The following is a 190,193-nucleotide window of genomic DNA, read 5'->3' as shown; positions in this document are numbered from 1 at the left end:
GGAGGTTTTGGCGGGGCGCGGGGTTCGGGGGCCCGGGGCGCGCGTCCTGGTGTGGCGGGGGGGGGCGGGGGGGCGGCCCGGGGGGGGGGGGGCCGGGGGGGGGGGGGCCCCCCCCCCCCGGGGGGCCCCCCCGCCCCTTTGTGCTCACGTCACGGGGCTCCGCCCCGGGCCCCGTTGCCTCTCGTACGAAAGACAAGGCCGGAACGTGCTCGCCTCCCTCGCTCTTCTCGCTGTCACGCTCGTGTTCGCGGTCGTGCGCCCGCGTAACTGGCCGGAAGCGGTGGCCGCCGTGCCGGCCGCCGGGATCGCGGTCGCTGCCGGGCTGGTGAGCGGGGACCACGCCTGGGCCGAGACGAGGGAACTCCTGCCCGTCGTCGGGTTCCTCGCCGCGATCCTGCTCCTGTCCCAGCTCTGCGCCGACGACGGCCTGTTCAAGGCGGCCGGGGACGCCGTCGCACGGGCCTGCCACGGCAGCCCGACGCGCATGCTCGGCGGCGTCTTCGCGGTGGCCGCCGCCGTCACCGCCGTCCTCAGCCTGGACGCCACGGTCGTCCTGCTCACCCCGGTCGTCTTCGCCACGGCGGCCCGGATCGGCGCCCGGCCGCGCCCGCACGTCTACGCCGGCGCCCACCTCGCCAACTCGGCGTCCCTGCTGCTGCCCGTGTCGAACCTGACGAACCTGCTGGCGTTCACCGCGAGCGGGCTGACCTTCAGCCGGTTCGCCGGCCTCATGGCGCTGCCCTGGCTGGTCGCCGTCGGTGTCGAGTACGCGGTGTTCCGCCGGTACTTCGCCGACGATCTCGCGGCGCCCGCGCACGAGCCGGACCCCGGCGAGGCGACCCCCGTCCCGGTGTTCACGCTGGTCGTGCTGGCGCTGACGCTCGCCGGGTTCGTCGTCACGTCGTTCGCGGGCATCGAGCCGCTGTGGGCGGCGCTCGCGGGCGCCGTCGTGCTCGGCACCCGGTCGCTGGCGCGGCGCCGCAGCACCCCGGGCGAACTGCTGACGGCCCTGAACCTCCCCTTCTGCCTCTTCGTCCTGGCCCTCGGCGTCGTCGTCAGGGCCGTCGTCGACCACGGGCTCGGCGACGGCATCGCGCACCTGCTGCCCGACGGCTCGTCGCTGCTGACGCTGCTCGCCGTCGCGGGCGTGGCCGCGGTGCTCGCCAACCTCATCAACAACCTGCCCGCGATCCTCGCCCTGCTGCCGGCCGTCGCCCCGGCGGGCCCGGGCCCGGTGCTCGCCGCGCTCATCGGCGTCAACGTCGGTCCGAACCTCACCTATGTGGGGTCCCTGGCCACCCTGTTGTGGCGGCGGATCGTGCACGCCCACGGCACGGAGCCCGACCTGGGCGACTTCACCCGGCTCGGACTGCTCACCGTGCCCGCCACGCTGGTCGCGTCGACGGCCGCGCTGTGGGCCGCGCTCGCGGTTCTCCCGTAGCCGGGACCTCTGCCGGGACCGGTCTGCCGGGGCCCTCTTCCGGGGGCCTTCCGCGGTCTCCCCGGGTCGACCACGGTCCCGCCCGCACTTGGACCTTTGTCCGGAATGCTTGGACGTTTACGTTTCGGCTGGTTCTCGTACTTCCCAGGGACATCTGGCGTGGCTAGCGTCCCCGCCGAACCAGTCAATGGGTCAGTTGCAGACCATTACGCGCGGAGGTCCCGTGTCCTCGTCCTCGCAGTCCCCGGCAGCCGACGGGTCCCCCGACGTGTCCCGCAGACGCCTCATGGCCATCGGCGGGGGCGCGCTCGGCGCCGCGGCCGTGGGATCGTTCCTGCCGCCCTCGCTCCAGCAGGCCGTCGCCGCACAGGCCGAGCACGGGGCGCCGCCCCGCGGCGGGCTCGACGCCATCGAGCACGTGGTCGTCCTCATGCAGGAGAACCGCTCCTTCGACCACTACTTCGGCACCCTGCGCGGAGTGCGCGGCTTCGGCGACCGCAACGCGATCCGGCTGCCCGGCGGCACGAGCGTCTTCGAACAGCCGGGCGCCCCGCGCACCGTGCTGCCCTTCCCCGTCCGGGAAGCGGCCCGGACGCAGAAGAAGGACCTCCAGTACATCGGCGCCCTCGACCACTCCTGGTCCGGCGGTGCCAAGGCCGCGCACGGCGGCTGGCACGACGGGTGGATCACCGCCAAGACCGCGGCCACCATGGCGTACTACACGCGCGAGGACATCCCGCTCCACTACGAACTCGCCGACACCTTCACCGTCTGCGACGCCTACCACTCCTCCATCCACTCCTCGACCAGCCCCAACCGCAACCACCTGTGGAGCGGCAGGACCGGCTATGAGCCGACCGGCGCGCGGGCGGTCGGCAACGACGCGTACGACGAGGGCACGCACCCCGGCTACGACTGGGGGACGTACGCCGAACGCCTGGAGAAGGCGGGGGTGAGCTGGCAGACGTACACCGAGTGGGAGAACTTCACCGACAACCAGATCGAGTTCTTCTCCACCTTCAAGGCGATCGCGCGCAAGGTCCTGGCCGGCACCGGCCTGACGTACATGGAGGCCTTCTACGCCCAGGTGCGCGACGCGAAGGACGACGCCGCGCGCGCCGAGCTGCTGGCCACCCTGGACAAGGGCGTCGCGACGCTCGGCAAGCGCGAGCGGTCGCTGTTCGAGCGGGCGCTGCGGCGCGTGCCTACCGGCGAGCTGGCCACGGCGTTCGCCCACGACGTCGCGCACGGCAAGCTGTCCCGCGTCTCCTACCTCGTCCCGTCCGCGGTCGACTCCGAGCACCCGTCCGTCTCCTCGCCGGTCCACAGCGCCACCATCGTCTACAAAGTGCTCGACGCGCTCGCCTCGCACCCCGAGGTGTGGAAGAAGACCGCCGTCTTCATCAACTACGACGAGAACGACGGCTTCTTCGACCACGTGCCGCCGCCCGTCCCCGGCCCCGACGTCGCCGAGGAACACTGGCAGGGCCTGCCCACCGGGCTCGGGGTGCGGGTGCCGATGCTCGTCGTCTCGCCGTGGACCGTCGGCGGACACGTCTGCTCGGAGGTCTTCGACCACACCTCCGTGATCCGGTTCCTGGAGCAGTGGACCGGCGTCCGCGAACCCAACATCGGCGCCTGGCGCCGCCAGGTCACCGGCGATCTGACCGGCGCCTTCGACTTCCGCCACGGCCACCGGCAGCCGGAGGTCGAACAGCCCGGCGCCGTCCCGGAGTTCAGCGGCCGCTGGGCCCCGCAGCCGCCGCTGAACCAGACCATGCCCGTGCAGGAGCCCGGCACCCGGCCCGCCCGCGCGCTGCCGTACCAGCCCGACGCGCACCTGCGCGCGCACGACGACGGGCTGACGCTGAACCTTGTCAACACCGGACGCTCCAGCGCCCACTTCGCGCTCTACCCCTACGCGGGCGAGTTCACGGCCCCCGTCCACTTCGACGTCGTCCGGGAGACGGCCGTGCCGGTGCGCGCGGGCGCGTACGACTTCGTGGTGACGGGACCGAACGGGTTCCGGCGCGAGTTCCGCGGGCGCCCGGACTTCGGGGCCGACGTCACGACGACGGTGGACGCCCGCGCGCGGGCCCTGCGCATCCGGCTGCGCGGCACGGGAAAGAGCGCCCGGACCTTCACCGTGGGGGAGCGGACGGTCGTCGTCCGGCCCGGCCGGACCGTCACCGTGGTGCACGAGACCGAGCGGACGCACGGCTGGTACGACGTGGAGATCAGCTCGGGGGACGCCTTCCACCGGCGGCTGGCCGGGCACATCGAGAACGGCCGGCCGAGCGTCTCCGGCTGACCCGGGGCGCGGCACGGACCCATGTGAGTAAGGCCACGAAAGCGACAAAGGATCACTTCTGGCTGTAAGAGTGACAGCCCCTTGCTCAAGTGTTCTTTGCGGGCCCGTTCAGCTGATACAGCCGATCACCGACTGTTCCCGGTAAAGATCCACAAAACCCCCAGGGAGCACGTCCGTGGCCGCACTCGCACGGTGGTGTGTCAGGCACCGGCTCGTCGTCGTCCTGCTGTGGCTGCTCGCCCTCGGTGCCACGAGCGCGGCCGCCGCGGCCGCCGGGTCCGCCTACTCGAACGACTACGAGGCGCCCGGCACCGAGTCCGGCCGCGCCACCCACCTGCTCGACGAGGGCTTCTCCGGTCTCGGCGGCGACAGCGACACCGTCGTCTGGCACATCGACGGCTCCACCGTGCGCGCCGCCGACGTCGAGACGGCCATGAGCAACACCCTGGACCGGATCCGCGAGCTGCCCGGCATCTCCTCCGTCGCCTCCCCCTACGACGCCCGGGGCGGGGGACAGATCAGCGCCGACGGGCACACCGCCTACGCCACGGTCACCTTCGCCGAGCAGGCCGACGACATCCCGGAGAGCCAGGCGCGGGCCGTCGTCTCCACGGCGCGCGCGGCCGAGACCCAGGGCCCGGACGGCCTGCGGGTGGAGCTCGGCGGCAGCGCCGTCGCCCTCACCGAGCCGACCTCCGCCCACCTCTCCGAGATCATCGGCGTCGTCGTCGCGGCCGTCGTGCTCCTGCTCGCCTTCGGCTCACCGGCCGCCGCCGCCCTCCCCATCGCCACCGCGCTGACCGGCGTCGGCACCGCCTACGCGGGCATCGGGCTGCTCGGCCACGCCATGACCGTCGCGGACTTCGCGCCGATGCTCGGCATGCTCGTCGGCCTCGGCGTCGGCATCGACTACGCCCTGTTCATCGTGGTCCGCCACCGGCGCGGACTCAAACGCGGCCTGCCGGTCGCCGCCGCCGCCGAACAGGCCGTCGCCACCACCGGCCGGGCCGTCGTCTTCGCCGGTGTCACCGTGTGCATCGCCCTGCTCGGCATGCTCGTCCTGCGGCTCGGCTTCCTCAACGGCGTCGCCATCGCCGCCTCCCTCACCGTCCTGCTCACCGTCGCCGCCTCCGTCACCCTGCTGCCGGGCCTGCTGTCCTTCATCGGGATGCGGGCGCTGTCCCGGCGCGAGCGGCGCCGGCTCGCCGCGCACGGGCCCGAGCCGGAGGTGCCGACCGGGCTCGCCGCCCGCTGGGCCGCCTTCGTCGAACGCCACCCGAAGCTCCTCGGCGGTCTCGCGCTGGCCGCCGTCACGGTCCTCGCGCTGCCCACCCTCTTCCTCCACCTCGGCACCTCCGACCAGGGCAACAACCCCGAGTCCAGCACCACCCGGCAGGCCTACGACCTGCTCGCCGACGACTTCGGGCCCGGCGTGAACGGGCCACTCACCCTGGTCGGCACCGTGCACGGCGCCCCGGACAAGCTCGCCCTCGGCCGGCTCGCGGGCGACCTGCGCGCCACCGACGGCGTCGCCGCCGTCTCCCCGGTGACGTACAACCACGACGACACCACCGCCTACCTCACCGTCGTCCCGGACTCCGCGCCGCAGTCCGGCGCCACCAGCGACCTCGTCGACCGGCTGCGCGCCGACGTCGTCCCCGCGGCCGAACAGGGCAGCTCCCTCCAGGTCCAGGTCGGTGGCGTCACCGCGAGCTACGACGACTTCGCCGACGTCGTCATCGGCAAGCTGCCGCTCTTCGTCGGCGTCGTGGTCGGACTCGGCTGCGTCCTGCTGCTCCTCGCGTTCCGCTCGGTCGGGATCCCGCTGAAGGCCGCCGCGATGAACGTCGCGGCCGTCGCCGCCTCCTTCGGCGTCGTCGTCGCGGTCTTCCAGTGGGGCTGGGGCAGCGAACTCCTCGGACTCGGCCGCTCCGGACCCATCGAACCCTTCCTGCCGGTCATCATGGTCTCGGTCCTCTTCGGCCTCTCCATGGACTACCAGGTCTTCCTCGTCAGCCGGATGTACGAGGAGTGGCTGGAGACCGGCGACAACCGGCGGGCCGTGCGGGTCGGCCTGGCCGAGACCAGCCGCGTCATCAACTCGGCCGCCGTCATCATGATCTCCGTCTTCCTCGCCTTCGTGCTCAGCGGCGACCGGGTGATCGCCATGTTCGGCATCGCCCTCGCCGCCGCGGTCGCCGTCGACGCCTTCCTCCTGCGCACCCTCCTCGTCCCCGCCCTGATGCACCTGCTCGGCGGCGCCAACTGGTGGCTGCCCGGCTGGCTCGACCGCCGGCTGCCCCGCCTCAGCATCGAGCCGCCGCAGTGCCGGGCGGCGGCGGATGCGAGGATCCCCGGGCAGCGCGCCGCGGCCGACGGCCCGCTGGACCAGGCACGGCCGAGGGAGCTTGATGTACGCGATACCGCTGAGTGACGACGGCGCCGAGCTGCGCCCCCTGGAGACCTGGCACGCCGCGGAGTTCCTGCGCCACCTCGACCGCGGCCGGCAGTTCATCGGGCGGTTCATCCCCTTCGGCAAGGACGCCACCGACGTCGCCTCCGCCCGCGCCCTCCTGCGGCGCTACGCCGACAAGCGCGCCGCGGACAGCGGAAGCCTGCACGGCATCTGGCAGGACGGCGAACTCGTCGGCGGCGTCCTCTTCCGGGTCTTCGACGCCGCGGCGGGCACCTGCGAGGTCGGCTGCTGGCTGGAGCCGGCGGCCACGGGGCGCGGACTCGTCACCCGCGCGGCCAGGATCCTCATCGACTGGGCGGTCGAGGAGCGAGGCATCCACCGGATCGAGTGGGTCGCCGCGGCGGGCAACACCCCCAGCACCAGCGTCGCCCGCCGCCTCGGCATGCGGCGCGACGGCGTCCTGCGCGAGGCGTCCCTCCACGACGGCGTCCGCCACGACCTGGAGATCTGGTCCGTCCTCGCCCCCGAATGGCGCGCCGCGCGCGAGGCCCCCGGGAAACGTTAAGAGACTTCTCAGACTCCGTCCGTACGGTGCCCAGCATGACTACGAAGACTGACGCGCAGCCCGACGCCGCCGAGCGGAAGGAGAACGAGGAGGCCGTCGAGGCGACCGCACCGACGGCCGGGGCCGAGACGGCCCGGGGCGAGAAGTCCCCGGCCGGGCCGGCCACGGCAGGCCCCGCCACGGCCGGCGCCGAGTCGGCCGGTGACGGCTCCGCTACCGCCGGTACGCACGCGGACGGCTCCCACGCCGATGGCTCGCACGCCGATGGCTCGCACGCCGACGGCTCGCCCGCCGATGGCTCGCACGCCGACGGCTCGGACGACGACGGTCTGGACGAGGAGCTCGCCGCTGAGGCGGCCGCGGCCGCCGCCGCCCGGCCCGCCGGTGTCGGCCAGGGCGCGGGCGCCATCGTCTCGGTGGGCCTCGGCATCATCGCCCTCAGCGGCAGCTGGCTGGGCACGGTCGCCTCCGCCCGCGAGTCGCTGATCGGCCAGCTCAACACCGCGCAGACCGCGAGCGTCTCCCAGCAGGTCTCCGAGGTCTACGGCGATGCCTGGCACGCCGCCGCCCTGGTCGGCGGGGTCTTCGCCCTCATCGGCCTCGTCCTCGGCGCGTTCGTCCTGGCCAAGCCCGCGTTCGGCGCACCCGGCAAGCCCCAGGCGACCTGGATCAAGTCCACCGCCTGGGCGGGTGTCTCGCTCGGCGTCCTCGGACTGCTGCTCGCCGTCGCGAAGTACTCGGACCTGCTCCTGGGCCTGCCCAAGACCAGCTGACCCCGACGACACCGAACCGGCCCCGGGCGCCTCAGAGGCCCCGGGGCCGGTTCGGCTCCTGAGGCACCCAGGGCTGGATCAGACCTCCAGGCACCTGGACCGGCCTCGGCTCCCAAGGCCCCCGGACAGGCCTCGGCCCAAGGCCCCCGGACTGGGCTCGGCGCCTGAGGCCCCCGGACTGGCCCGGTCCCTGAGGTCCCTGGACTGGCCCGGTCCCTGAGGTCCCTGGACCGGGCTCGGTCCCTGAGGTCCCTGGACCGGGCTCGGTCCCTGAGGTCCCTGGACCGGGCTCGGTCCCTGAGGTCCCTGGACCGGCCTCGGCTCCTGAGGTCCCTGGACCGGGCTCGGTCCCTGAGGTCCCCGGGCCGGGCTCGGCCCCCAAGGCACCCGGGCCCGGTTCGGCCTCTGAGGCACCCGGGCCCGCTCGCCTAAGGCACCTGAGGCCCCGCCTAAGGCACCCCCGCCCTCGAACATGCGGCACTCTCCCGATGTGGCGCACCCCCCTGGGAAACGACAGTTGAGGCATCGCGGAGAACGGTCCGCGAGAACCGCAGACGATCGTCACCAGGGAGACGAGATGTTCGAGTACGAACTGCACCAGGTCCGCTCCGCCGAACTCATCCAGCAGGCGGAGGGATACCGTCGGGCCCGCGCCGCCACCGAGGCCCGTCGCGCCGCGCGCCGCTCGGCCCGCCAGGAGGACGAGGGGCGGGTGAGGACGCACGGCCCCCGCCGCCACCGCGCTCCGCGCACGGCATGAGCGGCGTCCCCCGGCCGGGGAGAACACGCACGGCACCCGGTCCCCGCGCGGCCTCGCAGCGACGCTCGGGCGACCCCGCGGGGACGCCCGAGGGCGGCCTCGCTCAGGAGCCCACCGGACAGCCCTCGCGCGAGTCGGCGGGGAGCCCCGCCGAGCAGCCCAGCAGGGGGTTCGCGGGGAGCCCCGCTGAGCAGCCCATGAGGGGGTTCGCGGGGAGCCCCGCCGAGCAGCCCACGAGGGGGCTCTCGCGGAAGCCCGCGGGGGACTGCGCCGGTGAACCCGCGGGGGAGTTCACCGGGCAGCCCGCGAAGGGGTTTTCGGGGGATGGCGCCGGCGAGCCCGCGAGTGGATTCTCGGGTGAGCCCGCGGGGGAGCTCACCCGGGAATCCGCGAGAGGATTCGCCGGGAGGCCCCCAAGCGGGCTCTTGGAGGAACCTGCGCGGGAAATCGCCGGACAGCCCACGAGGAAGCTCTCCGAGGTCAGCACCGGTGAGCCCGAGGGAGGGCTGGCCGGTGAACCCGCGGGGGAGTTCACCGGCCAGCCCGCGAGAGGGCTTTCGCGGGGGTCCGCCGGGCGGCCCGGGGGAAGGTCCCCGGGGGAGGGCGGGTTGCCCGGTCTTCTCCGGTCCCGCGCCGCGAGCCACCGCGGCGAAAACCCCACCACCCCCTCGCACCCGTGTGCGATGCTCGGCCCTGTGGAGACCAGGTCCGTCAGCCCGGTGTTCGTCGGCCGCGCCGATGAACTGGGCATACTGCACACCGCCCTGGGGCGTGCCGCCGACGGCGCGCCCCAGGCGCTGCTGCTCGGCGGCGAGGCCGGGGTCGGCAAGACCCGGCTCGTCGAGGAGTTCGCCGAAGTCGCCCACCGCCAGGGCGCCGTCGTCGTCACCGGCGGCTGCGTCGAGATCGGCGCCGACGGGCTGCCCTTCGCCCCCTTCTCCAGCGCCCTGCGCGCGCTGCGCCGCGCACTGCCCGCCGCCTTCGACACGGCGGCCGCCGGCCAGGAGGACGAACTGTCGCGCCTGTTGCCCGAGTTGGGTGACCGCACCTCCCGCAACCAGCACGAGCGCGGCGACGAGAGCGCCACCGCCCGCCTCTTCGAACTCACCGCCCGGCTCCTGGAACGCGTCGCCACCGACCACACCCTGGTCGTCGTCCTCGAAGACCTGCACTGGGCCGACGCCTCCACCCGCCACCTCCTCGCCTACCTCTTCCGCACCCTGCGCAGCGGCCGCCTCGGCGTCGTCGCCACCTACCGCGCCGACGACGTGCACCGCCGCCACCCCCTACGCCCCCTGCTCGCCGAACTCGACCGGCTGCGCACCGTCACCCGCATCGAGCTCGGCCGCCTCACCCGCGACGAAGTGGCCCGCCAGATCGCCGGGATCATGGCCGCCGAACCCGACCGCGCCCTCGTCGACGACATCTACCGCCGCTCCGACGGCAACGCCTTCTTCGTCGAGGAACTCGCCGTCTCTGCCGCGGAGGGCTGCGCCACCGGCCTCACCGACTCGCTCCGCGACGTCCTCCTCGTCCGCGTCGAATCGCTCCCCGAGTCCGCCCAGCGCGTCGCCCGGATCTGCGCCGAGGGCGGCTCCACCGTCGAGTACCCGCTGCTCGCCGCGGTCGCCCGGCTCGGCGAGGACGACCTCATCGAAGCCCTGCGGGCCGCCGTCGGCGCCAACATCCTGCTCGCCACCGAGGACGGCGACGGCTACCGCTTCCGCCACTCCCTGGTCCGCGAAGCCGTCAGCGACGACCTGCTGCCCGGCGAACGCTCCCGCCTCAACCGCCGCTACGCCGAAGCCCTTGAGGCCGAGCCGGCGCTCGTGCCCGCCGACGCCCGCGCGATGCGCCTCGCCACGTACTGGTACCGCGCCCACGACCCGGCCAAGGCCCTGCCCGCGGTCCTCGACGCCTGCGTCGAAGCCCGCCGCCGCCACGCCTACGCCGAACAACTCAGGCTGCTCGAACGCGCGATGGAGCTGTGGGACGGCGCCCCGGAGTCCCTGCGCGCCACCCTCCACCTCGGCGGCTACGCCGACTCCTACCCGGCCCACGGCTGCGACCCGGCCACCACACCGCTCAGCTACCTCGACCTGATGGGCGAGGCCGCCGTCGCCGGGCGCCTGTGCGGCGAGCGGGAACGTGCCCTGAAGATCAGCAAGCGCGCCGTACGCATCCTCGAAGAGGCCGCCTCCCAGGGCGAGGGCGACCCGCTGCGCGCCGCCTGGTTCTGGATCGAGCGCTCCCGCATCAGCTCCCACACCGGCCGCGGCGACGGCTGGGACGAGATCGCCACCGCGCAGGAACTGGTCCGCGGCCTGCCACCCTCCGTGGTCCACGCCCAGGTCCTCACGCACGTGGCCGCCTGGGGCATGCTGCACAGCCCGGGCGCCGAGACCCTCGCCGCCGCCGAACGCGCCGTCGAGTACGCGCACATGGTCGACGACGAGGAGACCGAACTCCACGCCCGCCTCATCCTGGGCGGCCTCCTCGTCGACGCGGGCTCCATCGAGCAGGGCCTCGCCACGATGTACCGGGTGCGCGACCGCTCCACCGAGGTCGGCCTCATCGCCCGCATCAGCAACGTCAATGTCAACCTGACCTCCTGCCTCGAAGGCGTCGGCCGCTCCGAGGAAGCACTGCGCCTGTGCGACGAGGGCATCGTCCTCTGCCGCCGCTACGGCCTCACCGACACCAAGGGCTGGGTCCGCTCCAACAAGGCCGAGTCCCTGGTCTCCCTCGGCCGCTGGGACGAGGCGGTCAAGGCCGCGGAGTGGACCCGCCGCTCCGCCCTGAGCACCAAGCCGCGCGGCACGTCCTGCGTGCACCTCGCCACCGTCTCCCTGGAGCGCGGCGCCCTCCAGGAAGCGGCGGACCACCTCGCCGCCGCCCACGCGTACTACGGCACCCACGACCCGATGCCGCAGTACACCCTTCCCCTCGCCCATCTCACCCTCGCTCTCGCCGCCGCCCAGGGCCGCCTCCCCGACGCCCGCGCCACCCTCGAACGCGTCGTCACCGCCGGCCTCCCGCCCTCCATGCACCGCTACATCTGGCCCCTGCTGCGCACCGCCGCCGCCGCGGAGGCGGACGCCCGGGGCCTGCCCGCCGCCGACGCGGGCCGCGCCGCCACCATCGAACGGCTCCGGGACGCGGCCAAGCGCCAGGCCACATCGGCCCCCGTCTGGCAGGCCCACGAACAGTGGGTCCGCGCCGAACTCCTGCGCGCCGAGGGCCGCGACACCCCGGACGACTGGTCCGCCACCGTCACCCTCCTCGAACCCCTCGGCCGCCCCCACGACCTGGCCCGCGCCAGATTCCGTCTCGCCGAGTCCCTCCTGCTCACCCCCGGCACCGGCCCGGGCCCCGGCCCTGGCGAGACCGACCGCGCCCGCGCCACCGAACTGCTCCATCTCGTCGGCGCCGTCGCCGACCGCCTCCGCGCCCGCCCGCTCACCGAGTCCGCCGCGCTGCTCGCCCAGCGCGCCCGGCTCAGCCTCACGTCCACCGCGCACCGCCGGGACATCCCCGCCGCCCCCGCCGACCCCGCCGGGGAACTCGGCCTCACCAGCCGCGAACGCGACGTCCTGCGCCTGGTCGCTGCCGGCCGCAGCAACCGCCAGATCGCCGGGGAACTCTTCATCTCCCCGAAGACCGCCAGCGTCCACGTCTCCAACATCCTCGCCAAGCTGGGCGTCACCGGCCGCGGCGAGGCGGCCGCCCTCGCCCACCGCCTGCGCCTCTTCCCCGAGCAACTGGTGCCGGTGCCGCCCGCGAGCGCCGGCCGGGCCCCATAGCGCGGACCGCGGTGCCCGCCGGTCCCTCCCGTACGCTGAACGGGAGGGCCCGGCCGCCACGCGCACCTGGAGGCGCAGTGTTCAACATGTTCGAGGAGCTGTTCGCGCCCGGCCGCAAGCACACCAACGACGAGCGCAAGCGCCTGGAGCTGACCCGGGTCGACCTTAACGACGGCGACCCCGGACGCGGCCCCATAGACCTCTCCTCCGGCAAGGTGACCGTCCGCGCCCCGGACCGGCCCCAGGACGACCAGGCCCCGCCACCCGGTCCGACGGCCCCGCGAACCGGCCCGACGGCCCCGCCACCCGGCCCGGCGGCCCCGCGAACCGGACCGGCAGCGCCGCGGCCCGGCCCGGCGTCCGAGCCCGGCCCCGCAGTCCCGACGGACTGACCCGCCACCCGGCCCCGCCCGGGGGACCCGGTCAGCTCACCTTCAGCTCCAGGATGCGGTCGTCCCCCTTGGCCGGGGTGCCCCGCGTGTCCGTCTCGCTCGTCACCAGCCACAACTTGTCCCCGCCGGCGGAGACCACCGTGCGCAGCCGCCCGTATCTCCCCTTCAGGAACTCCTGCGGTTCGTGCGCCTCCTTCGTGCCGTCCAGCGGGACGCGCCACAGGCGCTCGCCGCGCAGGCCCGCCATCCAGACCGAACCCTCGGCATACGCGATGCCGCTGGGGGAGGCGTCGTCGGTGTGCCACTGCGCGACCGGGTCGTGGTAGCCGGAGTCGCCGCTCTTGCCCTCGGCGTCGGGCCAGCCGTAGTTGTCGCCCGCCACGATGTCGTTCAGCTCGTCCCAGGTGTCCTGGCCGAACTCCGAGGCCCACAGCCGCTTGTCCTTGTCCCATGCCAGGCCCTGGACATTGCGGTGCCCGTACGAGTACACCGGCGACTTCCCGAAGGGGTTGCCCGGGGCCGGGTCGCCCTCCGGGGTGAGCCGCAGGATCTTGCCGCCGGGGGACTTCTTGTCCTGCGCGTACTCGGTCCGGTAGGTCTCACCCGTCCCCACGTACAGCAGGTCGTCCGGGCCGAAGGCGATACGGCCGCCGTTGTGGTTCGTGCCCTTCGGGATGCCCTTGAAGATCGTGTCCGGCGCGCCCAGCTGCTCGCCGGCGGGCTTCTTCGCGTCGTACGGCATCCGTGCGATGCGGTTGTCCGACTCCGTCGTGAAGTACGCGTAGACCATGTGGTCCGAGGCGTACGACGGGGAGAGCGCGAGGCCCAGCAGGCCGCCCTCGCCCGCCGGGGCCACCCCGGGCACCGACCCCAGCTCCGTCTTCTTCCCGGTCTCCGTGTCGACGCGGGTGATCGTCCCCTCGTCCCGGGACGACACCAGCAGACCGCCCTCCGGCAGGGGCGCCAGGCCCCACGGCGACTTCAGGCCGTCGGTGACCGTGCGCACGACGCGCACCGAACCCTTGGCGGGCGGGAGGTCACCGCTCGGGGACGCGGTCGAGGCCCCCGCGCCGCTGGAACTCGGCGCGGACCGTGAAGATGCGGTGTCTCTGCCCGCCTGGCCATCGTCACCGGAGGAGCACCCCGCCGTGACTGCCGTGACTGCCGTGAGCAGGAGCGCGGCACAGGCGGCCTTGGCCAACGCGGGCCGCACAGCTTGACGTTGCACGATCAGGATCCCTTCGACGCGACGGTTCTACCGTTCATACACCGCCCACGCCCCGCAGGTTCCCGACCCCGCCGACCGGAACCCACCCGGCCCCGCCAGGACCCGCCAGGAGCCGCCGGGCCCCACCCGGTCAGCCAGGCCCCACGGCCCCACCCGGCCCCGCCCGCCCCGCCCCCTCAGTCCCAGGACCCCTGCGCCCGCGGCAACCCCGCGATCTCCGCCAGATCCGCCGCGGTCAGCGCGAGCCCCGCGGCCCCCGCGTTCTCCGCCGCCCACCGCTCGTGCTTGGCCCCCGGCACCGGCACCACGTTCCTGCCCTGCGCGAGCACCCACGCGAGGGCCACCTGCGCCGGGGTCACCGCCGCGCCGTGGCGGGCCGCGACCCGGCGCAGCCCCGCCACGATCGGCTGGTTCGCCGCCATCATCTCCGCGGTGAACCGGGGGTGGCGGGCCCGCACGTCGTCCGGCTCGAAACCCTGCCCCGGCGTCAGCGTCCCGGTCAGGAACCCGTTGCCCAGCGGCATCGCCGCCAGGAACCCGACGCCGCGCACCGCGCACCACGGCAGCAGCGACGCCAGCGCCTCCGGCGACCACACCGACAGCTCCGCCATCACCGAGCTCACCGGGAACACCTGTTGGATCCGCTCCAGCTGCCGAATCGTTCCGGCATGCAGCCCGGCCCGGCCGCCGCGGCGCGTGGTCCGCGCTCCCACCGCGCACAGCCCGAGCGAGCGCACCTTCCCGGCCCCCACCAGCTCCGCCATCGCGCCCCAGGTCTCCTCGACCGGGACCTCCGGATCCGCCCGGTGCAGCTGGTAGAGGTCGATGACGTCCGTCTGGAGCCGGCGCAGCGACGCGTCGCAGGCGCGCTTCACGTACCCCGGGCGGCCGTTGGCCACGATGTGCTGTTCGCCGACGAGCAGTCCGACCTTCGTCGACACGAACGCGTCCGCGCGCCGTTCCTTCAGGACCCGGCCGAGCAGCAGCTCGTTGGTGAACGGCCCGTACATGTCGGCCGTATCGACCAGGGTGCAGCCCCGGTCCAGCGCGGCGTGCACGGTGCGCAACGACTCCTCGCCCCGCTGCCGCGAGCCGGTGTAGGCCCAGTTCATCGGCATGCAGCCGAGTCCGACCGCCCCCACCTCGAGCGCCGCCGCCCCGATCGCCTTGCGCTCCACCTGCTCGTGACCCTCCCTGTCTTTGGCCACCAACCTAACCTCTGCGCTCCGGAGCGGCTGACATAGCCTCCTGACCATGACTGGTGATGTATGGCTGCCCTTCCCCGCCGACGAGGTCCCGGGCCTGCCCGAGGGGCTCGACTACCGCTTCTGGAACGGTGAGCCGGACTTTCCCGCGGACCCGGCCGACTGCGCGTACTACGTCGTCCCCTACATGAAGGGCGCCGAGGTGGCCGTGCGGCCGCTGGCGCGGATGACGGCCGTGCGGACGGTGCAGACCCTCTCCGCGGGCGTCGACCACGTACAGGGCGGCCTCAAGTACCTGCGTCCGGGCGTGCAGTTGTGCAACGCGCGCGGGGTGCACGACGCCAGCACCGCCGAACTGGCGCTCACCCTGATCCTCGCGTCGCTGCGGGGCGTCCCCGACTTCGTGCGCGGGCAGGACCGCGGGGAGTGGCGCTCCGGATTCCGCCCGGCCCTCGCCGACAAGAACGTCCTCATCGTGGGCTACGGGGCGATCGGCTCCGCCATCGAGGACCGGCTCGTGCCCTTCGAGGTCGCGCGGGTCGCACGCGTCGCACGCTCCGCGCGCACCACGGAGCGCGGCCCCGTGCACCCGCTCGCGGACCTGCCGGAGCTGCTGCCCGAGGCCGATGTCGTCATCCTGGTCACCCCGCTCACTGAGGAGACCCGGGGTCTCGCGGGCGCGGAGTTCCTCGGGCGCCTCAAGGACGGGGCGCTGCTGGTGAACGTGGGCCGCGGCCCCCTCGTCGACACCAAGGCGCTCCTCGCGGAGCTGGAGGGCGGCCGGATCACCGCCGCCCTCGACGTCACCGACCCGGAACCGCTGCCCCGGGAACACCCGTTGTGGCAGGCTCCAGGAGTGCTCATCTCCCCGCACGTCGGTGGTCCCACGTCCGCGTTCATGCCGCGCGCCAAGCGGCTCCTCGCCGCTCAGCTCACCCGGTTCGCCGCCGGACAGCCGCTCGAGAACGTCGTGCTCACCACCGACTGACCCGCGGCGCACGGGCCCCACGGACCACGCCCGTACGGCAGTTGGCGTCCGGGCGCGCACGCTCCGCGCCCGCCCGGCTGCACCGTGTGCCGCCATAACCGCTGGTCGTCACGGAGCGTAGAGGAACTATGTCCCTGAGTGACCATCCTGGTGTATCGTCCCGATGGGGCAGCGCCGCGCAGCACGCGGTGCCGGGGACGAGTGACGGACTGCGAGGGGGGCGACGGGCGATGCACGGCCTATGGGTGAACGATCCGACGTGGCGGAGTCGCCGGCGGCGACCCTCGCACGCACCGATGCGCGGGCGGAGCCCGGGCTGCCGCAGGAGCCACGCGCACCGCGGCGGCGCCCGTGGCGGTCGCAGAAGGCATCCGCATACCGGCCCCGGCAAGCGGGACGCCGGAGCGGCCCGGCGGACCGGAGCGTCCCGGTGACCGCCCAGTCGACGGAGACCCCACCGATGGCAGCCCCGCTGCGCGCCGCGGCCCCGGTCCTCGCGCGCGCACCCCGGCGCACCACGGGCATGGGCCCGCACGTCGTGCTCACGGTCCTGTGCGGGGCCTACGCCATGGGGTCGGCGCTCGGCTGGGGGAGCGAGGAAGTCGCGCTGTTCATGGGCGACTTCGGGCTCAGCACCGCCGCCGCGGTCGCCGCCGTGTCGAACTTCCTGTACGCCCGCCGCCGGCGCAGCCGCTTTCGAGCCGCCTGGCTCCTGTTCGCGCTGTCCTCCCTGATGGCGGCGGTGGGCAACGGCGTCTGGGGCTGGTACGAGGTCGTCCTGCGGGTGCCCGTGCCGACGCCGAGCCTCGCCGACCTCTTCTTCCTCTGCTTCGCGCCCCCCGCGATCATCGGCCTGCTCGTCCTCGCGAAGCGGCCCGTCACCAAGGCGGGGTGGATCTGCCTCGGCCTCGACGCGTGGCTGATCGCCGGATCGCTCGTCACCCTCTCCTGGAGCCTCGCCCTCGCGCACACCGCCGAGTCCGAGGGGCAGAGCGTCACCCGCACCGCGCTGTCGCTCACCTACCCGCTGCTGGACATCGCGCTGGTCAGCATGGTGCTTGCGCTGCACTTCCGGCGCTCGCCCGGAAACCGCACGGCGGTGAACACCGCGATCGGCGCGCTCGCCCTCACGGTGATGTGCGACGCCCTGTTCACCTCGCCGCTGCTGCACGCCAGTTACCGCTCGGGGGAGATCCTCGACGCTGGCTGGTTCGCCGGTTCGCTGCTGCTGGCGTACGCGCCGTGGGTCGGCCCGATGGGCGGACCGGCGCCCGAGGAGCGGGCCCCGGGCCCCGGCGGGCGCTACCAGGTCAGTCACACCCGGCCCATCTCCGGCTCGCTGGCCGCGCTCACCCCGTACCTGGCCGCGGCCGTCTGCACGCTGGGGATCTTGTACAACGTGCTGAACGGGCACAGCGTGGACCGGGTCGTCCTCTTCACGGCCTGCACCGTCGTCCTGGCCCTCGTCGTGCGCCAGGGCATCATGCTGCTCGACAACATCACGCTCACCCAGGAGCTGGCGCAGAAGGAGAACCACTTCCGCTCCCTGGTGCAGGGCTCCAGCGACGTCATCATGATCGCCGCGCCGAACGGGATCCTGCGCTATGTGAGCCCGGCCGCCGCCGGCGTCTACGGACGCGACGCGGACGACCTGGTCGGCTCCGAGCTCGCCTCGATCATCCACCCCGAGGACCTGGGGCGCGTGGTGCACGAGGTGCGCAGGTTCCTCGCCGCCAGCCAGGTCGAGGAGCCCACCACCCGCATCGAGTGCCGCTTCAGGTCCGGCACCGGTGCCTGGCTGAACGTGGAGTCCACCATCAACCGCCACCACGGCGGCCTGATCCTCAACAGCAGGGACGTCACCGAACGGGTGCGCCTGCAGGCCCAGCTCCAGCACAACGCCGAGCACGACCCGCTCACCGACCTGCCCAACCGGGCCCTGTTCACCAAGCGGGTCGGCCAGGCGCTCCACGGACGGCGGGCCACCGACCGGGGCACCGCCGTGCTCTTCATCGACCTCGACGGCTTCAAGCAGGTCAACGACACGATCGGCCACCAGGCGGGCGACGAACTGCTCGTGCAGGCGGCAAGAAGGCTGGCCGACTCCGTACGGTCCGGAGACACCGCGGCCCGTCTCGGCGGTGACGAGTTCGCGGCGCTCATCGTCGGCGACGGAGGCCGCGACCACACCGCCAGAGAGCAGCAGATATACGAACTGGCCGACCGGCTCAGGGTCACGCTCTCCCAGCCCTACACGATCGACGGGCACAAGGACGTGCGGGTCGCGGCCTCCATCGGCGTCTCCTTCGCGGAGCCCGGCATCTCGGCGGGCGAGCTGCTGCGCAACGCGGACCTGGCGATGTACCGGGCCAAGGCCGGCGGCAAGGACCGGGTCGAGCTGTACGCCCCGCAGATGCAGGCCGACGTGGTCCGCAAGGCGGAGCTGGCCACCCGGCTGCGCACCGCGCTGCACGAGGGCCAGTTCGCGCTGCTCCACCAGCCGATCGTCTCCCTGGACGACGGCCGGATCACCGCGGTCGCCGCCCAGGCGCGCTGGCGTTCGGCGCAGGGCATCCTCTTCACGCCCGGCGAGTTCCTGCGCGTGGCCGACGACGGCGAGCGCACCGCGGAGCTGGGGCGCTGGATGCTGGAGGAGGCCGTCGCGCAGGCCGCCGAGCGGGGCCGCAGCGGCCACACGACCCCGGTGGCCGTGCGGATGAGCGCCCGCCGGCTGCTCGACCGCGCCATGCCGCTGGGCTCCGTCGAAGGGTTGCTGACGCGGCACGGACTGCCCTCGGGCGCGCTCGTCATCGAGCTGGCCGACAGCGATCCGCGCGTCCCGCTCGACGAGCTGGAGCGGCGCCTGACGGCACTGCGCCGGCTCGGCGTCCGGATCGCCCTGGACGGATTCGGCAGCGGCTACGCGGCCATCACGGCGCTGCGCCGACTCCCCGTGGACGTACTGAAGCTGGACCGTTCGCTCGTCGAGGGCGTCGTCGAGTCCGCGCGCCTGCACAAGATCACCAGCGGGCTGCTGCGGATCGCGGGCGACCTGGGTCTGGCGTCGGTGGCCGACGGGGTGGACCTGCCCGAGCAGGTGCGCGCCCTGCGGGCGATGGGGTGCACGCACGGCCAGGGAGCGGCCTTCTCCGGACCGCTCGACGAGTACCGGCTGCGCCGCGCGCTGGCCTCGGGGGAGTACGCCGTACCGGGGATCGTGGCCGAGCCCGCGTTCGCCGGGGCACCCGGGCCGGGCTCACATGATGAGACTCCCGTCCCACCCACTTGACACGCCCCGTGTGCCGGGGGGAGGGTCAATGCCATGCGCACCCGAATTCTCGTACTTGGAAAGCGCGTCGGCTGAAGCTGGGATCAGCGGTGGGACCACCGCGACTTCCCGGCAACCGCTCCCGGCGCGCTCCCCTCGCTTGCCTCACGGCACGAGGGGTTTTTTGTTGCACCGGGCAGGCCGCGCACTTGATGAAACCCTGCACAACCCTCGCAAAAACCCTCAGCATCGAGAAGAGAATGCCGATGACCGAGCAGGCCACCGGGGCCCACCATCCGCAGCCGCGGCCCCGTTCCGGAGGACAGTCCGCCCCCGTCGAGCACGTCACGGGTGCCAAGTCCCTCATCCGCTCGCTTGAGGAGGTCGGGACCGACACCGTATTCGGCATTCCCGGCGGCACGATCCTTCCGGCCTACGACCCGATGATGGACTCGAGCCGGGTGCGCCACGTGCTCGTCCGTCACGAGCAGGGCGCGGGGCACGCGGCGACGGGTTACGCGCAGGCCACCGGCAAGGTCGGGGTGTGCATGGCCACCTCGGGGCCGGGCGCCACCAACCTGGTGACGCCGATCGCCGACGCGATGATGGACTCGGTGCCGCTCGTCGCGATCACCGGCCAGGTCGTCTCCAAGGCGATCGGCACGGACGCCTTCCAGGAGGCGGACATCGTCGGCATCAGCATGCCGATCACCAAGCACAACTTCCTGGTCACCAAGGCCGAGGACATCCCGAAGACGATCGCCGAGGCCTTCCACATCGCCTCGACCGGCCGCCCGGGCCCGGTGCTCGTGGACATCCCCAAGGACCTGCTCCAGGCGCAGACGACGTTCTCCTGGCCGCCGCAGATGGACCTGCCCGGCTACCGCCCGGTGACCAAGCCGCACGCCAAGCAGATCCGCGAGGCCGCGAAGCTCATCACCAGCGCGAAGCGCCCCGTCCTGTACGTGGGCGGCGGCGTCCTCAAGGCCCGGGCCACCGCCGAGCTGAAGGTCCTCGCCGAGCTCACCGGAGCGCCCGTCACCACCACCCTGATGGCGCTCGGCGCGTTCCCCGACAGCCACCCGCTGCACGTGGGGATGCCGGGCATGCACGGTGCGGTCACCGCCGTCACCGCGCTGCAGAAGGCCGACCTGATCGTCGCCCTCGGCGCCCGGTTCGACGACCGCGTCACCGGCAAGCTGGACAGCTTCGCCCCGTTCGCCAAGATCGTGCACGCCGACATCGATCCGGCGGAGATCGGCAAGAACCGCGCCGCCGACGTGCCGATCGTCGGGGACGCCCGCGAGGTCATCGCCGACCTGATCCAGGCCGTCCAGAAGGAGCACGCAGAGGGCCACACCGGCGACTACACCGCCTGGTGGAAGGGGCTCAACCGCTGGCGCGAGACCTACCCGCTCGGCTACGACCAGCCGGCCGACGGTTCGCTCTCCCCGCAGCAGGTCATCGAGCGCATCGGCCAACTCGCCCCCGACGACACGATCTTCGCGGCGGGCGTGGGCCAGCACCAGATGTGGGCCGCGCACTTCATCCAGTACGAGAAGCCCGCCACCTGGCTGAACTCGGGCGGTGCCGGGACCATGGGCTACGCGGTCCCCGCCGCGATGGGCGCCAAGGCCGGTGCGCCGGACAAGCCGGTCTGGGCGATCGACGGCGACGGCTGCTTCCAGATGACCAATCAGGAGCTCACCACCTGCGCCCTGAACAACATCCCGATCAAGGTCGCCATCATCAACAACGGCGCCCTCGGGATGGTCCGCCAGTGGCAGACGCTCTTCTACAACCAGCGCTACTCGAACACCGTGCTGCACGCGGGCCCCGAGGGTGACACGCCCCCCAACAAGGGCACCCGCATCCCGGACTTCGTGAAGCTGTCCGAGGCGATGGGCTGCTACGCGATCCGCTGCGAGCGCCCCGAGGACCTCGACAAGTGCATCGAGGAGGCGAACTCGATCAACGACCGGCCGGTCGTGGTCGACTTCATCGTCCACGAGGACGCCATGGTGTGGCCGATGGTGGCCGCCGGGGCCTCGAACGACGAGGTCATGGCCGCGCGCGACGTCCGCCCCGACTTCGGCGACAACGAAGACGACTGAGAGCCGACCGGAAGAGGGAATCCGCACCATGTCCACCAAGCACACGCTCTCCGTCCTGGTCGAGAACAAGCCGGGCGTGCTCGCCCGCATCACCGCCCTGTTCTCGCGCCGCGGCTTCAACATCGACTCGCTCGCCGTCGGTATCACCGAGCACCCCGACATCTCCCGCATCACCATCGTCGTGAACGTCGAGGGACTCCCGCTCGAACAGGTCACCAAGCAGCTCAACAAGCTGGTCAACGTCCTGAAGATCGTCGAACTGGAGCCGGGCGCCGCCGTCCAGCGCGAGCTGGTGCTCGCCAAGGTCCGCGCCGACAACGAGACGCGCTCGCAGATCGTCGAGATCGTCCAGCTGTTCCGCGCCAAGACCGTGGACGTCTCGCCCGAGGCCGTCACCATCGAGGCCACCGGCTCCAGCGACAAGCTGGAGGCGATGCTCAAGATGCTGGAACCCTTCGGCATCAAGGAGCTCGTCCAGTCCGGGACCATCGCGATCGGCCGCGGCGCGCGCTCCATCACCGACCGGAGCCTGCGCGCGCTCGACCGCACGGCCTGAACCGGCCCGCTCCCGGTCTCGTTCCGCTCGCATCGCGAGACCTGAAAACTTCCTGTCCACCTCCCGCCGTACGGTGGGACGCAACACCAGCACACATAGGAGAACCCCAGTGGCCGAGCTGTTCTACGACGACGACGCCGATCTGTCCATCATCCAGAACCGCAAGGTCGCGGTGATCGGATACGGCAGCCAGGGCCACGCCCACGCGCTGTCCCTGCGCGACTCGGGCGTCGACGTGCGCGTCGGTCTGCACGAGGGCTCCAAGTCCAAGGCGAAGGCCGAGGAGCAGGGCCTGCGCGTGGTCACCCCGGCCGAGGCGACGGCCGAGGCCGACGTCATCATGATCCTGGTCCCGGACCCGCTGCAGGCCAAGGTCTACGAGGAGTCCATCAAGGACAACCTGAAGGACGGCGACGCGCTGTTCTTCGGCCACGGCCTCAACATCCGCTATGACTTCATCAAGCCGCCGGCCGGTGTCGACGTCTGCATGGTCGCCCCCAAGGGCCCGGGCCACCTGGTGCGCCGTCAGTACGAAGAGGGCCGAGGCGTGCCGTGTATCGCGGCGGTCGAGCAGGACGCCACCGGCAAGGCCTTCGAGCTGGCGCTGTCCTACGCCAAGGGCATCGGCGGCACCCGCGCCGGCGTCATCAAGACGACCTTCACCGAGGAGACCGAGACCGACCTCTTCGGCGAGCAGGCCGTCCTGTGCGGCGGTACCGCCGCACTGGTGAAGGCGGGCTTCGAGACGCTGACCGAGGCCGGCTACCAGCCGGAGATCGCGTACTTCGAGTGCCTGCACGAGCTGAAGCTCATCGTGGACCTCATGTACGAGGGCGGCCTGGAGAAGATGCGCTGGTCGATCTCGGAGACCGCCGAGTGGGGCGACTACGTCACCGGCCCGCGGATCATCACCGACGCCACCAAGGCCGAGATGAAGAAGGTCCTCGCCGAGATCCAGGACGGCACCTTCGCCAAGAACTGGATGGACGAGTACCACTCGGGCCTGAAGAAGTACAACGAGTACAAGACCCAGGACGAGAACCACCTCCTGGAGACCACCGGCAAGGAGCTGCGCAAGCTCATGAGCTGGGTGGACAACGAGGAGGCGTAAGCCCTCCGGGGACGGGGCCGCGGCACACGCCGCGGCCCCGTTCTCCATAGCCGCTCCACACCGTTGTCCACGGCGTCCAGCCACGGACGAGTGATCCTTCCAGGGAGGCGTAAGCCCGCCCCCCTCGCGCCACTACACTGCTGAACTACATTCGCGTCGGGCCCACAGCGTCGTGCGTCTTTCACGCGGCTAGCCACCTCCACCGCTTGCGGCCGTCGGGACGGCCGTCCGCATTGGGACTTGTGAGGACTCACGTGAGCACTGCTGACACCGGCAAACCCGTCGTACTCATCGCCGAGGAGCTGTCGCCCGCCACCGTCGACGCCCTGGGCCCGGACTTCGAGATCCGCCACTGCAACGGCGGGGACCGCGCGGAGCTGCTGCCCGCCATCGCCGACGTCGACGCGATCCTGATCCGCTCGGCCACCAAGGTCGACGCCGAGGCGATCGCCGCCGCGAAGAAGCTGAAGGTCGTCGCACGAGCCGGCGTCGGCCTGGACAACGTGGACGTCTCCGCCGCCACCAAGGCCGGCGTGATGGTCGTCAACGCCCCGACGTCGAACATCGTGACCGCCGCCGAGCTGGCCTGCGGCCTCCTCATCGCCACCGCGCGCAACATCCCGCAGGGCAGCCAGGCCCTCAAGGGCGGCGAGTGGAAGCGCAGCAAGTACACCGGTGTGGAGCTGGCCGAGAAGACCCTCGGTGTCGTGGGCCTGGGCCGCATCGGCGCCCTCGTCGCCCAGCGCATGTCGGCCTTCGGCATGAAGGTCGTCGCCTACGACCCGTACGTGCAGCCCGCGCGCGCCGCGCAGATGGGCGTGAAGGTCCTCTCCCTCGACGAGCTGCTCGAGGTCTCCGACTTCATCACCGTGCACCTGCCGAAGACGCCCGAGACCCTCGGTCTCATCGGGGACGAGGCACTGCACAAGGTCAAGCCGAGCGTGCGGATCGTGAACGCCGCGCGCGGCGGGATCGTCGACGAGGAAGCGCTGTACTCGGCGCTCAAGGAGGGCCGCGTCGCCGGCGCGGGCCTGGACGTGTACGCGAAGGAGCCCTGCACGGACTCCCCGCTCTTCCAGTTCGACCAGGTCGTCTGCACCCCGCACCTCGGCGCCTCGACCGACGAGGCGCAGGAGAAGGCCGGCATCGCCGTCGCCCGCTCGGTGCGGCTCGCGCTCGCCGGTGAGCTGGTCCCGGACGCGGTGAACGTGCAGGGCGGGGTCATCGCCGAGGATGTCAAGCCGGGTCTGCCGCTCGCCGAGCGCCTCGGCCGCATCTTCACCGCGCTGGCGGGCGAGGTCGCGGTCCGCCTCGACGTCGAGGTGTACGGCGAGATCACCCAGCACGACGTGAAGGTGCTCGAACTCTCCGCGCTCAAGGGCGTGTTCGAGGACGTCGTCGACGAGACGGTCTCCTACGTGAACGCTCCGCTCTTCGCCCAGGAGCGCGGCGTCGAGGTCCGGCTGACCACCAGCTCCGAGTCGCCCGACCACCGCAACGTCGTCACGGTGCGCGGCACCCTCGGCGACGGCCAGGAGGTCTCGGTCTCCGGCACGCTCGCCGGCCCCAAGCACCTCCAGAAGATCGTCGCCGTCGGCGAGTACGACGTGGACCTCGCGCTCGCCGAGCACATGGTCGTCCTGCGCTACGAGGACCGCCCCGGTGTCGTCGGCACGGTGGGCCGTGTCCTCGGCGAGGCGGGCATCAACATCGGCGGCATGCAGGTCGCCCGCGCCGACGTGGGCGGCGAGGCGCTGGCCGTGCTGACCGTCGACGACTCGGTGCCGCAGGGTGTCCTGAACGAGGTCGCGGCGGAGATCGGCGCGACGTCGGCCCGCTCGGTCAACCTCGTCTGACGCAGGCCAGGACCGGACAGGACAGGCACGGCGCACGAAGCACGACGCATGAGGGCCGGGTCACCCGCGGGTGACCCGGCCCTCATGCGTCGTGGCACGGAGGCTCAGCCGGACGGGCTGGTCTCCGGCTCGATCAGCCCCTCGCGGTAGGCGATGCCCACGGCGTCGGTGCGGCTCGCCGCGCCCAGCTTGGCGAGGATGTTCGACACATGGACGCTCGCCGTCTTGCCGCTGATGAACAGCTCCTCGCCGATCTGCCGGTTGGTGCGCCCCCGGCCGAGCAGCCGCAGGACGTCGCTCTCCCGGGCGGTCAGCGCGGCGATCCGCTCCCGCTCGGGCGCCCCGGCGAAGCCGCCGCGCCGGGCCAGCTCCGCCAGCGCCTCGCCCAGCGGCACCGCACCGAGCCGTACCGCGGTGGCTCGGGCCGCGCGCACCTGCTCCGCCGCCTCCTCCCGGCGGTCGGCGGTGAGCAGCGCCTCCGCGAGCCGCCGCCGGCAGCGGGCCAGCTCGTACGGTTCGCCGTAGCCGAACGCGGTGACGGCCCGCTCCCACGCCGCCACGGAAGGACCGGTGGTGGCCCGTGCCTCCTCGGCCTCGGCGCGCGCCAGCCACGCCTGGCCCTCGGGCCCCTGACCGGTCCCGTCCTCGCCCCGGGCCGCCGTGGTCCGGGCCAGCTCCACCAGGTCGGCGGCGATCCCGGTCCAGCGGTCGAGCGCCTGCGCGTCGCCGGTCAGCCGGGCCTCCTCGGCCGCGTCGGCGACCGCGGAGAGGGTCAGCGCGGCGAGCCGCACGAAGGCGTCGGGCCGCTCGGAGCCCGCGCCGTCCGTCAGCCGCTCGACCGCGGCCCGCATCGTGCGGACGCAGTCGTCGGCGGCACCGCGCAGCGCCGCCGCGTCGATGAGGACGATGTTCGCGACGAGCGCCGCCATCCAGTCGCCGTCCGGGGACAGCAGGGCGCGGGCCCCGGCCTCGGCCGCCTCGAACTCGCCGCGCGCCAGGGTGACGTAGAGAGCGGGCGCGGTGGTGAAGGCGACGGCGGCCGGGAGCAGTTCGGCGTCGGCCTCGGCGGCCCGCGTGCACTCGTCCCAGCGGCCCAGGGTGTAGAGCAGCACCGACTGCACGTAGCGCAGTTCCAGGGCGTACGGCGAGGTGAGGAGGGCGGCGCGGCGGGCGAGGTCGAGGCCGTCGGCGAGCCAGGTCAGGCCGGCGTCCAGGTCGCCCGACTCGTAGCAGCCGAGGCCGAGGTTGTAGAGCGCCCGCAGCTGGACCGGGAGGTTCCCGGCGGCCACGGCCAGTTCGCGGGCGCGCACCAGGCGGGAACGGCCCTGCGGGGTGCGCCGGTTGTGGGCCTCCAGGCCGACCAGCGAGATCATCAGGTCGGCCTGGGCGTCGGGCAGCCGGAGCCGCTCTGCCACCTCCAGGGCCTGGCGGGCGACCCGCTCGGCGTCCGCGTCGCGGCCCACGTACCGCGCGGCCATGACGTGCGTCGCCGCCGCCCAGATCCAGGTGGACGAGGGGGGCTCGGCCGGGATCAGGGCGAGCGCCTCGCTGCTGTACGTGAACGCCGCTTCGAGGTTGTCGATCCGCATCAGGTTGCCCGCGAGCGTGTAGCGGACCCGGGCGGCGAGTTCGGAGCCGGTGTCGGAGCCGACGCGGGCGAGCGCGGAGCGGGTGAGCTGGACCGCGCGGTGCGGTTCGCCCGCGCGGGCGGCGGCGGCCGAGGCGCGCAGGGTGAGGGTGACCGTGTCGGTGCCGCCGGGGCGGGCGGGGGAGTCGACCACGCTCCACAGTTCGAGTGCGGTCTCCAGGTGGCGCAGCTCCTCGGCGGGGGCGCCGACGCGCTGGGCGTGGTCGGCGGCTTCGAGGGAGGCGGCCAGCGCGTCGGCCAGGTCGTGGCTCTCGCGCGAGTGGTGGGCGCGCTCGGCCGCGCCGGCGGCCGGGCGGCCCTCGGCGGCGAGCAGCCGGGCGAAGACCCGGTGCAGCCGGACCCGTTCGCCGGGCAGCAGGTCCGCGTAGACGGCTTCCCGGGTGAGGGCGTGCCGGAAGGAGTACGTCGCGTCGTCGCCCGGCAGCAGCAGCTGGCGCCCGACGGCTTCGCGCAGCGCCGACTCCAGCTCCTCCTCCGGGAGCCGGACGGCGTCGCGCAGCAGGTCGTGTCCGACCCGGCGGCCCGCGACCGCGGCCGTGCGCAGCACCTGCTGGGCGGTCTCGGAGAGCTGCTCGATGCGGATCAGGAGGACGTCGGCGAGGCCGCCCAGGGCCTCCGGGCCGGTGGGCGGGCCGGCCGCGCCGGAGGGGTCGTCGGCGGGCAGGGCGGCGAGCAACTCCTCGGCGTAGAAGGCGTTTCCCTCGGCGCGGTCGACGATGCGGCGGACCGTGCTGTCGGGGACCGGGCCGGTGCGCTGCGCGCGCACGAGCCGGGCCACGTCCGCGTCGGCCATCGGGCGCAGTTCGAGGCGGTCCACGGCGGGCAGCCGGACGAGTTCGGCGAGGAGGGGCCGCAGGGGGTGGCGGCGGTGCAGGTCGTCCGCGCGGTACGAGCCGAAGACCGCGAGGCGGTGCGGGGGGCCGCCGGGGGCGGGCCGCTGGAGGACGCCCCGGCTGAGCAGGAAGCGGAGCAGGTCGCGGGAGGACCGGTCCGCCCAGTGCAGGTCCTCGATGACGAGGAGCAGCGGGACCGTCGCGGCCAGGTCGGCGAGGAGGCCCGCGACGCCCTCGAAGAGCTGGAGGCGGCCGTCGGGGTCGGGGGTGGTGCCGGTCCCCGGTGCGGTGCCGATCAGCCGGTTGACGGCGGGGCGGTCCGCGAAGGCCGCGGCGAACCGGGTGTCGGCGGCGGCCGTGCCGAGGATCTCCGTGAACGGGAGGTAGGGCAGGCCCACGTCCCCCAGGTCCACGCAGTGGCCGGTCAGGACGGTCATGCCGGTGGCGGCGGCGCGGGTGGCGGCCTCCGTCAGGGTGCGGGTCTTGCCGACGCCGGCGTCTCCGCCGACGAGGACGGCGCGGGGTTCGCCGGCCGTGGCGCGATCCAGGATGCCGGTGAGCCGGGCGAGTTCGCCTGTCCGGCCGATGAACGGCGTGTCGAATGTCTGTGGCACGGGGCCATCCTGGCATGGGGGGTGGGGGTGCCCCCGGCTCACGGCCAGTTCGTCGTCCGGCCCGCCGTAGGGGTGGCCCGCGCCCCTTAGGCGTCAGTTGTTCGGCTGTCCGGCGGGGTGGGGGGCGGGTCGCGCAGTTCCCCGCGCCCCTGAGAGCAGTTCTTCGACTGTCCGACCGGTGGGGCTTCTCGCGCAGTTCCCCGCGCCCCTGAAAGGCGCACTGCGTGCGCCCCCGTTTTCGTCCGCGGGTCCGGTGGGGCTTCTCGCGCAGTTCCCCGCGCCCCTGGAGCATGCGGCTCCGCCGCAGCCCCATGCCCCGATGAGAGGCAGCACGAAGTGCGCCTCTCAGGGGCGCGGGGAACGGCGCGAGCAACCACGACGGTGGGTCAGTCGAAGTCTTTTAGGGGCGCGGGGAACGGCGCGCTCAGCCACGACGGCGGGTCAGCCGAAGTCTTTCAGGGGGCGCGGGGAACAGCGCGAGCAACCACGACGGTGGGTCAGCCGAAGTCTTTTAGGGGCGCGGGGAACGGCGCGCTCAGCCACGACGGTGGGTCAGCCGAAGTCTTTTAGGGGGCGCGGGGAACTGCGCGACCAGCCACGATGGCGGGTGAGACGAAGTCCTCTCAGGGGCGCGGGGAACTGCGCGCTCAGCCCCAGCGGCGCCGCGGACGAAGTCCTTCCAGGGGCGCGGGGAACCGCGCGCTCAGCCACACTGGTGCGGCGCAGCGGAGACGCAGGGAACCCCGGCCGCATCGGACTCGCGCGCGCAGGGAACCCCGGCCGCGTCCGACTCGCCCGCACACCCCCGCCCCCCGCGCAGAGACGTCACGGCCAGCACGGCCCCCGCCAACAACAGGACCACCCCGGCGACCGACGCGGCCCGCATCCCGTCGGTGAACGCCTCCCGGGCCGCCACCGCCAGGGCCTGACCCGCATCGCCGGAGAGCCGGCCCGCGACCGCCAGCGCGCCGCCGAGCGTCTCGTGGGCAGCGGCCGGGGCGTCGGCCGGGACGCCATGGCGGAAGACGGCCGTGCCGATGGAGCCGAGGACGGCCATGCCGAGCGCGCCGCCGAACTCCGCGCCCGTCTCCAGGAGGGAGGCGGCCGAGCCCGCGCGGGCCACCGGGACGGTGCCGAGGGCGAGGTCCATCAGCTGGGACATGACGGTGACGATGCCCGCGGCGAGGACCCCGGCCCCGGCCAGGACGAGCCACAGCGAGCTGGTGCCCGCGCCGGCCAGCAGACCGTACCCGCAGGCGGCGACGGTGAAGCCGCCGGCCACCACGTGGGCGCGGTGCACGCCCCTCTGGACGAGCCCCGCGGCGACGGGCGCCGCCGCCCCGACCAGGAGGGTGGGCAGCAGCGACCAGAGCGCGGCCGCCATCGAGCTCTTGCCGAGCACGGACTGGAGGTACTGGGTGGTGAAGAAGGCCGATCCCATCATGCCGAGCGTGGACAGTAGGTTCAGGACGACCGCGGGGGCGAAGCCCCGGCTGCGGAACAGGGCGGGGGAGATGAGCGGGGCGGCCGCGGTGCGCTGGCGGTGCACGAACAGCGCGGCGAAGAGCATGCCCAGGGTGATCGAGACGACGTACCGCACGCTCCAGCCCTCGGACGGGATCTCCTTGATGCCGTAGATCACGGGCAGCACGGCGGCCAGCGACAGCGGCACGCTGAGCAGGTCGAAGCGGCCCGGGGCCGGGTCCCTGGACTCCGGCAGCAGGAACGGGCCGAGGACCAGGAGCAGCACCATCGCGGGCAGGTTGACCAGGAAGACCGAGCCCCACCAGAAGTACTCGACGAGGACCCCGCTCAGCACCGAACCGAGCGCGACGCCCCCGGTCATGACGCCGGACCACAGGCCGATCGCCTTCGCGCGCTGGCCGGGGTCGGTGAACATCGTGCGCACGAGCGCCATCGTGGAGGGCATGAGGGTCGCGCCGCCGACCCCGAGCAGCGCGCGGGCGGCGATCAGCGTCGCGGCGCTGTCGGCGTACGCGGCAAGGACGGAGGCGGCGCCGAACGCGGCGGCGCCGGCCAGGAGCAGCTTGCGGCGGCCGATCCGGTCGCCGAGCGAGCCCATGGTCATCAGCAGCCCGGCCAGCACGAACGCGTAGATGTCGAAGATCCACAGCTGCTGCGTGCCGCTCGGGTCCAGGTCGGCGCTGATCGCGGGGACGGCGAAGTAGAGGACGGAGACGTCCATCGAGACCAGGAGCAGCGGCAGCATCAGCACGCCGAGGGCGGTCCATTCGCGGCGCCCGGCCCGGGAGTTCGGGGGTGCGGTCGTGCTCGTCGTGCTCGTCGGGTTCGTCATGCCAGGGACTGTACGAGCGTATTAAACGCTTGTCTAGTACGTGCGTATAAGACAGCCGTCTGAATCGCCGGTAGGCTGGCGGCATGGGACACCGCGAAGACTTGCTCGAAGGCGCCAAGCGCTGCCTGCTGGAGAAGGGGTTCGTGCGCACGACCGCGCGCGACATCGTCCGGGAGTCGGGGACCAACCTGGCGTCCATCGGCTACCACTACGGCTCCAAGGACGCGCTGCTCGCGCAGGCGTACGTATCGCTCGCCGAAGGCGCCGCGGACGAGTGGGGAGCGCCGCTAGAACTCCCGGGAGCCGACGGCTCGTTGGAGCGCTTCCAGGCCGTGCTCGCGGGCGTCACCGAAAGCCTCGGCAAGCCGGGTTCCATCTGGCACCTGAGCATCGAGCTGATCACGATGGGCGACAAGCTCCCGGCCGTGCGGGAGTATCTCTCGGCCGCTCAGCGCGAGGCGGGCCGCGGCTTCATCGGCATGATCATGGGCGGCGCCGAGCCGCCCGCCGACGACCCGAGCGTCGACACCCTCGGCAAGTTCTTCTCGGTCCTGGTCCTCGGCCTGATCGCCCAGCACACCTTCGACGCGGACTTCTCCCCGAGCGCCGCGGAACTCACCGAGGGGATCCGGCAGCTGATGGCGACGGCGGCCGGGCCGTCACAGGCGTGAGGCCTTGAGCCCCATGTGCAGCAGCAGCCGGTCCTCGCCCTCGTCCAGGTCGAGGCCGGTGAGCTGCTCGACGCGGGACAGGCGGTAGTAGAGCGTCTGCCGGTGGATGCCGAGGGCGGCGGCCGCCCGGCCCGCCTGACCCGCGCAGTCCAGGAACGTCTCGGCGGTGCGGGCCAGCTGCCGGTGCGCGGGGGCGAGCAGCGGCGCCACCGCCGGATCGTGCGCGGCCTCCGCGGGCACGGCGGTGAGCAGGCGGTACGGGCCGATCGCCGACCACTGCGCGTCGGGGCCGAGCCGCGGATCGGCCAGCGCGGTGCGCGCCGCCGCCGTCGCCTCCTGCCAGGCCGCCGCCAGCTCGGCGAGGTCCGTGCGCGGGGCGCCGATGCCGGCCGCGACCGTGCCGGCGTCGCCGGCCCGCGCCCGCAGCTTCGCCGCCGCCGTGAGCGCGGGGGCCAGCACCTCCGCGGAGCGCAGCCGCACGAGCAGCGCCAGGCACTGGCCCGTCGCCCCCCACGGCACGGTGCACAGCGCGTCCGCCGCCGGGAGCGAGCGGACCGACGGCGCGTCGTCGGGGTCGGCCGAGGGCCAGGGCGCCACGCACACCACCGTGTGCAGGCCCTCCGCGCGGCTGCCGAGCGCCGTGCGCAGCGCCGCGACCGCCATGTCCCGCTGCCAGCCGCGCTCCGCCGTCAGGACGGAGTGGAACTCGCGGGTCAGGTCGGCGCCCGCCGCCGCCTCGTCCGCGAGCTGCGCCCCGATCCGGCCGGCCACCTCCATCGCCGCGTCCAGCTGGTCCCGGGTGGGCCCCGGATCGTCGTCGAGCAGCCAGACGTAGCCGAGGACGATGCCCCGGTGGCGCACGGGCAGGCAGATCCGGCCGCGGTAGACCCCGGCCTCGGGCGTCGCCGGGATGCGGACCGGCTCCGTCGCGCGCGCGATGCCGAACCCCTCGAACCAGGTGCGCACGGCCTGCGTGGAGCCGCGGGTCAGGATCGAGCGGGTGCGGACCGGGTCGAGGGCCGAGGCGTCGAAGTCGGTGTCGGCGTCGCTGAGCTGCGCGCCGAACGCGATCAGCCGGAAGTCGCGGTTCTCCAGGGTCGCCGGGGCGCCGAGGAGGGCCGAGATCTCGTCGACCAGTTCCTGGTAGTCGCCTTTCACCCCGCCATTCTCCCGCACCCCGCCCGGCTCCTCATACAGATGTATGAGGTGGGGGCCACAGATGCGTGACAGCTGTCGATGGCACAGGATCGGAGGGATCCTTAGATTTCACGGTGGTTCCCCGTGCCGATCCCCCGTTCGCAGGGGTCCGGCCCCCTCAACTCTTGCTCCGTGGAGGTGCCCCGTGCTGGCTCCCCTGATCCTCGCCGCGTCGCGCAGTGACAAGATGCGCTCGTTCGTGTCGGCGGCGCCGGGCACCAAGCAGGTCGTCGACCGCTTCATCGCCGGTGAGAGCGTCGACCAGGTCGTGCCCGTGATCGAGGACGCCGCAGCCAAGGGCCTTGAGGTGACCCTCGACGTCGTCGGTGAGGACATCACCACCGTCGAGCAGTCGCACGCCGCGCGCGACGCCTACCTGGAGCTGATCGGCCGCCTCGAGGAGCTGGGTCTCGGCACCAAGGCCGAGATGTCCGTAAAGCTGTCCATGTTCGGCCAGGCGCTTCCCGGCGGCCACGAGCTGGCCCTCGCCAACGTCCGGCCCGTCGTCGAGGCCGCCGCCGCCATCGGCACCACGGTCACCCTGGACGCCGAGGACCACACCACCCTCGACTCGATGTTCGCCATCCACGAGGAGCTGCGGAAGGACTTCCCGCAGACCGGCTGCGTCATCCAGGCCTACCTCTTCCGCACCGAGGACGACGCCCGCCGCCTGGCCGCCGCGGGCAGCCGCGTCCGCATCGTCAAGGGCGCCTACAAGGAGCCCGCCGAGGTCGCGTACCAGGACAAGGCCGAGACCGACAAGGCGTACGTGCGGATCATGCGCATCCTCATGGAGGGCTCCGGCTACCCCATGATCGGCTCGCACGACCCGCGCCTGATCTCCATCGCGCAGGAGCTCGCCCGCACCGCGGGCCGCAAGCTCGACGAGTACGAGTTCCAGATGCTGTACGGCATCCGCAGCGACGAGCACCTGCGGCTTGCCGCCGAAGGACACCGGATGCGCGTGTACACCGCGTACGGCACCGACTGGTACGGGTACTTCATGCGCCGCCTCGCGGAGAAGCCGGCCAACCTGCTCTTCTTCGCCCGCTCGATCCTCACCAAGGACTGAGCCGCCCGCACCCCGGGCCCCTGACCTCCCGATAACCCTCCGACCCCCCGAAGGAGATACGGACCCATGACGCTGGACGCCGTGACCCGAGTCCCCGCCCCGGTCAACGAGCCGGTGCACGGCTACGCCCCCGGTTCGCCGGAGCGCGCCCGCCTGGAGGCCAAGCTCAAGGAGCTGGCCGAGAACCCGATCGAGCTGACCTGCACCATCGGCGGCGAGCGTCGGATGGGCGGCGGCGAGCGCTTCGACGTCGTGCAGCCGCACAGCCACAAGGCCGTCATCGGGACCTACGCCAACGCCACCGAGCAGGACGCCAAGGACGCGGTCGACGCCGCCCTGGCCGCCGCCCCCGCCTGGCGCGCGATGTCCTTCGACGACCGCGCCGCGATCATCCTGCGCGCCGCCGAGCTGCTCTCCACCACGTGGCGCGAGACGCTGGCCGCCTCCACCATGCTGGGCCAGTCCAAGACCGCGCAGCAGGCCGAGATCGACACTCCCTGCGAGCTCGTCGACTTCTGGCGCTTCAACGTCCACTACGCCCGCAACCTGCTCGCCGAGCAGCCGCCGGCCAACTCCACGGGCGTGTGGAACCGTATGGACCACCGCCCGCTGGAGGGCTTCGTCTACGCGATCACGCCGTTCAACTTCACGGCCATCGCCGCCAACCTGCCCACCGCCCCCGCGCTCATGGGCAACGTGGTGGTCTGGAAGCCGTCCCCGACGCAGACGCACGCCGCCGTCCTGATGATGCGGCTCCTGGAAGAGGCGGGCCTGCCCAAGGGCGTCATCAACCTGGTCACCGGTGACGGCCTCGCCGTCTCCGAGGTCGCCCTGAACCACCGCGACCTGGCCGGCATCCACTTCACCGGCTCGACCAAGACCTTCCAGCACCTGTGGAAGACGGTCGGCAACAACATCGAGAACTACCGCACCTACCCGCGCCTCGTCGGCGAGACCGGCGGCAAGGACTTCGTCGTCGCCCACCCGAGCGCCGACCGCGCCGTCCTGAAGACCGCGCTGACCCGCGGCTCCTTCGAGTACCAGGGCCAGAAGTGCTCGGCGTCCTCGCGCGCGTACATCCCCGCGTCGATCTGGAACGACGGCTTCAAGGAGGAGTTCGCGGCCGAGGTCGACGGCATCGCCATGGGTGACGTCACCGACCTGTCGAACTTCATCGGCGCCGTCATCGACGAGCGCTCGTTCGCCAAGAACAAGGCCGCGATCGACCGCGCGAAGGCGGACGACTCCTGCACGATCGTCGCGGGCGGCACGTACGACGACTCGGTCGGCTACTTCGTGCGCCCGACCGTCATCGAGTGCACCGACCCGGCCAACGAGGTCTTCACGACGGAGTACTTCGGCCCGATCCTCGCTGTGCACGTCTATGAGGACGACCAGTACGACGCCATGCTGGAGCAGATGGAGTCGGCGTCCGACTACGCGCTCACCGGTTCGGTCATCGCCAACGACCGTGCCGCCGCCGCGTACACGATGGAGAAGCTCCGCTACGCCGCGGGCAACTTCTACATCAACGACAAGTCGACCGGCGCCGTCGTCGGCCAGCAGCCCTTCGGCGGCGGCCGCGCCTCCGGCACCAACGACAAGGCCGGTGCCCCGCAGAACCTGATGCGCTGGACGCTGACCCGCGCCATCAAGGAGACGCTGGTCCCGCCGACCGAGTACACCTACCCCCACATGGGCTGACGCCCGCCCGGCGGACCGCCGTCCGCCCCCTGATCCCGCCCCCGGCCACGGGCCCCACCCCGGCCGGGGGCGGTGTTTCTCCGCGTCCGGACCCCGCGCGCGCGACGGCGCCCGGGTGACGTCCGTCTCAGATAGTAGGAAGTCCGAGTAATTGTGGAGACAGGAGCGGCGACCTGTCCTAACTTTGTAGAAGCCGAACGTCTCGCTTACCTGGCGAATGGCGGCCGCGAGCCGGAGCATCTTGGCAGGCAACCCCTGCGGCTCCCCGCTCCCCGCCCCTTCCGGCCCTCGAAATCCCCGTGATCTCAAGGAGTCGATCCGTCATGGCCACTGCGACGCCCGCCCGCCGCCGAGTCCGTCACGTCTCCCCGTCGACCGAAGCCGACCGGCAGACCGCAAAGATCGCCGCCGCCGCGCTCCAGCGCTCCCTGGACCGCAGGGACAACGGCGGCGAGACGGGGCACTGACCGCTCAGCGCCCCCGCCGCACCACGAAGTGGTCGATGCGCGCGCCGCTCTCGGCGAGCGCGGAGACCGTCATCCGGGCCGCGGGCCCGGCCTCCACCTCCACCGCGAGGAACGAGAAGCCGGTGTACCGCACCCGGGACCACTCCACGACGTCCCGGACGGACACGGAGGCGCCGGGCCCGTCCGACGCCGTCCAGCGCAGACTGGCGATCGCGTCGCGGTCGCGCACGTGCCCTTCGTAGCTGTCCGGTACGCCGGGGCCGAAGCCGTAGAGGTCCTTGCCGGCGCCGCCCGCGGTGACATACACGATGCCGTCGCGCGTCGGATCGGTCGACGCGCCGACCGGCACCGGCTTGCCGACCTCCCCGCCGACCCCGCCCCCGGCCCTGGCCGGCACGGCTCTGATGGCGTCCGTGCGTTCGTACACGTGGTTGTGCCCGTTGATCACCAGGTCCACCTGGTGCTTCTCGAAGAGCGGGACCCACGCGTCGCGCACCCCGCCGTCCGAGGCGTGCCGGGACGTCGCGTACGCGCAGTGGTGGAAGAAGACGACGACGAAGTCGATGTCCTGGCGCGCCCGCAGCTCGCCGAGGCGCCGGTCGAGCCAGGCGGTCTGCCGGCCGTCCGTGCAGCCCCGGTTGACGGGGATCTCGTGGGAGACGTCGTTGGCGTCCAGCGCGACCACGCCCAGATTCCCGTGGACGAACGAGTAGACGCCCGGCGCGTGCCGGGGGTCCGGCCCGTTCTCCGGCAGCGACCAGCGGGCGCTCTGCCCGCCGTAGCCGTGCGGGGAGTACCAGGCCTCCATGTCGTGGTTGCCGGTCGTCACCATCCACGGCACGGACTTCGCGACCGTCTCGGTCTGCGCGAGGAACTGGTCCCACACCCGCGCGTCGTACGTGTCCCCGACCTTGCCGCCGCCCGAGCTGTCGGCGTAGCAGATGTCGCCCGCGTGCAGGTGGAACGCGGGGCTCTGACCGAGGATCACCTGGTCGTTGGCGAGCGCGTCGTAGCTGACGCCCTGGTCGCCGAAGGCGGTGAAGACGAAGGGTTCCGGCGCGGCCGGCGCCGTGCGGAACGTGCCGAGGGTGCCCAGGCGTTCGGCGCTCGCCGGGTCGAAGCCGTCGTGGCCGACGCCGTAGTAGTACGTCGTGCCGGGCCGCAGGCCGTCGAGTGCCACGTGCAGATAGAGCTGTTCGACCGCCGGGAGCTTCGCCGTCAGCGCGGGCGTGTGCAGGGCGCGCACCTCCGCCTCGATCCTGCGGCTCAGCTCCCAGGGCTTGAGCCCCACCCGCAGGAAAGGGCGGCGCACGGCGAGCGGCACCTGCCAGGAGACCCGCATCTGCGTGCGGGGGTCGGCGCCGTAGGCCAGATGCCGCCCGAACGGCGCCACCAGCCCGCCGTCGACCCGCACCTTCGGACGGCGTGCGGGCGCCGCCGCCTGGACGGCGGAGGCCGCGGCGCCGCCGCCGAGCAACCCGGCACCGCCCACGGCGGCCGCCGCTCCCGTCAGCGCGCGCCGTCTGCTGAACCGCGCCCGCAGGTACGCGTGCTGCTCGGGCATGCTCAGGCGGCGAGCGAGTGGGGCGGGGATGCCGACATCGGGGGTGTCGTGGGCAGGGCTCATGCCCGGAACCTCCCCGCCGTCCCCAACACCCGCCCTACAGAAGGGTGAACAGCACACGGCCGCAGGACAGCCTGTCCGTATCCTGGACGCCTTGTGTCATCCCATGGGACAAGGGGATACGGTGCCGACATGTCTCGCAGCATCAATCTCGCAGTGATCCCCGGTGACGGCATCGGCCAGGAGGTCGTGGCCCAGGGTCTGAAGGTCCTCTCCGCCGTGCTTCCGCAGGATGTGAAGCTGGAGACCGAGGAGTTCGACTTCGGCGCCAAGCGGTACCACGCGACCGGTGAGACCCTCACCGACGCCGACCTCGACGCCCTCAAGAAGCACGACGCCATCCTGCTCGGCGCCATCGGCGACCCGAGCGTGCCCTCCGGCGTCCTGGAGCGGGGCTTCCTGCTCAAGCTCCGCTTCGCCTTCGACCACCACGTGAACCTGCGCCCGAGCAAGCTGCTCCCGGGTGTCGCGACGCCGCTCGCCGGTGAGCCCGCGATCGACTTCGTCGTCGTCCGCGAGGGCACCGAGGGCCCGTACACGGGCAACGGCGGCACGATCCGCAAGGGCACCGAGCACGAGGTCGCCACCGAGGTCTCGGTCAACACCGCCTTCGGTGTCGAGCGCGTGGTCCGGGACGCCTTCGCCCGCGCCCAGGCCCGCCCCCGCAAGAAGCTCACACTGGTCCACAAGAACAACGTGCTGACCTTCGCGGGCCACCTGTGGACGAACGTCTTCAACAAGGTGGCGCAGGAGTTCCCCGAGGTCACCACCGACTACATCCACGTCGACGCGGCGACGATCTTCCTCGTCACCGACCCGGGCCGCTTCGACGTGATCGTCACCGACAACCTCTTCGGCGACATCATCACCGACCTCGCCGCGGCCGTCTCCGGCGGCATCGGCGTCGCGGCCTCCGGGAACATCAACCCGGCCCGCGAGTTCCCCTCGATGTTCGAGCCCGTGCACGGCTCGGCCCCGGACATCGCGGGCCAGGGCAAGGCCGACCCCACGGCCACCGTCCTGTCCGTCGCGCTGCTCCTGCGCCACCTCGGCTACGAGACCGAGGCCGCCCGCATCGAGACGGCCGTCTCCGCCGACCTCGGCGAGCGCGGTACCGCCGTCCGCTCGACCGAAGAAATCGGCGACGCCCTCGCCGGCCGAGTAGCCGGCTGACTCCGGCGCTCACCTCTCACAGCAGCAGCAGCAGCCGCCGGATCGCCTCGCGCGCCCGGCGGCTTCTCCTGTGCGGCCCCGGGTGCCACCATCAGCAGGGGCCGCACCACACCTGCGCACCTCCGGGCCCGTTTCGAGCACACCGTCCCACGCGCGATAATCGGACGTGGGGCCGCGATGTACGTGGAGATGCTCGGACGTCCTAGTACCAGGAGTGCAGGCGTGAACGCGGTCCGTCACAACCAACGGTGAAGGACACGCAACCATGACGACGCCCACGATCGAGCTCAAGCCCACCGCCACCCCGCTGTCCGCCGCGGAGCGCGAGGCGGTCCTGGCCAATCCGGGATTCGGCCGCCACTTCACCGATCACATGGTGACGGTCCGCTGGACCGAGGGCCGCGGCTGGCACGACGGGCAGCTCGTGCCCTACGGACCGCTCTCCCTCGACCCGGCCACGAACGTCCTGCACTACGCGCAGGAGATCTTCGAGGGCCTCAAGGCCTACCGTCAGCCCGACGGCACCGTCGCCACGTTCCGGCCGGACATGAACGCCCGGCGCTTCCAGCACTCGGCCTGGCGCCTCGGCATGCCCGAGCTGCCGGTGGAGACCTTCATCGAGGCCTGCGACCTGCTGGTCCGGCAGGACCGCGACTGGGTCCCGGCGCACGGCGGCGAGGAGTCCCTCTACCTGCGCCCGTTCATGATCGCGACCGAGGTGGGCCTCGGCGTGAAGCCCGCGAACGAGTACCTCTTCATCGTCATCGCCTCGCCCGCCGGCGCCTACTTCCCCGGTGGCGTGAAGCCCGTCTCCATCTGGCTCTCCGAGGACCGCGTGCGCGCCGTGCCCGGCGGCGTCGGCGACGCCAAGACCGGCGGCAACTACGCGGCCTCACTGCTCGCGCAGGCCGAGGCCGCCGCCAAGGGCTGCGACCAGGTCGCCTACCTCGACGCCGTCGAGCACAAGTGGGTCGAGGAGCTGGGCGGCATGAACCTGTACTTCGTGTACGGCGACCGCATCATCACGCCGGGTCTCACCGGCTCGCTCCTCGCCGGCGTCACCCGGGACTCGCTCCTGTCCGTCGCCGAGGACCTCGGCTACAAGTCGGAGGAGGGCCGCGTCTCGATCGAGCAGTGGCAGGCCGACTCCGCGTCGGGCGAGCTGACCGAGGTCTTCGCCTGCGGCACCGCCGCCGTCATCACGCCGGTCGGCACGGTCAAGCGGGCCGGCGCCGAGTGGCAGCAGTCCGGCGGCGAGGCCGGCGAGGTCACCATGAAGCTGCGCAACGCGCTCCTGGACATCCAGCGCGGCACCGCGCAGGACCGGCACGGCTGGATGCACAAGCTGGGCTGACCCGCCCCCGCCCGGGCGCCTGTCTCCGCGGAGGCAGGCGCTCAGCTCTGTGCGGCGGCAGCGGCGTCGAACCCCGCGAACATGTCGAACAGCTTCTGCTGCGCGTCCGGGCCGAACATCAGCGTGAGGTTGCCCGCCGAGTCGGTCGCCGTCGCCTCGCTGCGCGGGAACAGCTCCTTCTCGTACGCGGTGAGCGCCGCCTCCGGGTCGCCGGGGTGCTCCACGATCGCGCGGGCCAGCTCGGCGCCGTCGAACATCGCGAGGTTGGCGCCCTCGCCCGCGAACGGCGACATCAGGTGTGCCGCGTCGCCGAGCAGGGTGACGCCGGGCACCCGCTCCCACCGCGTGCCGATGGGCAGCGCGTGGATCAGCCGGGGTGTCAGGGGCCCCGCGGCGTCCGCGATCAGCGCGCGCAGCCGCTCGTCCCAGCCGTCGAACAGGGCGAGCACCTCGGCGCGCGCGGCGTCCGGGTCGGTGAAGTCGAGCGTGCTGAGCCACTCCTCGGGGGCCCGCACCGCGACATAGGTGTGGATGCGGCCGTCGCCCTCGCGGTGCGTGAGCAGGCCCTTGCCGTCGCCGAGAGTGAAGGAGCTGCCGCCGCCGATGAACGCGGCCAGCTCCTCGAACCGCCGTGCGCCCGGCAGGATGTCGGTCTCCACGAACGAGATCCCGGTGTACGCGGGCCGGGCGTCGGTCAGCAGCGGGCGCACCCGGGACCAGGCGCCGTCCGCGCCGATCAGCAGGTCGGTGGTGAACCGGCTGCCGTCGGCCAGGGTGACCAGGTGGCGGCCGGCCGGCTCCGCCGGCTCGGTGGCCGTGACCTTCGCGCCCCAGCGGATCGTCCCCGCGGGCAGCGAGTCCAGCAGGAGGCGGCGCAGATCGGCGCGGTTGACCTCGGGGCGGCCGCCGTCGCCGTCGTCCGCGTCGCGCCGGCGCAGCGTGCCGTCCGGGTCGATCATCCGGCTCTCCTCGCCGCCGGGCAGGACGAGCGCGCGGAACTCCTCGTACAGGCCGGCCGCGCGCAGGGCGGCCTGGGCCGTCTCCTCGTGCAGGTCGAGCATGCCGCCCTGGTGCCGGGCGTCGGCCGAGGCGTCCAGGTCGAACAGGGTGCAGGGCACGCCGTGCACGTGCAGGACCCGGGCGAGCGTGAGACCGCCGAGTCCGGCGCCGACGACGGCGATCGGGTGGTGGGGAACGGGGGCGGGGGTGTGCGGTGCGGTGTTCATGGCGGCCTCCTCGTGAACGTGCTGACTCCTTCACGGTAACGAACATGTTCGTAACGAACAAGTTCGTTGGGGGGTGTGCGGGAGTGTGAAGAGTGCGCAAGGGGGGCTATGCGCCGGTGACCGGCGGTTCGGGCGCCGCCTCGATCCCCGCGATCAGAGTGGCGAACCCCCAGCTCAGGCGGCCGGCGCCGCCGCCGGCCACCAGGACGTCGCCGAGCCGGGCGAGCTCGGGGTGCCGGGCGGGGGAGGCGGTGGCGATCGCGGTGAAGGTGTCGTCCAGGCTGTCCGGGTGGTCGCCCGCGTGCTCGGCCGCCATCGCGGTCGCGTACTGGAGCAGCAGGTCCACGCCCCAGGCGGCCCGGGCGTCCGATACGCCGCCTTCGCGCAACAGCACGAGCAGGGCCTCTACGAGGTCCAGGTAGTGCGCGCCGGCCGGGTGCACGGTCAGCGCGGACCGCGCCAGCGACGGGTGGCGGAAGAGCATCTCCAGGTACGAGGTCAGGAGCCGGGTCAGCCGCTCCCGCCACTCGCCCCCGGGCTCGCGCGCGGGGGAGAGGTCCACCTCGGCCAGGAGTTCGTCGAGCACCGCTGCGTGCAGTTCGTCGGTGTTGCGGACGTACACGTACAGCGAGGCGGGGCCGGTGTCGAGCTCGCGGGCGAGGCGGCGCATCGTCACCTTGCCGAGGCCTTCGGTGCGCAGGACGTGCACGGCGGCGGCGACGATGCCGGCCCGGCTGAGGGCGGGCTTCGCGGGGCGCTCGCGGCGGCTGCGCGGGGTGCGGGTCGGGTCGGCGCTGTTCACGGGGCCACGGTAGCCGCAGTGTGGATACGCCCACTCTTTTAGAGCGCTGCTCCAAGGCAGTGGAGCCTTGTTCACCGCGCTCGCTTGGCATGATTGCCGGAGGTGTTTAGAGTGATGTTCAAATCTTTAGGAGGTGTACGGGCGTGCGACTGACCCCCACCGAGCGCGACCGCCTGCTGCTGTTCGGCGCGGCCGAGCTGGCCCGGGCCCGCCGGGCGCGCGGGCTGCGGCTGAACGTGCCCGAGGCGACGGCCCTGATCGCGGACACCGTCTGCGAGGCGGCCCGGGACGGACGACGGCTCGCCGAGGCGATCGAGGCGGCGCGCTCCGTGCTCGGGCCGGACGACGTGCTGCCGGGCGTCGCCGACGTCGTCACCGAGGTGCACGTCGAGGCGGTCTTCGACGACGGGTCGCGGCTCGCCGTCGTGACCGACCCGCTCGGCGGCGGCCTCGGGGAGCTGGCCCCCGGCGCCCTGCTCCCCGGCCCCGAGCACGCCGAACCGGAGCCGCACGTGACGCTCACCGTCACCAACACCGCGACCGTCCCCGTCTCCGTCACCTCCCACTTCCACTTCTTCGAGGCCAACCCGCGCCTGGACTTCCCGCGCGCCGCGGCGTACGGGATGCGGCTCGCGGTCCCGGCCGGCTCGTCCGTCCGGTTCGGCCCGGGCGAGAGCCACCGGGTCGGGCTCGTCCCCATCGGAGGCGCCCGGGTCGCCATCGGTTTCGCCGGGCTCGTGGACGGGCCGCTGGACGCCCCCGGCGCCCGCGAGGAGGCGCTGCGCTCCGCGGCCGCCTGCGGATATCTGGGCGTCGACACCAAGGAGGCAGACCGATGAGCCGCCCCGGAGGCCACCCCGCAGAGGCCCGCCGCCTCACCCCGTACGAGTACGCGAGCACGCACGGCCCCCGCGCCGGCGACCGGCTGCGCCTCGGCGACTCCGGGCTCACCATCGAGGTGGAGTCCGACTCGCAGGCGTACGGGGACGAGTTCCTCGCCGGGTTCGGGAAGACCGCGCGCGACGGGCTGCACCTGAAGGCCGCCGCCGTCCGCGACACCTGCGACGTCGTCATCAGCAACGTCGTGGTCATCGACGCCGTGCTCGGCATCCGCAAGGTCTCCATCGGCATCCGCGAGGGCCGCATCCACGCCATCGGCCGCGCCGGGAACCCGGACACGCTGGACGGCGTCGACGTGGTCGTCGGCACCGGCACCTCGATCGTCTCCGGCGAAGGGCTCATCGCCACCGCCGGAGCCGTCGACACCCACGTCCACCTGCTCTCCCCGCGCATCATGGAGGCCTCGCTCGCCTCCGGCGTCACCACGGTCATCGGGCAGGAGTTCGGCCCGGTCTGGGGCGTCGGCGTCAACTCGCCCTGGGCCCTGAAGCACGCCTTCTCCGCCTTCGACGCCTGGCCGGTCAACATCGGCTTCCTGGGCCGCGGTTCGTCCTCGCACGGGGCTCCGCTGGTGGAGGCGCTCGCCGAGGGCGGCGCCTGCGGGTTCAAGGTGCACGAGGACATGGGCGCCCACACCCGCGCCCTGGACACCGCGCTGCGCGTCGCCGAGGAGCACGACGTCCAGGTCGCGCTGCACAGCGACGGGCTGAACGAGTGCCTCTCGGTCGAGGACACCCTGAAGGTCCTCGAAGGGCGGACCATCCACGCCTTCCACATCGAGGGGTGCGGCGGCGGGCACGTCCCGAACGTGCTGAAGATGGCGGGCGTCCCGAACGTCATCGGCTCCTCCACCAACCCGACCCTGCCCTTCGGCCGGGACGCCGTCGCCGAGCACTACGGCATGATCGTCTCCGTCCACGACCTGAAGACGGACCTGCCCGGCGACGCCGCCATGGCCCGCGACCGCATCCGCGCCGGGACCATGGGCGCCGAGGACGTCCTGCACGACCTGGGCGCCATCGGGATCACCTCGTCCGACGCGCAGGGCATGGGCCGCGCGGGCGAGACCGTGCGCCGCACCTTCGCGATGGCCGGGAAGATGAAGGCCGAGCTGGGCGAGGCGGCCGGGCCGGCCGCCGGCCACGACAACGAGCGCGTCCTGCGCTACATGGCCAAGCTGACCATCAATCCGGCCATCGCCCACGGCCTCGCGCACGAGATCGGCTCCATTGAGCCCGGCAAGATGGCCGACATCGTGCTGTGGCGCCCCGAGTTCTTCGGCGCCAAGCCGCAGCTCGTCCTGAAGTCCGGCTTCCCCGCGTACGGCGTCGTCGGCGACCCGAACGCGGCCACCGACACCTGCGAACCGCTGGTCCTCGGACCGCAGTTCGGCGCGCACGGCGCGACGCCCGCGGAGCTGTCCGTCGCCTTCGTCGCCCAGGCCGCCGTCGACCAGGGCCACGACGGGATGCCCACGCGCCGCCGCCGCGTCGCCGTGCGCGGCACCCGCGGCATCGGCCCCGCCGACCTGCGCCTCAACTCCCGCACCGGCGCGGTCGACGTGGACCAGCGCACCGGCCTGGTCACGCTCGACGGCGAACCGCTGCGCTCGGAGCCCGCCGAGTCCGTCTCCCTGAACCGTCTCTACTTCCTCTGAGGACCCCGCGATGACGACGCAGTACTTCATGCCGCCCGAATGGGCCCCGCACGAGCGGACCTGGATGGCCTGGCCGGGCCCCAACCCCACCTTCACCGACGAGCGGGAGCTGGCCGAGGCGCGTACCGCCTGGGGCGCCGTCGCCCGTGCCGTGCGCCGGTACGAGCCGCTGACCATGGTCGTCGGTACCGGGCAGCTCGACTCGGCCCGCGAACTGGCCGCCGACGGCATCGAGCTGGTGGAGCTGGACCTCGACGACGCCTGGATGCGGGACATCGGCCCGACCTTCGTCAAGGACCGCGCGGACGGCGGCCTCGCCGCCGTGGACTGGACGTTCAACGGCTGGGGCGCCCAGGACTGGGCCCGCTGGGAGCACGACTCCGCGATCGCCCGGCGCGTCGCCGCCCTCACCGGGGTGCCCGCGCACTCCTCGCCCCTGGTCAACGAGGGCGGCGGCCTCCATGTCGACGGCGAGGGCACCGTCCTGCTGACCGAGACGGTGCAGCTCGACCCGGACCGCAACCCGGGCTGGACCAAGGAGCGCGTCGAGGCCGAGGTCCACGCCCGGATCGGCACCACCGAGGCGATCTGGCTGCCCCGCGGACTGACCGGCGACTACGGCGAGTTCGGCACCCGCGGCCACGTCGACATCGTCGCCGCGTTCGCCGCGCCCGGCGTGGTGCTCGTCCACTCCCAGCGCGACCCGGCCCACCCCGACTTCGAGGTGAGCCGCGAGATCATCGGCACCCTCACCGGGCGGACCGACGCGGCGGGCCGCCCCCTGGAGATCGTCGAGGTGCCCGCCCCGACCGTGCTCGCGGACGACGACGGCTGGCTCGACTACTCCTACATCAACCACTACCTCTGCAACGACGGCGTCGTCCTGTGCGGCTTCGACGACCCGCGCGACGAGGAGGCCGCGGCGCTCTTCCGCCGCCTGTTCCCCACCCGCACGGTCTCCCTCGTCGACGCGCGGACCGTCTTCGCGGGCGGCGGCGGCATCCACTGCATCACCCAGCAGCAACCCGTGGCAGGGTTCTGACGTGACCCGTCGCCGCACCCCCGCCCCGCCCCAGGACACCGTGCTCGCCACGACCATGGCGATGATCGCCGAGAGCGGTCTGGAGCGGCTCACCCTGGCCGCGCTCGGCCGCGAGGTCGGCATGAGCAGCGGGCACGTCGCCTACCACTTCGGGTCCAAGGACGAGCTGCTGCTGCGCACGCTGGAGTGGAGCGAGGGGCGGCTCGGCGAGGAGCGGCGGGCGCTGCTCGCGCGGGAGGGCAGCGCCCGCGAGCGGCTCGACGCCTACGTCGCCCTGTACGTGCCCGACGGGCACCGCGACCCGCACTGGACGCTCTGGCTGGAGGTGTGGAACCGCTCGCAGAACGCGGCGGCCGACACCTCCGCCCGCGCCCGGCAGTCCGCCATCGAGCGGGCCTGGCACCGGGACCTGGTGGCGCTGCTCGCCGAGGGCAGTTCACGCGGCGAGTTCCGGCCGGTCGACCCGGACCGGTTCGCGGCCCGGCTGCGGGCGCTGCTCGACGGCTTCGCCATCCATGTGGCGATCGGGCTGCGCGGGGCGGGCCGGGACGCGGCCCTGGCCCACGTACGCGAGTTCCTGGACGACGGGCTCATGGCGCAGGGGGGCCCGCGCTCCTGATCCGCGGCGCCGTTCAGTGACGGACGAAGCGCACCGGGGTGCCGGGCACGGCCTGGGCCGCCGCGGCCAGGGCCTCCGGCGCCACCACGGCGATCACCGGGTAGCCGCCGGTCGTCGGATGGTCGTGGAGGAAGACCACCGGGCGCCCGTCCGGCGGCACCTGTACGGCGCCCAGCACCATGCCCTCACTGGGCAGTTCGCCCGCCCGGCCGCGCTCCAGGGCGGGCCCCCCGGTCCGCAGCCCGATGCGGTTGCTCTGCGCCGACACCGTGTACGTGGCGGTCAGGAAGGTGCGCAGCGCCCCGGCGGTGAACCAGTCCGCGCGCGGGCCGGGGCGGGCGGGGAGCACGAGCGCCGTCGGCGGCGCGGGCCAGGGGGGCGCGGCGGGCAGCGCCGGGGCAGCGGCGGGCTCCGGCCGGCCCACGGGGACCACGTCGCCCTGCGCGAGCGGGCCCGGGCCGAGCCCGGACAGGAGGTCGGTGGAGCGGCTGCCCAGGACGGGCGGGACGGCGATCCCGCCGGCGACGGCGACGTAGGAGCGGACGCCCGCGGTGGCCGGGCCCGCGTCCAGGACGGCCCCGGCCGGGACGCGGACCGGGGCGCCCCAGGGGGCGGGGCGTCCGTCGAGCGTGACCCGGCAGGGGGCGCCGCCGACCACCAGGGTGACGTCCGCGTCGGGGCGCAGGGCGCACCCCGTCAGGGTCGTCTCCAGGACGGCGGTGCCCTCCGGGTTGCCGGCCAGTCTGTTGGCCAGGTCCATCGAAGGGGCGTCCAGCGCGCCGGAACGGGGCACGCCCAGGTGGGCGTGGCCGGTCCGGCCGGTGTCCTGGATCGTGGTGAGGGCGCCGGGGCGGGTGACCGTCAGTTTCGTCGTCATCGCTCGTCCGGTTCCGGCTGCTCGCCGTGGCATGTCCGCTCGGCTGCCGTCCCCATGTCGTCCGTGGCTGGTCGCGCCGTTCCCCGCGCCCCTGACGGGGCGAATCGCACCCGGCATCCCGGGGTCAGGAGGGCCGCCTGTTCCCGGTCGGTGTTCCACAAACGGGACGGCTCCGCCATCGTGCCGATGATCTGCCAGCCGCCCGGCGTCGCCCGCGGGTACACGGCCGAGTACGGGCCCGCCAGGGCCAGGGCCCCCGCCGGGACCCGGGTGCGCGGCGTGGCGCGGCGCGGGACGTGCAGGTCCTCGGGGAGGCCGGTCAGATAGCCGAAGCCGGGGGCGAAGCCGCAGAACGCGACGCGGTAGGTGTACGAGGCGTGGCGCGCGGCCACCTCGTCCTCGTCGACTCCCCACAGCGCGGCGACATCGAGCAGGTCCGGGCCGTCGTAGGCGACGGGGATCGTCACCACATCGCCGTCCGCGGGGGCGGCCGCGGGGACGGTCCACCCGGTCAGCGCCCGGGTCAGCGCGGCGGGGTCGGCGACGCCGTCCAGCAGCACCGTGCACGCGCCGGGCACGATCTCGGCGACCGGCGGCAGCGTCCCGTCCGCCCGGCGCCGCAGCAGCTCCGCGTGGAAGGCACCGGCGCGTCCGGCGTCCGCCAGCTCGACCAGGAGCGCGTGCCGCCCGGCCGGGCGGACCACGAGGCCCGTGCTCACGCGAACGCCTCCACCGTGACCCCGGCCTCGGCCAGCGCCGCCCGCACCCGCGCGGCGATCCGGGCCGCGCCCGGGGTGTCGCCGTGCACGCACAGCGAGCGGGCCGCGACCGCGACGCGCGTGCCGTCGGCCGCGTCCACTCCGCCCTCCACGGCGAAGCCGACGGCCCGGCGCACCACCGTGTCCGCGTCCTCTACGACGGCGCCCGGCTCGCGCCGGGGGACCAGCGTGCCCCGCGCGGTGTACGCGCGGTCCGCGAAGGCCTCGCGCACGGGAGCCAGCCCGGCCTCCGCCGCGGCGGCGAGCAGCTCGGAACCGGGCAGCCCGAGCACCGGCAGACCGCCGCCCGCGAGCCGGACCCCGGCCACCACGGCCCGCGCCTGCGCGGTGTCGTGGACCGTCCGGTTGTAGAGCGCCCCGTGCGGTTTCACGTACGTCACCTCGGCCCCGGCCGCCTGGGCGAAGACCCGCAACGCCCCGATCTGGTACGCCACTTCGGCCGCCAGCTCGTCCGGGGGCACGTCCATGGCGCGGCGGCCGAACCCGGCGAGGTCCCGGTAGGAGACCTGCGCGCCGATCCGTACCCCGCGCTCGGCGGCCAGGTCGCAGACCCGGCGCATCACGGCGGGGTCGCCGGCGTGGAAGCCGCAGGCGACGTTGGCGCTGGTCACCACGGAGAGCAGGGCCTCGTCGTCGGTGAGGGTCCACCGGCCGAAGCCCTCGCCGAGGTCGGCGTTGAGGTCGATCACGCGCGGAATGTCGTCTCGGGTCACCCGCTCAACGTAAGGGATCGTTCAACAATCCGACAAGGGGTCGATCGGGTGGGTGATATGCCACAACCCCTTGTTCGATCGTTCAACGATCCCCTAGTGTCCGTGCATCCCCCACGGAGACGGACCCCCTCCCGATTCCGTGTCCTCCCCGTGCCCTCGTCCCGAAGAAGGCGGCCGCATGATCGTGCTTCTCGGCGTGCTCGTGGTGATCCTCGGATTCGTCACGCGCCGCAATCCCGTCCTCGTGGTCGGTGTCGCCGGTATCGCCACCGGACTGCTCGGCAAGATGAACCCGCAGGAGATCCTCGCCGCGTTCGGCCACGCGTTCGCCGACAGCCGGTCCGTCACCGTCTTCGCCATCGTGCTCCCGGTGATCGGCCTGCTGGAGCGGTACGGCCTGCGCGAACAGGCCCGCACCCTCATCGGCAAGCTCGGCAGGCTCAGCGCCGGCCGCTTCCTCACCGTCTACCTGCTCGTCCGCCAGGTCACGGCCGCCTTCGGGCTCAACAACCTCGGCGGCCCCGCGCAGACCGTGCGCCCGCTCGTCGCCCCGATGGCGGAGGCCGCGGCCGAACGCACCGCGGGCGCCAAGCTCCCCGAGAAGCTGCGCGAGAAGGTCCGCTCCTACTCCGCCTCCGCCGACACCGTCGGCCTCTTCTTCGGCGAGGACTGCTTCATCGCGATCGGCTCGATCCTGCTGATCACCGGCTTCGTGAACTCCACCTACCACCAGGAGCTGGAACCGACCCAACTCGCGCTGTGGGCCGTGCCGCTGGCCGTCTGCGCCTTCGTGATCCACGGCGCCCGGCTGCTGCTCCTCGACAAGAAGCTGGAGCGCGAGATGGCGCTGGCCGCCGCCGAGAACGACCTGCCGCTGCCCGCGCAGGCGCCGGGACAGTCCCGTGAGGAGTCCGCCAAGTGATCAAGGTCGAATGGCTCTACTGGCTCATCGGTCTCGTCTTCGTCGTCATGGCCCTCCAGATGGCGACAGACCGCACCAATCCCAAGCGCTGGACCTCCGCCGCCTTCTGGGGACTGCTCGGACTGACCTTCCCCTACGGCACCGGGGTCGTCGAGGGCGGTGCGAGCTGGACCCTGCCCGCCGAACCGCTCGGCGTCGCCGTCCTCGCGCTGATCGTGCTCGCCGGATTCAACTTCATCGGCAAGGGCGTCCCGGTCACCACCACGGGGGAGCAGCGCGAGGCCTCGGCGGCCCGGCTCGGCAACAAGCTCTTCATCCCCGCGCTCACCATCCCGCTGGTCGCCATCGTCTGCGCGTCCTTCCTCGACGAGTCGGGCCTCTTCGAGACCGGCAAGGCCACGCTGATCGGGCTCGGCCTCGGCTGCATCGTGGCGCTCGTCGTCGGCATGCTGGTGACCGGCGAGCGCAAGGTGTCGGTGCCCCTCCACTCCGGGCGCTCCATGCTGGAGGCGATGGGCTCGGCGCTGCTCCTGCCCCAACTGCTCTCCGTGCTCGGCTCGATCTTCGCGGTCGCGGGCGTCGGCACCCAGGTCGGCAAGATCGTCAACGACGTGCTGCCCGACAACTCCAAGTACTTCGCGGTGGTCGCGTACTGCGTCGGCATGTTCCTCTTCACGGTGATCATGGGCAACGCGTTCGCGGCGTTCCCCGTCATGACCGCGGCGATCGGCTGGCCGGTCCTCATCCAGCAGATGCACGGCAACGAGGCCGGGGTGCTCGCGGTCGGCATGCTTGCCGGGTTCGCCGGCACGCTCTGCACGCCGATGGCGGCCAACTTCAACATCGTCCCCGCGTCCCTGCTCGAACTGAAGGACCAGTACGGGCCCATCAAGGCGCAGCTGCCGACGGCGCTCGCGCTGCTCGTCTGCAACATCGTGATCATGGCCGTCTTCGCGGTCTGACGGCCCCAGCGGCCTGGAAGGAGCAGCCAATGACCCGCGTCCTGGTCACCGGCTTCGAACCGTTCGGCGGGGAGGCCGTCAACCCGTCCTGGCAGGCGGCGGAGCTCGTCGCCGCCGCGCCGCCGGACGGGCTCGCCGTCACCGCGGTGCGGCTGCCCTGCGTCTTCGGGGAGTCGCTGGTGGCGCTGCGCGCCGCGGTCGAGCGGGTCCGGCCCGAGCTGGTGCTCTGCCTCGGGCAGGCGGGGGGCCGGCCCGGCGTCACCGTCGAACGCGTCGCGATCAACGTCGACGACGCGCGCATCCCGGACAACGCCGGGGCTCAGCCCATCGACGAGCCCGTCGTGGCCGGGGGGCCCGCCGCGTACTTCTCCACGCTGCCGGTGAAGGCGTGCGTGGCCGCGGTGCGGGCGGTGGGGGTGCCTGTGGCGCTCTCCAACACCGCCGGGACGTTCGTCTGCAACCACGTCGCGTACGGGTTGGCTCATCTGCTGGCCACCGAGTTGCCCGGGGTCCGGGGCGGGTTCGTCCATGTGCCGTGGGCTCCGGCCCAGGTCACGGACGGGTCCGCGGCGTCCCTGCCGGCGGAGGTCGTCGCGGAGGGCCTCCGCGCGCTGCTCGCCGCCGCGGCCTCCACGACGACAGACCTCCACGCCACAGAGGGCACCACCCACTGACCCCGAGTCCCCAAGACACTCCGTCCGCGGCTCCGGCGGGGGTTGGTCGCGCAGTTCCCCGCGCCCCTGGGTAGCTCTTCGGGTGCGGCCCGGTGGGGGCTGGTCGCGCAGTTCCCCGCGCCCCTGGGTAGTTCTTCGGGTGCGGCCCGGTGGGGGCTGGTCGCGCAGTTCCCCGCGCCCCTGGGTAGTTCTTCGGGTGCGGCCCGGTGGGGGTTGGTCGCGCAGTTCCCCGCGCCCCTAAAAGACTTCGTCCGCGGGTCCGGTGGGGCTTCTCGCGCAGTTCCCCGCGCCCCTGGAGGCTTGCGGCTTCGCCGCTGCCTCCGGGGCCCGATGAGATGGCGCACGAAGTGCGCATCTCAGGGGCGCGGGGAACTGCGCGACCAGCCACGACGGCGCCGCAGACAAACCGGGGCGCACGAAGTGCGCATCTTGGGGGCGCGGGGAACTGCGCGACCAGCCCCCACCGGAGCCGCAGGCAAGCGACTACCCAGGGGCGCGGGGAACTGCGCGACAGGCGGGCCCGGCCGCGCCTCAGGGCAGGCACCCCCACAGACCCGGCCCCCCGGCCTCAACCCAGCCCCCCAGCCCCCCACGAAAGGCCCCCATGCTCACCCCGGAGGAAACCGCCCAGCTGGCAGCAGCCAACGTCACCAGGGAGTACCCCAACTTCCCCGCCCACCTGGTGACCGCAGCCACCGAGAACACCCGCCCCCGAACACTGCACCCCACCTTCTACGGCGCCTACGACTGGCACTCCTCCGTACACATGCACTGGCTACTCGTGCGCACCCTCCCGTCCCTGCCCGCCGCCGAGGCGACCCCGTACACAGACGTACTGGACCGCCACCTGACCCCGCAGAACCTCGCCACGGAGGCCGCCTACCTCCTGGACAGGCCCGGCTTCGAGCGCCCGTACGGCTGGGCCTGGCTCACCGCGCTCGCGGCCGAGACCAGGGACACCCGCTGGGGCCCGGCGTTCCGGCCCGCCATGGACGCCGTGGAGCGGCTCCTCGCGGGCTGGCTGCCGAAGGCCACGTATCCCGTGCGCCACGGCATCCACACCAACAGCGCCTTCGCCCTCGGCCTGATCCTGGACACCGGCCCGGCGGCCGGCCTGCCCGCGGCCACGCTGGAGAGCGTCCGCACCCGCCTGCGCACCTGGTTCACCGACGACCATGACGCACCCGCCCACTGGGAACCGTCCGGCCAGGACTTCCTGTCGCCCGCGCTCAGCGAGGCGGACGCGATGCGCCGGGTGCTGGACGCGGAGGCGTTCGCGCGCTGGCTCGACCGGTTCCTGCCGGCGCTGCGCACGGGCGCCCCCTGCGCCCTGCTCGACGTGCCGGTCGTCTCCGATCCCGCCGACCCGCACATCGGTCACCTCCTCGGCCTCGCCCTGTCCCGCGCCGCCGCCCTGCGCACGATCGCGGGCGCGCTGCCCGAGGGCCCGGTACGGACCCGGCTCACCGCGGCGGCCGGGGAGCACCTCGCGGCGGGCCTCCCGGCCGTGGACAGCGGCGACTTCACCACGGACCACTGGCTGGCCACGTTCGCGGAGCTCGCCCGCACCGCGTGAGCGCCCCGCGCCCGGGACCGTGACCGCAATGAACACAAGTACGCGCGATCGTTGCCCCGTACACCCTTGTCACACGGCCCGGCGGTCCCCCAGTGTGGCCGGTCATGGGACGAGAGCAATGGAAGAAAGTCCTGGTCGGATCGGCCGGGAACATGGTCGAGTGGTTCGACTGGTTCGTGTACGCGAGCTTCGCGACGTACTTCGCGGGCGCGTTCTTCCCCGACGGGAACCCGACCGCGCAACTGATGAACACCGCGGGCATCTTCGCCGTCGGCTTCTTCATGCGCCCGGTCGGCGGCTGGCTGCTCGGCCGGGTCGGTGACCGCAAGGGCCGCAAGGCGGCGCTGACCCTGACGGTGACGCTGATGTCGGCGTCGGCCGTCCTCATCGCGATCGCGCCGACCTACGCGGTCGCCGGGTACGGCGGCGCCGCCGTCCTGCTCGTCGCCCGCCTCCTCCAGGGCCTGTCGGTCGGCGGCGAGTACGCGGCCAGCGCCACCTACCTCACCGAGGCGTCCGACCCGAAGCGGCGCGGCTTCGCCTCCAGCTTCCAGTACGTGTCCATGACGGCCGGCCAGATCGTCGGCCTCGGGCTCCTGATCGTCCTCCAGCGCACCCTCTCCGACGACGCGCTGCACGGCTGGGGCTGGCGCATCCCGTTCGTCGTCGGCGCGCTCGGCGCGGCGATCATCTTCTACCTGCGCCGCAGCATGCTGGAGACCGAGGTCTACGAGGAGTCCGCCGACGGCGGCGTCGTGGCCGGGGACGACAAGGGCAGCATGAAGGCCCTGTGGGCGCACAGGCGCGAGGCGTTCCTCGTCGTCGCGCTCACCATGGGCGGCACGGTGGCGTACTACACGTACACGACGTACCTCACCAAGTACCTCTCGAACTCGGCCGGTCTCAGCAAGCAGACCGCGACCCTCGTCTCGTTCTGCGCGCTCGTCGTCTTCGCCTGTCTCCAGCCGCTCGCGGGCGCGCTCTCGGACCGGATCGGCCGCCGCCCGCTGCTGATCACCTTCGCCGTCGGCTCGACCTTCCTGACCGTGCCGATCATGACGATGCTCCAGCACGCGGGCTCCTTCTGGCCCGCGCTCGGCCTGTCGCTGCTCGCGCTCGTCGTCGTCACCGGCTACACCTCCATCAACGCGTGCGTGAAGGCGGAGCTCTTCCCGACCGGCATCCGCGCCCTCGGCGTCGCCCTGCCGTACGCCCTCGCCAACGCCCTGTTCGGCGGCACCGCCGAGTACGTCGCCCTCTGGTTCAAGGACGGCGGCATGGAGTCCGGCTTCTTCTGGTACGTGGCCGGCTGCGCGGCCGTGTCGCTGGTCGTCTACCTGAGCATGCGCGAGACCCGCACCATCGACCTGAACCGGGTGAAGCAGGCGCAGGAAGCCCCGCAACCGGTGGCCTGAACCCCACTGACCGCATCGTGAGACCACGGTCCGGGCCCGGCCCGGGCTGTGGCAGACTGCGGGCGTGCTCTCGTTCGCCATGATTATTGGCAGCAGGCGCGCCGGTCCGCAGTGACCGTCTCGTACGACCACGTACGGGCGGACACCGTCGTCCTCGACCCGCGCGCAGACCTCTCGCACCCGCGAGGGGTTTTTCTCGTTTCTGGCCCACCCCATGCCAGGCGCAGAGCGCGCGGGATCATAGCCGGACGGTGGAGCCGGTCATTCCGGTAGACCGAGATCCCATACAGGAGCCCGATCAGCATGAGCAGCAGCCCCAGCGAACGCACCGACGAACGCACCGGCGAACTCGACGATTCCTTCCACGTCTTCGACACGACGCTGCGCGACGGCGCGCAGCGCGAGGGCATCAACCTCACCGTCGCGGACAAGCTGACCATCGCACGGCACCTGGACGACTTCGGCGTGGGCTTCATCGAGGGCGGCTGGCCCGGCGCCAACCCCCGCGACACCGAGTTCTTCGCCCGCGCGCAGGAGGAGATCGACTTCCGGCACGCCCAGCTCGTGGCATTCGGCGCGACGCGCCGCGCGGGCGCCAAGGCGTCGGAGGACCCGCAGGTCAAGGCGCTCCTGGACTCCGGCGCCCCGGTGATCTGCCTGGTCGCGAAGTCGCACGACCGGCACGTCGAGCTGGCCCTGCGCACGACCCTCGACGAGAACCTGGAGATGGTCCGCGACACCGTCTCCCACCTCGTCTCCGAGGGCCGCCGGGTCTTCGTCGACTGCGAGCACTTCTTCGACGGCTACCGCGCCAACCCGGCCTACGCCAAGGCGGTCGTACGGGCCGCGCACGAGGCGGGCGCCTCCGTCGTCGTGCTCTGCGACACCAACGGCGGCATGCTGCCCGCCCAGGTCCAGGCGATCGTGCACACCGTCCTCGACGACACCGGCGCCCGGCTCGGCATCCACGCCCAGGACGACACGGGCTGCGCCGTCGCCAACACCCTCGCCGCCGTCGACGCGGGCGCCACCCACGTGCAGTGCACCGCCAACGGCTACGGCGAGCGTGTCGGCAACTCCAACCTCTTCCCGGTCGTCGCGGCCCTGGAGCTGAAGTACGGCAAGAAGGTCCTGCCCGAGGGCGCGCTGAGCGAGATGACGCGCATCTCGCACGCCATCGCCGAGGTCGTGAACCTGACGCCGTCCACGCACCAGCCCTACGTCGGCGTCTCCGCCTTCGCCCACAAGGCGGGCCTGCACGCCTCCGCGATCAAGGTCGACCCGGACCTCTACCAGCACATCGACCCCGACCTCGTCGGCAACCGCATCCGGATGCTCGTCTCCGACATGGCGGGCCGCGCCTCCATCGAGCTGAAGGGCAAGGAGCTCGGCGTCGACATCTCCGGCGACCGCGAACTGGTCGGCCGCGTCGTCGAGCGGGTCAAGGACCGCGAGCTCCAGGGGTACACCTACGAGGCCGCCGACGCCTCCTTCGAACTGCTGCTGCGCGAGGAGGCCGAGGGCCGGGCCCGCCGCTACTTCCGCGTCGAGTCCTGGCGGGCCATCGTCGAGGACCGCCCCGACGGCAGCCACGCCAACGAGGCGACCGTGAAGCTGTGGGCCAAGGGCGAGCGCATCGTCGCCACCGCCGAGGGCAACGGCCCGGTCAACGCCCTCGACCGGGCCCTGCGCGTCGGCCTGGAGCGGATCTACCCCCAGCTCGCCGAGATGGAGCTGGTCGACTACAAGGTCCGCATCCTGGAGGGCAAGCACGGCACGTCCTCCACGACCCGCGTCCTGATCTCCACGACCGACGGCGCGGGGGAGTGGTCGACGGTGGGCGTCGCGGAGAACGTGATCGCGGCGTCGTGGGGCGCGCTGGAGGACGCGTACACGTACGGACTGCTGCGGGCGGGCGTGGAGCCGGTCGAGTAGCCCTTGAAAGCCCCTCCGGCGATTGAGGAGCGGGGTCCGGGGCAGAGCCCCGGGCCTCAGCTACAAGAGCGTCCACTTCTGATTGGCGGCACCGGTGCACGACCACAGCTGAGTCGCAACCCCGTCCGCGCTCGAATTCCCGGTCACGTCAAGGCACTTGTCGGCAGCCGCGTTCACCAGGTCCCCGGAGGGCTCCAGCCGCCACTGCTGAGCCCCGCTCCCGTTGCAGTCGTACAGCTGCACCTTGGCCCCGTCGGCGGTCGAACCCCCGTTCACATCCAGGCACCTGCCGAGCGCCCGCACGGTGCCGTCCGCCTTGAGCGTCCACGTCTGGTTCTGCGAGCCGGTGTAGCAGCTCCAGATCTGTGCGGCCGTCCCGTTGGCCGTCGACCCGTCCTTCACGTCGAGGCACTTGCCGCCCAGACCGCGCAGGGCGCCGGTGCGGTCGGCGCCGCCGGCCTGCGTCCCGTTCCAGGTGAACGTCGCGGAGGTCTTGCCCGGCAGCGAGTAAGTGACGTGCTGACCGCCCCAGTTGATCGTGACGTCCTTCGCGGCGGAGGCGTCGTTGTAGGCGATCAGCGCCTTCGAGCCGTCCGTGTTGCGCCAGGCGACGTTCGGCACGGCGCTCGACCCGGTCGAGGCGATCCGCGAGGCGCCGGGCCGGACGAACTTCGTCAGGTGGCCCATCGTGTAGTACTCGATGGTGTAGTCGACCTGCCCGGAGCGGGAGTCGCCGTTGTGGACGGTGACGAGGCCGTCGCAGGTGCCGCAGCCGCCGTTGTGCGGACCCCGGTTCTGGTCCACGGCGAGCGACCACTTCGTCACCGACTTCGCCCAGTTGCGGGTGTAGTCGATGATGTTCGTCATGTCCTCGCGCTGCTGGTTGGCGATCCAGGTGCCACCGGAGTGCTCGGTCTGGAAGGCGTCCAGCTGCGGGTACTTGGTGTGGATCTCCGTCTGCTTGGCGACGTCGCCGCCGTAGCCGTGCCAGGCGATCCCGCCGAAGTTCGGGTGCGAGCGCACCGCCGCGTCGTCCACGGTCGGCGCCGCGTACGCGTCGTAGGTGTCCCAGTTCCAGTCGTGGGCGAGCACCTTGGTCCGCAGGTTCGCGCCCGCCAGCTTCGGCAGCAGCTCGCTCTTGGTGAAGTACGCGAGCCCGGAGCCGTTCCAGCTCATCGAGGGGTAGCCCGAGCAGCACGTCGGCTCGTTCTGCGCGGTGACGTAGTCGATGGGCACCCCGGCCGCCTGATAGGCCTGGATGTACTTCACGAAGTAGTTCGCGTAGGCGCCGTAGTTCTCGGCCTTGAGCCAGCCGCCGTTGAGCTGGCCGTTGTCCTTCATCCAGGCGGGCGCGGTCCACGGCGATGCCATCACGGTGGCGGCCGGGTTGAGCTGCTTGGCCTGCTTGGTCAGGGGGAGCACGTCGGCCTGGTCGTGCGCGATCGAGAACTTCGCCAGCGAGGGGTCGCTCTGCCCGGCCGGTACGTCGTCGTACGTGTATCCGAACCGGGCGAGGTCCGAGCCGCCCATGGGGTTGCGGATGAAGGAGAGCCCGATGCCCTCGCTCGGGGAGAACAGCTTCTTCATCGTCGCGTCCCGGGTCGCCCCGGAGAGAGCGCCGCTGGAGTTCAGCAGCCAGGCCGCGGTGTCCGTGAAGGACGCGCCGCCGCCGGTGAAGGTCTGGTACCGGGTGTTCTCGTCGACGGTGATCGTGGTGCCGGTGGCGCCGCCGCCCGCCTGGAAGGGGACCGGGGTCTGCGGTTGCAGCCCGCGCGTGACGTGCCGGCCGCCGCCGTCGTCGGTGGTGGTGAGCCAGACGGTGACCTGCTCGCCCGCGGCCTGGGCGGGGGCCGCGACGGCGCCGGCCAGTCCGGCGGCGGTCAGGGCGCCGGCCAGCAGCAGCCGGAGCAGGGTGGGGGGTCGTGTGGGGGTGGTTGTGGGGGTGCGCACGATGCCTCCTGTGTCCCAACAGTCAACTCTCATGGCTTAGTTCAAGACGTGAGTTAAAGGGCGTTCCCCAGTCGCGTCAAGACTTCACGTCGCGAACGCCCCGACCCGTCATTCACACCCCGCCTGCGTTAGCGTCGAGGTATGAGGCCCTTGCTCGCCGTCCTCGCCGCACCGCTGCTCGCCCTCGGCGCGACGCTCACCGTCACGCCCGCCGCCTTCGCCGCGTCGGACGTCTCCACCGTCGCGGACGCCCTGGAGAAGAGCCCGGTCTACGTCGACCCGGCCGCGGCCACCGGCCTGACCTCGGCGGACGTCGACGCCCTGGAGAGAAGGATCAAGGACGCCGACAAGCCGGTGATGGTGGCGGTCCTGCCCGCCGACTTCCCGAAACAGGACCTCTTCACGGACCTGCGGACCAAGACGGGCATCGTCGGGGTCTACGGCGTGCGGCTGGGCGGTGCCTTCGACGCCCGCGCCGACCGCCAGGTCCTGTCGGCCGACGCCGTTCACAACCTGACGGCGAGCGTGCGGGGCGAGCCGCTGCGCGCGCAGCTCGACGACTTCGTCTCCACGGCGGTCCGCTCGGCCCGCGGCTCGGCGCCCTCCTCGTGGGCCGGTGCGGGCGGCGGTGGCGAGAGCGGCACCTCCGTGGGCCCGCTGATCGGCGTCGGCGCGGTCGTCGTGGCGGGCGGCGCGGGCGCGTACGCCCTGGTCCGGCGCAACCGGCGGCGCAAGGAGGAGGAGCGGCGCGTGGCCCTGGAGCGGCTGCGCGTCGTGGTCGACGAGGACATCACCGCGTTCGGCGAGGAGCTGGACCGGCTCGACTTCCATCCGGCGGAGGCGGGCGCGGACGACGCGATGCGCGCGGACTACGAGCGGGCGCTCGACGCGTACGAGAAGGCCAAGCAGTACATGGCGGCGGCCCAGCGCCCCGAGGACGTCCGGGGTGTCACGCAGGCGCTGGAGGACGGCCGCTTCTCCCTCGCCCTGCTGGCCGCCCGCCGCGAGGGCCGTCCGCTGCCCGAGCGCCGCGCCCCCTGCTTCTTCGACCCGCGCCACGGCCCCTCGGTCGAGGACGCGGAGTGGACGCCGCCCGGCGGCTCGCCCCGGCAGGTCCCGGTCTGCGCGGCGGACGCCACCCGGCTGCGGGACGGGGACGAGCCCCTGATCCGCACGGTCGACGCGGGGGCGGGCGAGCGCCGGCCGTACTACGAGGCGGGCCCGATGTACGGCCCCTGGGCCGGCGGCTACTTCGGCGGCGGCATGCTGCCCGGGCTGCTGGTCGGCACCGTGCTCGGCTCGATGATGTCGGGCCCGGCCTACGCGGCGGACTACGGCTCCGGGTACGGCGACTTCGGCGGGAACGACGTCACGGGCGGCGACTACTCGGGCGCGGACTTCGACTCCTCGGACTTCGGCGGCGGATTCGGCGACGGTGGCGGGTTCGGTGACGGCGGCGGCTTCGGCGGGGGCGGCGGCGGAGGCGACTTCGGCGGCGGATTCTGACCGTGCACCGCGCCTGGTGACCGAATTCGGCGCCTTATGGGCGGTGATGTTTCGGGGCCGCAAGCCCTCCGCGCCGACCCTGGCCCGGTAAATGGGGGGCTGCTTTAATCCCTCCATGACTCCGGGGGGAATGTGTCATGAGCGGTGGGGCGAATGGCGGCGGTGGGCCGGACGATCAGGGATTCTTCCACCGGGCCGCGGGAATCTGGACGATCGTCGGCGCGGTGTGTGCCGTACTCAGTGTGGTGATCGCGCTGGTCGCGATCAAACTCGGCACGGCAGGACCGTCGGACGCGCTCGGGAGCGGCTCCGGCGGCATCGCCGACCCGATCGGCACCTCGGTCCCGCCCACCCCGACCGCGACCCCCACGACCAGCGGTGATCCGTCGGCGGACGAGCCGACACCGACACCGTCGCCGACGGACGAGCCGACCGACGCTCCCACGACCGGGGAACCGACGGACGAGCCGGTCACGGACGAGCCGACTCCGACGAGCACCTATACCCCGGTCTATTACTGGAGCAGCGGCACCTCGTTCTACTCGTGTGACAAAGAGGGGCAGCTCGCCTCGTCGGCCGGGATGCCGATCACCTGGCGCGTGGAGAACGAATCCAGTACCGATCTCACCGTCTATTGGCTGGGACCCGACGGGCTCCGCAGCGAACAACGGCGTCTCGAATCCGGCGGAAGTCTCGCTTTCGACCGGGTGTTCACCGGAAGCGTTTTCGTCTTCACCGAGAGCAGTTCACGCTGTTCGAAGATCGTCCGTGTCTCACCCGGGGCGGCGCAGGCCGTGACGACCGTCGTCGACAAGGACTGACGGTCCGCGGCCGTACGCCGCCTCAAGCGCGGCTGAGCGCCCGGGTCACCCCGGCCAGGACGGTCGTCGTCAGCACCCAGCCGAGCGCGATCAGCGCGTACGCCAGCCCCTGGACACCGCCCTCGGCCCAGTGCCAGCCGTCCCGCTGGCCCAGCCCGCCCACCGGGATCAGCAGGTCCAGGGTGTACGCGACCGGATTGAAGGGTGCGCCCTCGCCCGGCTTGTTCGGCACCGGCCGGTGGGCGTGGAAGACCAGGGAGCCCAGCAGGGTGAGCACGGCCAGCCAGATCCCGGCGATCCAGGGCCGGTAGCCGTAGCCGACGGTCGCCTCCAGGAGCCAGCCCCAGATCCGGCCCAGCGGCCGCATCGTGGTGCGCCGCTGCCGCTCCCGCACCAGCAGGACCCGCCGGGCCTCGTCCTCGTGCCCCAGCTTCCGGTAGTAGGAAGCGAGTTGTTCGTACGGCTGCGGGGTGAAGCTGTTCTGCTTGCGCAGCCACGCCAGGCGGTTGACGGTGTCCTCGCGCTGGGTGGCGGCGGTCGACTCCATCCAGTCGTACATCAGCCCGTCCAGGCCGAGGGGGGCCCGCCAGGTGCCTGGCCGGTCCTGGATGCGGGTCGCCCGGGCGTTGCGCAGGTCCACGCCGCCCGCCGGGGGCGCGGCGAACCGCAGGTCGAGCGCCTCCACCTGCGCACCGACCGCCATCAGCGACGAGGGCCCGCCCCGGAGTTCGGCCTCGTGGAACGAGAGCAGGTCCTCGATCCGGGCCCCGCGCAGCCGGACCCGGCCCTCGGCCCGGAACCCCTGGTGCAGCCGGACCGTGGAGGCCCGCAGCGCGTCCCCGTTGAACGCGATCTCCTCCGGCGCCGGCACCACGATCCGGGCCCCGTCCATCCACAGGCCGCCGGGCAACTCGGCGCCGGGGAAGAGTACTTGCCCGTGCGCCACGAAACCGATCTTGCAGAAGACGCCGCCCTGCATGACGAGCCCGCCCGCGTGCAGCGCGATCCCACCGGGCGCCACCAGGTGGGCCCGGTCCAGCACGAGCGCGCCCGCTATGTGGGTGAGCGTGACGTTCACGGCCCCCCGGTGTCCGCCGGTGATCGTGGACCCGCGCAGGTCGAGCCGCCCACCGATCTGCGCGGTCGGGGCGACGAAGCCGGGCAGCTCGCAGTCGGTGACGCTGAACGCGAGCGTGCTGGCGCCTTCCAGGGTGACCGGTCCGTCGAACCGGCACTCCTCGAATTTCACCAGCCGCCCGATCTCGGCGCCGTCCAGCGCGAGGGCGCCGCGGATGTGTGCGCCGCGCAGGAGATACGGGTCGGACCCGGCGTCCGGGTCGAGGATCTCCCGCTTCACCGCCTCGGCGGTGACGCTCCGCTCAGGGGCGGGTGACATGGGGGCGCAGGAACGCGGTCCAGGTGTCGGGGGCGACGGTGAGCACGGCGCCGGTGGCGGGGTCGTTCTTGGAGTCGCGGATGTGGATGGCGGTGCCGTTCGCGGCTACCTCCAGGCAGTTGCCGCCCTCGCTGCCGCTGTACGACGACTTGAACCAGGCAAGTCCGGTTCGCCCGTCAGGACGGGGTGCTGCGGTGCTCATCGCTCTCCTAGCAGTTCGTCCAGCAAATGTGTGCTCTCCGCTGGAGACAGTGCCTGTGACCGCAGCATTCCATACTTGAGTTGGTAGATACTCACCTCGTCGGGATCGTCGACGACGCTGCTCACACGTTGGCCCTCCAGGTACGCCACGAAGTCGTGGTCAGGGTTTTCCAGCAGCTCCAAGGGACCGTCGAGCCCGGCGTGCGGCACTCGATCCGCAGGCATGATCTGGAGCCCCAAACAGTCGAGCCGGCTCAGTTCCAAGAGGTGCCGGATCTGCGCGCGCATGACTTCGCGACCGCCGATGGGCCGCCTGAGGATCGTCTCCTCCAGGATGAAGTTGGCGCCGGGCGGGTCCTCACGCTCCCATACCTTCTGCCGCTCCAGGCGGCCCAGCACCCAGTCGTCCAGCATGCCGCGTCCGATGGGCGGGTAGCGGCAGTTGAAGACGGCCCGCATGTACTCCTCGGTCTGGAGCAGCCCGGGTACGACCTGCGCCTCGTACGACAGGATCGACACGGCGACCTGTTCGATCTCCACCAAGTCGGCCACGAGCACCGGAAACTTCTCCCTAGCCGGAATCTTGGCCACGGCAACGGCCAAGGCTCCCTTGGTGTCGAGGTATTCATCGATCTGGGCAGCCAGGGCCAGATCGACCGGACGCCGCCCTTGCTCGATCGACGCCATCTTGTCGTGGCTGACGCACAGTTGGTCTGCCAGCCCCGCCTGTGTGACGCCCACATACTTCCGGAAGTGGGCGATCTGAGCCCCAATGGCGTGCCACGACGTCACTCGCTTCTTCATACGCGGACCGTTCCCAAATCTCACCCGCCCCGACCGGCAGGCACTCGTACAAATGCAGATGTACGACCTGCCGCGCTGCCCTCACGCCGCGCACGCCCATCACAGTCACCGCATGGAACAACTGCCCTACGAGCGCGAGGCGTTCTACACACGCGAGCGCAAATCCATCCCCGCGGCCCGCGCCTTCACAGCCTGGGCCCTGCACGACTGGCAGGCGATCGAACGCCTTGACGACGTCCTCCTCTGCGTCAGCGAGCTGACGACCAACGCCCTGCTGCACGGGGTCCCGCCCGGAAGGGGTTTTCGGCTGCACATCGCGATGTGCGCCCACCGCGTCGTGCGCGTCGAGGTGCACGACAGCGGCGGCGGCACGGTCACCGCGACCGCGCCGCCGCCCGAGGCCGAACACGGGCGCGGGCTGCACCTGGTCGCCGCGCTGGCCGACACGTGGGGGGTCGGTGACCGGGACCCGGGCAAGGTCGTGTGGTGCGAGTTCGGGGCTCAGTGACGCCCGGAGCCGGCCTCCAGCTCCTCCCGCCGGGGCTTGGCGATCCGCGACCCCTCCCCGTGCATCCACCGGGAGAGCCGGACCCGCACCCGGCCCGTCCCACCCGGGCCCGCGTCCGGCAGGGCCCCCGGCTCCTCGTGCTGGGTCAGCCGGTACAGCTCACCCCGCGGCAGCGGCTCGTGGAGTTCGACGTACTCGCCGTGCGGGAGGCGCTTGACGCGGCCCGTCTCACGCCCGTGCAGCACCTTGTCGCGGTCCCGGCGCTGGAGGCCGAGGCAGATGCGCTTGGTGACGACGTACGCGAGGACGGGACCGGCGATCAGTGCCACCCGGGCGCACCAGGTGATGGCGTTGACGGAGAGGTGCAGGTGCGTGGCGATGAGATCGTTGCCGCCCGCGCCGAGCGCCACGAAGAAGCCGGTCAGCCAGGCGACACCGAGAGCCGTGCGCACGGGCCGGTTGCGGGGCCGGTCCAGGAGGTGGTGCTCGCGGCGGTCCCCGGTGATCCACGCCTCGAAGAACGGCCACACCCCGATGAGGACCAGCCACAGCGGGAACGCGACGAGCGGGACGAGGATGCCGAGGTTGAGGGTGTGGCCCCAGAAGGCGTACTCCCAGCCGGGCATCACCCGCACCAGCCCCTCCGCGAACCCGAGGTACCAGTCGGGCTGGGCGCCGGTGGAGACCTGGTCGGGGCGGTAGGGGCCGTAGACCCAGACCGGGTTGATCGAGGCGACGGCGGCGACCAGCGCCACGACCCCGAAGACGAGGAAGAAGAAGCCGCCGGCCTTCGCGACGTAGACGGGGAAGAACGGCTGGCCCACGACGTTGCGCTCGGTCTTGCCGGGGCCGGGGAACTGGGTGTGCTTGTGGTAGAAGACGAGGATCAGGTGGGTTACGACGAGGGCCGCCATGATGCCGGGCAGCAGCAGGACATGGATGGAGTAGAACCGGGCCACGATGTCGTCGCCCGGGAACTCGCCGCCGAAGAGGAAGAAGACGAGGTACGTCCCGACGACCGGGACGGCGAGCGTCATGCCCTCGATGAGCCGCATCCCCGCGCCGGAGAGCAGGTCGTCCGGGAGCGAGTACCCCAGCAGGCCCTCGAACAGGGCGAGGAACAGCAGCAGCCAGCCGAACAGCCAGTTCAGCTCGCGCGGTTTGCGGAACGAGCCGGTGAAGAAGTGCCGCATCATGTGCACGAACATCCCGGCGACGAAGATGAGCGCCGACCAGTGGTGGATCTGCCGGATCAGCAGACCGCCGCGCACGTCGAAGCTGATGTCGAGCGTCGAGGAGTACGCCTCGGACATCCGGACGCCGGTCAGCGGGACGTAACTGCCGTGGTACTCCACCTCGTTCATCGACGGATGGAAGAAGAGGGTCAGGTAGACACCGGTCAGGATCAGGATGATGAAGGTGTAGAGGCAGATCTCGCCCAGCAGGAACGACCAGTGGTCGGGGAAGATCTTCCGCAGGTACTTCCGGCCGAGGGTGTGGACCCCGAGCCGCCCGTCGACCCAGTCGGCGACCCGCTCGCCCGCCGGTGCCTGCGGGCGTCCGGCGCGGGTGGTGCTGTCGGACATGACTGCCTCCCGTCGGTGCTCACAGGTGTGACCCCGGGGGAGGGGCGGAATGTGACACAGGGACCCGGCTTTGTGACGCAGGTCACGCGGGGGTGCCGGTTCTGGGCGGTCCGGGCGTGCGAAGTGGCGGCCACGTGTTCCGTGGCCGCCACGACTTCGCACACATGTCCGGTGCCGGACCGGGTCAGGCGTTCTTGATCGCCGAGATGTCGAAGTTCAGCTTGATCTTGTCGGAGACGAGGACGCCGCCGGTCTCCAGCGCGGCGTTCCACGACAGGCCCCACGCGGAGCGCAGGATCTCGGCCTTGCCCTCGAAGCCGGCGCGCTCGTTGCCGAACGGGTCCTTCGCGGAGCCGTTGTACTCCAGGTCGATGGTGAGCGGCTTGGTGGTGCCCAGGATCGAGAGGTCGCCGGTGACGCGGTAGTCGCTGCCGCCCAGCGCCTCGACGGACGTCGAGCGGAACGTCATCGTCGGGAACTCGTCGGTCTTGAAGAAGTCGGCGCTCTTGAGGTGGCCGTCGCGGTCCGCGTTGCCCGTGTCGATGCTCTCCATCCGGACGTCGAAGGAGGCGGAGGACTTGGCGGGGTCCGTGCCGTCGAGGTGCAGCTCGCCGGTGAAGTCGGTGAAGGCGCCCTTCACGTTCGTCACCATCGCGTGCCGGGCGACGAAGCCGAGGGTGGTGTGCGCGGGGTCGACCGTGTAGTCACCGGTGACGGCCGCGAGCGCCGGGTCGGCCGGGGAGGCGGCGGTGGTGGTGTCGGTCTCGTTCTTGCGGCCGAAGATGCCCATGGCGTGCTCCTTAGGGACGGTCGGCACGGTGGGGTGCCGGGTGATGTTGAACGTTGAACCATCAACAGGAACGACTGTAGCGCGGTGATGTTCAACTTTCAACATCAAGCACGGCGTGTCGTCGTGGTGACCACGCGTGAGTGACGCCCGAACGGCAGGATGACGCCCGGCCGAATTCGCCGGGAGATCGTGCGCGCGCTCTTCCGGACGCGCGTAGAACCCGGGACCATCTCCTTGCTCCACCTGCACCACAGCCGTCTCACCGTCAGCACGGTCAACAGCAGGAAGGGATCCCCCCATGCGCATCCGCTCGGCGCTCACCGCGCTCGCGCTCACCACCGGCGCCCTCGTCGCCCCCGGCTTCGGCGTCCTCGCCTCCGCGACCGACGCCTTCGCCGCCACCAAGATCACGCACGCCACGGCGACCTCGATGTTCAGCTCGGTCGGCGTCACCTGGTCGTCCTCCGGCGGCTGCTCGAATCGCAACAACAGCACCTGCACGTCGTTCGACCAGCTCAACCTGGCCACCGCGCAGGGCGCCCAGACCCTCAAGCGCGCCACCGGCTGCGCCCTGAACATCACCGGCGGCACCGAGACGGGCCACGCGAGCGGCACGTACTCGCACTGGAACGGCTACAAGCTCGACTACGGCAAGAACACCTGCGTCACCAACTACATCAAGAACACCTTCACGTACATCGGGCTGCGCGGTGACGGCGCTGCCCAGTACAAGTCCGGCTCGGGCAACATCTACGCCGACGAGGGCAACCACTGGGACGTCCTCTACTACAACTGCGGCGGCTGCTGAGCGGGCCGCGGGCCGGCCGCTGGGCGGCCGGCCTCAGCGCGCGGCGATGCGCTCCATGAGCGCGGCGCCGCGCGCCAGCAACTCCCGCTCCTCGCCGGTGAGTTCGGCCTCGATGGCCTGGGCGAGCCAGCCTGCCCGGCGAGTCCGCTCCGTCTCGAGCGCGGCCCGTCCGGCGTCGGTGAGCCGCACCAGGGACTTGCGGCCGTCGGTCGGGTGGGGGTGGCGGGCGACCAGACCCTGCTCGCCCAGCAGGCCCACGGCGCGGGCCATCGACTGGGGGCGCACCCGCTGGTCCGCGGCGAGGTCGCTGGTGGTCATGGCGCCCTCGCGGTCCAGGACGCCGAGCACGGCGACCTGGCCGAGCGGGATCCGGTCCTCGTGCTTCACGCGCCGCGAGAGCTTGCCCATCGCGGTACGCAGTTCGGCGGCGACGGCGGCGGATTCCGGGGAGGGCATACGGAACTCTAACCCGCAGGTGGGCGGCGCCTCAGGCGCCCCGGCCGAACTCGACAGCAGGACTGAACAGCACAACTGAACAGCCTGACTGAACAGCAATGCTGTAGAGTTTTCCGTGTCGGGCTCAGCGCCAGCGTCGTCGCAGCCGGGGCCCGGCTCGTGACCAGGCAAAGGAACTCCCATGCCCGCACCGGCCGTTGGTTCCACCATCCGCACCGTCACCGCCCGCGCCGTCCTCGACAGCCGCGGCAACCCCACCGTCGAGGTCGACGTGGTCCTCGACGACGGCTCCCTGGGCCGCGCCGCCGTCCCCTCCGGCGCCTCCACCGGCGCCCGCGAGGCCGTCGAACTGCGCGACGGCGACCCCGGGCGCTGGCACGGCAAGGGCGTCGACCGCGCCGTCGACCACGTGCGGGGCGAGATCGCCGCCGCGGTCACCGGGCGCGACGCCGACGACCAGGCCGGTCTCGACGCCGCCCTGATCGCCCTCGACGGCACCCCCACCAAGTCCCGGCTCGGGGCCAACGCCGTGCTCGGCGTCTCCCTGGCCGCAGCCAAGGCCGCCGCGGCCGCGCACCGCCTGCCCCTCTACCGCTACCTCGGCGGCTCCGACGCCCGTGTCCTGCCCGTCCCGATGATGAACATCGTCAACGGCGGCGCCCACGCCGACAATCCGCTGGACTTCCAGGAGTTCATGATCGCCCCGGTCGGCGCGGCGACCTTCGCCGAGGCGGTCCGGATGGGCTCCGAGGTCTTCCACACCCTGCGCCGCGACCTGCTCGTCGCGGGCCACTCCACCGGCGTCGGCGACGAGGGCGGCTTCGCGCCCGCCCTGCGCACGGCCGAGGAGGCGCTCGACTTCGTCATGGCCGCCATCGAGCGCACCGGGTACCGGCCCGGCGCCGACATCGGCCTCGTCATGGACCCGGCCACCTCGGAGTTCTACCGGGACGGGGTCTACGCGTACAGCGGCGAAGGCGTCCGCCGCACCACCGACGAGCAGGTCGACTACCTGGCCAAGCTGATCGACGCCTACCCCGTCGTCTCCGTCGAGGACCCGATGGCCGAGGACGACCTCGACGGCTGGCGCGCGCTCACCGCCCGCGTGGGCGACCGCTGCCAGCTCACCGGCGACGACGTGTTCTGCACGAACGAGACCCTGGTCCGCGACGGCATCCGCACGGGCGTCGGCAACGCGGTGCTAATCAAGGTCAACCAGATCGGTACCCTGACGGAGGCGCTCGGCACCATCTCCGCCGCGCGGCGGGCCGGCTGGGCGGCGGTCATCTCGCACCGCTCCGGCGAGACGGAGGACACCACGATCGCGGACCTGGCGGTCGCCACGGGCTGCGGCCAGATCAAGACCGGCTCCCTCTCCCGCTCCGACCGCACGGCCAAGTACAACCAGCTCGTCCGGATCGAGGAGGAGCTCGGAGCGGCGGCCGTCTACGCGGGCACCCTCGGCTGACCGCTGCGGAGTGTGACGGGACTCTCACGGGTCCCACTTGTCCGACCCCTACAAGCCGACCCGGTCCTGAGCAGTGACTTCAGCTGCATGTGGGCACGGTTCTGTTCAGGGCTACCAGGAAAACGAGCCGGAGACTGTGCGAAGTCGACGGCCCGTTTTCTTGGTCGGCTTCGTAAGGTCACTACATGACCGTTTTGGACGACACCGCCTCCACCCCCGGGGACGAGCCCACCGACGCCCGCGGGCGCGTGGCCGAGCTGCACGCGATCCGTGAGCAGGCCCTGCGCGGACCCAGCGACAAGGCGACCGAGGCCCAGCGGGCCAAGGGCAAGCTGACGGCGCGCGAGCGCATCGAGCTGCTCCTGGACGAGGGGTCGTTCAAGGAGGTCGAGCAGTTGCGCCGGCACCGGGCGGTCGGGTTCGGTCTGGAGGCGAAGAAGCCGTACACGGACGGTGTGATCACCGGCTGGGGCACGGTGGAGGGCCGGACGGTCTTCGTCTACGCGCACGACTTCCGGATCTTCGGCGGCGCGCTGGGCGAGGCCCACGCGACGAAGATCCACAAGATCATGGACATGGCCATCGCGGCGGGTGCGCCGCTGGTGTCGCTGAACGACGGCGCGGGCGCCCGCATCCAGGAGGGCGTCTCGGCGCTGGCCGGGTACGGCGGCATCTTCCAGCGCAACACGAAGGCCTCGGGTGTCATCCCGCAGATCAGCGTGATGCTGGGCCCGTGCGCGGGCGGCGCGGCCTACAGTCCGGCGCTGACCGACTTCGTGTTCATGGTCCGTGACACCTCGCAGATGTTCATCACCGGCCCGGACGTCGTCAAGGCGGTCACGGGTGAGGAGATCACGCAGAACGGGCTCGGTGGCGCGGACGTGCACGCCGAGACCAGCGGCGTCGCGCACTTCGCCTACGACGACGAGGAGACCTGCCTCGCCGAGGTCCGCTACCTCCTGTCGATGCTCCCGCAGAACAACCGCGAGAATCCCCCGGCGACCCCCACCGACGACCCGGCCGAGCGCCGCGGCGACGTCCTGCTCGACCTGGTCCCCGCCGACGGCAACCGCCCGTACGACATGACCAAGGTCATCGAGGAGCTCGTCGACGACGGCGACTACCTGGAGGTCCACGAGCGCTGGGCACGCAACATCATCTGCGCCCTGGCCCGCCTCGACGGACAGGTCGTCGGCATCGTCGCCAACCAGCCGCAGGCCCTCGCCGGCGTCCTGGACATCGAGGCGAGCGAGAAGGCCGCGCGCTTCGTGCAGATGTGCGACGCCTTCAACATCCCCATCGTGACGCTGCTCGACGTGCCGGGCTTCCTGCCGGGCGTCGACCAGGAGCACGGCGGCATCATCCGCCACGGCGCCAAGCTCCTGTACGCGTACTGCAACGCCACCGTGCCGCGCATCTCGCTCATCCTGCGCAAGGCCTACGGCGGCGCCTACATCGTCATGGACTCGCAGTCCATCGGCGCCGACCTCACCTACGCCTGGCCCACGAACGAGATCGCCGTGATGGGCGCCGAAGGTGCCGCCAACGTCATCTTCCGCCGCCAGATCGCCGGAGCCGAGGACCCCGAGGCCATGCGCGCCCGCATGGTCAAGGAGTACAAGGCCGAGCTGATGCACCCCTACTACGCGGCCGAGCGCGGCCTGGTCGACGACGTGATCGACCCCGCCGAGACCCGCGAGGTACTCGTCCGCTCGCTCGCCATGCTGCGCACCAAGCACGCCGACCTGCCCTCCCGCAAGCACGGCAACCCGCCGCAGTAGCGGCACCTACTCGTAGGAGACCTGCCCCATGTCCATGCCTGACATCCGTGTCGAGAAGGGCCACGCCGACCCCGAAGAGGTCGCGGCCATCACCGCGATCCTCCTCGCCCGCGCCGCCGCGGCCCCGCAGGCCCCGGCCCACCGCGTCCGGCAGGACCGGGCCGGCTGGCGCCGCCTGGAGCGCGAGCCCGGCTTCCGCGCGCCGCACAGCTGGCGCTGAGCCCCACGCCGCACGACGAAGCCCCGCTCTCCCTCGGGAGAGCGGGGCTTCGTCGTGCGCGCGGCCCGCGGCCGGACCGGGCGGGGGCGCCTCAGCGCAGGCGCGCCATCAGCGCGTGCTCGACCAGGGTGATGAGCGAGGACTTGGCGTCCGCGCGGTGCCGGGCGTCCGTCGTGATGATCGGGGTGTCCGGGCCGATCTGGAGCGCCTCGCGCACCTCGTCGGGCCCGTAGGGCTGGTTGCCGTCGAACCCGTTGAGGGCGATGACGAACGGCAGCCCGGAGTTCTCGAAGTAGTCGACGGCCGGGAAGCAGTCGGCGAGCCGGCGGGTGTCCACGAGGACGACCGCGCCGATGGCGCCGCGCACCAGGTCGTCCCACATGAACCAGAAGCGGTCCTGTCCCGGCGTGCCGAACAGGTACAGGATCAGGTCCTGGTCGAGCGTGATGCGGCCGAAGTCCATGGCGACCGTGGTGGTCGTCTTGTCCCCGGTGTGGGTGAGGTCGTCGATGCCCGCGGACGCGGACGTCATGACGGCCTCGGTGCGCAGCGGGTTGATCTCCGACACGGCGCCGACGAACGTCGTCTTGCCGACGCCGAAGCCGCCCGCCACCACGATCTTCGCGGACGTGGTGGAGCGACTCTGAGCAACCGGCCCTCCGCTAGAGCTTGCGAAGTCCACTGAGCACCCTTTCGAGCAGTGTCACGTCTGGCTGGCCGCCGGCGTTCTCGTCGCCGCCGGGCTGATGGATGGCGACCAGGCCCGCCTCCGCCAAGTCGGCGACGAGAATCCTGGCCACGCCGAGGGGGATGGAGAGCAGGGCCGAGATCTCGGCCACCGACTTGATCTCTCGGCAGAGGTGGCAGATCCGCTGGTGCTCGGGCAGTTGGCCCTGCAACTGGTGCGGCTGCGCGGTGGTGTGCACCAGCGCCTCGATGGCGAGCTGGTAGCGCGGCCTGGTGCGGCCGCCCGTCATGGCGTACGGGCGCACCAGGGGATTGTTCGCGGCGGCGGGCCTCGCGTCAGGACGCGGCTGCGGCTGCACAGGCTGGATCCGGGGCGCCGGCGGCTGGTCGTAGGGACCGGGCTGCCGGGTCGGCCGGGCGTGGCTCGGCGTGCGAGGGAAGTTGTACCGGTTCTGCGAACCGTCGCCCTGGCCCGCGCCCGGCTGACCCTGCCCCTGGACGGGGCCGTAGGGCGGCCAGTGGGCCGACGAACCGCTCGGGGGTGTTGCTGAACCAGACACGTACTCCTCCTCCGACTGCGCTGGGCACCATCACTGTGGAGCCGCGTCCCGAAACTTTACGGCCACGGGACGCGAAAACGCACCGCCTGTCTGTTAGTTGAGAAGGCTTCCCTGAAGCTCCGCACGCAGGTCGGGCGTGAGAACCGTGCCCGCGCGGTCGACAAGAAGTGCCATCTCGTACCCAACGAGGCCAATGTCCGCCTCCGGGTGTGCAAGGACGGCAAGAGAAGAACCGTCGGAGATGGACATGATGAAGAGGAATCCTCGCTCCATCTCCACAACTGTCTGGTTCACCGCGCCACCCTCGAAGATGCGGGACGCGCCCGCGGTCAGCGAGGTCAGTCCCGACGCGACGGCCGCCAGCTGGTCGGCGCGGTCGCGGGGGAACCCTTCGGACATCGCCAGAAGGAGTCCGTCGGCGGAGACCACCACCGTGTGGGACACCCCGGGGGTGTTGTCCACGAAGTTGGTGATCAACCAGTTCAGGTTCTGTGCCGCCTGGCTCATCGGGCTCACACTAACGCTCCTGGTTGTAGGTGCTGTCAGGGCCACCGGGAAACCCGCTGTCCTGGCCGTTCGTCGTCACTACGGTCACTGCTGGTCACTACTGCCTTCACTGCGGCCGCGCTGCACGCCGCGGCGCAGATTGCTCAGCCGGCCCCGCACGTCCTCGGGGGCGCGGGAGATCGAGGGGCCGCCTTGCGGCGTCGACTCCGCGGCGCCCTCCACCAGGTTGGCCTTGGGCACCCGGCGCGGCAGGCCGGACGAGGTGACCCCGCCCGCCTTCGGCTGCTTGAGCCGCTCCGCACGCCCCCACCGCTCGTCGTTGGCCGAGCGCCAGCTGGTGTCGTCGGGGGTGGTGTCGGCGGGCTGGTCCTGCGCCGGCTCCTGGCGCTGGGGGGCGCCGGAACCACCGCGACGCGGCAGACCCGCGTCGGTGAGATCGTGCGTGACGGAAGGAGAGGGGCCCGCCGCAAGCGCAGGACCGGCAGGGGTACCCGGGCCGAAGCCTACGCTCTCCCGGTCCGTCGCGTCAGGGCTCTGCGCGGATTCCGCTTCGGGCGCGTACGGGGTGCCGAAGTCGCCCTGGTAGCCGTCCCGCGCCTGCCAGTCGTCCTGCCGGACGGGCTGCTCGAAGGCGTTGTAGGGCTCCTGGGGGGAGTCCGCATAGCCGTTCTGCGGGGCGAAGCCGGGGTCGTAAGGGGCCGGCTGGGATCCGTCGAAGGCCGACTGCGCCGGAGCGTATCCGTCGTACCCGTTCTGGTGCTGTTCGCCGTAGGCGGCCTGCTGCCCGTTGTCGTAGACGCCCTGACCCTGATCGTCGTAGGCGATCTGCTGCTGCTGGTCGTAGCCGTGCTGCTGAGCGTCGTACGAGGGCTGCTCGGCGTACGGCTGCGGGGACTGCCGCTGCTCGATCTCGTCACGGAAGAGCGGGCGGTCGTCCTCGGCGTCCTGCCCCAGGGTCTGCGCCTCCAGGGCGGCACGCCGCTCCTCACGCATCAGGGAGCGGCCGACGGGGTCCAGCTCGCGGGCGTCGTCCGGGACGTCGTAGCGGCTGTCGTCGAAGCCGAGCTCGGCCGCGGTGCGCAGCGGCTCCTTCTCGAAGGCCTGCTGCTGCGGGATCATGGTCGAGACGGTGAACTCAGAAAAATCGGGCTCGCCCGGCTGCTGGCCGCTGCCGCCGTGGGTGATCGCGTCCGGGAGCATGACCAGCGAGGTCGTGCCCGCCTGCTCGCCAGAGGGGCGCAGCTGGACGCGGATGCCGTGCCGGTCGGCGAGCCGCCCGACCACGAACAGGCCCATGCGCTGGGAGATCGCGGCGTCCACGGTAGGCGGGTTGGCCAGCTTGTGGTTGATGTCCGCGAAGTCCTCGGCGGTCAGGCCGATGCCCTTGTCGTGGATCTCGATCATGATGCGGCCGTCGGGCAGCCGGGTCGCGGTGACGCGGACCTTGGTCTGCGGCGAGGAGAACGTGGTGGCGTTCTCCAGCAGCTCGGCGAGGGCGTGCACGAGGTCGGTGACCGCGCGGCCGTGGATGTCGGCCTCGGGGACGCCGGAGAGCTCGACGCGCTCGTACTGCTCCACCTCGGAGGAGGCGGCGCGCAACACGTCGACCAGCGGGACCGGCTGGTCCCAGCGGCGGCCGGGCTCCTCACCGGCGAGGACCAGGAGGTTCTCGCCGTTGCGGCGCATACGGGTCGCGAGGTGGTCCAGGCGGAAGAGGTTCTCCAGCTGGTCCGGGTCGGCCTCGTTGTTCTCCAGGTCGGTGATGAGGGTCAGCTGGCCCTCGATCAGCGACTGGTTGCGGCGCGACAGGTTGGTGAAGATCGCGTTGATGTTGCCGCGCAGCAGGGCCTGCTCGGCGGCGAGCCGGACGGCCTCCCGGTGCACCTGGTCGAAGGCGCGGGCGACCTCGCCGATCTCGTCCCTGGTGTTGATCGGGATGGGCTGGACGCGGGTGTCCACCCGGCCCGGGTCGGTGCGCGAGAGCTGGTCGACCAGCATCGGCAGCCGCTGCTCGGCGACGTCGAAGGCGGCGGAGCGCAGCCGGCGCATCGAGCGGGACATCTGGCGGGCCATCATCCCGGCGATGATGAACGCGGCGAGCAGCGCGACGACGACGGCGGCACCGATGATGAACGCCTGCTGCTTGGCGTCGGCGGCGATGCCGGAGGCCTCGGTCACGGCCCGGTCGGCGAGATCCGACTCGATCGTGCGGTAGGCGTCGAACTTCGCGGTGTTGACCGCCCACCAGTTCTCGGCCGTCACGCCCTTCTGGGCGAGGGCGAGCCGGGCGCTGGGCTGGGTGCTGGGCAGCGCCACCAGATCGCCGACCATCTCGGTGGAGTCGGCCGGCGGCGGGATGTAGCTCGGGTCCTTCGCCTTGGCGGCGGCGGCCTGCTTGGCGCCGTCCGTCTTCAGCTGCTTGATCGTGGCGTCGAGCTTCTTGAGGTCCTCGGGCGTGCCGCCGCCCTTGTACTCCTCGATGGCGATGCCCTCGAGGTAGGCGTAGCTGCCGAGCGCGGTGCGCTGCTTGGCGAATTGCGTGACGGTCGGACCCGGCTTGACCAGCAGGTGCATACCGATGGAGCGCTCCAGGGAGAGCGCCGCCTTTGTGAGCGAGATCGCGTAGACCGTGCGGCCGTAGCTGGTGATGTTGCCGGTGCCCAGGCCCAGCTCGTTGGCGAACTCCATCAGCGGGTGCTGGATGGCGACGTAGCCCTCTTCGGTGGCCACGCCGGGCAGCTTGGCGGTGTAGGAGGCGGCGCGCAGCTTGCTGAGGCCGCCCTCGACCTGGGTGAACTGCGCCATGCGGCGCTCCAGGCCCTCCTTGTGCGGCATGTTCTTGGCGGCCGTGTGGAACGCGTCGGCGGCGGCGTCCGTCGCCGCGCGGGCCTTGACGACGTCCGGGTCGTTCTTCTTGCCCTGGAGCAGCGGAGCGGCGGAGATGTCGCGCTCCTCGACGAGGCGGTTGCCGTACGTCAGCGAGGCCTGGACGAGGCGGGCGGTGCTCTCCGCGTCCTCGGCCTCGTGCCAGGTGTCGATGGAGTTCTTCACCTGGAAGCCGCCCATGACCAGGCCGACCAGCACGGGTATGAGCAGGATCGCGTTCAGCTTCGTGGGCACGCGCCAGTTGCGCGGCGACATCCGGCCGCCCGACGGCTCGGGCGCCGCCGTCTCGGCCGGAGCGGCCTGCGCCGCTGTACGCGGCGGCGGGGTGAAGTTGCCCCGCGCCGACGCCGGCTCGGGACTGTTCTTGCTTCGCCTCACTCGACCAACAACCTCTCGGCGTCGGCACCTACGTTGTGCCGCGGTATGTCTCCAGGCCCGTACCTACTGGGCAGTTCAGCGCATTCCAGCACGTCAGACGGCGCACCTCCAAACAGTCGGAAGCGGAACCTCCCGGTGATGTATGCCCTAGATAAAACGGTCATAAAGAGCGAGCCCCGCCAAAAGGCGGGGCTCTTGTGAGCGCAGTGGAACCGGGTGTGCGCGACGTGTGTCGGCCCACCCGGAATTCTCTGTCGAAACGTTATGAACACAGCAGCCCCGCGTGTCAAACGCCACAGGGGCCGCCGCGACGGACCTGCGACAACTACGACAACTACCGTACGAATCCAGCCACTTGGTGGCCGACTTCCGACCGTTTCTGACTACTTGAGCCGCGCCATCAGCGCGTGCTCCACCAGCGTGATCAGGCCACTCTTTGCATCCGCACGGTGCCGGGCGTCCGTCGTGATGATCGGGGTGTCCGGGCCGATCTGGAGCGCCTCGCGCACCTCTTCCGGGTTGTACGGCTGGTGCCCGTCGAAGCCGTTGAGGGCGACGACGAACGGCAGCCCGGAGTTCTCGAAGTAGTCGACGGCCGGGAAGCAGTCGGCGAGCCGGCGCGTGTCGACCAGCACGATGGCACCGATGGCGCCGCGCACCAGGTCGTCCCACATGAACCAGAAGCGGTCCTGTCCCGGCGTGCCGAACAGGTACAGGATCAGGTCCTGGTCGAGCGTGATGCGGCCGAAGTCCATGGCGACCGTGGTGGTCGTCTTGTCCCCGGTGTGGGTGAGGTCGTCGATGCCGGCGCTCGCCGAGGTCATGACGGCCTCGGTGCGCAGCGGGTTGATCTCGGAGACAGCGCCCACGAACGTGGTCTTGCCGACGCCGAAGCCACCGGCCACCACGATCTTGGCCGAGGTGGTCGAACGGGGAGCGGCCCCCGTGGCGCCGTCAGAGCTTGCGAAGTCCACTGAGCACCCTTTCGAGCAGAGTCACGTCCGGAGCGCCACCGTTGGCCTCGTCGCCGCCGGGCTGGTGGATCGCGACGAGCCCGGCCTCGGCCAGGTCCGCGACGAGGATCCGGGCCACCCCGAGCGGCATCGACAGCAGGGCCGACACCTCGGCGACCGACTTCACCTCGCGGCACAGGTGGCAGATGCGCTGGTGCTCGGGCAGCAGCGTCCCCAGGGCCGAGGGGTCGGCGGTCGTGCTCACCAGCGCCTCGATGGCGAGCTGGTAGCGCGGCCGGGTCCGGCCGCCGGTCATCGCGTACGGGCGGACCAGCGGCTGGTCGCCCTCATAACCGTAGGCGGCCTGTGCGGCTGCACTGCCGTACGGATCGTGAGGAGCGGTGGGCGGGGTCATGGATCCTCCGGGCGGGACGGCGAGCCGGGGCTGCCGTCTGAGGGTGGGCCGGTGGGGGGATTGTGACGGCCATACGGTGACGGGACGCAGATCGGAAGGGGATTACGTGACTGCTCTGGATTCCGGGCCTTGGGATACAGCAGACTTGCGGTGTGGCCGGGGTTACCGGCCGTCACCCCCGTCAGTGCAGCAGGCTGCCCTGCAGCTCGGCACGGAGATCCGGGGTGAGGACGGCGCCCGCCCGGTCGACGAGGAGCGCCATCTCGTACCCGACGAGGCCGATGTCGCAGTCGGGGTGCGCGAGCACGGCGAGCGATGATCCGTCGGAGACGGACATGATGAAGAGGAAGCCGCGCTCCATCTCCACGACCGTCTGATTGACCGGGCCGCCCTCGAAGATTCTCGACGCCCCCGCCGTCAGCGAGGTCAGCCCCGACGCGACGGCCGCCAGCTGGTCCGCGCGATCGCGCGGGAAGCCCTCGGACATCGCGAGCAGCAGACCGTCCGCGGACACCACGACCGTGTGGGAGACCCCCGGCGTGTTGTCCACGAAGTTGGTGATCAACCAGTTCAGGTTCTGTGCCGCCTGGCTCATCTGGCTCAACTAACGCTCCTGCTGGTGAGTGGGGCGGGGGTGGCTGCCGGTCTGACCTGTGCCGCCGGCCTGCCGTCCCTGCTGGATGCCCCTACGGAGATTGGTCAGCCGTCCTCGCACGTCATCGGGGGCGCGCGAGACCTGAGGGCCGGTCTGGTTCTGCTGTTCCTGGGCCGTGCCCGCCACGAGGTTCGCCCGCGGCACACGGCGCGGCAGACCCGAGACGGTGACGCCGCCCGCGGCGGGCTTGCGTACCCGCTCGGCCTGACGCATCAGCTCGTCGTTCGGGGACTGCCGCCAACTCGCCTGGCCCTGGCCCTGACCGGCGGCCGAGGGGGCCGCCGCGGCGCCCGGCTGGGCACGCCGCGGAGCCTGCTGCGGAGCGGCCTGCTGGCCACCGCGCTGCGGCAGCGAACGGCCGGGCCGCCCCTGCTGCGGGTCCTGGGCGTGCTGCTGGGCCTGCCCCTGGTGCTGTCCCTGGTTCTGGGCCTGGCCCTGGTGCTGTCCCTGGCCCTGCTGGCCGTGGAACCAGTTCGTCTCCAGCGTGTCGTACAGCGGCGTACGGCCGTCGCCGGGCCCGGTGGCCGGCGGCAGGTACTCCTGCTGCGCCGGGACGCCCCGGTCCTGACCGGCCGGACGCGGCCCGGGCGGGAAGTCCTGGCCGCCGCGCTGACGCGGGGCCGTCGGCCGCTCGTACTGGCCGGTCCCGAGCGGGTCCTGCGCCTGGCCGTACTGGCCGGTGTGCGCCGGGTCCTGGGGGCGCGCGTACTGCCCGCTGTCCGCGGGACCGGGCAGCCGGCCGTACTGGCCGGTGTGGGCCGGCTCCTGCGGACGCTCGTACTGCCCGGTGGCCGCCGGGTCCTGCCCGCGGCCGTACTGGCCGTACTGCCCGGTGTGCGCGGGGTCCTGGGGGCGCTCGTACTGGCCCGTGCCGGACGGGTCCTGCGGACGCTCGTACTGGCCCGTGTGCGACGGCTCCTGGCGGCCGGGGAAGCCGCCGTCCTGATACCCGCCGTCCTGGTAACCGCCGTCCCGGAAGCCACTGTCCTGGAAGCCGTTGCCGTTGCCGTTGCCGCTGGGGTTGGCGTTGCCGTTGTTGTTGCCGGTCCCGGCGCCGTTCCGGTCGGGCGCGCCGCCGAAGACGTCGGACCGGACGAACTGGCCGGTGCCCTGACCCTGGTTCTCGTCGCGGGGCGCGGGGCGCGGCGCGTCGTAGTCGGGGCGGGCGAACTCGGCCGTGGAACCCGGCCCCTGGTGCTCGTCCTGGATCCGCGGGAACTGCGACGTCGAGTCCGGCTCGTCGTGGCCGCGCGGCGCGTCGAGGTGCGGCTGCGCGTTCTCGTCGCTCCAGCTCGGCACACGGGGCGCCGGGCTGCCACCGGGCAGTTCGGCGCGCGGGCCGCCGCGGGCGGGCAGCACCGGACGGCGCCGGCCCTGCTTCTCCGCCGGGTCCTTGTGCGTGCGCTGCTGCGGCGGGACCGGGCCCTGCGGGGCGTTGCTGAAGACGCCGGTGCCCGAACCGGTCACGGCCTGCGGGTTCGGCGCGTTCTGCGGGTTCTGCTGGGCGCGGGCGGGCAGCGGGGCGCCGGGACGCTGCGGGGACTGCGGGGCCGCCGGGTTCTGCGGACCGCGCTGCTGCCCCGGATCCCGCGGGCCCTGGGGACCCTGCGGGTTCAGCGGACCCTGGGGCCCGCCCTGCGGGTTCGGGAAGCCGCCGTCGCGGGCGGGCAGCGCCGCCCGCGGGCCACCGGCACCGGCACCGACCTGCGGCCGTGCCGCACCGGGACCGGAGTTGAGCCGGCCCGCGGCGCCGCCGCCGGAGCCCGGCGCGACACCGCGCCGCGCGGCACCGGCACCGGCCGCGGCCTGCGCGGCGGCGGGACCGCCACCGCCGGGACCCGCCTGGCCGGGAATCTTCTTGCCGCCCTGGGCGACGTCGACGGGCAGCATGACCAGGGCGGTCGTACCACCGGAGTCGGAGGGGCGGAGCTGGATCCGGATGCCGTGCCGCTGCGAGAGGCGGCCGACCACGAACAGGCCCATGCGGCGCGAGACCGACACGTCCACGGTGGGCGGCGAGGCGAGCCGCTCGTTGATCGCCGCGAGGTCCTCGGGGGAGAGGCCGATACCGGTGTCGTGGATCTCGATCAGCACGCGCCCGTCGGGCAGCGCGTGACCGGTCACCTTCACCTTGGTCTGCGGCGAGGAGAACGAGGTCGCGTTCTCGAGCAGCTCGGCGAGCAGGTGCACGAGGTCGTTGACGACGCGGCCGGCGACCTCGGTCGCGGGGACCGCGGCGAGCTCGATGCGCTCGTACTGCTCCACCTCGGAGGCCGCGGCACGCAGCACGTCGACGAGCGGGACGGGCCGGGTCCAGCGGCGCCCCGGCTCCTCACCGGCGAGGACGAGGAGGTTCTCGCCGTTACGGCGCATGCGGGTCGCGAGGTGGTCGAGCTTGAACAGCGAGGAGAGCTGGTCGGGGTCGGCCTCGCGGGACTCCAGCTCGGAGATGAGGGAGAGCTGGCGCTGGATGAGGCCCTGGGAACGGCGCGAGAGGTTGGTGAACATCGCGTTGACGTTGCCCCGCAGCAGGGCCTGCTCGGCGGCGAGGCGGACGGCCTCGCGGTGCACGTCGTCGAAGGCCGCGGCCACCTGGCCGATCTCGTCCCGGGAGTGCACACCGACGGACTCGACGGAGGTGTCGACGTCCTGCGGGTCGGACTCGGAGAGCTGCTTGACCAGCTCGGGCAGCCGGTCCTGGGCGACCTTGGTCGCGGTGTCCTGGAGCCGGCGCAGCGAGCGGATCATGGAGCGGGCCACGACGAACGCGCCGACGAGGGAGACGCCGAGCACGAGCAGGATCAGCGCACCGTTGATGATGGCCGACTGCTCGGAGGAGTTGCGCAGTTCGCGGGCCTGCTGCTCCATCTGGTTGAGCAGCGTCAGCTCGATCTTGGACATCTCCTGGATACGGGAGCTGTCCGCGTCGACCCAGTCCTTGTAGGAGCGCTTGTCCTGGGTCGCGATGCCACCTTCCTTGGTGAGCACCCGGTTCGCGTAGTTGTCCGCCGCCTTGATGGTGGCGTTGTTCTCGTCGAGGGGCTTGAGCAGCTCCTGCGCACCCACCTCGCCGTAGACGCTCTTGAAGGAGTCCAGCTCCGACGACTGGTTGTCCTGGGCCGCCGACGCGTACTGGCGGTCGACCTCGGAGAGCTTGCCGGACGTGGAGCTGTTGGGCGGCAGGGCCGCCGCGATGACCGCCCGCTGCTCGGAGGCGTACTCCTTGGCGGAGGAGAACGCGGCGAGCGCGCGGGTGCGCTGGATCATCTCGGGGCTGCTGGTGGCCTGCGCCATGTCGGTGGACAGGGAGAGCAGCTGCTCGATGATGCGGGCGTAGGCCTCGACCGTCTGCGACGAGTTGGTCTTGGAGGCGTACGCGCTCTGCCGGATCTTGTTGAGGTTGATCAGCTCGCTGGCGATCTGAACGGCGTGCTCCCGCACACCGTTCAGGCTGCCGGAGCCGCTCTCGCCCTCGATGTCCGTCGTGCTTTCCAGGAACGTGCCACGGGCGCGGTCGGTCTTCTGGCGCGCCGCCTTGATGCTGAAGTCGCTGGTCGCCTTGGGGTCGTTCGACAGCGGACCGGCCGACTGGTCGCGCTCCTCCTGGAGCGCCGACGCCAGGTCGGTGGCCTGCTTCGTCATCTCGGTCAGCAGCTTCATGTTGTCGAGCTGCTGGATGTCGTCGAGGGACTCCGAGATGCGCAGCGCGCCCAGCGAGGTCGCGGCGACCACGGGCAGGGTCAGCAGCGCGACCAGACGGGTCGAGATGCGCCAGTTGCGCAGCGCTATTCGCGGGCCGGGCCCGGGCGTCGCCTTGGCCTTGGCCGCCGCGGGCTCCGGGGTGGCCGGCCCGCCGGAGACCTGGGAGCGCCCGTCGCGCTCACCCGTCTCGACGGACGCCGTGCGCCCCGGGTTCTGGGCGTGCGGGGGCTGGGAGCCGCCTGTTATCGGGCCGGTCCCGCCGCGCGGCTCCGGCTCCGCCGCAGCGCTGCCATCCCTGTTCTTACGTCCCTGCACTAGCGTCGCAACCTCTGGACCAGGCGTCCCCACCGCATACGCGGGCAGGACGGTGTCGGCGTAGTTCGAAGGGCGACCTGAAACGCCCCCCTGTGGTCGTGAGTGACCGGCGCTGGCTCCCCTCCCCGTCGCAGCTCGGCGCTGACTCGCGCCTGAGTGCGCCGGTTCCATCCCGCGACGGTCCCGGGAATTTCAGCACAGTGCAGGATCTCCAACAAGGCCCGCGGGACGCGCCGCACCTGCCGTGACCCCGTGTGAGGAGAGGGTAACGAGACGTAGAAAGTGATCTAGGGGAAAGCGGGCATTCATGGACGTTCCCCGTACGGGCGGGGGGTGTCCCAGTCGCCATGATCGAGAGCGGAATGGTGGCTTCGGTGGAGCAATGTCCGTTTCGGGGATACCGGTGGGCGGCCCGAAGTGCCCTATTTGAGAGGCGCCTGGTGAGCAAACTCACATGGCGACGATCACAACTTCCCGGCTTTCGGTGGGAATCAGATGTTTAGCCTGACGCTTTACACGGACGGACCGACCGACAACCGAGAAGGTGCACGAGCGCAGCCATGAAGACGACGACGATGTTCCTCAACCTCGCCAACCCGCGGCGCACCACCCTGGCCCACCTCAAGGACGCCGAGGAGATCCAGGCCGCGCCGCAGCTGCCGGAGCACCCCGTCGAGCTGCCGGCCAACACGGCCAACCCGAAGCGCACCATCCTCATGGAGAAGCCGCAGCAGACCGTGGCGCAGGTCTGACGGAGCAGCCGCGGCAGGTGGCGCCGCGTTAGCCTGGACCGGTCACATCCCACCCGGGCCCAACGCAAGAATGAGGGGCGCAGCCACCCGTGCGCATCGCCAGATTCTCCATCGACGGGAACGTCGCCTTCGGCGCGGTCGAGGGCGACAAGCCAGACGAGCTCGTCCTCGACATCATCAAGGGCATCCCCTTCGCGGACTTCGAGCTCTCCGGCACCAAGGTCCCGCTGAGCAAGGTCCGCCTGCTGCCGCCCGTGCTCCCGAACAAGGTGATCGCCTTCGGCCGCAACTACGCGGAGCACGCCAAGGAGCTGGGCAACGAGGTCCCGGACGCCCCCTTCGCCTTCTTCAAGCCGTCCACGTCCGTGATCGGCACCGGCGACGAGATCCAGTACCCCTCCTTCTCGCAGGAGCTGCACCACGAGGCCGAGCTGGCCGTCGTCATCGGCCGGATGTGCCGCGAGGTCCCGGCCGCGCGCGTCAACGACGTGATCCTCGGCTACACCGCCGCGAACGACGTCACCGCCCGCGACGTGCAGAAGCGCGAGAAGCAGTGGGCCCGCGCCAAGGGCTTCGACACCTCCTGCCCGCTGGGCCCCTGGGTGGAGACGGACCTGGACGTGGCGGCCGCCTCCGACCTCGGCATCCAGTGCACGGTTAACGGGCAGCAGCGCCAGCTCGGCTCCACGTCCCAGATGATCACGTCCATCGCGGACCTGATCGCCAACATCTCCGAGGCCATGACCCTCCTCCCCGGCGACGTCATCCTCACGGGCACCCCCGAAGGGGTCGGCCCCCTGCAGATCGGCGACGAGGTCGCGGTCAGCATCGAAGGCATCGGCACTCTCACCAACAAGGTTGTCAAGCGTGGCTAGCGCACCCGCCCCCTCCGTCCGTGTCCGTTTCTGTCCCTCGCCCACCGGCAACCCGCACGTGGGCCTGGTCCGCACGGCCCTGTTCAACTGGGCCTTCGCGCGCCACAACCAGGGCACCCTGGTCTTCCGCATCGAGGACACCGACGCGGCCCGCGACAGCGAGGAGTCCTACGAGCAGCTCCTCGACTCGATGCGCTGGCTCGGCTTCGACTGGGACGAGGGCCCCGAGGTCGGCGGCCCGCACGCCCCGTACCGGCAGTCGCAGCGCATGGACATCTACCAGGACGTCGCGCGGAAGCTGCTCGACGCCGGCCGCGCCTACCACTGCTACTGCTCCACGGAGGAACTGGACGCCCGCCGCGACGCCGCCCGCGCCGCCGGCAAGCCGTCCGGCTACGACGGCCACTGCCGCGAGCTGACCGCCGAGCAGAAGCAGGCCTACGAGGCCGAGGGCCGCAAGCCCATCGTGCGCTTCCGGATGCCCGACGAGACGATCACCTTCACGGACCTGGTCCGCGGCTCCATCACGTACGAGCCGGAGAACGTGCCGGACTACGGCATCGTCCGGGCCAACGGCGCTCCGCTGTACACGCTGGTCAACCCGGTCGACGACGCGCTGATGGAGATCACCCACGTCCTGCGCGGCGAGGATCTGCTCTCCTCCACGCCCCGGCAGATCGCCCTGTACGCGGCGCTCAAGGACCTCGGCATCGCCAAGCAGACCCCGCTCTTCGGGCACCTGCCGTACGTGATGGGCGAGGGCAACAAGAAGCTCAGCAAGCGCGACCCCCAGTCGTCGCTGAACCTCTACCGCGAGCGCGGCTTCCTCCCCGAGGGCCTGCTCAACTACCTCTCGCTGCTCGGCTGGTCGCTCGCCGCCGACCGGGACATCTTCTCGATCGACGAGATGGTCGCGGCCTTCGACGTCTGTGACGTCCAGCCGAACCCGGCCCGCTTCGACCTCAAGAAGTGCGAGTCGATCAACGGCGACCACATCCGCCTGCTCGACCCGAAGGACTTCGCGGCCCGCTGTGAGCCCTGGCTGAAGGCCCCGTTCGCCCCCTGGGCGCCGGAGGACTTCGACGAGGCGAAGTGGGCGGCGATCGCCCCGCACGCGCAGACCCGCCTCAAGGTCCTCTCCGAGATCACCGCCAACGTCGACTTCCTGTTCCTGCCGGAGCCGGTCTTCGACGAGCCCAGCTGGACGAAGGCGATGAAGGAGGGCTCCGACGCCCTCCTCGTCACGGCCCGCGAGATGCTGGAGTCCGCGGACTGGACGTCCCCGGAGGCGCTCAAGGAAGCGGTCCTGGCGGCCGGCGAGGCCCACGGCCTCAAGCTCGGCAAGGCCCAGGCCCCGGTCCGCGTGGCGGTCACCGGCCGCACGGTGGGCCTCCCGCTCTTCGAGTCCCTGGAGATCCTGGGCAAGGACGAGACCCTGACCCGCATCGACGCGGCCCTGGCGAAGCTCACGGGCTGACCGGCGCAGTGCACCACGGACGGCCCGGCCGACGGATTCCCCCCGTCGGCCGGGCCGTCCGGCGTTACGGTCGTGCCATGCCGCAGCAGCAGGGGTCCGGAGCGATCAAGGCCATCGTCTGGGACATCGACGACACGCTCTTCGACTACGCGACCGCCGACACCGCCGGGATGCGCGCCCACCTGACCGCCGAGGGGCTGCTCGGGGCCTTCGGGACGGTCGAGCAGGCCCTTGCCCGGTGGAAGGAGCTGACCCGCGCGCACTGGGCCCGGTTCGAGGCGGGGGAGACCGACTGGGAGAGCCAGCGCAGGGACCGCGTCCGCGCGTTCGTGGGCGGGTTCATGGCTGACGGGGCCGTCGCGGACGACGCGGCGGCCGACGCCTGGTTCACCCGCTATCTGGGCCACTACGAGGCGGCCTGGAGCCTCTTTCCGGACACCGTGCCCGCGCTCGACACCCTCGCCGCCGGCTACCGGCACGCGGTCCTGTCCAACTCCTCGCAGCGCAATCAGGACCGCAAGCTCCGCGTCCTCGGCGTCCGCGACCGCTTCGAGGCCCTGGTCTGCGCGGCCGAGCTGGGGGTCGCCAAACCCGACGCGGCCGCCTTCCACGCCGTCTGCGCGGAGCTGGACCTGCCGCCGCACGAGGTCGCGTACGTGGGGGACCAGCCGGACACCGATGCCCGGGGAGCCGTCGAGGCGGGGCTCGCCGGGATCTGGCTGGACCGGGCCGGGATCGGCGGCCGGCCCGAGCTCGTCCGCATCACCGGTCTCGCCCAGCTGCCCCCGCTGCTGGCCCGCGATACCCGTTTTGGAGCGCCGGAGACCTTCAGGTAATGTTCTTCCTGCGCCGAGGGAAGCGAGCCGCAAGGCCGGGTCCCGGAAGCGCAAGCCGAACGGACATCCCCCCGGGGATGGTGGTTTGGTGGCCTATGGTGTAATTGGCAGCACGACGGTTTCTGGTTCCGTTAGTCTAGGTTCGAGTCCTGGTAGGCCAGCTCGCAGAGCTTATCTGCACTGTGGATTCCAGATCCACGAAGCCCCCGTTGTGTAGCGGCCTAGCACGCTGCCCTCTCACGGCAGTAGCGCCGGTTCGAATCCGGTCGGGGGTACAGATCCTTCCCGCGAGGACGGTACGGGTAGCTCCCGCCGACCTTGATGCAGGATCGCTAGGGCCCCCGTTGTGTAGCGGCCTAGCACGCTGCCCTCTCACGGCAGTAGCGCCGGTTCGAATCCGGTCGGGGGTACGGGTCGGACCCGCAGTGGTCTGGACCACTATGGCCTATGGTGTAATTGGCAACACTACGGTTTCTGGTACCGTCATTCTAGGTTCGAGTCCTGGTAGGCCAGCTCGCAGAGCTCATCTGCATCCGCGGATCGTATCCGCGAGGCCCCCGTTGTGTAGCGGCCTAGCACGCCGCCCTCTCAAGGCGGTAGCGCCGGTTCGAATCCGGTCGGGGGTACAGAGACGACAGAGGCCCTTCCCTTCGGGGGAGGGCCTCTTCGCGTACGGTGCCCGTCACCTCGGTGTCATCGCTACGGCCGCCCCCGCAGACAACTCCGGCCGGCCGCTGCGGCGTTGGAGCGACCGGCCGGAACTGGCGAGACTGGCGGAACTTTGCGGAACTGGCGGGACTGTCAGAGAAAGACGGCGACTTGGGCGTCAGCCGGTGCGGCGCAGGGCCTCGGAGAGGCGGCCCGCCGCGTCGATCACGGCCTGGGCGTGCATCCGGCCCGGGTGCCGGGTCAGCCGCTCGATGGGGCCCGAGACGGAGACGGCGGCCACCACCCGGTTCGACGGGCCGCGCACCGGCGCGGAGACGGACGCGACGCCCGGCTCCCGCTCGCCGATCGACTGGGCCCAGCCGCGGCGCCGGACACCCGACAGCGCCGTCGCCGTGAACCGGGCGCCCTGAAGGCCTCGGTGCAGGCGCTCCGGCTCCTCCCACGCCATCAGGATCTGCGCGGACGACCCCGCCTTCATCGTGAGCGTCGAACCGACGGGGACCGTGTCCCGCAGTCCGGAGAGCCGCTCCGCCGCGGCGACACAGATACGCATGTCGCCCTGGCGGCGGTAGAGCTGCGCGCTCTCGCCCGTGACGTCGCGCAGGTGCGTGAGGACGGGGCCCGCCGTCGCGAGCAGCCGGTCCTCGCCGGCCGCCGCCGAGAGCTCCGCGAGGCGCGGGCCGAGAATGAAACGGCCCTGCATGTCCCGCGCCACCATGCGGTGGTGTTCCAGAGCCACCGCCAGGCGGTGGGCCGTGGGTCTTGCCAGTCCGGTGGCCGCTACAAGTCCTGCGAGGGTCGCGGGCCCGGACTCCAGAGCGCCCAGGACAAGGGCTGCCTTGTCCAGAACGCCGACGCCGCTACTGTTGTCCATGCGTCGATACTCCCGTCTCACTCTGTGAAACGCAAGTTCAATTTTCCGTGGAACTTGCCACTCTGTACGGACACCGGCCCGCGGACCGACGGGCCCGGCAGCCGACGTCCGGTACGAGGGGTACGAGCGACGGCACTCCGAATCTCTAGTTGGGCCGGCGCACTTGGTCGGTCGAAGGGAAAGCGATGGGTAGGACACTCGCGGAGAAGGTCTGGGACGACCACGTCGTCCGGCGCGCCGAGGGCGAGCCCGACCTCCTCTTCATCGATCTGCACCTGCTGCACGAGGTGACGAGCCCGCAGGCCTTCGATGGTCTGCGCAAGAGCGGCCGCCGGGTGCGGCGCCTCGATCTCACCATCGCCACCGAGGACCACAACACCCCGACCCTCGACATCGACAAGCCGATCGCCGACCCGGTCTCGCGGGTGCAGCTGGAGACGCTGCGCAAGAACGCCGCGGAGTTCGGGGTGCGCCTGCACTCCCTGGGCGACGTCGAGCAGGGCGTCGTCCACGTCGTGGGGCCGCAGCTGGGCCTGACCCAGCCGGGCACCACCGTGGTCTGCGGGGACTCGCACACCTCCACGCACGGCGCGTTCGGCGCGCTGGCCTTCGGCATCGGCACCTCCCAGGTCGAGCACGTGCTGGCCACCCAGACGCTGCCGATGGCCCGCCCGAAGACCATGGCGATCACGGTCGACGGCGAGCTGCCCGAGGGCGTCACGGCCAAGGACCTGATCCTGGCGATCATCGCCAGGATCGGCACCGGCGGCGGCCAGGGCTACATCCTGGAGTACCGCGGCTCGGCCATCGAGAAGCTCTCGATGGAGGCCCGCATGACCATCTGCAACATGTCGATCGAGGCGGGCGCCCGGGCCGGCATGATCGCCCCGGACGCCACCACGTTCGACTACCTCAAGGGCCGCGTCCACGCGCCCGAGGGCCAGGACTGGGACGACGCGGTCGCGTACTGGAAGACGCTGCGCAGCGACGACGACGCGGTCTTCGACGCCGAGGTGTTCATCAAGGCCGAAGAGCTCTCCCCGTTCGTCACCTGGGGCACCAACCCGGGCCAGGGTGCGCCGCTTTCGGCGGCCGTCCCCGATCCGGCTTCGTACGAAGACGCTTCGGAGCGCTTCGCCGCCGAAAAGGCCCTCGAGTACATGGGGTTGACCGCCGGGCAGCAGCTGCGCGACATCAAGGTCGACACGGTCTTCGTAGGTTCCTGCACCAACGGCCGCATCGAGGACCTGCGCGCCGCCGCCGAGATCGTCGGGGGCCGCAAAGTCGCCGACGGCGTACGGATGCTGGTCGTGCCCGGCTCCGCGCGGGTGGGCCTGCAGGCCGTCTCCGAAGGCCTGGACAAGGTCTTCAAGGAGGCCGGCGCCGAGTGGCGGCACGCGGGCTGTTCGATGTGCCTGGGCATGAACCCGGACCAACTCGCCCCCGGCGAGCGTTCCGCGTCCACCTCCAACCGCAACTTCGAGGGCCGGCAGGGCAAGGGCGGCCGCACGCACCTGGTCTCGCCCCAGGTCGCCGCCGCCACCGCCGTGCTGGGCCATCTGGCCTCCCCGGCCGACCTGTCCGACGCCGACGCCCGTACGCCCGCTGGAGTCTGATCAGCCATGGAAGCATTCACCACACACACCGGCCGGGCCGTCCCGCTGCGCCGCAGCAATGTCGACACCGACCAGATCATCCCTGCTCACTGGCTCAAGAAGGTGACCCGGGACGGGTTCGAGGACGGACTGTTCGAGGCCTGGCGCAAGGACCCGGAGTTCGTGCTCAACAAACCGGAGCGCGCGGGTGCCACGGTGCTGGTGGCGGGCCCGGACTTCGGGACCGGCTCCTCCCGTGAGCACGCAGTGTGGGCCCTGCAGAACTACGGGTTCAAGGCCGTCATCTCCGCCCGGTTCGCCGACATCTTCCGCGGCAACTCGCTGAAGAACGGTCTGCTGACCGTGGTCCTGGACCAGCAGGTCGTGGACGCGCTCCAGGACCTGGTCGAGCAGGACCCGACCGCCGAGATCACCGTCGACCTGGAGAAGCGCGAGGTGCGCGCCGAGGGCATCACCGCCGCCTTCGAGCTCGACGAGAACTCCCGCTGGCGGCTGCTGAACGGCCTCGACGACATCAGCATCACGCTGAGCAACGAAGCCGACATCGCCGCCTACGAGTCGAAGCGCCCCGCCCACAAGCCGCGGACCGTCCAGGTCTGAGCCGCCCCCGGACAAGGCGTATTCCGGCCACATCCGCAGGCCTCGTACCCCCAATCGTGCAACGGTTGGGGGTACTTCTGCGTCCGGCCCCTGCGGCTCTCCTCCGGGCCCCGCGGGCGACCCCTGTGGCCTGCCAACTCCCCTGATTGCCACGGGTGTTCCCCGGGTACGCGAGCCCCGGCGCCGCTCCGCGGGAGCGTGCCGCGCGAGGGCTCAGGAGGCCCTACTGGGGCGGGAGTTACCCCCTGCGGAGGCGACAACTCGCCCCAGATGGCACAATCTGTGCATGGAACACGACGGCCAACTCCCGATGTACGCGGCGGTCGCGGACCAACTCAAACAAGCGCACGCCCGAGTGCGCGCACTGCAAGTCCCGGAGGGCGTACGGATGGCGCTGACCCGGAAGCTGCTGGCCATTACGGCCGCGGCCAAACACGATCTCGCCGGTGCGGCGAGACGTCTGGAGCGATTCGGTGCGGACCTCGACGACTTCGAAGAGGGCTCCCGCACGGAAGAAGAACTCTGAGACGGCCGAGTTCGTTGCGGCACAAGGGTGATTAGCCCGTTTCGTGTTTGATTTGCGGTATATATCTGCCTAACGTGCGAAAAAGCCGGGGCGAAAGAGATTCGTTCCGGCAATGTCTCCGAAGGGGAAGACGTGAACAAGGCGCAGCTCGTAGAAGCGATTGCCGACAAGGTCGGTGGCCGTCAGCAGGCCGCCGACGCCGTCGACGCGGTACTCGACGCCGTCGTCCGTGCCGTGGTCAACGGTGACCGCGTCTCGGTCACCGGCTTCGGTTCGTTCGAGAAGGTGGACCGTCCGGCCCGTTACGCCCGCAACCCGCAGACGGGTGAGCGCGTCCGGGTCAAGAAGACCTCGGTCCCGCGTTTCCGCGCCGGCCAGGGCTTCAAGGACCTCGTCGCGGGCTCCAAGAAGCTCCCCAAGAACGACGTCGCGGTCAAGAAGGCGCCCAAGGGCAGCCTGACGGGCGCCGCTTCGGCGACGGTCAAGAAGGCCGCGGCCAAGAAGACGACGGCCAAGAAGGCCGCCGCCAAGAAGGCGACGCCGGCGAAGAAGGCCACCGCGAAGAAGACGACCGCCACGGCGAAGAAGACCACCGCCACGGCCAAGAAGGCCACGCCCGCCAAGAAGGCCACGGCGACGAAGGCCACCGCCAAGAAGGCGGCCCCGGCCAAGAAGGCGACCACCGCCAAGAAGGCCACTGCCAAGAAGACCGCGCCCGCCAAGAAGGCCACGGCCAAGAAGGCGCCCGCGAAGAAGTCGACCGCGCGCAAGACCACCGCCAAGAAGACCACCGCCCGCAAGAAGTAAGGGCGTACGTCCCAGGCTGCTTCACGCGCCGGGCCGGGCTCCCCTCGGGGAGCCCGGCCCGCGGCATGTCCGCGCCCGTCAGAAGGTCTGCAGCGTCACGAGCGCGATCTGCCGCGCCTCGCCCTCGCCCCGGACCTCGATCCGCACCCGCTGGCCCGGCCGCAGCAGCCGCAGGCCGCCCGCGTCGAAGGCGGCGGCATCGAAGGGGAGCGGCGTGCCGTCGTCCAGCAGCACGCTGCCGGAACGGGAATCGGAGTCGTACGTGTACGCGGTGGCCTGCATGCAGGCAGCGTACTCAGTCCACACTCAGCAGCCCGGCCGCGGCCCGCGCGGTGTACGGGCCGACGCCCATGCCGAGCGCCGTCCGCAGGTCCTCGCCGGTGTCGACGTCCTGGCGCACGGAACCGACCTCGCCCGGCGCGAGTTCCACGGCGCCGGACGCACGGTGCCGCGCCCGTGAGTCCGTGCCGAATTCCGGAAGCAAATCCGCGCCGGGAGCCGCGGACAGGAACGTGGTGCCGATTCCGGCGGCATCGGGCAGAAATGCCCGGGGAAATGCGGCCGCCGCGGCCAGAACTCCTGCCAATTCCGCGGGGCGCAGCGCCGGGAGATCCGCGTTCAGCGCCGCCACCGCCGCGGCGGGCCGCACCGAGCGGACCTGGGCCGCGCCGTGCGCCAGCGCGGCGTTGAGTCCGGCCCCCGGTGTGTCGGCGACGATGCGCGCGCCGAGCGCCGCCAGTTCGCGTCCCGCCAGGGCGTCGTCCGTGACGACCACCACATCGCGGACCGCCGGGCAGGCCCGCGCGGCGGCCACGGTGTCCTGCGCGAACGCCAGTGCCAGGTCCGGGCGCAGGTCCCCCGCCGCGGGCGCCAGCCTGCTCTTCGCCCGCACCAGCGGTTTCAGCGGTATCACCAGGGTCCACTGCACGCGCCTATTGTGACCTGTGCATGAGGGGCCCCGGTGCGTAAGGCCAGGTACGCGAGGTGCGTACAGGGGCGGTGGCTCGCGACAGGCGGGCGTACGGTGTTCTCGACAGACCGGTGGACTGGGGCGACACTTGTGCGGCCCGACGGGGTCCCACGTGCCAGGTCCTAGAGGAAGGTGTCCGAGTGTCCCGCCGCAGAATCGGCTTCTGGTACCGCTTCGCAGCGGTCCTCTGCAAACCGCCGCTGGTGGTTCTGTTCAAGCGGGACTGGCGCGGAATGGAGAACATTCCTGCCGACGGCGGATTTATCACCGCGGTGAACCACAATTCGCATCTCGACCCGTTCCTGTACGCCCACTATCAGTACAACACCGGACGGGTCCCGCGTTTCCTCGCCAAGCACGGCCTCTTCCGGAAGGGCTTCGTGGGGGCGGCGATGCGCGGCACCGGACAGATTCCCGTGTATCGCGAGTCCACGAACGCGCTGAGCGCCTTCCGTGCCGCGATCGACGCCGTCGAGCGCGGTGAGTGCGTCGCCTTCTATCCCGAAGGAACGCTCACCCGCGATCCCGATCTGTGGCCGATGACCGGTAAGACCGGCGTGGCGCGCGTGGCGCTCCAGACCCGGTGCCCGGTCATTCCCGTCGGCCAGTGGGGCGCCACCGAGGCACTCGCCCCCTACGCGAAGAAGCCGCATTTCTTTCCGCGCAAGACGCATCAGGTCCTGGCCGGCCGGCCGGTCGACCTGACGCGTTTCTACGACAAGGAAATGACCCCGGAACTCCTGAAGGAGGTGACCGAGGTCATCATGACCGAGATCACCTCCCTGGTGGCGGAGCTGCGCGGCGAGCAGGCTCCGCCGAAGCGGTACGACCCCCGCGAGGCGCGCATCGAGCAGCGCCGCAAGTTGCGGGCGCAGAGCGGTAGTTCGGAGGAGACGAAGTGACCCGACCCGTGCGGACAGCAGTCTTCGGGACCGGCTCGTGGGGCACGGCCTTCGCCATGGTGCTCGCCGACGCCGGCTGCGAGGTCACCCTCTGGGGCCGCCGCGCCGAACTGGTCGACGCCATCAACTCCACGCACCGCAACCCGGATTACCTGCCCGACGTGGAGCTGCCCGCGAGCGTGCGGGCGACGGACGACGTGGCCGAGGCCGCCGCGGACGCCGACTTCACCGTGCTCGCCGTGCCCTCGCAGACGCTGCGCGCCAACCTCGCCGCGTGGGCGCCCCTGCTCGCCCCCGACACCGTGCTCGTCTCCCTCATGAAGGGCGTCGAGCTGGGGTCCGCGATGCGGATGAGCGAGGTCATCGAGGACGTCACGAAGGTCGGCGAGGACCGGATCGCGATCGTCACCGGACCGAACCTCGCCCGGGAGATCGCCGCCCGCCAGCCCGCCGCCGCGGTCGTCGCCTGCCGCGACGAGGAAGTCGCCCAGCGTCTTCAAGTCGCCTGCCACACCCCGTACTTCCGGCCCTACACCAACACCGACGTGGTCGGCTGCGAGCTCGGCGGCGCCGTCAAGAACGTCATCGGTCTCGCCGTCGGCATCGCCGACGGCATGGGCTTGGGCGACAACACGAAGGGCTCGCTCATCACCCGCGGCCTCGCGGAGACGACCCGGCTCGGGCACGCGATGGGCGCCGACCCGCTGACCTTCTCCGGCCTCGCGGGCCTCGGCGATCTCGTCGCCACCTGCTCCTCACCGCTGTCGCGCAACCACACCTTCGGCACCAACCTCGGCAAGGGCATGACGCTGGAGGAGACCATCGCGGTCACCAGGCAGACCGCCGAGGGCGTCAAGTCCTGCGAGTCCGTGCTCGACCTGGCCCGCCGGCACGGCGTCGACATGCCGATCACCGAGACGGTCGTCGGCATCGTCCACGAGGGCAAGCCGCCGGTCGTCGCCGTCAAGGAGCTCATGTCGCGCTCCGCCAAGCCCGAACGACGCTGAGCCACCCGCGGCACGGCACGGCTCCGCAGCGCTGACTCCGGTACTACCAGCAGGTACGCTCATCGCGATATGAGCAGCGAGAACCTCCCCCAGAGCCCCAGCCGTGCGAGCGAGAGCCGTGCGAGCGAGCGTCGTACGAGCGGGCAGAAGCCGCGCGTCGCCGTCGTCTTCGGTGGTCGTAGCTCCGAACACGGCGTCTCGGTCGTCACGGCCGGCGCCGTACTGCGCGCCATCGACCGCTCCGTGTACGACGTCCTGCCCATCGGCATCACGCGCGAGGGACGCTGGGCGCTGACGACGGACGACCCGGAGCGGATGGCGATCACCGACCGCAAGGTTCCGGACGTCGCCGATCTCACGGAGTCACCGGAGGGCGGCGTGGTGCTTCCCGTCGACCCGGCCTCGCGCGAGGTCGTCTACACCGAGCCGGGCTCCGTGCCCAAGGTCCTCGGCGACGTCGACGTCGTCTTCCCCGTCCTGCACGGTCCCTACGGCGAGGACGGCACGATCCAGGGGCTCCTGGACCTGTCCGGCACGCCGTACGTCGGCTGCGGGGTGCTCTCCTCGGCCGTCGGCCAGGACAAGGAGTACATGAAGCGGATCTTCACCTCCTTCGGTCTGAAGGTCGGCCCGTACCTCGTCGTGCGGCCCCGCGAGTGGGAACGCGACCAGGAAGGGGCCCGGCGGCGCATCGCCGAGTTCGCCGGCGAGCAGGGCTGGCCGCTGTTCATCAAGCCCGCCCGCGCCGGTTCCTCCATCGGCATCACCAAGGTGGAGTCCTTCGCCGGACTCGACGAGGCGATGGAGACCGCCCGCGCCCACGACCCCAAGGTCATCGTCGAGGCGGCGATCGCCGGACGCGAGATCGAGTGCGGCGTCCTCGAGTTCGAGGACGGGCCCCGCGCCTCGGCCCCGGCCGAGATCCCGCCCGTGCAGGCCCACGACTTCTACGACTTCGAGGCGAAGTACATCGACTCCGCCGCCGGGATCGTGCCCGCCCCGCTCACCCCCGAGCAGACCGCGGAGGTCCAGCGGCTCGCCGTCGCCGCCTTCGACGCCGTCTCCTGCGAGGGCATCGTCCGCGCCGACTTCTTCCTCGGGGAGGACGGCGAGTTCGTGATCAACGAGATCAACACGCTGCCCGGCTTCACGCCCATCTCGATGTACCCGCGGATGTGGCAGGAGAGCGGCGTCAGCTACCCGGAGCTGGTGGACCGCCTGCTCCAGGCCGCCCTGCGCCGCCCGACGGGCCTGCGCTAGCGCTCCGCTCGGGGGCGGGACCGGCTCGGGGCCCGGGCGCCCGCACGCTGGATGCCTGGGCGCCCGCGCGCTGGATGCCTGGGCGTCAGGTGCCGGGACGCGGGTGCTGGTCGACCCCGGCGGTCCGAAGACGAAGCCCCGCAGAACGCGAAGCCCGCAGAACGCGAAGCCCTCAGAAGGCGAAGCCCTCAGAAGGCGAAGCCCTTGGGGATCGCCTTCTTCAGCGCCGGGGCCAGGTCCACGAGCACGCCGGACGCGTCCCGCCCCTTCTCCGCCCGGACCTCGACGTACGCCCGGCGACTGGCGGTGGTGTAGCGGTACGACCCGTCGTCCTGCTTCTCCATCAGCCAGTCGACCCCGTTCACCCCGCCGGCGACCGCGTCGGGGTCTGCGCCCTCGGCCACCTTCGGGTCGACCATCTTGGGGGGCCGCTCGACACCGCAGCGCAGTATGATCGCGTTGCTTCCCCAGGCCGCGGTCAACGTGGACGCGGGTTCGGGGTCCTCGCGGCTCAGGCCGTCCACCTTCGACGGCAGGGCCTGGTCCAGGTCCCGGCACAGCCTCGCGGTCGTCGCGCCCGGACGGGGAACCACGACCGACGCACGACCGTCTGCCGAGGAGCAGCCCGCCACGGCAGCCAGCAGGCAGAGCGCGGGCAGCCCGATGAGATGACGGAGCCGGTGACGGAAAAAGTCCACCGGAACAGGGTAGACGGGGGCTAGAGGTGGACGACCGGGCAGGTCAGGGTGCGCGTGATGCCGTCCACTTGCTGGACTCTCGCGACCACCATGCGACCCAGCTCGTCGACGGTGTCGGACTGCGCCCGCACGATCACGTCGTAGGGACCTGTGACGTCTTCGGCCTGGATGACTCCCGGAATCTTGGCGATCAGCTCGGCGACGGTCGACGCCTTGCCGACTTCGGTCTGGATCAGGATGTACGCCTGTACCACGGAACCTCCAGGGCGGCCACGAGGATCATGTGGGGGAAAGGGACGCCACGGTATCGCGTCGCCGCTCGTCGCGGGGAGACCCGGGGTGGCTGTGGCGTACACACCGTGGACACGGCGGCCGCGCGAGTGATCGCAGGGGGCAGGCCCACAAGGAAAGCGGAGGGCGCGCCCATGACAGAAACCGTACCCATGACAGAGACGGCTCGCGACCGCAAGCAGGCCGGGGCAGAAGGGGTAGTACGCGCATGAAGGGCACCGTCGGCGAGCTGGGGGAGTTTGGGCTCATCCGAGAACTGACCTCGCGGCTCACCACCACCCCGGCCGTACGGATCGGCCCCGGGGACGACGCCGCGGTGATCGCCGCGCCGGACCGCAGGGTCGTCGCCAGCACGGACGTCCTGCTGGAGAACAGGCACTTCCGGCGCGACTGGTCCACGGCGTACGACGTCGGCCGCAAGGCCGCCGCACAGAACCTCGCCGACATCGCGGCCATGGGCGCCGTGCCGACCGCCCTGCTGCTCGGCCTTGTCGTGCCCGCCGAACTCCCCGCGTCCTGGCCGTCCGAGCTGATGGACGGCCTGCGCGACGAATGCCAGGTGGCCGGTGCCGCCGTGGTCGGCGGTGACGTCGTCCGCGGCGAGACCATCACCATCGCCATCACCGCCCTCGGCGACCTGCGCAACCACGAGCCCGTCACCCGGGCCGGCGCCTGCCCCGGCGACGTCGTGGCCGTGACCGGCTGGCTCGGCTGGTCCGCGGCCGGATACGCCGTCCTCTCCCGCGGCTTCCGCTCCCCGCGCGCCTTCGTCGAGGCCCACCGCCGCCCCGAGCCGCCGTACCACGCGGGCCCCGCCGCGGCTGGACTCGGCGCGACCGCCATGTGCGACGTCAGCGACGGACTCATCGCCGACCTCGGCCACATCGCGGAGGCCAGCAAGGTCCGCATCGACATCGCCTCCGGGAAGGTGGACGTGCCCTCCCAGATGAACGACATCGGACAGGCCGTCGGCGTCGACCCCCTGCAGTGGGTGCTGAGCGGGGGAGAGGACCACGCGATCGTGGCCACCTTCCCCCGGGACGTGAAACTGCCCGCCCGCTGGAAGGTGATCGGCGAGGTGCTCAACCCCTCGGCCTTGCCCCAGGTCACCGTGGACGGTGCGCCCTGGACCAGCAAGGGCGGCTGGGACCACTTCGGGGACGACTTCCCCGGTGGGGAGATCGAATCGTGAGCGCCGCCACCTCCGCGCCGGTCCGCGTGCTGACCGTCGCCGGATCCGACTCGGGCGGCGGCGCCGGCATCCAGGCCGACCTGAAGACCATGCTCGCGCTCGGCACCCACGGCATGAGCGTCGTCACCGCCGTCACCGCGCAGAACTCCCTCGGGGTACAGGGAGCCTGGGAGCTGCCCGTCGAGGCGGTCCGCGCCCAGTACCGCAGCGTCGTCGACGACATCGGGGTCCAGGCCGTCAAGACGGGGATGCTCGCCTCTCCCGAACTCGTCGAGTGCGTCGCCGAGCTGCTCGCGGGAACCGACGCCCCGGTCGTCATCGACCCGGTCGGCGTCTCCAAGCACGGCGACTCGCTGCTGGCCGCGTCCGCCCTGGAATCCGTGCGGACCAAACTGCTGCCGACCGCCACCGTCGCCACCCCGAACCTCGACGAGGTCGCCCAACTCACCGGCCTCCACGTCGAATCGGAGGACGGCATGCGCCGCGCCGCCGCGGCGATGCTCGCGTACGGGCCCCGCTGGGTGGTCATCAAGGGGGGACATCTGCGCTCCGTTCCTGCGTCGGGTGGGGTGGCCCCGGCCGGCGGGGGGCCGGGCGTCGCGGGGGCCGGTTCGGCGGGGGCTGTCGCGAGCGGCGCGGCCACGGCGGAGGCCCAGGGCGATGCCGTGGATCTGCTCACGGACGGGTCCGAGGAGTACTGGCTGCGCGCGCCGCGTCACGACAACCGCCACACACACGGCACGGGCTGCACCCTCGCCTCCGCGATCGCGGCACAGCTGGCAAAGGGACAGTCGGTGCCCGATGCCGTACAGGCGGCCAAGGCGTACGTGACCGGGGCGATCGCTGCCGGGTTCGCCCTCGGCGGGGGCATCGGGCCGGTGGATCACGGCTGGAGGTTCAGGCCGGCCTCGGGCACGGACTCACCGGCCAGGCCGTAGTCCTTGAGCGTCAGGTCGTCGGCCGCCTTCTCGGTGAGGCGCTTGAAGAAGCTCGCCAGGAGGCGGGACCCGAGCATCCGGTAGACCCGGTTGCGGCTGCGTATCTTCGCCTCGGTGGGCGGGGCGAAGAACGGCCCGGCGTTCCCGGAGAGCTTCTGGCAGCCCTTCGCGTACTTCGTGATCTCCGCCTCGAAGGCCGCGAAGGCGGTGCGGTGGTCACCCCGCGCCGCGACCAGCTCGCCCGTGAGGACATAGGCCGACACCAGCGCCGTACCGGTGCCCATGCCGCCCATCGTGGCGCCGTGCCCCGCGTCCCCGAGCAGGACCACCCGGCCCTGGGAGAGCCGGTCCACGTGGACCTGGGCGATGGCGTCGAAGTACAGGTCGTCGGCGGCGTCGAGCGCGTCGCGCATCTGGCGGGCATGCGGCCACGCCATGCCGTGCAGCTGCTCGGCGACGATCCGCTTCTGGTGTGCCACGTCCTTGCGGTCGTAGGCCAGCTGCTCCGAGCGGAACACCACGGCGGCGCCGGCCCGCTCCGGGTCCCCGTCGTAGTTGTTGATCATCGCGGTGCGGCCCGGCTCGCTGTACAGCCGGGCGGTGCGGTCGAGTTCCAGGTGATTGGGCATGTCGAAGCCCGCGATGTAGTAGTCGAGGAAGCGCAGGTACTGGGACTCGTCGCCGAAGGCGAGGCGGCGGGTGTGGGAGTGCAGGCCGTCCGCGCCCACGACCAGGTCGAAGGAGCGGGGCGCACCTTGCTCGAACGTGATGTCGACGCCGGTGGCCGTCTCGGTGAGCGTGTCGATGGAGTCGCCGAAGACGTAGGAGACGCGGTCCTTCGTCCGCTCGTACAGCAGCGCGGAGAGATCGCCGCGGAACACCTCGACGTCTCCGCTCATCAGGTGGGCGGGCAGGTCGACGCGCTCGCTGTCGTCCGCGGCGACGATCGTCTGGCGGCCCATGTCCGTCTGCATCTCGTGCAGGGCGTCCCAGATGCCCATGCGGGTGAGGACGGTGCGGTGGACCGCACCGCGGAAGTCGACCGCGAAGCCGCCCTCGCGCAGTGCGGGGGCCTTCTCGACGACCGTGACGCGGGCGCCTTGGTGGGAGAGCCAGTAGGCGATTGCCGGGCCGGCGATGCTTGCTCCGGAGACCAGGATGTTCAGGTGGGCCAGGGTGTTGTCTGCGTGCGTTCGCTTTGTCATGGCAGTGAGCTTGCGGCCCGGCGCTTACCGTTCGCTGACCATCCGCTGACCGCGGCTTACCGTTGCCACTGGTGGGGCATGGCCGGGGTCGGGGCTGACCCCGCTCGTGCCTCGGACCGGGACCCGACCTCGGCGATCGCCGTCCGCGGGTCCGGTGGGGGTGGGTCGCGCAGTTCCCCGCGCCCCTCAATGGGTCGTTGCTCGGCTGCCCGGCCGGTGGGGCTTCTCGCGCCGTTCCCCGCTAGGCAGTCGTTCGGCTGGCCCGCCGTGGGGGCTGGCCGCGCAGTTCCCCGCGCCCCTGGGTAGTCGTTCGGCTGGCCCGTCGTGGCGGTTGCTCGCGCAGTTCCCCGCGCCCCTGAGATGCGCACTTCGTGCGCTATCTCATCGGCCTCTCGGGCCTGGGGGCAGCGGCGAAGCCGCCTGCCTTCAGGGGCGCGGGGAACTGCGCGAGCAACCACGATGGTGCCGCAGCCGAACGACTGCCTAGGGGCGCGGGGAACTGCGCGACCCGCCCCCACCGGGCCCGCGGTCGACGTACTACTGCGGGACGCATCGCGCAGCCCAATACCGAGGGCCGTCGCGCAAAGCGGCATGGCCAGGTCCCGCCCCCTACGGCACCCGCACCGCGTCGCCCCGCAACACCCCGCCCAACTCGAACGCCTTCTGGAACACCTCGGGCGCCACCAGCCGCCGAAGACGCCGCTCCGTCGGAGTGACATCCGGGTCGTCCACGATGAGCTGCCCCCGCAGCGCGGACGCGGCGCCGAGCAACATCACCGCATGCTCGGCCTCACCCGGAACCCCACCCTCCACGACCCGGCACGCCAACGCCTCCGCCACCCGCGCAAGCTCGAGCCGCTGAGGCGGCGGCCCCGCCGACAACGTGCGGGCCTGCGCGAACCAGTCGTCCGCCTCGTCCGTACGCCCCTCGGCCAGCGCCACCCGCCCGAGGCCCAGAAAGATGTGCACGGTCTGCCCGAGGCTGAACCAGGAACGGGCGCTCGTCTCCAGAGCCGCTTCGTAATGCTCGCGCGCCAGTGCCGTGTCCCCGGCCAGCCGCGCCGCGTCGCCACTGCCCCACAGCGCCCCGGCCACCTTCTCGGGCGCGCCCGCCGCCCGAGCCTGCTCACCGGCCCGGGCGAAATCCGCGGCGGCCTCCTCGTACGCCCCGGTGCGCAACAAGATGGCGCCGCGTCTGCACAGCAGGTCAGCGGTCTCCTCGGGCGCGGCCAGCGCGTGCGCGTGCCGAAGCGCCTCGTCGATCAGCTCCAGCGCGCGCTCACGCTCACCGCGCCAGTCGGCGAACAACCCCAGCTGATCAAGGGAATTGGCCATGCCCCAGCGGTCCCCGGTCTCCCGGAAACCGGCCAGGGCCTGGGCGAAGAGGGCTTCCGACGCCGCCGGACGCCCGGCGAACTGCTCCTGGAACCCGAGGCCCACGGCGAGCAGCGCCCGCCCCCACGGATCGGCGCCGATCTGCGCGCGCACCCGCTCGTCGCGCGATCGCTCGGGCCCCACGGCGAGCGTCCACAGCACCACCGTGAACGGCAGCCGCAACTGGTGGTCCATCGTGGCCAGCGCACGGTCCGCCCGCGCCAGCCGGGCCTCGTCGCTGTCGCCGCTCACCGCGTTGAGCGCGCACAGCGCGTACTCCTCCTCCAGGCCGGGCGGCGGCTGCGCGCCCACCACGTCCATCAGCTCACGGGCCAGGGCGACCCGCTCACCGGCCAGCCCGCGCAGCCGCCAGAACCAGGTCAGGTCCGCCATCAGACGCAGCGCGTCGGTCGGAGCGGCATGAAGGAGGTGGCGCAGGGCGGCGTCCAGATTGCCGCGGTCGGTGGCGAGCCGGGCCAGCCAGGGGAGTTGGTCGTGGCCGCGCAGACGCGGCTCGGCCGCCGCCGCGAGCCGCAGGAAGTAGGCGGCGTGAGCGGCCTTCAGCTCTGCCAGGAGGTCGCCGGCCAACTGCTCGGCGCAGAAGGCGCGGATCGTCTCCAGCATTCGATAGCGCCCGTCGGACGCTTCCAGGAACGACTTCTCGGCCAGCGAGGCCAGCAGATCCTCCGGGTAGGGGATGCCGCACACCGCCTCCACGGCGTCCAGCGTCGCGCCGCCCAGGAGGCCGCTGCCCACGAACACCGTCATCCGGCAGGCGAGGTCCCGCTCCTCCTCGTCGAGCAGCTCCCAGCTCCACTCGACGACGGCCCGCAGCGTGCGGTGGCGCGGCGCCTTGGTGCGGTCCCCGCGCGACAGGAGCCGGAAGCGGTCGTCGAGCCGGTCGGCCAGCTCGTCGACCGTGAGCGTGCGCAGCCGGGCGGCGGCGAGCTCGATCGCCAGCGGCAGTCCGTCCAGGGCTTCGCAGATGGCGGCGATCCGGGTGTCGTGCGTGCCGTCGCCCGCCGCGAGGTCCGGGCGTACCGCCGCCGCACGGTCACGGAACAACTGCGCCGCGGGGCCGGCCGCGAGCGGTGGCACCGGGCACAGCACCTCACCGGTGATGCCGAGCGCCTCCCGGCTGGTCGCCAGGACGCGCACGTCAGGACAGCTGCCCAGGAGCGTGCCCGCGACCTGGGCGGCGCCCTCGACCAGATGCTCACAGTTGTCCAGCACGAGCAGCAGAGTGCGGCCGTCGAGCGCGCTCACGAGCCGCTCCATGCCCTTCTCGCCCTGCGGCCCCCGCAGCCCTTCCCGCACTCCGAGCGCGGTGAGGAGCGCGTACGGGATCGCCGCGGGGTCGGTGAGAGGCGCCAGCTCCACGTAACAGACGTCCTCGCGGGCCCGGCCCGCCTCGATGGCGAGCCGCGTCTTGCCGGCGCCGCCGGGTCCGGTCAGCGTCACCAGCCGGGCCTGATCCAGCAGGGCGGCGATCCTGGCCAGTTCGTCGGTGCGCCCCACGAAGGGCGTCAGCTGGGCCGGCACTCCACGCTGCCGCGATGGCGCCTGCCCCTGGTCCCGCAGCAGCTCCAGGTGGAGAGCCGACAGCTCGGGCGACGGGTCCGTGCCCAGCTCGTCCGCCAGCACCTGCCGCGCCTCGTCGTAGACGCGCAACGCCTCGGCGGGCCGCCCTGCCGCGTGCATCGCGCGCATCAGCAGTCCGTACAGGCGCTCGCCGAGCGGGTTTCGTGCGATCAGCTCGCGCACCTCGGCGACCAGGTCCGCCGCCGCTCCTTGGGCGAGGTCGGCTTCGATCCGGTCCTGCACGGCTGCGAGGCGCAGCTCGTCCAGGCGCGGTGAATCCACCGGCGCCGGACCGCGCCACAGGGCGAGGGCCTCGTGCAGGAGCGCCGCCGCGCGCGCGTGGTCCCCTGCGGTCAGCGCGAGCCTGCCTTCCCGGGATAGCCGGGTGAAGCGGTGCACGTCCACGGTGTCCGGGTCGACGACGAGCCGGTATCCGGCGGGCCCCGCCTCGATCTCCACGCCCAGCCGCTTGCGGAGCCGGGAGACATGCGACTGCAACGCGTTGGCGGCGTTGGCCGGCGGGTCCTCGCCGTACAGACCGTCGATGAGGCGCCCGGCCGGGACCGCGCGTCCGGCGTCCAGCAGCAGCACCGTCAGCAGGGCACGCGGCCGCGGCCCCCCGGGGTCCAGGGGGCTGCCGTCGTGGGCCCGCACGTCGAGGGGGCCGAGGATGCCGAACCGCATGCGCAGAGTCTCTCAGCCGCCACTGACAGTGGCGCCGGGTCCAGGAATGCCGGGGCGGATCCGGCGCGGGACATACGAAAAAGCCGGCCCCCGAGGGGACCGGCTCTTCCAAGCAACCAGCTAGGTGGCCGCGCTACGCGAAACGTCAGCGCGAGACCTTGCCGGCCTTGATGCACGAGGTGCAGACGTTGAGCCGCTTCGGCGTCCGACCGACCACTGCACGCACACGCTGGATGTTCGGGTTCCAGCGACGGGACGTACGGCGGTGCGAGTGCGAAATATTGTTGCCGAAGCCCGGCCCCTTGCCGCAGACGTCGCAGTTGGCAGCCACGGGTCACTCCAAAGACTTCAGATGCACTTACGGTTGATCCCGGCATGCCGGGATCAGGATCGGAGGATCTGAGTGGCGGTGCCAGGGGTGGCCCGATGGATATCGGGCAACCGGAGCAGCATACAACGGCTGCTTCGGTACAACGAAATTACCATGGGTGCCCGGCCCACTGCCCCGGGCACCTGGGGCGGGCCCCTTCCCCGGCGTCCGGCGGGCGGGGTCTACTCTGCGAGGCCAGTCCAGCCGCTCAAGGAGGCGCAGGTGCCGCAGGTGCTCGACGTCGTCGCGGTGCGCGCCTGGTGCTCACTGGCCCTGGAGGGGCTCGGCCGCGACCGCGCGGAGATCGACGCGATCAACGTCTATCCCGTGGCCGACGGCGACACCGGCACCAATCTCTACCTGACCGTCGAGTCCGCGCAGCAGGCCGTCGAAGCGGTTTTCGCGGGCCTGCAGGCCGGTCGTGAGCCTGCCGTCCCCGCGCTGCCCGAGGTGATGCGCGCGATGGCCCACGGCGCTCTCATCGGCGCCCGCGGCAACTCCGGGACGATCCTCGCGCAGCTCTTGCGCGGCATGGCCCAAGTTCTTGTCAGTGGCGGGGACGACTGCGACACCGGGGGCGGCGCGGTGCGTGAGACGGATCACGTGGACGCGCACACGCTGCGGCTCGCGCTGGAACGGGCCGCAGTCTCCGCGCGCGAGGCGGTCGCCCACCCCGTGGAAGGCACGGTCCTGACCGTGGCCACGGCCGCCGCACACGCCGCCGCGGGCAGTGACGGCGACTGCGCGGCCGTGGTCCGCGCCGCCTACGAAGGCGCGTGCGCGGCGCTCGACGAGACGCCCGGACAGCTCGCGGCGCTCGGCCGGGCCGGGGTCGTCGACGCGGGCGGCCGCGGCCTCGTCGTGGTGCTCGGGGCGTTGAGCGAGGCCGTCTCCGGACGGGCCGCCCCGGCACGCGCCCAAGTCACGGCGCCGCACGCGCGCGTGGAGAGCACGTCGGCCCTGGAATGTGCGGAGGAGCCCGACGCCGCCGGACCCGCGTTCGAGGTCATCTACCTCCTCGAAGCCGAGGAGGGGGCCGTGACGCGGTTGCGGAGCAGGCTCGACGCCCTCGGGGACTCACTGGTCGTGGTCGGCGGAGACGGACTGTGGAACGTCCACGTGCACGTCGACGACGCCGGGGCCGCCGTGGAGGCGGGCGTCGAGGCGGGCCGGCCGTACCGCATCCGCATCACGCACTTCGGGCTCGGCGACGCGCACGCGGCCCGCTCCTCGGCGCCGCCGCGCGAGCGGGCGCAGCGGGCGGTCGTGGCGGTCGTGCCGGGCGACGGGCTCGCGGGCCTGTACGCGGAGGCGGGTGCGACGACCGTGCCCGACCGGCCCGGCGAACCGCCGGCCAGCGGAGAGCTGGTCGACGCGATCCGGCGGGCCCACGCCCGCGAGGTGGTGCTGCTGCCGAACGACGCGGACCTGCGGCACACCGCGGCGGCCGCGGCCGGACAGGCCCGGTCCGAAGGCGTGCGGGTGGCGCTCATCCCGACCCGGTCCGCGGTGCAGGGCATCGCCGCGCTCGCCGTGCACGAACCCGACCGGAGCTTCGACGAGGACGTCGTCGCGATGACCTCGGCCGCCGGGGCGACCAGGTACGCCGAACTGGCCGTCGCCGAACGGCAGTCGTGGACGATGGCCGGCATCTGCCAGGCCGGTGACGTCCTCGGCCTCATCGACGGCGACGTGGCCGTCATCGGAGCCGAGGTCCCGGCGACCGCCCGCGCCGTCCTCGACCGCATGCTCGCGGCCGGGGGCGAACTCGTCACCCTCGTCCTGGGCGAGGCGGTGCCCGACGAGGTCGCGGCCGGCCTGGAGCAGCACGTCCGCGAGACCTATCTGGCGGTCGACACCGTGGTGTACCGGGGCGGGCGGGGCTCGGCGCCGATGCTCATCGGCGTCGAGTGACCACGCCGCTTCGCGGCCGCCTCTAGCTAGCGGGAGAGCGCCGCGCGGGCCTCGTCGCGGCGGTCCGTGTCGCCCGCCTCGTCGAAGGCTGCCGCGGCGCGCTCCAACTGCGCCGCACTCTCCTTGTCCTCACGCCGCTCCAGGAGTTCGGCGAACTGCCGGTGCGTGTGACCGCGTTCGGACCACACCGCCTCGCGGTCCGCGTCCTCGGCGGACAGGGCCTCCTCGCAGGCACGGATCGCCGCGGTCATGAACGCCCGCTCGTCCTCCGCCGACGCGGAGTCCAGCCAGGCACGCGCGCGCAGGCAGCGCACCACCGCATACACGTTCCCCACCGAGCTCCACAGCTCGCCCGCGCGCGCGTAGGCGCGATCCGCGTCCTCCGGTCGGCCCGCCCGGTCCAGGGCGTCCGCCGCAAGGTTCGCCAGCATGGCGTGATCGCGCTGCTCGGGCCAGTGCTGGGCCAGCTCCGCCGCCTTCAGCCAGGCCTCGGCGGACTGTGCGTGCTCGCCGAGCGCGCGGGCGCAGTCACCCAGCCACCACAGGGCCTGGACCAGCGCTCCGTCGCCGTGGTCCTCCGCGGTGAGGTCCAGCAGCGCCGACTCCAGCACCTCAGCTGCCTCCGCCATGCGCTCCTCACGCAGCAGATGGCCGCCCAGCTGGAAGCGGGCCCAGGCGCCGAGTCCGGAGTCACCGCCCGCCTCGTCGGCCCAGTGCGCGGCCTCCAAGGCATGCGCGGACGCCGAGCCGAACTGTTCGGTGGCGGCCAGCACGTCGGCGAGCTGAAGGTGGAGCCGCGCCGCACCGTAAGGGTCCAGATAGCCCTCGCCGTACTGCAGCGCGGCCCGCAGCGCTTCCTCGGCGCCTGCCAGGTCGTCGCGCTCCCGGGCGAGCCCGGCCAGCCGCACCGAGCAGTCCACGGCGAGCCAGGGGCGCTCGGCCGCCACGTGCGCGGCCGCGGACTCCTCGTACAGCGCCACGGCCGACTCCAGGTCTCCGCGGTGCACCGCGATGTCACCCAGCATCGACCGCGCCGACGCGGTCTGGGAGGCGAGCCGCGGCACGTCGCCGTACGGCTCGGTGACGGCGAGCAGCTGCCGGACGCACTCCTCGGCCTCGGCGGCCCCGGCGTCGTCAGCGTCGTCGGTGTGGGCCGCCAACAGGATGCGCGCCCGGCAGGCCAGGACGGCGGCGGTAGGCCGGGCCGACGCCGCGTCCAGGTCGTGCAGAGCGCCGAGCACCTGCGCGTACGGCTCCTGGATGGCGGCGAGGGCCTCCTCGGTCCGCCCTACGCGGGACAACGCGTACGCGCCCCGCGCGCGTGCCGCCCACGCCTCGTCCGGGTCCCCGGCGGCCTCGTACAACTCGGCGGCCCGCGCGAACAGTTCCGGGGCGTCCCCGGCGTCCATCGCCGCGTAGTCGGTGACCTCCGCACGGTCGTGGATGGTGAGCTCCAGACCCTGCGCCTCGGCGGCCCGGGCGGCGGTCTGCCAGGCAGCGGCCGCGTCCGGGCCGCCCTCGGTCTCCGACAGCCGCCGTGCCTCGGCCACCAGGGCCGCCGCGTCCCGGTCGGGCTCCGCGGGCGCCGCGGCCACGGGCTGCGCCGCCGCGACCGGGCGGGTCACCCGCACGCCAAGAGGGAGCCGGTCCAGCAGGGGCGGCTGGTCCATCCGCCGCCGCAGCCGTGCGCCGATCCGGTCGGTGCCGTTGCGCGCGTCGAAGCGCGCCGCGATGGACAGGGCCTCTCCGCGCGCGTGGACGGCGAGTTCGGTGGCGGTCCAGGCGCGGCCCGCGGGTCCTGGGACGGTCTGCTCGCCCAGACCCAGCGCGACCAGCCGGTCCATCACCAAGGCGGTGACCCCGAGGAAGTCCATCAGGGCCTGGGGATTGCCGTTGTCGGTGAAGTAGGCGGGCCGCTCCGCCAGCAGCTCCAGGGCCCGCGCCTCGTTGCCGGTCAGCGCGCAGAACTCCACGTGCGAGGCGAACGCGCTCCGCATGGACTCCATCGACCGTACGAGGCGGTGGCCGCGCAGGTGGTGGGCGCGGGCCTCCTCCGGGCGGCCCAGCCGCAGCAGCGGCACGAGCGAGACGGCGAGGGTGGCGTGCGGCTCGTGGGCGCACGAGAGTTCGCCCTTGAGGACCGGCCCCCACAGCTCCAGAGCACGCTCGTCGCGCAACAGGTCCGCCTGGCGCTCGCCCTGCCCGTTCAGCTCACAGGCATGGCAGTCGGCCATGTCGTCGCGGTCAGCAGCCAGCCACGCGTCGTACGCGCGCGTGGCGCGTTCCTCGTCACCTATGTGGTCGGCGATGTAGAACTCGCTCATCCGGACGGCCCGCTCCGAATGACCGGCCACTCTGTAGCGGTGCTCCATCTCGCCGAGCCACTTCTCTATGGAGGCGAGCGGAATGTGCGGCTGGTGCAGCATGCCGCCGGACATCCACTTGAAGACCCAGTGCAGCGCGTGCGTCTCGTAGGCGTCGAAGTCCTCCGGGCGCTCGTCCCACATGCGCAGCAGCCGCGCGAAGGGGACGAACATCTTGTCCTTCTCGGAGCTGTAGTTGTACATCTGCAGCTGATGGCCGAGCGCCTCGATCACGGCGAGCGGGGCGCCGATCCGCTCGGCCTCGGCGAGCAGTTGCTCCGCGCGGCCGCCACGGGCGGGGCCCTCCGGCTGCGCGGCGTTCTCCGCCATCGCCCTGCGCAGTGTGTCCAGGTCCATAAGGTCGCTCATCGGGGGTCGTCCTTTCCGGTGCCGGGGTGCGTGGCCCACTCCAGGAGGCCGATGAACGAGCGGTTCAGGAGCGCGGAGTCGGCGGGGCGCAGCGGTCGCTGCGCCATCAGCAGGGCCTGTCCGTACAGCGCCTCGGCCGCCGTGCCGATCAGCTCGGGGTCGGCGAGCGAGCTGATCCGGCGGATCAGCGGGTTCAGGTGGTTGAGCACCAGCCGTGCGCGGGGGGCGCTGCCGCGCAAGGAGCCGAGGATGCCCGACCACAGGTCGTCGGCCTGCGCCTCGGCGTCCGCGCGCGCCTGCTCGTGCCGGGCCGCCCGGTCGTCCAGGTGCAGCGCGGGCACCGTCAGGGGGTGGAAGGCACGCAGCACGACGTCGCAGCCCAGCGGGTCGAGCCTGGCCCGCGCGGCCGACAGGAAGCCCGCCAGGGCCAGCTCAGCGGCGGGGTCGACGGCGTCCAGGTGCGCGGTGACCGTGTCCGCGTCCAGTTCCGACACGGCGGTGCCGGGACGCACCGAGGGCAGCGCCTCGACGAGATCGGCGTCATACGTGTAACCGCCGTTGACGACCCCGACGCCCTGCGCGGAGGCGATCGGCGCGACCTGCCGGTACTCCTCGACGGTCCGCGTGAAGTGCACGACCGGATGCCGCTGGGCGAACTCCTCCAGGGACAGCCGCCCGTCGGTCGTCTCGAACGGCAGCCAGGGAAGCATCGTGCGCAGCATCTCCTTGTCGTGCCGCGCGAGGGACTTGACCCCCAGGTGGTGCACCGACAAGAAGGCGGCCAGCCGCTCGGGGTCGCCGGCCGCCAAGGAAGTCAGCCACTCCCGGATGCGCTCACCCAGGGCCTCGCGCACGGCGGCCAGGGTCTCGTCCTCGTACAGGGACTCGCGCGAGGCGGTGGGGCGCAGGCTGTCCGTGTCGATGACGCAGCGCACGAAGAAGGCCCAGTCGGGCAGCAGTTGCTCGGCCCGGTCGGTGAGCAGCATTCCCTTCAGGTGGACCCTGTGGCCGGCGCGCTGGGCCGGGCTGACCGCCTGCGGCAGCACGTGGGCGACGCCCCGGACGCCGGCGAGCGGCACATCCAGGTCGATCGAGTCCAGCGGGGTGAAGCCGAACAGCTCGTGGCAGTGGCGGGCCAGGGCCACCCGGCGCGCGGCCGGGCTGGGATACGTCCGGCTCCAGGCGGCGGGCAGCTCGGTGACCGGGGTGTCCCCGACGCGCACGTCGTAGGGCAGCAGCGAGCCGAAGTCCCGCGCCAGGGACAGCACGCGCTCCTCGGTCAGCCAGTCGGCGGCGCCCGCACGGGCCTGGAGGTACACGGTCGTGCCGGGCTCGGCGCGGGCCTCGTCCGGGAGCGTGCGGACCGTGTACGAGCCGTCGTCGCGCGCCGTCCACTCGACCGGTGGCGCGTCGGGCGTGCGCGCGCTGCGACTGACGACGCGGATGCGCTCGGCGACCACGAAGCAAGCGAGCAGACCGATGCCGAACTGCCCCAGGAAGTCGGCGCGGGCCGCTTCGAGCCCCTCGCCGCGCTTGGAGCTGCGGCCGATCGTGGCGAGCAGGCTGTGCACGTCGGACTCGGTCAGGCCGATGCCCGAGTCCTCCACGCGCAGCGACCCGGCCGCCGCGTGCAGGCGCACGGTGGCCGGGGTGCCGGGCTGCTCGGCGCGCCGGGCCGTGATGGCGTCCACGGCGTTCTGCAGCAGCTCGCGCAGGTAGACCTTGGGGCTGGAGTACAGGTGGTGGGAGAGGAGGTCGACGAGGCCGCGCAGGTCGACCTGGAAGGTGTGCGGTGTCTGTGAGTTCATCGTCGCTGCGCCGGTGGGGGGACGGGCGACGGCGCGGGTCGGGCGGTCCCGCGAGAGGTGACCGCGATCAAGGTCTGAGCCGGTCATCCTAGGGCGGGACACTCCCTTGTGACCAGCGGTTTTTCAGGGGTGATCGGGGGATCGGCGCGGGAATGTCAGTGGCGTGGTGTGCAATGGATCTCGTGCCCGTGCTCGAAGAACCGCTGAAGAAGGTGCTCGGCCCTCCCACCGCGAAGGTGATGGCCGAGCATCTAGGCCTGCACACCGTCGGTGACCTGCTCCACCACTATCCGCGCAGATACGCCGAGCGCGGGGAGCTCACCCGGCTCGCCGAGCTGCCCCTCGACGAGCACGTCACGGTCGTCGCCCAGGTCGCGACCGCCCGCGTCCTGCGGTTCAACGGGGGCAGTGGCCAGCGTCTCGAAGTCACCATCACCGACGGCAGCGGCCAGCTCCAGCTCGTCTTCTTCGGGCGCGGCATCCACAAGCCCCACAAGGACCTGCTGCCGGGCACCCGCGCGATGTTCGCCGGCAAGGTCGGCGTCTTCAACCGGAAGATGCAGCTGGCCCACCCCGCCTACCAGTTGCTGACCGCGGACTCCTCCGAGGACGCCGCCGAGACCGTGGGCTCCTGGGCCGGCGCGCTCCTGCCGATCTACCCGGCCACCGCCAAGCTGGAGTCCTGGAAGATCGCCAAGGCCGTCGACCTGGTGCTGCCCAGTGCGCGGGAAGCCGTCGACCCGCTGCCCGAGTCGTTGCGCGAGGGCCGCGGGCTCGTCCCGCTCACCGAGGCGCTGCTCAAGATCCACCGGCCGGGGACGAAGGCCGACATCGCCGACGCGCGCGCCCGGCTCAAGTGGGACGAGGCGTTCGTCCTCCAAGTCGCCCTCGCCCGCCGCCGTTTCGCCGACACCCAGCTGAGCGCCGCCCCGCGCGTGGCGAAGCCGGACGGACTCCTCACGGCCTTCGACGAGAAGCTGCCGTTCACCCTCACCGACGGTCAGCAGAAGGTCTCGAAAGAGATCTTCGACGACCTCGCGACCGAGCACCCGATGCACCGGCTGCTCCAGGGCGAGGTCGGCTCGGGCAAGACGATGGTCGCCCTGCGCGCCATGCTCGCCGTCGTCGACGCGGGCGGCCAGGCCGCCATGCTCGCCCCCACCGAGGTCCTCGCCCAGCAGCACCACCGCTCGATCACCGAGATGATGGGGGAGCTGGCGCAGGGCGGCATGCTGGGCGGCGCCGAGCACTCCACCAAGGTCGTGCTGCTCACCGGCTCCATGGGGACCGCCGCGCGCAAGCAGGCGCTGCTCGACCTCGTCACCGGCGAGGCCGGGCTCGTCATCGGCACGCACGCGCTGATCGAGGACAAGGTGCACTTCCACGACCTGGGTCTGGTGGTGGTGGACGAGCAGCACCGGTTCGGCGTGGAGCAGCGCGACGCGCTGCGCTCCAAGGGCAAGCAGCCCCCGCACCTGCTGGTCATGACCGCGACGCCGATCCCGCGCACGGTGGCCATGACCGTCTTCGGCGACCTGGAGACCTCGGTCCTCGACCAGCTCCCGGCCGGCCGCTCCCCGATCGCCAGCCATGTGGTGCCCGCCGCCGACAAGCCGCACTTCCTCGCGCGCGCGTGGGAGCGCGTACGGGAGGAGGTGGGCAAGGGGCACCAGGCATACGTGGTCTGCCCCCGCATCGGCGACGACGAGGACGAGAAGCCCAAGAAGGGCGGCAAAAACGCGGCGAAGAAGCAGTCCGCCGAGGACGAGGCGGAGAAGCGGCCCCCGCTGGCCGTGCTCGCCGTCGCCGAGGAGCTGGCGCACGGCCCGCTCCAGGGCCTGCGCGTCGAGGTGCTGCACGGCCGGATGCACCCCGACGACAAGGATGCGGTGATGCGCCGCTTCGCCGCGGGCGAGACCGACGTCCTGGTGGCCACGACCGTCATCGAGGTCGGGGTGAACGTGCCGAACGCGACGGCCATGGTGATCATGGACGCCGACCGCTTCGGTGTCTCCCAGCTCCACCAGCTGCGCGGCCGTGTCGGCCGTGGCGCGGCGCCCGGCCTCTGCCTCCTGGTGACCGACATGCCCGAGGCCGGCCCGGCCCGCGCGCGCCTGGGCGCCGTCGCCTCCACCCTCGACGGCTTCGAGCTGTCCCGCATCGACCTGGAGCAGCGCCGCGAGGGGGACGTGCTCGGACAGGCCCAGTCCGGCGTGCGGTCCTCGCTGCGGATGCTCGCCGTCATCGAGGACGAGGAGATCATCGCCGAGGCGCGCGAGGAGGCCACCAGAGTGGTCACGGCCGATCCGGAGCTGGCGGGACTGCCGGGCCTGCGCACGGCGCTCGACGCCCTCCTCGACGAGGAGCGCGAGCAGTACCTCGACAAGGGGTGACCCCCTACCGGCCAGGTCACGAGGCCCGTCCTTTGAGACACTGATCGGGACGGGCCTCGCCGGCACCCCAGGTACGGGCGGGCCTGCCGCAGTGATTCGATCAGCTGTGATCCAGAAGACTCGACAAACGAGTAGGCCAGCAAGCCAGCAGGCCAGCAGGCCAGCAAGCCAGCAAGCCGACAAGCCGACAAGGACCGAGATGACCCGCGTGATCGGCGGCCGCGCCGGCGGACGCCGCCTGACCGTGCCGCCGGGCAACGGCACCCGCCCCACCTCCGACCGGGCGCGCGAAGGCCTCTTCTCCACCTGGCAGGCGCTGCTCGGCACGCTCGACGGCACCCGCGTCGCCGACCTGTACGCGGGCTCCGGCGCCGTCGGCCTGGAAGCGCTCTCCCGGGGCGCCGCGCACGCCCTGCTCGTCGAGGCCGACGCCCGGGCGGCCCGCACCGTCCGCGAGAACATCCGCGCGCTGGGCCTGCCCGGAGCCGAGGCACGGACCGCCAAAGCGGAGCAGGTCGTGGCGGGAGCGCCCCCGGCCGACCCCTATGACCTGGTCTTTCTCGACCCTCCCTACGCCGTCTCGGACGACGATCTTCGGGAGATACTGCTCACACTCCGCACTCAGGGCTGGCTCACGGACGACGCGCTCGTCACCGTTGAACGCAGCACCAGAGGCGGCGATTTCCGGTGGCCCGACGGTTTCGAGGGACTGCGGTCCCGTCGCTACGGCGAGGGCACGTTTTGGTACGGTCGCGCCGCCCTGAACACCACCCTCACGTGCGACGACGCACGATGACCGGACCGGAGAGCGAGGGACTTCCCGTGCGCCGCGCAGTCTGTCCCGGGTCGTTCGACCCCATCACCAACGGCCACCTCGACATCATCGCCCGAGCCTCCAAGCTGTACGACGTCGTGCACGTCGCGGTGATGATCAACCAGTCCAAGAAGGGCCTGTTCACGGTCGACGAGCGGATCGAGCTGATCCGCGAGGTCACGGCCGAGTTCGGCAACGTGGAGGTGGAGGCCTTCCACGGCCTCCTCGTCGACTTCTGCAAGCAGCGCGACATCCCGGCCATCGTGAAGGGCCTTCGCGCCGTCAGCGACTTCGACTACGAGTTGCAGATGGCGCAGATGAACATCGGCCTCTCGGGCGTCGAGACCCTCTTCGTCCCCACCAACCCCACCTACAGCTTCCTGTCCTCCTCGCTGGTCAAGGAGGTCGCGGCCTGGGGCGGTGACGTCTCTCACCTGGTCCCGCCGCGGGTGCACGGGGCACTGACCGAGCGCCTTCCCAAGAAGTGACACCCACCCGCCAGTTGGGCTTACAGTCGTCCCGTCCGTCTCCACACCCCCTGTCAGCCCAGTGACGACAGTGACAAGACGAGAGAGTGGCGAGCACACGGTGGACGTGCAGAAGAAGCTCGACGAGATCGTCGCCGCGGTCGGCAGCGCCCGGTCCATGCCCATGTCGGCCTCGTGCGTGGTCAACCGCGCCGACCTGCTCGCCATGCTCGAAGAGGTGCGCCAGGCGCTGCCCGGCTCCCTCGCGCAGGCCCAGGAGCTGATCGGGGGCCGCGAGCAGATGGTCGAGCAGGCCCGTGCGGAGGCCGACCGGATCATCGAGACGGCCCACGCCGAGCGCGGCTCGCTGATCTCCGACACCGAGATCGCGATCCGCTCGCAGAACGAGGCGGAGCGGATCCTCGCCGAGGCCCGTCAGGAGGCCGAGGAGGTCCGCGCGGAGGCCGACGACTACGTCGACTCCAAGCTGGCCAACTTCGAGGTCGTGCTCACCAAGACGCTCGGCTCGGTCGGCCGGGGCCGCGAGAAGCTCCTCGGCACCGGGCCCGGCCCGGACGAGCAGGGGTACGTGGACCCCGAGCTGGACGACGCCCCCGAGCGCAGCCACGACCCGGAGACGCTGCGCCGCGACGCCGACGCGTACGTCGACACCAAGCTGGGCGCGTTCGAGGCGGTCCTCGCCAAGACGCTGGACGCCGTCGGCAAGGGCCGCCAGAAGCTGCACGGCCGGATCGCCAGCGACGACCTGGGCGCGCTGTCCATGGACGTCGACGGTGGCTCCCAGGCGCACACCAGCGACGCCGACTACCTGGCGGGCCTCGCCGACATCGGCGGCCAGGACCAGGGCCGCGCACAGAGCCAGGAGCAGCAGCCCGAGCCCGCCGCGATGCCGCCGGTCCCGGACCAGCAGCCGGTCGCCGCGTACCAGGATCCGCAGGACGCGTACGGCTACCAGCAGCAGGGATACGGCCAGCAGGACCCGTACGCCGCCTACCAGCAGCAGGACCCCTACGGCTACCAGCAGCAGGACCCGTACGCCGCCTACCAGCAGCAGGATCCCTACGGGTACCAGCAGCAGCACCAGGACCAGCAGCACCAGGGGCAGCAGCACCACGGCCAGCAGCAGGAGCAGGCCGGCGCGCTCGACGAGACCAGTCTCTTCGACACGAGCATGATCAGCCTGGAGCAGATGCGCCAGTACGAGCAGGGGCGCTGACGCCGCTGTCCCCGGGGGCGTCGCGGGGCGGCCGGGACCGGATTGGGCCGTGAGCGAAAGGTCCAGTACCCTGGTGGTTCGGTCGCGCGTACACGTGTGATCTCAAGCTGCCCGGACAGTTCGCGGCGGCGACCCCATGAGTTTCGAAGATCGAAAGCAGGAACAGCCCTGAGTACTCGCCTCGACCACCGCAACCCACTTGTGTTCGACACACACGAGCTGGGCCGGCGTCCTGGTGCCATGCAGCGGCTGTCCCGCACGATCGACGCTCCCGCGGATCTGGGTATCCAGGGAGTCATCGGAGTGCCGGAAGGCGCCCCGGTGGAGCTCGAGCTCCGACTGGAGTCGGTCATGGAAGGGGTGCTTGTCACAGGCACCGCCCGTGCACTGGCGAAGGGGGAGTGCGTAAGGTGTCTCGAGCCGATCGGCCTCGAGGCCGATGCGGACTTCCAGGAGATGTTCTCGTACCCTGACGCCGACGACCGGGGCCGTGTCCGCACGGAGCCGGCCGACGACGCCGGGGAATCCCCAGAGGACGAGGACAGGCTCTTTCTCGAGGACGGCTTGTTCGACCTCGAGCCCGTGCTGCGTGATGCGGTAGTGCTCGCACTGCCGATGCAGCCGGTGTGCCAGGACGACTGCGAGGGACTGTGCTCCGAGTGCGGAGTGCGGCTCGCGGACGAACCGGGACATCATCACGACGCCGTCGACATCCGTTGGGCGGCTTTGCAGGGACTCGCTGGATCCATCCAGGACGGCGAGAAGGACGAGATGAGCGGCGCCGAAGCGGAAGCGGGCGTCGACGAGAAGCAGGAGAAGTAGCCGTGGCTGTTCCGAAGCGGAAGATGTCGCGCAGCAACACGCGCCACCGCCGGTCGCAGTGGAAGGCTGCGGTCCCCACCCTGGTTTCGTGTGAGCGGTGCCAGGAGCCCAAGCTGCAGCACATCGCGTGCCCCGCTTGTGGCACCTACAACAAGCGCCAGGTTCTCGAGGTCTGAGCGGCTGGTGAGAGGCACAGTGGCTAGCCATAAATCGGCGGAAGACGCCAAGAAAAAGGCCGACACCACAGCCTCGTCCCACACGCTTCTGGAAGGGCGGCTCGGGTATCAGCTCGAGTCCGCCCTTCTGGTGCGTGCGCTGACGCATCGCTCGTACGCGTACGAGAACGGCGGACTGCCCACGAACGAGCGGCTGGAGTTCCTCGGGGACTCCGTGCTCGGCCTCGTGGTCACCGACACCCTCTACCGCACCCACCCCGACCTGCCCGAAGGCCAGCTGGCCAAGTTGCGGGCCGCGGTGGTCAATTCGCGTGCACTGGCGGAGGTCAGCCGCGGGCTCGACCTGGGCTCCTTCATCCGGCTCGGCCGGGGCGAGGAAGGCACGGGCGGCCGGGACAAGGCGTCGATTCTCGCCGACACCCTTGAAGCGGTGATCGGCGCGGTCTATCTGGACCAGGGGCTGGACGCGGCCGGTGAGCTGGTGCACCGGTTGTTCGACCCGCTGATCGAGAAGTCCTCGAACCTCGGAGCCGGCCTGGACTGGAAGACCAGTCTCCAGGAGCTCACGGCGACCGAAGGGCTCGGTGTCCCCGAGTACCTGGTCTCCGAGACCGGCCCCGACCACGAGAAGACCTTCACTGCTGCCGCCCGCGTCGGAGGCGTCTCGTACGGCACCGGCACCGGCCGCAGCAAGAAGGAAGCGGAGCAGCAGGCCGCCGAGTCCGCGTGGCGTGCGATTCGCGCCGCCGCGGACGAGCGGGCCGAGGCCGCGGCAGCTGCCGCCCCCCAAGGGGCAGCGGCAGAGACCGCGCCCGGCGTCTGATCGCTGCGCTTCCTGCGCCCGTCCCCAATCGGTTCCGACCGGTGGGGGCGGGCGTTTTTGCGGGCCGGCCCCGGCCTCGTGTTGTATGTGCGGCCTGGTGGGGGCTGGTCGCACTGTTCCCCGCGCCCCTTCCGGGGCACGATCCGCCCCGCCCCTTTCCGGAGGTTCCCGTGCCAGAGTTGCCCGAGGTAGAGGTCGTCCGGCGCGGGCTGGCCCGGTGGGTCGCGCACCGGACCGTCGCCGACGCCGAGGTCCTGCATCCCCGCTCCGTCCGCCGGCACGTCGCGGGCGGTGACGACTTCGCGTCACGTCTCGTGGGGCAGCGGATCGGCGAACCCAGTCGCCGTGGCAAGTACCTGTGGCTGCCGCTCGAGACGGCGCACATGTCCGTGCTCGCGCACCTCGGCATGAGCGGCCAGCTCCTGGTCCAGCCGCACGACGCCCCGGACGAGAAGCACCTGCGCATCCGCGTCCGGTTCGCGGACGAACTCGGTACCGAACTCCGCTTCGTCGACCAGCGCACCTTCGGCGGCCTGTCCCTGCACGAGACCGCTCCGCACAGCGCGGACGGGCTGCCCGACGTCATCGCGCACATCGCCCGCGACCCGCTCGACCCGCTCTTCGACGACGCCGCCCTCCACGAGGCGCTCCGCCGCAAGCGCACCACCGTCAAGCGCGCGCTGCTCGACCAGTCGCTCATCAGCGGTGTCGGCAACATCTACGCGGACGAGGCGCTCTGGCGCGCGCGGCTGCACTTCGAGCGCCCGACGGCCGGGCTCACGCGCCCGCGCACCGCCGAACTCCTGGGCCACGTCCGGGACGTGATGAACGCGGCGCTCGCGGTGGGCGGGACGAGCTTCGACTCGCTCTACGTGAACGTCAACGGGGAGTCGGGCTACTTCGACCGCTCCCTCGACGCGTACGGGCGCGAGGGCGAGCCGTGCCGGCGGTGCGGTACGCCCATGCGGCGCCAGGCGTGGATGAACCGGTCCAGCTACTTCTGCCCGCGCTGTCAGCGCGCCCCGCGCGTCCCGTCGTAGCGCTCGCGCGCCGCCAGGACGTCGTCCATCCGCCCCTCCAGGAGATGGATGAGGGCCAGCAGCCGGTCGGTGACGTCCCGGCCGAGCGGCGTCAGCTCGTAGTCCACGCGCGGCGGGTTCGTGGGCTGGGCCTCACGGTGGACGAGGCCGTCGCGCTCCAGGGCGTGCAGCGTCTGGGAGAGCATCTTCTCGCTCACGCCGTCCACGCGGCGGCGCAGCTCGTTGAAGCGGAGCGAGCCCTCGGACAGCGCCCCCAGCGTGAGCGCGCCCCAGCGGCCCGTGACGTGCTCCAGGGTGCCCCGCGAGGGGCATGCCTTGGAGAAGACGTCGAAGGCGAGGTCGGTGCTGTCCATACGCCGAGAGTACTCCCGCGCAGCGCGATCCCAGGGGTGGCGCTTGCCCAGGGTAAGCGTGTGCTGTGCCGGGGGGACGGGCTCAGAAGCCGAAGTCCTGGGTCCACCACGGGCCGCCGGAGCCGAAGTGCACGCCCACGCCGAGGGTCTTGTAGTCGCAGTTGAGGATGTTCGCCTTGTGGCCGGGGCTGTTCATCCAGGCCTCCATCACGGACTGCGCGTCGGCCTGGCCGCGGGCGATGTTCTCCCCGCCGAGGTTGCTGATGCCGGCCTTCTTGGCGCGGTCCCACGGGGACGCGCCGTCCGGGTCCGTGTGGTCGAAGAAGTCCCGTGCCGCCATGTCCTCGCTGAACGTGGTCGCCAGGGCGGCGAGGTCGCCGTCGGCGGTGACGGGGGAGCAGCCGACCTTGGCCCGCTCCTGGTTGACGAGGCTCAGCACCTGGGCCGCGGTCGCGCTCTGTGCCGAGGTGGCGGGCGCGGCGGGGGTGGGTGCCGCCGTCTTCTCGGGGGCCGCGGTCGAGGGGCTCGCGCTGCGCTTCGTACCGGTGTCGCTGTCCGCGGTTGTTTTCGACGGCGCGGGTTTCCTGGACGGCGCGGCAGAAGGCTTGGCCGCGGCGGATCTGGAGGCCGGGGCGGAGGGCGTCCGCCGCTCGGTGGTGCGGCTCGCGGCCGACGGGGCGCGGCCGTCGACCGTGCCGTCCGTACCGCCCTGTGCCTCGATGGAAGGGGAACCGGCGGCCTGCACCTTGGTCGCGTCCTGATCGCCGCCGAACTTGTACGTGTCGGCGCCCGGTATCAGGCCGGACGCCACCGCGACCGCGCCCATGGCGACGGCGGCCGAGACCCCCAGCAGCCCCGTGCGGACGGGGACGGCACCGCGCTTCTTCCGGCGGTGCGATCGGCCGAGCGCCTCCTGCCCCGCGCCACCGGCGTCGGATATGGACCCGTACACCGCGGCCACGGTCGCGTCGTCGTCCGTGAAGGCGGAGAGGTCCGGGAAGGGCTCAGGATCGAGGGAGACCGAGGGGCCCGGGGAGACCGAGGGGCCCGGGGACGTCGCGGTGTACGAGGTGCGTGGCGCGTAGGTGTCGTAGTCGTAGGAGGCGCGCGGTGCGTATGCGTCGTACGCGTCGTGTGGGGCGTACGGGTCGTACGAGGTGGATGCGCTCCGCGTGGAGTGGGCACGGGCGGGAGCGGTCGTAGGAGCGGAGGCGTACTGGTGCCAGGGGGCCTCAGGCGTCGCCCGATCCGCGCGGTGCGCATGATTCGCGGGGTACGGCTGTGTCGCAGGGTACGGCTGTGCCGCGGGGTAGGCATGGTCTGCGGGGTACGACCGCGCTGCGGGATACGCATGGTCCCCGGGGTACGCCCGCGCCGCGGGGTAGACCTCGTCCGCGACGAATGTCCCCGGGTGCGGTGCGGCCTGCTGGTGCCCCGCTCCGTACGTCCCCTCGGCGGCCTCCTGGAACCGGGGCTCCGGGGTGTCCGTGGCGCGGCCCGTGGCGGCGCGGCCGGCGTCGGAGCGTCGGTGGCGTCCCATGTGTGGCCTTCCTCGTCTTCGCGGTCGTCCCAGGGGCCTCACCCGTACGGGTGAGGCTCAGTTGGTCGGCGACGGTACCGCAAGGCGCGAGGGGGCGAAGTGCCCCGCGTGCAATTGGCCGGTTAGCGTGCAGGCATGAACGAAGACGTGCGGCTGACCGCGTGGGTGCGGGGACGCGTCCAACGTGTGGGTTTTCGGTGGTTCACGCGTGCGCGAGCCATGGAGATCGGCGGCCTGTGTGGTTTTGCTCTCAATTTGGAGGACGGTCGCGTCCAGGTGGTCGCCGAGGGGCCCCGGCAGGCGTGCCAGCAACTCCTCGACTGGCTCCATGGCAGCGACACACCCGGGCGCGTCGACGGTGTGACTGAGATCTGGGACACGCCACGGGGCGGCTACGACGGGTTTGCCATCCGCTGAACCGTCACCGCAGGCAGGCCCCGCGGAGCCGGAGACGAAGTGCCACCGGCAACTGCGCGGGGCAGGAATGCCCTGGTGGTTGCCAAGACGGGGCGCTCGTGGCAGGCTCCCGGAAAACGGTAGATCGCCACCCTCGCGGGGCCCCGCAGGTCAGGCCGCACCGGACGAAGCGCGGTGCGAAGCCCCCGGGTCGCCCGGCAATACGGGGCGTGATCGTGTTGACCGTCAAACTTTTTGGTGAGACTCTGGAATGCCCGCGCACCTTAGCTGTTTGGCATGGAAGAACGGCACCACAGCACGAAGTGTGCCAAGCACCGCGGGTGCGATTCCCATACGACCCACACCGATTCGGTCGGTCACTCAGTGTGGAGGACCATCCATCATGGCAAAGGCGCTTCTCGGTTACGTCGGCGGCAGCGACCCGCGACTCCTCGCCGAGATGCGACGGCTCCAGCAGCGCGTCCAGGATCTCGAATCCGAGCTCGGCCGTATCCAGGCCGAGAACGACGCGCTCGCGGCTGCCGCTTCTCGCGACTCTCTCATGGAGAGCATCGACGTACCCCAGGCGGAGCCGGCGCTCACCTGATCACGCCCAGCGACGCGCGTGAGCAGGCTGCTCGTACAGCCGCTTGACTGAAATATGCAAGGGACGCTTCGGCGTCCCTTCTTTCTTGCTCCCCCTCGACGCCCCATTGTCCTAACGCTGATGTGCCCTACGGCCTCCCCGGTGAAACCGTGGGTTCATGGAGTGAGACAGGGGTGCCGGGTAGAGTCCGACGGCGTGCATCTCAAGGCTCTGACCCTGCGCGGGTTCAAATCGTTCGCCTCGGCCACCACGCTGCGGTTCGAGCCGGGCATCACCTGCGTCGTGGGGCCCAACGGCTCGGGCAAGTCCAATGTCGTGGACGCCCTGAGCTGGGTCATGGGCGAGCAGGGGGCCAAGTCGCTGCGCGGCGGCAAGATGGAGGACGTCATCTTCGCCGGCACCACCGGGCGTCCCCCGCTGGGCCGCGCCGAGGTCTCGCTCACCATCGACAACTCCGACGGCGCGCTGCCCATCGAGTACGCCGAGGTCACCATCACGCGGATCATGTTCCGCAACGGCGGCAGCGAGTACCAGATCAACGGCGACACCTGCCGGCTCCTCGACATCCAGGACCTGCTCTCCGACTCCGGCATCGGCCGCGAGATGCACGTCATCGTCGGCCAGGGGCAGCTCGACGGCGTCCTGCACGCCGATCCGACGGGCCGCCGCGCCTTCATCGAGGAGGCCGCGGGCGTCCTCAAGCACCGCAAGCGTAAGGAGAAGGCGCTGCGCAAGCTGGACGCGATGCAGGCCAACCTCGCCCGCGTCCAGGACCTGACCGACGAACTGCGCCGGCAGCTCAAGCCGCTGGGCCGGCAGGCCGCCGTCGCCCGCCGGGCCGCCGTCATCCAGGCCGATCTCCGCGACGCGCGCCTGCGCCTGCTCGCCGACGACCTCGTCCGCCTCCAGGAGGCGTTGAGCACCGAGGTCGCCGACGAGGCCGAGCTGAAGCAGCGCAAGGATGCGGCCGAGGAGGAGCTGAAGAGGGCGCTGCTGCGCGAGGGACAGCTGGAGGACCAGGTGCGGCAGCTGACGCCCCGACTGCAGCGGGCGCAGCAGAGCTGGTACGAGCTGTCGCAGCTGGCCGAGCGGGTGCGCGGCACGATCTCGCTGGCCGACGCGCGCGTCAAGAGCGCCACCTCCGCACCGGTCGAGGAGCGGCGCGGACGCGACCCCGAGGACCTGGAGCGCGAGGCCGCCCGGGTGCGGGAGCAGGAGGCCGAGCTGGTGGCGGCGCTCGAAGCGGCCCAGGTGGCGCTCGACGAGACGATCGCGCACCGGGCCGAACTGGAGCGCGAGTTGCTTGTCGAGGAGCGGCGCCTGAAGGACGTCGCCCGGGCCATCGCCGACCGCAGGGAGGGGTTGGCCCGGCTCCAGGGGCAGGTCAACGCGGCGCGGTCGCGGGCCGGTTCCGCGCAGGCCGAGATCGACCGGCTCACCGCCGCCCGGGACGAGGCGCAGCAGCGGGCCGTCGCCGCGCAGGAGGAGTACGAGCAGCTCCAGGCCGAGGTCGACGGGCTCGACGCGGGCGACGAGGAACTCACGACGCAGCTCGAAGGAGCCAAGGCCGCGCTCGCGGGCGCCGAGTCCGCGCTCTCCGCGGCCCGGGAGGCGGCCACGTCCGCGGAGCGCAAGCGGGCCGCGGTCGCCGCGCGGCACGAGGCCCTCGCGCTCGGGCTGCGCCGCAAGGACGGTACGGGTGCGCTGCTGGCGGCGCGGGAGCGGCTGACCGGGGTGCTGGGGCCGGCCGCCGAGCTCCTGTCGGTGGCGCCGGGGTTCGAGGTGCCGGTCGCCGCGGCGTTCGGGGCCGCCGCCGACGCGATCGCCGTGACCTCGCCCGCCTCCGCGGCGGAGGCGATCCGGCTGCTGCGCAAGCAGGACGCGGGCCGCGCGGCACTGCTCCTGACGGGCGACCCGGCGGGCCCTGCTGAGGCGGACGGGGGGCCCGCGGGCCCTGCGACGGGGTCGGAGCCGGGCAGCCCGGCCCCGGTGACGATCGCGGGGACCACCACCGACCTCGAGCCGCGCGACACCGCGCCCGCGGGCACCCCCACCGACCCCACCACCCACCGCACCCCTCCCACCGCCACCGACCCCACCACGCACCGCGTCCCTCCCACCGCCGTCGAGCCGGAGCCGCGCCGCACCCCTCCCACCGCCGCCGAGCTGGTCCGTGGCCCCGCCGAGCTGATGCCCGCCGTGCGGCGGCTGCTGCGGGGCGTCGTGGTCGTGGGCACCCTGGAGGACGCCGAGGACCTCGTCTACGCGCGGCCCGAGCTGACCGCGGTGACCGCCGAGGGCGACCTGCTCGGGGCGCACTTCGCCCAGGGCGGTTCTGCGGGGGCTCCGAGCCTCCTCGAAGTGCAGGCGTCCGTCGACGAGGCCGCCGCAGAGCTCGAACGACTGGCCGCACAGTGCGAGGAGCTGGCCGAGGCGCAGCACGCGGCGGCCGAGCGGCGCACCGAGTGCACCGGGCTCGTCGAGGAGCTGGGGCAGCGGCAGCGCGCCGTGGAGCGGGAGCGTTCGGGCCGCGCCCAGCAGCTCGGGCGGCTCGCCGGCCAGGCGCGTGGCGCCGCTGGGGAGGCCGAGCGCAGCGCCGCCGCTGCGGCCAAGGCGCAGGACGCGCTGGAGCAGGCGCTCATGGATGTGGAGGAGCTGGCCGAGCGGCTCGCGGTGGCCGAGGAGCAGGCCCCCGAAGGGGCGGGGGAGGAGGAGCCGGACACCTCCGTGCGGGACCGCCTCTCCGCGGACGGGGCCAACGCGCGCCAGACGGAGATGGAGGCCCGGCTCCAGGTACGTACGCACGAGGAACGGGTGAAGGGGCTCGCGGGGCGGGCCGACTCGCTCGACCGGGCCGCCCGCGCCGAACGCGAGGCACGCGCGCGTGCCGAGCGACAGCGCGCCCGCCTGCGGCACGAGGCGGCGGTCGCGGGGGCGGTCGCGGCGGGCGCGCGGCTGCTGCTCGCGCACGTCGAGGTCTCCGTCGCCCGGGCCGACGAGGAGCGGACGCTCGCGGAGCGGGCCAAGGCCGGGCGGGAGCGCGACCTCGTCGCCGAGCGGGGCCGCGGCCGCGACCTCAAGGCCGAGCTCGACAAACTCACTGATTCAGTTCACCGAGGCGAGGTACTAGGAGCCGAGAAGCGGCTGCGGATCGAGCAGCTGGAGACCAAGGCGCTGGAGGAACTCGGTGTCGAGCCGGCCGGGCTTGTCGCGGACTACGGTCCGGACCGGCCCGTGCCGCCCTCGCTCCCCGCCGAGGGCGAGGAGCTGCCGGAGGACCCGGAGCATCCGCGCAATCTGCCGCGGCCCTTCGTCCGTTCGGAGCAGGAGAAGCGGCTGAAGTCCGCGGAGCGCGCGTACCAGCAGCTCGGGAAGGTCAATCCGCTGGCCCTGGAGGAGTTCGCGGCGTTGGAGGAGCGCCACAAGTTCCTCAGCGAGCAGCTGGAGGACCTGAAGAAGACCCGCATCGACCTCCTTCAGGTGGTGAAGGAGGTGGACGAGCGGGTCGAGCAGGTCTTCACCGAGGCCTACCGGGACACGGCACGCGAGTTCGAGGGTGTCTTCAGCCGGTTGTTCCCGGGCGGTGAGGGACGGCTGATCCTGACCGATCCCGACAACATGCTCACCACGGGCGTGGACGTCGAGGCCCGCCCGCCGGGCAAGAAGGTCAAGCGCCTGAGCCTGCTCTCGGGTGGCGAGCGGTCGCTCACGGCAGTGGCGCTGCTGGTCTCCATCTTCAAGGCGCGGCCCAGCCCGTTCTACGTGATGGACGAGGTCGAGGCCGCTCTGGACGACACCAACCTGCAACGCCTGATCCGCATCATGCAGGAGCTCCAGGAGGCCTCGCAGCTCATCGTGATCACGCATCAGAAGCGCACGATGGAGGTCGCCGACGCGCTGTACGGGGTCTCCATGCAGGGCGACGGGGTGTCGAAGGTGATCAGTCAGCGGCTGCGCTAGCCCGGTCACCGTCCGCGCCTCCACGCTGTCTTCAAGACTTGAACTCATCCATCCCTTCCATGCCTGAAAACTCACAGCAGACCAACTATTGACTTCGAAACTTGAAGGCATAGTCTCTGCAACGTTGCTTTTACCTTCAGGTGGTGGGCGGCGTGCAGTTGTGCGCCACTGGAAGGGCTCGCCCCCACCCCCGGCAGCGAGGCCGGTGGCCCGAGGAGTACACGTGACCAGCACTGAGGCACCTTCGCCAGGAGCCAGAAACGCCCAGCCCGATCACCTCGGGCACGTCATCTTCATCACGGCGGCGGCCGCGATGGGTGGCTTCCTGTTCGGCTACGACAGTTCCGTGATCAACGGCGCGACGGTCGCCATCCAGCACAAGTTCGACGTCAGCGCCGACATCCTGGGCTGGATCATCGCGTCCGCGCTGCTGGGCTGCGCCGTCGGCGCCGCCATCGCCGGACGCATCGCCGACCGCATCGGCCGCATCCGCTGCATGCAGATCGCCGCGTTCCTCTTCGCGATCAGCGCCATCGGCTCCTCCCTGCCCTTCGCGGCCTGGGACCTGACGATGTGGCGCGTCATCGGCGGTCTCGGCATCGGCATGGCGTCGGTGATCGGTCCCGCCTACATCGCCGAGGTGGCCCCGCCCGCGTACCGCGGCCGGCTCGCCTCGTTCCAGCAGGCCGCCATCGTCATCGGCATCGCCGTCTCCCAGCTCGTCAACTGGGGCATCCTGAACATGGCCGACGGCGACCAGCGCGGCAAGCTGGGCGGCCTGGAGGCCTGGCAGTGGATGCTCGGCGTCATGGTCATCCCGGCCCTGCTCTACGGCCTGCTCTCCTTCGCGATCCCCGAGTCGCCGCGCTTCCTGATCTCCGTCGGCCGCCACGAGCAGGCCAAGAAGGTCCTCGCGGACGTCGAGGGCGAGGGCATCGACACCGACGCCCGTGTCGCCGAGATCGAGACCGGCATGCGCCGGGAGCACAAGTCGTCCTTCAAGGACCTGCTCGGCGGCAAGTTCGGCTTCCTGCCGATCGTCTGGATCGGCATCTTCCTGTCGATCTTCCAGCAGCTCGTCGGCATCAACGTGATCTTCTACTACTCGAACCAGCTCTGGCAGTCCATCGGCAAGGACCCCTCCAGCTCGTTCCTGTACTCGTTCGAGACGTCGATCGTGAACATCATCGGTACGGTCATCGCGATGATCTTCGTCGACCGCATCGGCCGCAAGCCGCTCGCGATCATCGGCTCCGCCGGTATGGCCGTGGCCCTGTTCACCGCGGCCTGGGCCTTCTCCTACCGCACCGGCACCGGCGACAACGTCTCGCTGCCGAACGCGCAGGGCCTCACCGCGATCATCGCCGCCAACGCCTTCGTGCTCTTCTTCGCCCTGTCCTGGGGCGTGGTGGTCTGGGTACTGCTCGGCGAGATCTTCCCCAACCGGATCCGCGCCGCGGCGCTCGGTGTGGCGGCCTCGGCCCAGTGGCTGGCCAACTTCGCCATCACCAAGACCTTCCCGAGCATGTCGGAGTGGAGCCTGACCGGCTCGTACATCATCTACGGTGCCTTCGCCGCGATCTCCATCCCGTTCGTGATGAAGTTCGTGAAGGAGACCAAGGGCAAGTCCCTGGAGGAGATGGGCTGACCGCCCGCTCCCCGCAAGACCCGGGGAGATGGACCAAGTCCCCGCTGCCATCTCCCCGTACACGTCACCGCCCCGGCTCAGTCCTTGAGCCGGGGCAGTACGTTTTCGCAGAACAGGTGCAGGCTGCGCCACCCCTCGTCGAGCGGCATGCCGCCCGACAGCGGATGCAGGACGACGGTGTCGGCGCCCTGGGCCAGGCACTCCTCGGGCGTCAGGATCCGGTAGACGCCCTCCGCGCGCAGCTCCTCGACCGTGGTCGCCGCCGACTTCACCGCGGAGCGGATGTCGGACGACTGCCAGGAGGCGTAGGTCCGCGCCTCGTGCAGGAAGTGCGCTCCGTGCTCGGCCCAGGTGCGGTCCGGGTCCTGCGACAGGTGCAGCAGCGCGGTCGTCTCGGCAGGCATCATGGTCCAGCCCTCGGTCCCGTACTCGGCGAGCCGCTCCTTGTAGTTGGCGTCGAGTCGCGGCAGATGCGCGCTCGGGAAGAACGGCAGGCCGAGCCGGGCCGCCCGGCGCGCGGCCGCCCGGGACGAGCCGCCGACGAGCAGGAGCGGATGCGGCTGCGTGAACGGCCGGGGCGTGACCCGCACCTGCCGGCCGCGGAACGTGAACTCCTCGCCGGACCAGGCCTTCAGCAGCGTCTCCAGGAGTTCGTCCTGGAGCCTGCCGCGCCGCGCCCACTCCACGCCGAACTGCGCGTACTCCTGCGGCCGGTACCCGATCCCGGCCACCGTCACCAGCCGGCCGCCGCTCAGCAGGTCCAGGACGGCGATGTCCTCGGCGAGGCGCAGCGGATCGTGCAGCGGGCCGATGATCGCGGAGACGGTGACCGCGATGCGGCGCGTCGCGCCCAGGACCGCGCCGGCGAAGGTGAACGGCGACGGCAGCCAGTTGTTGGCGACGCCGTGGTGCTCCTCGGTCTGCACCGTGTCCACGCCCCGGTCGTCGGCGTACGCCGCCATCTCGACCGCCGCCTTGTAGCGCGTGCTCAGCGACTCGGGGGTACCGGCGGGATCGACCAGGTTGAACCGTACGACGGAGACGGGCATCGAGAAGTCCCCCTTCACGCGGGCCGGGCTCGGTGAAGCACAGTGAAGGGGGACGGTAGCTGACGGGACGTCAGACGGCCAGAGGTTCGGGCTCCCGGCTCGCGGCCGGGGCCGCGGTGGTGTCCGCGGGCTTCGGCAGCGCCAGGTACAGCAGGCCGGAGACCACGATCGTGACGACCCAGCCGAGACCGTACTCGCCGATGAAGTTGTTCGTGGCGAGCGGCCCGGTGAACCAGTCGGAGGTGGTGAACAGCAGGCCCGAGACCAGGCCGACGGCCCAGGAGGCGACGGCCGCGGGGGAGAAGCCGCCCTTGTACCAGTAGGCGCTGGTGCGGCCCGTGTCGACGAGGGCCGCGGGGTCGTAGTGCTTGCGCGTGAACATGTCCGCGCCGAAGACGCCGACCCAGGCCGAGAAGGCGACGGCGAGCAGCGACAGGAAGGCGATGAACGAGCCCATGAAGCTCGTCGCCACCAGCATCAGGATGCCGCCGAAGATCAGCGAGATCACCGCGTTCACCGAGACGGCCCAGTGGCGCGGGATCTTGAAGCCGAGCGTCTGCGCGGTGAAGCCGGCCGAGTACATCGACATCGCGTTGATCAGCACCATGCCGACCAGCGCGATCAGCAGGTACGGCACCGCGATCCACATCGGCAGGATCTCGCCGAGGAAGGAGACCGGGTCCGCGGCCGAGGCCAGGTCCGGGGTGGAGACCGCCATGACGGCGCCCATCAGGACCATCGGCAGGACGACGATGCCGGCGCCGCCGATCGAGTTGCGCACGATCGCCGCGGAGGAGGCGGTGCGCGGCAGGTAGCGGGTGAAGTCGGGGGAGGACGGGATCCAGCTGACGCCGCCGGCGGCGATCATGCCGATGCCGGCCACCATCAGGGACGTCTGGCCCGCGGGCCGGTCGAAGACCTGCGACCAGTCGGTGTCGACGATCAGGTAGACCAGCACCATCACGGAGAAGAGACCGAAGAGGTACGTCGCATACTTGTTGCACTTCTGCACGACGTTGATGCCCAGGCCCGAGATCGCGAACGTGGCCACTACGAAGCAGAGCAGCGTCACGATCACCAGGAAGTCGTTCTGCGCGACACCGAAGACGATGTCGAGGACGGTGAGCACGGCGTACGCGCCCGTCACCGCGTTGATCGTCTCCCAGCCCCAGCGCGCCACCCAGATCAGCGAGCCCGGCAGCAGGTTGCCGCGCTGGCCGAAGACCGCCCGGGACAGCGCCATGCCGGGGGCGCCGCCCCGCTTGCCCGCGATGCCGATCAGGCCCACGAGCCCGTACGACACCATGGGCGCCGCGATCGCGACGACGACGGCCTGCCAGAAGTTGAGCTTGTACGCCACCACGAGGCTCGCGCCCATCGTGAGCAGCAGCACGCTGATGTTGGCCGCGACCCACGTGGGGAACAGCTCGCGGGTCTTGGCGGTGCGCTCGGCATCGGGGACGGGCTCGATGCCACGCGTCTCCAGGGCGCCTTCGGTTGCGGCGGTCTTGCTCATGCGGTGGGGTTCCGTGCCTCTGTGGGGTGGGGCGGAGTGAGGGATCGCGAGGGACTCTACGCGCGTTGATGCGACCACTACCATCGTAGTTTAGTCCGAGTAATGCCCTGGCGAGACCTTTGTCCTTTGGAGGATGCGACGAGAGCGGCTCCGCCGGGGCCCCATGGCTGATACTGGACGGGTTATGGACATCGTCATCCTTGCTGTAGTCATCGCCGTGGTCGTGATCGGCGCGCTCGGCGGGCTCGTGGTGGGCAGCCGCAAGAAGAAGCAGCTGCCGCCCCCGCCCCCCTCGGCGCCCGACATCACCGCCGCCCCGCCCACCGAGCCGCACGTCGGCGACGAGGCCGAGACGCCCCGCGACGAAGCGCGGCGCACGATCGAGGAGGTCGACCTCCCGGTCGCCGGCCCGGTCACCGAGGAGGTCATCGAGGAGCCGTCGGCGGCTCCCGAGGTAGAGGTGCCCGAGCCGACCGCGGGCCGCCTGGTGCGGCTGCGCACCCGGCTCTCCCGGTCGCAGAACGCGCTCGGCAAGGGGCTGCTCACACTCCTGTCCCGCGAGCACCTCGACGAGGACACCTGGGAGGAGATCGAGGACACGCTGCTCACCGCCGACGTCGGCGTGCAGCCCACCCAGGAGCTGGTCGAGCGGCTGCGCGCGCGTGTGAAGGTGCTCGGCACCCGCACCCCGGACGAGCTGCGCGGCCTGCTGCGCGAGGAGCTCCTCACGCTGGTCGTCCCCGAGTTCGACCGGACCGTGAAGACGGACTCCAATCTGGACACCCCGGGCATCGTCATGGTCGTCGGGGTCAACGGCACCGGCAAGACCACCACCACCGGCAAGCTCGCGCGCGTGCTCGTCGCCGACGGCAAGAACGTCATGCTCGGTGCCGCCGACACCTTCCGCGCCGCCGCGGCCGACCAGCTGCAGACGTGGGGCGAGCGGGTCGGCGCGCGTACGGTGCGCGGGCCCGAGGGCGGGGACCCGGCGTCCATCGCCTTCGACGCCGTGAAGGAAGGCATCGCGGCGGGCGCGGACGTCGTGCTCATCGACACCGCGGGCCGGCTGCACACCAAGACCGGCCTGATGGACGAGCTCGGCAAGGTCAAGCGCGTCGTGGAGAAGCACGCGCCGCTCGACGAGGTGCTGCTGGTCCTCGACGCCACGACGGGGCAGAACGGGCTGGTGCAGGCCCGGGTCTTCGCCGAGGTCGTCGACATCACGGGCATCGTGCTGACCAAGCTGGACGGTACGGCCAAGGGCGGCATCGTGGTCGCCGTGCAGCGGGAGCTGGGCGTGCCGGTGAAGCTCATCGGGCTCGGGGAGGGGGCGGACGACCTGGCGCCGTTCGAGCCCGAGGCGTTCGTGGACGCGTTGATCGGCGAATAGCTGGCCCGGCGCCGGACCGGCGCTGAGGAGCCTCACGTATGCGGGGAGTGGGGGGGCGGGGCGGCCCCCCCCCCCCCCGGCGGGGGGGGGCGGCGGGCGGGGGGGGGGGGGGGGGGGGGGGGGGGGGGGGGGGGGTGGGGGGGGGGGGGGGGGGGGGGGGGGGGGGGGGGCGGGGGGGGGGGGGGGGGCGCGGCGGGCCCGCGGCCCCACTCCCCGTTCTGCGGTCTGCGGCCTGCGGCCTGTGCGGGTCGGGCGCGGTTAGGTGCGGTTGCGTGCAGGGGGGGGGCGGCTCGGGTGCGGTCAGGGGCGGTTGCGGGCAGGGGAGCGGCTCGGGCGCGGTTACACGCTGGGCAGAGCGGTTCAGGCGCGGTCACGCGCAGGGGGTAGCGGTTCGGGCGTGGTCAGGCGCGGCTATACGCGGGGGCTGAGCGGGTTCAGGCGCGGTGAGACGCGGTCACGCGCAGGGGGTAGCGGTTCGGGCGTGGCCAGGCGCGGTTGCATGCAGGGGGAGCAGCTCGGGCGCGGTTATACGCGGGGGCTGAGCGGGTTCAGGCGCGACCACGCGCCGGGAGGAGCGGTTCGGGCGCGGTCAGACGCAGGGGGAGCGGTGGGCGGCGTACGCCAGGGTGCCCAGCAGCAGTCGCGCCTGCGGCGGCTGTGTCGCGGTGTCCAGGGACGGGGCGCGCAGCCAGGCCGCCGGGCCGAGGCCGCCGCGGTCGGAGGGCGGGGCCGTGATGTACGCCCCGGGGCCCAGCGCGTGCAGGTCGAGGGTCGCGTCGTCCCAGCCCGTGCGGTACAGCAGGGTCGGCAGCTGGGCGGCGGCGCCGGGCGCCACGAAGAAGTGGGCGCGGCCCTCGGGGGTGGCGATCACCGGGCCGAGGGGCAGGCCCATCCGCTCCAGGCGGATCAGGGCGCGCCGGCCGGCCGGCTCGGGGATGTCGATGACGTCGAAGGCGCGGCCCACCGGGAGCAGCACCGCGGCGCCGGGGAACCGGCTCCAGGAAGCGGTCACCTCGTCGAGGGTGGCGCCGGCCGGGACCACCGCGGTCGGGTCGAGCGGGTGGGCGCCGGGCGCCGGGCAGGCGGCCCTGCCGCAGGAACAGGCCGGTCCCACCGCGCGGGCGCCGGGGACCACGTCCCAACCCCATAAGCCGGTGAACTCCGCCACCGTGGTGCGGTCACAGGCGCGGCCGACCGCACGACCGCGACGTCGTGTGCTGGAGCGCATCTCGCGAATGCCGCCGATCGTGAAGCCCATGCCCCCTCCAACGGGTCCGGCGCGCCGGTGGTTACGTGACGGAATCGGATCGTTACCCAGTGTGCACGGACCGCCCGGTCATGGCGGAGCAACGTCGTATCCGGGGTGGTGAATCCATCACTGCACGCCGGTGGCGCACACCGTTTCGACTACTTCCGGCTGTCCTATGTCAAGTGAATCGCGTGTGGCTGCCGCTGAGTTCATTCGAAGGGGTGGCGAATGGTGGCGTTTCCGCGTTCGCCCTCGCCGGAGGGGTGATCGTAGGATTACTTTCAGTACACAGCGCCCTGGGGTATGTGCACCCGTGGGTATGCCAAGGGCAAGTCGCTTTCCTGTTCGAGGAGTGACAACTGGCGGACGGGAAGCCGTAGTTGACGGCATCCTGGTAAGGCTTGCGGTCGACAGTGGTCGATAGCGGTCGGCGGGGCGTGACAGTGGGTCTCAGGGACTTCAGGGATGGGGGCGTTCAGTGGGCGGCAGCGGCGGAAGCGTGACGAACGCTGAGAAGCGCCCGAACGAACTGCTCGGCTCGTGGTTCATGCGCAGCGGCTGGTCCAAGGGCGAGCTGGCGCGCCAAGTGAACCGGCGAGCGCGGCAGTTGGGTGCGAACCACATCTCCACCGACACCTCCCGGGTGCGGCGCTGGCTCGACGGGGAGAATCCGCGCGAGCCGATCCCGCGCATCCTCAGCGAGCTGTTCTCCGAGCGGTTCGGCTGCGTGGTCGCCGTCGAGGACCTGGGCCTGCGGGCAGCACACCAGGCGCCCTCGGTCTCCGGGGTCGACCTGCCGTGGACGGGGCCCCAGACCGTCGCGCTCATCGGCGAGTTCTCGCGCAGCGACCTCATGCTGGCCCGCCGCGGCTTCCTCGGCAGCTCGCTCGCCCTCGCCGCGGGACCCTCGCTCATCGAGCCGATGCAGCGCTGGCTGGTGCCGGGCCCGGGCGGCGCGAAGTCCGGCGTCGAGCCCGAGTCCACCGGACAGCGCCGGGGGAACCGGCTGTCCCGGCCGGAGCTGGACCTGCTGGAGTCCACCACCGTCATGTTCCGCCAGTGGGACGCGCAGTGCGGCGGCGGTCTGCGCCGCAAGGCGGTCGTGGGGCAGCTGCACGAGGTCACAGACCTCCTCCAGGAGCCGCAGCCCGAGGCCACCACGAGGCGCCTGTTCAAGGTCGCGGCCGAACTGGCCGAGCTGGCCGGGTGGATGAGCTACGACGTAGGCCTGCAGCCCACCGCGCAGAAGTACTTCGTGCTCGCCCTGCACGCCGCGAAGGAAGCCGGCGACAAGCCGCTCGGCTCGTACGTCCTGAGCAGCATGAGCCGGCAGATGATCCACCTCGGCCGCCCCGAGGACGCCCTGGAGCTCATCCACCTCGCGCAGTACGGCAGCCGCGACTGCGCCGGCCCGCGCACCCAGTCCATGCTGTATGCGATGGAGGCCCGCGCGTATGCGAACATGGGGCAGCCGGGCAAGTGCAAGCGCGCCGTGCGCATGGCCGAGGACACCTTCACCGACGCCGAGGACTGGGACGACCCGGACCCCGACTGGATCCGCTTCTTCTCCGAGGCCGAACTGCACGGCGAGAACAGCCACTCCTTCCGCGACCTCGCCTACGTGGCGGGCCGCAGCCCCACCTACGCCTCGATGGCCGAGCCCGTGATGCAGCAGGCCGTCGAGCTGTTCGGCAAGGACAGCGAGCACCAGCGGTCGTACGCACTGAACCTGATCGGCATGGCCACCGTGCACCTGATCCAGCGGGAGCCCGAGCAGGCCACCGTGCTGGCCGAGCGGGCGCTCTCCATCGCCCGCAAGGTCCGCTCCGAGCGCGTCAACACCCGTATCCGCAAGACCGTGGACACCGCGGTGCGCGACTTCGGGGACGTCGCGGAGGTCCTGCAGCTGACCGAACAGCTCGCCGTCCACCTGCCCGAGACCGCCGAAGCGGCTGTCTGACAGCCCGTGCGCGCCGGCCGCGGCCGACCGTCCCCTCACCATCCGACTCGGCTCCCCCAGCCAGGTCAGCACGGACGGAAGACCGCGGCCGGTCTCTCCTCACCCCGCCCGCCGCGCCTGCACCACGCCCGGCGCCGCCGCCATCCGGCACTTCACCTACGCGTAACACCCAGGACCTCTTCGTCACTGCGGCGAAACATCGAGGGGCACCCCCGGAAACCGCGCTGCGCCAATCTTCTGGCGCATAACCGGCCCACCCCTCATGACCGCTTCTGGCTTCGCCCGCACGGGGCCGTACCAATGACGAGGAGACGCCGATGGCACCAGCCGCCATCACGCTCGCCGCGGAGGCACCCAAGCTCTCCGCCGCGAACACAGGCTTCATGTTGATCTGTTCCGCCCTGGTGATGCTCATGACGCCGGGCCTGGCCTTCTTCTACGGAGGCATGGTCCGGGTCAAGAGCACCCTGAACATGCTGATGATGAGCTTCATCAGCCTCGGGATCGTCACGATCCTGTGGGTGCTGTACGGCTTCTCCCTCGCGTTCGGCAGCGACAAGGGGTCGCTCGTCGGCTGGGACGGCGACTTCGTCGGCCTCAGCGGGATCGGGCTGACCCAGCTGTGGGACGGCTACACCGTCCCCGTCTACGTCTTCGCCGTCTTCCAGCTGATGTTCGCCATCATCACGCCCGCCCTGATCAGCGGCGCCCTCGCGGACCGCGTGAAGTTCACGGCCTGGGCGCTGTTCATCACCCTGTGGGCCACGATCGTCTACTTCCCGGTCGCGCACTGGGTCTGGGGGACCGGCGGCTGGGCCTTCGACCTCGGCGTCATCGACTTCGCGGGCGGCACGGCCGTGCACATCAACGCCGGCGCGGCGGCCCTCGGCGTCATCCTCGTCATCGGCAAGCGCGCCGGGTTCAAGAAGGACCCGATGCGGCCGCACTCGCTGCCCTGGACGATGCTGGGCGCGGGCCTCCTCTGGTTCGGCTGGTTCGGCTTCAACGCCGGTTCCTGGCTCGGCAACGACGACGGCGTCGGCGCGCTGATGTTCGTCAACACCCAGGTCGCCACCGCCGCCGCCATGCTCGCCTGGCTCCTCTACGAGAAGCTGCGCCACGGCGCGTTCACCTCCCTCGGCGCCGCCTCCGGTGCCGTCGCCGGACTCGTCGCGATCACCCCCTCCGGTGGCGCGGTCTCCCCGCTCGGCGCGATCGCCGTCGGCGTGATCGCCGGTGTGCTGTGCGCCATGGCCGTCGGCCTCAAGTACAAGTTCGGCTACGACGACTCCCTCGACGTCGTCGGCGTCCACCTGGTCGGCGGCATCGCCGGCTCCCTGCTCATCGGCTTCTTCGCCACCGGCGGCGGCCAGTCCGACGTGGCCGGCCTCTTCTACGGCGGCGGCCTCACCCAGTTCTGGAAGCAGTGCGCCGGGGTCGGCGGCGTCCTCGCCTACTCCCTCGTCGTCTCCGCGGTCCTCGCCTTCCTCATCGACAAGACCCTGGGCATGCGGGTCAGCGAGGACGTCGAGGTCAGCGGCATCGACCAGGTCGAGCACGCCGAGACCGCCTACGACTTCAGCGGCGCCGGCGGCGGCACCGCCACCCGGGCGCCCCTGCCCACCCCGGCCGCCACGGCCGCTCCGAGCACCAAGAAGGTGGACGCATGAAGCTGATCACCGCCGTCGTCAAGCCGCACCGGCTCGACGAGATCAAGGAAGCGCTCCAGGCCTTCGGCGTCCAGGGCCTGACCGTGACGGAGGCCAGCGGGTACGGCCGCCAGCGCGGGCACACCGAGGTCTACCGCGGTGCCGAGTACACCGTCGACCTGGTGCCCAAGATCCGCATCGAGGTCCTGGTCGAGGACGACGACGCCGAACAACTCGTCGAAGTCGTCGTAAAAGCCGCGCGTACCGGCAAGATCGGTGACGGCAAGGTCTGGGCGGTCCCCGTCGAGACGGCCGTGCGGGTCCGGACCGGCGAGCGCGGTCCGGACGCGCTGTAACCGATTCGACGGACGGAACGGGAGTCGCTGGGTGACGAGTGTGAACGACGTACGGACCGACGAAGCGGACGACGAACCCGGCGGCTACGCGGCGGCCCGGCTGCGCCTCCTCCAAGGAGAGGCGCGGTCCGGGCCGCCGCGCCGCTCCGCCCTCGCGGACCTGACCGACCGCTGGCTGGCGCAGCTGTTCCACGCCGGAACGCCCGGCCCGGGTGTCTCGCTGGTCGCCGTCGGCGGCTACGGGCGCGGCGAACTCTCCCCGCGCAGCGACCTCGACCTGCTGCTCCTGCACGACGGCTCGGCCGACCCGGACGCCGTCGCCGCCCTCGCCGACCGCGTCTGGTACCCGGTCTGGGACCTCGGCCTCGCCCTCGACCACTCCGTGCGCACCCCCGCGGAAGCACGCAAGACCGCCGGCGACGACCTCAAGGTGCAGCTGGGGCTGCTCGACGCCCGCCACCTCGCGGGCGACGCCGGGCTCACCACCGGGCTGCGCACCGCCGTCCTCGCCGACTGGCGCAACCAGGCGCCCAAGCGCCTGCCCGAACTGCGCGAACTGTGCGAGGAACGCGCCGAGCGCCAGGGCGAACTGCAGTACCTTCTCGAACCCGACCTGAAGGAAGCGCGCGGCGGACTGCGCGACGCCACCGCACTGCGGGCCGTCGCCGCGTCGTGGCTGGCCGACGCGCCGCGCGAAGGGCTCGCCGACGCCCGCCGCCGCCTCCTCGACGTGCGCGACGCGCTGCATCTGGCGACCGGCCGCGCCACCGACCGGCTCGCCCTCCAGGAGCAGGACCAGGTCGCCGCCGCCCTCGGTCTGCTCGACGCCGACACCCTGCTGCGCCAGGTCTACGAAGCGGCCCGCAGGGTGTCGTACGCGAGCGACGTCACCTGGCGCGAGGTCGCCCGGGTCCTCAAGTCCCGCTCCGTCCGCCCCCGTCTGCGCGCCATGCTCGGCGGCAGGACCGCGCCCGTCGAGCGGTCGCCGCTCGCCGAGGGCGTCGTCGAGATGGACGGCGAGGTCGTGCTCGCCCGCGCGGCCCGGCCCGAGCGGGACCCGGTGCTGCCGCTGCGCGCGGCCGCCGCCGCGGCCCAGGCCGGCCTGCCGCTGTCGCTGCACGCGGTCCGGCGGCTGGCCGCGGCCACCCGGCCGCTGCCCACCCCCTGGCCCGCCGAGGCCCGCGAACAACTCGTGACCCTGCTCGGCGCCGGCCGCACCACGGTGGAGGTCTGGGAGGCCCTCGAGGCCGAGGGGCTGATCACCCGGCTGCTGCCGGACTGGGAGCGGGTCCGCTGCCGGCCGCAGCGCAACGCCGTGCACACCTGGACCGTCGACCGCCACCTCGTCGAGACCGCCGTGCAGGCCGCGGAGCTGACGCGCCGGGTGGGCCGGCCCGACCTGCTGCTCGTGGCGGCGCTGCTGCACGACATCGGCAAGGGCTGGCCCGGCGACCACTCGGTGGCGGGCGAGACCATCGCCCGGGACGTCGCGGCGCGGATCGGCTTCGACCGGGCCGACGCCGGGACGCTCGCCACCCTCGTCCGGCACCATCTGCTGCTCATCGAGACCGCCACCCGGCGCGACCTGGACGACCCGGCCACCGTCCGCGCCGTCGCCGAGGCGGTGGGTTCGCACGGGACACTGGAGCTGCTGCACGCCCTGACCGAGGCGGACGCGCTCGCCACCGGCCCGGCCGCCTGGTCGGCCTGGCGCGGATCGCTCGTGGCCGACCTGGTCAAGCGGGTCGCCGCGGTGCTCGCCGGGGACGCCCCGGTCGACCCCGACGCCGCCGAGCCCACCGCGGAGGAGGAACGGCTCGCGGTCGAGGCCCACCGCACCGGCGGACCGGTCCTGACGCTGCGGGCGCAGACGGACGCGGCGCCCCCCGCGGAGGAGACCGGCGACGCGCTCGCGCCGGAGCCGCAGGGCGTCGAACTGCTCATCGCCGTACCGGATCAGCCCGGGGTCCTCCCGGCAGTGGCCGGGGTGCTCGCCATGCACCGGCTGACCGTGCGCACCGCGGAACTGCGGACCCTGTCGCTGCCCGAGGAGTGGAGCCAGGGCGCGCGGCCGCGGAAGGAGGAGGGCCGCCCCGCAGAAGGGCGCGCTGTCCTGCTGCTGAACTGGCGGGTCGCTGCCGAGTACGGGTCGCTGCCGCAGGCCGCCCGGCTCCGCGCCGATCTCGTCCGCGCCCTCGACGGCTCGCTCGACATCGCGGCGCGCCTCGCCGAGCGGGACGCCGCCTACCCGCGGCGGCGCGGCGCGGTGGCGCCCCCGCCCCGGGTCACGGTGGCGCCGGCCGGCTCCCGGCTGGCGACCGTCATCGAGGTGCGGGCCCAGGACGCCCCGGGGCTGCTGCACCGGATCGGACGCGCGCTCGAACTCTCCCACGTGCGCATGCGCTCGGCACACGTCTCCACGCTGGGCGCCAACGCGGTGGACGCCTTCTACGTCACCGGGCCCGAGGGAGCGCCGCTGCCCTCGGAAGAGGCGGTATCGGTGGCGCGCTCGCTGGAGGAGGCCCTGCGACCGAGCCCGTCCGGCGTCTGACCGGCACACGCCGGGGAGGGGCGGCCCCAATGCCTTACGTGGCGGCTTGTCCGGGGCGGGCCTTGCAGCCTTCTGCGGCACCCCGGCCGGGGTGGGCCTCCACGCCTTACGTGGCGGCCCCTCCGGTGTGGGCTTCCACGCCTGTCGTAGCGGCCCCTCCGGGGTGGGCCTCGACGCCTTCAGTGACGGCCCCTCCGGGGCGGGCCTCGACGCCTTCCACAGGAGCCCGTGCGGGGCGGGCCGCAGGGGGCGGAACGGCGTCCGCCGGGTAGCCGGCTTCATGCGCGGCTGACGGGGCGCAGACCCAATCCGCCGCGACCGATACCCTGGAAGGCGACCTGTCCGTAGAGCCACCCGACCCGAGGATTCGCGACCGCCGTGTTCGACACTCTTTCCGATCGCCTCGCAGCGACATTCAAGAATCTCCGCGGCAAGGGTCGCCTCAGCGAGGCGGACATCGACGCCACGGCGCGCGAGATCCGGATCGCCCTGCTGGAAGCCGACGTCGCCCTGCCCGTCGTCCGCGCCTTCATCAAGCAGGTGAAGGAACGGGCGGCAGGCGCCGAGGTCTCCCAGGCGCTGAACCCCGCCCAGCAGGTCATCAAGATCGTCAACGAGGAGCTCATCGGCATCCTCGGTGGCGAGACCCGCCGCCTGCGCTTCGCCAAGACCGCGCCCACCGTGATCATGCTCGCGGGTCTGCAGGGTGCCGGTAAGACGACCCTCGCGGGCAAGCTCGGCCACTGGCTCAAGACCCAGGGCCACTCGCCGCTGCTCGTCGCCTGTGACCTCCAGCGCCCGAACGCCGTGAACCAGCTCAGCGTCGTCGCCGAGCGCGCCGGCGTCGGCATCTACGCCCCGGAGCCGGGCAACGGCGTGGGTGACCCGGTCAAGGTCGCCAAGGACTCCATCGAGTACGCGAAGTCCAAGGTCTTCGATGTCGTCATCGTCGACACCGCCGGCCGCCTGGGCATCGACCAGGAGCTGATGCAGCAGGCCGCGGACATCCGCGACGCGGTCTCCCCGGACGAGGTCCTGTTCGTCGTCGACGCCATGATCGGTCAGGACGCGGTCAACACGGCCGAGGCCTTCCGCGACGGCGTCGGCTTCGACGGCGTCGTGCTGTCGAAGCTCGACGGTGACGCGCGTGGTGGCGCGGCGCTGTCGATCGCCCACGTCACCGGCCGCCAGATCATGTTCGCCTCCAACGGCGAGAAGCTGGACGACTTCGACGCCTTCCACCCGGACCGGATGGCGTCCCGCATCCTCGGCATGGGCGACATGCTCACGCTGATCGAGAAGGCCGAGCAGACCTTCTCGCAGCAAGAGGCCGAGAAGATGGCCTCGAAGCTGGCCTCCAAGAAGGGCCAGGACTTCACGCTCGACGACTTCCTGGCGCAGATGGAGCAGGTCAGGAAGATGGGCTCCATCTCCAAGCTGCTCGGCATGCTGCCGGGGATGGCCCAGATGAAGGACCAGATCGCCAACCTCGACGAGCGCGACGTCGACCGCACCGCCGCCATCATCAAGTCGATGACCCCGGCCGAGCGCGCCGACGCCTCGATCATCAACGGCTCGCGCCGCGCCCGTATCGCCAAGGGCTCCGGCGTCGACGTGAGCGCGGTCAAGAACCTGGTCGAGCGGTTCTTCGAGGCCCGCAAGATGATGTCCCGCATGGCCCAGGGCGGCGGCATGCCGGGGATGCCCGGACTGCCCGGCATGGGCGGTGGCGCCGGCCGGCAGAAGAAGCAGGCGAAGAAGGCCAAGGGCAAGCAGCGCTCCGGAAACCCCATGAAGCGCAAGCAGCAGGAGCAGGAGGAGGCCGCCCGGCGGGCGGCCGCCGCCGAGGCGGGCGGCGCGCTCGGCCTGCCCGGCGCCGGGCAGGGCGGCAAGGACTTCGAACTGCCCGACGAGTTCAAGAAGTTCATGGGCTGACGTCATGGACCGGTGACCTTTCCGTACGCGGAGGGGTGAGGGGCGCTCGCTGGTGCGGGCGCCCCTCACCCCTGTACGGAGGTGGTCAGGCGGCCCGCGTGGCGGCCCCGCGTATCTCCGCGCCGTGGGCCAGGCCCGCCGGGTCGAGGCCGAGCGCCGCCGCGGCGGTGGCGCCCACGTCGGCCAGGCTCGCCGCGTCGGGCAGCAGCTCGACGCCCACGGCCTCGGGGCGGTGGATCAGGACGGGGACGTACTCGCGCGTGTGGAAGGCGTGCCCGATCGTCGGGTCGTTCCCGTGGTCGCCCGTGACGATCAGGCGGTCCCCGGGCTCGGACAGCAGGGACACCAGCGCCGCCAGGCCCGCGTCGACCTGCTCCAGGATGCGTCCGTACCGCTCGACGTCCTGCTGGTGCCCCGCGAGGTCGCTCTCCTGCACATTGGCCACGACCAGCGCGGCACCCTCGGCGCGGACCGCCTCCAGCGTGTGCGCGAGGACCTCCGCCGTGTCCACGGCGGGCCGGCGCACCGCCGCCTCGCAGGCCAGGATGTCCGCGGCCTTGCCGACGAGCGTCACGGGCACGCCCGCCCGCGCCGCCAGCCCCGGCAGCTGTCGGGTGTGGTCGAGCTCGGCCCCCAGATGTTGCACCTGCAGCCCGCCGTTGCGGTAGAACCCGGTCGCCGGGGTGTCCAAGCCGACCGTGCCGCCCTCGCCCGGGCGCACGAACGCGCTCAGCGGCCCGTCCGCGTGACCGCCGACCGCGATGACCCGGGCCACCGGGGCGATCGTCCGGACCGTGCGCGCGATGGCCAGGACGGCGTCGAAACCGACGGCGTCGAGCCCGCCCGACGCGTTCCAGTTGATCCCCGGGTCCGCCTCCAGGTTGTCGTGCACGAGGACTGTGCCGTCCACGACCAACAGGGGCTTACCGTCCAGGAGTTCGACCTTGTGGCCCGCGTCCGTGAGGACCCGCTCCACCGCGTCCAGGTGCTCCGCGAGCCGCGCCACCGTCACCCGGCTGAAGTCCGCGCCCATCATCGTCTGGTGCCCGGCGAAGGTGTCCGCTCCCGGATAGCCGAGCGCCGCCCGGCCCACGGCCACCGGCAACGCGGTGCCGGCGGCCAGGTCGGGGTGCGGGTGGACCAGGCCGAGGCCGAGCGCACCGAGGACGGGCAGCCGCAGCGGCCTGCCGAACGCCTCCCGGCACCGGTCCAGCACGTGCCCGCAGGTGTCGGCCGCCAGGTCGCCGGGGCGCAGCGCGCCCGCGTCCGGCATGGCACCGACGCCGAACCCGTCCACCACCACGATCACGGTCCTGCTCATGAGAGGGCCTTCCCTTGCGCGTCGTACAGCCCGATGAGCCGCGGTGTCCCCGTCGAGAGGCCGGCCACCACCGCGACCGTCGAGCGCGTCACGAAGATCTGCGTGCGGAACGCCAGCAGAGCGGTGTCACCGACCTTGAGGTCCGCACCGGTCCCGTCGAGGTCCGCGCCGGACCCGGGCGCGTCGAGCAGCCGGTAGTAGTCGATGTTCTCCGGCGGCGCCTCCTGCACCGGCAGGCGCATGCCGGTGCGGGGCAGGAGCGCCGAGGTGGGGTGCGAACGCGCGTAGAAGCCGCCGCCGAAGACGGCGGGCCGGCCGTCGGCGAGAGTGTGCGCCACCTCGGTGACGTACACATAGGCGGGCGTCTCGGGCTGGCTGAGGTCCCGCGCGTGCAGGGGAGTGGTGCCGGTGAGGGAGTGGCCGGGCTCGCCGTGCGTGGCGCCGAGCTCGGCGAGGAGCGGGAGCGTCGCCATGGACGTGGCGCTGGGGGCGCTCAGTTTGAGGTCCTCGTGCCCGCGCGCGGCCAGTACCCGGCGTGCCGCGAGGGCGAGTTCGAAGTTGGCCGTGGGCGCGGGCAGCCCTGTCCGTGGATCACACAACACGCACGGGAAAGCGGTGACCCCGGCGATCCGCACCCCGGGGAGCCGCTCCACGGCTGCCGCGAACGTCTCCATGCCGGCGAGCGGGACGCCGCCCTCCTGCCCGGGGTACACCGTCCCCGGCGCCCCTTCGAGCCGGACCAGGATGTCCTGCACCAGGCCGAGTCCGAGCGCCGCGTCGGACACCGCCCGCGCGTTCGCCAGGTCGTAGACGGTCACCGTCTCGGGGCGCCAGGCCAGCATCTCGGGCAGCGCGCGGCGCGGGATCTGGACCAGGTGCCCGAGATTGCCCGCCTGCGCGCCGGCCGCGTGCAGGGTCCGGGCCTCGGGCGGATCGATGGCGGCGTACTTCGGGATGTGCCGGGCGATGGCCCTGATCAGCTCGGGGTTGCGGCCGAGCTGCTTGACGACGAACCACAGGCTCAGGCCGAGCCGCTCGGCCTCGGCCGCCAGCAGCGACGCGTTCCCCTCGATCGCGTCGAGGTCCATCACATAGGTGTCCGGCGGGATCGCGCCGCGCCGGTGGAGATCGGTCGCCGCGTCGATCAGCGCGGGATTGCGGGCGAGCAGACTGTCGAGGAACACGGTCGGTCAGTCCTTGCTGAGTTCGTGGAGCGAGCGGCGCAGGACGGCGATGACCAGATCGGCGCCCGCGCGCATCGGGTTGATTCGGACCGTCCAGTCGGCGAGCCCGGGAGCGTCGTCGAGGGACGAGCTGGACATCCGGTAGAAGAGCGGCGCGATCTCGTACCGGGAGTTGGAGCCCACCGGGTAGGGCGCCGCCCCGAACCTCGCCGCCACGGCGGGCAACTCCCGCGCCACCGGCCGGTCGAGCCGCACCAGCAGACAGCGGTCCTGCGCGTTGGCGAGCCGCACCTCGGCGACGCCCGGCACCTCACCGGCCGTGAGGCGCTCGGCCACTTCCGCGCCGACCCGGGACTGCAGCGCCCACATCACCGGCACGTGCGTGAGCGCGCGCAGCGCGTCGAGCGCCTGGTGGCCCTGGACCTGGCCGCCTCCGGAGTAGTTGTCCGCGCGCACGTGCTCGACGAGGTCCCGGGCGCCGACGACGGCGCCGACGCCCTCGGGCCCGTGCAGCTTGAACAGGGAGAAGCAGGAGGCGTCGGCGCCCAGCTCGACACCGCAGGCCGGGACGCGCAGCACGGCGTAGTTGTCGTCGACGACGGTGCGGACCCCGGCCGCGCGGCAGGCCGCCAGCACGGCGCCCGGGTCGTACGCGTCGGCGAGCCGCTGGCGGGTGTGCTGCACGTACGCCCAGCGGAACCGCCCTGAGGCCAGCGCCGTCCGCAGCGCGTCGGAGTCGTTGAAGTCGACTTCGTGCGCCCGCACCCCGAGGCCCCGCAGGGTGACCTCGGTGGTGCGGTAGACGGGTGCCTGGTGGAGGAGCAGCGGGTCGCCCGCGCGCACCGCCGCACTCAGGGCGGCCCGGATGGCGCCCGTGCCCGCCCCCTGGACGAGGGCGGCGTCCTCGGCGCCGAAGAAGTCGGCGAGGACGGCTTCCACTTGTGCGGTGGTCCGGGGGCGACCCAGGCCAGGCACCACGCCCGCGTCCGCGGCGAAGAGCTCGGCACCCTGGAAGTGGGCGGCCGTGCACTCCAGCAGCCGGAACTGCTTGGCCGCGGCCTCTTCCACCGGGACGGTGGCGAGCGGGTGGGTCATCGGCAGGGCGGGCGGCCGGGCGGGGGAGTCGGTCGGGGTCATGGTCAGATCTCCTCCGTGCTCGCGCCGGTCAGGAACCGCAGGGGATTGCGCCGTGTCATCAGGTCGATGAGGTCGTCGTCCACTCCGGCGGCGCGCAACCGTGGCAAGAACGTATGGAACAGGTGCCCGTACCCCTGGCCACCCTCCGATGCCAGGTATCCGTGCCGCGAGATGTCGCAGCTGAGCAGCGCCCGGTCGGCGTGGCCCGCCGCGATGAGAGCGAGCAGGAGCCGCAGCCGGGTGTCGTCGCTCTGATAGCTCTCCTTGCCGACCGTGTCGAAGGCGACGTACGCCCCGCGGGAGGCCAGCTCCTTGTGGATGCCGGGATCGTCCAGCAGGTCCTGGTGGCCGACGGCGACGCGCTGCGCGGGCAGCCCTTCCCCGGTGAGCAGCTCCAGCTGGGCGAGGCCTCCGCGGCCCAACTGGGCGTGCGTGGCGACGGACAAGTCCGTGGTGAGCGCGGCCCGGGCGGCGGCGCGCAGCGAACGGGTCTCGGGCTCGCTGGGCACGTCGCCGTGGCTGCCGACCTCGCCGAGCACGCCGGGCCGGATGCCGGTGGCGTCGCAGCCGTCCTCGATCTCGCGGACGAGGCTCGCGGCGAGGGTCTCCACGCTCGCCGACGCCACCTCCGACGGGTGGAAGGGCTCGTAGTACCAGCCGGTGGCGGCGATGATCGCGACCCCCGTCTCCTGTGCCATCGCGGCGAGCGCGCGTGGGTCGCGCCCCATTCCGCGGCAGGTCAGCTCGATGACGAGGGAGAGGTCGAACGCGTCGCGCAGGGCCGAGATCTCGGTGACGACCGCCGGCCCGTGCCGGACGGGATCGAGGACGGCGCCGCCGTCCCCGGTGCGGTCGAGGTCGAGGACGAGGTGCTCGTGGGAGAGGACGGGGCCGCGCACGGCCTCGTAGGAAAGGGGTCCCGTGACGGTGTGGAGAGTGGTGTGCATGGTGGGGGGTGTTCCTTTCCGGCGTGCTGGTCCCGGTGGGCCGGGTGGTGCTCTCGGCCTCGGTCGTCGGCCGCTCACCTCCTCAACGGTTCGCGTTCCGCACGAGTTCCACGGAAAGTGACGAATCTTGGGGATATTTTCACGGAGAGTGAATCGAGTCGGTGGGTCGGCGGATCGGCCGACGGCGGGAGGCGGAGCGGGTGCGTCCCGCCTCGGCGCCTGTGGCTCTCACGTCTTGAGCGGCGTGAACAGGTCGAGCCAGTACAGGACGTTGAGCGCGATGCCGCCGACGATCACGGCCGCCGGGGCCGCCGCCATCCGTACGACGGGTCGGCCCATCGCCTCGTTCAGCAGGTACAACCCGCCCACGATGAGGATGCCGAGCCCCGCGCCCATCGCGTTCGCCGCCATCAACGAACCGAACAGGATCGCCAGTTGCAGCGTGTCGGTGATCGCGCTGCGCAGGTGCTCCGAGGAGTCGCGCACGCTCGGCAGCTTGCCGAGCACCTTGCCGATGTACGACAGGGCGAGCACCTCGGCCGCGAAGACGAGGGCACCGACGACGGCCGCGAGGAACGGGTTCGGCATCAGGTAGCCGATGGGGTAGACGAGCGTGAAGCCCGCGATGCCGTAGGCGCCGGAGGCCAGGGCCGTGGTCGCGATCAGCGGGATGAAGCCGAAGACGCGGTAGAAGTCGACCTGGGCCGCCTCTCCGTACTGACCCTTGGCGATCAGGAAGCTGGTGGCCTCGCCGCCGCCGAATATGTGCATCTGGGCCAGGACGCAGACGCCCGCGCCGAGCACCATGAACAGCGGGAGGTAACGCCGCAGCCGGGCCGCGCTCGCACTGAACAGGGACGCCATCGGGTCGTCGGCGGGGGCGACCCCCTCGACCCCTTCGACCTGCTCGGCCGCCTGCATCTCCTGCGCGCGGTCCGCCTTACGCTGCTTGAGGTCCTTGGCGATCGCGAGGCCGATGAGCATCAGGACGCCGACGGCCATGGCGATGGCGCCCGCGAAGACGTTCGGCCACAGCTTCATCGTCATCACGACCAGCGCCAGTTCGACGACGCCCGCGATCCCGCCCCACTTGCGCCCGAACTGCTTGGTGATCGCGAGCACCGGGAACAGCGTGAACAGGAAGAGGATCGGCGTCGACATCTGCTGCATCGCGGTGAGGAAGTCGACGGGCAGGTCGTGCGCGAGGTTGTTGGCGCCGTTCAGCCCGAAGACGACGATGGCGCCCCAGGCTCCGCCCAGGATCGGCGCGAGCCACTTCTTCGGCGCGAGGATGCCCAGGATGTCGGTGGGCAGGAACACCAGCCACGGGTTGAGGACACCGGTGGACAGGGCCATCGGTGCGCCCAGGCCGAAGATGAACCCGGCGGACAGGCCGAAGGAGACCGCCGTGGTGGCGCTGCGGGTGGACCGCCCCTGGATGAAGTCGAGCATGAAGGGGCGCACGCCGTCGTTGAAGACGGCCAGGGCCATGTGCGAGATGAACGCGGTCAGCGCGCACAGGGCGATCACGGTGAGCTGCTGCGCGAGCGTGAAGTCGAGGTTCGCGCCGGCGGCGATGACGGTACCCGTCGAGGTGTGCATGGCGGTGTCCTACGCGGTTACGAGCGGGCCGCGATCGCCCGCGCGATCAGCGGGGCGATCCGGTCGATCTGGTCCATGGAGAAGCCGAACACCTTCTTGCCGTCCGCCAGCAGGGCGTCGACCTCGTCCGCGGTCGGCACGCCGCGCCCGAAGGTGTGGCATGCGGGCTGCCCCATCAGGCCGACGAGCACGCCGAGGGAGGCACCGGCGCCGGTGTGGCAGGTGCCCAGGAAGTAGTCGGCCTGTCCGGCGCGCAGCTTCATCGCCGCGTCCATGTCGCTGGAGAGGGTGACCTCGACGCCGTCGAGCCCCAGCTCCTTGACCGTGTTCGCGACCTCGACCTTGCCGACTCCGCCGGTGAGGATCTTCGTCATGAGTGGTTCCTTCTTTCGTAGGACCCGGGGGGACCTGGTTGGGGCTCAGTGGGAGGGGCGCTGCGCCAGGACGGCGAGGTGCATGGCCAGGAAGTTGATCTCGGACTCGGGCAGGGAGGCGCCGAGCTCGGTCCGCGACCGCGTGGAGATCCGCCGGGCGCGCTCGACGGCCTCGGGGTGGTCCGCCAGCTCGGCGGCGATCTGCTCGTCCGTGAGGAACTGATCGATGGGGGCGCCGCTCAGGAGCCGGGTGAGCGCCATCATCAAATGGCTGGTGAGCATCCCGGCGCTCTCCTCGGTCACGGTGCGGCCCTCGCTCTCCAGGGCCGCCAGCTCGGCGGAGACGAAGGTGGCGACCTCCGGCGCGACCTGGCCGCTCTCGCGGAACAGCTGGATGCGAAGGGCTAGTTGATCGTCCATGAGACCTCCTCAGCGAGACAGTAACCGGGATTTTGGATTTTGAGCCGGGACCGAGGCCCCGGGGCGCGTGAGCCGTCTCCGGCTCACATCAGTACGAAGGGATGCGCTCGCCTCGCAGTACCTCGGACTGCAACTGGGCCACCTGGGAGAGGTCGAGAGCGTCGCGCACCGCGGAGAGCGCCTTCGCGCCCTCGGTCCTGCTGATGATCGCGGCACTGGAGTTGCGCAGCGCCAGATCGCGCGTGACCTCGTCGCCCAATGGCAGCACGTCCACCTCCATGCCGAGCCGGCCCTGCACCTCGTCGAGGTTCCAGACCGTGGCGTCGGCCTGCTTCTGTGCGAACAGGTCGCGCAGCTGCATGTAGGACGACTCGACCCACCGGATGTCGCCTCGTCCCGCGAAGGCGCGCTCCGCGAGCATCCGCTGGTCCTCCGACGCGTGGTCCACCGCGACGCGCAGCTTGGGGGCGTCCAGGGAGACCCCTTCACGCACCAGGAAGCCGTGCGCGCCTACGTAGGTGGCCGGTCCGAGGTCGGCGACGAGAGCCAGCTGGTCCTTGTGCTGCTCGACCAGGCCGTCGGCCGCGAGCCGCGACAGGACCACCAGGTCGACCTTGCCTTCCAGGAGGGCCGCCGTCCGGTCACCGGCACCTCGCATGAAGGTGATGGCGAACGGGGTTCCGGCAGCCTCGAAGGCCGCGCGCAACCCTGTCGCGAGGCCCTCGTAGCGGCGTGAGTAGGGGAGCGGCATGGCGGCCAGCAAGGTGCCGAGTCCGGACAGGCGCCACAGTATGGCGCGGTCCGAGCGGACCAGGAAGGTGCCCAGATGGCCCCGGGCGGCCGTCGTGATGCCGCCGGACTCCTCCAGGAGGCGCAGTGCGGCCTGCACGGTTCCGTTCCCGCAGCCCAGTTCCTGGGCGAAGTCCTTGACGCGCGGCAGCCGGGTGTCCGGCTCGTGGCCCATCAGCAGGACCGCGAGCTGCCGGGCCGCGAGGCCGTTGCGCGTAAGGAAGCGATCGTCGAAACCGTTCACGAATCAGACAGTAACCAGGATTCTGGATACTGGCAAGGGTCGGTGATCTGTGCGGTCATGGGCGCAGGGCTCAAGGCCGGAACGGCGCTCCCCGACGGCGGGCGGCAGGAGGAGAACAGGCGTGGCGAACCCCGTACCCCCGCGCGATCGCACCGATCAGCCCTGGCGCTCCGAGGGGGCGCCTCCGCCCCCGCCCCCGCAGAGCCCCAAGCGCAAGATGCCCGGCGGCTGGGGCGGTCTCATCCTCACGGCCCTGATCGTCTACCTGATCGCCAACCTGGTCCTGTCCTTCTTCAACGAGGGCGACGAGCCGACGATCTCGTACACCGAGTTCAGCAAACAGGTCGCCGACGACAACGTCACCAAGATCTACGCCAAGGGTGACGCCATTCAAGGGCAGCTCAAGAAGGAGCAGCCCACTCCGGACGACAGCGACAGCGGCGGCAAGAAGTACACGAAATTCACGACTCAGCGGCCTTCCTTCGCCGACGACGACCTGTGGGCGAACCTGGAGAAGCACGACGTGACCGTGACGGCCGAACCGGTCGTCCAGGAACGCAGCTTCCTGTCCAACCTGCTCATCTCGCTCGCCCCGATGTTGCTGCTGGTCTTCCTGTGGATCTTCATCGCGCGCCGCATGAGCCAGGGCATGGGCGGCGCGGGCGGCATGCTCGGGCGCAAACAGCCGCCCAAGCCGGTCGAGCTGGAACCCGGCAAGAAGCGCACCACCTTCGAGGACGTCGCCGGCATCGACGAGGTCGAGGGCGAGCTCAACGACGTCGTCGACTTCCTCCAGAACCCCGAGGCCTACCGCAAGATGGGCGCCAAGATGCCCCGTGGCGTCCTCCTGGCGGGCCCGCCCGGCACCGGCAAGACCCTGCTGGCCCGCGCGGTCGCCGGCGAGGCGGGCGTGCCGTTCTTCTCGGCCTCCGCCTCGGAGTTCATCGAGATGATCGTCGGTGTCGGCGCCTCCCGCGTGCGGGAGCTGTTCGCCGAGTCCCGCAAGGTCGCCCCGTCGATCATCTTCATCGACGAGATCGACACCATCGGCCGCGCCCGCGGCGGCGGCAGCGGCATGGGCGGCCACGACGAGCGCGAGCAGACCCTGAACCAGATCCTCACGGAGATGGACGGCTTCACCGGCTCGGAAGGCGTCATCGTCATCGCCGCCACCAACCGCGCCGACGTCCTCGACCCCGCCCTCACGCGCCCCGGCCGCTTCGACCGCGTCGTCACCGTCTCGCCGCCCGACCGCGGCGGCCGGGAGGCCATCCTCAAGATCCACTCGCGGGAGATCCCGCTCGCCCCCGACGTGGACCTCGCCCAGGTGGCACGGACGACGCCGGGCATGACCGGCGCCGATCTCGCCAACCTGACCAACGAAGCCGCCCTCCTCGCCGTCAAGCGCAAGCAGGAACAGGTCACCCAGACCGACCTCTCCGAAGCGCTCGAAAAGGTCCAGCTCGGCGCGGAACGGCCCCTGGTGATGCCGGACGAGGAGCGCCGCCGCACGGCCTACCACGAGAGCGGCCACGCCCTGCTGGGCATGCTCCAGCCCGGCGCCGACCCCGTCCGCAAGATCACGATCGTGCCGCGCGGCCGGGCGCTGGGAGTCACCCTGTCCACCCCCGACGCCGACAAATACGCGTACACGGAGGAGTACCTCCGTGGTCGCATCATCGGGGCCCTTGGAGGCATGGCGGCCGAACAGGTCGTCTACGGAGTCGTCACGACAGGTGCCGAGAACGACCTCGAACAAGTCACCGGCATCGCCCGCGGCATGGTGGCGAGGTGGGGCATGAGCGAGAAGGTCGGCCGCCTGTCGGCCCTCCCGAACGACGCTCAGCAGGCCTACGGGCTCGCCGCCGCCCCTGACACCCTCGACACCATCGACGGCGAGATGCGCCGCATCGTGGACGAGTGCTACCAGGAAGCGTGCGACAAGCTGCGGGAGAACCGCGGCAAGCTGGACGCACTCGCCGAGGCGCTCCTGGAGAACGAGACGCTGGAAGAGGCGCACGCCTACCGGGTCGCCGGCATCGCCCGCCTCACCAAGGACTGACGGCTACCGGCTGAGGGCTCCCCGCACCGATGCGCGGGGAGCCCCGCCCCGGTCCCGGGGCGCCTTGTCGCTACGAGGTCACGGGGTCCGGGCGATCAGGTACCGGAAGACGTTCGGCATCCACACGGTGCCGTCCGGGCGCACGTACGGCTGGAGCGCCTCGGCCATCTCCTTGTCCACCTGCGCCGGATCCGTCGCCTCCACCGCCGCGTCGAACAGGCCCGTGGACAACAGCCCCCGCACCGCGCTCTCCGTGTCGGCGTAGCCGAAGGGGCACGCCACCCGCCCCGAGCCGTCCGGCCGCAGCCCGGCCCGCTGAGCCACCTCCTCCAGGTCGTCACGGAGTGCGGGCCGCCAACTGCCCCCACTGCGCAACGGATCGGCGAGTTTCGTGGCCACCCGTAGGACGGCCGACGTGGCGCACCGCTCGGGTGGACCCCACCCGACGAGCACCACGCAGGCGCCCCGTCGCGCCAGCGGTCCCACGCTCTTGAGGAGCGCCGGAAGGCCGGCCGAGTCGCCCGCCACGCAGCCGACCGGCTGGAAGGCGGTGATCACGTCGTACGGAGGCTCGCCGGGCCCGGCCTCGGGAACGCCGTCCCTGCCGCCGTCCGTCAGCCGCGTCGCCCCGGAGCCGCGCCGGCCCCCGCCGGGGGGCAGCAGCCGGTCCCTGGCCAGTGCCAGCCGCTCGGGAGCCGCGGACTCGACGCCCGTCACGGCGGCACCGCGCGAGGCCGCCATCAGCAGGGCGAGTCCGGTACCGCACTCCAGGCCCAGGAGCCGGGTGCCCGAGCCGACCTCGAGCCGCTCGTACACCGCTTCATAGACAGGAACCAGCATCCGCTCCTGGATCTCCGACCAGTCACGCGCGCGTGCGCACAGGTCCGCGCGCGGCGTGCGGGCCGCGTGGGAAAGGTGTCGCCGCACGAGCGTAGGTGTCATCGAAAGTGCCCCAATCCGCCGAGAGATGACGAGAGATGTCGCTGTGGTGTGTCGACCGTGTCGCGCGCTGCTCGCACTCCCCCCGTAAGCCAGAAAACTCCGCATCGTCCGTCACGTCTAGGGGGTGTTTGGCCGGTGTGCCGTCAATGCGCGCGTGCTCCGTCGTGCGCCCCCGGGCCACCGACGGCGGGCGGGCGCAGGCGGGCATCCGGGCGAAAAAGGACGTGAGTGTGCGGCTGTCCGCGCCGTACCATGCGCGCCATGGCCAAAGCCTCTGTTCTCACGCCCCAGGCGGAAGACTTCCCGCGCTGGTACCAGGACCTGATCACCAAGGCCGAACTGGCCGACAACGGCCCGGTGCGCGGCACGATGGTCATCCGACCGTACGGCTACGCGCTGTGGGAGCGGATGCAGCAGGACATGGACGCCCGCATCAAGGAGACGGGCACGCAGAACGCGTACTTCCCGCTCCTGATCCCGCAGTCCTACCTGGCCAGGGAGGCGCCGACCACGTCGAGGGCTTCGCACCCGAGCTGGCCGTCGTGACCCACGGCGGCGGCAAGGAACTGGAGGAGCCCGCCGTCGTCCGTCCCACCTCGGAGATGATCGTCAACGAGTACTTCTCCAAGTGGGTCCAGAGCTACCGCGACCTGCCGCTGCTCATCAACCAGTGGGCCAACGTCGTCCGGTGGGAGCTGCGGCCGCGTCTCTTCCTTCGTACGACGGAATTCCTGTGGCAGGAAGGCCATACGGCGCACGCGACGTACGAAGAGGCGCGCGATTTCGCGGCACGCATCCACCGGCACGTTTACGCCGACTTCATGGAGAACATTCTCGCCATGGATGTCGTCCTGGGGCGCAAGACGCCCAAGGAGCGCTTCGCCGGTGCCATCAACACCCTGACCCTCGAAGGGATGATGGGTGACGGCAAGGCGCTCCAGATGGGCACCAGCCACGAACTCGGCCAGAACTTCGCCAAGGCGTTCCAGACCCGGTACCTGTCCAGGGAAGGCGCGCAGGAACTGGTCTGGCAGACCTCCTGGGGCTCGACGACCCGGATGATCGGCGCCCTGGTGATGATGCACGGCGACGACAGGGGACTGCGCGTACCGCCCCGCCTCGCCGCGACCCAGGTCGTGGTGCTCGCCATCAAGGGCGACGAAGCCGTCCTCGCCAAGGTGCGCGAGATCGGCGACGCCCTGAAGGCGGCCGGCATCCGCGTCCGGATCGACGACCGCACGGACACCCCCTTCGGGCGCCGCGCCGTCGACTGGGAGCTCAAGGGCGTCCCGGTACGCATCGAGGTCGGGCCCCGCGACCTGGAGAGCGGCACCGCGATGCTCGTGCGCCGTATTCCCGGCGGCAAGGAAGCCGTGCCCGTCGACGCGCTCCCCGGGCTGCTGCCCACCGTCCTGGAGGAGGACCAGGCGCTGCTCCTGAAGGAGTCACGCGACCGCCGCGAGTCCCGCACCAGCGACGTCACGACCGTGGAAGAGGCCGTCGAGGCGACCGCCGCCGGCGGGTGGGCCCGCATCCCGTGGGCGACGCTCGGCGAGGCGGGCGAGGCGGCGCTCGCCGAGCACGCGATCTCCGTACGGTGTCTGCTCACCGCCGACGGGGCGGTGCCGACCGCCGATGACGCACCGGGTAACGTCGCGGTCGTGGCACGCGCCTACTGAGCGACCTCCCGCCGGGCGGAAGAGGCCGAAAGGCTGCTTGCGCGACCGGCCGACACGTACGCCCCGGCGCGAGCGGGCAGCTACGCGCCGGGGCGTACGTGTCGCTACGCACCACCTTGGTGCGAGCTGTGCGGCTTCTCCGCAGATCAGCGCACCCGCCCTCGTCCGGATACATGAGCGGCAACTGACTGGTACGTGCAAAATATTTGGGATGCCCCGGAATAGGAACACAGAGGCACTCCTGCTCGTTGTCACGACGTGAGCACGACACCACCTGTTCTCGCCGCAGAGCTGGCAGGGGCGTGGGCCGACATTCAGCGGCACCACCCCGAACTGCCGGATCTTGCCGCGCCCGAATCCCTGATCGGGGAGTCGTCGTCCGCCTGCGGGCACGAGCTCTCCTTCGAGCGACTCCTCCATGAGGCAGTCCACGGCATCGCTGCCGCGCGCGGAATCCGCGACACCTCCCGCGCCGGCCGGTACCACAACCGCAGATTCCTGGCCATCGCCGAGGAGTTGGGCCTTGATCACCCCGAGGAGCCGCACCCCAGCAGCGGCTTCTCGCTGGTCACGCTCAATTCCGAGGCGAAGCAGCGCTACCGGCAGACGATCGAGCGGCTGCACCGCGCCCTCAAGGCGCACACGGCCGCGACGGCCGCGGACACCAAGCGCAGCTTCCGCGGTCCTGCCGCCCGGCACGGCTCCTCCGGGGGAGGCGTCCGCGTCAAGGCCGTCTGCGACTGCGGCCGCAATGTCCGCGTTGTGCCGTCGGTGCTCGCCCAGGCCCCGATCGTGTGCGGCGGGTGCGGCAAGCCGTTCCGCATCCCGGAGGTGGTCGGAGCGGGCGTGGGCTGACCATCCGGGGATCGACGGGGGGCCGAGGGGCGGCAGCCGCCCGGGCGAAGACCGCTGCTCGTACGCGGTCCGGAGCCCGGGGGAGGATTCGGCCGCCCCGGCGACGTATGGCACAATGGCTAGCTGTACTCGACAGTCGCATAGGACCCCTCTCTCCTCCGGCTGACGCGTCCATCGGGCACTCGGGTACCGCAACCCCACGCGGCAATCTCGCCGTGCCCACCCACGTCAAGACCAGGAGACACCACTTCCGTGGCAGTCAAGATCAAGCTGAAGCGTCTGGGCAAGATCCGCGCGCCTCACTACCGCATCGTCGTCGCCGACTCCCGTACCCGCCGTGACGGCCGGGCCATCGAGGAGATCGGCCTGTACCACCCGGTGCAGAACCCGTCGCGCATCGAGGTCGACTCGGAGCGCGCGCAGTACTGGCTGAGCGTCGGCGCGCAGCCGACCGAGCCGGTCATGGCCATCCTGAAGCTCACCGGTGACTGGCAGAAGCACAAGGGTCTGCCCGCCCCGGAGCCGCTGAAGGTCGCCGAGCCGAAGAAGGCCCGCCCCTCCTTCGAGGCGCTTGCCACGGCCGACGAGCCCAAGGGTGAGGCCATCACCCAGAAGAAGAAGGCTGAGAAGAAGGACGACACGGCCGAGGCCGCTGCGTCCGAGTCGACCGAGGCCTGAGCATGCTCGAGGAGGCTCTTGAGCACCTCGTGAAGGGCATTGTCGACAACCCCGACGACGTGCAGGTCGCCTCGCGCAACCTGCGGCGTGGGCGCGTACTCGAGGTCAGGGTCCACCCCGACGACCTCGGCAAGGTGATCGGCCGTAACGGCCGCACCGCGCGTGCCCTGCGCACTGTCGTGGGCGCCATCGGCGGCCGCGGTGTCCGCGTCGATCTCATCGACGTCGACCAGGCTCGCTGACAAAGTTGAACACCGGCTCGGGCCGGGGAGGGCTTACGAGCCGTCCCCGGCCCTAGTCGTATGACAGGAGAGTCACCGATCGTGCAGTTGGTAGTCGGGCGCATCGGCCGCGCCCACGGCATCAAGGGTGAGGTCACCATCGAGGTGCGCACCGACGAACCCGAGCTGCGGCTCGGTCCCGGCGCGGTGCTCGCCACGGACCCCGCCGCCACCGGACCGCTCACCATCGAGTCCGGCCGCGTCCACAGCGGCCGGCTGCTGCTGCGCTTCGCGGGCGTGCGCGACCGGACCGGGGCCGAGGCGCTGCGCAACACGCTGCTGATCGCCGAGGTCGACCCGGAGGAACTGCCGGAGGACCCGGACGAGTTCTACGACCACCAGCTCATGGACCTCGACGTCGTCACGGCCGACGGCACCGAGGTCGGCCGCATCACGGAGATCTCGCACCTGCCCTCGCAGGACCTGTTCATCGTGGAGCGGCCCGACGGCACCGAGGTCATGATCCCGTTCGTCGAGGAGATCGTCACCGAGATCGACCTCGAGGAGCAGAAGGCGGTCATCACCCCGCCGCCCGGCCTGATCGACGACCAGGCGGAGATCGTCTCCAGCCGCGACGCCGACGGCGGGCAGGACGCGACCGCATGAGGCTCGACGTCGTCACGATCTTCCCCGAGTACCTCGAACCGCTGAACGTCTCGCTCGTCGGCAAGGCACGCGCGCGTGGCCAACTCGACGTCCGTCTGCACGACTTGCGGGAGTGGACGCACGACCGGCACAACACGGTCGACGACACCCCCTACGGCGGCGGCCCCGGCATGGTCATGAAGACCGAGCCGTGGGGCGAGGCCCTCGACGACGTCCTGGCCGACGGGTACGAGAACGGGGCCCGGGGGCCCGTCCTGGTCGTCCCCACGCCCAGTGGGCGCCCCTTCACCCAGGAACTCGCCGTGGAGCTCTCCGAGCGCCCCTGGCTGGTCTTCACGCCCGCACGCTATGAAGGCATCGACCGTCGCGTCATCGACGAGTACGCGACCCGGATGCCCGTCTACGAGGTCTCCATCGGCGACTACGTCCTCGCCGGCGGGGAAGCCGCCGTACTCGTGATCACCGAGGCGGTCGCCCGCCTGCTGCCCGGCGTGCTCGGCAACGCCGCCTCGTACCAGGACGACTCCTTCGCCCCCGGCACCATGGCCAACCTCCTGGAAGGGCCCGTCTACACCAAGCCGCCCGAGTGGCGCGGCCGGGACATCCCGGACGTGCTGCTCAGCGGCCACCACGGCAAGATCGCGCGCTGGCGCCGGGACGAGGCGCTGCGCCGCACGGTGCGCAACCGGCCCGACCTCGTCGCGCGCACGGACCCCAAGGCCTTCGACAAGAAGGACCGGGAAATGCTCTCCATCCTGGGCTGGCGTCCCGGCCCCGACGGGCGATTTGGGCCAACGCCCGACGCCGTGGAAGAATAGGCCGCTGCTGTACGTCCAGCCTGCGCCCCTGCCACAGGGGGAACGACGCAAGGCCCGACGCGATCAGCTACCGAAACTCATCGCATACCTCCCGCCGATGACCTGTGGCATCGGTGAAGAAAGCAGACGATCATGACTCACCTGCTCGACTCCGTCGACGCCGCGTCGCTCCGCAGCGACCTCCCGGCCTTCCGCCCGGGTGACACCGTCAACGTCCACGTCCGCGTCATCGAGGGCAACCGCTCCCGTGTGCAGCAGTTCAAGGGCGTCGTCATCCGCCGCCAGGGCGCCGGTGTCCGCGAGACCTTCACGGTCCGCAAGGTCTCCTTCTCCGTCGGCGTCGAGCGCACCTTCCCGGTGCACACGCCGATCGTCGAGAAGATCGAGCTCGTGACCCGCGGTGACGTCCGTCGCGCCAAGCTCTACTACCTGCGCGACCTGCGCGGCAAGGCCGCGAAGATCAAGGAGAAGCGCGAGAACTGATCTCGCGCACGCGAGAGCACCTCTCGCGGACGGCGTCACAGGACGGCCGGATACCATCTGGCCTCGATGGACACCGAAGCACGGCATGAGGAGCGCGATCGCTCCTCCGAGCCCCCCGAGCACACCTCAGCGGGCGAGGAGGACCGGTCGCGCTCTTTCGTGCTGTCCGAGGCCGTCTCCTGGGTGCCGGGCGGCCGCATCACGCTCACGCTGCTCGTCTGCCTGGCGTTCCTGGTGGCGGTCAGCGTCTTCGTGATGCAGCCCTTCCAGATCCCCAGCAGCTCCATGGAGAGCACATTGAGGGTCGGGGACCGCGTTCTCGTAAACAAGTTGGCGTACCGTTTTGGTGCCGAACCGGGCCGCGGCGACGTGGTCGTCTTCGACGGGAGCGGGTACTTCGGGGACGGCGACTACGTGAAGCGCGTCGTCGGCCTGGGGGGAGACCACGTGGTCTGCTGCGACAGCAAGGGGAAGATCGAGGTGAACGGGCAGTCCGTGAACGAGCGCACCCTGCTGCACGCCGGGGACGCGCCTTCGGATGTGCCCTTCGACATCAAGGTTCCCGACGGCACCCTTTTTCTGCTCGGCGACCACCGCAGTGACTCCCGCGACTCCCGTGACTACCTCGGCGCCCCCGGCGGCGGCTTCGTCCCCGTCGGCCAGGTGATCGGCAAAGCACAGTGGATCGCCTGGCCCGCCGGACACTGGCACTCCCTGTCGCGTACGGACGTCTACGCGCGCGTGCCCGCACCCGGCGGTGCCCATGGGTAGGCGCGGCAAGGACCGCCCCGGCCCCGACGAACAGCTGCCCACCGGGACCAGGGCGACCAGCGGTCCGCCCCTGCCCGGCCGCGCCGAGCGGCGCAAACTGGCCCGCAAGGTGAAGCGCCGCAGACAGCGCTCCGCGATCAAGGAGATACCCCTCCTCATAGGCGTGGCCCTGCTCATCGCGCTCGTCCTGAAGACGTTCCTCGTCCAGGCCTTCGTGATCCCCTCCGGCTCCATGGAACAGACGATCAAGATCGGTGACCGGGTCGTCGTCGACAAGCTCACCCCCTGGTTCGGCGCGACGGTGCACCGCGGCGACGTCGTCGTCTTCCGGGACCCGGGAAAGTGGCTGGAGCAGGAGGCCGGCCCGGCGAAGGAGGCCCCGGTCGGGGTCGAGCAGATCAAGGCGGGCCTGACCTGGATCGGCCTGCTGCCGTCCGACAACGAGCGCGACCTCATCAAGCGCGTGGTCGGTGTCGGGGGCGACACCGTGAAGTGCTGCGACGCGCAGGGCCGCGTCACGGTCAACGGCATCCCGCTGCGCGAGACCTCGTACATCCACCCCGGCAACACCCCCTCCGAGTTCGACTTCTCGGTGAAGGTGCCCGAGGGGCGGCTGTTCGTCATGGGGGACCACCGGGCCAATTCGGCCGATTCGCGGTACCACCTCACCGACAAGTTCCACGGGACCGTCTCCGAGGAGTCCGTCGTGGGCCGCGCCCGGTGGATCGTGTGGCCCTTCGGGCACTGGACCGGGCTCGCGGAGCCGGACACGTTCGCCGCAGTGGCCGACGCACATGGCGACGGATCGACCGCGGCCCCTGGTACGTCGCATAGGCTGGCCACCGCGAACAGCACCGGACCGATTTCGAACGCACCGGATTCGGACGGATTGATCCCCCTCCCGACCCCTGCGGAACTCCCGCTCGTTATGGGAATGGTGGGCCTGCATCGCGTAGGGATCAGGCAGCGGCACGGAGTGAGGAGTGGATGTGGGGGACTTGGCGGTCGGCGCACGGTCAGGGCATGGACCCGAAGAGCAGCCCGGGCGATCCGACGACGCGGTGGGTCCGGCCGTGGCGGACCGCGTCCCCGAGGACGGTGACGGCGTGGACCCGGTAGCCGCGCAGGACGCGGGATCCGGCAGCGGCGAGGCCGCGAGCAAGCAGAAGAAGCCCCGCTCCTTCTGGAAGGAGCTGCCGCTCCTCATCGTCATCGCGCTCGTGCTTGCGCTGGTGATCAAGACGTTCCTGGTCCAGGCGTTCTCGATCCCGTCCGCGTCGATGGAGAACACGCTGCAGATCGGCGACCGTGTGCTCGTCGACAAGCTGACGCCGTGGTTCGGCTCGGAGCCGGAGCGCGGCGAGGTCATCGTCTTCCACGACCCGGACGGGTGGCTGGAGGGCGAGCCGACGGCGGAGCCGAACGCGGTCCAGAAGGTCCTCAGCTGGGTCGGCCTGATGCCGTCCGCCGACGAGAAGGACCTCATCAAGCGCGTCATCGGCGTCGGCGGTGACACCGTCGAGTGCAACGGCGTGGGACCGCTCAAGGTGAACGGCAAGGCGCTCAGCGAGCCCTTTATCTACCCGGGCAACACCCCGTGCAGCGCCGACAACGCGGGCGGAACGTTCAAGGTGAAGGTTCCGGACGGCAAAGTTTGGGTCATGGGCGACCACCGCCAGGACTCGATGGACTCGCGCTACCACCAGAGCGACGCGAACAGCGGCTTCGTGCCGGTGGGCAACGTCGTGGGCCGGGCCATCGTCGTCGCCTGGCCGCCCACGCACTGGTCCACGCTGCCGGTGCCGGACACCTTCGACCAGCCGGGCATCAACGCCGCCGCGGGCGCGGTCCCGGGCGCGCTCGGACTCGCGGGCGCCGCGCCGCTGGTCCTGTGGCGCAGGCGCAAGATCAATCAGCGCCTTACCGCCGGGAACACCAGGGTTTCTGCGACCGAAACCGACAGGTAGGGTGCCGTCCCAGATCGCCGATCTTCCATGGTCCGCGCCGCACCGAGGCCGGTCCTGAGGTCGATTTCTCCAACGCGGGGAGCAACTGGGATGAGCAGGACACGTCGTACGGGCGAGGGCCACGGCCGGGCCGGCAGCGTGCTGTCGGGCATAGCCGTGGCCCTCGGCTGTGTGCTCTTCCTCGGCGGGTTCGTGTGGGGCGCCATCGTCTACCAGCCCTACACGGTGCCCACCGACTCGATGACGCCGACGATCGGCGCCGGCGACCGGGTGCTCGCCCAGCGGATCGACGGCAGTGACGTGAAGCGCGGTGACGTCGTCGTCTTCCAGGAGGCGACCTGGGGTGACCTGCCCATGGTCAAGCGGGTCGTCGGCATCGGCGGCGACCGGATCGCCTGCTGCACCGACAACCACCTCACCGTCAACGGCAAGAAGATCGAAGAACCGTATCTGCCCGCCGGTACGAACGCCTCGCTCACCGGGATCAAGTCCACGACCGTCCCCGCGGGCCGCCTGTTCCTCCTCGGCGACGAGCGCAGCGGCTCCCTCGACTCCAGCGTCCACCTCGGCGACGCCGACCACGGTTCGGTGGAGCGCGGTGCGGTGCGGGCCCGCGTGGACGCGGTGGCCTGGCCGATGGACGGCATGCTGGCCAGGCCCACCGGGTTCGAGGAACTGCCCGGCGGGCTCTCGCAGCCGGGACCGCTCCGCCTCATCGTGGCGACCGTGATCGCGGGTGCCGTCCTCGTGCTGGCCGGAGCCGCGTACGGCCCTCTCGCCAAGCGGCGGCAGCGGCCCCGCGCCCGCAGCTCGGAGCCGGTCAGTGTCTGAACGCGGCCGCGCGCTGCGCCGGGTGGCCCGCGTCGTGCTGCTCGACCCGCGGGACCGCGTCCTGCTGTTGCATGGACACGAGCCCGGTGACACCGCGGACGACTGGTGGTTTACGCCCGGCGGCGGCCTGGAGGGCGACGAGACCCGGGAGGAGGCCGCGCTGCGGGAGCTCGCGGAGGAGACGGGCATCACCGACGTGGAGCTGGGGCCCGTGCTGTGGCAGCGGATCTGCTCCTTCCCGTTCGACGGACGGCGCTGGGACCAGGACGAGTGGTACTTCCTGGCGCGCACGACCGCCCCGGCCGCGCGGGCCGAGATCAACGCGACGGGCCTGACCGAGCTGGAGCGCCGGAGCGTCGCCGGAGCACGCTGGTGGACGTACCGGGAACTGGCCGAGGCGCATGAGACGGTGTACCCGACCAGACTCGCCGAGCTGCTGAACCGGCTGCTCGACGAAGGTCCCCCCAGCCGGCCGCTGGTTCTCGACACGGAAATCGTCTAGAGGTTCCAGGGGCTGGCGCACAATGGGGGGACGCGCGGCTGAAGGGGAACATGCCATGAGTGCCGAGGACCTCGAGAAGTACGAGACCGAGATGGAGCTGAAGCTCTACCGGGAGTACCGCGATGTCGTCGGTCTGTTCAAATACGTGATCGAGACCGAGCGGCGTTTCTACCTCACCAATGACTACGAGATGCAGGTGCACTCGGTCCAGGGCGAGGTGTTCTTCGAGGTGTCGATGGCGGACGCGTGGGTCTGGGACATGTACCGGCCGGCGCGGTTCGTGAAGCAGGTGCGGGTGTTGACGTTCAAGGACGTGAACATCGAGGAGCTCAACAAGAGCGATCTGGAGCTTCCGGGGAGCTGAGGCGGGCCGTGACCGCGGCTGTCGCGCCACTGGGCGGGTGGCCGGGTTATCCACAACCCGTGAGTAGTTCACCAAGATCCACTTCTGTCCGTCCCGTGCGTCAGCGTGGGCGTCGGAGGTGGTGCCGACGTGAACGCACGGGGCGCGATGGGGAAGTACGGCGAGGATCTGGCCGCGAGGCGGCTGACCGACGCCGGGATGGCGGTGCTCGCACGGAACTGGCGGGCGGGACGTACGGGCGAGATCGACATCGTGGCCCGCGACGGCGACGCGATCGTCGTCTGCGAGGTCAAGACCCGCAGGGGGCGCGGCGCGGCCGGTAGCGCCTTCGAGCATCCGATGGCGGCGATCACGCCGGTCAAGGCGCAGCGTCTGCGGGACCTCGCGGAGCGCTGGGTGCAGGAGCACGGGGGAGCGCCACCCGGCGGGGTCCGGATCGACCTGGTCGGGGTGGTGGTGCCCGCGCGTGGAGCCGCCCGCGTCGAGCATGTGCGGGGGGCCGCCTGATGGGGTTCGCGCGTACGTGTTCCGTGGCGCTGGTGGGGGTCGAGGGTGTCGTCGTCGAGGTGCAGGCGGATCTGGAGCCGGGCATCGCGGCCTTCACGCTCGTGGGCCTGCCGGACAAGAGCCTGATCGAGAGCCGTGACCGGGTCAGGGCCGCCGTGGTCAACTCCGGCGCGGACTGGCCGCAGAAGAAACTGACGGTGGGGCTCAGCCCGGCGTCCGTCCCCAAGGGTGGTTCGGGCTTCGATCTCGCCGTCGCCTGCGCGATTCTGGGCGCCGCCGAGCGGATCGACCCACGCGTCCTCGCCGACATCGTCATGATCGGGGAGCTGGGGCTCGACGGGCGGGTGCGCCCCGTGCGGGGTGTGCTGCCCGCCGTCCTCGCCGCGGCCGACGCGGGGTACGAACAGGTCGTCGTGCCCGAGTGCACCGCGGGCGAGGCGACCTTGGTGCCCGGTGTCTCCGTCCTCGGCGTCCGCAGCCTGCGCCAGCTCATCGCCGTCCTCACGGACGAGCCGGTGCCGGACGAGGAACCGGACGAGCGTGACCGCCCCGATCCCATGCTCTCCGCCCTGAGCATGCCGGGCGGCGGTGCCGGCACGGGATTGCTGCACGAGGGGCCCGCCCTCGATCTCGCGGACGTCGTCGGTCAGCTGTCGGCCCGCACGGCGATCGAGGTCGCCGCCGCGGGCGGACACCATGTGATGCTCTCGGGGCCGCCCGGAGCGGGCAAGACGATGCTCGCCGAGCGCCTGCCGGCCGTCCTGCCGCCCCTCACCCGCATGGAGGCCCTGGAGGTCACGGCGATCCACTCGGTGGCGGGGATGCTGCCGCCGGGCAAGTCGATGATCGACACAGCGCCGTACTGCGCGCCGCACCACTCGGCGACCATGCAGTCCCTCGTCGGCGGCGGACCGGGGGTCGCACGGCCCGGGGCGGTGTCTTTGTCCCATAGAGGTGTACTTTTTCTGGACGAAGCGCCGGAATTCAGCAGCAAAGCGCTCGATGCCCTGCGGCAGCCGCTCGAAGCGGGTCACGTGGTCATCGCGCGCAGCGCCGGGGTGGTGCGGTTGCCCGCCCGCTTCTTGATGGCGCTCGCCGCGAACCCCTGTCCCTGTGGGCAGTACCGGGCCCACGGGGGTGAGTGCGACTGCCCCGCCGCCACCGTGCGGCGCTATCAGGCGCGGCTGTCCGGGCCGCTGCTCGACCGGGTCGACCTCCGGGTCGAGGTGGACGCGGTCACCCGCAACGAGCTGTCCGGGTACGCACCGCGTGGAGAGAGCACCCAGGTCGTCGCCGACCGGGTGCGGGCCGCCCGCGAGAGGGCCATGGTCCGGCTCGCGGACACGCCGTGGCGGACCAACAGCGAAGTGCCGGGCCATGCGCTGCGGACCCGGTGGCCCGCCGTGCCGGGCGCCCTGGACGAGGCCGAGGCGGACCTGGAGCGCGGCTTCCTGACCGCGCGCGGGCTCGACCGGGTCCTGCGCGTCGCCTGGACCGTGGCCGACCTCGCCGGACACGACCGGCCCTTCGCCCAGGACGTCGCCCTCGCGTTGCAGTTGCGGACCGGCATCTCGCGCGGCGTGCCGATGACGATCGGGGCCGTCTCGTGACGCCGGCGCGGGTGCCCGAGGTGGTACGGCTCGCGCGGGCCCGGCTGACCCGGATCGTGGAGCCGGGCTGGGCCGTGGCGGGCCGATGGCTCAGGGAGTTCGGGCCCGTGGAGACCCTGCGGCGCATCGACGAGGCCGAGGAGCGGACGGACGGCCCGCTGCCGTTGCCGGGGGTGCGGGCCGAGCGCTGGGCCGGGCTCCTCGCGCGGGCGCGTGAAGCACCGCCCGCCGAGCGGGACTTGGAGCGGGTGGCGAAGCTCGGGGCGCGCTTCGTGTGCCCGGGGGATGCCGAGTGGCCCGGGCAGTTGGACGACCTGGGCGACGAGCGGCCCGTCGGGCTGTGGGTGCGGGGTGGGCCGAGCCTGCGGATGTGGGCGCTGCGCTCGGTGGCCGTCGTCGGCGCGCGGGCGTGCACGGACTACGGGGTCCGGATGAGCGCGAGCCTCGGGGCCGGCCTGGCCGAGCGCGGCTGGGTCGTCGTCTCCGGCGGCGCATACGGCATCGACGCGGCGGCGCACCGCGGGGCGCTCGGCGCCGCGGGGGCGACGGTCGCGGTGCTCGCCTGCGGAGTCGACCGGGTGTACCCGCGCGGGCACACCCAGTTGATCGACCGGATCGCGGAACAGGGACTGGTGATCGGCGAGTTGCCGCCCGGTGATCATCCGACGCCCAGCCGGTTCATCCTGCGGAATCGGGTGATCGCGGCGCTCACCCGCGGCACGGTCGTCGTGGAGGCGGCCTACCGCAGCGGCGCGCTGGGCACGGCCCGTTGGGCGCAGCGGCTGGGGCGGCACGCGATGGGGGTGCCGGGCCCGGTGACCAGCGGGCTCTCCGGCGGGGTGCACGAACTGCTGCGCAAGGAGGGCGTACTCGTCACCGACGCCGAGGAGGTCGTCGAACTGGTCGGTGCGATGGGGGAGCTGGCACCGGAGCGACGGGGGCCCGTGCTGCCGCGCGACCTGCTGCCGGCGGCGACGGCGCGGGTGCTCGCCGCGCTGCCCGGGCGGGGCGCGCGCACCGTCGCGGAGATCGGCAGGGAGGCCGGGACGAGCGCGGACGACACGATCGGGAGGTTGTACGAACTGCGCTCGTTGGGGTTCGTCGAACGACACGGCGAGAGCTGGCAGTTGACACGCCAGGCGATCCGCGGAGTGTTTTCGGACGGAGGCCCTCCCTGACGGAGAGTATTGGCCCGTCCGGATGAACCCCCGATGGCCTTGGCAGTTCCGGTAGTTGACGCGGTCGGCCCGATCACGCACGGCAACAGGAGCGCTCCCGCAAGTCCCCCAACGGAACGTATCTGCGCGCGTACGATCCCATAGCCTTCGCACACTGCGACACTCCAGTCACGCTACGCTCACCAGGATTCGGGTTCGTCCCCTCAATCCGTGATCAGGCAGGCGGTTTCGGAACAGTCACCACCAGACGGGCATGACGGCATCTTCATCAGCAAAGCGACTACAGACACCACAGTCCAGGCCACGCACCCCAGCTCCCACCTCGGGTCCCCCTCCGGCTCCCTCTCCGACACTCTCGGTACGCAGCAGAACGGCACAAGGCGGCGCATGCCACAGCACACCTCCGGATCCGACCGGGCAGCGGTACCCCCCGCCGCCCGCGGCTCCAGCGTGCGGCCTCCCGCCCCCTCCTCCCTGGAGGAGCTGTGGAGGTCGTACAAGGAAACCGGCGACGAGCGGCTGCGCGAGCAGCTGATCCTGCACTACTCGCCGCTGGTGAAGTACGTCGCGGGCCGGGTCAGTGTGGGGCTGCCGCCCAATGTGGAGCAGGCGGACTTCGTCTCCTCCGGGGTCTTCGGGCTCATCGACGCGATCGAGAAGTTCGACATCGGGCGCGAGATCAAGTTCGAGACGTACGCGATCACGCGGATCCGTGGCGCGATGATCGACGAGCTGCGCGCCCTGGACTGGATCCCGCGTTCCGTACGGCAGAAGGCGCGGAACGTGGAGCGGGCCTACGCGACGCTCGAGGCCAAGCTGCGGCGCAGTCCCTCGGAGAGCGAGGTCGCCGCGGAGATGGGGGTGGCGCTGGAGGAACTGCATGCCGTTTTCAGCCAGTTGTCGCTGGCGAACGTGGTGGCGCTCGAAGAGTTGCTGCATGTCGGCGGGGAGAGCGGCGACCGGCTCAGCCTCATGGACACCCTTGAGGACCGGGCGGCGGACAACCCGGTGGAGGTCGCCGAGGACCGGGAGCTGCGCCGGTTCCTGGCCCGGGCGATCAACACCCTGCCGGAGCGGGAGAAGACCGTCGTGACGCTCTACTACTACGAGGGCCTGACGCTCGCCGAGATCGGGAACGTGCTCGGGGTCACCGAGAGCCGGGTCAGCCAGATCCACACAAAGTCGGTGTTGCAGCTGAGGGCGAAGCTGGCCAGTTTCGGCCGGTGAGGGGCGGCCGGCGGCCGGTGGTGAATCGTCCCTGCCGGGCCTCGCCCGCCCGGTGGCGCGGGTGACCGGTGAGACTCCCGTCCCGGGCGGCGCGTCCGTAAGGTGGAGCTGTGCCAAGGATTCGAGCGGCCTCTGTGGCCGAGCACCGGTCGATGCAGCGCGGCGCCCTTCTGGACGCGGCGCGTTCCCTGCTGTCCGAAGGGGGGACGGAGGCGCTGACGTTCCCCGCTCTGGCCGAGCGGACGGGGCTCGCGCGGTCGTCCGTGTACGAGTACTTCAAATCGCGTGCGGCCGTCGTCGAGGAGCTGTGCGCGGTCGACTTCCCGGTGTGGGCCGCGGAGGTCGAGGACGGGATGGCCCGGGCCGCGACGCCCGAGGGCAAGGTCGAGGCGTATGTGCGCGAGCAGCTGTCCCTGGTCGGGGACCGGCGGCACCGCGCCGTGGTGGCCATCTCCGCGAGCGAGCTGGACGCGGGGGCGCGCGAGAAGATCCGCGCCGCGCACGGCGGGCTCGTCGCCATGATCGTGGAGGCGCTCGGGGAGATGGGGCACGAGCAGCCCCGGCTGGCCGCGATGCTGTTGCAGGGTGTGGTGGACGCGGCGGTACGGCGGATCGAGCTCGGCGCCGCGGAGGATCCGGGTGTGATCGTGGACGCGGCGGTGGGGATGGCGTTGCGGGGGGTGCGGGGCTGAGGCCGCCCGCTCCAGGGCCCCGCCCCCTCAGTCCTGCAGGCTCCACGCCCACCCCCGCCCCCAGCCCCGCCCCCACGCCCCCGCGCCGGTCGGGTCCCATCCCAGGCCCCAGACCGGCAGCAGCCGGGCCGGGGCTCCGTGCAGCACGGACGGGTCGAGTAGGGAGAGCGGGTCCAGGTAGACCGCGCCCCTCACGAGGCCCCAGTGGAGGCAGGAGGGGGAGACCGGCGGGCAATGGCCGGTGGGGAGTTGCAGGACCCCGAGCGGGTCGCCCGCGTCGACGTGCGCGCCCTTCTCGAGCGACGCCGTCACCGGTTCGTACGTCGTGCGCAGGGGCGGGTCCCCCGTGCCCGTCAGCTGCACGGAGACCACGCCCCGGCCGGCCACCTCGCCCGCGAACGAGACCCGGCCCGCCGCGACCGAGCGCACCGGAGCGCCGATGGGGGCGGCCAGGTCGACGCCGCGGTGGCCGGGGCCGTAGGGCGTGGTCGGCGGGGACCAGGGCCGTACGACCGCGGGGCGGTCGCCGACGGGCCAGAAGCGGGCGTCGCCGCTCGCGTCGGCACGGTGGACTGCGCCGCTCGCGTCGGCACGGTGGACCGCGCCGCTCGCGTCGGCACGGTGGGCCACGCCGCTCGCGTCGGCACGGTGGGCCACGCCGCTCGCGTCGGCACGGTGGGCCACGCCGCTCGCGTCGGCACGGTGGACCGCGCTCCACGCGACACAGCCGTCACCGATCCCGAGGACACAGGCGATCCCGGCGACCACCGTGATCCGAGCGACCCGAGCGACCCGAGCAATCCGCGCGCCCCGGGCGACCCCCGAGATCCGCGCACCCCGGGCGACCCCCGAGATCCGCGCGCCCCGGGCGACCCCCGAGATCCGCGCACCCCGCGTGACCCCCGCGATTCGCGCGCCCCGGGTGCGGAGCCGGCCGCCGGGCGGGCGAGCCGTCCCCGGCCCGCCCGCCCGGCACCCCCGCATGACACTGAGTAGTTTTCGCATGACCGTGACGATCCTCGGTCCCGCCGCTCCCGGTGGATCATGGCCAGGAAACGTGGACTACCGGCCGGTTGTGGACAGGGGCGTCACCCCCTGCCTCGCGGGTCCCGTACACTTCATGTGGCGATCCGGGCCACCGGATCGACTTCGCACGCCCCGACACCGAGCCCTCACCGGTTCCGTGTCAGCGCTTTTCGGCGTTTGCAGCGTCTATCGGTCCCGTACTCACGTACGCGGCAGGCGCGCAGCGGGGCGTCAGGAAACAACCGAGAACACACAAGGAGTACGGCCATGGCCGTCGTCACGATGCGGGAGCTGCTGGAAAGCGGCGTCCACTTCGGTCACCAGACCCGTCGTTGGAACCCGAAGATGAAGCGCTTCATCTTCACGGAGCGCAACGGCATCTACATCATCGACCTGCTCCAGTCGCTGTCGTACATCGACCGCGCCTACGAGTTCGTCAAGGAGACCGTCGCCCACGGCGGCACGGTCATGTTCGTCGGCACGAAGAAGCAGGCGCAGGAAGCCATCGCCGAGCAGGCGACCCGCGTCGGCATGCCCTACGTGAACCAGCGCTGGCTGGGCGGCATGCTCACCAACTTCTCGACCGTCTACAAGCGTCTGCAGCGCCTCAAGGAGCTCGAGCAGATCGACTTCGAGGACGTCGCCGCGTCGGGTCTCACCAAGAAGGAGCTTCTCGTGCTCTCGCGCGAGAAGGCCAAGCTGGAGAAGACCCTCGGTGGTATCCGCGAGATGTCCAAGGTGCCCAGCGCCGTCTGGATCGTGGACACCAAGAAGGAGCACATCGCTGTCGGCGAGGCCCGGAAGCTCAACATCCCGGTCGTCGCGATCCTCGACACGAACTGTGACCCCGACGAGGTCGACTACAAGATCCCGGGCAACGACGACGCGATCCGCTCCGTCACCCTGCTCACCCGCGTGATCGCCGACGCCGTCGCCGAGGGCCTCATCGCCCGCTCCGGCGCTGCGACCGGCGACCAGAAGCCGGGCGAGAAGGCCGCCGCCGAGCCGCTCGCCGAGTGGGAGCGCGACCTGCTCGAGGGCGAGAAGAAGGCCGACGAGAAGCCCGCTGAGGCTCCGGCCGCCGAGGCCGACGCCGCTGAGGCCCCCGCCGCCGAGGCCGAGGCTCCGGCCGCCGAGGCCGAGGCTCCGGCCGCGGACGCCGAGCAGGCCTGACCCGTACGGGTACCGGGATCAACACCGGTTGCATGAGGTGACGGCGGGGGCCCCAGCGGCCCCCGCCGTCCACCCGTGACCTTCGTCTTCAGACTTCGTAGAGAGAAAACCAGGATCATGGCGAACTACACCGCCGCTGACGTCAAGAAGCTCCGCGAGCTCACGGGCGCCGGCATGATGGACTGCAAGAAGGCGCTCGACGAGGCCGACGGCAGTGTCGACAAGGCCGTCGAGGCCCTGCGCATCAAGGGTCAGAAGGGCGTCGCCAAGCGCGAGGGCCGTTCCGCCGAGAACGGTGCCGTCGTCTCCCTCATCGCCGACGACAACACCTCCGGTGTCATCGTCGAGCTGAAGTGCGAGACGGACTTCGTCGCCAAGGGCGAGAAGTTCCAGGCCGTCGCGAACCAGCTCGCCGCGCACGTCGCCAAGACGAACCCGGCCGACATCCAGGCGCTGCTCTCCTCCGAGATCGAGGCCGGCAAGACCGTCCAGGCCTTCGTCGACGAGGCCAACGCCACGCTCGGCGAGAAGATCGTGCTGGACCGCTTCGCGCAGTTCAGCGACGGTTACGTGACCGCGTACATGCACCGCACCATGCCTGACCTGCCCCCGCAGATCGGTGTCCTCGTCGAGCTCGACAAGGAGAACGCCGAGATCGCCAAGGGTGTCGCGCAGCACATCGCCGCCTTCGCGCCGAAGTACCTCTCCCGTGAGGACGTCCCGGCCGAGGTCGTCGAGTCCGAGCGTCGCGTCGCCGAGGAGACCACCCGCGCCGAGGGCAAGCCCGAGGCCGCGCTCCCGAAGATCGTCGAGGGTCGCGTCAACGGCTTCTTCAAGGAGGCCACGCTGCTCGGTCAGCCGTACGCCCTCGACAACAAGAAGTCCGTCGAGAAGGTCCTCCAGGAGGCCGGTGTCACCCTGAAGCGCTTCGCGCGCATCAAGGTCGGCATCTGAGTCCGTACGCGACTCCGTACGCGACAGCCGCGAGACCCCGCTAGGGTCGACAGCAGTCGTCCGGGTACGCGCCGGACGACCGCAGATGTGACGAGGAGGCCATTGCCGCGCATGGGATGCGAACACCCCACCGGCAGTGGCCTCCTTCGTATGTGTGCCAAGTAAAAGAGGCGAGAATCCATGACCACCACCCAGGCCGACAACGGTGACAAGAGCGACGACGGCAAAGGCGCGGGCCGCTTTCTGCTGAAGCTGTCCGGCGAGGCGTTCGCCGGTGGCGGGGGTCTGGGTGTCGACCCCGACGTGGTGCACGCCATCGCCCGGGAGATCGCGGCCGTGGTCCGGGACGGGGCGCAGATCGCCGTCGTCATCGGCGGCGGCAACTTCTTCCGCGGCGCGGAGCTCCAGCAGCGCGGCATGGACCGCGCCCGCTCCGACTACATGGGCATGCTCGGCACGGTCATGAACTGCCTGGCCCTCCAGGACTTCCTGGAGAAGGAAGGCATCGACAGCCGCGTCCAGACCGCCATCACGATGGGCCAGGTCGCCGAGCCGTACATCCCGCTGCGCGCCGTACGCCACCTGGAGAAGGGCCGCGTCGTCATCTTCGGCGCCGGTATGGGCATGCCGTACTTCTCCACCGACACCACCGCCGCGCAGCGCGCCCTGGAGATCCACGCCGAGGCGCTGCTCATGGGCAAGAACGGCGTGGACGGCGTCTACGACTCGGACCCCAAGACCAACCCCGAGGCCGTCAAGTTCGACGCGCTCAGCTACAGCGAGGTCATCACCCGCGACCTGAAGGTCGCCGACATGACCGCGATCACCCTGTGCCGCGACAACAAGCTGCCCATTCTCGTCTTCGAGCTGCTGACGTCGGGCAATATCGCCCGGGCCGTCAAGGGTGAGAAGATCGGGACGCTCGTGGGCGACCAGGGCACCCGCGCCTGACCCTCACGTCCGTACCGCCCCGCGAGGGCCGCAAGGGATGGACAATGTCCTGCCGGTCGGACACCGTGCAAGGACACCGCAGGACCAGCAGGAAACGGCGCGGGGAACAGACACGCGACGCAGCCGGCCGCCCCCGCGCAAGCCGGGCCTCACTCAAGACACGCAGGAGCAAGTGGTGATCGAAGAGACCCTCCTCGAGGCCGAGGAGAAGATGGAGAAGGCCGTCGTCGTCGCCAAGGAGGACTTCGCCGCGATCCGCACCGGTCGTGCGCACCCGGCGATGTTCAACAAGATCGTGGCCGACTACTACGGCGCGCTGACGCCGATCAACCAGCTGGCCTCGTTCTCGGTGCCCGAGCCGCGGATGGCCGTGGTGACCCCGTTCGACAAGAGCGCGCTGCGCAACATCGAGCAGGCGATCCGCGACTCCGACCTGGGCGTCAACCCGAGCAACGACGGCAGCATCATTCGAGTGACGTTCCCCGAGCTCACCGAGGAGCGTCGCCGCGACTACATCAAGGTCGCCAAGACCAAGGCGGAGGACAGCAAGGTCTCCATCCGCTCGGTCCGCCGCAAGGCCAAGGACGCCATCGACAAGGCGATCAAGGACGGCGACATCGGCGAGGACGAGGGCCGTCGCGGCGAGAAGGAACTGGACGACACCACCGCCAAGTACGTGGCCCAGGTGGACGAGCTGCTCAAGCACAAGGAAGCCGAGCTGCTCGAAGTCTGAGTGAGCGCGGAACATCGAGGTTCGAGGAATCCGTGAACGACTCTTCCTGGGGGGCGCCGTCCGGGCCCGGGCACTGGGGGCCTGCCGCCCACGGGCCCGCCTACGGGCAGGGACCCGCGTACGACCAGGGGCGCGCTCCGGCGGGTCCCGCGTATGAACGGCACGCGGTTGAGGAGACTCGGCCCATGCCCATCGTGCCCGATATGCCTGACGTGCCCGCCGGTGGCGGTGACGGTGACCAGGAGGACCGAGGGGCCGCTCGACTGAGCGGCCCCCTGTTCCGCGACGAGACGACGCCGCGGGCGCCGCGGGCTCCCGAGGAGCCCGTGGCCGGTGCGGCGGCGCCGCAGCCCGCACCGGCCGCTCCTTCGCAGCCGCAGCCCCCGGTCCAGCCTCTGCCGCCGAAGAAGAGCGCGGGTCGGGACCTCGGAGCGGCCATAGGGGTCGGCGTCGGGCTCGGCGTGGTGATCGTCGCGTCGCTCTTCATCGTCAAGGCGGTCTTCGTCGGCGTCATAGCGGTCGCCGTCGTCGTCGGCCTGTGGGAGCTGACGTCGCGGCTGCAGGAGCGCAAGGCCATCAAGGCGCCGCTCGTGCCGCTCGCCGTCGGCGGCGCCGCGATGGTCGTCGCCGGTTACGTCCGGGGCGCGGAGGGCGCCTGGGTGGCGATGGCCCTGACCGCGCTCGCCGTCCTGGTGTGGCGGATGACCGAACCGCCCGAGGGCTACCTGAAGGACGTCACGGCGGGCGTCTTCGCGGCGTTCTACGTACCGTTCCTCGCGACGTTCGTCGCGATGATGCTCACCGCGGACGACGGAGCCTGGCGCGTCCTGACGTTCCTGATCCTCACCGTGGTCAGCGACACCGGGGCGTACGCGATCGGCTGGCGGTTCGGCAAGCACAAGCTCGCGCCGCGCATCAGCCCCGGCAAGACCCGCGAGGGGCTGGTCGGCGCGGTCACGTTCGCGATGGCGGCGGGCGTGCTGTGCATGCAGTTCCTGATCGACGACGGGAGCTGGTGGCAGGGGCTCGTCATGGGCGCCTGCGTCGCCGCCAGCGCCACCCTCGGCGACCTCGGCGAGTCCATGATCAAGCGGGACCTCGGCATCAAGGACATGGGCACGCTGCTCCCCGGGCACGGGGGCATCATGGACCGCCTGGACTCCTTGCTGCCGACGGCGCCGGTGGTGTGGTTGCTGCAGGTGCTGTTCGTGGGGTCGACCTGATCCGAGCGGTCGCCTCTGTGGCCTGTGTACGAGCCCTCACCGTTTGACGGTGGGGGCTCGTCGGCGTACCGGGCCCCTGTCCCGTACGGGGCCCCTGTCCCGTACGGGAACCCTGTCGGCCCTCGGCCGCTGCCGCTACCTTCGGGAGCGAGCCGTACGCACTCGGGCGCGAGGAGGCTGCCATGCCGGTCGGGGAACGGGCGGGGACGCCGCGGCTGCCACCACGCTGGTTCATCCGGCTGGCCTGGGTGGCGCACCGCGGCGGCCTGCGGGTGCTGGGTGGCCGGGTCGCGCTGTGGCGGCCGCGCGGCCGGCGCTGGGGGACCCTCCGGCTCAGCACGACCGGCCGCCGCACCGGGACCCGCCGCGACGTCATCCTCGGCTACGTGGAGGACGGGCCGAACCTGGTCACGCTGGCGATGAACGGCTGGGGCGCGCCCGAGCCCGCCTGGTGGCTCAACCTCCAGACCCACCCGGACGCGACCGCCACCCTGGTCGACGGCCCCCGTCCCGTACGAGCCCGCGCCGCGACCGGCGACGAACGCACCCGCCTGTGGGCCCGCTGGCGCGAGACCGACAAGAACCTGGACGCCTTCGCGTCCCGCCGCCCGTCCGAGACGGCGGTGGTGGTGCTGGAGCCCCGCGCGGGGGGCCCGGGGCCCGACTGAGATCCCGGCCGCACGCGGACCTGGACGCGTGCCGGGCGCAAGAGGCATCCGGCCCGCTGCCCTCCGCGAGGGGTGGGCGATACTCCTTCGGTGCGATGGTTCGAGCAGGCGCAGGCGGCCGAGCGCTCCGGTGCCTGGGACAGGGCCATCGCCCTGGTGAGCGCCCACGCCGCGTGCTACTCCACCGACCCCACCGAACACGGCAACCACCTGTGGCACATGGACCTGCTCGCCCACGCCGGACGACTCGCGGAGCTCACGGATCTGGCCCGCACGGACGTCCACGCCCGCCGGCGACTCAACCGAGCGCTTCGCGACCGCGGGATGACAGCGGTGCTCCGCGAGCGCGCGGAGAACGGCGATCGCGACGCCCTCTGCACGCTGGTCCGGTTCCTCTGCAGAACAGGCCGGACCGAGCGAGCACGCGAAACGATCGAGGAGATCGCCCCCCAGGACCGGTATGCGCAGCAGATCATCACGGACTGCGAGGCGTCGTCGGGGACGAGCCGAGGTCACCCCCGCTGATCTGCCACACTGGTACAGCCATGCCTAAGCCCGGAGAACTCACTTTCGTCGCCCCCCGCGGAGCCAAGAAGCCGCCGCGGCACCTTGCCGACCTCTCGCCCGCCGAGCGGAAGGAAGCCGTTGCCGCGATCGGTGAGAAGCCGTTTCGCGCCAAGCAGCTGTCGCAGCACTACTTCGCGCGGTACGCGCACGACCCCGCGGAGTGGACCGACATCCCCGCCGGGTCGCGCGAGAAGCTGCGGGAGGCGTTGCTGCCCGAGCTGATGACCGTCGTGCGGCACCTGTCGACCGACCAGGACACCACCCGCAAGACCCTGTGGCGGCTGTTCGACGGGACGCTCGTCGAGTCCGTGCTGATGCGCTACCCGGACCGGGTGACGATGTGCATCTCGTCGCAGGCCGGCTGTGGGATGAACTGTCCGTTCTGCGCCACCGGACAGGCCGGGCTCGACCGGAACCTGTCGACCGGCGAGATCGTGCACCAGATCGTGGACGGGATGCGCGCGCTGCGGGACGGTGAGATCCCCGGCGGTCCGGCCCGGCTCAGCAACATCGTCTTCATGGGGATGGGCGAGCCCCTCGCCAACTACAAGCGCGTCGTGCAGGCCATCCGCGCGCTGACCGACCCCGAGCCGGACGGGCTCGGCCTGTCGCAGCGGGGCATCACCGTGTCGACGGTCGGGCTGGTGCCCGCCATCAACCGGTTCACCGACGAGGGCTTCAAGTGCCGCCTCGCCATCTCGCTGCACGCCCCCGACGACGAGCTGCGCGACACCCTCGTCCCGGTCAACACGCGGTGGCAGGTGCGCGAGGTGCTCGACGCCGGGTTCGAGTACGCCGCCAGGTCCGGGCGCCGGCTCTCCATCGAGTACGCGCTGATCCGCGACATCAACGACCAGGCGTGGCGTGGCGACCGGCTCGGCCGCATGCTCAGGGGCAAGCCGGTCCACGTGAACCTCATCCCGCTCAACCCGACGCCCGGGTCGAAGTGGACCGCGTCGCGGCCCGAGGACGAGAAGGCGTTCGTCGACGCGATCGCCGCCCATGGTGTCCCCGTCACCATCCGGGACACCCGTGGCCAGGAGATCGACGGGGCGTGTGGTCAGCTCGCCGCCACCGAGCGGTAGCCTGGGGCTCGTACACCGACGTACACACCGACGTGCACGCCGTACGCACCATCGAATCGCTTACATCTGCATATTCCGACAGGGGAGCGCCACAGCGCTGAGAGTGCGGCACCGAAGCAGGACAGGCCGCAGACCCTCTGAACCTCGCCCGGGTCATTCCGGGTAGGAAGTTCGGTCATCACTCATGCTGTTGCGCCCTGCCCTGCGGCCCTTCGAGGGTCGCCGGGCAGGGCCGCGTCTTCTCCTGGTCATTCCAGGAGGAATTCGTAATGAGAACGAGCAGGACCACATACCTGGCGCTCGCCGTGGGCCTCGGGATCGTCGCGCTGTCCGCGTGCGGGTCGTCCGAGGAGGGGGCCTCCGGCGACTCCAGGACCGTCACTCTCGTCAGCCACGACTCGTGGGCCGTCTCCAAGAACGTCCTGAAGGGCTTCGAGAAGAAGTCCGGCTACCGGGTGAAGGTGCTGGAGGACGGTGACGCCGGGCAGGCCGTCAACAAGGCGATCCTGTCCAAGGGGAACCCGCAGGGCGACGTCTTCTTCGGCGTCGACAACACCCTGCTGTCCCGGGCGCTCGACAACGGGGTCTTCGCCCCGTACCGGGCCAAGGGGCTCGAACGGGTGCCCAGCGCGTACCAGCTCGACGTCGCGAAGCACCGCGTCACACCCGTCGACACCGGCGACATCTGCGTCAACTACGACAAGAAGTACTTCGCCGAGCACAAGCTGACGCCCCCCTCCTCGTTCGCCGACCTCGCCAAGCCCGCGTACAAGAACCTGCTGGTCACCGAGAACGCGGCCACCTCCTCGCCCGGTCTCGGCTTCCTGCTCGGGTCCGCCGCCCGGTACGGCGACGACGGCTGGCAGGGGTACTGGAAGAAGCTCGTCGCCAACGGCGTGAAGGTCGTCGACGGCTGGGACCAGGCCTACAACGACGAGTTCAGCGGGAGCGCCGGCGGCAAGAAGGCAGGCGGCGACCGGCCGCTCGTCGTCTCGTACGCCTCCTCGCCGCCCGCCGAGGCGATCTACGCCGAACCGCAGCCGAAGACCTCGCCGGTCGGTGTCGCCACCGGGACCTGCTTCCGCCAGGTCGAGTTCGCCGGGCTGCTCGACGGGGCCGGGAACGAGAAGGGCGGGCGGGCGCTGCTCGACTTCCTGATCTCGAAGGAGTTCCAGCAGGACATGCCGCTGAACATGTTCGTCGACCCGGTGGCCGAGGACGCCACGGCTCCCGCCGACTACCGCAAGTACGCGGTGCGGGTCGACGATCCCGCGACCCTGAGCCCGCGCGTGATCGCGGACCACCGAGACGACTGGGTCAAGTCGTGGACCTCGCTCGTCCGCAAGTGACCGCCAGGGTCCGGCCGCGCGGCGGGAGCGCGGCGCGGCTCGGTCTGATGGCCGTGCCCGTCGCGTTCTTCGCCGTCTTCTTCGCCTACCCGGTCCTCGCGATCGTCCGCCGGGGGCTGTTCGTCGGCGGCGCCTGGCAGTTCGGGCGGATCGCGGACGTGCTGGGCGAGCCGGACCTGCGGCACGTCCTGTGGTTCACGGCGTGGCAGGCGCTCGCCTCGACCGCGCTGACTCTGCTGATCGCGCTGCCGGGCGCCTACGTGTTCGCCCGGCTCGACTTCCCCGGCAAGCAGCTGCTGCGGGCCGTCGTCACCGTGCCGTTCGTGCTGCCGACCGTCGTCGTGGGCACCGCGTTCCTCGCGCTGGTCGGCCGGGGCGGGCTGCTCGACGAGCTGTGGGGCGTCCGGCTCGACACCACCGTGTGGGCGATCCTCGTCGCGCACGTCTTCTTCAACTACGCGGTGGTCGTACGGACCGTCGGCGGGCTGTGGTCGCAGCTGGATCCGCGGCAGGAGGAGGCCGCGCGGATGCTCGGCGCCTCGCGGCTCGCGGCCTGGCGCACGGTGACCCTGCCCGCGCTCGGCCCGGCCGTGGCGGCGGCGGCCCTGATGGTCTTCCTGTTCACCTTCACGTCCTTCGGCGTCGTGCAGATCCTGGGCGGCCCCGGCTACTCGACGCTCGAAGTCGAGATCTACCGGCAGACCGCGCAGATCTTCGACCTGTCGACCGCGGCCGTCCTGACGCTGGTGCAGTTCGTCGCGGTGGGGCTCATCCTCGGCGTGCACGCGTGGAGCGTGCGGCGCCGCGAGAGCACCCTGCGGCTCGTCGACGCCGCGCACACCGCGCGCCGGCCGCGCGGCGTGGGCCAGTGGACGCTGCTCGCCGGCGTCCTCGCGACCGTCGCCGTCCTGATCCTGCTGCCGCTCGGCGTACTCGTGCAGCGCTCGCTGGACACGCCGGGCGGGTACGGGTTCGCGTACTACCGGGCGCTCGGCGACGCCGACGGGGGGACCTTCCTGGTGCCGCCGATCGACGCCATCGGGAACTCCCTGGAGTACGCGCTCGCCGCCACCGGCATCGCGCTCGTCGTCGGCGGGCTCGCCGCCGCGGCGCTGACCCGCCGGGCGGGGCGCCTGGTACGCGGGTTCGACGCGCTGCTCATGCTGCCGCTCGGGGTCTCCGCGGTGACCGTCGGCTTCGGCTTTCTGATCACGCTCGACGAGCCGCCGCTCGACCTGCGGGCGTCCTGGATCCTGGTGCCGCTCGCCCAGGCTCTGGTCGGCGTCCCCTTCGTCGTACGGACCATGCTGCCGGTGCTGCGGGCCGTCGACGGCCGGCTGCGGGAGGCCGCCGCCGTGCTCGGCGCCTCTCCGCTGCGGGCCTGGCGGGAGGTCGATCTGCCGCTGGTGCGCCGGGCGTTGCTGGTCGCGGCCGGGTTCGCGTTCGCGGTGTCCCTGGGCGAGTTCGGGGCGACCGTCTTCATCGCCCGGCCCGACAACCCCACCCTGCCGGTCGCCGTGGCACGCCTGCTCGGCCGGGCCGGCGACCTCAACTACGGGCAGGCGATGGCCCTGTCGACCGTCCTCATGGTCGTCTGCGCCGGCTGCCTGCTGCTGCTCGAACGCCTGCGGCCCGCGCGGGCCACGACCGGGGAGTTCTGACATGGCGGCCTTGCTCGCACTCGACGACGCGACCGTACGGTTCGGGCGGCGCGCCGCGCTCGACGGCGTGGACCTGGAGGTCGCCGAGCACGAGATCGTGTGCGTGCTCGGACCCAGTGGCAGCGGCAAGTCGACGCTGCTGCGAGCCGTCGCGGGCCTGCACCCCCTCGACGGGGGCCGGGTCCTGCTGGGCGGCCGGGACCAGGGCGGCGTGCCCGCGCACAAGCGGGGCGTGGGCCTGATGTTCCAGGACCACCAGCTGTTCCCGCAGCGGGACGTCGGCGGCAACGTCGCTTTCGGGCTGCGGATGCACGGCGCCGGCAAGAGCGAACAGGCGTCCCGTGTAGGGGAGTTGCTGGAGCTGGTCGGTCTGCCCGGGGCCGAGCGCCGGGCCGTCGCCGCCCTCTCGGGCGGCGAGCAGCAGCGCGTCGCGCTCGCCCGGGCGCTCGCGCCGCGGCCCCGGCTGCTGATGCTGGACGAACCGCTCGGCCAGCTCGACCGGTCGCTGCGCGAGCGCCTGGTCGTCGAATTGCGCGGCCTCTTCACCGAGTTGGGCACCACCGTGCTGGCCGTCACGCACGACCAGGGCGAGGCCTTCGCGCTCGCCGACCGGGTCGTCGTCATGCGTGACGGGCGGATCGCCCAGTCCGGCACGCCGCTGGAGGTGTGGCGCAGGCCCGCCGACGCGTTCGTGGCCCGCTTCCTCGGCTTCGACAACGTCGTCGAGGCGACCGTCTCGGTCTCCGGCGACGCCGCGGACACCCCCTGGGGCAAGGTGCCGGTCCCGGCCGGCTCCCCGCGGGGCGCGGCCCAACTCCTCGTACGGCCCGCGGGCGTCCGCCTGGTCGACCCCGCCGACGCCCAGCTGACCTGCACCGTCACCGCCCGCACCTTCCGCGGCACGCACGTGGCCCTGCGGTTGCAGCCCGCTGACGCGCCCCCGCTCGACGCGGCGTGCGCGCTGCGCGCGGCGCCGGAGCAGGGAGCCGAGGTCGGCGTGGCCTTCGACGCGGCCGAAATCGTGATGCTGGCCGGCCGGCCGGCTGCGTAGGGTCGGCGCATGACGTCTTCCCGCCCGTCGCACGGGCAGCTCAGCCACGACCGGTTCTGTGCCGAGATCGTCGCGCAGACCCGCCTGTTGACGGACCAGCTGGCCGGTGCCGATCTCGCGGCGACCGTGCCGACCTGCCCGGAGTGGAGCGTCCGGCAGCTCGCCGAGCACGTCGGACGCGCTCACCGCTGGGCCGAGGCGATGGTGCGCACCCGGGCCGCCGAAGCGCTGCCCGAGGACGAGGTGCCCGACCGCGCGCCCGCGGACGACGCGCCCGCCACCCTGCGCGGCTGGCTCGACGAGGGGGCCGGGCGCCTCGCGCGGACGCTGCGCGAGGCGGGGCCGGACGCCGCCTGCTGGAGCTGGGCCTGGCAGCAGGACGCTGGGTTCTGGGCCCGCCGGATGACCCACGAGACGGTGATCCACCGTGCCGACGCGGCGCTCGCCGCGAAGGGCGGCTACGACGTGGCGCCGGAGATCGCCGCCGACGCGATCGACGAGTGGCTGCGGATCGTGCGGTTCGTCCAGGACATCGACGCGCGGGACTCGGCCCAGGAGTTGAAGGCCGGTGGGCGCACGCTCCATCTGCACGCCACCGACACGGCCCCCGGCGCGGCCGCCGAGTGGTTGATCGAGCTGCGGGACGAGGGAGTCGTCTGGCGCCGCGACCACGCCCGGGCCGACGTGGCCCTGCGCGGCCCGCTGACCGCCGTCCTGCTCGCCTTCTACCGGCGGACGCCGCTCGACGGCGCGGAGGTCGAGGTCCTCGGCGACCGTTCGCTGCTGGAGTTCTGGCTGGAGCGGGCCTCGTTCGGCTGATCGCTCGGCGGGGGGAAAGTAGGGGAGGGCCGGGGGAGGCCCGGGAGACGCACGAAGGGGCCGTACGAGGCGCCCGGCCCGGCTGCTCGGCCGGGACGCCCGTACGACCCCTTCAGAGGACTAGCGCTGGGCCGCACCGCGCTTGCGCAGGGCGAACACCACGCCGCCACCCGCGACGACCAGGGCCGCGGCGATACCGGCGAAGAGCCCGGTGTTGCTGTCCGCACCGGTCTCGGCGAGGTCCGAACCACCGGCCGGGGAGGCCGAGTTGGCGGGGGCCGGGGCCTCCGCGGAGGTGGACTCGGAGACCGAGGGGGCCGGCGTGGCCGTCTCCGCCGGGGTCGAGGCGCTCGGTGCCGCGGAGGACGGCGCCGGGGAGGACGGCTCCGGAGTGGCCGGCGGCGTGGTCGGCTTCTCGGTGGCGCAGGCCGTCGACGGGGTGGTGACGCCACCCTTGATGTCGTCGTCCACATTGAACTTCTTGGTCTTCACGTGGACGCGGTAGTGCGTGTTGGGCGCCCAGTTCTCGGCGAACGTGATGGTGCGGCCCTCGCGGGAACCCGTCACGGTCTGGGTACCGACGAGCTTCTCGGCGCTGCCCTCCCCGGTGAACAGGGTGACGGTGGCGAGGGTGCCGGAGGAGTCGACGTCCTTGACGGTGATGACGCCCTGGTCGCCGTCGCAGACGGCCTCGGCGGTGAACTCACTGATGTTGCACGCCGAAGCGGACCCGGCGACGCCCAGCGTCAGCGCGGTGGCAGCGGCGGCCACACCGGCGAAGCGCGCGGCGCGTGCGGATATACGGGGGGTTACGGACACAGTTGTCCTTCACGGGATAAGTGCAGAAAAGAGACGGATGCCGTGAGGGAACGCGTGGCTCTCGCCTCAGCGTCCTCACGGACACCTCACGTCTACAAGCGCCCATAACGCAACGTCAATATGCTGGCGGCACTTGGTGTCGAGACTTGACCTACGCTTGACCCAACTGATGTTTCACGTCTGCTTTTCCGGCTCCGGAGTTCAGACCATCCGCGCCAGCGCCTCGCCCGCCTCGTCCACCGAGTCGACGAGCGCGATGCGCGCCTCCATCGCCCGGCCGCGCGCGAGCGCCTGGAGCAGTGGCCACGCGGGGAGTTCGCGCGTCCAGTGGTCCCGGTCGACGAGGACCATCGGGGTCGGTTCGCCGCGCGACCCGTAGTAGTTGGGGGTGGCGTTGTCGAAGATCTCCTGCACCGTCCCGGCCGCGCCGGGCAGGAAGATGACGCCCGCGTTCGAGCGGGCCAACAGGCCGTCCTCGCGCGTGGCGTTGGCGAAGTACTTGGCGAGGTGCGCGGCGAACGCGTTGGGCGGCTCGTGCCCGTAGAACCAGGTGGGGATGCCGACGGAGGCGCCGCCGCCCGGCCAGCGCCCGCGCACCTCGAAGGCGGCCGCCGCCCAGTCGGTGACCGACGGCGTGAACGACGGTGTCTTGCCCAGGACTTGCAGGGCCTGGTCGAGCATGCCGTCGGCGAAGGGGGCGGCGTACCCGCCGAGGTTCGCCGCCTCCATGGCGCCGGGGCCGCCGCCCGTCGCCACCGTCAGACCGGCCCGCGTCAGCGTCCGTCCGAGCCGGGCCGCCCCCGCGTACTCCTCGGTGCCGCGCCGCATCGCGTGGCCGCCCATGACGCCCACCACCCGGGCGCCCACGAGGAGTTCGTCGAGCGCGTCGGAGACGGAGTCGTCGTGCACGGCACGCAGCATGGACGCGAAGACGTCGCCGTCGGTCTTGGTCCGCTGGAACCAGGCGTACGCGCGGGCGTCCGGCGTCGCGTCGTACCCCCGCGGTCCCGACAGCCCCTCGAAGAGCTCGTCCGGGGTGTAGAGGTGGCCCCGGTACGGGTCGAACGGCAGGCCGGGGACGGGCGGGAAGACCAGCGCCCCCGCGGCCCTGACCCGCGCGGCCGCCGCCGGGTCCATGGGGCAGCCGAGGAAGACGGCGCCCGTGACGTCGGCAGCGAGCAGCCGGTCCGTACGCTCCGTCAGATCGACCGCCTGCACCCGGTGGTGGGCGAGCGAGCCGGATCCGGAGAGCGTCGCGTCGAACTCGGCGAGCGTCTCTATCTCGCGGTCGGAGGTGGTCCCGGGAGGGGCGGGCACGGGTGACTCTGCTGGCGTCGGCTGCACCCGCCCATGCTAGACACGGCGCCGGCCGGGCCCGGCGGCCGCTCAGCTCTCGATGACCGAGGGGTCCATCCACGCGACCTCGACGCTGTGCCCGTCCAGGTCGTCGAAGGCCCGGCCGTACATGAAGCCGTGGTCCTGCTTCTCCCCGTGCTCGGTGCCGCCGGCCGCCAGCGCCCGCTCGACCAGCTCGTCGACCTTCTCCCGGCTCTCGGCGCTCAGGCAGAGCAGCACCTCGCTGCTGCGCGTCGAGTCGACGATCGTCTTGTGGGTGAAGCCCGCGTACTTCTCCTTGGTCATCAGCATGAACACGATGGTGTCGCTGAGCTGCACGGCGGATGCGGTCTCGTCGGTGAACTGCTGGTTGATGGTGTACCCGAGCTCCGAGTAGAACTTCTTGGCGGCGTCCAGGTCGTTCACGGCCAGGTTCACGAAGATCATCTGCTGGTACATGCGGAGGCCCGTCGCCTTCTGTGGAGGTCGGTGTGGTGCGTACGCAGGGGTAGACGGGCCGGGCCGGCAAAAGTCATCGCGACAGCAGTGGAACGGCCGAAAGTTGTGCGACGGCCCAGGTCAGGGGCGCGAAGACGGCGAGCAGGGTGCCGGCGCGCAGGGCGGCCGCGGCGCGCAGCTTGGCCGCGGGGGCGCCGAGCCGCAGGAGCGCGACCTGGGTGGGCCGGCGCGCCTGGCGGGCCTCCACGGCCGCGGTCAGCAGCGTGGCGAGGGTGCAGCCGGCCACGAGTGTCGCGCCGAGCGCGGTCAGCGGGCCGAGGCCGGGGGAGGCGTCCCCGGCGTGCGCGTACAGCGCGTTGGCCGCGTAGGCGCCCGAGGCGACCGCGCAGACGACACCGAGCGGGCGGCCGATGCGCAGCGCCTCCTCCTGGAGGATGCGCCCGGCCAGCAGCCGCACGGCGCCGGGCCGCACGGCTTGCAGGGCCCGCCCGCACAGATAGGTGAGACCGGGCCCGACGAGCGCGAGGCCGAGCGCGGTCAGCGCCCAGCCGGCCAGCACCCCGCCGGGGCTGCCGCCGAGACCGCCCGGCATCGGGGGCCCGTCGCCGCGCGCGTGCGAGGCGTACGACTCCACGGCGAGCCCGGCGGCGAGCAGGGCGACGCCCCAGGGCAGCCCGGTCGGCGCGGTGACCGGCTCGGCGAACGGCTCCTCCGGCTCGTCCGGCTCCGCGTGCGTGGCCGTCGCCCGGGCGGGCCGGGCGGCGGCCACGGCCCGGGTGCGCAGCGCGAAGGCGCTGGCGGCGGAGGCGGCCAGCGGCACGAAGGTGAGCAGGGTGAGCGTGGCGGCCAGCGGCAGCGGCCGGTCGGCGGCGAGGAGCCGGCGGGCCGCGCCGCCGAACGGCAGCCCGGTGAGGTCACCGCGCAGGTGCAGGAAGAAGAGCAGCGCGAGGAGTGAGCCGAGGGCGCAGGCCAGGGCCGTGGAGACGGCGGCCAGCAGGGTGAGGCGGGCCGGGCCGAGGCCGACGGCCGAGAGGCCGGAGCGGGGGCGCGTGCCCGGGTCCGAGCGGGCCACGGCGACCGCGAGGTACACGGTGGCGGCGAGCGGCACCAGGCACCAGGTAAGGCGGAGCACGGCGGCGGTGGAGGCGTCGGGGTGGCCGAGCGCGTAGCCGAGTGTGCACAGCAGCAGGAAACCGGTGCCCGCCGACGCGGCGGCCACCAGCAGCCTGCGGAGCTGGACCAGGGGGTGTCCGCCGCGGACTAGACGGAGAGCGAGCACGCGGCGCGGCCTTCCGGGTCGGTGGCCGCGGCTGGCAGGTGCACGGTGGTGACGCGGCGTCCGTCGAGCAGCGGGACCGTCCGGTCGGCGAGCGCGCCGACCTCGGCGTCGTGCGTGGCCAGGACCACCGTGACGGCGTGCGAGCGGGCCGCCGCCGTCAGCGTCCGCAGGACGTGCGCGCGGTCGGCGCGGTGCAGGGTCGCGGTGGGTTCGTCGGCGAAGAGCACGTCCGGGCCGTGCACCAGGGCGCGGGCGATGGCCACGCGCTGCCGCTCCGCCATCCGCAGGGCGCCGGGCCGCTTGCGGGCGAGGTGGCCGACGTCGAGCCGGTCGAGCCACTCCTGGGCCGCGTTCTTCGCGGCGCGCCGGCCGGTGCCGCGGAGCATCAGCGGCAGCGCCGTGTTCTCCCACACGTTCAGCTCCGGGACGAGGGCGGGCTCGGTGTCGATCCAGCCGAACCGGTCGCGGCGCAGCCGCTCGCGCACCAGCGCGCCCATGGTGTGCACCGGGGTGCTGTTGAACCACACCTCGCCCTGGCGCGGCAGGAGCTGGCCCGACAGACACCGCAGCAGCGTCGTCTTGCCCGCGCCGCGCGGGCCGGTGACCGCGAGGATCTCCCCGTCCCGGATCTCCAGCGAGACGCCCGTGAGCGCGGGGGAGCCGTTGTGGGAGAAGTGCAGGGCGCGTGCCCACAGCACGTCGTTGTCCGGCGGGGCCACCATGGCGTACACCTCGGTTCAGATCAGTTGTGCCGGGGGAGTTCCCGTCCCCCGTACGGGGGAACGAAGGCAGGGCCGATCGGTCACAGGGCACGCTAGGTTTCCGGGGCGGTACGTCCGCAAAAGACGCGGCCCGGCCGCACCCATCTCACTCGGATGGGTGCGGCCGGGCCGGTGTCGCGGGGACGGTCAGATCTTCTCCCAGGCCTCCGTCAGGACCTGGCGGACGATGCTCTCGATCTCGTCGAACGTCGACTGGTCGGCGATCAGCGGCGGGGAGAGCTGGATGACCGGGTCGCCACGGTCGTCGGCGCGGCAGTACAGGCCGTACTCGAAGAGCTTCTTGGAGACGAAGCCGTAGAGCACGCGCTCCGACTCCTCGTCCGTGAAGGTCTCCTTGGTGGCCTTGTCCTTGACGAGCTCGATGCCGTAGAAGAAGCCGTTGCCGCGGACGTCGCCGACGATCGGCAGGTCGTGCAGCTTCTGCAGCGTCGTCAGGAAGTTGGCCTCGTTGTCGAGCACGTGCTGGTTGAGGCCCTCGCGCTCGAACACGTCGAGGTTGGCGAGGCCCACGGCCGCGGAGACCGGGTGGCCGCCGAAGGTGTAGCCGTGCAGGAAGGTGTTGTCGCCCTTGTAGAACGGCTCGGCGATCCGGTCCGAGACGATCGCGGCGCCGATCGGGGAGTAGCCCGAGGTCATGCCCTTGGCGCAGGTGATGATGTCCGGGACGTAGCCGAACTTCTCGCAGGCGAACATCGTGCCGAGGCGGCCGAAGGCGCAGATGACCTCGTCCGAGACGAGCAGCACGCCGTACTGGTCGCAGATCTCGCGCACGCGCTGGAAGTAGCCGGGCGGGGGCGGGAAGCAGCCGCCCGCGTTCTGCACCGGCTCCAGGAAGACGGCCGCGACCGTCTCCGGGCCCTCGAAGAGGATCTCCTGCTCGATCTGGTCGGCGGCCCAGCGGCCGAACGCCTCGGGGTCGTCGCCGTGGATCGGCGCGCGGTAGATGTTCGTGTTCGGCACCTTGTGCGCGCCCGGGACGAGCGGCTCGAAGGGGGCCTTGAGCGCGGGCAGACCGGTGATCGACAGGGCGCCCTGCGGGGTGCCGTGGTAGGCGACCGCGCGCGAGATGACCTTGTACTTCGTGTGGTTCCCGGTGAGCTTGTGGTACTGCTTCGCCAGCTTCCACGCGGTCTCGACGGCCTCGCCGCCGCCGGTGGTGAAGAAGACCTTGTTGAGGTCGCCCGGCGCGTAGTGGGCCAGGCGCTCGGCCAGCTCCACGGCCTTGGGGTGGGCGTACGACCAGATGGGGAAGAAGGCCAGCTCGGCGGCCTGCTTGGCGGCGACCTCGGCGAGCTCCCGGCGGCCGTGGCCGGCCTGGACCACGAAGAGGCCCGCGAGCCCGTCGAGGTACTTCTTGCCCTTGTCGTCGTAGATGTAGGTGCCCTCGCCACGCACGATGGTGGGAACGGGCGCGTTCTCGTACGACGACATGCGCGTGAAGTGCATCCACAGGTGGTCGTACGCGGTTCGGCTGAGGTCCTGGCTCACGGCTATCGGGTTCCCCACATATAGGTCTGCTTCTTGAGCTTGAGGTAGACGAAGCTCTCGGTGGAGCGCACTCCGGGAAGGGCCCGGATGCGTTGGTTGATGACCTCCAGAAGGTGGTCGTCGTCCTCGCAGACGACCTCCACCATCAGGTCGAACGAGCCCGCGGTCATCACGACGTACTCGCACTCCGGCATGGCCGTCAGCGCGTCCGCCACCGGGTCGAGGTCGCCCTCGACATGTATGCCGACCATCGCCTGGCGCCGGAATCCCACGGTGAGCGGGTCCGTGACGGCGACGATCTGCATCACGCCCTGGTCGAGCAGCTTCTGGACGCGCTGGCGCACGGCCGCCTCGGAGAGGCCCACGGCCTTGCCGATGGCGGCGTACGGACGCCTGCCGTCCTCCTGGAGCTGCTCGATGATGGCGAGGGAGACGGCGTCCAGCGGCGGACTCCCGCCGCTTCTCGAACGGGGTCCCTTGGGGTCTGCGCTGCGACTGGCCACGACCTCACTGTGCACGAGGACTCGATAGTTCCGCAAGCCCGGATCGATGTAATCCGTTGTCTGGGGACTCGATACTCACGGATTTCGTTGATCGGGGCGGGTGGGGGGTGTCGAAAGCGTCGGCCCACGCCGTAGGGTGGTGTCTCAAGCAGTGGACATCCCGACAAGGAGGCCGGTCAGTGACCACCAGTGAACTGCGTCAGCTGCGGACACTTCGGAACTACATCGCTGGCGAGTTCCGGGACGCCGCCGACGGACGGACCACCGAGGTGGTCGACCCCGTCACGGGCGAGGCGTACGCGACCGCACCGCTCTCCGGACAGGCCGACGTCGACGCCGCCATGGAGGCCGCCGAGGCCGCCTTCCCGGCCTGGCGCGACCAGACCCCGGCCGAGCGGCAGAAGGTCCTGCTCAAGATCGCGGACGCGTTCGAGGAGCGGGCCGAGGAACTCATCGCGGCCGAGGTGGAGAACACGGGCAAGCCCATCGGGCTGACCCGCTCGGAAGAGATCCCGCCCATGGTCGACCAGATCCGCTTCTTCGCGGGTGCGGCCCGGATGCTCGAAGGGCGCGGGGCCGGGGAGTACATGGAGGGCCTCACCTCCTTCGTGCGCCGCGAGCCGATCGGCGTCTGCGCGCAGGTCGCGCCGTGGAACTACCCGATGATGATGGGCGTGTGGAAGTTCGCCCCGGCGCTCGCCGCGGGCAACACCGTCGTCCTCAAGCCGTCCGACACCACCCCCGCCTCGACGGTCCTGATGGCCGAGATCATCGGCTCGATCGTCCCCAAGGGCGTCTTCAACGTGGTCTGCGGCGACCGGGACACCGGCCGCATGATGGTCGAGCACAAGACCCCGGCGATGGCCTCCATCACCGGCTCCGTGCGCGCCGGCATGCAGGTCGCCGAGTCCGCCGCCAAGGACCTCAAGCGGGTCCACCTGGAGCTGGGCGGCAAGGCGCCGGTCGTCGTGTTCGAGGACACCGACGTGGCCAAGGCCGTCGAGGACATCTCGACGGCGGGCTTCTTCAACGCGGGCCAGGACTGCACCGCCGCCACCCGCGTGCTCGTCCAGGAGTCCATCCACGACGAGTTCGTCACCGCGCTCGCCAAGGCCGCCGCCGACACCAAGACCGGCCGGCCGGACGACGAGGACGTGCTCTACGGCCCGCTCAACAACGCGAACCAGCTCAAGCAGGTCTCCGGGTTCATCGAGCGCCTGCCCGCGCACGCCAAGGTCGAGGCCGGTGGCCACCGAGTCGGCGACAAGGGCTTCTTCTACGCCCCGACCGTCGTCTCCGGCCTCAAGCAGGACGACGAGATCATCCAGAACGAGGTCTTCGGGCCCGTCATCACCGTCCAGTCCTTCACCGACGAGGCGCAGGCCACCGAGTGGGCCAACGGCGTGGACTACGCCCTCGCCTCCTCCGTGTGGACCAAGGACCACGCGCGCGCGATGCGCATGTCCAAGGTGCTCGACTTCGGCTGTGTGTGGATCAACACGCACATCCCGCTGGTCGCCGAGATGCCGCACGGCGGCTTCAAGAAGTCCGGCTACGGCAAGGACCTGTCCGGCTACGGCTTCGACGACTACACGCGCATCAAGCACGTGATGACGTCGCTGGACGCATGACCCTCACCTACGAGGAAGTGGGCGCGACCCTGGCGGAGGGCGAACTCCCGCCGGGGTACGCGCACCTGGACCGCCGCGTCCGTCTCGGCTCGGGGCCCCGGTGCTTCGAGCGGGCGGGCGCGGCGGTGCTCGCGTGGGGCGCGCAGCGCGGCGCCGGACTGCGCGTCGCACCCGGCGACGACGCCCGCGAGGGCGCGGACGTCGAGCTGCGCCTGCTGTGGCTGCGCATCCCCTGCCGGGTGGTCCGCGTCGTGCGCGACGCCTCGCGCACCGGGTTCGCCTACGGGACGCTCCCCGGGCATCCGGAGTGCGGCGAGGAGGCCTTCCTCGTCACCCGGGACGCCGACGGCACCGTGTGGTTCCGCATCCGGGCGTTCTCGCGGCCGGGCCGCTGGTACACCCGGCTCGCCGGGCCGGTCGCCCGGTTCGCCCAGGAGTGGGCCACCCGCCGGTACCTGCGGGCCGTGGCCGCGGCCTGCCGGGACCTCCCTGCGTCCTGAACCGGCCTTGCCCGCACCAGGATCGACAGGGTGTCGGCTGCGGGCCCGCCCGCTCGACGCAGCGTCCATTGCCGGGGCCCCGGCGGCGACGGCATCCTGCCTGCGTGCGAGCCACTCACCTCACCTCCCCGGTCACCCGTCGGTCCCTGCTGCGCGCCCTGGGCGGGGGTGCCGGGGCGGTGGCCGCCGGCGCCCTGGCCACGGGGTGCGGGGTGCCCGCCGCGTACGTCGCGCCGGGCGAGCGGTCCGCCCGCGACCGGTCCGCCTCCGACCAGCGGCTCACCTGGGCGAACTGGCCGCTCTACATCGACGTGGACGACGACGACCCCGCGCGGCGCCCCACGCTCGACGCCTTCGAGAAGCGGACCGGCATCCAGGTCACGTACACCGAGGAGATCAACGACAACGACGAGTTCTTCGGCAAGATCAGCCCGTCGCTGATGAACCACCAGCGGACCGGGCGCGACCTCATCGTCATCTCCGACTGGATGTGCTCGCGCTTCGTGCGGCTCGGCTGGGTCCAGGAGATGGACCGGGCGCGGCAGCCGAACGTCACCAAGTACCTCGACCCGCTGCTGCGCTCGCCCGCCTTCGACCCGGGCCGCAGGTCCACCGTGCCGTGGCAGTCCGGCATCACCGGCATCGCCTACAACCGGCGCCGCCTGGGCCGGGAGATCCAGCACGTCTCCGATCTGTGGGCCGACGACCTCAAGGGCCGCGTCACCCTCCTGTCCGGCCTCGACGAGTCCTTCGCGCTCCTCATGCAGGGCAACGGCGTCGACATCACCCGATGGAGCGCCGACGACTTCCACCGGGTCTGCGACCAGGTGGAGAAGCTCGTGCACAGCAAGCACATCCGCCGCTTCACCGGCAACGACTACATCAAGGACCTCTCCAGCGGGGACGTCCTGGCCTGCCAGGCCTACAGCGGCGACGTCATCCAGCTCCAGGCCGACGACCCGGACATCGAGTTCGTCGTCCCGCGCGAGGGCGCCGAACTCTGGTCGGAGTCCCTGATGATCCCGAACCTGGCCGACCACAAGGCCAACGCCGAGCGCCTCATCGACTACTACTACGCCCCCGAGGTCGCCGCGGAGCTCGCGACGTGGGTCAACTACGTCTGCCCGGTGCCCGCCGCCAAGGACGTCCTCGCCTCGGCCAAGGACAAGGAGACCGCCGCGCTCGCCGAGGACCCGCTGATCTTCCCCGACGCCACGATGCGCTCCCGGCTGGCCATCGCCCGGGACATCCGGCCGTCGGAGCGGACGGAGTTCGCGAAGCGGTGGAACGCGATCGCGGGGCTGTAGGCGACGCAGCCGGAACCGCTCGCCGTGGCCGACACGTGGATGTCGTGGAGCGTGCTGGTGCGGTAGGCAGGAGACGAGGGCACGGACGGTCACTCGGCCGGCGGCACGTCCACTCCCCGGTGCGGACGCCGTGCCATGCCGGCCGGCGTACCGACCGCCGCGCACACCGTCGCGAGACCGGCGAGCGCGATCGCGGCTCCGGTGCCGGTGAGGGCGGCGACGGTTCCGAGGACCACCGGGCCGATGCCCTGGACCGACATCAGCCCCGCCGTGAGCAGCCCGAACGCCTGACCGCGGCGGGCCTCGGGAACAGCTTCCAGAAAGGGGCGTTGCAGCCCCAGGGCGTAGGCGAAGCCGACTCCGGTGACCAGGAGGAGCGCGGCGCACACCCCCCGGGGAGGGTCCAGCGCGAAGCCGGTCAACGGCAGCCCGAGGACCACCACCAGCGGTCCGGCCAGCCGTTCGCGCAGGGCGGGACGCAGGAGGCGGCCGACGGCCAGGTCTCCGGCGAGCATGCCGACCGGCAGGCAGGCGAGCAGGACACCGGCGGTGCCGTCGGGCATCCGGTGGTCCCCGGTGAAAGGGACCATCAGGCCCTCGGCGCCGGCGACGAACAACGGCGGCAGCCACTGGGCGAGCAGCAGCGCCCGGACCCTCCGGTCGGCGAGCAGGCCGATGCCACCGGACCAGCTGTCCCGCAGCACCGATCCGGAGCCGCGCCGCCGTGCCGCCTCCGCCGTGGACCGCTCCTGCGGCACGGGCAGGTCGGGCAGCCCCACACGGACGGCGACCGCGGCGGCCAAGTACGCGGCCGAGCTCACCAGCAGCGCATCGCCCGGCCCCAGGAACGCGACCGCGGCACCGCCGACGGCCAGGCCGAGCAGCTGGGCCACGGACGCGGAGACGTTGAGCAGCGAGCGCCCCAGAACGTACGCGTCACCGGCGAGCGTGTCGGCGACGAGCCGGTTGACCGCTCCGGTGGAGACCGGCGCCAGGGCGGCCACGGCGGCGACGAGCACCAGGACAGCCGCCACCGGCAGGCGGACCGTACCCAGCACCGCGGCCGCCCCGCACTGCAGGACGTGACCGGCGACGACCAGCCCGCGCGGCCGCACCCGGTCGGCGAGCGAGCCGAGGACCAGGGAACCAACGAGCTGCGGCAGGAAGCCGGCGCCGAACGTCACCGCGCTCAGCAGGGGCGAACCGGTCGCCGCGAACACGAGCACCGACAGGGTCAGGACACGCAGCGCGTCCGCGGTCACCGTCAGCGCCCGGGTGGCCAGCAGCAACCGGAAGCGCCGGTCGGCCAGTACGTCCCCGTACGTGGTACGGGCTGCCCTGGCGGCGGGGTCCGAGGTCACCGGCAGAAGTGTGCGGGACGGACCGGAACCGGGGCAACCCGTCGCGCCCGCGCCCCTCATGACGCATCGTCACCGCAGCCACAGCGGGACAACATTCGGGACAACGACCCCATCAAGGCGGGACGGAGGCACCGGAGAATCAGACGAACCGGACGGGAGCACGGCGACCTGCCCGGCCGGCCTCATCTCTCCACCGACGACCGAAGGGCTTGAACATGATCGTGGACACCATCGAGACTCCCGTCCTGGCTCCCGAGGCCTACCTTGACGACGAGGCCTCGGCCGTCGCGGTCGACGCTCCGGAGGAGCGCGCCTGGCTGCCGTCCTACCAGGCTGCCCTGACCGCCTGATCCGCTGCGCCACCGGGCCGGGCGCCCGGGGCCCCCCCCCCCCGGGGGGGGCCCCCGCCCCGCCCCCCCCCCCCCGGCCCCCCCCGGCCGCCCCCCCCCGGGGGGCCCCGCCCCCCCCCCCCCCCCCCGCGGGCGGCGGCCCCCGGGGGGGGGCCCCCCCCCCCCGGGGGGGGGCCCCCCCCGCCCCGGTCCCGGGGCGCCTTGTCGCTACGAGGTCACGGGGTCCGGGCGATCAGGTACCGGAAG

General features: G+C 71.9%; 161 protein-coding genes, 5 tRNA genes, 2 pseudogenes and 1 riboswitch. Of the genes and pseudogenes, 109 read left to right on the top strand and 59 right to left on the bottom strand.

Features of this window, described 5'->3' with window-relative positions; all coding sequences use genetic code 11:
* Positions 1-205: 205 nt before the first annotated feature.
* From ACIBW6_RS25515 to ACIBW6_RS25480, 8 genes are all read left to right on the top strand, one after another.
* Positions 206-1,441 carry an SLC13 family permease gene (locus ACIBW6_RS25515; protein ID WP_399063404.1) on the top strand — a complete coding sequence of 412 codons (1,236 nt, stop codon included), beginning with the start codon at positions 206-208 and terminating at the stop codon, positions 1,439-1,441.
* Positions 1,442-1,727: 286 nt separating this feature from the next.
* Complete coding sequence (locus ACIBW6_RS25510; RefSeq protein WP_399063547.1) at positions 1,728-3,752, top strand: phosphocholine-specific phospholipase C; 2,025 nt, start codon at positions 1,728-1,730, stop codon at positions 3,750-3,752.
* Positions 3,753-3,927: 175 nt separating this feature from the next.
* Positions 3,928-6,186, top strand: a complete 2,259-nt coding sequence (locus ACIBW6_RS25505) for an MMPL family transporter (RefSeq protein WP_399063402.1) — start codon at positions 3,928-3,930, stop codon at positions 6,184-6,186.
* Positions 6,164-6,733 carry a GNAT family N-acetyltransferase gene (locus ACIBW6_RS25500; protein WP_399063400.1) on the top strand — a complete coding sequence of 190 codons (570 nt, stop codon included), beginning with the start codon at positions 6,164-6,166 and terminating at the stop codon, positions 6,731-6,733. Before ACIBW6_RS25505 ends, ACIBW6_RS25500 begins: the two co-directional genes overlap by 23 nt.
* 35 nt (positions 6,734-6,768) lie before the next feature.
* Complete coding sequence (locus ACIBW6_RS25495) at positions 6,769-7,506, top strand: hypothetical protein (protein ID WP_399063398.1); 738 nt, start codon at positions 6,769-6,771, stop codon at positions 7,504-7,506.
* A gap of 577 nt (positions 7,507-8,083) precedes the next feature.
* Positions 8,084-8,266 carry a hypothetical protein gene (locus ACIBW6_RS25490; RefSeq protein ID WP_399063396.1) on the top strand — a complete coding sequence of 61 codons (183 nt, stop codon included), beginning with the start codon at positions 8,084-8,086 and terminating at the stop codon, positions 8,264-8,266.
* A 683-nt stretch (positions 8,267-8,949) separates the two neighbouring features.
* Entirely contained in the window at positions 8,950-12,069 is a 3,120-nt protein-coding gene (locus ACIBW6_RS25485) for an AAA family ATPase (RefSeq protein WP_399063395.1), read from the top strand.
* A gap of 86 nt (positions 12,070-12,155) precedes the next feature.
* A complete protein-coding gene (locus ACIBW6_RS25480; protein ID WP_399063545.1) occupies positions 12,156-12,461 on the top strand; it encodes a DUF6191 domain-containing protein in 306 nt (101 codons plus the stop codon).
* A 31-nt stretch (positions 12,462-12,492) separates the two neighbouring features.
* Here the strand turns inward: ACIBW6_RS25480 and ACIBW6_RS25475 are convergent, their stop codons facing one another.
* Positions 12,493-13,674: a PQQ-dependent sugar dehydrogenase gene (locus ACIBW6_RS25475; RefSeq protein ID WP_399063543.1), complete on the bottom strand. Its 1,182-nt coding sequence runs from the start codon at positions 13,672-13,674 to the stop codon at positions 12,493-12,495.
* 191 nt (positions 13,675-13,865) lie between these two features.
* A complete protein-coding gene (locus ACIBW6_RS25470; protein WP_399063541.1) occupies positions 13,866-14,867 on the bottom strand; it encodes an aldo/keto reductase in 1,002 nt (333 codons plus the stop codon).
* Between the two features lie 76 nt (positions 14,868-14,943).
* Here ACIBW6_RS25470 and ACIBW6_RS25465 point away from each other — a divergent pair, with 76 nt between their 5' ends.
* The 6 genes from ACIBW6_RS25465 (at position 14,944) to serA (ending at position 24,787) form a co-directional block, all read left to right on the top strand.
* Complete coding sequence (locus ACIBW6_RS25465) at positions 14,944-15,882, top strand: 2-hydroxyacid dehydrogenase (protein ID WP_399063393.1); 939 nt, start codon at positions 14,944-14,946, stop codon at positions 15,880-15,882.
* A gap of 460 nt (positions 15,883-16,342) precedes the next feature.
* Positions 16,343-19,171, top strand: coding sequence for a putative bifunctional diguanylate cyclase/phosphodiesterase (locus tag ACIBW6_RS25460; RefSeq protein WP_399063391.1), 2,829 nt, complete (start codon positions 16,343-16,345; stop codon positions 19,169-19,171).
* Between the two features lie 245 nt (positions 19,172-19,416).
* On the top strand, positions 19,417-21,264 hold the full coding sequence (locus tag ACIBW6_RS25455; protein ID WP_399063389.1) for an acetolactate synthase large subunit: 1,848 nt from the start codon (positions 19,417-19,419) through the stop codon (positions 21,262-21,264).
* Positions 21,265-21,292: 28 nt separating this feature from the next.
* Positions 21,293-21,820: an acetolactate synthase small subunit gene (gene ilvN / locus ACIBW6_RS25450; RefSeq protein ID WP_399063387.1), complete on the top strand. Its 528-nt coding sequence runs from the start codon at positions 21,293-21,295 to the stop codon at positions 21,818-21,820.
* Between the two features lie 109 nt (positions 21,821-21,929).
* Positions 21,930-22,931: a ketol-acid reductoisomerase gene (gene ilvC, locus ACIBW6_RS25445; protein WP_399063385.1), complete on the top strand. Its 1,002-nt coding sequence runs from the start codon at positions 21,930-21,932 to the stop codon at positions 22,929-22,931.
* 254 nt (positions 22,932-23,185) lie between these two features.
* Positions 23,186-24,787: a phosphoglycerate dehydrogenase gene (gene serA, locus ACIBW6_RS25440; protein ID WP_399063383.1), complete on the top strand. Its 1,602-nt coding sequence runs from the start codon at positions 23,186-23,188 to the stop codon at positions 24,785-24,787.
* Between the two features lie 104 nt (positions 24,788-24,891).
* Here serA and ACIBW6_RS25435 read toward each other — a convergent pair whose 3' ends face one another.
* On the bottom strand, positions 24,892-27,882 hold the full coding sequence (locus ACIBW6_RS25435) for a helix-turn-helix transcriptional regulator (RefSeq protein ID WP_399063381.1): 2,991 nt from the start codon (positions 27,880-27,882) through the stop codon (positions 24,892-24,894).
* Between the two features lie 703 nt (positions 27,883-28,585).
* On the bottom strand, positions 28,586-30,199 hold the full coding sequence (locus ACIBW6_RS25430) for an MFS transporter (RefSeq protein ID WP_399063379.1): 1,614 nt from the start codon (positions 30,197-30,199) through the stop codon (positions 28,586-28,588).
* An 83-nt stretch (positions 30,200-30,282) separates the two neighbouring features.
* Here ACIBW6_RS25430 and ACIBW6_RS25425 point away from each other — a divergent pair, with 83 nt between their 5' ends.
* Positions 30,283-30,870 (top strand): TetR/AcrR family transcriptional regulator, encoded by a 588-nt coding sequence (locus ACIBW6_RS25425; protein ID WP_399063377.1) that lies wholly within the window; start codon positions 30,283-30,285, stop codon positions 30,868-30,870.
* Here ACIBW6_RS25425 and ACIBW6_RS25420 read toward each other — a convergent pair.
* Positions 30,859-32,028, bottom strand: a complete 1,170-nt coding sequence (locus ACIBW6_RS25420) for a PucR family transcriptional regulator (protein WP_399063375.1) — start codon at positions 32,026-32,028, stop codon at positions 30,859-30,861. The two genes, ACIBW6_RS25425 and ACIBW6_RS25420, sit on opposite strands and share 12 nt — an antisense overlap.
* Before the next feature lie 184 nt (positions 32,029-32,212).
* Between ACIBW6_RS25420 and ACIBW6_RS25415 the strand changes: the two genes are divergently transcribed.
* From ACIBW6_RS25415 to ACIBW6_RS25405, 3 genes are all read left to right on the top strand, one after another.
* Positions 32,213-33,139, top strand: coding sequence for a proline dehydrogenase family protein (locus ACIBW6_RS25415; protein WP_399063373.1), 927 nt, complete (start codon positions 32,213-32,215; stop codon positions 33,137-33,139).
* A gap of 72 nt (positions 33,140-33,211) precedes the next feature.
* Complete coding sequence (gene pruA, locus ACIBW6_RS25410) at positions 33,212-34,843, top strand: L-glutamate gamma-semialdehyde dehydrogenase (protein WP_399063540.1); 1,632 nt, start codon at positions 33,212-33,214, stop codon at positions 34,841-34,843.
* Positions 34,844-35,166: 323 nt separating this feature from the next.
* Complete coding sequence (locus ACIBW6_RS25405; protein WP_399063371.1) at positions 35,167-35,310, top strand: hypothetical protein; 144 nt, start codon at positions 35,167-35,169, stop codon at positions 35,308-35,310.
* 4 nt (positions 35,311-35,314) lie between these two features.
* Here ACIBW6_RS25405 and ACIBW6_RS25400 read toward each other — a convergent pair whose 3' ends face one another.
* Positions 35,315-36,937 (bottom strand): purple acid phosphatase family protein, encoded by a 1,623-nt coding sequence (locus tag ACIBW6_RS25400; protein ID WP_399063369.1) that lies wholly within the window; start codon positions 36,935-36,937, stop codon positions 35,315-35,317.
* 129 nt (positions 36,938-37,066) lie between these two features.
* Between ACIBW6_RS25400 and ACIBW6_RS25395 the strand changes: the two genes are divergently transcribed.
* Both ACIBW6_RS25395 and ACIBW6_RS25390 read left to right on the top strand, forming a co-directional pair.
* On the top strand, positions 37,067-38,107 hold the full coding sequence (locus ACIBW6_RS25395) for a 3-isopropylmalate dehydrogenase (RefSeq protein WP_399063367.1): 1,041 nt from the start codon (positions 37,067-37,069) through the stop codon (positions 38,105-38,107).
* Between the two features lie 265 nt (positions 38,108-38,372).
* Positions 38,373-39,461: a branched-chain amino acid aminotransferase gene (locus ACIBW6_RS25390; protein ID WP_399063365.1), complete on the top strand. Its 1,089-nt coding sequence runs from the start codon at positions 38,373-38,375 to the stop codon at positions 39,459-39,461.
* Between the two features lie 41 nt (positions 39,462-39,502).
* Here ACIBW6_RS25390 and ACIBW6_RS25385 read toward each other — a convergent pair whose 3' ends face one another.
* Complete coding sequence (locus ACIBW6_RS25385; RefSeq protein WP_399063363.1) at positions 39,503-40,687, bottom strand: FAD-dependent oxidoreductase; 1,185 nt, start codon at positions 40,685-40,687, stop codon at positions 39,503-39,505.
* A gap of 106 nt (positions 40,688-40,793) precedes the next feature.
* Complete coding sequence (locus ACIBW6_RS25380) at positions 40,794-41,489, bottom strand: TetR/AcrR family transcriptional regulator (RefSeq protein ID WP_399063361.1); 696 nt, start codon at positions 41,487-41,489, stop codon at positions 40,794-40,796.
* A gap of 143 nt (positions 41,490-41,632) precedes the next feature.
* Between ACIBW6_RS25380 and ureA the strand changes: the two genes are divergently transcribed.
* From ureA to ACIBW6_RS25360, 4 genes are read left to right on the top strand one after another with little or no spacing between them, the layout of a single operon-like run.
* Positions 41,633-42,328, top strand: coding sequence for an urease subunit gamma (gene ureA / locus ACIBW6_RS25375; RefSeq protein ID WP_399063359.1), 696 nt, complete (start codon positions 41,633-41,635; stop codon positions 42,326-42,328).
* Positions 42,325-44,046 (top strand): urease subunit alpha, encoded by a 1,722-nt coding sequence (locus ACIBW6_RS25370; protein WP_399063357.1) that lies wholly within the window; start codon positions 42,325-42,327, stop codon positions 44,044-44,046. The genes ureA and ACIBW6_RS25370 overlap by 4 nt, the downstream gene beginning before the upstream one ends.
* Positions 44,047-44,056: 10 nt before the next feature.
* The gene (locus tag ACIBW6_RS25365; protein WP_399063355.1) at positions 44,057-45,088 is read left to right on the top strand and encodes an agmatine/peptidylarginine deiminase; all 1,032 of its coding nucleotides are present in this window, start codon (positions 44,057-44,059) and stop codon (positions 45,086-45,088) included.
* 55 nt (positions 45,089-45,143) lie between these two features.
* Complete coding sequence (locus ACIBW6_RS25360; RefSeq protein ID WP_399063538.1) at positions 45,144-45,707, top strand: TetR/AcrR family transcriptional regulator; 564 nt, start codon at positions 45,144-45,146, stop codon at positions 45,705-45,707.
* 13 nt (positions 45,708-45,720) lie between these two features.
* On the opposite strand, the gene ACIBW6_RS25355 is transcribed toward ACIBW6_RS25360, so the two are convergent.
* The 3 genes from ACIBW6_RS25355 to ACIBW6_RS25345 are packed head-to-tail and all read right to left on the bottom strand — an operon-like array spanning position 45,721 to position 48,052.
* The gene (locus tag ACIBW6_RS25355; protein WP_399063353.1) at positions 45,721-46,584 is read right to left on the bottom strand and encodes a biotin-dependent carboxyltransferase family protein; all 864 of its coding nucleotides are present in this window, start codon (positions 46,582-46,584) and stop codon (positions 45,721-45,723) included.
* Positions 46,581-47,303, bottom strand: coding sequence for an allophanate hydrolase subunit 1 (locus tag ACIBW6_RS25350; protein WP_399063351.1), 723 nt, complete (start codon positions 47,301-47,303; stop codon positions 46,581-46,583). The genes ACIBW6_RS25355 and ACIBW6_RS25350 overlap by 4 nt, the downstream gene beginning before the upstream one ends.
* Positions 47,300-48,052: a LamB/YcsF family protein gene (locus tag ACIBW6_RS25345; protein WP_399063536.1), complete on the bottom strand. Its 753-nt coding sequence runs from the start codon at positions 48,050-48,052 to the stop codon at positions 47,300-47,302. The genes ACIBW6_RS25350 and ACIBW6_RS25345 overlap by 4 nt, the downstream gene beginning before the upstream one ends.
* A 202-nt stretch (positions 48,053-48,254) precedes the next feature.
* On the opposite strand from ACIBW6_RS25345, the gene ACIBW6_RS25340 reads away from it, so the two are divergent.
* The 6 genes from ACIBW6_RS25340 (at position 48,255) to cimA (ending at position 55,560) form a co-directional block, all read left to right on the top strand.
* Positions 48,255-48,998 carry a DUF969 domain-containing protein gene (locus ACIBW6_RS25340; protein ID WP_399063350.1) on the top strand — a complete coding sequence of 248 codons (744 nt, stop codon included), beginning with the start codon at positions 48,255-48,257 and terminating at the stop codon, positions 48,996-48,998.
* Entirely contained in the window at positions 48,995-49,960 is a 966-nt protein-coding gene (locus ACIBW6_RS25335; protein ID WP_399063349.1) for a DUF979 domain-containing protein, read from the top strand. Before ACIBW6_RS25340 ends, ACIBW6_RS25335 begins: the two co-directional genes overlap by 4 nt.
* Before the next feature lie 29 nt (positions 49,961-49,989).
* Positions 49,990-50,634: a pyroglutamyl-peptidase I gene (gene pcp, locus ACIBW6_RS25330; protein WP_399063347.1), complete on the top strand. Its 645-nt coding sequence runs from the start codon at positions 49,990-49,992 to the stop codon at positions 50,632-50,634.
* 604 nt (positions 50,635-51,238) lie between these two features.
* On the top strand, positions 51,239-52,210 hold the full coding sequence (locus tag ACIBW6_RS25325) for a DUF2891 domain-containing protein (RefSeq protein ID WP_399063345.1): 972 nt from the start codon (positions 51,239-51,241) through the stop codon (positions 52,208-52,210).
* Between the two features lie 104 nt (positions 52,211-52,314).
* Positions 52,315-53,625: an MFS transporter gene (locus ACIBW6_RS25320; protein ID WP_399063343.1), complete on the top strand. Its 1,311-nt coding sequence runs from the start codon at positions 52,315-52,317 to the stop codon at positions 53,623-53,625.
* Positions 53,626-53,928: 303 nt separating this feature from the next.
* The gene (gene cimA / locus ACIBW6_RS25315; RefSeq protein WP_399063341.1) at positions 53,929-55,560 is read left to right on the top strand and encodes a citramalate synthase; all 1,632 of its coding nucleotides are present in this window, start codon (positions 53,929-53,931) and stop codon (positions 55,558-55,560) included.
* A gap of 60 nt (positions 55,561-55,620) precedes the next feature.
* On the opposite strand, the gene ACIBW6_RS25310 is transcribed toward cimA, so the two are convergent.
* Positions 55,621-57,510, bottom strand: coding sequence for a ricin-type beta-trefoil lectin domain protein (locus ACIBW6_RS25310; RefSeq protein WP_399063339.1), 1,890 nt, complete (start codon positions 57,508-57,510; stop codon positions 55,621-55,623).
* Between the two features lie 141 nt (positions 57,511-57,651).
* On the opposite strand from ACIBW6_RS25310, the gene ACIBW6_RS25305 reads away from it, so the two are divergent.
* Both ACIBW6_RS25305 and ACIBW6_RS25300 read left to right on the top strand, forming a co-directional pair.
* A complete protein-coding gene (locus ACIBW6_RS25305) occupies positions 57,652-59,016 on the top strand; it encodes a hypothetical protein (RefSeq protein WP_399063337.1) in 1,365 nt (454 codons plus the stop codon).
* A 137-nt stretch (positions 59,017-59,153) separates the two neighbouring features.
* Positions 59,154-59,837 (top strand): hypothetical protein, encoded by a 684-nt coding sequence (locus ACIBW6_RS25300; protein WP_399063335.1) that lies wholly within the window; start codon positions 59,154-59,156, stop codon positions 59,835-59,837.
* A 22-nt stretch (positions 59,838-59,859) separates the two neighbouring features.
* Here the strand turns inward: ACIBW6_RS25300 and ACIBW6_RS25295 are convergent, their stop codons facing one another.
* From ACIBW6_RS25295 to ACIBW6_RS25285, 3 genes are read right to left on the bottom strand one after another with little or no spacing between them, the layout of a single operon-like run.
* Entirely contained in the window at positions 59,860-61,233 is a 1,374-nt protein-coding gene (locus ACIBW6_RS25295) for an oxidoreductase (protein ID WP_399063333.1), read from the bottom strand.
* On the bottom strand, positions 61,217-61,435 hold the full coding sequence (locus ACIBW6_RS25290) for a DUF397 domain-containing protein (RefSeq protein ID WP_399063330.1): 219 nt from the start codon (positions 61,433-61,435) through the stop codon (positions 61,217-61,219). Before ACIBW6_RS25290 ends, ACIBW6_RS25295 begins: the two co-directional genes overlap by 17 nt.
* Entirely contained in the window at positions 61,432-62,238 is an 807-nt protein-coding gene (locus ACIBW6_RS25285; RefSeq protein ID WP_399063328.1) for a helix-turn-helix domain-containing protein, read from the bottom strand. The genes ACIBW6_RS25290 and ACIBW6_RS25285 overlap by 4 nt, the downstream gene beginning before the upstream one ends.
* Positions 62,239-62,350: 112 nt before the next feature.
* On the opposite strand from ACIBW6_RS25285, the gene ACIBW6_RS25280 reads away from it, so the two are divergent.
* Positions 62,351-62,746, top strand: coding sequence for an ATP-binding protein (locus ACIBW6_RS25280; RefSeq protein ID WP_399063327.1), 396 nt, complete (start codon positions 62,351-62,353; stop codon positions 62,744-62,746).
* On the opposite strand, the gene ACIBW6_RS25275 is transcribed toward ACIBW6_RS25280, so the two are convergent.
* Both ACIBW6_RS25275 and ACIBW6_RS25270 read right to left on the bottom strand, forming a co-directional pair.
* Positions 62,740-64,332, bottom strand: a complete 1,593-nt coding sequence (locus tag ACIBW6_RS25275; RefSeq protein WP_399063325.1) for a cytochrome bc complex cytochrome b subunit — start codon at positions 64,330-64,332, stop codon at positions 62,740-62,742. The genes ACIBW6_RS25280 and ACIBW6_RS25275 overlap by 7 nt on opposite strands.
* A gap of 184 nt (positions 64,333-64,516) precedes the next feature.
* Positions 64,517-65,122: a YceI family protein gene (locus ACIBW6_RS25270; protein ID WP_399063324.1), complete on the bottom strand. Its 606-nt coding sequence runs from the start codon at positions 65,120-65,122 to the stop codon at positions 64,517-64,519.
* A 298-nt stretch (positions 65,123-65,420) separates the two neighbouring features.
* Here ACIBW6_RS25270 and ACIBW6_RS25265 point away from each other — a divergent pair, with 298 nt between their 5' ends.
* A complete protein-coding gene (locus ACIBW6_RS25265) occupies positions 65,421-65,930 on the top strand; it encodes a hypothetical protein (protein ID WP_399063323.1) in 510 nt (169 codons plus the stop codon).
* A 33-nt stretch (positions 65,931-65,963) separates the two neighbouring features.
* Here ACIBW6_RS25265 and ACIBW6_RS25260 read toward each other — a convergent pair whose 3' ends face one another.
* A complete protein-coding gene (locus ACIBW6_RS25260) occupies positions 65,964-66,386 on the bottom strand; it encodes a MarR family winged helix-turn-helix transcriptional regulator (RefSeq protein ID WP_399063322.1) in 423 nt (140 codons plus the stop codon).
* Between the two features lie 181 nt (positions 66,387-66,567).
* On the opposite strand from ACIBW6_RS25260, the gene eno reads away from it, so the two are divergent.
* From eno to ACIBW6_RS25245, 3 genes are all read left to right on the top strand, one after another.
* Entirely contained in the window at positions 66,568-67,854 is a 1,287-nt protein-coding gene (gene eno, locus ACIBW6_RS25255; RefSeq protein WP_399063321.1) for a phosphopyruvate hydratase, read from the top strand.
* Positions 67,855-68,039: 185 nt separating this feature from the next.
* A complete protein-coding gene (locus ACIBW6_RS25250; protein ID WP_399063320.1) occupies positions 68,040-69,635 on the top strand; it encodes an acyl-CoA carboxylase subunit beta in 1,596 nt (531 codons plus the stop codon).
* A gap of 28 nt (positions 69,636-69,663) precedes the next feature.
* Entirely contained in the window at positions 69,664-69,855 is a 192-nt protein-coding gene (locus ACIBW6_RS25245) for an acyl-CoA carboxylase subunit epsilon (RefSeq protein WP_399063319.1), read from the top strand.
* A 91-nt stretch (positions 69,856-69,946) separates the two neighbouring features.
* Here ACIBW6_RS25245 and ACIBW6_RS25240 read toward each other — a convergent pair whose 3' ends face one another.
* The 8 genes and pseudogenes from ACIBW6_RS25240 to ACIBW6_RS25205 form a co-directional block, all read right to left on the bottom strand.
* Positions 69,947-70,537: an ATP/GTP-binding protein gene (locus ACIBW6_RS25240; RefSeq protein ID WP_356494527.1), complete on the bottom strand. Its 591-nt coding sequence runs from the start codon at positions 70,535-70,537 to the stop codon at positions 69,947-69,949.
* Positions 70,518-71,102, bottom strand: a complete 585-nt coding sequence (locus ACIBW6_RS25235) for a DUF742 domain-containing protein (protein WP_399063318.1) — start codon at positions 71,100-71,102, stop codon at positions 70,518-70,520. The genes ACIBW6_RS25240 and ACIBW6_RS25235 overlap by 20 nt, the downstream gene beginning before the upstream one ends.
* A gap of 93 nt (positions 71,103-71,195) precedes the next feature.
* On the bottom strand, positions 71,196-71,609 hold the full coding sequence (locus ACIBW6_RS25230) for a roadblock/LC7 domain-containing protein (RefSeq protein WP_026057603.1): 414 nt from the start codon (positions 71,607-71,609) through the stop codon (positions 71,196-71,198).
* Between the two features lie 10 nt (positions 71,610-71,619).
* A pseudogene (locus ACIBW6_RS25225) lies at positions 71,620-74,873 on the bottom strand (nitrate- and nitrite sensing domain-containing protein).
* 383 nt (positions 74,874-75,256) lie between these two features.
* Positions 75,257-75,847 (bottom strand): ATP/GTP-binding protein, encoded by a 591-nt coding sequence (locus tag ACIBW6_RS25220; protein ID WP_356494529.1) that lies wholly within the window; start codon positions 75,845-75,847, stop codon positions 75,257-75,259.
* Positions 75,828-76,241: a DUF742 domain-containing protein gene (locus ACIBW6_RS25215; protein ID WP_399063316.1), complete on the bottom strand. Its 414-nt coding sequence runs from the start codon at positions 76,239-76,241 to the stop codon at positions 75,828-75,830. The genes ACIBW6_RS25220 and ACIBW6_RS25215 overlap by 20 nt, the downstream gene beginning before the upstream one ends.
* Positions 76,242-76,422: 181 nt before the next feature.
* On the bottom strand, positions 76,423-76,836 hold the full coding sequence (locus tag ACIBW6_RS25210) for a roadblock/LC7 domain-containing protein (protein ID WP_164305831.1): 414 nt from the start codon (positions 76,834-76,836) through the stop codon (positions 76,423-76,425).
* A gap of 9 nt (positions 76,837-76,845) precedes the next feature.
* On the bottom strand, positions 76,846-80,913 hold the full coding sequence (locus ACIBW6_RS25205; protein WP_399063314.1) for a nitrate- and nitrite sensing domain-containing protein: 4,068 nt from the start codon (positions 80,911-80,913) through the stop codon (positions 76,846-76,848).
* A gap of 560 nt (positions 80,914-81,473) precedes the next feature.
* Between ACIBW6_RS25205 and ACIBW6_RS25200 the strand changes: the two genes are divergently transcribed.
* The 9 genes from ACIBW6_RS25200 to ACIBW6_RS25160 all read left to right on the top strand — a co-directional run bounded on the left by ACIBW6_RS25200 (position 81,474) and on the right by ACIBW6_RS25160 (position 85,479).
* Positions 81,474-81,665: a hypothetical protein gene (locus tag ACIBW6_RS25200; RefSeq protein WP_399063312.1), complete on the top strand. Its 192-nt coding sequence runs from the start codon at positions 81,474-81,476 to the stop codon at positions 81,663-81,665.
* A gap of 89 nt (positions 81,666-81,754) precedes the next feature.
* Positions 81,755-82,540 (top strand): fumarylacetoacetate hydrolase family protein, encoded by a 786-nt coding sequence (locus ACIBW6_RS25195; protein WP_399063310.1) that lies wholly within the window; start codon positions 81,755-81,757, stop codon positions 82,538-82,540.
* Complete coding sequence (gltX, locus tag ACIBW6_RS25190; protein WP_399063308.1) at positions 82,533-84,017, top strand: glutamate--tRNA ligase; 1,485 nt, start codon at positions 82,533-82,535, stop codon at positions 84,015-84,017. The genes ACIBW6_RS25195 and gltX overlap by 8 nt, the downstream gene beginning before the upstream one ends.
* A gap of 77 nt (positions 84,018-84,094) precedes the next feature.
* Positions 84,095-84,853, top strand: a complete 759-nt coding sequence (locus ACIBW6_RS25185) for an HAD family hydrolase (RefSeq protein WP_399063306.1) — start codon at positions 84,095-84,097, stop codon at positions 84,851-84,853.
* 89 nt (positions 84,854-84,942) lie between these two features.
* A tRNA-Gln gene (locus ACIBW6_RS25180) sits at positions 84,943-85,014 on the top strand.
* A 41-nt stretch (positions 85,015-85,055) separates the two neighbouring features.
* Positions 85,056-85,128: transfer RNA gene (locus ACIBW6_RS25175), tRNA-Glu, on the top strand.
* A 62-nt stretch (positions 85,129-85,190) separates the two neighbouring features.
* Positions 85,191-85,263 (top strand) — tRNA-Glu (locus tag ACIBW6_RS25170).
* Positions 85,264-85,294: 31 nt separating this feature from the next.
* Positions 85,295-85,366, top strand: a tRNA-Gln gene (locus ACIBW6_RS25165).
* Between the two features lie 40 nt (positions 85,367-85,406).
* Positions 85,407-85,479: transfer RNA gene (locus ACIBW6_RS25160), tRNA-Glu, on the top strand.
* Positions 85,480-85,679: 200 nt separating this feature from the next.
* On the opposite strand, the gene ndgR is transcribed toward ACIBW6_RS25160, so the two are convergent.
* A complete protein-coding gene (gene ndgR / locus ACIBW6_RS25155; protein WP_324767461.1) occupies positions 85,680-86,396 on the bottom strand; it encodes an IclR family transcriptional regulator NdgR in 717 nt (238 codons plus the stop codon).
* A 185-nt stretch (positions 86,397-86,581) separates the two neighbouring features.
* Here ndgR and leuC point away from each other — a divergent pair, with 185 nt between their 5' ends.
* The 4 genes from leuC to ACIBW6_RS25135 all read left to right on the top strand — a co-directional run bounded on the left by leuC (position 86,582) and on the right by ACIBW6_RS25135 (position 89,945).
* Entirely contained in the window at positions 86,582-88,012 is a 1,431-nt protein-coding gene (leuC, locus tag ACIBW6_RS25150) for a 3-isopropylmalate dehydratase large subunit (RefSeq protein WP_399063304.1), read from the top strand.
* A gap of 6 nt (positions 88,013-88,018) precedes the next feature.
* Positions 88,019-88,612, top strand: coding sequence for a 3-isopropylmalate dehydratase small subunit (gene leuD / locus ACIBW6_RS25145; protein WP_399063302.1), 594 nt, complete (start codon positions 88,019-88,021; stop codon positions 88,610-88,612).
* Positions 88,613-88,898: 286 nt separating this feature from the next.
* Entirely contained in the window at positions 88,899-89,138 is a 240-nt protein-coding gene (locus ACIBW6_RS25140; protein WP_399063300.1) for a hypothetical protein, read from the top strand.
* A 132-nt stretch (positions 89,139-89,270) separates the two neighbouring features.
* Positions 89,271-89,945, top strand: coding sequence for an HU family DNA-binding protein (locus ACIBW6_RS25135; RefSeq protein ID WP_399063298.1), 675 nt, complete (start codon positions 89,271-89,273; stop codon positions 89,943-89,945).
* 78 nt (positions 89,946-90,023) lie between these two features.
* Here the strand turns inward: ACIBW6_RS25135 and ACIBW6_RS25130 are convergent, their stop codons facing one another.
* Positions 90,024-90,227, bottom strand: a complete 204-nt coding sequence (locus ACIBW6_RS25130) for a hypothetical protein (protein ID WP_399063296.1) — start codon at positions 90,225-90,227, stop codon at positions 90,024-90,026.
* A 13-nt stretch (positions 90,228-90,240) separates the two neighbouring features.
* Positions 90,241-90,873 carry a 2-phospho-L-lactate guanylyltransferase gene (cofC, locus tag ACIBW6_RS25125; RefSeq protein ID WP_399063294.1) on the bottom strand — a complete coding sequence of 211 codons (633 nt, stop codon included), beginning with the start codon at positions 90,871-90,873 and terminating at the stop codon, positions 90,241-90,243.
* Between the two features lie 182 nt (positions 90,874-91,055).
* Here cofC and ACIBW6_RS25120 point away from each other — a divergent pair, with 182 nt between their 5' ends.
* The 3 genes from ACIBW6_RS25120 (at position 91,056) to ACIBW6_RS25110 (ending at position 94,084) form a co-directional block, all read left to right on the top strand.
* Positions 91,056-91,817, top strand: coding sequence for a lysophospholipid acyltransferase family protein (locus ACIBW6_RS25120; RefSeq protein WP_399063292.1), 762 nt, complete (start codon positions 91,056-91,058; stop codon positions 91,815-91,817).
* Positions 91,814-92,824, top strand: coding sequence for an NAD(P)H-dependent glycerol-3-phosphate dehydrogenase (locus ACIBW6_RS25115; protein ID WP_399063290.1), 1,011 nt, complete (start codon positions 91,814-91,816; stop codon positions 92,822-92,824). The genes ACIBW6_RS25120 and ACIBW6_RS25115 overlap by 4 nt, the downstream gene beginning before the upstream one ends.
* A gap of 69 nt (positions 92,825-92,893) precedes the next feature.
* Positions 92,894-94,084: a D-alanine--D-alanine ligase family protein gene (locus ACIBW6_RS25110; RefSeq protein ID WP_399063288.1), complete on the top strand. Its 1,191-nt coding sequence runs from the start codon at positions 92,894-92,896 to the stop codon at positions 94,082-94,084.
* 188 nt (positions 94,085-94,272) lie between these two features.
* On the opposite strand, the gene ACIBW6_RS25105 is transcribed toward ACIBW6_RS25110, so the two are convergent.
* On the bottom strand, positions 94,273-94,782 hold the full coding sequence (locus tag ACIBW6_RS25105; protein WP_399063286.1) for a DUF3515 domain-containing protein: 510 nt from the start codon (positions 94,780-94,782) through the stop codon (positions 94,273-94,275).
* Between the two features lie 20 nt (positions 94,783-94,802).
* Entirely contained in the window at positions 94,803-95,036 is a 234-nt protein-coding gene (locus ACIBW6_RS25100) for an Lrp/AsnC family transcriptional regulator (protein WP_399063284.1), read from the bottom strand.
* 245 nt (positions 95,037-95,281) lie between these two features.
* On the opposite strand from ACIBW6_RS25100, the gene ACIBW6_RS25095 reads away from it, so the two are divergent.
* Both ACIBW6_RS25095 and thiD read left to right on the top strand, forming a co-directional pair.
* Entirely contained in the window at positions 95,282-96,265 is a 984-nt protein-coding gene (locus ACIBW6_RS25095) for a thiamine-phosphate kinase (protein WP_399063282.1), read from the top strand.
* Entirely contained in the window at positions 96,262-97,203 is a 942-nt protein-coding gene (gene thiD / locus ACIBW6_RS25090; RefSeq protein ID WP_399063280.1) for a bifunctional hydroxymethylpyrimidine kinase/phosphomethylpyrimidine kinase, read from the top strand. Before ACIBW6_RS25095 ends, thiD begins: the two co-directional genes overlap by 4 nt.
* Here thiD and ACIBW6_RS25085 read toward each other — a convergent pair.
* The 3 genes from ACIBW6_RS25085 to rpmB form a co-directional block, all read right to left on the bottom strand.
* A complete protein-coding gene (locus tag ACIBW6_RS25085; protein WP_399063278.1) occupies positions 97,149-98,408 on the bottom strand; it encodes an FAD-dependent monooxygenase in 1,260 nt (419 codons plus the stop codon). The two genes, thiD and ACIBW6_RS25085, sit on opposite strands and share 55 nt — an antisense overlap.
* Before the next feature lie 609 nt (positions 98,409-99,017).
* Positions 99,018-102,047 carry a BTAD domain-containing putative transcriptional regulator gene (locus ACIBW6_RS25080; RefSeq protein WP_399063277.1) on the bottom strand — a complete coding sequence of 1,010 codons (3,030 nt, stop codon included), beginning with the start codon at positions 102,045-102,047 and terminating at the stop codon, positions 99,018-99,020.
* 145 nt (positions 102,048-102,192) lie between these two features.
* Positions 102,193-102,378: a 50S ribosomal protein L28 gene (gene rpmB, locus ACIBW6_RS25075; RefSeq protein WP_003957616.1), complete on the bottom strand. Its 186-nt coding sequence runs from the start codon at positions 102,376-102,378 to the stop codon at positions 102,193-102,195.
* 261 nt (positions 102,379-102,639) lie between these two features.
* On the opposite strand from rpmB, the gene ACIBW6_RS25070 reads away from it, so the two are divergent.
* A complete protein-coding gene (locus ACIBW6_RS25070; RefSeq protein ID WP_399063276.1) occupies positions 102,640-104,331 on the top strand; it encodes a DAK2 domain-containing protein in 1,692 nt (563 codons plus the stop codon).
* 26 nt (positions 104,332-104,357) lie between these two features.
* Here the strand turns inward: ACIBW6_RS25070 and ACIBW6_RS25065 are convergent, their stop codons facing one another.
* On the bottom strand, positions 104,358-107,063 hold the full coding sequence (locus ACIBW6_RS25065; protein WP_399063275.1) for a tetratricopeptide repeat protein: 2,706 nt from the start codon (positions 107,061-107,063) through the stop codon (positions 104,358-104,360).
* A complete protein-coding gene (locus tag ACIBW6_RS25060) occupies positions 107,060-108,871 on the bottom strand; it encodes an HSP90 family protein (RefSeq protein ID WP_399063274.1) in 1,812 nt (603 codons plus the stop codon). Before ACIBW6_RS25060 ends, ACIBW6_RS25065 begins: the two co-directional genes overlap by 4 nt.
* A 173-nt stretch (positions 108,872-109,044) precedes the next feature.
* On the opposite strand from ACIBW6_RS25060, the gene recG reads away from it, so the two are divergent.
* The 8 genes from recG (at position 109,045) to mutM (ending at position 116,643) form a co-directional block, all read left to right on the top strand.
* Entirely contained in the window at positions 109,045-111,264 is a 2,220-nt protein-coding gene (recG, locus tag ACIBW6_RS25055) for an ATP-dependent DNA helicase RecG (protein WP_399063272.1), read from the top strand.
* Between the two features lie 199 nt (positions 111,265-111,463).
* Positions 111,464-112,060 carry a 16S rRNA (guanine(966)-N(2))-methyltransferase RsmD gene (gene rsmD, locus ACIBW6_RS25050; protein WP_399063270.1) on the top strand — a complete coding sequence of 199 codons (597 nt, stop codon included), beginning with the start codon at positions 111,464-111,466 and terminating at the stop codon, positions 112,058-112,060.
* A gap of 26 nt (positions 112,061-112,086) precedes the next feature.
* Complete coding sequence (gene coaD, locus ACIBW6_RS25045) at positions 112,087-112,566, top strand: pantetheine-phosphate adenylyltransferase (protein WP_399063268.1); 480 nt, start codon at positions 112,087-112,089, stop codon at positions 112,564-112,566.
* A gap of 100 nt (positions 112,567-112,666) precedes the next feature.
* Complete coding sequence (locus ACIBW6_RS25040) at positions 112,667-113,782, top strand: ATP synthase F0 subunit B (protein ID WP_399063534.1); 1,116 nt, start codon at positions 112,667-112,669, stop codon at positions 113,780-113,782.
* Between the two features lie 168 nt (positions 113,783-113,950).
* On the top strand, positions 113,951-114,604 hold the full coding sequence (locus tag ACIBW6_RS25035; protein WP_399063532.1) for a YceD family protein: 654 nt from the start codon (positions 113,951-113,953) through the stop codon (positions 114,602-114,604).
* A gap of 2 nt (positions 114,605-114,606) precedes the next feature.
* Positions 114,607-114,780 (top strand): 50S ribosomal protein L32, encoded by a 174-nt coding sequence (gene rpmF, locus ACIBW6_RS25030; protein WP_030361955.1) that lies wholly within the window; start codon positions 114,607-114,609, stop codon positions 114,778-114,780.
* Positions 114,781-114,787: 7 nt separating this feature from the next.
* Positions 114,788-115,603: a ribonuclease III gene (gene rnc / locus ACIBW6_RS25025; protein WP_399063265.1), complete on the top strand. Its 816-nt coding sequence runs from the start codon at positions 114,788-114,790 to the stop codon at positions 115,601-115,603.
* Positions 115,604-115,773: 170 nt separating this feature from the next.
* A complete protein-coding gene (mutM, locus tag ACIBW6_RS25020) occupies positions 115,774-116,643 on the top strand; it encodes a bifunctional DNA-formamidopyrimidine glycosylase/DNA-(apurinic or apyrimidinic site) lyase (protein WP_399063263.1) in 870 nt (289 codons plus the stop codon).
* Here the strand turns inward: mutM and ACIBW6_RS25015 are convergent.
* Positions 116,616-116,996 (bottom strand): winged helix-turn-helix transcriptional regulator, encoded by a 381-nt coding sequence (locus ACIBW6_RS25015; RefSeq protein ID WP_399063260.1) that lies wholly within the window; start codon positions 116,994-116,996, stop codon positions 116,616-116,618. The genes mutM and ACIBW6_RS25015 overlap by 28 nt on opposite strands.
* A gap of 82 nt (positions 116,997-117,078) precedes the next feature.
* Complete coding sequence (locus ACIBW6_RS25010) at positions 117,079-117,957, bottom strand: CAP domain-containing protein (RefSeq protein ID WP_399063530.1); 879 nt, start codon at positions 117,955-117,957, stop codon at positions 117,079-117,081.
* Positions 117,958-118,671: 714 nt separating this feature from the next.
* Between ACIBW6_RS25010 and ACIBW6_RS25005 the strand changes: the two genes are divergently transcribed.
* The 4 genes from ACIBW6_RS25005 to ACIBW6_RS24990 all read left to right on the top strand — a co-directional run bounded on the left by ACIBW6_RS25005 (position 118,672) and on the right by ACIBW6_RS24990 (position 125,147).
* The gene (locus ACIBW6_RS25005; RefSeq protein ID WP_399063258.1) at positions 118,672-118,953 is read left to right on the top strand and encodes an acylphosphatase; all 282 of its coding nucleotides are present in this window, start codon (positions 118,672-118,674) and stop codon (positions 118,951-118,953) included.
* Positions 118,954-119,335: 382 nt separating this feature from the next.
* Positions 119,336-119,539 (top strand): hypothetical protein, encoded by a 204-nt coding sequence (locus ACIBW6_RS25000; protein WP_399063255.1) that lies wholly within the window; start codon positions 119,336-119,338, stop codon positions 119,537-119,539.
* A 195-nt stretch (positions 119,540-119,734) separates the two neighbouring features.
* A complete protein-coding gene (locus ACIBW6_RS24995; RefSeq protein ID WP_399063253.1) occupies positions 119,735-123,499 on the top strand; it encodes an AAA family ATPase in 3,765 nt (1,254 codons plus the stop codon).
* Positions 123,500-123,722: 223 nt separating this feature from the next.
* Entirely contained in the window at positions 123,723-125,147 is a 1,425-nt protein-coding gene (locus ACIBW6_RS24990) for a sugar porter family MFS transporter (RefSeq protein ID WP_399063252.1), read from the top strand.
* Between the two features lie 77 nt (positions 125,148-125,224).
* On the opposite strand, the gene ACIBW6_RS24985 is transcribed toward ACIBW6_RS24990, so the two are convergent.
* The gene (locus ACIBW6_RS24985) at positions 125,225-126,196 is read right to left on the bottom strand and encodes an LLM class flavin-dependent oxidoreductase (RefSeq protein WP_399063250.1); all 972 of its coding nucleotides are present in this window, start codon (positions 126,194-126,196) and stop codon (positions 125,225-125,227) included.
* A 70-nt stretch (positions 126,197-126,266) separates the two neighbouring features.
* The gene (locus ACIBW6_RS24980; protein ID WP_399063248.1) at positions 126,267-127,712 is read right to left on the bottom strand and encodes a cytosine permease; all 1,446 of its coding nucleotides are present in this window, start codon (positions 127,710-127,712) and stop codon (positions 126,267-126,269) included.
* Between the two features lie 184 nt (positions 127,713-127,896).
* On the opposite strand from ACIBW6_RS24980, the gene ftsY reads away from it, so the two are divergent.
* Positions 127,897-129,102, top strand: a complete 1,206-nt coding sequence (ftsY, locus tag ACIBW6_RS24975) for a signal recognition particle-docking protein FtsY (RefSeq protein WP_399063246.1) — start codon at positions 127,897-127,899, stop codon at positions 129,100-129,102.
* Between the two features lie 589 nt (positions 129,103-129,691).
* On the opposite strand, the gene ACIBW6_RS24970 is transcribed toward ftsY, so the two are convergent.
* Positions 129,692-130,360, bottom strand: a complete 669-nt coding sequence (locus ACIBW6_RS24970; protein ID WP_399063244.1) for a bifunctional DNA primase/polymerase — start codon at positions 130,358-130,360, stop codon at positions 129,692-129,694.
* A gap of 469 nt (positions 130,361-130,829) precedes the next feature.
* Between ACIBW6_RS24970 and ACIBW6_RS24965 the strand changes: the two genes are divergently transcribed.
* The 5 genes from ACIBW6_RS24965 to ffh all read left to right on the top strand — a co-directional run bounded on the left by ACIBW6_RS24965 (position 130,830) and on the right by ffh (position 138,802).
* Positions 130,830-132,311, top strand: coding sequence for a hypothetical protein (locus ACIBW6_RS24965; protein WP_399063243.1), 1,482 nt, complete (start codon positions 130,830-130,832; stop codon positions 132,309-132,311).
* Positions 132,312-132,628: 317 nt separating this feature from the next.
* Complete coding sequence (locus ACIBW6_RS24960; RefSeq protein WP_399063241.1) at positions 132,629-133,981, top strand: ammonium transporter; 1,353 nt, start codon at positions 132,629-132,631, stop codon at positions 133,979-133,981.
* Positions 133,978-134,316 carry a P-II family nitrogen regulator gene (locus ACIBW6_RS24955; protein ID WP_356493199.1) on the top strand — a complete coding sequence of 113 codons (339 nt, stop codon included), beginning with the start codon at positions 133,978-133,980 and terminating at the stop codon, positions 134,314-134,316. Before ACIBW6_RS24960 ends, ACIBW6_RS24955 begins: the two co-directional genes overlap by 4 nt.
* 31 nt (positions 134,317-134,347) lie before the next feature.
* Positions 134,348-136,867 carry a [protein-PII] uridylyltransferase gene (locus ACIBW6_RS24950; protein WP_399063238.1) on the top strand — a complete coding sequence of 840 codons (2,520 nt, stop codon included), beginning with the start codon at positions 134,348-134,350 and terminating at the stop codon, positions 136,865-136,867.
* A 378-nt stretch (positions 136,868-137,245) separates the two neighbouring features.
* Positions 137,246-138,802, top strand: a complete 1,557-nt coding sequence (ffh, locus tag ACIBW6_RS24945) for a signal recognition particle protein (RefSeq protein ID WP_399063237.1) — start codon at positions 137,246-137,248, stop codon at positions 138,800-138,802.
* 85 nt (positions 138,803-138,887) lie between these two features.
* Here the strand turns inward: ffh and ACIBW6_RS24940 are convergent, their stop codons facing one another.
* The 8 genes from ACIBW6_RS24940 to yhfZ all read right to left on the bottom strand — a co-directional run bounded on the left by ACIBW6_RS24940 (position 138,888) and on the right by yhfZ (position 146,820).
* The gene (locus ACIBW6_RS24940; RefSeq protein ID WP_399063235.1) at positions 138,888-140,123 is read right to left on the bottom strand and encodes a phosphopentomutase; all 1,236 of its coding nucleotides are present in this window, start codon (positions 140,121-140,123) and stop codon (positions 138,888-138,890) included.
* The gene (locus tag ACIBW6_RS24935) at positions 140,120-141,307 is read right to left on the bottom strand and encodes an alanine racemase (protein ID WP_399063233.1); all 1,188 of its coding nucleotides are present in this window, start codon (positions 141,305-141,307) and stop codon (positions 140,120-140,122) included. Before ACIBW6_RS24935 ends, ACIBW6_RS24940 begins: the two co-directional genes overlap by 4 nt.
* 6 nt (positions 141,308-141,313) lie before the next feature.
* The gene (locus ACIBW6_RS24930) at positions 141,314-142,444 is read right to left on the bottom strand and encodes an aminotransferase class V-fold PLP-dependent enzyme (RefSeq protein WP_399063231.1); all 1,131 of its coding nucleotides are present in this window, start codon (positions 142,442-142,444) and stop codon (positions 141,314-141,316) included.
* A gap of 2 nt (positions 142,445-142,446) precedes the next feature.
* Entirely contained in the window at positions 142,447-143,391 is a 945-nt protein-coding gene (locus ACIBW6_RS24925) for a phosphotriesterase (protein WP_399063229.1), read from the bottom strand.
* 228 nt (positions 143,392-143,619) lie between these two features.
* Positions 143,620-144,993 (bottom strand): YhfT family protein, encoded by a 1,374-nt coding sequence (locus ACIBW6_RS24920; RefSeq protein ID WP_399063227.1) that lies wholly within the window; start codon positions 144,991-144,993, stop codon positions 143,620-143,622.
* 17 nt (positions 144,994-145,010) lie between these two features.
* Positions 145,011-145,367 (bottom strand): DUF2620 domain-containing protein, encoded by a 357-nt coding sequence (locus ACIBW6_RS24915; protein WP_399063225.1) that lies wholly within the window; start codon positions 145,365-145,367, stop codon positions 145,011-145,013.
* 45 nt (positions 145,368-145,412) lie between these two features.
* Positions 145,413-145,787: a PRD domain-containing protein gene (locus ACIBW6_RS24910; RefSeq protein ID WP_399063223.1), complete on the bottom strand. Its 375-nt coding sequence runs from the start codon at positions 145,785-145,787 to the stop codon at positions 145,413-145,415.
* Positions 145,788-145,875: 88 nt separating this feature from the next.
* Entirely contained in the window at positions 145,876-146,820 is a 945-nt protein-coding gene (gene yhfZ, locus ACIBW6_RS24905; RefSeq protein WP_399063220.1) for a GntR family transcriptional regulator YhfZ, read from the bottom strand.
* A 121-nt stretch (positions 146,821-146,941) separates the two neighbouring features.
* On the opposite strand from yhfZ, the gene ftsH reads away from it, so the two are divergent.
* Entirely contained in the window at positions 146,942-148,882 is a 1,941-nt protein-coding gene (gene ftsH, locus ACIBW6_RS24900; RefSeq protein WP_399063218.1) for an ATP-dependent zinc metalloprotease FtsH, read from the top strand.
* Positions 148,883-148,960: 78 nt separating this feature from the next.
* Here the strand turns inward: ftsH and ACIBW6_RS24895 are convergent, their stop codons facing one another.
* Entirely contained in the window at positions 148,961-149,824 is an 864-nt protein-coding gene (locus ACIBW6_RS24895) for a class I SAM-dependent methyltransferase (RefSeq protein ID WP_399063217.1), read from the bottom strand.
* A 261-nt stretch (positions 149,825-150,085) separates the two neighbouring features.
* On the opposite strand from ACIBW6_RS24895, the pseudogene proS reads away from it, so the two are divergent.
* The 18 genes and pseudogenes from proS to ACIBW6_RS24805 all read left to right on the top strand — a co-directional run bounded on the left by proS (position 150,086) and on the right by ACIBW6_RS24805 (position 164,873).
* A pseudogene (gene proS / locus ACIBW6_RS24890) lies at positions 150,086-151,503 on the top strand (proline--tRNA ligase).
* A 258-nt stretch (positions 151,504-151,761) separates the two neighbouring features.
* A complete protein-coding gene (locus ACIBW6_RS24885) occupies positions 151,762-152,358 on the top strand; it encodes a hypothetical protein (protein WP_399063214.1) in 597 nt (198 codons plus the stop codon).
* Between the two features lie 252 nt (positions 152,359-152,610).
* Positions 152,611-153,036, top strand: a complete 426-nt coding sequence (rpsP, locus tag ACIBW6_RS24880; protein WP_399063212.1) for a 30S ribosomal protein S16 — start codon at positions 152,611-152,613, stop codon at positions 153,034-153,036.
* Between the two features lie 2 nt (positions 153,037-153,038).
* A complete protein-coding gene (locus ACIBW6_RS24875) occupies positions 153,039-153,278 on the top strand; it encodes an RNA-binding protein (protein ID WP_356493215.1) in 240 nt (79 codons plus the stop codon).
* Between the two features lie 81 nt (positions 153,279-153,359).
* Positions 153,360-153,923 carry a ribosome maturation factor RimM gene (gene rimM / locus ACIBW6_RS24870; RefSeq protein WP_399063210.1) on the top strand — a complete coding sequence of 188 codons (564 nt, stop codon included), beginning with the start codon at positions 153,360-153,362 and terminating at the stop codon, positions 153,921-153,923.
* The gene (trmD, locus tag ACIBW6_RS24865; RefSeq protein ID WP_399063208.1) at positions 153,920-154,741 is read left to right on the top strand and encodes a tRNA (guanosine(37)-N1)-methyltransferase TrmD; all 822 of its coding nucleotides are present in this window, start codon (positions 153,920-153,922) and stop codon (positions 154,739-154,741) included. Before rimM ends, trmD begins: the two co-directional genes overlap by 4 nt.
* A gap of 132 nt (positions 154,742-154,873) precedes the next feature.
* Entirely contained in the window at positions 154,874-155,224 is a 351-nt protein-coding gene (gene rplS / locus ACIBW6_RS24860; RefSeq protein WP_399063206.1) for a 50S ribosomal protein L19, read from the top strand.
* A gap of 66 nt (positions 155,225-155,290) precedes the next feature.
* Positions 155,291-155,995, top strand: coding sequence for a signal peptidase I (lepB, locus tag ACIBW6_RS24855; RefSeq protein ID WP_399063204.1), 705 nt, complete (start codon positions 155,291-155,293; stop codon positions 155,993-155,995).
* Positions 155,988-157,097: a signal peptidase I gene (gene lepB / locus ACIBW6_RS24850; protein WP_399063202.1), complete on the top strand. Its 1,110-nt coding sequence runs from the start codon at positions 155,988-155,990 to the stop codon at positions 157,095-157,097. The genes lepB (ACIBW6_RS24855) and lepB (ACIBW6_RS24850) overlap by 8 nt, the downstream gene beginning before the upstream one ends.
* Entirely contained in the window at positions 156,985-157,962 is a 978-nt protein-coding gene (gene lepB / locus ACIBW6_RS24845) for a signal peptidase I (RefSeq protein WP_399063199.1), read from the top strand. The genes lepB (ACIBW6_RS24850) and lepB (ACIBW6_RS24845) overlap by 113 nt, the downstream gene beginning before the upstream one ends.
* Before the next feature lie 90 nt (positions 157,963-158,052).
* On the top strand, positions 158,053-158,793 hold the full coding sequence (gene lepB / locus ACIBW6_RS24840; RefSeq protein WP_399063197.1) for a signal peptidase I: 741 nt from the start codon (positions 158,053-158,055) through the stop codon (positions 158,791-158,793).
* A complete protein-coding gene (locus ACIBW6_RS24835; protein ID WP_399063195.1) occupies positions 158,786-159,295 on the top strand; it encodes an NUDIX hydrolase in 510 nt (169 codons plus the stop codon). The genes lepB (ACIBW6_RS24840) and ACIBW6_RS24835 overlap by 8 nt, the downstream gene beginning before the upstream one ends.
* 55 nt (positions 159,296-159,350) lie before the next feature.
* On the top strand, positions 159,351-159,659 hold the full coding sequence (locus ACIBW6_RS24830; RefSeq protein WP_005311352.1) for a DUF2469 domain-containing protein: 309 nt from the start codon (positions 159,351-159,353) through the stop codon (positions 159,657-159,659).
* Between the two features lie 129 nt (positions 159,660-159,788).
* On the top strand, positions 159,789-160,166 hold the full coding sequence (locus tag ACIBW6_RS24825) for a YraN family protein (RefSeq protein ID WP_399063193.1): 378 nt from the start codon (positions 159,789-159,791) through the stop codon (positions 160,164-160,166).
* Positions 160,166-161,776 carry a YifB family Mg chelatase-like AAA ATPase gene (locus ACIBW6_RS24820; protein ID WP_399063191.1) on the top strand — a complete coding sequence of 537 codons (1,611 nt, stop codon included), beginning with the start codon at positions 160,166-160,168 and terminating at the stop codon, positions 161,774-161,776. Before ACIBW6_RS24825 ends, ACIBW6_RS24820 begins: the two co-directional genes overlap by 1 nt.
* Before the next feature lie 11 nt (positions 161,777-161,787).
* Positions 161,788-162,954, top strand: a complete 1,167-nt coding sequence (dprA, locus tag ACIBW6_RS24815; protein ID WP_399063189.1) for a DNA-processing protein DprA — start codon at positions 161,788-161,790, stop codon at positions 162,952-162,954.
* Positions 162,955-163,341: 387 nt separating this feature from the next.
* Complete coding sequence (gene whiG / locus ACIBW6_RS24810; RefSeq protein ID WP_399063186.1) at positions 163,342-164,181, top strand: RNA polymerase sigma factor WhiG; 840 nt, start codon at positions 163,342-163,344, stop codon at positions 164,179-164,181.
* A gap of 134 nt (positions 164,182-164,315) precedes the next feature.
* Positions 164,316-164,873, top strand: coding sequence for a TetR/AcrR family transcriptional regulator (locus ACIBW6_RS24805; protein ID WP_399063184.1), 558 nt, complete (start codon positions 164,316-164,318; stop codon positions 164,871-164,873).
* Positions 164,874-164,900: 27 nt separating this feature from the next.
* On the opposite strand, the gene ACIBW6_RS24800 is transcribed toward ACIBW6_RS24805, so the two are convergent.
* The gene (locus ACIBW6_RS24800; RefSeq protein ID WP_399063181.1) at positions 164,901-165,641 is read right to left on the bottom strand and encodes a murein hydrolase activator EnvC family protein; all 741 of its coding nucleotides are present in this window, start codon (positions 165,639-165,641) and stop codon (positions 164,901-164,903) included.
* A 525-nt stretch (positions 165,642-166,166) separates the two neighbouring features.
* Between ACIBW6_RS24800 and rpsB the strand changes: the two genes are divergently transcribed.
* From rpsB to ACIBW6_RS24740, 12 genes are all read left to right on the top strand, one after another.
* Complete coding sequence (rpsB, locus tag ACIBW6_RS24795; protein ID WP_399063179.1) at positions 166,167-167,072, top strand: 30S ribosomal protein S2; 906 nt, start codon at positions 166,167-166,169, stop codon at positions 167,070-167,072.
* A gap of 117 nt (positions 167,073-167,189) precedes the next feature.
* Entirely contained in the window at positions 167,190-168,026 is an 837-nt protein-coding gene (tsf, locus tag ACIBW6_RS24790) for a translation elongation factor Ts (RefSeq protein ID WP_399063177.1), read from the top strand.
* 180 nt (positions 168,027-168,206) lie between these two features.
* The gene (pyrH, locus tag ACIBW6_RS24785) at positions 168,207-168,977 is read left to right on the top strand and encodes a UMP kinase (protein ID WP_399063175.1); all 771 of its coding nucleotides are present in this window, start codon (positions 168,207-168,209) and stop codon (positions 168,975-168,977) included.
* Between the two features lie 175 nt (positions 168,978-169,152).
* On the top strand, positions 169,153-169,710 hold the full coding sequence (frr, locus tag ACIBW6_RS24780) for a ribosome recycling factor (RefSeq protein WP_255982473.1): 558 nt from the start codon (positions 169,153-169,155) through the stop codon (positions 169,708-169,710).
* 32 nt (positions 169,711-169,742) lie between these two features.
* A complete protein-coding gene (locus ACIBW6_RS24775) occupies positions 169,743-170,933 on the top strand; it encodes a phosphatidate cytidylyltransferase (protein ID WP_399063173.1) in 1,191 nt (396 codons plus the stop codon).
* 182 nt (positions 170,934-171,115) lie between these two features.
* Positions 171,116-171,601 carry a nitroreductase/quinone reductase family protein gene (locus tag ACIBW6_RS24770; RefSeq protein WP_399063170.1) on the top strand — a complete coding sequence of 162 codons (486 nt, stop codon included), beginning with the start codon at positions 171,116-171,118 and terminating at the stop codon, positions 171,599-171,601.
* 90 nt (positions 171,602-171,691) lie between these two features.
* Positions 171,692-172,126 (top strand): hypothetical protein, encoded by a 435-nt coding sequence (locus ACIBW6_RS24765; protein ID WP_399063168.1) that lies wholly within the window; start codon positions 171,692-171,694, stop codon positions 172,124-172,126.
* 20 nt (positions 172,127-172,146) lie between these two features.
* The gene (gene rlmN, locus ACIBW6_RS24760) at positions 172,147-173,253 is read left to right on the top strand and encodes a 23S rRNA (adenine(2503)-C(2))-methyltransferase RlmN (protein WP_399063165.1); all 1,107 of its coding nucleotides are present in this window, start codon (positions 172,147-172,149) and stop codon (positions 173,251-173,253) included.
* A gap of 70 nt (positions 173,254-173,323) precedes the next feature.
* Positions 173,324-173,440: riboswitch (TPP riboswitch) on the top strand.
* An 82-nt stretch (positions 173,441-173,522) separates the two neighbouring features.
* Positions 173,523-174,602: a thiamine ABC transporter substrate binding subunit gene (locus ACIBW6_RS24755; protein ID WP_399063162.1), complete on the top strand. Its 1,080-nt coding sequence runs from the start codon at positions 173,523-173,525 to the stop codon at positions 174,600-174,602.
* Complete coding sequence (locus ACIBW6_RS24750) at positions 174,578-176,263, top strand: ABC transporter permease (protein WP_399063160.1); 1,686 nt, start codon at positions 174,578-174,580, stop codon at positions 176,261-176,263. Before ACIBW6_RS24755 ends, ACIBW6_RS24750 begins: the two co-directional genes overlap by 25 nt.
* A gap of 1 nt (position 176,264) precedes the next feature.
* Positions 176,265-177,314 carry an ABC transporter ATP-binding protein gene (locus tag ACIBW6_RS24745; protein ID WP_399063158.1) on the top strand — a complete coding sequence of 350 codons (1,050 nt, stop codon included), beginning with the start codon at positions 176,265-176,267 and terminating at the stop codon, positions 177,312-177,314.
* 9 nt (positions 177,315-177,323) lie between these two features.
* Positions 177,324-178,133 carry a maleylpyruvate isomerase family mycothiol-dependent enzyme gene (locus tag ACIBW6_RS24740; protein WP_399063155.1) on the top strand — a complete coding sequence of 270 codons (810 nt, stop codon included), beginning with the start codon at positions 177,324-177,326 and terminating at the stop codon, positions 178,131-178,133.
* A gap of 120 nt (positions 178,134-178,253) precedes the next feature.
* On the opposite strand, the gene ACIBW6_RS24735 is transcribed toward ACIBW6_RS24740, so the two are convergent.
* From ACIBW6_RS24735 to ACIBW6_RS24705, 7 genes are all read right to left on the bottom strand, one after another.
* Entirely contained in the window at positions 178,254-178,952 is a 699-nt protein-coding gene (locus tag ACIBW6_RS24735; RefSeq protein ID WP_399063153.1) for an LAETG motif-containing sortase-dependent surface protein, read from the bottom strand.
* A gap of 201 nt (positions 178,953-179,153) precedes the next feature.
* Complete coding sequence (locus ACIBW6_RS24730) at positions 179,154-180,269, bottom strand: LOG family protein (RefSeq protein ID WP_399063150.1); 1,116 nt, start codon at positions 180,267-180,269, stop codon at positions 179,154-179,156.
* 69 nt (positions 180,270-180,338) lie between these two features.
* A complete protein-coding gene (locus ACIBW6_RS24725; RefSeq protein WP_399063148.1) occupies positions 180,339-180,746 on the bottom strand; it encodes a VOC family protein in 408 nt (135 codons plus the stop codon).
* Between the two features lie 73 nt (positions 180,747-180,819).
* Entirely contained in the window at positions 180,820-182,025 is a 1,206-nt protein-coding gene (locus tag ACIBW6_RS24720; RefSeq protein ID WP_399063145.1) for a hypothetical protein, read from the bottom strand.
* Positions 182,007-182,747, bottom strand: a complete 741-nt coding sequence (locus ACIBW6_RS24715; protein ID WP_399063143.1) for an ABC transporter ATP-binding protein — start codon at positions 182,745-182,747, stop codon at positions 182,007-182,009. Before ACIBW6_RS24715 ends, ACIBW6_RS24720 begins: the two co-directional genes overlap by 19 nt.
* A 186-nt stretch (positions 182,748-182,933) precedes the next feature.
* The gene (locus ACIBW6_RS24710; RefSeq protein ID WP_399063141.1) at positions 182,934-184,313 is read right to left on the bottom strand and encodes an aspartate aminotransferase family protein; all 1,380 of its coding nucleotides are present in this window, start codon (positions 184,311-184,313) and stop codon (positions 182,934-182,936) included.
* Positions 184,298-184,813, bottom strand: coding sequence for an Lrp/AsnC family transcriptional regulator (locus tag ACIBW6_RS24705; protein ID WP_399063139.1), 516 nt, complete (start codon positions 184,811-184,813; stop codon positions 184,298-184,300). The genes ACIBW6_RS24710 and ACIBW6_RS24705 overlap by 16 nt, the downstream gene beginning before the upstream one ends.
* 164 nt (positions 184,814-184,977) lie before the next feature.
* On the opposite strand from ACIBW6_RS24705, the gene ACIBW6_RS24700 reads away from it, so the two are divergent.
* The 3 genes from ACIBW6_RS24700 to ACIBW6_RS24690 all read left to right on the top strand — a co-directional run bounded on the left by ACIBW6_RS24700 (position 184,978) and on the right by ACIBW6_RS24690 (position 188,236).
* Positions 184,978-186,429, top strand: coding sequence for a gamma-aminobutyraldehyde dehydrogenase (locus tag ACIBW6_RS24700; protein WP_399063137.1), 1,452 nt, complete (start codon positions 184,978-184,980; stop codon positions 186,427-186,429).
* The gene (locus ACIBW6_RS24695) at positions 186,426-186,929 is read left to right on the top strand and encodes a DUF1990 family protein (protein ID WP_399063136.1); all 504 of its coding nucleotides are present in this window, start codon (positions 186,426-186,428) and stop codon (positions 186,927-186,929) included. The genes ACIBW6_RS24700 and ACIBW6_RS24695 overlap by 4 nt, the downstream gene beginning before the upstream one ends.
* A gap of 104 nt (positions 186,930-187,033) precedes the next feature.
* Entirely contained in the window at positions 187,034-188,236 is a 1,203-nt protein-coding gene (locus tag ACIBW6_RS24690) for a spermidine/putrescine ABC transporter substrate-binding protein (RefSeq protein WP_399063135.1), read from the top strand.
* Between the two features lie 89 nt (positions 188,237-188,325).
* On the opposite strand, the gene ACIBW6_RS24685 is transcribed toward ACIBW6_RS24690, so the two are convergent.
* The gene (locus ACIBW6_RS24685; RefSeq protein ID WP_399063132.1) at positions 188,326-189,597 is read right to left on the bottom strand and encodes an MFS transporter; all 1,272 of its coding nucleotides are present in this window, start codon (positions 189,595-189,597) and stop codon (positions 188,326-188,328) included.
* Between the two features lie 215 nt (positions 189,598-189,812).
* Between ACIBW6_RS24685 and ACIBW6_RS24680 the strand changes: the two genes are divergently transcribed.
* The gene (locus ACIBW6_RS24680) at positions 189,813-189,947 is read left to right on the top strand and encodes a hypothetical protein (RefSeq protein ID WP_399063130.1); all 135 of its coding nucleotides are present in this window, start codon (positions 189,813-189,815) and stop codon (positions 189,945-189,947) included.
* The last annotated feature ends 246 nt before the right edge of the window (positions 189,948-190,193 follow it).

The sequence above is a fragment of the Streptomyces sp. NPDC049813 genome, from assembly GCF_044465085.1.
GTDB lineage: Bacteria > Actinomycetota > Actinomycetes > Streptomycetales > Streptomycetaceae > Streptomyces.
This window is presented reverse-complemented; position numbering and strand designations above follow the sequence as displayed.

What these genes read in the sequence shown, in the direction of transcription:
- ACIBW6_RS25130 (WP_399063296.1), bottom strand. Translation starts at nt 90,227, where the DNA reads ATGCAGGCCACCGCGTACACGTACGACTCCGATTCCCGTTCCGGCAGC.
- ACIBW6_RS25095 (WP_399063282.1), top strand. Translation starts at nt 95,282, where the DNA reads ATGAAGGGCACCGTCGGCGAGCTGGGGGAGTTTGGGCTCATCCGAGAA.
- ACIBW6_RS25480 (WP_399063545.1), top strand. Translation starts at nt 12,156, where the DNA reads ATGTTCGAGGAGCTGTTCGCGCCCGGCCGCAAGCACACCAACGACGAG.
- rlmN (WP_399063165.1), top strand. Translation starts at nt 172,147, where the DNA reads ATGCCTAAGCCCGGAGAACTCACTTTCGTCGCCCCCCGCGGAGCCAAG.
- ACIBW6_RS25210 (WP_164305831.1), bottom strand. Translation starts at nt 76,836, where the DNA reads ATGAGCCAGGCGGCACAGAACCTGAACTGGTTGATCACCAACTTCGTG.
- ACIBW6_RS25185 (WP_399063306.1), top strand. Translation starts at nt 84,095, where the DNA reads ATGCCGCAGCAGCAGGGGTCCGGAGCGATCAAGGCCATCGTCTGGGAC.
- ACIBW6_RS24985 (WP_399063250.1), bottom strand. Translation starts at nt 126,196, where the DNA reads ATGCCCGTCTCCGTCGTACGGTTCAACCTGGTCGATCCCGCCGGTACC.
- ACIBW6_RS25275 (WP_399063325.1), bottom strand. Translation starts at nt 64,332, where the DNA reads ATGTCCGACAGCACCACCCGCGCCGGACGCCCGCAGGCACCGGCGGGC.
- ACIBW6_RS25425 (WP_399063377.1), top strand. Translation starts at nt 30,283, where the DNA reads ATGGGACACCGCGAAGACTTGCTCGAAGGCGCCAAGCGCTGCCTGCTG.
- ACIBW6_RS25085 (WP_399063278.1), bottom strand. Translation starts at nt 98,408, where the DNA reads ATGACAAAGCGAACGCACGCAGACAACACCCTGGCCCACCTGAACATC.
- lepB (WP_399063204.1), top strand. Translation starts at nt 155,291, where the DNA reads ATGGACACCGAAGCACGGCATGAGGAGCGCGATCGCTCCTCCGAGCCC.
- ACIBW6_RS25390 (WP_399063365.1), top strand. Translation starts at nt 38,373, where the DNA reads ATGACGACGCCCACGATCGAGCTCAAGCCCACCGCCACCCCGCTGTCC.
- ACIBW6_RS25260 (WP_399063322.1), bottom strand. Translation starts at nt 66,386, where the DNA reads ATGCCCTCCCCGGAATCCGCCGCCGTCGCCGCCGAACTGCGTACCGCG.
- ACIBW6_RS25110 (WP_399063288.1), top strand. Translation starts at nt 92,894, where the DNA reads ATGAGCAGCGAGAACCTCCCCCAGAGCCCCAGCCGTGCGAGCGAGAGC.
- ACIBW6_RS24740 (WP_399063155.1), top strand. Translation starts at nt 177,324, where the DNA reads ATGACGTCTTCCCGCCCGTCGCACGGGCAGCTCAGCCACGACCGGTTC.
- ACIBW6_RS25370 (WP_399063357.1), top strand. Translation starts at nt 42,325, where the DNA reads ATGAGCCGCCCCGGAGGCCACCCCGCAGAGGCCCGCCGCCTCACCCCG.
- ACIBW6_RS25365 (WP_399063355.1), top strand. Translation starts at nt 44,057, where the DNA reads ATGACGACGCAGTACTTCATGCCGCCCGAATGGGCCCCGCACGAGCGG.
- ACIBW6_RS25080 (WP_399063277.1), bottom strand. Translation starts at nt 102,047, where the DNA reads ATGCGGTTCGGCATCCTCGGCCCCCTCGACGTGCGGGCCCACGACGGC.
- ACIBW6_RS25065 (WP_399063275.1), bottom strand. Translation starts at nt 107,063, where the DNA reads ATGAGCGACCTTATGGACCTGGACACACTGCGCAGGGCGATGGCGGAG.
- ACIBW6_RS25300 (WP_399063335.1), top strand. Translation starts at nt 59,154, where the DNA reads ATGAGCGGTGGGGCGAATGGCGGCGGTGGGCCGGACGATCAGGGATTC.
- ACIBW6_RS24920 (WP_399063227.1), bottom strand. Translation starts at nt 144,993, where the DNA reads ATGCACACCTCGACGGGTACCGTCATCGCCGCCGGCGCGAACCTCGAC.
- ACIBW6_RS24725 (WP_399063148.1), bottom strand. Translation starts at nt 180,746, where the DNA reads ATGTACCAGCAGATGATCTTCGTGAACCTGGCCGTGAACGACCTGGAC.
- ACIBW6_RS24680 (WP_399063130.1), top strand. Translation starts at nt 189,813, where the DNA reads ATGATCGTGGACACCATCGAGACTCCCGTCCTGGCTCCCGAGGCCTAC.
- ACIBW6_RS24875 (WP_356493215.1), top strand. Translation starts at nt 153,039, where the DNA reads ATGCTCGAGGAGGCTCTTGAGCACCTCGTGAAGGGCATTGTCGACAAC.
- ACIBW6_RS25265 (WP_399063323.1), top strand. Translation starts at nt 65,421, where the DNA reads ATGCGCATCCGCTCGGCGCTCACCGCGCTCGCGCTCACCACCGGCGCC.
- ACIBW6_RS24910 (WP_399063223.1), bottom strand. Translation starts at nt 145,787, where the DNA reads ATGGACGATCAACTAGCCCTTCGCATCCAGCTGTTCCGCGAGAGCGGC.
- whiG (WP_399063186.1), top strand. Translation starts at nt 163,342, where the DNA reads ATGCCACAGCACACCTCCGGATCCGACCGGGCAGCGGTACCCCCCGCC.
- ACIBW6_RS25355 (WP_399063353.1), bottom strand. Translation starts at nt 46,584, where the DNA reads ATGACGACGAAACTGACGGTCACCCGCCCCGGCGCCCTCACCACGATC.
- ACIBW6_RS25320 (WP_399063343.1), top strand. Translation starts at nt 52,315, where the DNA reads ATGGGACGAGAGCAATGGAAGAAAGTCCTGGTCGGATCGGCCGGGAAC.
- ACIBW6_RS25305 (WP_399063337.1), top strand. Translation starts at nt 57,652, where the DNA reads ATGAGGCCCTTGCTCGCCGTCCTCGCCGCACCGCTGCTCGCCCTCGGC.
- ACIBW6_RS24755 (WP_399063162.1), top strand. Translation starts at nt 173,523, where the DNA reads ATGAGAACGAGCAGGACCACATACCTGGCGCTCGCCGTGGGCCTCGGG.
- ACIBW6_RS25295 (WP_399063333.1), bottom strand. Translation starts at nt 61,233, where the DNA reads ATGTCACCCGCCCCTGAGCGGAGCGTCACCGCCGAGGCGGTGAAGCGG.
- ACIBW6_RS24695 (WP_399063136.1), top strand. Translation starts at nt 186,426, where the DNA reads ATGACCCTCACCTACGAGGAAGTGGGCGCGACCCTGGCGGAGGGCGAA.
- rplS (WP_399063206.1), top strand. Translation starts at nt 154,874, where the DNA reads ATGACTCACCTGCTCGACTCCGTCGACGCCGCGTCGCTCCGCAGCGAC.
- ACIBW6_RS25455 (WP_399063389.1), top strand. Translation starts at nt 19,417, where the DNA reads ATGACCGAGCAGGCCACCGGGGCCCACCATCCGCAGCCGCGGCCCCGT.
- ACIBW6_RS24830 (WP_005311352.1), top strand. Translation starts at nt 159,351, where the DNA reads ATGAGTGCCGAGGACCTCGAGAAGTACGAGACCGAGATGGAGCTGAAG.
- trmD (WP_399063208.1), top strand. Translation starts at nt 153,920, where the DNA reads ATGAGGCTCGACGTCGTCACGATCTTCCCCGAGTACCTCGAACCGCTG.
- ACIBW6_RS25250 (WP_399063320.1), top strand. Translation starts at nt 68,040, where the DNA reads ATGACCGTTTTGGACGACACCGCCTCCACCCCCGGGGACGAGCCCACC.
- ACIBW6_RS25285 (WP_399063328.1), bottom strand. Translation starts at nt 62,238, where the DNA reads ATGAAGAAGCGAGTGACGTCGTGGCACGCCATTGGGGCTCAGATCGCC.
- ACIBW6_RS25460 (WP_399063391.1), top strand. Translation starts at nt 16,343, where the DNA reads ATGGCAGCCCCGCTGCGCGCCGCGGCCCCGGTCCTCGCGCGCGCACCC.
- ACIBW6_RS25430 (WP_399063379.1), bottom strand. Translation starts at nt 30,199, where the DNA reads ATGACGAACCCGACGAGCACGACGAGCACGACCGCACCCCCGAACTCC.
- pyrH (WP_399063175.1), top strand. Translation starts at nt 168,207, where the DNA reads ATGACCACCACCCAGGCCGACAACGGTGACAAGAGCGACGACGGCAAA.
- ACIBW6_RS25245 (WP_399063319.1), top strand. Translation starts at nt 69,664, where the DNA reads ATGTCCATGCCTGACATCCGTGTCGAGAAGGGCCACGCCGACCCCGAA.
- ACIBW6_RS25000 (WP_399063255.1), top strand. Translation starts at nt 119,336, where the DNA reads ATGGCAAAGGCGCTTCTCGGTTACGTCGGCGGCAGCGACCCGCGACTC.
- ACIBW6_RS24915 (WP_399063225.1), bottom strand. Translation starts at nt 145,367, where the DNA reads ATGACGAAGATCCTCACCGGCGGAGTCGGCAAGGTCGAGGTCGCGAAC.
- ACIBW6_RS25495 (WP_399063398.1), top strand. Translation starts at nt 6,769, where the DNA reads ATGACTACGAAGACTGACGCGCAGCCCGACGCCGCCGAGCGGAAGGAG.
- ACIBW6_RS25290 (WP_399063330.1), bottom strand. Translation starts at nt 61,435, where the DNA reads ATGAGCACCGCAGCACCCCGTCCTGACGGGCGAACCGGACTTGCCTGG.
- lepB (WP_399063197.1), top strand. Translation starts at nt 158,053, where the DNA reads ATGAGCAGGACACGTCGTACGGGCGAGGGCCACGGCCGGGCCGGCAGC.
- ACIBW6_RS25200 (WP_399063312.1), top strand. Translation starts at nt 81,474, where the DNA reads ATGAAGACGACGACGATGTTCCTCAACCTCGCCAACCCGCGGCGCACC.
- ACIBW6_RS25280 (WP_399063327.1), top strand. Translation starts at nt 62,351, where the DNA reads ATGGAACAACTGCCCTACGAGCGCGAGGCGTTCTACACACGCGAGCGC.
- ACIBW6_RS25270 (WP_399063324.1), bottom strand. Translation starts at nt 65,122, where the DNA reads ATGGGCATCTTCGGCCGCAAGAACGAGACCGACACCACCACCGCCGCC.
- ACIBW6_RS25015 (WP_399063260.1), bottom strand. Translation starts at nt 116,996, where the DNA reads ATGGACAGCACCGACCTCGCCTTCGACGTCTTCTCCAAGGCATGCCCC.
- tsf (WP_399063177.1), top strand. Translation starts at nt 167,190, where the DNA reads ATGGCGAACTACACCGCCGCTGACGTCAAGAAGCTCCGCGAGCTCACG.
- ACIBW6_RS25215 (WP_399063316.1), bottom strand. Translation starts at nt 76,241, where the DNA reads ATGACCCCGCCCACCGCTCCTCACGATCCGTACGGCAGTGCAGCCGCA.
- ilvN (WP_399063387.1), top strand. Translation starts at nt 21,293, where the DNA reads ATGTCCACCAAGCACACGCTCTCCGTCCTGGTCGAGAACAAGCCGGGC.
- cimA (WP_399063341.1), top strand. Translation starts at nt 53,929, where the DNA reads ATGAGCAGCAGCCCCAGCGAACGCACCGACGAACGCACCGGCGAACTC.
- ACIBW6_RS25385 (WP_399063363.1), bottom strand. Translation starts at nt 40,687, where the DNA reads ATGAACACCGCACCGCACACCCCCGCCCCCGTTCCCCACCACCCGATC.
- leuC (WP_399063304.1), top strand. Translation starts at nt 86,582, where the DNA reads ATGGGTAGGACACTCGCGGAGAAGGTCTGGGACGACCACGTCGTCCGG.
- ACIBW6_RS24745 (WP_399063158.1), top strand. Translation starts at nt 176,265, where the DNA reads ATGGCGGCCTTGCTCGCACTCGACGACGCGACCGTACGGTTCGGGCGG.
- ACIBW6_RS24955 (WP_356493199.1), top strand. Translation starts at nt 133,978, where the DNA reads ATGAAGCTGATCACCGCCGTCGTCAAGCCGCACCGGCTCGACGAGATC.
- ACIBW6_RS25395 (WP_399063367.1), top strand. Translation starts at nt 37,067, where the DNA reads ATGTCTCGCAGCATCAATCTCGCAGTGATCCCCGGTGACGGCATCGGC.
- ACIBW6_RS25490 (WP_399063396.1), top strand. Translation starts at nt 8,084, where the DNA reads ATGTTCGAGTACGAACTGCACCAGGTCCGCTCCGCCGAACTCATCCAG.
- recG (WP_399063272.1), top strand. Translation starts at nt 109,045, where the DNA reads ATGGATCTCGTGCCCGTGCTCGAAGAACCGCTGAAGAAGGTGCTCGGC.
- ACIBW6_RS25140 (WP_399063300.1), top strand. Translation starts at nt 88,899, where the DNA reads ATGGAACACGACGGCCAACTCCCGATGTACGCGGCGGTCGCGGACCAA.
- rpsB (WP_399063179.1), top strand. Translation starts at nt 166,167, where the DNA reads ATGGCCGTCGTCACGATGCGGGAGCTGCTGGAAAGCGGCGTCCACTTC.
- ACIBW6_RS24960 (WP_399063241.1), top strand. Translation starts at nt 132,629, where the DNA reads ATGGCACCAGCCGCCATCACGCTCGCCGCGGAGGCACCCAAGCTCTCC.
- leuD (WP_399063302.1), top strand. Translation starts at nt 88,019, where the DNA reads ATGGAAGCATTCACCACACACACCGGCCGGGCCGTCCCGCTGCGCCGC.
- ACIBW6_RS24980 (WP_399063248.1), bottom strand. Translation starts at nt 127,712, where the DNA reads ATGAGCAAGACCGCCGCAACCGAAGGCGCCCTGGAGACGCGTGGCATC.
- ACIBW6_RS24930 (WP_399063231.1), bottom strand. Translation starts at nt 142,444, where the DNA reads ATGACCCCGACCGACTCCCCCGCCCGGCCGCCCGCCCTGCCGATGACC.
- ACIBW6_RS25340 (WP_399063350.1), top strand. Translation starts at nt 48,255, where the DNA reads ATGATCGTGCTTCTCGGCGTGCTCGTGGTGATCCTCGGATTCGTCACG.
- ACIBW6_RS25360 (WP_399063538.1), top strand. Translation starts at nt 45,144, where the DNA reads ATGGCGATGATCGCCGAGAGCGGTCTGGAGCGGCTCACCCTGGCCGCG.
- ACIBW6_RS24925 (WP_399063229.1), bottom strand. Translation starts at nt 143,391, where the DNA reads ATGCACACCACTCTCCACACCGTCACGGGACCCCTTTCCTACGAGGCC.
- pcp (WP_399063347.1), top strand. Translation starts at nt 49,990, where the DNA reads ATGACCCGCGTCCTGGTCACCGGCTTCGAACCGTTCGGCGGGGAGGCC.
- lepB (WP_399063202.1), top strand. Translation starts at nt 155,988, where the DNA reads ATGGGTAGGCGCGGCAAGGACCGCCCCGGCCCCGACGAACAGCTGCCC.
- rsmD (WP_399063270.1), top strand. Translation starts at nt 111,464, where the DNA reads ATGACCCGCGTGATCGGCGGCCGCGCCGGCGGACGCCGCCTGACCGTG.
- ACIBW6_RS25500 (WP_399063400.1), top strand. Translation starts at nt 6,164, where the DNA reads ATGTACGCGATACCGCTGAGTGACGACGGCGCCGAGCTGCGCCCCCTG.
- eno (WP_399063321.1), top strand. Translation starts at nt 66,568, where the DNA reads ATGCCCGCACCGGCCGTTGGTTCCACCATCCGCACCGTCACCGCCCGC.
- ACIBW6_RS24820 (WP_399063191.1), top strand. Translation starts at nt 160,166, where the DNA reads ATGGGGTTCGCGCGTACGTGTTCCGTGGCGCTGGTGGGGGTCGAGGGT.
- ACIBW6_RS25060 (WP_399063274.1), bottom strand. Translation starts at nt 108,871, where the DNA reads ATGAACTCACAGACACCGCACACCTTCCAGGTCGACCTGCGCGGCCTC.
- ndgR (WP_324767461.1), bottom strand. Translation starts at nt 86,396, where the DNA reads ATGGACAACAGTAGCGGCGTCGGCGTTCTGGACAAGGCAGCCCTTGTC.
- ACIBW6_RS24770 (WP_399063170.1), top strand. Translation starts at nt 171,116, where the DNA reads ATGCCGGTCGGGGAACGGGCGGGGACGCCGCGGCTGCCACCACGCTGG.
- ACIBW6_RS25325 (WP_399063345.1), top strand. Translation starts at nt 51,239, where the DNA reads ATGCTCACCCCGGAGGAAACCGCCCAGCTGGCAGCAGCCAACGTCACC.
- ACIBW6_RS25485 (WP_399063395.1), top strand. Translation starts at nt 8,950, where the DNA reads ATGCTCGGCCCTGTGGAGACCAGGTCCGTCAGCCCGGTGTTCGTCGGC.
- ACIBW6_RS24715 (WP_399063143.1), bottom strand. Translation starts at nt 182,747, where the DNA reads ATGGTGGCCCCGCCGGACAACGACGTGCTGTGGGCACGCGCCCTGCAC.
- ACIBW6_RS25405 (WP_399063371.1), top strand. Translation starts at nt 35,167, where the DNA reads ATGGCCACTGCGACGCCCGCCCGCCGCCGAGTCCGTCACGTCTCCCCG.
- ACIBW6_RS25510 (WP_399063547.1), top strand. Translation starts at nt 1,728, where the DNA reads ATGGCCATCGGCGGGGGCGCGCTCGGCGCCGCGGCCGTGGGATCGTTC.
- ACIBW6_RS24940 (WP_399063235.1), bottom strand. Translation starts at nt 140,123, where the DNA reads ATGAGCAGGACCGTGATCGTGGTGGTGGACGGGTTCGGCGTCGGTGCC.
- ACIBW6_RS25400 (WP_399063369.1), bottom strand. Translation starts at nt 36,937, where the DNA reads ATGAGCCCTGCCCACGACACCCCCGATGTCGGCATCCCCGCCCCACTC.
- ACIBW6_RS25230 (WP_026057603.1), bottom strand. Translation starts at nt 71,609, where the DNA reads ATGAGCCAGGCGGCACAGAACCTGAACTGGTTGATCACCAACTTCGTG.
- ACIBW6_RS24970 (WP_399063244.1), bottom strand. Translation starts at nt 130,360, where the DNA reads ATGGGCTTCACGATCGGCGGCATTCGCGAGATGCGCTCCAGCACACGA.
- ACIBW6_RS25465 (WP_399063393.1), top strand. Translation starts at nt 14,944, where the DNA reads ATGACTGGTGATGTATGGCTGCCCTTCCCCGCCGACGAGGTCCCGGGC.
- ACIBW6_RS25005 (WP_399063258.1), top strand. Translation starts at nt 118,672, where the DNA reads ATGAACGAAGACGTGCGGCTGACCGCGTGGGTGCGGGGACGCGTCCAA.
- ftsY (WP_399063246.1), top strand. Translation starts at nt 127,897, where the DNA reads ATGGACATCGTCATCCTTGCTGTAGTCATCGCCGTGGTCGTGATCGGC.
- ACIBW6_RS24895 (WP_399063217.1), bottom strand. Translation starts at nt 149,824, where the DNA reads ATGACACCTACGCTCGTGCGGCGACACCTTTCCCACGCGGCCCGCACG.